Consider the following 228,232-nt stretch of genomic DNA (forward strand, 5'->3'; position numbering starts at 1 on the left):
GGAGCACGATCATGAGTGTGTACGAGTGGGCACGGCAGGAGTTGCGCAGAAGCCAGGACGCAGCGCAGGAAATCGGTTTTGACCCGGGTCTGAGCCTGCGCGCCTTGCTCAGCGCGGTGGTGCAGCAGAGCAAAGGCGTGCGCAGTGCCGAAGACCTGGCCGACGAGTTGCAATTTCTCGCGGAAAACCTCGACGACCAGCAGGATTACGGCTTTATGCGGCCTTAGTGGGCGCGCGGTGGCAGGTTTTCGGAGAACAATTCGTCTTCGGCGTCCGGGCTGACCGGAATCTTGTGTTCTTCCGCAGCCCAGGCGCCCAGGTCGATCAGTTTGCAGCGATCCGAGCAGAATGGCCGGTTGAGGTTGGTCGCTTTCCATTCCACGGGGGCGCCGCAGGTTGGGCATTCGACGGTCAAGGGTTGGCTCATGTTCGGCCTCCACGCAAAGTAAGGTAAAAGTGGTGCAGTCGCTCGACCTCGGCCTTTAGCCAGGTCAGGTCCTGATCATTGACCAGTACATCGTCGGCTTGGCGCAAACGGTCTTCCCGTGAGGCCTGGACCTTGAGGATCGCCTGCACCTGTTCTTCGCTGATGCCATCGCGCAGCAGGGTACGCTGAATCTGCGTTGCTTGCGGCACATCGATCACCAGGATGCGCTGGGTCATGGTGTGCTGGCCCGACTCGATCAACAACGGCGACACCAGGATCGCATAGGGTGAGCGGGCGCGGGCCAGATGGCTACGGATCTCGTCGGCAATCAACGGATGCAGCAGGGCCTCAAGCCACAGGCGTTCTTGCGGCGCCTCGAAAATGCGCTTGCGCAAGGCTGCGCGATCCAGTTGGCCATCGGGCAGCAGGATCTCGCCGCCGAAGTGCTCGGCAATCTTCGCCAGCGCCGGGCGGCCGGGTTCCACCACCCAGCGCGAGGCATGGTCGGCGTCGATAAGGTCCACGCCAAGGTCGATAAAGTGCTGGGCCGCAGCGCTTTTACCGCTGCCGATGCCGCCCGTCAGGCCAAGAATCCAGGGTGTTGCGACAGAAGTGGTCATCTGAAACCGACAGACTGCAAATAGAAGTCGGTTATTTGACCACCCCAGAGCAATGCAATCCAGCCGGCAATCGCCAGATAGGGACCAAAAGGCAAGGGCACTGACGTCTGCGCGTTGCGTATGCGCAAGACAATCACCCCTGCGATCGCCCCCACCAGCGATGCCAGCAACAGCGTCAGCGGCAGGATCTGCCAACCGCCCCAGGCACCGAGCAGGGCCAGCAGCTTGAAGTCGCCATAGCCCATGCCGTCCTTGCCGGTGCACAACTTGAACAGCCAGAACACCGACCACAGGCTCAGGTAACCGGCAACCGCGCCCAGCAGGGCATCGGGCAGGGTCGTGTACAACTCGAAATAATTGAGGATCAACCCCAGCCACAGCAGTGGCAGCACCAGCACATCCGGCAGCAGTTGGTGATCGGCGTCGATCAGGCTCATGGCTAGCAAGCCCCAGCTCAAGAACAGCACGCCAGCGGCTGGCCAGCCGAAGCCGTAATGCCAGGCAATAAATGCCGAAAGCAGCCCGCACGCCAGTTCGGTCAGCGGGTAGCGTGGGCTGATGGAGCCGTGGCACTGCGCGCAGCGCCCCCTCAGCAGCAAGTAGCTGAGCACCGGGATGTTTTGCCACGGGCGAATCGGCTGTGAGCAGTGCGGGCAGCAGGAGTTGGGGTGCAACAGGTTATAGGTCGGGCCGCCGGGTTCCGGGGGCAGGCCGAGTATTTCATGGGCCTGGGCGCGCCAGTCGCGCTCGAGCATTTTTGGCAGGCGCCAGACCAGCACGTTGAGGAAGCTGCCGACGATCAGCCCCAGCACCAGTGAAGCCCAGACGAACAGCCAGGGATGGAGGGTCAGGAGGAGGTCCAGGGTCATGTTCAAAACGCCGTGCCGAGCTGGAAGATCGGCAGGTACATGGCGATCACCAGCGCCCCGACAATGCTGCCGAGCACCACCATGATCAGCGGTTCCATCAGGCTGGTCAGGTTGTCCACCAGGTTGTCGACGTCCGTTTCATAATGGTCGGCGACCTTCTCCAGCATGCTGTCCAGTGCGCCCGATTCTTCGCCGATGGCTGTCATCTGGATCGCCATGCCAGGGAACAGGCCGCTGGCGGTCATAGTTCGATTCAATTGCATTCCTATTGCTACGTCCTGGCGCATACGCGTGACTGCTTGTTTGAAGCGTTCGTTGCCGGCGGCTCCCGCCACTGAATCCAACGCCTGTGCCAGCGGTACGCCGGCGGCAAAGGTGGTGGCGAGGGTGCGAGCGTAGCGGGCGACAGCGGTTTTTTTCAGCAGTGTGCCTGCCAATGGCACTTTCAACAAACCAGCGTCCAGCCACAGACGAAAACCACTGTGTCGACGATAGCTGCGACGTATGCCCCAAGTAGTCGCCGCCACGGCCAGCAACAGCATCCACCACGCGCTTTGCATGAATTCGGACAGCACAATAACCAGCAGGGTAAAGCGCGGCAGCGGCGTGTCGATGCCGGCGAACAGGCTTTCGAACTGGGGCACGACGTGGATCAGCAAGATACTGCTGACCAGGGTGGCCACGAGCAGGACCACCAGTGGATAGGTCATGGCTTTCTTGATCCGGGCCTTGAGGCGTTGGCTTTTTTCCAGGTGGGTGGCGACCCGCTCCAGCAGGGTTTCCAGGGTGCCGGCCTGTTCGCCGGCCGCGATCAGGCTGCAATACAGGGCGTTGAAGCACTGCGGTTGTTTCAATAACGCGCCGGTCAGGCTGTTGCCGGCGGCAATCTCCTGCTTCAATCCCTGGACCATTGTGCGCATGGCCCGGTTTTCAAAGCCTTCGCCGATCATGTCGAAGGCTTGCAGCAGGGGGATTCCCGCCTTCAGCAGGGTCGCCAGTTGGCGGGTGAACAGCGCAACATCGGCTGGGGTGATGGGGTTGCGCAGGCCAGACAGGAGGCTGGAGCGCATCTGGACCCGAACCGGATTGATCCCTTGCCGGCGCAATTGGGCCTTGATCACGGCCGGGCTATGCCCGCGGGTTTCGCCGGACACCTTGCGGCCATTGCGCAGGGTGCCTTCCCAGGCGTAGGTGGCGGTGGGGGCCGGGTTTACGGTGACATCATTCATGGGGTGCTACGGCTCATCGACAGGTGACGATTTACAGCTTAGTCGGGGCTGTGTGTCCGTCAGGCGATTGGGCAAGGGAAAAATGTCAGATTGTGCGTCTTGTGAGGGCCTGGCCCGGCGCGGATGAGTACACTGGCGCGGTTGTTGAGGGCAGGGCGCAGGAGGTGCCTTGCGATGGGTTTTATTCTGGAGAGTGAATGTGATGCGTCAGAACGGCTTTACTTTGATCGAGCTGTTGATCGTCGTGGCGATCATCGGCATCTTGGCCACGATTGGCCTGCCCATGTATACCAAGCACCAGGCCAAGGCCAAGTTCACTGCGGGGTTGGCGGAAGTCTCGGCGTTGAAGGCGGGCTTCGAAGACACCTTCAACCAGGGCACGGCACCCACGCTGGCGCTGATCGGCGGCACCAGCCCGACCGCCAATTGCGTGATCAGCGTGGCGGGCGATGTGGCTGCGGGGACGGGTTCGATTGCCTGTGAGATCCTCGATGCGCCTGCGCCTGTCCAGGGCAGGCTCATTACCCTGGCGCGCAGTGCCAGTGACGGTTGGAAGTGCACCACCAACGCTGACGAGCAGTACGTTGCAAAGGGTTGCACGGCTGGCAACTGAGCCCGGGCCACCTAAATCAGTGATGGGGGCCTGGCGTGACGGGCTCCCAGGCACTTCACAGGGAAGTAAGGGGTGCCCATGACGTTATCCGTGCAACAGCGAGGAAGCGTGTTTTTGGTGATGGCGCTGAGCCTTTTGCTGCTGGGCATCACCCTGTCCTTCAGTGGTCATGACTGGCAGCGTGTGCTGCAGGTCGGCGTGGCGGTGTGTGCGTTGCTCTATGGCCTGGCGACTCCCGCCGGGCGCCTGGTCGACAGACCCACCGCTATCGGCCTGGGGCTGGTGTTCGGCCTGGGCCTGATCTCTTCGTTGTTGGCCCACCAGCCTCTCTGGGCGCTGACCGAGTGGGCGCTGATGATCACCTGCGGGGTGATTGCCGCAGCTTTTGCCCGCTTGCGACGCAATGGCGATCAAACCCTGGATCAGGTACTGATCCTGTTTGTGTTGCTGCTGTGCCTGATCAAGAGCCTGCAATATGGGTACGCGGGCGTCCTGGCGTTTACCAGTGGCGAACCGACACTGGACACCGACCTGCTGCTTTCCGGGTTCTCCAACAAGCGCTTCTACGGCCAGTTCCAGACGTTTACCTTGCCCTTGCTGGCGTTGCCGCTGCTGCTCACGGGCACCTCGCGGTTGGCGCGTGGGCTGGTGTTCGCCCTGTTGTGTGCATGGTGGTTGATTGCAATCAGTGGCGGCACCCGTGGCACCTGGCTGGGCTTCGGCGTTGCGGCACTGGTCCTGGCTTTTCTGGGGGCGGCGGGGCGTCGCTGGTTGACCTGGCAGCTGGCTGCGCTGTGTGGCGGGCTGGTTTTATACGGGTTGTTGTTCACGGTGTTGGCGCCTTACCTGGGGCTGGAAATTGCCAGTCTTTCCAATGACCGCCTTACCACCAGCCTTTCGGGTCGTGAAGTGATCTGGTGGCAAGCCTGGGACATGATCCGCGAACGGCCGTGGCTCGGTTTCGGGCCGATGCACTTTGCCGATATCCCCAACCCGATTGCTGCCCATCCGCACCAGGCAATCCTGCAGTGGGCCAGTGAGTGGGGTGTGCCCTCGGCCCTGTGCGTCGCGTTGCTGGCGCTGCGCGGCGGCTGGGCCACACTGAGGGTCATTCATCGGCAAGGGCCGTCAGGTGCACCGCAAGACCTGCTGCGCCTGTGTCTATTCGCCGCGCTGCTGGGCGCGACGGTGCAGGCGATGGTCGACGGGATTATCGTGATGCCCTATTCGCAACTGTGGTTGGCGCTAGTGGTGGGTTGGTTGATGGCATTGCATCCGTGGCGCACGCCGGTTGTCGAGCCGATGCCGCTGTTGCGCGGGGCCTGGCAGGTGTCGGCTGTGCTGTCGGTGGCGTTGCTGGTATTTGTCGTGTACCGCGACCTGCCAGGCGCGACGGAACGCAGCCAGCACTACATCACTATCACCAAAAGACTTCTGCAGCCGCGCTTCTGGGTCCAGGGAGTCATTGCGCCGCACATTCGGTAAGTTGCCGGGCGCCCATTGCAGTGCTAGCTTTAGCCCACCGCCCGTGTAGCTCAGTTGGTAGAGCAGCGCACTCGTAACGCGAAGGTCGCAGGTTCGATTCCTGTCTCGGGCAAAAAGGCACCACAGTTTTCAGATGATCCCAGAATGGTTCTGAAGGCCAGACGAACCGGTATTCGTGCCCGTTCTTTTGTATCTGCGCAACCTTGATGACCCAGATGCATCCCCATTCCTTCGATCTAAGAGAACGACATGACCACGACAGAAATGACCCAGGAAGTGCGGCACGCAGAAGCCCTCAAGAAATACCTCGAGGAGTCGGCGCAGCTTAAGGAAGAGATCAAGGACCTGAGCGCTGATGATCAGCGCGACCAGATCCAGTGGGCATTCGAGGACGAGGCCGAGAGCCAGGGCTTCCAGCCTTGGGAACTGACCCTCAAGTACACCTGCACAGCGGAAGAATTCGAAGCTGCGCGCCTGGCCCTGCACAAAGAGGCGGCCGAGGTGCTGGGTGTCGAGTGGGAAGAGTATTGCGAGATGAACAATCTGGTGGTTTAGAAGCTACGGCAGGTTTCAAGCTGCAAGTGTCGCCACGCGCCCTTGCAGCTTGAAGTTTGCAGCGACTCAGATACTGAGCCGCATCGACAGATCCACCGCCTTCACATCCTTGGTCATCGCGCCGATAGAGATGTAGTCCACGCCGGTCTCGGCAATGGGCAGCAAAGTGCTTTCGTTGATCCCGCCACTGGCTTCCAGCTTGGCCTTGCCGCCGTTCAGGCGCACGGCTTCGCGCATGTCGTCCAGGCTCAACTCATCCAGCATGATGATGTCGGCACCTGCCGCCAGGGCCTCGCGTAACTCTTCCAGGCTTTCCACTTCGACTTCCACCGGCTTGCCCGGGGCGATCTTGTGGGCGGCAGTAATGGCCTGTGCAATCCCCCCGCAGGCGGCGATATGGTTTTCCTTGATCAGGAACGCGTCATACAGACCGATGCGGTGATTGTGGCAACCGCCGCAGGTCACCGCATACTTTTGCGCCAGGCGCAGCCCCGGCAGAGTCTTGCGGGTGTCCAGCAGCTTGACCTGGGTGGTGGCGACAAAGTCCGCCAGGTACTGCGCGCGGGTGGCCACGCCTGACAACAGTTGCAGGAAATTCAGCGCGCTGCGTTCGCCGGTCAGCAATGAGCGGGCAGGACCTTCGAGGTGGAACAGCGCCTGGTTGGGGCTGACGCGTTCACCGTCGCGTACCTGCCAATGCACGGCAACCCGTGGGTCCAACTGGCGGAACACGGCATCGACCCAGGCGGTGCCACTGATAACCGCAGCATCACGGGTGATGATCGTGGCCTTGGCCAGGCGTTCGGCCGGGATCAGTTGCGCGGTGATATCGCCGCTGCCGATATCTTCCAGCAGTGCGCGGCGCACGTTGGCTTCGATTTCGGCGGTGAGGTCGGCGAGGCGTAGATTCGGCATAGCGGGCTCCACATACAAAGTGCCTCGATTATAGGGGCATGGCAGCGCCGAACCCAAGGTATGCCGGCATAACCTGGCTGATTACAAAGCCCGTACAGAGTTTGCTGGCGCTACAGGGTCTATTTGCAAGATAATCTCGCGCCTTGCAATTGGCGTCATAGCTTTGACGTCTCGGTGATCTACAAATAATCGTGGTAGCCGCCGGTATTCCATCGGTGGTTGTGGCGATCGTTCACAAAACCGAACCCCGTCGCTCCAGGAGGCCAGCATGCACAATGACGCAAAGGTGGTGCCGATCAACAGGATCGCCGCACAAGCGATGCCGTCGCCGCTCGCCCGCCTGCCTGTGATTGTGCTGCAGGTGCGTGACAAGGCCACGCAGCAACTCGACCGGGGGCTGCAGGAGTTGTTCGATAACGCCGACGACACTCTGTTCGAGATGGCCGACAAAGCCCGCAGCAGCGCCGACCACAATATTTTTTTTGAAGCCATGCGCGACCTGCGCCTCAAGCGCAAGAACTTCGAGCGCATGTTCATGGAACAGCTCTTCGACGCATTTGCCAACCTGGGGCAGGCCGGGCAAGGCGAGTTGCTGCTGCCGACGGTCTCCTACGAAGCAGCGCCCGGCGCGTGCGCCGATGACCTGGAAAAAGCCGTGGCCCTGGAGGCCATGCTCGACAAGGTCATGCACCGTGACGGCCTGGCCCTGGGGCAACTGACCGCCCGCCTCGGTGCGCTGCTGGGCAAGCACCTCGACGATCGGGAAAACCCCCTGGGCCCGGCGATGCTCTGCGAGTACTTCCTGCGGGCCGGGCGCAGCCTGGGGGTGGAGATCCGGGTCAAGCTGATCATTTTGAAACTGTTTGAAAAATACGTGCTCAGCGATGCCGACCTGCTGTACGGCGAGGCCAATCAGTTACTGGTGGCCACGGGTGTGCTGCCCGAGCTCAAGGCCGTACCCTCACGACGTCCCGGCGAACGTGCCAGCCGGGTCCGCCCGCCGGCGGAGGTAGCTCCGGCTGCCGACGCCCAGGCCGATGAGGGTGAGCAACAAGTGTTCGCGGCCCTGCAGGAACTGTTGCTGACAGTGCGCGGCAGCGTCGCCCCGACCTTGGAGGCCAGCGCCCAGGCCCAGCCTATTTCCACCCGCGACCTGCTGCGTCTGCTCTCCCACTTGCAGCAATATGTGCCAGACCCTGCGGTCGAGGACGATTTTGACCTGCGCCGCCAGTTGGAAGAACTGCTGACCCGGGTCAGCGTCAAGAGTGGCAAGTCGCGGGTGGTGGAGGATGCCGACGAGGACGTGATCAACCTGATCGCCATGTTGTTCGAGTTCATTCTCGACGACCGTACCTTGCCCGACTCCCTCAAGGCGTTGATTGCGCGCCTGCAGATTCCCATGTTGAAAGTGGCCGTGCTGGACAAGAGTTTTTTCAGCCGTGGCAGCCACCCGGCGCGGCGCCTGCTCAATGAAATCGGCACGGCCGCCTTGGGCTGGGGCAAGCGTGATGACTATCAGCGTGACAGTCTTTATTTGCGCATCGAGCAGGTGGTGCAGCGCCTGTTGAACGACTTTGTCGATGACCCGGCGATTTTCGCCGTACTTCTGCAGGAGTTCACCGCGTTTACCCAGGACGAGCGCCGCCGCAGTGAGCTGCTCGAACAGCGTACCCGCGACGCCGAAGAAGGGCGCGCCCGCACCGAACAGGCGCGGCAGCGGGTCGCCGATGCGGTGAATCAACGGTTGCGGGGCAAGGTCTTGCCGCACTTCGTGGTGCTGTTCCTGCAGCAGGCCTGGAGCCAGGTGTTGTTGCTCGAATGCCTCAAGCACGAGCAACCCTCGCCGCAGTGGCAGGCGCGGCTGCGGGTCATGGACGAATTGATCTGGAGTGTCGGCCTGAGTGAAGACACCGAAGCCGGCCGCCGCCTGCTGGAACAATTGCCCGCGTTGCTCAAGGCCCTGCGTGAGGGGCTGAGCGAGGCGGCGTTTGATTCCTTTGTGACCCGTGAGTTTTTTATCCAGTTGCAGGCCCTGCATACCCAGGCGTTCCAGGGGGCGGCGCTTCCCAATGTGACGCTGATCGAAGTGCGCGAAAACTCAGGCGCTGCGCCGCCGGTGGAGGCGGTCAGGCTGGCAGAGGACGATCCCGATCTGCTCAAGGTCCGGCAATTGCGCATCGGCAGTTGGGTCGAGTTCCGTGAAGATGAGGAAAACACCCTGCGCTGCAAGCTGACGGCGATCATTGCCCCGGCCAACAGCTATATATTTGTCAATCGCACTGGCCTCAAGGTCCTGGAAAAAACCTGCACGGAGCTGGCCCTGGAGTTCAAGCGTGGCGGGGTCCGCACCCTGGATGATGCACTGCTGTTCGACCGCGCGCTGGCGTCGGTGATTGGCAGCTTGCGCCAACTCAATCGCGCCAAGTGATCGCAACCACCCTGCGGATCACGGCATACTGAGCGCTCCCAAGTCGTGCGCAAGGAACCTGTATGCAGTTGGACCCCGCCAGCGGTTGGTGCCAGGGCATTGCCCATTGCCCGTCGCCCAACTTCAATGAACGCCCAGGCGGCGAGATTTCCCTGTTGGTGGTGCACAACATCAGCTTGCCACCGGCCCAGTTCGCCACGGGCAAAGTGCAGGCGTTTTTCCAGAATCGTCTGGATGTCACGGAACATCCCTACTTTGCAGGCATCGCTGACCTACGGGTATCCGCGCATTTTCTGATTGAGCGTGATGGTACGGTGACGCAATTTGTCTCCTGCCGGGACCGTGCCTGGCATGCTGGCGTCTCCTGTTTCGAGGGGCGCGAGACCTGCAATGACTTTTCCCTGGGGATCGAGCTTGAAGGGACCGACGACCAACCCTTTACCGACGCCCAGTACCATTCCCTGATCGAACTGAGTCGCCAATTGCTGGCCGCCTACCCGGGCATCACGCACCAGCGCATTTGCGGTCATAGTGACATCGCCCCAGGACGCAAGACCGATCCTGGACCGGCTTTTGATTGGGCGCGTTTTCGCGGCGCCTTGCAGGATGGAGGACATGCACAATGAGTTTCCTGGTGTTGGTGCTGGCAGTGTGGATCGAGAAGTTCTCGGCCTTGCGTCAGCGGGTACAGCGTGATGGCCGTTGGCTGCGCCAACTGGCGCGGCTTGAGTCGAGCGCGCGGCTGGGCAAACAACCCTGGCTGATCCTGGCGCTGCTGGTGTTGCTGCCGGTGGCATTGCTGGGGCTGTTACTGCTGGTCCTGGAGCCGCTGGCCTATGGTTTGCTGGCGCTGCCGGTGCACCTGTTGGTGGTGATCTACAGCCTGGGCCGCGGCGATTTGCTGGGCCAGTTGGGGCCGTTTCGCGATGCCTGGCGCCGGGGTGACTTGCAAGCCGCTGAACACGTTGCCGAACGTGACCTGGGCATTGGCGCCGACAGCGGCGAGCAACTGCTGGAGCGGGTCCAGGGCCATTTGCTGTGGCAGGCCTATCAGAGTTTTTTTGCGGTGATTTTCTGGTACTTCCTCCTCGGCCCGGTGGCGGCCCTGGCCTACCGCCTGTTGGCCCTGGCCAGTGAACACGGGCAGAACCCGCTGGTGGTCGAGCGCGCCGGGCAATTGCGCCATGCGTTCGACTGGTTGCCGGTGCGGTTGCTGGCGGCGAGCTTTGCCTTGGTCGGCAATTTTGTCGCGGTCAGCCGGGTAATGCTGCATGAACTGTTGAACTGGGATATCAGTGCGGCGCAGTTGGTGGAAAAGGTTGGCCTGGTGGCCGGCGAAATTCCTGCGCCGGTGGTCGGTGCCGAAGGGATCAACAGCCTGGATCGGTTGTGGGAACTGCTGCTGCGAGCGGCCGTGTTGTGGTACGCCGGGTTTGCGATCTGGACCGTCCTGCCCTGAAAAACACCTCTTGTGGGAGCGGGCTTGTGTGGGAGCGGGCTTGCCCGCGATGCGGTGTAGCAGTCAAAAAATCCGGTACTGACACACCGCTCCCACACAAGCCCGCTCCCACAAAGAGCCCGTAATGGCTTCAAAAATCGGTCGGCCGCCAGGCCCCGCCGATCGCGTTAACCTTAAGTTACAAAACTTCCCGCCGATTTAAGCTATACAGACAGCGCGCCCAATAGTGGCTTTCTGCCGCTGCCCTGCGCCTTCAATAAAAATAAAAGAAAAGGGAGTTCATCTGTGAAGAGCTTGCTCTATCCCGCCATCGCGCTGATGAATCGCCTGAGCTTCGGCATGAAGTTCAGCCTGATCAGTGTGTTGTTTTTCCTGCCCATGCTGGTGACCAACTATTACCTGGTCCGCGATTCCTGGCGTGAGTTCCAGGGCACGCAGGTTGAGTTGCAGAGCCTGGACCTGTTGGGCAGCAGCCTGATCCTGCGGCGCGACCTGGAAACCCTGAACAATCAGGTGCAGATCAACGCCACCCTTGGGCAGGCGGGCAAGGCGGGGGATATCGAAAGTCAAATCAGCGCTTTGGAGCAGCGCGTACTGGAGCGTCTGCAAGGTTTCCAGGCGATGACGACAGATCCCGAGCAGGTCGCGGTGTTCGAGGGCAAGCGCGATGAGATGATTGCGGCCTTCAAGGCCCAGCAAAGCGAGTCTTCACTGCTGAGCAAAAGTGCCTTGATCGGCAAGTTGCTGAACAAGGCGCAGATGTTCAGCCAGATCATTGCCAGCCAGTCGGGGTTGAGTCGTGATGTCCAGGGCGACGTGCGCCAACTCAGCGAACTGATTACCAGCGTCACTCCGCAAGTCACCCAGACCCTGGGCGAAGGCCGGGCCATGGGCGCATATTCCCTGGGCCAGGGCTTTCTCAACTCATCGTCCAGCACGCGTTTTGACGAACTGCTGCAGCAACTGGAAAAACTCCAGGCGGAATACGGTTTGAAAGTGCAGGACGCCCTGGGCTCCAGCAAGGCCGCCCATGGTTCACTGGATGCCTTGGCCCAAGCCAGCCAGGCCAGCCTCAAGCAGGGCAGCGAGCTGTTTGAAGAGCAGGTGGTGATGGCCGAAACCCTGGAGGCGCCGTGGCAGACCTTCTATGACGAAGTGACGGCCTTGATGGCCAAGACCTATCAACTGGACGACGCGACCCTGTCCTTCCTAGACCAGCAACTGCAGCAGCGCCTGGCCCAGAACCGTACGCACATGGTGCTGCTGGTCACAGCGCTGGCGGCGGTGTTCTTGTTGATTTTCTATCTGTACGGCGGCTTCTACGCCTCGACCCGCACCACCCTGCGCCACCTGGGGGCAATGATGGATAAGGTCGCTGCCGGGGACATGACTGTCAGCTTCAAGTCCCAGAGTCGCGATGAGCTGGGTGAATTGGGCGAAGTGTTCAATGGCACCGTGGCGAAAATCCACGACCTGATCGAGCGGGTAGGGCAGACCGTCCAGGAGGTCGAGCATCAGGCCGGACAAGTGGAGTCGGTGTCGGCGCGCAGCAATCAGGCGGTGTCGGGCCAGCGCAGCCAGATCGAGCAGGTGGCGACGGCCATGAACCAGATGTCGGCGACTGCCCATGAAGTGGCGCGCAGTGCCGCGGCGGCTGTCAGCAGTGCCCATAGCGTCAACGATGAAACCCTTAACGGGCGTGGCCTGGTGCAATCCCAACAGGGCAGCATCGCGCTACTGGCATCGGAGATCGACCAGTCAGTGCTGGTGATCAACCAACTGGCCATCGACAGTCAATCCATCAGCAGCGTGCTGGAAGTGATCAAGAGCATCGCCGAACAAACCAACCTGCTGGCCCTGAACGCGGCCATCGAGGCGGCGCGGGCGGGGGAGCAGGGGCGTGGGTTTGCCGTGGTGGCCGATGAGGTGCGTACCCTGGCCCGGCGCACCCAGCACTCCACCGAAGAAATCGAGCAGATGATCGCCAAGTTGCACCAAGGCGTCGGCGCGGCCGTGAAGGCCATGGGCAGCAGCCATAAAATGGCCAGCGGCACGGTCGGGCAGTCGGAACAGGTCCAGTTGGCCCTGGAAAATATCCTCGGTGCGGTGGGCATGATCGTCGATCAGAACCAGCAAATCGCGGCGGCGGTGGAGCAGCAGACGGCGGTGGCCCACGACATCGACCAGAATATCGTCGAGATCAATCGGGCTGGCGAGCATGCGGCCCAGGGCGCGCACCAGACCGAAGAGGCCAGCCGGCAATTGTCCTTGCAGGTGATTGAGTTGAAAAAGCTGATCGGTGCCTTCCGCGTGTAAGACTTGGTTGTAGGCTTTATCCCTTTGCTATGTGGTGCATGTCCTGTTTTCCCGCGTGAGCTTTTTTTGCGCTGGGATTGGGTGAGAATTTGTTTCACCCCATCCAGCGCTTCCGGGAGGCAGGGCCATGACCGCGACAACTCCAGGCGTGAAAGGGCATTGCGCCCATTGCGATATCACCTTTGTGCTCAAGCCCTGGCAGCTCAATGCCATTGCACTCAACGAGCCCTTTGATTGCCCGTATTGCCACAAAGTCCTGCTGCTCAATTGCCCCAGGCAACTGCGTCAGTTGAAGTCCCTGGACAACCTGGCCCTGCTGCGCCCGAGCATGCTGGTGCTGACCTGCGTGGCCTTGTTGGTGGCCCTGGTGGTCGAGTGGGTCGGCTTGATCAGCAAGATCGGGCAATTGAATGTGTCGCTGGTGGCGATCCTGATTCACTTCCTGACCCTGCGCCACGCCCGCCACCGGCACCGCATGACCCTGACGCTAGAGGCGGTCAACCCCGTCATCGACGGGCCAGTGGAACACTTCGCAGGCGTTGCGGGTGCTCGCTTTGGCCAGCGCTGAAGGGCTGATGCCCATCAGTTCGGCCAGGGCGCTGCAGATGGCCGGCAGGTGTTGCGGGCTATTGCGTTGGCCGGGGTACATGGCGGGCGCCATGTCCGGCGAGTCGGTTTCCAACACCACTGATTCCAGCGGCAGTTGGGCGATGACCTTGTGCATGCGCAGGGCCTGAGGCCAGGTTGGCGCGCCGCCCAGGCCCAGCTTGAACCCCAGCTTGATGTATTCGCGGGCTTCTTCGCGGCTGCCGGCGAAGGCATGGATGATCCCGCCCCGGGGCAGGCGAATGCGCTTGAGGGTGGCGATAACGGCCGCATGGCTGCGCCGCACATGCAGCAGCGCCGGCAACTGGAAGTCCACGGCCAACTGCAACTGGGCTTCAAACAGGGATTGCTGGCGTTCGCGGTCCAGGTGCGCCAGGAAGTAGTCCAGGCCGATTTCACCCACGGCGCAGAGTTGGCGATGGCCCTTGAGGCGGGTCAGCCAGTCGCCCAACTCGATCAGGTCTGCGGGGCGATGCTCATCCAGGTATACCGGGTGCAGGCCGAAGGCCCCGTGCAGGTCCGGGTCCTGTTGTGCCAGGTCCCATAGCCGTTGCCAATTGCGCTGGTACACCCCTAGCACCACCATGCGCCGCACGCCGAGCTGGCGACTGTGCCTGAGCACCTCGTCGCGATCAGCGTCGAAGTCCTCGAAGTCGAGGTGGGTGTGGCTGTCGACCAGCTCCATGTCTATATCTCGTGAATCCGCTGCTTGAAGGTCCGGCCAATGGCATGCACACCCGGCTGGTAGTGTTGCTCTTCAATCGCCGCGAGTGCCAGGCGCAGGGCCGTCTCGGCGATCAGCGCGTGCTGCTGGGCCATGGCGTTGACCGGCAGCGGCAGGAAGTCCAGCAACTGGGTGTCACCAAAAGTGCCCAGGCGCAGCGGCCGGGATTTGAGCGGGAAGTCATGCAGCGCGTCAAACACCCCTTGCAGCAGGACGTAGGAAGTCGTCACCAATGCATCGGGTAAATGCCCCAGGCGTTGCAGGAGTTCTTCCATCAACTGGCGACCGCAGTCGCGGCTGAAGGCTTCGCCGTGCTCGACCAGCACATCACCTTTGAAGTCTTCAAGCGCTTGCTGGAAACCCGCCGCGCGCTCCTGGCTGATGCTCAGCTCGGGGCGGGCACCGATCAGGACGATCTGCCGGGGCAGGGGTTGCAGCAGGCTGCTGGTCAATTGCTGGCAGGCCTGGCGGTCATCGCTGACCACCGAGCAGAACTGCTCGGCGTCCATCACCCGGTCGATGGCAATCACCGGCAGGCCCTTGGCTTGCAGCTCGCGATAGCTGTCATCGCTGGCGGGCAGGCAACTGGCGACGAACAGTGCATCGCAACGCCGCGCGCGGAACAGTTGCAGCAACTGGCGCTCGCTGTCGGCATCGTCATCGGAACTGGCGATCAGCAACTGATAGCCACGGGCCCGTGCGCCTTGTTCCAACAGCTTGGCGATCCGTGCATAACTGGGGTTTTCCAGGTCCGGCAGGATAAAACCCAAGGTACGCGTGTGCCGGCTGCGCAAGCCGGCGGCCTGGGGGTTGGGGGTAAAGCCGTGCTCCTCGACCACCGCCCGCACCCGTTCCACGGTGGCGGTGCTGATCCGTTGCTGTGCGGCCTTGCCATTGATGACGTAGCTGGCGGTGGTCACGGACACACCGGCTAAGCGTGCAATATCACTGAGTTTCAAACCGGGATTTCCTTGTTTTTTAGAGCTTGCCCCGACATTTTGTCCAATCGTAACCGATTCCTGCACGCGACCATTGTCGCAACTCAAGCGCCGAGCGGTGCTTCAAGGATGCAGAATTACCCAGTAATCTGCCATAAAATCTAGATTAAACGTTTCAGCAGGCGTATTTTTACGATGATCGCTGCTGAGCGCCTACTGCCAATTGACCACTCAGTCAGTTATTTTTGCACGGTTTAATCAAAACAATACCTAGTGCGCACCCCGCACTAACTAGGAGAAAGGCATGCTTGAGCTCACCGTAGAGCAGATATCCATGGGCCAGGTGGCTGTGGATAAGTCTGCTGCCTTGCAACTGCTCGCCGAAAAACTGGTGGCCGATGGCCTGGTCGCCGAGGGTTACCTGAGCGGCCTGCAAGCCCGTGAAGCGCAAGGCTCGACCTTCCTTGGCCAAGGTATTGCGATCCCCCACGGCACTCCCGAAACCCGCGACCAGGTATTCGCCACCGGCGTGCGCCTGCTGCAATTTCCCCAAGGCGTGGATTGGGGCGATGGCCAGATCGTCTACCTGGCGATTGGCATCGCGGCCAAATCCGATGAACACCTGCGCCTGCTGCAACTGCTGACCCGCGCCCTCGGTGAAACCGACCTGGGCCAGGCGCTGTGCCGCGCCACCTCGGCCGACGCCTTGCTCAAACTGCTGCAGGGTGCGCCCCAGGAACTGGCGCTGGATGCACAGATGATCGGCCTGGGCGTGTCCGCCGACGATTTTGAAGAACTGGTGTGGCGCGGCGCGCGCCTGTTGCGCCAGGCCGATTGCGTGAGCAATGGCTTTGCTGCCGTGTTGCAGCAAGTCGATGCATTACCCCTGGGTGATGGCCTGTGGTGGCTGCACAGTGAACAAACGGTCAAGCGCCCGGGCCTGGCCTTTGTCACCCCGGACAAACCCATGCGCTACTTGGGCCAGCCATTGAGCGGCCTGTTCTGCCTGGCCAGCCTCGGTGAGGCCCACCAGGCCCTGCTTGAGCGCCTGTGCGCCTTGCTGATTGAAGGGCGCGGCCAGGAACTGGGGCGTGCCACCAGCAGCCGGGCGGTCCTCGAAGTACTGGGTGGCGAACTGCCCGCCGATTGGCCCAGCGCACGCATTGCCCTGGCCAATGCCCACGGCCTGCATGCGCGGCCGGCCAAGGCACTGGCGCAACTGGCGAAGGGCTTCGACGGCGAGATCCGCGTGCGAATCGTCGACGGGCAGGGCGGCGCAGTGTCGGTCAAGAGCTTGAGTAAGCTGCTCAGCCTCGGCGCCCGCCGTGGTCAGGTGCTGGAGTTTGTCGCCGAGCCGGCGATTGCCGACGATGCGCTGCCGGCGTTGTTGGCGGCTGTGCAAGCGGGGCTTGGTGAAGACGTCGAGCCGCTGCCGGCCGTCAGCGCACGGGTTGAAGTCATCGAGGCCGAACCACCGCTCAGTGCGCCACTCTCCGGCAGCCTGATTCAGGCAATCCCTGCGGCACCGGGGATCGCCATCGGTCCGGCCCATATCCAAGTGTTGCAGCCTTTCGATTATCCACTGCGGGGCGAGTCGGCCAGCGCCGAGCGCGAGCGCCTATCCGCTGCGCTGCGTGATGTGCGCCACGATATCCAGGGCTTGATCGAGCGCAGCACGTCCAAGGCGATCCGCGAGATTTTCATCACCCACCAGGAAATGCTCGACGACCCGGAACTGACCGACGAAGTCGACACCCGCCTCAAGCAAGGCGAAAGCGCCGAAGCGGCGTGGATGAGCGTGATCGAAGCGGCCGCCAAACAGCAGGAGTCCTTGCAGGACGCGTTGCTCGCCGAACGCGCCGCCGACCTTCGGGATATCGGCCGGCGGGTGCTGGCGCAACTGTGTGGCATCGACACCCCGCAGGAGCCCGACGAACCTTACATTCTGGTGATGGATGAGGTCGGCCCGTCGGATGTGGCGCGCCTCGACCCGACGCGCGTGGCGGGGATCCTCACCGCACGCGGTGGTGCCACCGCACACAGTGCCATCGTCGCCCGCGCCCTGGGGATTCCCGCATTGGTTGGCGCGGGGCCGGCGGTCTTGCTGCTGGCCTCGGGCACGCCACTGTTGCTCGACGGCCAGCGTGGGCGCCTGCATGTGGATGCCGATGCCGGCACCTTGCAGCGCGCCACGCAGGAGCGCGACACCCGCGAACAACGCCTGCAGGCCGCCGCCGCCCAGCGCCATGAACCGGCCATGACCCGTGATGGGCATGCCGTGGAAGTGTTCGCCAATATCGGCGAAAGCGCAGGAGTGGCGGCGGCGGTCGAGCAGGGCGCCGAAGGCATTGGCCTGCTGCGTACCGAACTGATTTTCATGGCCCATTCCCAGGCCCCGGACGAAGCCACCCAGGAAGCCGAATACCGCCGGGTGCTCGACGGCCTGGCTGGGCGACCGCTGGTGGTGCGCACCCTGGATGTGGGCGGTGATAAACCCCTGCCTTACTGGCCGATTGCCAAAGAAGAAAACCCGTTCCTGGGTGTGCGCGGCATCCGCCTGACCCTGCAACGCCCGCAGATCATGGAAACCCAACTGCGTGCGCTGTTGCGTTCGGCGGACGGTCGCCCGCTGCGCATCATGTTTCCCATGGTCGGCAGCGTCGATGAGTGGCGCCAGGCCCGGGACATGACCGAGCGCCTGCGCGAGCAGATCCCGGTAGCGGACCTGCAACTGGGGATCATGATCGAAGTGCCTTCGGCGGCCTTGCTGGCGCCAGTACTGGCCAAGGAAGTGGACTTTTTCAGCATTGGCACCAATGACCTGACCCAGTACACCCTGGCCATCGACCGTGGGCATCCCACCCTGTCGGCCCAGGCTGACGGGCTGCACCCGGCGGTGCTGCAACTGATCGACATCACCGTGCGCGCCGCCCATGCCCATGGCAAATGGGTCGGGGTGTGCGGTGAGCTGGCGGCCGACCCGCTGGCCGTGCCGGTGCTGGTCGGCCTTGGCGTCGACGAGTTGAGCGTGTCGGCCCGCAGCATTCCCGAGGTCAAGGCCCGTGTCCGTGAATTCACCCTGAGCGAGGCCCAGACTCTCGCACAAAACGCCTTGGCCGTGGGCTCTCCCGCGCAAGTGCGCGCCCTTGTGGAGGCTGTGTAAATGGCAAGGATTCTAAGCCTGACGCTGAACCCGGCGTTGGACCTGACCGTACAACTGGCGCGCCTGGAGCCAGGGGCGGTCAATCGTAGCCAGGCCATGCTGACCCATGCGGCGGGCAAGGGCGTGAATGTCGCCCAGGTGTTGGCGGACCTTGGCCATCAAGTGACGGTTGGCGGATTCCTGGGGGCAGACAATCCCCAGGCGTTCGACGCGTTGATTGCCCGTCGGGGTTTTGTCGATGCGTTTATTCGTGTGCCGGGGGAAACCCGCAGCAATATTAAAATCGCTGAGCACGACGGCCGGGTGACCGATATCAACGCCCCGGGGCCACAGGTCAGCGCGCAGGCGCAAGAGGCGATGCTTGAGCAGTTGACGCGGATTGCCCCCGGCCATGATGTGGTGGTGGTCGCTGGCAGTCTGCCCCGTGGGGTCAGCCCGCAGTGGCTGTACGCCTTGTTGCAGCACCTGAAAACCCTGGGTCTCAAAGTCGCCCTGGACACCAGCGGCGAGGCTTTGCGTGCCGGGTTGCAGGCCGCTCCCTGGTTGATCAAGCCCAACACCGAAGAACTGGCCGATGCGCTGGATTGCCCAGCCGACACGCCTGCTCAACAGGCCCAGGCGGCCAAGCGCCTGCATGCGCAAGGTGTGGAGCATGTGGTGGTGTCCCAGGGTGCCGAGGGGGTCAATTGGTTCACTGCAAACGGCGCGTTCCATGCCACGCCGCCCCGCGTCACCGTCGCCAGTACGGTGGGCGCGGGTGACTCGTTGCTGGCCGGCATGCTCCACGGTCTGCTGGTACAGGACAGCGCACATACGACCCTGGCGCGGGCCACGGCCATCGCCGCCATGGCCGTCACACAGATCGGTTTCGGCATCAGCGATGACGCGCACCTGGCGCGCCTCGAAAGCGGCGTGCAAGTACGCCCGCTGACAGAACAATAAGAGGGTTTGTCATGAAGTTAGCCATTGTTACCGCCTGCCCCAACGGCATGGTCACCAGTGTGCTGTGCGCCCGCTTGCTGGACGCCGCCGCACAACGCCAGGGCTGGAGCACCAGCGTGGAAGTGGTGGACGTGAACCACCCCGAGCGCGCCCTTTCCCAGGCCACCCTCGACGCGGCCGAATGGGTGTTGCTGGTCGCCAGTACGCCCGTGGACATGCAGCGCTTTGTCGGCAAGCGCGTGTACCAGAGCACTCCGGCCCAGGCGTTACAGGACGTTGAAGCGGTGCTGCAACGGGGCGCGCAAGAGGCCCAGTTGTACGTTGCCAGCACCACAGTGCCGACGGTAAAAAACGTGCCGCGCATTGTCGCCATCACCGCCTGCCCCACCGGCGTGGCCCACACCTTTATGGCCGCCGAAGCGTTGCAGCAGGCCGCCAAGGCCAAGGGTTACGACCTGCAGGTAGAAACCCAGGGCTCGGTAGGCGCACGTACGCCCCTGAGCGAGCAAGCCATTCGCGACGCCGACGTGGTGCTGCTGGCCGCCGATATCGAAGTGGCCACCGAGCGCTTTGCCGGCAAGAAAATCTACCGCTGTGGCACTGGCATTGCGCTCAAGCAGTCCGCCGCGATCCTCGATAAAGCCCTGGCCGAAGGCCAGCAGGAAAGCGCCGCCAGCGGTACGACGGCCAAACCAGAGAAAACCGGGGTCTACAAACACCTGCTGACCGGCGTGTCATTCATGTTGCCGATGGTCGTGGCCGGGGGCTTGTTGATTGCCCTGTCCTTCGTCTTCGGTATTCACGCCTACGAAGAGCCCGGCACCCTGGCGGCGGCCCTCAAAGCGGTCGGCGACCATGCCTTCACCCTGATGGTGCCGCTGCTCGCCGGCTACATCGCCTATTCGATTGCCGACCGTCCGGGCCTCGCGCCGGGGATGATCGGCGGCCTGTTGGCCAGCACCCTGGGCGCAGGTTTTATCGGCGGGATCTTTGCCGGGTTCCTCGCCGGCTACAGCGTCAAGCTGATTACCCGCGCGGTGCCATTGCCGCAGAGCCTGGAGTCGCTCAAGCCGATCCTGATCATCCCGTTGCTGGCGAGCCTGATCACCGGCCTGGCGATGATCTACCTGATCGGCCCGCCGGTGGCGCAGATGCTAGTGGGCCTGACGGACTTCCTCAGCACCATGGGCACCACCAATGCGGTGCTGCTGGGCATCCTGCTGGGCGGGATGATGTGCGCCGACCTTGGCGGGCCGATCAACAAGGCGGCCTACGCGTTCTCCGTCGGCCTGCTGGCCTCCCAGAGCGGCGCACCGATGGCCGCCACCATGGCCGCGGGCATGGTGCCGCCGATTGGCATGGCAATCGCCACGTTCCTGGCCCGGCGCAAGTTCGCCCAGACCGAGCGCGAGGCCGGCAAGGCCGCGTTGATCCTGGGCATGTGCTTTATCTCCGAAGGCGCCATCCCGTTTGCCGCCAAGGACCCGCTACGGGTGATCCCGGCCAGCATCGCCGGCGGCGCATTGACCGGTGCCTTGTCGATGTACTTCGGCTGCAAGCTGATGGCACCCCACGGCGGGCTGTTTGTGATGCTGATCCCGAACACCATCAACCATGCGCTGTTGTACCTGTTGGCGATCGTCGCTGGCAGCGTGCTCACCGGCTTGGTGTATGCCGTGATCAAGCGCCCCGAGGCCGTCGCCTGAATGTAGGTGTCGGCGCCTGTCATCTGTGCTTCATCCGCCCATGCTTTAGTTTTCCTTTTGCTGTGCAGAGGGAAAGCCATGAGCCACTTCAACCCCGGCCGTCGCCGGGTGATTCAGGGTGTCGGCGCCGGCCTGCTGTTGCCGGGGCTGGCACCGGCGGTGATCGCGTCGGTCAAGGACCGGCCGCAGTTGACCGATGGCGTGCAGTCCGGCGACTTGCTGGGCGACCGCGCCATGATCTGGAGCCGCTGCGACCGCCCTGCACGGATGGTGGTCGAGTGGGATACCCGCAGCCTGTTCAGCAACCCGCGCCGATTCATCTCGCCTTTGGCCGACAGCCGCAGCGACTTCACCGCCCGCGTCGAGTTGACCGGGCTGCCCGCCGACCAGGCGATTTTCTACCGTGTGCAATTTGAGGACGCGCAGACCGGCGTGGCCAGCGAGCCCTGGTTCGGCCACTTGCGCAGCGTGCCGCAACAGCGCCGCGATATCCGCTTTGTGTGGAGCGGCGACACCGTCGGCCAGGGCTTCGGCATCAACCCGGACATCGGCGGCATGCGCATCTACGAAGCCATGCGTCTGCGCCTGCCGGATTTTTTTATCCACAGCGGCGACACCATCTACGCCGACGGCCCGGTGCCGGCGCAACTGACCACCGAAAGCGGGCGTATCTGGCGCAACCTCACCACCGAGGCCAAGAGCAAAGTCGCCGAAACCCTGGATGAATACCGTGGTAACTATCGCTACAACCTGATGGACGAAAACGTGCGCCGCTTCAATGCCCAGGTGCCGCAGATCTGGCAATGGGACGATCACGAAGTGGTCAACAACTGGTCGCCTGGCAAGCAACTGGACGAGCGTTACCAGACCAAGGACATCACCACCCTGGTGGGCCGCGCACGCCAGGCCTGGCTGGAATACGCGCCGATGCGCTTGCAGGGCGCCGACCAGGGCGGGCGCATCTACCGCAAGCTCAGCTACGGGCCGTTGCTCGATGTGTTTGTACTCGACATGCGCAGCTATCGTGAGGCCAACGATGACAACCTGGGCGCTGCCAAGCCGTTTCTGGGGCGGGCGCAATTGGACTGGCTCAAGGGCGGACTCAAGGCATCGAAGGCGCAGTGGAAGGTGATTGCCGCCGACATGCCTATCGGCCTCGGCGTGCCCGACGGCGAAGTCAGCCCCGGTGTGCCGCGCTGGGAAGCGGTGGCCAACGGCGACCCTGGCGCGGCCCAGGGCCGTGAGCTGGAAATTGCCGAGTTACTCGGTTTTCTGCGCGCGCAACAGGTGCGCAACCATGTGTGGCTGACCGCCGATGTGCACTACTGCGCGGCGCACCACTACCACCCGGACCGGGCGGCGTTCCAGGATTTCGAGCCGTTCTGGGAGTTTGTCGCGGGGCCCTTGAATGCAGGGAGCTTCGGGCCCAATCCGCTGGATAAAACCTTTGGCCCGCAGGTGGTGTTTGAAAAAGCCCCACCGGCGCAAAACACGTCGCCGTTTGCCGGGTTCCAGTTTTTTGGCGAGGTGCAGATTGATGGGCAAACGGCGGAGCTGACGGTCACGTTGCGCGACCTGGATGGCGTGTCGGTATTCGAACAAAAACTCCAACCCACCTGACCTGAAATGCGCCCAAACCTGTGGGAGCGGGCTTGCCCGCGATTGCGATAGATCAGCCAGCCAATCGGTTACTGACAGACCGCCATCGCGGGCAAGCCCGCTCCCACATTTGGATGTGTGCATGTCCAGAGATCGTAGACATCCCGCCGTTTGTGGGCTCCCAGTCTTCTTGATTTGGAGTGCTCCCACATTTTGATGGCTGTAGGTCAGTAGACATCCCGGCGGTAGCGGCCCTGTTCGATAAGGCGTTGCACCGCCTCGCTTCCCAGAACATCCACCAACACCTGATCCACCCCGGCCGCCATGCCCTGCAAACTCCCGCAGACATAAATCGCTGCGCCCTCGGCCAGCCATTTACGCAGTACATCGGCGGATTCGCGCAGGCGGTCCTGGACGTAGATTTTCTCGTCTTGATCCCGCGAAAACGCCAGGTCCAGCAACGCCAGGTCGCCACTGGCCAACCAGCCTTGCAGCTCGTTCTGGCAGTGGTAGTCATGGGCGATGTTGCGTTCGCCGAACAGCAACCAGTTGCGCTGCTGGCCATCGGCGATGCGCGCCTTGAGCAGGCTGCGCAAGCCGGCCAGGCCAGTGCCGTTGCCCAGCAGAATCATTGGCACAGGCTCCGTTGGCAGATGGAAGCCGCTGTTGCGCCGCAACCGCAGGCTGATCGCGGCACCCAGCGGCGCGTGCTCGGTCAGCCAGCCCGACCCCAGGCCCAGGCTGCCGTCAGGGTGGCGTTCCTGGCGCACGATCAGCTCCAGCACGCCGTCGCTGGCAATCGAGGCGATGGAGTATTCGCGCATGCCCACTGGCACCAGTGCCTCCACCAGCGCCTGGGCGTGCAGGCCGACCAGATGGGAGCGGTTGTCCGGCAATTGGCGGCTGGCCAGCACCTGTTCCAGGGGCCGCGCCAGGCCATCGACAAGCACTTCGTCCGTGCCGGCGATGCCCAGGCCATCGAGGAAATGCTCGACGGCCCACGGGCAATGGCGTGGCAGGATTTCCACCAGGTCGCCGGCCAGCCAGTCGCGCGGGGCGGGCGGGTTGAGGCCCAACAGGTAGACACCCGTGCCGCTGCTGTCTGGGTTGAGCAGGGTACGCCGGCTCAGGGTCCAGCTTTCATAGTGGGCGCTGGCCCAGGCGGCCGGTGCATGGCCGGTGATCTGCCCCAGTTGGTGTTGCCAGTGCAGCAGGGCCTCCTGGTCGCCGCTGTCGACTTCGACCGGGTCGAACAACGCGTTGCCGCCCTGGTGGGTCAGCCAGAAGTGCAGGCGCCGGGCAAAGCCGCAGAAGTGCTGGTATTGGCGATCGCCCAGGGCCAGCACCGAGTAGTTCAGGCCCTGGAGGGAAAGGTCGCGCCCCAGCACGCTGCGTTCGAAGCCGCGCGCGCTGTCCGGTGCTTCGCCATCGCCGAAGGTACTGACCACAAACAGTGCGTGTTCCGACTGGCGCAAGTCCTCTTCGCTGACGCTGCCCAAGGGCTGGACCTTCACCGGCAACCCGGCGGCCTGCAACTGGCCGGCGGTCTGCCAGGCCAGTTGCTCGGCAAACCCGCTCTGGCTGGCGAAACCGATCAGCCAGGCCGGTGCATCGCTGTGGTTCTCGCCCAGGCCTTTACGGGCATCGCGCACCTGGCGCTTTTTGCGGCGGCGGTCCAGGTACAGCAACCAGCCGGTAATAAAGAACAGCGGCATGCACAGCGCAGTGACGGTAAGAATGATCCGCCCCACCAGGCCGAAATAGCTGCCCACATGCAGGGCATAGATGCTGGTCAGCAGCTGCGCCTTGAGGCTTTTGTCGCCATAGCGCTCGACGCTTTTGACGACGCCTGTGGCCGGGTCGAGGTTGATCTGGTTCAGCGCGCGGTCATGGGGCGAGCTCTGCAACAGGTAGTAGACCGTGGCCGGCTGCCCGGCGACAGGTGGCATACGGATGTTGTAGGTGCTCAAGCCCGGGCCGGCAGTGCTGTAGATGCTGCTCCAGATCGCCTCGTAATTGGCGATGGGCGCCGGGCCCGCAGGCGCCGGGCCGCGATTGCGCACCCGCTCGTTCTGCGGTGCATCGGACAGCAGCCGGGTCAGGCCTTTGTTGTACCACTCGTAGGACCAGGACAGCCCGGTAAGCGCGGCCAACAGATAGAACAGCAGGCACCAGGTGCCGAACACCGAGTGCAGGTCCCAGTTGAAGCTGCGGCCTTTCTTGCGCCAGTCCAGGGTCAGCCAGGCACGCCAGCTCGCCACCTGGCGCGGCCAGCGCAGGTACAGGCCGGAAAGGCAGAAGAAAATCAGAATCAGCGTACAGGCGCCGGTGATTTGCCGGCCGGTGTCACCCATGGCGAGGAAGCGGTGCAGTTGCAGCATCAGGGCGAAAAAGTCCTGGCCGACGGCGTCGCCCAGGTAGTCGCCGGTGTACGGGTCGAAGTAGCGCATCTGCCCCCGGCGCTCGCCCGGTGGCGGGGTGAAGAACACGCGGGCAGCGTTGCCGCTTTCGCTTTCTACCCACAGCATGGACACGGCCTTGCCTTCGGTGGCTTCGAGTTTGCGTACCAGTTCAGCGGGCGGCAGCACCCCGGCGGGTTGTTTTTGCACGGTCAGTACCGTGGGGTTGAGCGCCCGCAGGATTTCATCCTGGAACGAGTACGCGGCCCCGGTAATCCCCATCAATGCCAACACCAGCCCGGCGGTAATGCCGAAAAACCAGTGCAACTGGAACAGGGTTTTCTTCAACACGTCGGACGGCCTCGCTGAGCTGGATATGATTTTTACGGCGCGCATTATGCCGTGGGTGGTCGAGAAACTTTCTTTTTTACAGACGAAAGCCCCGGGCAGCCAATGCGCGGGGCTTTTGCATGAAACGTCTAGCGCCTTAGAAGTGGAAGCTGGTGGTCAACAGCGCGGTACGACCGGCTGCCTGGTTGGCGAAGTGCGCGCCATAGGCCTTGTCGTAGTAGGTCTTGTCGGTCAGGTTTTGCACGTTCAATTGCAGGTCGACGTTTTTGGTCAGCTTGTAACTGGCCATGGCGTCGTAGCGGGTGTAGGACGGCACGTAGACGGTGTTGGCCGGGTCGCCGTAGACGTCGTCCACATAGAACGCGCCGCCACCGACGGTCAGTTTCGAGGTGATGTCATAGGTGGTCCACAGGCTGAAGGAGTGCTTCGGCGTGTTGGGCATTTCGTTGCCTTTGTTGGAGCCCGCAGTCACCACGCCTTGGCGGTTGCCGTTTTTGCCTGGGTCCACCAGCTCGCTTTTCAGGTAGCTGTAGCCGGCGAATACCTGCCACTGCTCGGTGAGCTTGCCGCTGGCGGAAAGCTCCAGGCCATCGACCCGGGATTCGCCGGCATTTTCATAGGTGTTGGAGTTCACCAGGATGCGCGCGTTTTTCTTCTCGGTGCGGAACAGGGCAGCGGTCAGGGACAGGCGGTCGTGGAACAGATCCCACTTGGTGCCCAGCTCGTAGTTGACGGTTTCTTCCGGCTTCATGTCGCTGGTGTTGATGCCGGTTGGGATGGCGTTGGAGTCGACACCTTCACCCACCAGGCCGCCAGCGGGCGAGGCCGAAGTGGCATAGGAGGTGTAGATGCTGCCGTTTTCCATCGGCTTCCAGACCAGGCCGGCCTGCCAGTTGAAGAACTGGCTGTCGTCTTTGAGCTTGGTACGGCCGGTGGCTGCGTTGGTGTTGGCGACGGTGTCGAAGGTGTCATAACGCAGGCCAACGTTCAGCAGCCACTGTGGATCGAGCTCGATGGTGTCGAACACGTACGCGGCGCGGCTGGTGGCCTTGGTGTTGGTGCCCATGTAGTTGCGGGCGACGCTGCCGGTCCAGGCATCGTTTGGGTTCGGGTTGCCCAGCGAGGTGCATTGGCCGCCGCTGTTGCCGACCTTGCCAGGTGTGCAGCCGCCGGTAGGGTTGCCGTTAGGGCTGACGGTGTAACCGCTGACACGGGTTTCTTCCCCGGTAAATTCCAGGCCGGTAGAGTAGCTGTGCTTGAAGCCCAGGGCCTGGAAGCTGCCAAACAGATCGGTCTGGTTGGTGGTGGTCGTGGTGGTCGACACACGGCTATTGGCCCGGCGCCAGACGGTGCCGAACTGGTTGACGTTGAGTTTGCTGTCGTCCGGCTGAGTGAGGACGTAATCCTGACCCGTACTGCCATGACGCAGGGTGTTCTTGATCGTCATGTTGTCGTTCAGGTCGTGCTCGATGGAGAACGTACTGATATCGGCGCGGGTCTTGCGGAAGTCGCGATCCTTGAGGCCGTAGAAGTTGCTGCTGTCGCCGCCGTCGGTAGGCTTGTCGTGACCATGGGCGGTGGCTGCGGCGGAGCTATAGCCATAAGGAATGCCCGAATCCGGCAGGTCGTTGCTTTCCATATGGTAGTAGCTGAAGTTGACGCGGGTCGGGGTGCCCAGGCCAAAGGTCAGCGACGGTGCCACGCCCCAACGGTCGTAGTTGACTGCGTCGCGGCCGGCCACGTTCTGTTCGTGGCTCATCAGGTTCAGGCGAAACGCGGCACTGTCGAGGAACTGGCGGTTGACGTCGAGGGCATAGCGACGGGTCTGGTCGGAGCCGTAGGTAAAACCGCCGTTGAGGAAGTCCCGTGCTTGTGGGGTTTTGCTCACCAGGTTGAGGCTGCCACCGGCCGAGCCACGGCCACCAAACGAGGAGTTGGGGCCCTTGCTGACTTCGATGGACTCGATATCGAAAATTTCCCGGCTCTGGCCGCCGGTGTCACGCACGCCGTCCAGGTAGGTGTCGCCCTGGGCATCGAAGCCGCGGATGAACGGGCGGTCGCCCTGGGGGTTGCCGCCTTCGCCAGCACCAAAGGTAATGCCCGGCACGGTGCGTAGAGCGTCCTGCAGCGAGGTGGCGGCAGTGTCCTTGAGTACCTGCGCCGGTACCACGGTGACGGAGCGCGGGGTGTCGACCAGCGGCGCGGTATATTTCTGCGAAGAGGCGTTTTCGGTCTGGTAGGAGATCGCGTCCTGTTCCTGGCCGGTGATGCTGGTGGCTCCCAGGGAAATGCTGTTGCGCTCGCCTTTTTGTTCGGTCTCTTCGGCCGCTTGCGCCATGTGGGCCACGGAGCTGGCGCTGATGGCCACGCCAATGGCCGAGGCCAGCAAGCGCGGTGAACTGTTTGGTGTTTTTGTAATGTGGCGCGACATGAAATTCCCTACCCCAAGGATGTTAGGGCGCGAAATATATTGTAAACAATTATGCATAGCAATTGAGAGGCATTGCTATTTGCATCCTATTTACAAAATTTACACTTCGGGAGTTACGGTTTTTGCGGGCTCATACGTCTGCCCGTCGGATCAGGGTTTTACAGCGCCAATAGTAATCAATACCATTGGCGCCCTTCTGCTCTCAGGTAACGCCTCATGCTGCTGCATATTCCCGGCCTGTTCTCCCGCGACGAGGTATTGCGCATCCGCGAAGCCCTGGAGCAGGCGGACTGGGCTGACGGCAAGATCACCGCCGGTCATCAGTCGGCCAAGGCCAAGCACAATCTGCAATTGCCGGAGGGCCATCCACTGGCCAAGGAAATCGGCGCGGCCATGCTCGAGCGCCTGTGGCAAAACCCGCAGTTCATGTCGGCTGCGCTGCCGCATAAAGTCTTCCCGCCCCTGCTCAATTGCTACACCGCCGGCGGCAGCTTCGACTTCCATATTGATAACGCCGTACGCCAGCCCAAGGGCAGCCACGAGCGGGTACGCACTGACCTGTCCTCTACGCTGTTTTTCAGCGACCCGGATGAATACGACGGCGGCGAACTGGAGATCCAGGACACCTTCGGCCTGCAGCGGGTCAAGTTGCCGGCCGGTGACATGGTGTTGTACCCAGGCTCCAGCCTGCACAAGGTCAATGCCGTGACCCGGGGTGCGCGCTATGCCGCGTTTTTCTGGACCCAAAGCCTGGTGCGCGAAGACAGCCAGCGTACGTTGCTGTTCGAAATGGACGGTGCGATCCAGCAACTGAGCCGTGACGTACCGGACCACCCGGCGCTGATCCAGCTCACCGGCACCTATCACAACCTGTTGCGTCGCTGGGTCGAGGTCTGAGCATGGCTTTTCACTTGCGCCGCGAAGAACGCCTCGACGGCGAACAACTGCGGGCCATGCTCGACGAATCACCGGCCCGCGCGGCCCAGGCGATCCTGATGGCGGCGAAGGAGGGCGTGCTCGATGCCCAGGCGCTACTGGGGCAAATCCTCCTGGAAGGGCGCGGGATCGAGCGCGATGAAGCACTGGCCCTGCGCTGGTTCCGGATTGCCGCCCAGGGCGGCCACTTGATGGCCCGCAATATGGTGGGGCGCTGCCTGGAGCATGGTTGGGGTTGCGCCGCCAATGAGCGGGCGGCTGCCGGGGAGTACCGCCAGGCGGCAGAAGCCGGGTTGGATTGGGGGCTGTACAACTACGCCAACCTGCTGGCCACCGGGCGCGGGGTGACGCAAGACCAGCAGCAGGCACTGGCCTGCTATCGCCAGGCTGCCGAACGGGGGCATGCCAAGTCGATGAACCTGTTGGGGCGTTACCTGGAAGAAGGGCAGTTCTGTGCGCAAGACGTGCCCGCAGCGCTTGAGTGGTATCGCCGCTCGGCGCAAGGTGGGGATTTTCGCGGGCAGTTCAGTTATGCGGCCATGCTGGCTGAGCATGGGCAGATCGAAGCGGCGCTGGAGTGGTTGCACAAGGCACTGGAGGGCGGGAATCTGAAGTTCTTGCGGGTGGCCCATAAAGCGCTGGCAGCGGCCAATGATCCGCAGATTCGCGCCATGGCCGATGCCTACCAACAACGCGCAGAGGAATTGCAGGAGCCGGCAAGCCGGCTCCTAAGGGATCAGACGTAGAAGGATTTCAGCGGCGGGAAACCGTTGAATTCAACTGCGCTATAGCTGGTGGTGTACGCACCCGTCGACAGCCAGTACAGGCGGTCACCAATGGCCAGGTTCAGCGGCAGGCCGTACTTGTAGTTTTCGTACATGATATCGGCGCTGTCGCAGGTAGGGCCGGCGATCACCACTTCTTCCATCTCGCCCTTTTTCTCGGTCCAGATCGGGAACTTGATGGCTTCGTCCATGGTTTCGATCAGGCCGGAGAACTTGCCCACATCCGTGTACACCCAACGCTCGACGGCGGTGCGGGATTTGCGGGCGACCAACACCACTTCACTGACCAGGATCCCGGCGTTGGCGATCAACGAACGGCCTGGTTCCAGGATGATTTCCGGCAGCTCGTCACCGAAGTCTTCCTTGAGGAAGCGGATGATTTCCTCGGCGTAGGTTTCCAGGCTGTTGGTGCGGGTGATGTAGTTGGCCGGGAAGCCACCGCCCATGTTGATCAGCTTGAGGTGGATGCCGTCTTCTTCTTTCAAACGCTCGAAGATCACCTTGACCTTGGCAATGGCGGCGTCCCACACGCTGATATCACGCTGTTGCGAACCCACGTGGAACGAGATGCCGTAAGGCACCAGGCCCAAATCGCGGGCGAGGATCAGCAGGTCCATGGCCATGTCGGTCTGGCAGCCGAATTTGCGCGACAAAGGCCAGTCAGCCGTGGTCGAGCCTTCGGTGAGGATGCGCACATAGACTTTCGAGCCCGGCGCGGCCTTGGCGATGTTGCGCAGGTCGGCTTCGGAGTCGGTGGAGAACAGGCGCACGCCCTTCTCGTAGAAGTAGCGGATGTCCTTGGATTTCTTGATGGTGTTGCCGTAGCTGATACGGTCGGCGCTGACGCCGCGGTCCATGACCTTGTCCAACTCGTAGATCGAGGCGATGTCGAAGCTCGAACCCTTGTCTTTCAACAGGTCGATGATCTCGACAGCCGGGTTGGCCTTGACGGCGTAGTACACCTTGGCGAATTCGAAACCGGCGCGCAGGTCATCGTAGGCCTGGCTGATCATCGCGGTGTCGATCACCACGAACGGGGTTTCTTGCTTGTCGGCGAACGCCTTCATTTTGTCAAAAGTGGCGCGCGCGAAATAATCTTCGACGTTGATCGACATGCTGGGAACTCCTAAGGGCAAACTGAAATTAACAATGGGTGCAAATGAACGTCCTCCGTATCCCCACTTTGGTTCGCCTACTTCCCAAGGCATGTCGCCGAAAGCAAAAAGGCCACGGGATAAGCTTCCCTTGGCCTTGCTGTCTCGTCGTCAGTACTTGAGCCGGATGGATCGTTTCCAGCATGGACGTTCGGCGCGAACTTTAGGGCGTGAGGGGCTTGAGATCAACTAAAAATGTCGCGTTTTTGCACGCGTTCGTCGCGCGATGCCGTGCAGCTACTTATGTAACCGACCGGTGTGACGGATTGATGTTCCCCAAAGAGGAGGAATCAGGCTATTTCCTGACACCCAGCAGAACTAAATGCGGGAGCGGACTTGCTCGCGAAGGCGGTGGGTCAGCACCCATTCAGTGACTGACACACCGCTTTCGCGAGCAAGCCCGCTCCCACAATTTTGACCGAGTGGTGTCAGGCCAGTGCAGTCTCGGCAGGCGACACAATACTGGTCTTGCCCCCACGGGACTTACCAGAGCTCAGGTACTCGGCAATCGACTCCTGGGTCACCTCACCCAAAAACACCCGCTCGGCATCCATCACCGGCAGCCACGAGCGGTTGAACTCGTACATGCGCGACAACAGGATGCGCAAGTGCTCGTCAAACGCCGCCGTGGCGTTGAACTCGCGCAGGTATTGGGCGCAGGTACCCGTCTGACGATGCAGGTCGCGACGTCGTACATAACCCAGCGCCTTGTTCTCGGCGCAGGTGACCACCACATAGCGGCGGTCATGCTCGTCCATCAGCTCCAGGGCATCGGCCACCGGGGTTTGCGGGCTGACCGACGGGGCGTTGTCCGCCGCGTCTTCGGCCTTGACCAGCAGCAGGCGCTTGAGGGTGCTGTCCTGGCCGACAAAGTTGCTGACAAACTCGTCGGCAGGATGGGCCAGGAGAGTGTCCGGATGATCGATCTGCAACAGTTTGCCGGCGCGGAAGATGGCGATTTTGTCGCCCAGCTTGATCGCCTCGTCGATGTCATGGCTGACCATGATCACCGTCTTGTTCAGCGCGCGTTGCATCTCGAAGAACTCGTTCTGGATCATCTCGCGGTTGATCGGGTCGACCGCGCCGAACGGCTCATCCATCAGCAGCAACGGCGCGTCGGCCGCCAGGGCGCGGATCACGCCGATGCGCTGTTGCTGGCCACCGGACAGCTCGCGCGGGTAGCGGTGCAGATACTGCTTGGGTTCGAGCTTGATCATGCTCATCAACTCGCGGGCGCGGTCGTGGCATTTCTGCTTGTCCCAGCCCAGCAGCTTGGGCACGACCACGATGTTTTCCTCGATGGTCATGTTGGGAAACAGGCCGATCTGCTGGATCACGTAGCCGATATTGCGGCGCAGGGTCACTTCATCGAGGTCGGTGGTGTCTTCGCCGTTGATCAGGATCTTGCCCGAGGTGGGCTTGATCAGGCGGTTGATCATCTTCAGCGTGGTGCTCTTGCCGCAGCCCGAGGGACCGAGGAACACGCAAATCTCGCCTTCATTGACAGTCAGGCTCACGTCGTTAACGGCGGTGACAGTCTTGCCGTTGCTTTGGAAGGTCTTGGACAGGTTTTGAAGTTCGATCATTTGAGCAATCCTTTTGGAGTCAGCGAGCGTTGCAGCCATTGCAGAAGCAGGTCGGCGAAGATGGCCAGGAGACTGACCAGCACGGCGCCAACGATCAGCATCGACATGTCGCTGCGGCTGATGGAAGCCAGAATAAGTACACCCAGGCCACCGGCGCCGATGGTGGCGGCAATGGTCATTACACCGATGTTCATCACCACGGCGGTGCGCACCCCGGCGAGGATCACCGGCACGGCAATCGGCAGCTCGACCATGCGCAGGCGCTGGCCGAAGGTCATGCCGATGCCTTTGGCGGCTTCGCGGATGCCCGGCTCGACGCCGGTCAGGGCCAGGTAGGTGTTACGCATGATCGGCAGCAGGGAGTAGAGGAATACGGCGGTGATCGCCGGCATCGGCCCCAGGCCCTGGCCAAACTTGGAGTAGAACGGCAGCAGCAGGCCGAACAGGGCAATCGACGGCACCGTCAGCAGCACCGTGGCACTGGCTTGCAACGGGCCGGCCAGGGTCGGGAAGCGGGTCATCAGCACGCCCAGGGGCACGCCTACGACGATCGCGAGGATCACGGCGATCCCGACCAGGGTGATGTGCTGCCAGGTCAGGTGCAGGACTTGGGCCCAATCAAGATGGGAAAAGGCGTTCAGAAATTCCATGTCTTCTCCTCTTTTAGTTGAGTGGGTGCTGGCGCAGGAAATCAGCGGCTACAGCCGATGGGCTTTCATGGTCGACGTCGACCCGCGCGTTCAGCTGGCGCATGGTTTCATCGTCGAACAGCGCTGCCAGTGGCTTGAGGTCGGCGGCCAATTGCGGGTGGGCATCCAGATAAACCTGACGCACCACGGGGGCTGCGGTGTAGTCCGGGAAGTAGTGCAGGTCATCTTCCAGCAGCTTCAATTTGAAGGCATTGAGGCGACCGTCGGTGGTGTACACCAGGCCGGCAAACACCTGGCCATTGCGCAAGGCGGTGTAGACCAGGCCGGCGTCCATCTGCCGGGTGTTCTTGCGGGTGAGGTTCATGCCGTACAGCTTGACCATGCCGGCCATGCCGTCGGAACGGTTGGCGAACTCGGTGTCCAGGGCCACCAGGCGGTTTTCATGGGTCGGTTCGGCCAGCGCCTGGGCCAGGTCGCTGATGGTATTGATCTGCGGATACTCCTTGGCCACGTTTTCCGGCAGGGACAGGGCGTAGGTGTTGCTGAATTTCGACGGCGACAGCCAGACCAGGCCTTTTTTTGCGTCGAGTTCTTTAACCCGTGCGTAGGACTGTTCGCTGTCGAGCTTCTCGTCCACATGGTTGTAGGCCACCAGGGACACGCCGGTGTATTCCCAGATCAGGTCCAGTTGCCCGCTTTCCTGGGCGCTGCGTGCCAGGTTGCTGCCCAGGCCGCCGGTCACGCGGGTGTCGTACCCCTTGGTGCGCAGGTACTGGGAGGTGATTTCGGCGAGCAGGGTCTGTTCGGTGAAGACCCGGGCGCCGATACGGATCAGCGGTTTTTCAGCAGCTTGCGCAATGCCTGCAAACAGCAGGACGCAACTCAGTATCAAAGTCAGTTTTTTCATGTGAATTCCTTTGCCAAGCCTTAAGACGGACGCAACCCGCGTTCCAGCCAGAGGCGGCTGGCCATGGTCACCAGACCGTCAAGCAGCAATGCCAGCAGCGCGGTGCACGCGGCGCCGAGCAGCAATTGCGGCTGGTTGTTCAGGGCGATGCCGGGGAAGATCAGGCTGCCCAGGCTATTGGCGCCAATCAGGAACGCCAGCGGTGCGGTGCCGACGTTGATTGCCAGGGCCACACGTACGCCACCGACAATGATCGGCACGGCGTTGGGCAATTCGACGCGAAACAGCACCTGGCGTGGGGTCATGCCGATGCCGACGGCGGCTTCCTTCAAGGAACCCTGCACGTTTTTCAGGCCTTCGTAGGTATTGCGCACGATGGGCAGCAAGGAGGCGAGGAACAGGGCGAAGATGGCCGGGCCACTGCCGATGCCGAGGACGCCGAGGGCGATGGCCAGTACGGCCAGGGGAGGGACGGTGTTGCCGATGTTGAAGATCTGCATGAAGCGTTCTGCGCGCCCGACCATACTCGGTCGGCTGAGCAGGATACCGGCGGGGATCCCTACGATCAGGGCAGCCAGCATGGAGACAAGTACAAGAATCAGGTGAGCTTGCAGGTAAAACAACAAATCGTCGCGGTACATCTCGATCGTGTTGATGCCGATCCAGTGGACCAGCAGGGCCAGGAGAGCGACGACAACCGCTCCTCCTATCAGCCCTTTGCCATAGCGAATAGCCACAGGCGGACTCCTTTTTTCTTTTGTCGGCGAACACATTTCCGAGCGGCAATGCCATTCCTGGCTGTCGGCGAATATGTTCGCGAAAAGCAGCTCGCCGATACCGGCAACGCGGTATGCGACCAAGCCATGAGCGCAGCCTCGTCAGGCTAACTTGCTGATTTTTCAGCCCCTGTTCCGAGTGCGGTAGCAGGGGAGTGGACGTCTCTACCTTTTAAAAGGTTCCATACTTGGCAGCATTTAGCCACCCCCCAATCGGGTGAACGGTGGTCCGGCTCCCTGGGTTTGCGCTATACTCGCCGCCCTTTTTTGACTCACCTGCCAGGCGATTTCCCATGACCCACCAGGCCGCCGAAGTCGCGAAACGCCGCACTTTCGCCATTATTTCCCACCCCGATGCCGGTAAAACCACCATCACCGAAAAGCTCCTGCTGATGGGCAAGGCGATCGCAGTGGCCGGCACGGTGAAATCCCGCAAATCCGATCGCCATGCCACCTCTGACTGGATGGAGATGGAGAAACAACGGGGTATTTCCATTACCACGTCGGTCATGCAGTTCCCCTATCGCGACCACATGGTCAACCTGCTCGACACCCCGGGCCACGAAGACTTCTCCGAAGATACCTACCGCACCCTGACCGCGGTGGACTCGGCCTTGATGGTCCTCGACGGCGGTAAGGGCGTCGAGCCACGCACCATCGCGCTGATGGACGTGTGCCGCCTGCGCGATACGCCGATCGTCAGCTTTATCAACAAACTCGACCGTGACATCCGCGACCCGATCGAACTGCTGGATGAAATCGAAGCCGTCCTGAAGATCAAGGCCGCGCCGATCACCTGGCCGATTGGTTGCTACCGCGACTTCAAGGGCGTGTACCACCTGGCCGACGACTACATCATTGTTTACACCGCCGGCCACGGTCACGAACGCACCGATGTGAAGATCATCGAGAAACTCGACTCCGATGAGGCCCGCGCCCACCTGGGTGACGAGTACGAGCGCTTCGTCGACCAACTGGAACTGGTGCAGGGCGCCTGCCACGCGTTCAACCAGCAGGAATTCCTCGACGGGCAACTGACCCCGGTGTTCTTCGGTACCGCCCTGGGCAACTTCGGTGTCGATCATGTGCTCGACGCAGTGGTCAATTGGGCACCGAAACCACTGGCGCGGGTTGCCAACGAGCGTACCGTGGAGCCGGTTGAAGAGAAGTTCAGCGGTTTTGTGTTCAAGATCCAGGCGAACATGGACCCCAAGCACCGCGACCGTATCGCCTTTATGCGTATCTGCTCCGGCAAGTACGAAAAAGGCATGAAGATGCGCCACGTACGCACCGGCAAGGACGTACGCATCGGCGACGCCCTGACGTTCTTCTCCTCGGAGCGTGAGCAGCTGGAAGAAGCGTTTGCCGGCGACATCATCGGTTTGCACAACCACGGCACCATCCAGATCGGCGACACCTTCACCGAAGGCGAAGCCCTGAGCTTCACCGGTATCCCGCACTTCGCCCCGGAACTGTTCCGCCGCGTACGCCTGCGCGACCCGCTGAAATCCAAGCAACTGCGCCAAGGTCTGCAGCAATTGGCGGAAGAGGGCGCCACCCAGGTGTTCTTCCCCGAGCGCAGCAACGACATCATCCTCGGCGCCGTGGGTGTGCTGCAGTTCGATGTGGTGGCCAGCCGCTTGAAAGAGGAATACAAGGTCGAATGCTCCTACGAGCCGATCACGGTGTACTCGGCACGCTGGATTGATTGCAGTGACAAGAAGAAGTTGGAGGAATTCTCCAACAAGGCCGTGGAAAACCTCGCCATCGACGGCGGTGGCCACCTGACCTACCTGGCGCCTACCCGGGTGAACCTGGCGTTGATGGAAGAGCGCTGGCCGGATGTGAAATTCCGTGCGACCCGCGAACACCACTAAGGGTTAGCGGCATAAAAAAGGCGAAGCTGTGATGGCTTCGCCTTTTTTTGCGGTAGATTACCGGGTGTTGGGGCCAACTTTAAGTTGTTTAAGGGACAGTTCAGCGCCGGCCATTAGCGTTTCAACTTGTGCGGCTATTGCATCCTTGACAATGGCTTCGCCCACATCAGTGATTTCCTGGTCCTTTATGTAATTCAGGCTCAAAAACAATAAGTGCATGGCAACATCCATCGAACTTTGAAATGCCAGCAATGTATTGTTTTTCCCCAGTTCATCGACCACCCTTCCCCAGCGCAGGTCGGATTCAACCTGCAAGGCCTTGAACTCCATCAGCGACACATCGCCGTCCTCGTAGATATCAGACAGCAGCTTTTTCAGAGATTTTGAAATTTCTCTCATGACAGTTCTCGCAAAGAATATAGGAAGTTGTAGCTGGCGGACTTTATTCTTCTGGGATTGCGTTGCGCAATTGCGGAAACATGGTAGTTACAAGTTGCAGAAAGTTTGCCTTGTTGGTGGGCGATAGTACTGTTTTTAATGTCGGACTTGTCGTTGGTTTGCTCGCGAATAAACTGTAATTGCTAGCGCTTAATTAAAGGTAACACCCACTGGTGGCGAGGGGATTTGTCCCCTCGCCAAAGTGTCCAGATACAGCTGACTATTCAAAGACCTTCAACGGCATGGCCCTTAGAACGAAGCCGTCACCGACGCAAAATAAGCCCGACCCGGTTCGTTATACGTCTGGGCACCGGCATCGTCAGCATTGCCTTTGCGATACAGGCGCTTGTCCAGCAGGTTCTCGATGCCCACGCGCACACTCAGGTTCTTGGTGAACTCGTAGCCGCTGCTCAACCCCATCAAACCGTACGGGTCCACATCCTGCTGGGCGCTGCGATCATAGCGGTTGGCGCTGCGGGAGTTGAGGGTCGGCGCCTCCTGCTTGCCGTAGTAGGTGCCGCTGACCTGGAACGACAGCTTGTCGGTGGCCTGCCAGTCCAGGGTGGTGTTGACCGTGTACTTGGGAATGACACTCAGCGGTTCGCCGGTGTCCTTGTCCTTGGAGTCGATCATGTAGGTCAGGTTGGTGTTCCAGTCCAGATCGTCGCGCAGGGTCATGAACAGGTTGCCCTCGACCCCCTGCACCAGTGCCGCCCCGCTGTTTTCCCACTCCAGCACACGGCGCCCGCCGTCCAGGCGGTAGGCGGCGGTGTTGCTGGCGTTGATTTTGTTCTTGTAGTCATTACGGAAGTAGGTCGCGCTGGTGCGCCAGGTGCCTTTGTCATAGGCCAGGCCGATTTCCTTGTTGACGCTGATTTCCGGTTTCAGGTCCGGGTTACCCATCAGGTAGCAGCCGCCGGAGTTGGCTTCGCTGGCGTTGCAACCGTTGCCACGGCTGTACAGCAAGTAGTTGGGGTTGGACTGGTACAGGTTGGGCGTCTTGTAGGCGCGGGCAATACCGCCCTTGAGGCTCAGCTCATCGGTCAGTTGGTGCGAGGCGTTGAGGCTCGGGCTCCAGTTGCCGCCGTACTCTTCATGATCGTCGTAGCGCAGGCCGGGGGTGATGATGGTCTTGCTGCCGACTTCGATGTTGTCCTCGGCGAACAGCGCATAGCTGGAGGCCGTGGTCTTGGTGCTGCTGCGGCTCATCCCCGGAATGCTCGGTACGCCACCTGTGCCAGGGTCGTAGCTTTGTGGGCGCAGCGACCCCGGATCGTTCATCGACTCGTAGAGGTATTCGCTGCCCAGGGTCAGCACCTGCTCGGTGCCGAAACTCAGGGGCAGGTTGACCTCGGCCGTGGCCCGGGTGTTGCGCAGCCGCGATTCGAAACGGCCAGCGGTGGCGGAGGGCGCGCCCTCGCCGGAACCCGCCAGGCCTTCGTTGAGGCGTGCGTTGCGGGTCAGGTCGTGGCTCAGCGATGCCATGGTCGAGCCCCAGTCGAACTCGCCACGGTGGGTGGCGGAGAAACTGCTGCGCTGGATCACGCTGGTTTCCTTGCCGACCAGGCTGTTCACGAATACACCGCCGCCGTTGAGCATGGTGTCGCCGGCGAAGATATTGCCCTGACGGCTGTAGCTGGCTTCCAGGTCCAGGGTCTGCTCGGGGGTGAATTGCCAACTGAGCAAACCGTTGACGTCCTTGTTGCGCACACCCTCGCGGCCGGCGACCAGCGAGTCTGCGCTAGCCTGCTCGGCCTGGTTGATGGTGGAGTCATCGGCATCGGTCTTGTTCAGGCCGCCATACACCCGGAACGCCAAGGTGTCGCTCAACGGGCCGCTGAGGTTGAAGTTGGTGCGTTTGCTCATGCCTTCGGCATCGTCTTCGGGCAGCGACACGTAGGTGGTCAGCGAGCCGTGCAACTGGTCGGTGGGGCGCTTGGTGATGATGTTGATCACCCCGCCCATGGCTCCGGAGCCGTAGCGAGCAGCCGCCGGGCCACGCAGGATTTCAATGCGTTCGACCTCTTCGGCCGGCACCCAGTTGGTTTCGCCACGGGTGTCACGGTCGCCGCTCCAGCCGTAGCGCACGGCGTTGCGCGAGGTCGAGGGCTTGCCATCGATCAGGATCAGGGTGTTTTCCGGGCCCATGCCGCGCAGGTCGATCTGGCGATTGTTGCCTCGACTGCCGCTGGAGCTGTTGCCACTGAGGTTGACGCCCGGTTCACGGCGGATGATGTCCGACAGGTCGTTGGTCGGCGGGCGTTTCTTGATGTCTTCGGCGGTGATGATTGACACGCCGGGGGCTTGTTTGAGTTCTTCGGCAGCGGTGCCCAGGATTCGTGTTTCGCTCAACTCCAGGGCTTGGGCGGTGCCATCGACGGGCAGGTCGGTAGCGGCTACCGGCACTTTGCCGTGTTCTCTTTCCAAGGTATCCGCCAGCAGTGCGGGAGACGAAAGGGCGGCGATAAACGCCAGGGAGAAATGGCTGAGCCTGAATCGAGGTGACATGTCCGCAGAATCCTTTAGGGAAGGTGGCAACTGAGCGAGATGCACCAGAACTGCCTTCCAGCAGGATTCGGCGCCCTCTGTACGCCGGAATGCTAGTCATTATCAAATACAAGTAAATGTCATTTACAACTTTTACACTTTGCTAAAAACAAAAAAGCCCCTCCCGCCAGACTGATGCGCAATCTGGCGGGAGAGGCTGTACAACGCTGTATCGCCCTGTGGGAGAGGGCTTGTGTGGGATAGGGCTTCGCACTGTCAGTTAAACCGCGCTGATGCTATCGCGGGCAAGCCCGCTCCCACACAAGCCCACCCCTACAGGGGGTTAGGCCACGAACTGCTCCGCGTGATGGCAAGCCACTTGGCGGTTGTCCAGTTCACGCAGCAGCGGCTCTTCACTGCTGCAGCGCTCGGTGGCATACGGGCAGCGCTTATGGAACGCGCAGCCGGAGGGCGGGTTAAGTGGGTTGGGCAGCTCGCCGACGATCTTGATCTTCGGCTTGTTCGGGTCTGGGTGAATGGTCGGGGTGGCCGACAGCAGCGCCTGGGTGTAAGGGTGCAGCGGGCGCTCGTAGATGTCGTTCTTCGCGCCCATTTCCACCGGGCGACCGAGGTACATCACCATCACGTGGTCGGCAACGTGTTGCACCACCGCCAGGTTGTGGGAAATGAACACGTAGGCCGTGTTGTACTGCTGCTGCAGGTCCATAAACAGGTTGAGCACCTGGGCCTGGATCGACACGTCGAGGGCCGAGGTCGGTTCATCCGCCACCAGCACCTTGGGTTGCAGCATCATGGCGCGGGCCAGGGCAATGCGCTGGCGCTGGCCACCGGAGAACATGTGCGGGTAACGCTGATAATGCTCAGGGCGCAGGCCCACTTGCTTCATCATCGCCTGCACTTTTTCGCGGCGTTCGGCGGCGGACAGGTTGGTGTTGATCAACAGCGGCTCGCCCAGTTGATCACCGACTTTCTGCCGCGGATTCAACGAGGCATAGGGGCTCTGGAACACCATCTGCACGTCTTTGCGCAGTTGTTTGCGCTGGGCCTTGTCGGCGCCGGCGACTTCCTGGCCGGCGATTTTCAGCGAGCCGGACGACGGCTCTTCAATCAGCGTCAGCGCGCGGGCCAGGGTGGATTTGCCACACCCCGACTCACCCACGACGGCGAGGGTCTTGCCGGCTTCCAGCTCGAACGACACGCCATTGAGGGCGCGCACGGTGGCGTGGCCCTTGAACAGGCCACGGGACACTTCGTAATGACGGGTCAGGTCGCGGGCGGTAAGAACGACGGCCATTACGCCACCTCCTGGTTCAAGGGGTAGAAGCAGCGCACAAGGCTGTGGGCTTGCGGGTCCAGGGTCGGACGGGTCTGGCGGCAGCTGTCCTGCACATACGGGCAGCGTGGCGACAACAGGCAGCCCTGCGGGCGGTCATACCGACCGGGGACGATGCCCGGCAAGGTCGACAGACGGGCGGCCCCCATGCTGTGTTCCGGGATCGCCGCCAGCAACGCTTCGCTGTATGGGTGCGCCGGTACATCGAACAGGCCGGGCACCTGGCCGACTTCCACCGCTTGGCCGGCGTACATCACGCACACGCGCTGGGCAGTTTCCGCGACGACTGCGAGGTCGTGGGTGATCAGCACCAGGCCCATGTTCTGTTCTTTTTGCAGAGCCAGCAGCAGCTCCATGATCTGCGCCTGGATGGTCACGTCCAGGGCGGTGGTGGGTTCGTCGGCGATCAGCAGTTTTGGTTCGCCGGCAATCGCCATGGCAATTGCCACACGCTGGCTCATGCCGCCGGACAGTTGGTGCGGGTAGGCATCCATGCGGCTGGAGGCGCCAGGGATCTCGACCTTTTCCAGCAGTTCAATGGCACGCTTGCGCGCTTGCTTGCCGGACATTTTCAGGTGCAGGCGCAGCACTTCTTCAATCTGGAAACCCACGGTGTAGCTGGGGTTCAGCGCGGTCATCGGGTCCTGGAACACCATCGCCAGGTCTTTGCCGACGATCTGCCGGCGCTGGCGGTTGCTCAGCTTGAGCATGTCCTTGCCGTCGAAGGTCAGCGAGTCGGCGGTGACGATGCCCGGATGCTCGATCAGGCCCATCAGCGCCATCATGGTCACGGACTTACCCGAACCCGACTCGCCAACGATGGCCAACACTTCGCCTTTGTCCACGGACAGGTCGAGGCCATCGACCACCGGCACAGCGGTTTTGTCGCCGAAGCGCACATTGAGATTCTTGATTTCTAGCAGTGACATGGGAATCTCCTCACGCGGCATTCTTGAGTTTCGGGTCCAGCGCATCGCGCAGGCCGTCGCCCATCAGGTTGATTGCCAGCACGCTGAGCAAAATGGTCAAACCAGGCAGGCTCACGACCCACCAGGCACGTTCGATGTAGTCACGGGCCGAAGCCAGCATGGTGCCCCACTCAGGCGTCGGCGGTTGCACGCCAAGGCCGAGGAAGCCCAGGGCGGCGGCATCGAGAATCGCCGAGGAAAAGCTCAAGGTGGCCTGCACGATCAACGGCGCCATGCAGTTAGGCAGCACGGTCACGAACATCAGACGCGGCAGGCCGGCACCGGCCAGGCGCGCGGCGGTCACGTAGTCACGGTTGAGCTCGCCCATCACCGCCGCGCGGGTCAGGCGCACATAGGACGGCAGCGACACAATGGCAATCGCGATCACGGTGTTGATCAAGCCAGGGCCGAGGATGGCGACAATCGCCACGGCCAGCAGCAGCGACGGCAGGGCCAGCATGATGTCCATCAAACGCATGATGGTCGGGCCGAGCAAGCGCGGGAAGAACCCGGCGAACAGGCCCAGCAGGATCCCCGGGATCAGCGACATCACCACCGACGACAAACCGATCAGCAACGATAGGCGTGAGCCCTGGATCAGGCGCGACAGCAGGTCGCGGCCCAGTTCGTCGGTGCCCAGCAAAAACTGGATCTGCCCGCCTTCCAGCCACGACGGCGGGGTCAGCAGGAAGTCGCGGTATTGCTCGCTCGGGTTATGGGGCGCCACCCAGGGGGCGAAGATCGCGCAGAACACGATCAGCAACATAAACAGCAGGCCGGCAACCGCGCCCTTGTTCTTGGAGAAGGCTTGCCAGAATTCTTTGTACGGCGACGGGTACAGCAGGCTTTGATCGACTGCTGACACTTGAGTAGGTGTGGTCATGGTCATGATCTCAGCGCTGGTGACGGATGCGTGGGTTGGCGAAGCCGTAGAGGATATCCACCACGAAGTTCACCAGGATCACCAGACAGGCGATCAGCAGGATGCCGTTTTGCACCACCGGGTAGTCCCGCGCGCCAATGGCTTCGATCAGCCATTTGCCGATGCCGGGCCAGGAGAAGATGGTTTCGGTCAAAACCGCACCGGCCAGCAGTGTGCCGACTTGCAGGCCCACCACTGTCAGCACCGGGATCAGCGCGTTACGCAGGCCGTGCACGAACACCACGCGCGCCGGCGACAGGCCCTTGGCCTTGGCGGTACGGATGTAGTCTTCGCGCAGCACTTCAAGCATCGAGGAACGGGTCATCCGCGCAATCACTGCCAGCGGGATGGTGCCCAGTACGATGGCCGGCAGGATCAGGTGGTGCAGGGCATCCCAGAATGCGTCCGGCTCGTCGGCCAGCAGGGTGTCGATCAGCATGAAACCGGTGCGCGGCTCGATGTCGTAGAGCAGGTCGATACGCCCGGAAACCGGGGTCCAGCCCAGGCTCACCGAGAAGAACATGATCAGGATCAGGCCCCACCAGAAGATCGGCATCGAATATCCCGCCAGGGAGATGCCCATCACCCCATGGTCGAACAGGGATCCTCGCTTGAGTGCCGCGATCACCCCGGCCAATAGCCCGAGGATGCCGGCGAACAACAGGGCGGCCATGGACAGTTCCAGGGTCGCGGGGAACAGGGCGGTGAACTCGCTCCAGACGCTGGTGCGGGTGCGCAGGGATTCGCCGAGGTCGCCCTGGGCGAGCTTGCCGACGTAGTCCAGGTATTGCGCATACAAGGGTTTGTTCAAGCCAAGGCGTTCCATTGCCTGGGCGTGCATCTCGGGGTCAACCCGCCTTTCGCCCATCATGACTTCTACGGGGTCGCCAGGGATCATGCGAATCAACGCAAAAGTCAGCAACGTGATGCCGAAGAACGTGGGGATCAATAACCCCAATCGGCGGGCAATAAAACTAAACATCGTGTTGTCTACCTCAATCAGCCGGTTAGGCAGGTCCGGCTCCGTCAACGTCGACGGAACCGGGCGTCTCTTATTACTTCACCTGGGTGGTGGCGAAGTTATTGTTGGTCAGGGGGCTTTGGGTATAACCCTCGACGTTCTTGCGCATGGCGGTGAACATTTTCGGGTAGGCCATGGGGATCCATGGTTGGTCCTTGTCGAAAACGGCCAGCGCTTGTTCATAGAGTGCGGCGCGTTCGGCGGGTTCAGCCACGGCGCGGGCCTTGTCGATCAAGCCCTGAAACTCTTGGTTACACCAGCGGGCGTAGTTTTCGCCGTTTTTAGCGGCATCGCAACTCAGGTTGGGGGTGAGGAAGTTGTCTGGGTCGCCGTTGTCTCCGGCCCAGCCGGCCGAGACCATGTCGTGTTCGCCGGCTTTGGCGCGCTTGAGCATTTCGCCCCACTCCATGACCCTGATATTGACCTTCAGGCCAATCTTCGCCAGATCCGCCTGCATGCGCTGGGCGCCGAGCATCGGGTTGGGGTTGGTCGGGCCGCCGCCGTTGCGGGTGAACAGGGTGAATTCGGTGCCTTCCGGCACGCCGGCTTCCTTGAGCAGGGCACGGGCCTTGTCCAGGTCGCGGGGCGGGTTTTTCAGCTGGTCGTTGAAGCCCAGCAGGGTCGGCGGGTACGGGCCGGTGGCGTCGATGGCATTGCCTTTGCCGTACAGGGATTCGTTATAGCCCTGTTTGTCGAACGCGATGTTGATCGCGTGGCGCACCCGCGCGTCGCTCATGTACTTGTGGGTGGTGTTCATGGCGGTGTAGGCGGTGGTCATCGCCGCCAGTTCCGCGACCTTCAGGTTGGGATCGGCCTTGATACTCGGCAGGTCGTCAGGCTTTGGATACAGCGCGATCTGGCACTCATTGGCCTTGAGCTTTTGCAGGCGCACGTTGTTATCCACCGCGATGGCCAGGATCAGCGGGTCGGCGGGCGGCTTGCCACGGAAGTATTCCGGGTTGGCCTTGAAGCGCACCTGGGCATCTTTCTGGTAGCGGGTAAAAATAAACGGGCCGGTGCCGATCGGCTTGCTGTTGAGCTCGCCGGTCTTGTTGGCGGCCAGCAGTTTGTCGGCGTATTCGGCGGAGTGGATGGCGGTGAAGGGCATCGCGACATCGGCCAGGAACGGGGCTTCGGGGCGGGTCAGGGTGAAGACCACGGTGTGGTCATCGGTCTTCTCGACGCTTTTGAGCAGTTCCTTGAAACCCATGCTTTCGAAATAGGGGAAACCGGTGGTGGACTTGTTGTGCCACGGATGTTTCGGGTCCAGTTGACGCTGGAAGCTCCAGAGCACGTCGTCGGCATTCAGGTTGCGCGTGGGCTTGAAGTAGTCGGTGGTGTGGAACTTGACGTCATCACGCAGGTGGAAGGTATAGGTCAGACCGTCTTCACTGATGTCCCACGATTTGGCGAGTGCAGGCACGATTTCAGTAGTGCCGGGCTTGAAGTCCACCAGGCGGTTGAACATGGTTTCGGCCGCAGCATCGGCGGTGACGGCCGTGGTGTACAGGACCGGGTCGAAGCCTTCCGGACTGGCTTCGGTGCAGACCACCAGCGGCTTGGCCGAAATGCCCAGGGCCACACTCAGCAGTGCAGCGGTCATGGCGGCTTGTAACGGGAGCATTTTCATTGAAGAGCCCTCTGCAAACGATTCAACCACACAAATGTAGACGGCAGGCTCGTCCTGAGCCTGCCGTTTACCTGGCGCTAATTAAAGGATGTTGAATGGGATGGTGGTGACCAGACGGAATTCCTTGACGCTGCCGTCAGATTGGAACTCGCTGCCACGGTGTTCGACGTAGGTCGCACGGATAGCAGTGGCCTTGAGCGGGCCGCTCTGGATCGCATAACCGGCGCCTACACCGTATTCCTGGTGTTTCTCGCCGTCTTGCTTCTGGATACCGTCGTAGCCCTTGCCGACTACCCCACGGTTGCCGGTGTAGTGGGTACCGTCAATGCCCCAGCCGCGAGCCGAGTAGATGTTGAACTTCAGGCCCGGCACGCCGTATTCGGCCATGTTAATGCCGTAGGCGACCTGGAAGGATTTCTCGTTCGGGCCGTTGAAGTCCGAAGTCAAGGAGTTGGCCAGGTAGATGCCGTTGGTTTCGTGCAGGTAGTCGAAGTACTCGTTACCGTTCACCGCCTGGTAGGAGAAGGTCAGGCTGTGGGCTTGGTGCGCCAGGCCCAGGGACAGGGAGAAGGTATCGTTGTCGATATCCCCCATCAGCTTTTTGCCTTCGTCGACGGTCTTGTAGTAGTTGAAGCCAGTGGTCAGGGCCAGTTGCTGGCTGTCACCCAGTTCGTGGGTTGCACCGAAGTAGTACTGGTTCCAGAAGTCCTTCACGTTGGCACCGAAGAAGCTGGTCTTCAGGCTTTTGAACGGCTGATAGTTGGCGCCCAGGGTGTAGACCTTGTCGGTCTCCACGCTGGCATCGGATGTGTATTCGGTACGGAACTTCGACAGGCTCTGCTCGGTACGTGGCGAAACACGATCAAACACACCGCCCTGGAACGACAGGTTGTTGAATTCTTCGCTGTTGAAACTCACACCCTCGAAGCTCGAAGGTAGGGCACGGTTGCCGATAGTGTCGACGATAGGGCTGCTGAAGTTCTGGCGACCGGCAGTCAGGGTGGTGTTGGAAACACGGAACTGGACGTTGGCCAGGCCCAGTTTGCTCCACTGGTCTACGGCATTGCCGTCAGAGTCAGCCAAGGTGCGGTTAGAGCCGCCCTTGATATCGCGTTTGCTGCGGTCCAGAACCAGAGCGTTGTACACCGCTACTTCGGTCTTGACACCAACAGTGCCCTGGGTGAAACCCGAGCTTGCGTTGAGGATGGTGCCCTGAACCCAGTTGGTACGGTTGCGGTCGGTCTTTACGACACCGTGCTCTTTGTATTTGAAGCTGCCCCCCCGGTAGAGGCTTTCGTGGGAGTACCAGTTGCGCGTACTGCCGCCGAGGCTGAAGTCTTCGATAAAGCCCTTGGCTTCGCTTTGGGCGCTGGCGCCGGCCAGTGTGGTCGGCACGAATTCCTGGCTTGCAGGTTCGGCGTAAGCGGTCGCGGTGATGCTGCTGATGGCCATGGCCAGTAGCACTTTGCTGCTTAGTTTCATGGGTGGAGCTCCTTTGGTTCTCTTTTTTTTATGCCGGCCTTTTTAGATGAGCCGGCTATTGGGTGTGTAACTCTTCAAGCACTTGCAAACGTTTGCTGTAGGACATTTCGCGAATTACAGCTGCACGTTTGCGGCAGAGCCCACTTCGCTCTGCGCATCCGGTTATTTTCTTATGGGGTGATACTGACGCCCGAGAACACGTTGCGGCCGAAGGGGCTGACTTTGAAACCTTCGACCTTGGTGCTTAACGGTTGGTTGACCGTCGAGTGGGCGACAGGCGTGATCGGCACCTGTGTTTTAAGCAGTTGCTGCGCCTGTTTGTACAGAACAGTCCGTTGTTCACGGTCGGTGACGACCTTGGCTTGCTTGATCAGCTTGTCGTACGCCGGGTCACACCACATCGAGTAGTTGTTCCCGCCGATGGCGTCGCAGCTGTAGAGGGTGCCCAGCCAGTTGTCCGGGTCACCGTTGTCGCCGGTCCAACCAATCAGGCTGACATCGTGCTCGCCGTTTTTGGTGCGCTTGATGTACTCGCCCCACTCATAGCTGACGATCTTGACCTTGAGGCCAATCTTGGCCCAGTCGCTTTGCAGCATCTCGGCCATCAGCTTGGCGTTGGGGTTGTACGGGCGCTGGACGGGCATGGCCCACAGGGTGATCTCGGTGCCTTCCTTGACGCCGGCCGCCTTGAGCAATTCCTTGGCTTTTTCCGGGTTGTAGGCGGCGTCCTTGATGCTGTCGTCATAGGACCACTGGGTCGGCGGCATGGCGTTGACCGCCAGTTGCCCCGCGCCCTGGTACACGGCATTGAGGATGCTCTGCTTATTCACCGCCATGTCCAGGGCCTGGCGCACTTCGAGCTGGTCGAAGGGTTTGTGCCGCACGTTATAGGCGATGTAGCCGAGGTTGAAGCCGGGTTTGGTCAGCAGTTGCAGGTTCGGGTCGGCCTTGAGCGCGTCGACATCGGCGGGGCGTGGATGCAGGGTGACCTGGCATTCATTGGCCTTGAGCTTCTGCACGCGTACCGAGGCGTCGGTGTTGATGGCGAAAATCAGTTGGTCGAGCTTGACCTTGCTCGGGTCCCAGTAGTTTTTATTGCCGGCGAAACGGATCTGCGAATCCTTCTGGTAACGCTGGAACACGAACGGCCCGGTGCCGATCGGCTTCTGGTTGATATCGCTGGGTTTGCCGGCCTTGAGCAGTTGCTCGGCGTACTCGGCCGAGAGGATCGCGGCGAAGCTCATGGCGATGTTCTGGATAAACGCGGCATCGACCGTGTTCAGGGTCATCACCACGGTATGCGGGTCGGTTTTCTCGACCTTGGCGATGTTCTTGTTCAGGCTCATCCCGTTGAAGTACGGAAACTCGGTGGGGTAGGCCTTGCGAAACGGGTGGTTGGCGTCAAGCATGCGGTTGAAGGTGAACAGCACGTCATCGGCGTTGAAATCCCGTGTCGGCTTGAATTCCTTGTTGCTGTGGAACTTCACCCCTTCGCGCAAGTGGAAGGTGTAGGTCAGGCCGTCTGGCGAGATATCCCACTTGGTAGCCAGCCCTGGTACGACGCCGGTTTCACCCTTTTCGAACTCAACCAGGCGGTTGTAGATCGGCTCGGCCGCATCGTTGTCGGTGGCGGTGGTGTACTGCGCAGTATCGAACCCGGCCGGGCTGCCTTCGGAGCAGAACACCAGGCTTTTCTTTTCGGCAGCCTGGCCCATCGAAGCGACGGCCAACAGGCTGGTACCCAATATCGCGGATAGAACGGTGGTATGGCGCATGACGGTCCCCAATCCATGTTTATCGTTTTCGTCAGTGAACAATCAGCACGCCTTACCTGGCATGGAGAAAGCACTGCTCCCATCCACAGCAAATGCCGTATCGGAACTGCGCGTTTGCCTACCTCGACGTTAGGGAACGAGGGCAGGGCGGTAAATGCGCAGAACCGGACAGACCTTGTAGGTATCGGACGTAACCTGCGCAGTTAGCTGCTGTAGGACGGCAGCCCATGCGGGGGTAGTTCGATTCCTAGGATCTGGGCGGATGCAATAACGGCGACGTTATGAAACGTCGCCGCTAGAGATCACTACTTGCTGACGCTTACCCCGTAGAAGGAATTCAAGCCAAATGGGCTGATCTTGAAGTCCTGCACGTTGTTGCGCATGGGTTGATACACCGTCGAGTGTGCGATAGGTGTCATGGGCACTGCATCTTTGAGGACGTGTTGCGCCTGCTTGTACAGTTCGGTGCGCTTGGCGACGTCCGATGTGGCCTTGGCTTCTTTCACGATGCCGTCGAATTTCTTGTCACACCATTTGGAGAAGTTGTTGCCGGCCAGGGAGTCGCAGCCAAACAGCACGTTCAGCCAGTTGTCCGGGTCACCATTGTCACCGCTCCAGCCGATGATCATGGCCTGGTTCTCGCCGCCCTTGGAACGCTTGATGTACTCGCCCCACTCGTAGCTGACGATGTTGACCTTCAAGCCGATCTGCTTCCAGTCGTTCTGCAGCATCTCGGCCATCAGCTTGGCGTTGGGGTTGTACGGACGCTGGACCGGCATGGCCCACAAGGTGATCTCGGTGCCTTCCTTGACGCCGGCCTCCTTGAGCAGTTCCTTGGCCTTGGCCACATCGTGCGGGACGTCCTTGATGGTGTCGTCATAGGACCATTGGGTCGGCGGCATGGCGTTGACCGCCAGTTGGCCTGCGCCCTGGTACACCGAGTCGATGATCTGCTGCTTGTTGACCGACATGTCCAGCGCCTGGCGTACGCGCAGGTCGGCCAGGGGGTTGGCGGCCGTCTGGCCCTTGAGCACTGGCATGACGTTGTAGGCGATATAACCCAGGTTGAAACCGGCCTGGTGCGGCAGTTTCAGGGTTTTGTCCTCGCCCAGGGCCTTGAGGTCGGCCGGACGCGGGAAGAGGGTGACCTGGCATTCATTCTTCTTGAGTTTCTGCACACGCACCGACGGGTCGGTGGTGATGGCGAAGATCAGGTTGTCGATCTTCACGTCTTCAGGCTTCCAGTAATCCTTGTTGCCGGTGAAGCGGATGTTGGAGTCTTTCTGGTAGCTCTTGAACACGAACGGACCAGTGCCGACCGGCTTCTGGTTGATGTCCTGGGGCTTGCCGTCCTTCAACAGTTGGGCGGCGTATTCGGCCGACTGTACCGAGGCGAAGCTCATGGCCAGGTTCTGGATAAACGCGGCGTCCACGGTGCCAAGGGTGAACTTGACGGTGTGGTCGTCGATTTTCTCGATGTTCTTGATGTTGGTGTCCATCCCCATGTCCGTGAAGTACGGGAACTCGGTGGGGTAGGCCTTACGGAACGGATCGTCTTTATTGATCATCCGGTTGAAGGTGAAGAGCACGTCGTCGGCGTTGAATTCACGAGTCGGCTTGAAATACGGCGTGGTGTGGAACTTGACCCCTTCGCGCAGGTGGAAGGTGTAGGTCAGGCCGTCTTCGGATACATCCCACTTGGTGGCCAGGCCAGGAATCACGGCGGTGCCGCCGCGCTCGAACTGGCTGAGCCGGTTGAACATGGTTTCGGCCGAAGCATCGAAGTCTGTTCCGGTAGTGTACTGGCCTGGGTCGAAACCGGCCGGGCTCCCTTCGGAGCAGAACACCAGATTAGTCGCCGCCTGGGCGAAAGGTGCAGCGGCCATTAAACCGGCGCTGACTAAAAACGGAATGACTGCGTGTTTAAGCATGTTGGCCTCATGATTTGTTGTCATTTTTGGAATTGAGGGCGACCTCGTGAGTCGGCCTGCGGATACTTATGCAGGCCCCATACCCAATGCAAGACGTTGAGAGGCAACAAGCGGCAAAGAGTGGTACGAACGTACAGGAATGTCGCATTCATATAATTTTCGGCACAAAACTGCATTTTTGAGGGTGTTTTTCGGTGCGTGACGCGCACCGAATCGGTTCGGTCGAGGTGTCTGGCGCACTCGATTGGGGCGTAGCTGTTACTTATTCAGACTTACGCCGTAGAACGGCGTCAGGCCAAACGGGCTGATTTTTCAATCCTGGACGTCCTTGCGCAGGTGCTGGAAAACCGTCGAGTTCACAATTGGCGTTATAGGTATTTGATTGTTAGGTATTTTTTGCTCCTGTTAATACCACTTGATGGGTTCGTCATGGTCACTGCTGAGCCTGGCCTTCTGCACCTGTTGGCCGTACTCCGGGTGACACCATTTTGCATAATCGCGGCCCTTGATCGCGGCACACCTGTAGAGCACACCGAGCCAGTAATCCGGTGCGCCGGTCCAGGCGTAAATCATCACATCGTGCTCGCCGTTTTTTGCACGTTTGATGCATTCACTCACTCATAGCTGACGATATTGGCGGTGATCCCGAATCTGGTCCAATCCTGGCGGACCATCTGCGCTGACATTCGCGTGTTGGGAGTGGAGGCGCGCCCCATCGTCATCGCCTATAGATGGGGGGGTGATACCTGGTGCAACTCCTGCTTCTTTTAGTAGCGCCCAGGCCTTGGCCGGATCGTGCGGTGAGTCTTTGATGTTGAGGGCATAAGACCATTTGGTCGCAGGCCGGGTGCTCTGCGCCAATTGCCCGCCAGCGTTTTTGAGCCTCTCCCAACGGGGGCGGCAAAAATCGCTGACTGCTTCAGAACGTCCTTAAGCGCCGAAATGAGCGGGCTTATAAGTGAAAAACCACCACTTTATTGGGTTCCAATGTGGGTTTTTCTTGGTGGGGTTGAACGTCTTGGCCAAATTATCGTTGACGTATTCTTCGGCTTGTATCCTGACCGCTCGTCTCACCGCAGGGGTCAGATTTGTGTTGCTCTGTTTTAAGTGTTCTAAGTAGAAGGTTTCTACTTTGCCGATGGCTTTTGTAATAACTTCTGGAGCGAGGCGTGCCGTTAATGTTCCCTCGTAACCTTTTACTGGGCGGTTTATGAGCTTCTGGAATTCAGCGGCAAATGACTGTTCAGCACCGTTTGCGGAGTAGCAAGATAGAAGGCGTACTTTTTGAAAGTTTTCCGGCCGGATGCCTTGTTGATGTAGTGTGTCCAGTAGCTCCTGTGGAGTATTTAGTTTTCCATTGTATGAAACTTTGCTTGTTCCCGTTGATTTGTCGAGCCCGCCATGTACCACAATGTTCAGGCGAGAATCTTTGCCTAGTTTTGAGTCATCGACAAAAGTGTAAAGATCTTTGTTGATGTGGTTGAGGTCCTTTGCGTCTCCGCTGAGTATATTGACGCTATCGGCGGTGGAAAATAGCTCTTCACCTGTTGGAAGATTTTTAATTGATTTAAGCTTTTCAATACTGGTGTTTTCGGCGTCGGTCAACGGGAGGGACGTTAATATACCGCCTTCTTTGGGCACCTGGTTCGGGGAGGGCTCAGTACCGCTATTAGCCTTGGGGGGGTGCTCAAATTCGTAGCTGCTTGTATCTGCGTTATATTTCCACTGATAATCATAGCCGGCAGAAGAGTTAAAGCGTATGGCTGCTTTCTCTGCCTCAACCTCGGCCCCCCCGACAACGGCAAATGCAGCTTCTTGTGCCAGTTGCAGTCCTGATATAACCGCTGCGCTAGTGCCTCCCGCGCGATCTTGTGCGGTCATGCCATAGAGGCTGTCATGGGCTCCGAAGACAATATTGCCCGTATTGCCGACGACGGGTAAATATCCGAAAGTATTCCCCCAAAGTTCCTTTGCCTTCTTCCAGCCCTGCTGTGAGGATCCAAATACTTCAGTTTGGTCAGACCATACGGCATTCTTGGCATTCTCTTTTTGAAATTCTGAAGCAATGCCATTGCTCAGGTTGCCGAACCTCAAATAATAGTCACTGTCCCGTGATTGGGTGTAATTGAACAGTTCCGAAACCGGTACTTCCTTATCCTTCACAAAGTTCTGGCGTCCGGGGTAGAGGGCGGGGGCGCCTTCAATCAAGTTGTCGAGGACGCCGACTGCGCTTGGCCAATGGGCATCCTTTCCGCCTTGCCGGTCTCTGGCATTAAAGCTTTGCACTAAGTTGTCACGGTTGACTTTAGCCCAGGCCGCGAAATCTTTATCACCATGAATCTCGCTGATAGTGCCATTTTTTAAATCAACCATCAGCCCCTGGTTGGGCCTGTTATTAGCGTTGCCATCATAGGGGGTGTATGGAATAAATGCATACCCTGCCAGTGGGTAGCCGTATATGTTGGGGATGATAACCTGCCCATTTTTATTCAGTGTCCGGTTGATGGCTTCTTGACCTTCAGGGCTTAAGGTCTTGAATGCATTTTTATCGCTATGCAGGCTTTTTAAAGTTCCCTTTAAAGTATAGGTGTCTGCTTTGCCTGATCTTTCTGCCAATTCTCCCGAGGCGTTTCGCATTGGCGTGGCTACGGTTTTTTCCCAACTGTTTTGGAGTTTTTTGCCCAGCGACTCTAAGTTGCTCACCATCTGCTTGTCTTCAGGCTCGATTTCCATAAAGCTAAAATTTATCGGCCCGCCTCGTTCTACTTTATCGTGCTGAAGTGCGCCTGCTGCAATTTCCCATGCTGAGTAGGTGCGTTTCTCTACGTTGCTTAAGTTTTCGGGAGTGCCCCGTCCCACATAGGACTTGAATGTCACCGTGATTTTTTTATGCGGGTCGTATCCCGCTGCCAACAAACCAGCACTGAAGTAACCTGCGGGCTCCATGAATTGACGAGTGTCTTGGAATTTAATGTTCCTTTCGCCTTCGCTACCGGATTCCACATTCTTGATTTTCAGTTCTACACGATACGCATAGTCATCAACACGTTTCTCCCGTTCCTGCATGGAGGCGCTCGCCCCGGGCGGAGTGAGGCTCCAGCCATAAATGACCCCCTTGTAATTACCCGGTTTAAGGTCTTCATTGGGCGAATGCCCACTAAACCCACCGCGATAAAACTGCTTGTTACGCGGAACATTGCCCCTCGATCTATCCCCGGGGGCTATTGAGCGAGAGACGCGATTCGACGCAGGTTCTTGCTCTGGGTAGTCTGCTTTTGAGCCCAGGGGGTTGGCTGTTGATGGGGAATTAGTGGTGGCGGGAAATTGTAGTCGAGAGGGTTCCTGTATGCGCATTTTCGGCTCGATCACGGAGTGGGTTGTAGGCTAATCATCGATCATCTATGTGCTGCCACTCAGCAATGAATTTAAATACCGTGCATTAGCGGTACCGCACAGAGATTTTCGAAGAATCACGTTCCTTTAACTAAGGTGGCGGTGACAGTAATCAAGTGGCTGTCTGGATACATTGAGTTCCACTGTTACACTCGGGCTGAGCGTATAGAGTGGGTTTTAAGCTTATCCCCACAGTGCTGAAGAAGAGGTTTACGCAGAAGTACCGTAACCTTGTTACAGGGCGGTTTGAGTTTGGAGGGCACTTAAGCTTTACTGCCGTCGTTACTGAAACATTGCCTGCATGGTCTTCAATAGCGGCAATGTAAGTAGTGATTTTATTCAGGCGGTGTAGGTGCTGATAGTCGAAAAAGTTGCCCAAAAAAAAGCGCAGCCGTTGAGGCTGCGCCGTTTCTAAGGCTGCAAAGGTTACTGCAAGACTTCAATCACCCCGTCGGCGCTCATGCTGACCTGGCTGGTGCCGGCCTCGACCTCAGGTGTCGGCGCCGAATCCATCGCTGCCGCCTTCATCATCATCCCGCCATTTCGCGCGTACGGCATTGGGTAGCCGTTGGTATTGAAGTTCAGGTTGACGATCTTGTAGCCCTTGCCGCCGAGTGCATCGGTGGCCAGTTGGGCGCGGGCCTTGAACGCGGCGACCGCATCCTTGAGCAACGCGTCTTCGCTGGACTTGCGCGTGGCGTCGGCGATGGCGAAGTCCATATTGTCCATTTTCAGGGTGTTGAGCAGCTCGCCGGTGAGCTTGGACAGCGCGGGGAAGTCCGCGCTTTCCAGACGCAGTTCGGCGCGCTCGCGCCAGCCGGTGATCTTCTGGTTCTTGTTGTCGTAGATCGGATAGCTGTTGCGGCTGCCCTGGCGCAGGGTCACGGCTTTTACTTCGCGAGCTTCGCCCAGCGCCTTGTTCATGATGGTTGTGACTTCGGCGGCGAGCTTGGCCGGGTCAGTATTTTGCGACTCGGTGTAGAGGGTGACGATCATCTTGTCACGGGCCACTTCCTGGCTGACTTCGGCCCGCAGGGAAATCTGGTTGTAGTGCAGTTGGTCGGCGGCCAGCGCGGGCAGGCTGGCAATGCTGCCAACGCTGAGGGCAATAAGGGCGGCACTGCGAGTGAAACGTGACATGGAAGCTCCTTGAGAGTGATCGTGTTCGGTAAGACTGTAGACGGGGGATTCGGGTTCGGCGGGTTACAAAATCTCTACATCTGGCGACGATGCCGACGAACGGTCATAAAGCCATGACCTGCGTCAAAGGGCCACAGACTCGCAGACTGTATCGTCGCTTCGTTTATACTTGCTGCGATCCGCCTGGAGCGCTCATCAGGAGAGCTCATGCTCGCCCCCGTAAAACTGACTTCCGCCACTCGCCAGAACCTCTGGCGCCTGACGTTTATCCGCACCCTGGTGCTGGCCGCCCAGGCCGGTTCCGTGGGGCTCGCCTATTGGTTTGAACTGCTGCCGCTGCCTTGGCTGCAACTGTGGGTGACCCTGGCCTTTTCCACGGTGCTGTGTGTGTTCACGGCCATCCGTCTGCGCACCACCTGGCCGGTGACGGAGCTGGAGTACGCGCTGCAACTGGCCTGCGACCTGTTTATCCACAGCGTGTTGCTGTATTTCTCCGGTGGCTCCACCAACCCCTTCGTTTCCTATTACCTGGTACCGCTGACCATCGCTGCCGTGACCTTGCCGTGGCGCTATTCGGTGATCCTGTCGGGGATTGCCCTGGCGCTTTACACCTTGTTGCTGGCGCAGTTCTATCCCCTGGAAACCTTCCCGATTGCCCGGGAAAACCTGCAGATCTACGGCATGTGGCTGAGCTTCGCGCTGTCGGCGGCGGTGATCACCTTTTTTGCCGCGCGCATGGCCGAAGAGCTGCGGCGCCAGGAAGAACTGCGCGCAATCCGCCGTGAAGAGGGCCTGCGTGACCAGCAACTGCTGGCCGTGGCGACCCAGGCCGCCGGTGCGGCCCATGAACTGGGCACGCCGCTGGCAACCATGAGCGTGCTGATCAAGGAAATGCGCCAGGACCATCACGACCCGGCCTTGCAAGACGACCTCGGCGTGTTGCAGGAACAGGTCAAGCAGTGCAAGCAGACCTTGCAGCAACTGGTGCGCGCCGCTGAAGCCAACCGGCGCCTGGCGGTGGATATGCAAGACGTCACCCAGTGGCTGGACGAAGCCCTGAACCGCTGGCACTTGATGCGTCCCGAAGCCAGTTACCGTTTCCACCTGCTGGGGCAGGGCGCAGTGCCGCGTATGGCGCCACCGCCGGACCTGACCCAGGCGTTGCTGAACCTGTTGAACAATGCAGCCGACGCCTGCCCGGAAGGGTTGGAAGTGCAGTTGGACTGGGATTGGGAAAACCTCACCATCAGTATTCGCGACCACGGCGCTGGCGTGCCGCTGGCGATTGCCGAGCAGATCGGCAAGCCATTCTTTACCACCAAGGGCAAAGGCTTCGGCCTGGGCCTGTTCTTGAGCAAGGCCAGCGTGACCCGCGCTGGCGGCTCGGTGAAACTTTACCCCCATGAGGAAGGCGGCACGCTCACCGAGCTGCGCCTGCCCCGTGCTGCACGAGGAGACATCGATGAGTGACGAGATCCAAGTCGAAGGCGAAGAACTGCCGCACCTGTTGCTGGTAGATGACGATGCCACCTTTACCCGCGTAATGGCGCGAGCCATGAGCCGTCGCGGGTTTCGCGTCAGCACTGCAGGTTCCGCCGAAGAAGGCCTGGCCATCGCCCAGGCCGACCTGCCGGACTACGCGGCACTGGACCTGAAAATGGACGGTGACTCGGGCCTTGTGCTGCTGCCCAAGCTGCTGGAGCTGGACCCGGAAATGCGCGTGCTGATCCTCACCGGGTATTCGAGCATTGCCACCGCTGTCGAGGCGATCAAGCGCGGTGCCTGCAACTACCTGTGCAAGCCGGCGGACGCCGATGATGTGCTGGCCGCCTTGCTCTCCGAGCATGCCGACCTCGACACCCTGGTGCCGGAAAACCCGATGTCGGTGGACCGCCTGCAGTGGGAGCACATCCAGCGCGTGTTGACCGAGCACGAAGGCAATATCTCAGCCACGGCCCGTGCCCTGGGCATGCACCGCCGGACCTTGCAGCGCAAGCTGCAGAAGCGCCCGGTACGGCGCTGAACTACGGTGAGTGGGCTTGTGTGGGAGCGGGCTTGCTCGCGAAGGCGCAGTGTCAGTCAAGTCTTTAACAACTGACACTCCACCTTCGCGAGCGAGCCCGCTCCCACATTGGATCTCCATTGTTCTGCCGATCCAGTTCCAACAAAAAGCCCGGCTGATCATGGATCAGCCGGGCTTTTTGTATGGCTTGAAAACGACTTACTTTTTCAAGCCGTAATGCTCATCCAGCATGCCGGGGGCGTTCGGCGCCTTTGGCGCGTAGTCCCGCGGCGGCTCCTGGTTTTCCCGTGGCGGGGTCAGGCGCTCCCGTGGGGCTTGCGTGGCATCGGAATGCAGCGCGGCCAGCAGACGCTGACGGGTAATATCGTCCAGGGCCAGGCGGTTGGCGCCATCGGCGAGGTGATCCTGTACTTCCTGGTAGCTCTGGGTGAGCTTCTTGACCAGGGTCGCGGTGCTGTTGAAGTGGGTAACAACCTCGTTCTGATAACTGTCAAAACGTTCCTGGATGTCATCCAACTGACGCTGCGTGCGGTTAGGCGCGGCATTCGGCAGGAGGCGAGCAACCAGGAATCCAATGGCGACACCGGCAACCAGGGCAAGAGTCGGCAACAACCAAACTAAGAGCGAGTGTTCCACGAGTCCTTCCTCTATAAACGGCTTTGCTTTACGTTAACGGCTCGGACCTGCGCTGTATACCGCGATTAAGCTCGCAATGATGCCATGCACAGACTTTTAGCTAGACGAGTCGACCCCTTGAGAGGTCACGGAGTTCATTCCTTGCTCATGCGTGAAACCCCTGTTTTGATTGATGGCCCGGTAGGCCAATTGGAAGCCTTGTACCTCGATCACCCCGAGCCACGTGGCCTGGCGCTGATCTGCCACCCTAACCCGGTGCAGGGTGGGACCATGCTCAATAAAGTCGTCTCGACCCTGCAACGTACCGCCCGCGATGCCGGTTTGATTACTTTGCGTTTCAATTACCGTGGCGTCGGTGCCAGCGCTGGTAGCCATGATATGGCCACAGGTGAAGTGGACGATGCCGAAGCCGCCGTAAGCTGGCTGCGTGAAAAACACCCGGACCTGCCCATCACCTTGCTGGGTTTCTCGTTCGGTGGATTTGTTGCCGCCAGTCTCGGCGGGCGCCTGGAAGCCAAGGGCGAAAAACTCGCGCACCTGTTTATGGTGGCTGCGGCCGTCATGCGTTTGCGGGACGAGGACCCGCTTCCACAGGGCTGCCCGCTGACCGTGATCCAGCCGGAAACCGACGAAGTGGTCGACCCGCAGCAGGTCTACGACTGGTCTGCCGCCCTCAAACGCCCCCATGAGCTGCTGAAAGTGGCAGAATGCGGGCACTTTTTTCATGGCAAGCTCACCGATCTCAAGGATCTGGTGCTGCCGCGCCTTTCGAATTGATAGCAGTCTGATAAGCGATTACCCATGACGACTCGTACCCGTATCCTCACCGGCATCACCACCACCGGCACCCCGCACCTGGGCAACTACGCCGGTGCCATCCGCCCGGCGATCCTCGCCAGCCAGGATGCCAATGCCGATTCGTTCTACTTCCTGGCTGACTACCACGCGCTGATCAAGTGCGATGACCCGCAGCGCATCCAGCGCTCGCGTATGGAAATCGCCGCGACCTGGCTGGCCGGTGGCCTGGATGTGAACCGGGTGACCTTCTACCGTCAGTCCGATATCCCGGAAATTCCCGAGCTGACCTGGCTGCTGACTTGCGTCGCGGCCAAGGGCCTGCTCAACCGCGCCCACGCCTACAAGGCCTCGGTGGACAAGAACCTGGAAAACGGCGAAGACCCGGATGCCGGGATCAGCATGGGCCTGTACAGCTATCCGGTGCTGATGGCGGCGGACATCCTGATGTTCAACGCGCACAAGGTGCCGGTCGGCCGCGACCAGATCCAGCACGTGGAAATGGCCCGTGATATCGGCCAGCGTTTCAACCACCTGTTCGGCAAGGGCAAAGAGTTCTTCACCATGCCCGAGGCGTTGATCGAAGAAAGCGTCGCCACCTTGCCGGGCCTGGATGGGCGCAAGATGTCGAAAAGCTACGACAACACCATCCCGTTGTTCACCAGCGCCAAGGACATGAAGGACGCGATCTCGCGGATCGTCACCGACTCCCGCGCGCCGGGTGAAGCCAAGGATCCGGACAACTCGCACCTGTTCACCTTGTACCAGGCGTTCGCCACCCCTGAACAGGAACAGCAACTGCGCAGCGAACTGCTCGACGGCCTGGGCTGGGGCGAGGCGAAAAACCGCCTGTTCCAACTGCTGGACGGCCAGTTGGGCGAAGCCCGCGAGCGCTACCATCAATTGATGGCGCGCCCTTCGGACATGGAAGACCTGCTGCTGGTCGGCGCCAAGAAGGCCCGTGCCGTCGCCGGTCCATTCCTGCAGGAGCTGCGGGAAGCCGTGGGCCTGCGCTCGTTCGTCAACCAGGCCAGCGAGGCTGCCAGCACCAAGAAGAAGGCAGTCAAGGCCGCGCGGTTTGTCAGCTTCCGTGAAGACGACGGCAGCTTCCGCTTCCGCCTGCTGGCGGCTGACGGCGAGCAGCTGTTGTTGTCGCGCAACTTTGCCGATGGCAAGGCGGCCGGCGCTGTCACCAAGCAGTTGCAGTCCGGCCAGGCGCTGGATGTGCGCAGTGAGGCCCTGGGCTTTACGGTGTGGCTCGACGGCGCGTGTATCGCCGACAGCCCGGCCTTCGCCGACAGCGCTGCGCGGGATGCCGCCATCGAAGCCGTGCGCATAGCATTGACGCCAATCGAAGACTGACCCGACCAAGGGTTGATTGCCATTATCCGGGGCCGTCGTTACAGTGACGGCCCGTTTTTGTTGCCTTGCTAACGAAATTATGACGCCCCTAGAACGATATCAAGCTGATCTGAAGCGCCCCGACTTCTTCCATGATGCTGCCCAGGAAACGGCGGTGCGTCACTTGCAGCGCCTGTACGAAGACCTGGTCGCCTCTTCCCAGAGCAAGCCGGGGATGCTCAGCAAGCTGTTTGGCAAGAAAGACCAGACGCCGGTCAAAGGCTTGTACTTCTGGGGCGGTGTGGGTCGCGGCAAGACTTACCTGGTCGACACCTTCTTCGAAGCGCTGCCGTTCAAGGAGAAGTCGCGCACTCACTTCCACCGCTTCATGAAGCGCGTGCACGAAGAGATGAAGACCCTGCACGGCGAGAAAAACCCGCTGACCATCATCGCCAAGCGTTTCTCCCAGGAAGCGCGGGTTATCTGTTTCGATGAGTTCTTCGTGTCCGATATCACCGATGCGATGATTCTCGGCACCCTGATGGAAGAGTTGTTCAAGAACGGCGTGACCCTGGTCGCCACCTCGAACATCGTGCCTGACGGCCTGTACAAGGACGGCCTGCAGCGTGCGCGTTTCCTGCCGGCCATCGCTCTGATCAAGCAGCACACCGATATCGTCAACGTCGACAGCGGCGTCGATTACCGCCTGCGGCACCTCGAGCAAGCCGAGTTGTTCCACTTCCCCCTCGACGAAGCGGCCCACGAAAGCCTGCGCAAGAGCTTCCGTGCGTTGACGCCGGAATGCACCCAGGCGGTGGAAAACGATAAGTTGATGATCGAGAATCGCCAGATCATTGCCCTGCGCACCTGTGACGACGTGGCCTGGTTCGACTTCCGCGAGCTGTGCGACGGCCCCCGCAGCCAGAACGACTACATCGAACTGGGCAAGATCTTCCATGCCGTGATCTTGAGCGGTGTCGAGCAAATGAGCGTCACTACCGACGACATCGCCCGGCGCTTTATCAACATGGTCGATGAATTCTACGACCGTAACGTCAAGCTGATCATCTCGGCTGAAGTCGAACTCAAGGACCTCTACACCGGCGGTCGCTTGAACTTCGAGTTCCAACGGACCTTGAGCCGCTTGCTGGAAATGCAGTCCCACGAGTTCCTGGCGCGGGCGCACAAGCCTTAGGCAAACACCGAACCAAAATGTGGGAGCGGGCTTGCTCGCGAATGCGGCGTATCAGTCGACTTATTCGTTAACTGACACACCGCATTCGCGAGCAAGCCCGCTCCCACATTTGATTGTGCCCGGCTTTAGTTAGGCGGCCTGCTGGAACTGCTGGCGATACTGGTTCGGCGACAGTTCCGTGTGCTGCCTGAACAGCCGCGCAAAAAAGCTCGCATCGTCGTAACCCACCTCATAGCTGATGGTCTTGATGCTCTTGCGGCTGCCCGACAACAACCCCTTGGCTGTCTCGATGCGCAGGCGTTGCAGGTAGTGCAGCGGCTTGTCGCCGGTAGCGGTCTGGAAGCGCCGCATAAAGTTGCGGATGCTCATGCCGTGTTCTCGGGCCACGTCTTCAAAGCGGAACTTGTCGGCGAAGTGCTCTTCGAGCCAATGCTGGATCTGCAGGATGATCACATCCTGGTGCAGCTTCTGCCCACCAAAACCGATGCGTCCCGGCGCGTAGCTGCGCTGCACTTCGTAAAGGATGTCGCGGGCCACGGCCTGGGCGATGTTGGCGCCGCAGAAGCGCTCGATCAGATAGATGTAGAGATCGCAGGCCGACGTGGTGCCCCCGGCGCAGTACAGGTTGTCGGCGTCGGTCAGGTGCTTGTCCTGATTGAGCTGGACCTTGGGGAAGCGTTCGCTGAAGGCGTTGAAGAAGCGCCAGTAGGTGGTCGCCTCCTTGCCATCAAGCAGGCCGGCTTCGGCGAGCCAGAACACCCCGGTGGCCTCACCGCATAACACCGCCCCGCGCGCATGTTGCTCGCGCAGCCAGGGCAGGATCTGTGGGTAGCGTTTGCTCAGGGCGTCGAAGTCATCCCAGAAGGCCGGCAGCACAATGATATCGGCGTTTTCCAGGCCGCCGTCGACCGGCATGATCACATCGCTGAAGCTGCACACCGATTGCCCATCGGGGCTTACCAGGCGGGTTTCAAAGGCCGGCGTGAGGCCCAGGCCCTGCTGTTTGCCGTAACGCAGGCTGGCGAGGTGGAAGAAATCCTTGGCTTGCATGAGGGTGGAAGCAAACACCCGGTCAATGGCCAAAATGCTGACGCGCCGCAAGGGCGTGGAGACGAGGTTAGACATAATTTCGATTATTCTTATAGGGGAAAGTGGTCAACTAACGGCTGGATCGTCTTATTTTTTGTCGCATGTGTCCAGTGTCCTGTGACGTCCGTGCAGCTTAGGCTCTGTGATCTTGTTTTTGTCCGACAATCGACGCAGGTGACTCATGATTCCCAGAACCTTGTTCAGCTCCGAGCACGAACTCTTCCGCCAGAGCGTGCGCACCTTCCTCGAAAAAGACGCGGTGCCGTTCCATGCGCAATGGGAAAAGCAGGGCCATATTGATCGCGCCCTGTGGAGCAAGGCGGGGGAGGCGGGGATGCTGTGCTCGCACCTGCCGGAGGAATATGGCGGCCTGGGCGCCGACTTTCTCTACAGCACCGTGGTGATCGAAGAGATCGGCCGCCTGGGGCTGACCGGGATTGGCTTCTCCCTGCATTCGGACATTGTTGCGCCGTATATCCTGCATTACGGCAGCGAGGCGCTGAAGCACAAGTACCTGCCCAAGCTCGTTTCCGGGGAGATGGTCACGGCCATTGCCATGACCGAGCCGGGCGCCGGGTCTGATCTGCAAGGGGTCAAGACCACCGCCGTGCTGGACGGCGATGAGTATGTAATCAACGGCTCCAAGACTTTTATTACCAATGGCTTCCTGGCGGACCTGGTGATTGTGGTGGCCAAGACCGATCCCAAGGCCGGCGCCAAGGGCACCAGTCTGTTTCTGGTCGAGGCCAATACGCCGGGCTTCGACAAGGGCAAGCGCCTGGAAAAGGTCGGGATGAAGGCTCAGGACACCTCCGAGCTGTTCTTCCAGGACGTGCGGGTGCCCAAGGAGAACCTGCTGGGCCAGGCGGGAATGGGCTTTGCCTACCTGATGCAGGAGCTGCCCCAGGAGCGCCTGACCGTGGCGATCGGCGCCCTGGCGTCGGCCGAGGCGGCGCTGCAATGGACCCTGGACTACACCCGCGAGCGCAAGGCGTTCGGCAAGGCGATTGCCGACTTCCAGAACACCCGCTTCAAGCTGGCGGAGATTGCGACCGAGGTGCAGATTGGTCGGGTGTTTGTCGACAAGTGCCTGGAACAGCACCTGCAAGGCAAGCTGGATGTGCCGACGGCGGCGATGGCCAAATACTGGACCACTGACCTGCAATGCAAGGTGCTCGATGAGTGTGTGCAGTTGCACGGCGGCTACGGTTACATGTGGGAATACCCGATTGCCCGGGCCTGGGCGGATGCGCGGGTACAGCGCATTTATGCGGGGACCAATGAGATCATGAAGGAGATCATTGCGCGGGCGCTTTGAATCTCTGGTGCTGTTGAGGGCCCCATCGCAGGCAAGCCAGCGCCCACATTACCGATCAAATGTGGGTGCTGGCTTGCCTGCGATGGCGGCCTAAAGGTCAATCAAGGCGCAGGATTCGGGTGATCCTTCTGAATCGCCTCGATCCCGTCCAACACCTCTTTCGACAGTTTCAGATCAGCACTGGCGATATTGCTGTCCAACTGCGCAAGCGTCGTCGCGCCAATGATATTGCTGGTCACAAACGGCTGCTGCGTGACAAACGCCAGGGCCATCTGCGCCGGGTCCAGGCCGTGCTCGCGGGCCAGGGCCACATAGCGGCTGCACGCGGCTTCCGATTGCGGGTTGAAGTAGCGGCTAAAGCGGCTGTAGAGGCTCAAACGACCCTCGGCCGGCCGTGCGCCGCCTTCGTACTTGCCGCTGAGCATGCCGAATGCCAGTGGCGAATATGCCAGCAAGCCGCATTGCTCACGGATGGCGACTTCTGCCAGGCCCACTTCAAAGCTGCGGTTGAGCAGGTTGTAGGGGTTCTGAATCGATACCGCGCGGGTCCAGCCGCGGGCCTCGGCCAGGGCCAGGAACTTCATGGTGCCCCACGGCGTTTCATTGGACAGGCCGATATGGCGGATCTTGCCGGCCTTGACCTGCTCGTCGAGGGCTTCGAGGGTTTCTTCCAGCGGTGTGAGGTCGGGCTCTTCCTGGTGCTTGTAGCTCAGTTGGCCGAAGAAGTTGGTGCTGCGTTCCGGCCAGTGCAGTTGGTACAGGTCGATCCAGTCGGTCTGCAGGCGCTTGAGGCTGGCGTCCAGGGCGTCGACGATGTGCTTGCGGTTGTGCTTGAGCTGGCCGTCGCGGATGTAGTCGATGGTGTTGCCGGGGCCGGCGATCTTGCTGGCGAGGATCCAGTCGGCGCGGTCGCCCCGACTCTTGAAGTAGTTGCCGATGTAGCGTTCGGTGGTGGCGTAGGTGTCAGCCTTGGGGGGGACCGGGTACATTTCTGCGGTATCGAGGAAGTTGATCCCCGCACCTTTGGCTCTTTCAATCTGGGCGAAGGCCTCTGCCTCGGTGTTTTGCTCGCCCCAGGTCATGGTCCCGAGGCAGATCGCGCTCACGTTCAGATCGGTCCGGCCCAGTTGTCGATAATCCATCGGGTGCTCCTTCGGGGAAAACAATCATAAAAGCAGGTTGAATTTTTTTTCGCAATCTGCATAATTGCCCACCTCTTTCTGCAGTGGAAGTGATGCGCCGCCTGCCGAAGAATCTTGCCGTTGAACGGACGCGCTGACCCGAGCCCCCGATAGCGTCTGTATCCGGCTGCCTTTGACTTGTCAAAGTACGCACTATTCAGTAAGATCCGCCGTCTAATTTACAGGGCGGCCCCTGAGGCTATTAAAGAATGACAACTTTTACTGCAAAACCGGAAACAGTTCAGCGCGACTGGTTTGTCGTCGACGCCGCTGGTCAGACCCTGGGTCGTCTGGCCACTGAAGTCGCCAGCCGTCTGCGTGGCAAGCACAAGCCTGAGTACACCCCTCACGTTGATACCGGTGACTACATCGTAATCATCAACGCTGAGCAGGTTCGTGTAACCGGCAACAAAGCAAGCGACAAAATGTACTACCGTCACTCCGGTTTCCCAGGCGGTATCAAGTCTTCGAACTTCGAAGGCCTGATTGCCAAGAAGCCTGAAGCCCCGATCGAGATCGCGGTTAAAGGTATGCTGCCGAAGGGCCCACTGGGTCGCGACATGTATCGCAAGCTGAAAGTCTATGCGGGCGCTGCTCACCCTCATGCTGCTCAGCAGCCCCAAGAACTGAAGTTTTAACGGAATAGTTCATTATGTCGGCGACTCAAAATTACGGCACTGGCCGTCGCAAAACCGCAACCGCACGCGTTTTCCTGCGTCCGGGCACTGGTAACATCTCGATCAACAACCGCACTCTGGACAACTTCTTCGGCCGCGAAACTGCCCGCATGGTAGTTCGTCAGCCGCTGGAACTGACCGAGACCGTTGAAAAGTTCGACATCTACGTCACCGTTATCGGTGGCGGTGTAAGTGGTCAAGCTGGCGCAATCCGCCACGGTATCACTCGCGCTCTGATGCAGTACGACGAAACCCTGCGCGGCGCTCTGCGCAAAGCTGGCTTCGTGACTCGCGATGCCCGTGAAGTTGAACGTAAGAAAGTCGGTCTGCGTAAAGCGCGTAAGCGTCCGCAGTACTCGAAGCGTTAATTCGCTTTACGTTCCACAAAAACGCCCAGCCTCCTCGCGGAGCTGGGCGTTTTTTATTGCCCGCTTTTTATGCAGGTTTTTTCTGTGTGACAACTTGCCACATCCGTAGACCCCCTATACTACAAGGCTTGGGGCTTAGGCTCCGGGTAATTACCTTGTCAGAGGTGGGGCTTTTCATTACCATTCGGCAAAATTTTTATAAGTTCAGATTTAATACTTAGTAGACGCCTGATTTAACAGGCCAAAAAGCTGATGGGAGAGGACTGAATGAGCAATGACGGCGTGAATGCAGGCCGGCGTCGCTTCTTGGTAGCAGCCACATCCGTTGTGGGTGCTGCAGGAGCGGTGGGGGCTGCGGTCCCGTTCGTGGGGTCATGGTTTCCCAGTGCCAAGGCGAAAGCCGCAGGTGCACCGGTGAAGGTGAATGTCAGCAAGATCGAGCCAGGCCAGCAGATGATTGCTGAGTGGCGCGGCCAGCCAGTATTCATCGTTCGTCGTACCGAGGAAATCCTGGGGAATCTGAAGAAAATCGAGGGCCAGTTGTCTGACCCCGAATCCAAGAATTCCGAACAACCCGCCTACGCCCAAAACGAAGCGCGTTCGATCAAGCCAGAGATTCTGCTGCTGGTCGGTCTTTGCACGCACCTGGGCTGCTCGCCGACCTTCCGCCCGGAAGTCGCGCCTGTGGATCTGGGCAAGGACTGGGTTGGCGGCTATTTCTGCCCTTGCCACGGCTCCCACTACGACCTGGCCGGTCGCGTCTACAAATCCCAGCCTGCTCCGTTGAACCTGCCGGTTCCGCCGCACAACTACGAATCTGACGACGTTATTGTCATTGGTGTCGATAAGGAGAGCGCGTAATGAGCAAGTTCATGGATTGGGTGGATGCGCGCTTCCCCGCCACCAAAATGTGGGAAGACCATCTCAGCAAGTATTACGCGCCGAAGAACTTCAACTTCTTCTATTTCTTTGGCTCCCTGGCATTGCTGGTACTGGTCAATCAGATCGTGACCGGTGTCTGGCTGACCATGAGCTACACCCCGTCGGCGGAAGAAGCATTTGCCTCCGTCGAATACATCATGCGCGACGTCGAGTACGGCTCGATCCTGCGTCTGTTGCACTCCACTGGCGCTTCGGCGTTCTTCATCGTGGTCTATCTGCACATGTTCCGTGGCTTGCTCTACGGCTCGTACCAGAAGCCGCGTGAACTGGTGTGGGTGTTTGGCATGCTGATCTACCTGGCACTGATGGCAGAGGCCTTCATGGGCTACCTGCTGCCTTGGGGCCAGATGTCCTACTGGGGTGCCCAGGTGATCATCTCGCTGTTTGGCGCGATCCCGGTCATCGGCAACGACCTGACCCAGTGGATCCGTGGTGACTACCTGATTTCGGGCATCACCCTGAACCGCTTCTTTGCCTTGCATGTGGTGGCCTTGCCGATCGTGATCCTCGGTCTGGTGGTGCTGCACATCCTGGCGCTGCACGAAGTCGGTTCGAACAACCCCGACGGCGTGGACATCAAGAAGCACAAGGACGAGAACGGCATTCCGCTGGACGGCATTCCTTTCCACCCTTACTACACCGTGAAAGATATCGTCGGCGTGGTGGTGTTCCTGTTCGTCTTCTGCTCGATTGTGTTCTTCTTCCCGGAAATGGGCGGCTACTTCCTCGAAAAGCCTAACTTCGAACAGGCGAACGCATTCAAGACCCCGGAACACATTGCCCCGGTCTGGTACTTCACGCCGTTCTACGCCATTTTGCGGGCGATCCCCGACAAGCTCATGGGCGTTATCGCCATGGGTGCGGCCATTGCGGTGCTGTTCGTGTTGCCTTGGCTCGACCGTAGCCCGGTCAAGTCCATGCGCTACAAGGGCTGGCTGAGCAAAATCTGGCTGTGGGTGTTCTGCATCTCGTTCGTGATCCTGGGTGTGCTGGGCGTACTGGCGCCGACCCCTGAGCGGACGTTGTTGTCGCAGGTCTGCACCTTCCTGTACTTCGCCTACTTCATTCTGATGCCGTTCTACACCCGGCTCGAGAAGACAAAACCGGTTCCGGAAAGGGTGACTGGCTGATGAAAAAATTATTCGCTGCATTGATTCTTGCTGCCCTGCCGGCACTGTCCTTCGCGGCCGGTTCTGGCGTGGCACTGGAAAAAGTCGACATTGACGTTTCTGACAAGGCTGCCATGCAAGACGGCGCCCGTACGTTCGCCAACTACTGCATGGGCTGCCACAGCGCCAAGTTCCAGCGTTACGAGCGCGTGGCCGATGACCTGGGCATCCCTCATGAGTTGATGCTCAAGAACCTGGTGTTCACCGGTGCCAAGATTGGCGACCACATGAACATCGGCATGCAAGCGGCCGACGCCAAGGCCTGGTTCGGGGCTGCACCGCCCGACCTGACCCTGGTAGCACGCGTACGTGGCACCGACTGGCTGTATGGCTACCTGAAATCGTTCTACGAAGACCCTACGCGCCCATGGGGCGTGAACAACAAGGTCTTCCCGAACGTGGGTATGCCTAACGTGCTGGTCGGCCTGCAAGGCCGTCAGGTGGTCGGATGCAAGCAGGTTCAAGTCGTGGAAAACGGCAAGAAGCAATATGACCCGCTGACCGGCACGCCGTTGACCCACGAAGCCTGTGACCAACTGACCATCGTGCCCAAGAGCGGCGCGCTGAACGAGGAGCAGTTCGACGAGAAGGTCAAGAACCTGGTGACCTTCCTGGCTTACTCCGCCAACCCGGTCAAACTGGAGCATCAACGCATCGGTACCTATGTGTTGCTGTACCTGGCTTTCTTCTTCGTATTCGCTTATTTGCTCAAGCGTGAATACTGGAAGGATGTGCATTGATCCAACCTTAGGCAATTGCTGTTAATCTTGCGCGCCCAGCGACGTCTCTGAACGGGTAACGCTCTGGTTGATCCAGGTGTTACAGGAGATGCTTTCTGGGCGCGCTCGTTTTTGAGCTTTCGATAATTTCAACAAGCGAGGAGGACCGCCATGGGCGTGACCAACCGGTTGGCCTGTTACTCCGACCCCGCCGACCACTATTCCCACCGAGTACGCATCGTGCTCGCAGAGAAGGGTGTCAGCGCCGAGATCATCAGTGTGGAGGTGGGACGTCACCCGCCGAAACTGATCGAAGTGAACCCTTACGGCAGCTTGCCCACCCTGGTCGATCGTGACCTGGCGTTGTGGGAGTCAACCGTGGTGATGGAATATCTGGATGAGCGTTACCCCCATCCACCTTTGCTGCCGGTGTATCCGGTGGCGCGTGCCAACAGCCGCCTGCTGATCCATCGGATCCAGCGTGACTGGTGTGGGCTGGTGGATCTGATTCTGGATACACGCAGCAAAGAAGCGGCCCGTGTGCAGGCGCGTAAGGAATTGCGCGAGAGCCTGACCGGCGTTTCTCCATTGTTCGCCGACAAACCTTTTTTCCTCAGTGAGGAACAAAGCCTGGTGGATTGCTGCCTATTACCCATACTCTGGCGTTTGCCGATTCTGGGCATTGAACTGCCGCGGCCTGCCAAGCCGCTGCTTGATTACATGGAGCGCCAGTTTGCGCGTGAGGCTTTCCAGGCAAGTCTGTCTGGCGTCGAACGTGATATGCGCTAAGGCTTAAGGAGCCGTTGATGAACTCCAGTCGACCTTACCTGGTCCGCGCGCTCTACGAGTGGATTGTGGACAACGATTGCACCCCGCATATGCTGGTCAATTCCGAGTTTCCTGCGGTGCAGGTGCCACAAGGTTTTGCCAGTGACGGACAGATTGTCCTGAACGTTTCGCCCAGTGCCGTGCGTCAACTGCACATGGACAATGAAGCGGTCAGCTTTGAAGGGCGTTTTGGTGGGGTACCCCATACGCTCTATGTGCCCATCGGCGCGATCCTGGGCATTTATGCCCGGGAGAATGGCCAGGGCATGGTGTTTGATCTGGAGTCGTCCCTTGAAGACGACGAAGCGATTGAAATTGAAGATGATCTGCCGCCACCTGATTCCGAGCCACCGCGCCCTAGCGGCCGGCCGAGCTTGAAAGTGGTGAAGTGATAAAACATGCGCCTTCGGGCATGTGTTGAAAATGCCCCGGCTTAGGCTGGGGCATTTTTTTGCGCGCGATAAACCTTGGGCAAATCATGCAGGGCGGTGATCGTACAACTCGCTTGGGCTATGATGCCCTTTTGAATCATCGAGATAGTTGCCTGCCCATGGAAAACCTCAGCACAGCCCCGCGTCTTCCCCGCAAGCGCCGTAGCCTTGCCCAGGAACTGGTCACGGTGTTGTCCGAACAGATCCGCGATGGCCAGCTCAAGCGTGGCGACAAACTGCCCACCGAGTCAGCCATCATGGAAGCCCATGGGGTCAGCCGCACGGTGGTGCGCGAAGCGATCTCGCGGCTGCAGGCAGCCGGGCAGGTGGAAACCCGGCATGGCATCGGCACCTTTGTGCTGGATACGCCGAGCCCCAGCGGGTTCCGCATTGATCCGGCGACCGTGGTCACGCTGCGTGATGTACTGGCGATCCTCGAATTGCGCATCAGCCTGGAAGTGGAGTCTGCTGGTCTCGCGGCCCAGCGTCGCAGTGACGAGCAGTTGGCAGCGATGCGCGCGGCCCTAGATGCCCTGAATGAAAGTGCAGCGCACGCCAGTGATGCGGTAGCGTCGGACTTCCAGTTCCACTTGCAGATTGCCCTGTCCACCGGCAACCGTTACTTCACCGATATCATGACCCACCTGGGCACCAGCATTATTCCGCGGACCCGCCTGAATTCTGCGCGCCTGGCCCATGACGACCAGCAGCACTACATGAGCCGCCTGAGCCGTGAGCACGAAGAGATTTATGAGGCGATTGCCCGCCAGGATTCGGATGCGGCGCGGGCGGCGATGAGATTGCATTTGACCAATAGTCGAGAGCGGCTGCGCCAGGCTCATGAAGAAGCGCAGGCGCAGCGGGGGTAATTCGGTGATTGCTAGGGAGGCATTTACGCCAGGAAAAAGTCGATTTGCTTAACTTCGCCATTTTTGATTTGGAAGTTTTTGCCTATGATCAATTCAGGCGGACCACCATCAAGTTGAACGGTATCACCGATATTGGGTAGGTCCACAGCATCGATATTCTGCGTCGCTGCTTTGAATTTATTGGATTTGGATGTAAACGTGCATTTTCTAGTAGCCATGGCATGCCTCACTATTTCTCGATTACTGAAGGGCCTCCAGGGTGACTGCACCTCTTGCGGCTGAGGTTGCCCGGTGGTGGCGTTCAATCTAGGGGCGACGGGTACATCGCTGATACTGTCAGAATTCACAGTGACGACGAACGGTCCCCTGTATACGAATCATCCGTACACAGGGGCGCTGTGGCTACATCAAGGCAGCGGGTTATTTGGCTTGTAGTCCTTAAGCAACAGATACGTACTCCACCCCCACCAATCATTGGTCCACTGCTTGTCATTCAAGTTGTTGACGTCCTTGCGCCGCAACACCTTGTCGCCCTCGGCCTTGAACAGCGGCGAAAAGTTATTCGCTGGATTGTTCGCCGCGTTCAAGTCCGGCACATGCAGTGGTGCCTTGAATGTGGCCGGGGAGGGCGCGATACCGCTGATGTACGCGTCGAAGATCTCATCGGCCGAAGCCTGTACCGCACGCTTGACCTGGGTGCGGTTGGCGGCGTCATTGCTATCGAAATAGCGTTTGTCGCCATAGGCATGCCACTCATCGCCCAGGGCATTGCGCACATTGAGCCCGAACTTGCTGTCTTCATCGTGCATAAAGCGGCTGATCAACGACCCCAGTTCACCCGGTGTCACCACGGCCGCCAGTTGTTTGCGTGGGACGCGCAGGTGCCCTGCGGAAAACAGGTCGGTCAAGAAGTGATCAGCAAAGCTGTTCATGGCGTAAGCCAGTTCCAATTGCTGGCCGCTGCCGCTTTGGTGAGCCACCACCGCTTGTTGCAGGGCGGCAGAATGCCCGGCCAGGTAGGCAGACAGCGCCCACTCGCCGAAATGGTCGGCATTATCGGCCGCCAGCTTCAAGTAGCGCCCCAGGGGAACCATGGCTGAAACCACGCTGCCGCCGCCGGTGATACGGTTCCACTCTTCAGACAACGTATCTCCTAGTGCGTCGTAGGCCTCATGGGGTTGCTTGCCATCCTGAATGGCCTGCTTCACTGCGTTGATCTCTTTTTGCATGACTGCGAGGATTTTGCCCGCTTCCTCCCGTGACGCCGGCAAAGTCGCCAGCGAGTTAAACGCGGCGGTGAAGCGCTGCACACGCTCGGTGGGTGACGCACCGTCACTGATGGGCTGGCCGGGAATTCCGTAGAAGTCACCGCCCAGGGAGATGATCTGACCATAGGTCAGGGCCAGGCCGTTGGGTAGGTGAAGCTTGACTTGCGCGCCCGGAATAGAGGGCGCGCCCTGCACGAAGCGCAGCTGGGTGTCATCGCCAATGGCGGTGTGCTCGCCGCCTTCAAAGCGCAGGGAGGGGAGGGTTTTGCGGGTAATGACCGATTCAAGTTCTGACATGTTAGCTCCTTGCTATGTCGTAGGAATCTTCCTTAATAACTGTATGCATATACAGTCATTGCGAGAATAGAGGAATAATTCCCTACGTCAAGGCGCTCGCTACTAATGACCTCGAAATACCGGCAAGCCGACAAAAGAAGGTTGACGAACATTTTTATAGTTGTACGATGACGTATGACATCAATAATAACGTTCCAGTCTTCGTATTTGCCCAGGGTGTTCAAATAATGAATCCACAAGAACTGAAGTCCATCCTCTCCCACGGTCTGCTGTCTTTCCCGGTCACCGATTTCAATGCCCAGGGTGAGTTCCACCCGGCGGGCTATATCAAGCGCCTGGAGTGGCTGGCCCCGTATGGCGCCTCTGCGTTGTTTGCGGCGGGCGGCACCGGTGAGTTTTTCTCCCTGGCAGCCAGTGAATACGCCCAAGTGGTGAAAACCGCCGTTGATACCTGCGCCACCAGCGTGCCGATCCTCGCCGGTGTCGGCGGCTCCACCCGCCAGGCCATCGAGTACGCCCAGGAAGCCGAGCGCCTGGGAGCCAAGGGCCTGCTGCTGTTGCCGCACTACCTGACCGAAGCCAGCCAGGACGGCGTCGCCGCCCATGTCGAGGCAGTGTGCAAGTCGGTAAAAATCGGTGTGGTGGTCTACAACCGCAACGTCTGCCGCCTGACCGCGCCGCTGCTGGAGCGCCTGGCCGAACGTTGCCCGAACCTGATCGGCTACAAGGATGGCCTGGGTGATATCGAGCTGATGGTGTCGATCCGCCGTCGTCTCGGTGATCGTTTCAGCTACCTGGGCGGCTTGCCGACTGCAGAGGTTTACGCCGCTGCCTACAAGGCCCTGGGCGTGCCGGTGTACTCCTCGGCAGTCTTCAACTTTATTCCCAAGACCGCGATGGACTTCTACCACGCGATTGCCCGGGAAGATCACGCCACCGTCAACAAGATCATCGACGACTTCTTCCTGCCTTACCTGGACCTGCGTAACCGCAAGGCCGGCTATGCCGTGAGCATCGTCAAGGCGGGCGCAAAAATCGCCGGCTATGACGCAGGCCCGGTACGTACCCCGCTGACCGATCTGCTGCCAGAAGAATACGAAGCCCTGGCCGCGCTGATCGACAAGCAAGGTGCGCAGTAACCCATTAATAAAGCCGCTGAGTGATCAGCGGCTTTTTGCGTAAGGAGAAGAGGCGTGTCCCAAACCAAGCGTTTTGACAACTACATCGGCGGCCAATGGGTGGCCGGTGCGGACTACTCAAGCAATATCAACCCGTCGGATCTTTCGGATGTCATCGGCGATTTCGCCACGGCCGACCTGGCCCAGGTCAACGCCGCCATCGACGCGGCCCGCGCAGCGTTCCCGGCGTGGTCGACCTCCGGCATCCAGGCCCGGCATGACGCCCTGGATAAAGTCGGCAGCGAGATCCTCGCCCGCCGTGAAGAACTCGGTACGCTGCTGGCCCGCGAAGAGGGCAAGACCCTTCCGGAAGCCATCGGCGAAGTGACCCGTGCCGGTAATATCTTCAAGTTTTTTGCCGGCGAGTGCCTGCGCCTGTCCGGTGATTACCTGCCGTCGGTGCGCCCAGGGGTCAATGTCGAAGTCACCCGCGAAGCCTTGGGTGTGGTGGGCCTGATTACCCCGTGGAACTTCCCGATTGCCATCCCCGCCTGGAAAATCGCCCCGGCCCTGGCCTACGGCAACTGCGTGGTGCTCAAGCCGGCAGACCTGGTGCCCGGCTGTGCCTGGGCCCTGGCCGAAATCATCTCCCGCGCCGGCTTCCCCAGTGGCGTGTTCAACCTGGTGATGGGCAGCGGCCGCGTCGTCGGCGATGCGCTGGTCAACAGCCCGCAGGTCGATGGCATCAGCTTTACCGGCTCCGTGGGCGTGGGCCGACAGATCGCAGTCAGTTGCGTGTCGCGCCAGGCCAAGGTGCAGTTGGAAATGGGCGGCAAAAACCCGCAGATCATTCTCGACGATGCCGACCTCAAGCAGGCCGTCGAGTTGTCGGTGCAGAGCGCGTTCTACTCCACTGGCCAGCGTTGCACGGCGTCCAGCCGCTTTATCGTCACGGCGGGGATCCACGACCGGTTCGTCGCGGCCATGGCCGAGCGCATGCAGTCGATCAAGGTCGGCCATGCCCTGCACGCCGGCACCGATATCGGACCGGTGGTGTCCCAGGCCCAACTGGACCAGGACCTGAAATACATCGACATCGGCCAGGGCGAGGGTGCGCGGCTGGTCAGCGGTGGTGGTTTGGTGACGTGTGACACCGAAGGTTACTTCCTGGCGCCGACTCTGTTCGCCGACAGCCAGGCCGCCATGCGCATCAGCCGTGAAGAAATCTTCGGCCCGGTGGCCAATGTCGTGCGCGTGGCGGACTACGAAGCGGCACTGGCCATGGCCAACGACACCGAGTTCGGTTTGTCGGCAGGCATTGCCACCACCTCGCTCAAGTATGCCAACCACTTCAAGCGCCACTCCCAGGCCGGGATGGTGATGGTCAACCTGCCGACGGCGGGTGTGGATTATCACGTTCCCTTTGGTGGGCGTAAGGGCTCATCCTACGGTTCGCGTGAGCAAGGTCGCTATGCGCAAGAGTTCTACACCGTGGTGAAAACCAGCTACATCGGCTCGTAAACGCAATACGTGTGGGAGCCGGCAATCCAGCTCCCACAAAAAAGCAGTGCGCAGCACCAAAACCATTACCCGCAAAAAAAATAATTAGTGGGAGTACATCTACATGCAAGCGACCAAGCCGACGCACGTCCGTTATTTGATCTTGCTCATGCTGTTCCTGGTGACCACGATCAACTACGCCGACCGCGCCACCATCGCCATCGCAGGTTCCAGCCTGCAAAAAGACCTCGGCATCGACGCGGTCACCCTCGGTTATATCTTCTCTGCGTTCGGTTGGGCCTATGTGGCCGGGCAAATCCCCGGCGGCTGGCTGCTCGACCGTTTCGGCTCGAAAAAAGTCTATGCCCTGAGCATCTTCACCTGGTCGCTGTTCACCGTGCTGCAAGGCTATGTCGGTGAGTTCGGGGTCTCCACCGCCGTGGTGGCGCTGTTTATGCTGCGATTCTTGGTGGGCCTGGCAGAGGCGCCATCCTTCCCCGGTAACGCACGGATTGTCGCGGCCTGGTTCCCCACTGCCGAACGCGGTACGGCTTCGGCGATCTTCAACTCGGCGCAGTACTTCGCCACCGTGTTGTTTGCACCGCTGATGGGCTGGATCGTCTACAGCTTCGGCTGGCAGCACGTGTTTATCGTGATGGGCGTGATCGGCATCGTGTTCTCGCTGATCTGGCTGAAAGTAATCTACAGCCCGCGCCAGCACCCGCTGATCAACGAAGCCGAGTTCAACCACATCGCTGCCAACGGGGCGATGGTCGATATGGATCAGGACAAGGCCAAGGGTAAGAAAACCGACGGGCCGAAGTGGGATTACATCCGCCAGTTGCTGACCAACCGCATGATGCTCGGGGTCTACCTGGGCCAGTACTGCATCAACGGTATTACCTACTTCTTTCTCACCTGGTTCCCCGTGTACCTGGTGCAGGACCGTGGCATGACCATCCTCAAGGCCGGTTTTATCGCCTCGTTGCCGGCGATCTGCGGTTTTATCGGCGGCGTGCTGGGCGGGGTGATTTCCGATTACCTGTTGCGCAAGGGCCACTCCCTGACCTTCGCTCGCAAGGCGCCGATCATTGCCGGTTTGTTGGTCTCCAGTAGCATCATTGCCTGCAACTACGTGGATGTGGAATGGATGGTGGTCGGCTTTATGGCCCTGGCCTTCTTCGGCAAAGGCGTTGGCGCACTGGGTTGGGCGGTGGTGTCTGACACCTCGCCGAAACAAATCGCCGGCCTCAGCGGCGGCTTGTTCAACACCTTCGGCAACCTGGCTTCCATCACCACGCCCATCGTGATTGGCTACATCATCAGCACTACCGGTTCGTTCAAGTGGGCCCTGGTGTTCGTCGGCGCCAATGCGCTGGTGGCGGTATTCAGCTACCTGGTGATCGTCGGCCCGATCAAGCGCGTGGTGCTCAACGAGCCACCGAGCAAAGGCCCCGAGTTGACTAACCTTTCCCAAGCGCAATCCTGAAGGGGCCGTGTGATGCAGTTGATTGAACATGCCGACTCGCCGCGCTCCATTCGTCTGCACGAGCGCGACAACGTAGTAATCGTGGTCAATGACCAGGGCGTGCCGGCGGGCACCGAGTTCCCGGACGGCCTGGTGACCGTGGAGTTCATCCCCCAGAGCCACAAGGTGACCCTGGAAGATATCCCGCAAGGTGGTCAGATCATTCGCTATGGCCAAACCATCGGTTACGCCTTGCAGCCGATACCGCGCGGCAGTTGGGTCCAGGAAGATCAACTGCGCATGCCTACCGCACCGCCGCTGGACAGCCTGCCGCTGTCCACCGAGGTCCCCGAGGCCCAGGCGCCATTGGAAGGCTTTACTTTCGAAGGCTATCGCAATGCCGACGGCACCGTCGGTACGCGCAATATCCTTGGCATCACCACCACTGTGCAGTGCGTGACCGGCGTGCTGGACCATGCGGTCAAGCGCATCAAGGACGAGTTGCTGCCCAAGTACCCGAATGTCGATGACGTAGTGGCACTGACCCACAGCTACGGCTGTGGCGTGGCCATTACCGCCACCGATGCCTATATCCCGATCCGCACTGTGCGCAACCTGGCGCGCAACCCGAACCTGGGGGGCGAAGCGCTGGTGATCAGCCTGGGCTGCGAGAAATTGCAGGCCGGGCAAGTGATGCACGACAACGACAGCTCGGTTGACCTCAGCGAGCCGTGGCTGTACCGCCTGCAGGACGCCAGCCACGGCTTCAGTGAAATGATCGAGCAGATCATGGCGCTAGCCGAAGTCCGCCTGAAGAAACTCGACCTGCGCCGGCGGGAAACCGTACCGGCCTCGGAGCTGATCCTCGGCATGCAATGCGGCGGCAGCGACGCGTTTTCCGGGATCACCGCCAACCCGGCGCTGGGTTACGCCTCGGACTTATTGCTGCGGGCCGGGGCGACGGTGATGTTTTCCGAAGTCACTGAAGTGCGCGATGCCATTTACCTGCTGACCTCCCGTGCCGAGAGCCAAGACGTTGCCCGGGAACTGGTACGGGAAATGGACTGGTACGACCGCTACCTGGCCAAGGGCGAGGCCGACCGCAGCGCCAACACCACGCCGGGCAACAAGAAGGGCGGGTTGTCGAACATTGTCGAGAAGTCCCTGGGCTCCATCGTCAAATCCGGCAGCAGCGCGATCAACGGCGTACTGGGGCCGGGCGAGCGCTTCAAGGGCAAAGGCCTGATCTTTTGCGCGACACCGGCCAGCGATTTTGTCTGCGGCACCTTGCAACTGGCGGCGGGGATGAACCTGCATGTCTTCACCACCGGTCGCGGCACGCCTTACGGGCTGGCGATGGCGCCGGTGGTGAAGGTCTCGACCCGCACGGAACTGGCCCAGCGCTGGCCAGACCTGATCGATATCGACGCCGGACGCATCGCCACCGGCCGTGCGACCATCGAGGAGCTGGGCTGGGAGTTGTTCCACTTCTACCTGGATGTAGCCAGTGGCAAGAAGCAGACCTGGGCCGAGCGGCATAAATTGCACAATGACATTACGTTGTTCAATCCCGCTCCTGTTACGTAGTTTGTGGGGGCTGATTGTGTCGGATAATGGGTCAAGGCAGTGAACTCAGTAGCGCCTGAATATGAGGATAAACACTGCCTGGACTGGTTGCTCGACGTACTTGACCTGTCAGTTCGGGCAGGGGTTGTTTGACGTAGTAATCAGCACATACAAAACCATCCGCCCAGCCATTGGCATAGACCTGATAGTCAGAGGTGGCGTCTCCGACGATGAGCGTGCGGCCTTTCAAACGACCACTTTCGCGCCAATGCCGGGTAATTTTGCTTTTGCCACTGCTGGGGTTGATCAGTGGCGACGGGCGAGGGCACAGTGCCCGTGAGCCTAACCAGAACAGTCGATTAGCAAGTACGTTTCGTGGGTTGATGCCCAGGGCACGGACAATGGGCGTAATCCACTCCATGTAGCCACCGGAAAGAATATGTACCTGTACGCCGTATTGCTGTAATTGGTGCAGTGTTTCGCGCAAGGCCGGTTCGATGTTGTTCACGGTCGCTTCGATATAGTGCGTGAGATGACTGCGTCGGATGCGTGGAATCACCTTCATCAAACTCAATAGTTCCCATGCACTGGCCGTCCCTGCCAGCACCTTGGGGGCAATCAGCCTCAGCTCTTTCAATTGGTCTTGTGCCTTGCTGCTGTCGGCGATGGTGGACTTGATGATCTCGATTGTACTTTCGTGATCGATCAGGGTTTGATCGAAATCAAAGATGACATGTATGTCGTCGGCACTGTTCATGAATTGGGCCCTGAACTTGCTTTTCGGTAGTCATGCTTGTCCTCACGGGTCCATGGGGTCGCGGCAATGCCTAGCTCTGTCGCAATGCACACTTGTATCTGTCGGGCGAAATCTTCGGGACTCTGATTTTCGTTGCGTTGCTGGGGCGGTAGATAGGTCATTTCGAACGAAAGCCACGGCATCAGCAGCAGTCGCAAAAAACTGCGAGTGGCTGAACTGTGCAAGGGGGCAGCCGTCAGGCCCAGCGGCAGGCTGAGGCGCATTGCCAGTGGCACCACAGCAAATCCGCGGTTCAGTAGGCTGGGACGAAAAGCGTAGAGGCCAAGGCCATTGTTAATGGTCGCTTCTGGAGCGACATACAGCGCTGTGCCTTGGGGGGTATTACGAAAAGCATGCAGGTTTTTTGCGAGTTCTCTTTTGTCATTGACATTCCAGAAGCATTTCCCAGAGCGTTTGGACAATAGGAAAAACATCGCTTTGACCAGCGGGTGGGTGACGTCAAACATTGTGCCGACTGCTGACGGCATCGCCAACAGTGGAAAGTAGTCGCAAACACTTAGATGGTTAAGGGCGATCACCCGACCGTCGGTGAGGTTCTTGACCTCCTGCGTTGATAGGTTGCACTTGAGTTTGATACCCATGACAAACAGCAGCGTGCAGTAAATAACCCGTTTGGCGGCCGGCGGTAACGGCCAGGCTAAAAGGCTCAAGACAAGCAAGGACAGGAGTCGTATCGTTGCAAGCAGGCACCCGAGTGGTAAATAGGCGTAGCGGGGGAGTGCGGGGCCTTCCCAAGTATGATGGGTGCATAGTCCTGCCACGCAATTCGCGGGGTCTTTTTTTATGCAGTGTTTTGGCAATTGATTATATTCCCTGTGATTGACGGGAGGTTGTTTTCAATAATCTCTGGTGGTGAGTTTTTTGCGTGCGCTCCAGAATGCGACGAACTCTTGCAATGTTGTGTGGGAATACTTCCATGAATTTTTTATGGGTGACAACTATTTTAAGGTGTGGCCCGAAAGGGGTGTTTACTATTGTTCCGGTTGGCTTTTTTTGTAGTAGGAAAGTGCTGATGTTGTTGAGTGCGTATTTATGGTTGATGTTAACTCTTAGATGGATTTTTTCAAACTTCAGCTGCTTGAATCCATACTCAAGCGCCAGGCAATTAGCCGCCATTGGGTAAGGCGTTCCCCAATATTCGCTGAGGTAACGTGCGCCAAAGTTTATTCCGCATTCCTTTTCGGCAAATCCGCTATAACCGATAAAAGGTGCATTGGCACCGAGGCTTACGGCCCAGCGTGACCAACCCCTCTTAGCGATTTCCTGTTGAAATGTGTAAATCTCCTTGGTGGCGGCGTTATGGTCGCGAATAGTTCCGGCAGAGATGTATTTCATTGTTTCTGGGTCACTGAGTAAGTTGGCATAGCCCTCTATGTCACTTGAGTCCCAGGTTCTGAGGTGGACGTTATGAAATTGATTGATTGTTTTGCGCATTAAGTCTCTCCGCCTGTTTGCGTCTGATCCATTAATTGTTTCGGTTGTTCGTTTGGGCTTATTTGTATCTGGTAAGTTAAGGAGAGGAGGTAAGCTTAAACTGGCAAGATTGTCAGAACCTATACCGTTTTTGTCAGGGTATTTATTTCTGTCGAAGGGGCAACTCTTACTGGTTTGTAGGAATTTCAAGGGCTGAGAGGCTCCGACTCGTAAGTATTATCTTTTGGAATATGAGTAAAGCCATGCCACAGGGCCGTGGTCCTGTTTTATCATGGGAGATCTTCGACTATTTGTATTAAGGGTTACCCGCATGCTGGCTATCTTCCTGCAAACCCTGACCATCACCGCGCCGGTGTTTGCCATGCTGTTCCTGGGCGTCCTGCTCAAGCGCATCAACTGGATCAACGACGACTTTATCCACACTGCGTCGGCCTTGGTGTTTAACGTCACCATGCCGGCGTTGCTGTTTCTGGGGATTCTGCATGCCGACCTGCATTCGGCGCTCAAGCCGGAACTGCTGATCTATTTCTCGGTTGCGACGTTGGTCGGCTTCGCCCTGGCCTGGGGTTGGGCGATTTTCCGTTGCCCGCGTGAGGACCGGGGTATTTATGCCCAAGGTGCATTTCGTGGTAACAACGGGGTGATTGGCCTGGCACTGGCGGCCAGTATGTACGGCGACTACGGGATTTCCCTTGGCGCGATCCTCGCCGCCCTGGTGATCCTGTTCTACAACACCCTGTCGACCATAGTGCTGGCGGTCTACAGTCCGGTGATCAAGTCCGATCCGTGGAGCATCTGCAAAAGCGTGCTGGCCAATCCATTGATTATCAGCGTGATTGCGGCCACACCCTTCGCGTATTTCCAGATTGGCTTGCCCGGCTGGCTGGAAAAGTCCGGGCAATACCTGGCAGATACCACATTGCCATTGGCGTTGATCTGCATCGGCGGCACGTTGTCCATGGCGGCCCTGCGGAAAAGCGGCAGCATTGCCCTGAGCGCCAGCCTGATGAAGATGATTTGGCTGCCCCTGGTGGCGACTGCCGGCGCGTGGCTGTACGGGTTCCGCGGGCCGGAACTGGGGATCCTGTTTTTGTATTTCGGCGCGCCGACGGCTGCCGCCAGTTTTGTCATGGCTCGCGCGGCCCAGGGCAACCATGAGTTGGCGGCAGCGATCATTGTGATCACCACCTTGATGGCGGCGGTGACCACTAATATCGGGATCTTCGTGTTGCAGGCGGGTGGCTGGATCTGAAATGTTCTGGTGAAGGTGTGCACAATCAAAATTGTGGGAGCGGGCTTGCCCGCGATAGCGATCTAACAGTCACTGCGGGCCTGACTGATACGCCTCAATCACTTCCTGCGCCGCCCGAAACGCATCAATCGCCGCCGGCACGCCGGCATACACCGCGCAATGCAGCAGCGCCTCGCGAATTTCTTCAACAGTACAGCCATTATTCAGCGCGCCGCGCACATGGCCCTTGAGTTCCTGCGGGCACTTCAAGGCAGTCAATGCCGCGAGTGTAATCAGGCTGCGGGTCTTCAGTGGCAGGCCTTCACGGTTCCACACCCCGCCCCAGGCATGTTCGTTGACGAAGTCCTGCAGTGGCTGGGTGAACTCGGTGGCATTGCCCAGCGCGCGGTCGACAAACACATCACCCATGACCTGGCGACGCATTTGCTCGCCGGATTTCGGTTGATCGGTCATTGCGATTCCCTCTTGTGGTGTTGGCGGCGCCAGGCTCGCAGCGAGGTGAACAACAGGAAAGCCACCAGCGCTGGCAGCACGTAGTACAGCATCAGTTGTTCGAGTTTATTGGCCAGCGGCATGCCGGTGGTGAACGACAGCACATGCAGCCCATACGCCAGGTACAAGCCCAGCAGCAGCAAGCCTTCGGCGCGGGTAATGCGGTAGCCGGTGTAAAACACCGGCAAGCACAACACCACGACGCCGAGCATTACCGGCAGGTCGAAATCCAGGGCATTGGGCGATACCGACAAGGGCGACGGCGCCACCAGCGCGGTAAAGCCCAGTACCCCCAACAGGTTGAACAGGTTGCTGCCGATCACGTTGCCCACCGCAATCTCCCGCTCGCCGCGTACGGCGGCGATCAGGGATGTGGCGAGGCACGGCAGGGAGGTACTGACGGCAACGATGGTCAGGCCGATCACCCGCTCGGACAGGCCCAGGTCGCCGGCCACTTCCACCGCCGCCCCCAGCACCAGGTGCCCGGCGATCACCAGCAGCACGAGCCCACCGATCATCCACAGCAAACTGCTCAACCACGGCGCCTGCACCACGGTGTCGCGGGTCCGTGGGCGGCGCGAATGGCGGGTCTGGTACAGCAACAGGGCGAGGTAGGCGAGTAGGGCGACCAGCAAGGTCAGGCCGTCAAGCGGGGTCAGGGCTTCATCGCTGGCGAGAATAAACAGCAGCAGGCTGGCGCCGATCATCACCGGGATATCCAGGCGCACCAGTTGGCGCGACACGCGCAAGGGTATGATCAGCGCCGACAGGCCCAGGGTGACGAGGATATTGAAGATGCTGCTGCCGATCACACTGCCCACGGCAATATCGGTATTGCCGGCCAGGGTGGCCTGCAGGCTGACGGCGATTTGCGGCGCGCTGCTGCCAAAGGCCACGATGCTCAAGCCAATGATCAGCGGCCTGACCTTGAGGCTGGCGGCCAGGCGCACGGCGGCGCGTACCAGCATTTCGGCGCCGGCAATCAGCAGCAGCAGGCCGCTGATCAGTTCAATCAGGCTGATGGGCGAGAGGGCGCTTAATCCGAAAATGGTCAGGGCTCCGACAGTCAGTTGCTCAGGGCTTGTACGCGCACGCGCGCGGTTCCGCTGCGCAGCATACCCAACTGTTCGGCGGCCTGGCGTGAAAGATCAATCAGTCGGCCACGGGTGTGTGGGCCGCGATCATTGATGCGTACCACCACGGATCTATCGTTGGACAGGTTGGTGACCTGCACCCGCGTGCCGAATGGCAGGCGTCGGTGGGCGGCGGTCATTGCGTGTTGGTTGAAGGGTTCACCGCTGGCGGTTTTCTTGCCGTGGTGCTTGGCGCCGTAGTAGGACGCGGTGCCGGTTTCGTCGTAACCGTTGGGGTCGATCAGGCCACTGGCGCAGCCGGTGAGCAGGGAGAACAGGGCGCAGAGGCCGAGTAGACGCTTCATTATCAAAATATCCCCATCACAAATGTGGGAGCGGCGGTGCGACGATTCGAATCGTCGCACCGCCGCTCCCACATGGGGTCCGAGTCGCAAGTAAAATCCCGCTCGGACCATTCATTGCTATCAGCCTTCGAGCTTGCTCTTGAGCAATTCGTTCACCTGTTGCGGGTTGGCCTTGCCTTTGGAGGCTTTCATCGCCTGGCCCACAAAGAAGCCGAACATCTTGCCGCGCTTGGCTTCATCCGCCGCACGGTATTGCTCGACCTGCTCGGCGTTGGCCGCCAGCATTTCATCCAGCACGGCCGAGATGGCGCCGCTGTCGGTGACTTGCTTGAGGCCGCGCTTCTCGATGATCTCGTCGGCGTTGCCTTCACCGCTGGCCATGGCCTCGAATACGGTCTTGGCGATTTTGCCGGAGATGGTGTTGTCCTTGATGCGCAGCAACATGCCGCCCAGTTGTTCGGCCGAGACCGGGGCTTCGTCGATTTCCAGGCCCTGTTTGTTCAACAGGCTGCCCAGCTCGACCATGACCCAGTTGGCGGCCAGCTTGGCGTCACCGGCAATGCTCACGACTTTTTCGAAGTAGTCGGCTTGCTCGCGGCTCGAAGCCAGCACGCTGGCGTCATACACCGACAGACCGAACTGCGCCTGGAAACGCTCGCGTTTTTGCGGTGGCAATTCCGGCAGGGTGGCGCGCACGTCATTGAGGAACGAATCCTCGAGCACCACTGGCAACAGGTCCGGATCGGGGAAGTAACGGTAGTCGTTGGCTTCCTCTTTGCTGCGCATGGCACGGGTTTCGTCTTTGTTCGGGTCGTACAGGCGGGTCTGCTGGATCACTTTGCCGCCGTCTTCGATCAGCTCGATCTGGCGACGGACTTCGGTGTTGATCGCCTTCTCGATGAAACGGAACGAGTTGACGTTCTTGATCTCGCAGCGGGTGCCGTACTCGACCTGGCCTTTTGGCCGCACCGACACGTTGCAGTCGCAACGCAGGGAGCCTTCGGCCATGTTGCCGTCGCAGATGCCCAGGTAGCGCACCAGCGCGTGGATGGTCTTGACGTAGGCCACGGCTTCCTTGGCACTGCGCATGTCCGGCTCGGACACGATCTCCAGCAGCGGCGTGCCGGCGCGGTTCAGGTCGATGCCGGTGGCGCCATTGAATTCTTCATGCAGGCTCTTGCCGGCATCTTCTTCCAGGTGCGCACGGGTCACGCCGACGCGTTTGATCGTGCCGTCTTCCAGAGGGATATCCAGGTAGCCCTTGCCGACGATCGGCAGTTCCATCTGGCTGATCTGGTAGCCCTTGGGCAGGTCCGGGTAGAAGTAGTTCTTGCGCGCAAACACGTTGTGCTGGCCGATCTCGGCGTCAATCGCCAGGCCGAACATCACCGCCATGCGCACCGCTTCCTGGTTCAGTACTGGCAGTACGCCAGGCATGCCCAGGTCTACCAGGCTGGCCTGGGTGTTGGGCTCGGAGCCGAACGTGGTGGCGCTGCCGGAGAAAATCTTCGATTGGGTGGCGAGCTGGGTATGAATCTCCAGCCCGATCACAACTTCCCATTGCATAGTGTTCTCCTCAGAAGCCGGTTGGGGTGCGAGTGTGCCAGTCAGTGTGCAACTGGTACTGGTGCGCCACATTGAGCAAGCGGCTTTCCTGGAAATACGGGGCGAGTAGTTGCACGCCCACCGGCAAACCGTCGACAAAACCAGCAGGCATGGACAAGCCCGGCAGGCCGGCGAGGTTGGCGGTGATGGTGTACAGGTCTTCCAGGTATTCGGCGATCGGGTCGCCGGTCTTGGCGCCGATCTTCCAGGCCGGGTTTGGCGTGGTTGGGCCGAGGATCACGTCGACTTCATTAAAAGCTGCCATGAAGTCGTTCTTGATCAGGCGACGGATCTTTTGCGCCTTGAGGTAGTACGCGTCGTAGTAACCGGCCGACAGGGCGTAGGCACCGACCATGATTCGGCGTTGTACTTCCACGCCGAAACCTTCGCCACGGGAGCGCTTGTACAGGTCGGTGAGGTCTTTCGGGTCTTCACAGCGGTAGCCGAAACGCACGCCGTCGAAGCGCGACAGGTTCGACGAGGCCTCTGCCGGGGCGATCACGTAGTACGCGGGAATTGCGTGCTGGTTGTTCGGCAGGCTGATTTCCTTGATCACCGCGCCGAGCTTTTCCAGCTCCTTGACGCTGTTGTGCACCAGCTCGGCGATACGCGGGTCGAGGCCGGCGCTGAAATACTCTTTCGGCACGCCGATGCGCAGGCCTTGGATCGAGGTATTGAGGCTGGCGCTGTAGTCCGGCACCGGCTCATCAATACTGGTGGAGTCCTTCGCATCGAACCCGGCCATGCCTTGTAACAATATTGCGCAGTCTTCGGCAGTGCGAGCCAAAGGGCCGCCCTGGTCGAGGCTGGACGCGTAGGCAATCATGCCCCAGCGGGAAACACGACCGTAGGTCGGTTTCAGGCCGGTGAGGTTGGTGAACGCGGCAGGCTGGCGGATCGAGCCGCCGGTATCGGTGGCAGTGGCGGCCGGAAGCAGGCGGGCGGCCACGGCTGCAGCCGAACCACCGGACGAACCGCCGGGCACGTGCTCCAGGTTCCACGGGTTTTTCACCGCGCCGTAGTAGCTCGATTCGTTGGCCGAGCCCATGGCGAATTCGTCCATGTTGGTCTTGCCCAGGGTCACGGCCCCGGCTTCGGCCAGCTTGGCGACCACGGTCGCATCGTAGGGCGCCTTGAAGTTGTCGAGCATCTTCGAGCCGCAGCTGGTGCGGATGCCCTGGGTGCAGAACAGGTCCTTGTGACCGATTGGCGCACCCAGCAGCGCGCCGCCTTCACCGTTGGCGCGACGGGCGTCAGCGGCCTTGGCCTGGCTAAGGGCCAGATCTTCGGTGAGGCTGATGAAGCTGTTGACCTTCGGATCCAGCGCGGCGATACGCGCCAGCAGGGCCTTGGTCAGCTCTTCGGAAGAAAACTTTTTGTCGGCGAGACCGCGGGCGATCTCGGCCAGAGTCAATTGATGCATTGCAGGCTCTTTCCCTTTAGTCGATGACTTTCGGAACCAGGTACAGGCCGTTTTCGACCGCTGGTGCGATGGACTGGTAGGCCTCGCGATTATTGCGTTCGGTCACGACGTCTGCGCGCAGGCGCTGGCTGGCTTCCAGTGGGTGGGCCAGGGGGTCGATGCCATCGGTATTCACCGCTTGCATCTGGTCGACCAGCCCGAGAATGCTGTTCAGGGCTGCGGTGGTCTGTGGAAGATCGGCTTCATTGAGGCCCAGGCAGGCCAAATGAGCGATTTTTTCCACGTCGGAGCGTTCAAGCGCCATGGGATTCTCCAGTGGAAAACAGAACGGAAGCTATCCGTGTGTTAGATTGTCGGAACACTACCGCATTTCTACGGTCATAAGGCCGCGATTGTGGGGTTAGGTGCACAGAAAGTCTGCCAATTTAGCACATTGGCGCCTTGCCCAAAATCCCTGTCGTTGTTAGAGTTTGCCGCACTTTTTTACCCACGCGTTGCCTAGGGTCCCTTTCCCATGTTCAAGAAACTGCGTGGCATGTTTTCCAGCGATCTTTCCATCGACCTGGGCACTGCCAACACCCTTATTTACGTGCGCGAGCGCGGTATCGTCCTGAATGAGCCATCGGTTGTGGCCATTCGGACCCATGGTAATCAGAAAAGTGTCGTTGCCGTGGGCACCGAGGCCAAGCGCATGCTCGGCCGTACACCTGGCAACATTGCCGCCATTCGTCCGATGAAAGACGGCGTGATCGCCGACTTCAGTGTCTGCGAGAAGATGCTGCAGTACTTCATCAACAAGGTTCATGAAAACAGTTTCCTGCAGCCCAGCCCTCGTGTGCTGATCTGCGTGCCGTGCAAATCCACCCAGGTGGAGCGTCGTGCCATCCGTGAATCGGCCCTGGGTGCCGGTGCCCGCGAAGTGTTCCTGATCGAAGAGCCAATGGCCGCTGCCATCGGCGCCGGCCTGCCGGTTGAAGAAGCGCGTGGTTCGATGGTGGTGGATATCGGTGGCGGTACCACTGAAATCGCCCTGATCTCCCTCAATGGCGTGGTGTATGCCGAATCCGTACGGGTTGGCGGCGACCGCTTCGACGAAGCGATCATCACGTATGTGCGTCGTAACTACGGCAGCCTGATCGGCGAATCAACCGCCGAGCGCATCAAGCAGGAAATCGGCACCGCCTACCCGGGTGGCGAAGTGCGCGAAGTCGATGTTCGCGGTCGCAACCTGGCCGAGGGCGTGCCACGTGCCTTTACCCTGAACTCCAATGAAGTGCTGGAAGCTCTGCAAGAGTCCCTGGCCACCATCGTTCAGGCGGTCAAGAGCGCGCTGGAGCAGTCGCCGCCGGAACTGGCTTCCGATATCGCCGAGCGTGGCCTGGTGCTGACCGGTGGTGGCGCCTTGCTGCGTGACCTCGACAAGCTGCTGGCCCAGGAAACCGGCCTACCGGTGATCGTCGCCGAAGACCCGCTGACCTGCGTTGCCCGTGGCGGTGGTCGTGCACTGGAAATGATGGATAAACACACCATGGACCTGCTCTCCAGCGAATAAGATCGTTGGTTGCGCCATGTTTCGCCAACAGGCAGCACTTTGCAGTGCTGCCTGTTGGCGTTTATCTTCTTCAATCTGCATCCAGGCCGGTTTGATGCCGTATGAATAAAGAGAATATCTGCCCGGGAGTAGCGGCCTATTAAACCGCTCTTCACTAAAGGCCCCTCATTGGGCGTGCGCTTGTTGGTGCTGGTCGTGCTATCGGTCGCGCTGATGGTGGTCGATGCCCGCTTCACACTGCTCAAGCCAGTGCGTAGCCAGATGTCGCTGGTATTGATGCAGTCCTACTGGATCACCGACCTGCCGCAACGGCTATGGCAAGGTGTGGCCAGCCAGTTTGGCAGCCGCACAGAACTGGTGGCCGAGAACGAAAAGCTCAAGACCGAAAACCTGCTGCTGCAGGGGCGCATGCAAAAGCTTGCGGCCCTGACCGAGCAGAACGTCCGGCTGCGCGAGTTGCTCAATTCTTCCGCGTTGGTCAACGAAAAGGTCGAAGTGGCCGAGTTGATCGGCATGGACCCCAACCCCTTCACCCATCGCATCATCATCAACAAGGGCGAGCGCGATGGCGTGGTCCTTGGCCAGCCGGTGCTCGATGCCCGTGGCCTGATGGGCCAGGTGGTGGAGTTGATGCCCTATACCTCCCGCGTGCTGCTGCTCACCGACACCACCCACAGCATTCCGGTGCAGGTCAATCGCAATGGCCTGCGGGCGATTGCCAGTGGTACCGGCAACCCGGAGCGCCTGGAATTGCGGCATGTGGCCGACACCGCCGACATCAAGGAAGGCGACCTGCTGGTCAGCTCCGGCCTCGGCCAGCGATTCCCGGCGGGCTATCCGGTGGCGACGGTCAAGGAAGTGATCCACGATTCCGGCCAGCCTTTCGCGATTGTCCGTGCCGTGCCGACAGCCGCGCTGAACCGTAGCCGCTACCTGTTGCTGGTGTTCAGTGACACGCGCACGCCAGAAGAGCGCGCCAACGAGGCTGCCCAGGCCCAGGAAGCGCAGGACCGGCAGGACGGCACCGCAACCGTACCCAAGCCTGCGACACCGGCAGCGCCAGTGGCGACACCCGCCGCACCCGCTTCGGCAACACCTGCCCGGCCGGTCAGGCCTGCGGCGTCCACGCCTGCTGCTGCACCTGCGCCAGCAACCACTCGACAGGGGGCGCAATAATGGCCGGTACATATTCACGCAATGGTTGGATGGTCTGGTTGACCTTCGCCATCGGTATGTTGCTCAGCGTTTCGCCGATGCCGCAATTCATGGAAATCCTGCGTCCGCTGTGGCTGGCCTTGCTGTTGGCCTTCTGGGCCCTGGCCTTGCCGCACAAAGTCGGCATGGTCACCGCGATGTGCCTGGGGCTGGCTGAAGACGTGATGTATGGCACCTTGCTCGGCCAGAACGCCTTGATTCTCACGCTGATTACCTTCCTGGTGCTGTCGCTGCAGCAACGCCTGCGCATGTTTCCGATGTGGCAGCAATGCCTGGTGATCCTGGTGATCTTCGGTCTGGCCCAGTTGGTGCAACTGTGGCTTAGCGCCTTGACCGGTAACCGCCAGCCGACCCTCGCGCTGGTCTTGCCGGCGCTGGTCAGCGCGCTGTTGTGGCCATGGGTCAGCTTCGGTCTGCGTGGGTTGTGTCGCCGCTATAAAATCAATTGAGTGGGGCGCGAAGCTCTGCCTGGTTATCGAACCCGCAGGGAGAGTTTGCAATGCAATCGCTTTATCTGGCCTCCGGCTCTCCTCGGCGGCGTGAACTGCTGACCCAGATTGGCGTGCCGTTCACCGTGGTCAACGCCGCTATTGATGAAACCCCCCTGGGCGACGAGTCGCCTGCGTCCTACGTCGAGCGCCTGGCCCGCGGCAAAGCCGCTGCAGGCCTGGCGACATTGGCCGATACCGCAAATGCCTGCGTGCTGGGGGCCGATACTGCCGTCATCCTGGATGGCCGGATCCTCGGCAAGCCCGTGGACCAGGCCGATGCCCTGGCCATGCTGCTGGCCCTTTCTGATCGTGAACACGAAGTCCTCACCGCCATTGCCCTGCTCGATGGTCAGCGCTGCGAAACGCGCCTGGTCAGCAGTCGCGTGCGCTTTCGTCAGGTTTCCACACAAGAAGCAACGACTTACTGGCACAGTGGTGAACCCCAGGACAAGGCGGGCGGCTATGCTATCCAAGGGTTGGCGGCGGTATTTGTCGCCGGGCTCAATGGCAGCTACTCGGCAGTCGTTGGCCTGCCGGTCTGCGAAACAGCAGAACTGCTGGGCCATTTCGGCATACCCTGTTGGCAACACCTTTCCGTGCGCTGAACGCTCTACTCCAGCGCCACCTTTTAGCGATCGGCCACTATTGTGAAAACGCCTGAACGAGACCCAGCCATGAGTGAAGAGATTCTGATCAATATCACGCCGATGGAATCGCGCGTGGCGGTGGTAGAAAACGGTGTTTTGCAGGAAGTGCACGTCGAGCGCACCCAGAAGCGCGGGATCGTTGGCAATATCTATAAAGGTAAGGTTGTGCGGGTGTTGCCGGGCATGCAGGCAGCCTTTGTCGATATCGGCCTGGACCGTGCCGCATTTATCCATGCCTCGGAAATCTCCCTGCGCGAAGGCCCAGCGGTCGAGAGCATCAGCGCCCTGGTGCACGAAGGGCAGAGCCTGGTGGTGCAAGTCACCAAAGACCCGATTGGTTCCAAGGGCGCGCGCCTGACCACGCAATTGTCGATTCCTTCGCGTTACCTGGTGTACATGCCGCGCACCGCCCACGTCGGTATTTCCCTGAAAATCGAAGACGAAGGTGAGCGTGAGCGCCTGAAAAAGGTGGTCAGCGATTGCGTGGCGGCCGAAGGTATCAAAGAGGCGGGCGGCTTTATCCTGCGCACCGCCGCCGAAGGTGCCGGTGCCGATGAAATTCTCATGGACATCCGCTACCTGCGGCGCCTGTGGGACCAGATCGCGGCCCAGATCAAGACCGTCGGCGCGCCGAGTGTCATCTACGAAGACCTGGGCCTGGCCCTGCGAACCCTGCGTGATCTGGTCAGCCCGAAGATCGAGAAAATCCGCATCGACTCGCGGGAAACCTTCCAGCGCACCACGCAATTTGTCGCCGAACTGATGCCGGAAATCGCCGATCGCCTGGAACACTACCCCGGCGAACGGCCGATTTTCGACCTGTATGGCGTCGAGGACGAAATCCAGAAGGCCCTGGAGCGCAAGGTGCCGCTCAAGTCCGGTGGCTACCTGGTGGTCGACCCGGCCGAAGCCATGAGCACCATTGACGTCAACACCGGCGCCTTCGTCGGCCATCGCAACCTTGAAGAAACCATCTTCAAGACCAACCTCGAAGCCGCCACCGCCATTGCCCGTCAACTGCGCCTGCGCAACCTGGGCGGGATCATCATCATCGACTTCATCGACATGGAAGATGAAGAACACCAGCGCCAGGTGTTGCGCACCCTTGAAAAGCAGCTGGAGCGCGATCACGCCAAGACCAACATCATCGGGATCACCGAGTTGGGCCTGGTACAGATGACCCGCAAGCGCACCCGCGAAAGCCTTGAGCAAGTGCTGTGCGAGCCGTGCAGCAGTTGCCAGGGGCGCGGAAAGTTGAAGACCCCGGAAACGGTTTGCTACGAGATTTTCCGGGAAATTCTACGAGAGGCACGCGCTTACCAGGCCGAGGGTTATAGAGTCCTGGCCAATCAGAAGGTGGTTGATCGGTTGCTCGACGAAGAGTCGGGCAACGTTGCGGAACTGGAGGGCTTTATTGGCCGTACCATCCGTTTCCAGGTCGAAACCATGTATTCCCAGGAACAATACGACGTGGTGCTGCTCTGATTCGCATCCGTCCTGTTCAACGAGACCGCCAGACCTTGATCTGCCGTCCGACTATTACCTTGAGGGTCGCCTGACATGGAGCGTCTACAACGCTTTTTTGCCGCACTGACCCGTTGGGGCCTTGGCCTGTGTGCATTGCTGTTGGTACTGGCGGCGGTCTACGTCAGCCTGGGCCGTGAATTGACGCCATTGGTGGCGGAGTACCGTGCCGAAGTCGAGGCCAAGGCGCAGGCGGCGGTCGACATGCCCCTGAGCATTGGCAGCCTGGAAGGGCGCTGGAGCGGCTTTGCCCCGGTCTTGCTGGCCCATGACGTGATGGTCGGCGAGGGCAGCAGTGCCTTGCGCCTGGACCAGGTGCAAGTGGTGCCCGATCTCTGGGCCAGCTTGCTGGCGTGGGATGTGCGCATTGCCCACTTGGAAGTCAGCGGATTGCAGCTCAGTGTCAAGGAGGACCAGGACGGCCGTTGGGCGCTGCAAGGCCTGCCTGTGCAGGACGACCAGCCCCTGGACCCGGAACGACTGCTCACGCGCATGCAAGCGGTGGCGAAGATTTCGCTGCTCGACAGCCAGGTCACTTTGCAACCGTTTGAACAAGCGCCGCTGACCTTGACCTATGTGGGCCTGAGCCTGCAAACCGGTGCCACCCGCCAACGCCTGGATGCACGCCTGACCTTGCCCGATGGGCAGCCGCTGGCCCTCAGCCTGCGCACGCGGATCCGCGCTAGCCAGTGGCGCGATGGTGAAGTCCAGGCCTACCTGAGCCTGCCCCAGAGCAATTGGGCGCAATGGATTCCGGCGAAGTTGACCCGGGACTGGAAACTCAATGAGCTGAAAGCCGGCGGCGAACTCTGGCTGACCTGGGCCGGCGGAGCGCTGCAAAGCGCCGCCGCGCGGCTCAATGCGCCGCAAGTGAAGGTGCGGTATGCCCAGCGCAAACCCGTGAGCATCCACAACCTGGGCCTGACGGCCTACCTGCAACGCAGTGACCGCGGCCTTAAGGTGGTCTTCGACTCGCTGGCCATGAACCTGGGCGACACCCGTTGGGAGTCGCACCTGCAATTGCAGCAAACCCTGGCCACCGACAAGGCCCAGGAAACCTGGAACCTTCAGGCCGACCGCCTGGACCTGACGCCGATCACCCCCTTGCTCAACGCCCTGGCGCCATTGCCCGAGGGTTTTGCCAAGACCGTCGAAGCGTTGAAAGCCACGGGCGTGCTGCGCAATGTCCTGGTGGATTATCGTCCCCAGGAGACGGGCGATCAGCGCGTCAGCTTTGCCGCCAACCTCGAGCGGGTGGGCTTTGATGCGTATTTCGGCGCACCGGCGGCCCGCAATGTCTCCGGCAGCATCAGCGGCGACCTGGGCCAGGGCGAGCTGCGCATGGACAGCAAGGACTTTGCCTTGCACCTGTACCCGATTTTCGCCAAGCCCTGGCAGTACATCCAGGCCAACGCGCGCCTGACGTGGAAGCTGGATAAACAAGGCTTCACGCTGATCGCTCCGTATATCAAGGTGCTGGGGGAAGAGGGCAAGGTCGCGGCGGACTTCCTGATTCGTCTGCATTTCGATCATAGCCAGGAAGACTACATGGACCTGCGGGTCGGCATGGTCGAGGGCGATGGACGCTTTACCCCCAAATACCTGCCGGCGGTGTTGAGCCCGGCCCTGGATGAATGGCTGCGTACGGCCATTCTCAAGGGCGCGGTCGATGAAGGCTTCTTCCAGTATCAAGGTTCGTTGAACCACGATGCGGTGACGGCGGCGCGCAATATCAGCCTGTTCTTCAAGGTGCATGACGCCGAGCTGGCGTTCCAGCCTGGCTGGCCCCATGTGAGCAAGGTGACCGGTGAAGTGTTTGTCGAAGAAACCGGTGTGCGCATCCTGGCCAGCAAGGGGCAATTGCTCGACACCAAGGTCAAGGATATCTACGTCAACATTCCCCATGCGCTTCCTGGCCATGACAGTCATCTGTTGCTGACGGGCGGGTTTGCCGGTGGGCTGGGTGACGGCCTGAAGATCCTGCAGGAAGCCCCCATCGGCACGGCGTCGACGTTTGCCGGCTGGAAAGGCGAGGGCGACCTGCAAGGTTCACTCGACCTGGACATCCCCCTGGCCAAAGGCACCGAGCCGAAAATCGTGGTGGACTTCAAGACTGACAAGGCGCACCTGCAACTGGCCGAGCCTACCCTGGACCTGAATCAGCTCAAGGGCGAATTCCGCTTCGACAGCACCAAGGGTCTGAGTGGCCAGAACATCAGTGCCCAGGCCTTTGACCGGCCAATCACGGCGCAGATTGCTGCTGGTGGCAAGCCGGGCAATCTCAGCACGCGGGTCACCGCCAAGGGCCAGGTGACGGTCAAGCGCCTCACCGACTGGCTGAAAGTCGGCCAGCCGCTGCCGGTGTCCGGGGATATCCCGTATCAACTGCAACTGGACCTGGACGGTGCCGACAGCCAGTTGCGGGTCAGTTCCAACCTCAAAGGCGTGGCGGTGGATTTGCCTGCGCCGTTTGGCATGTCCGCCAGTCAGGGCCGCGACAGTGTGTTCCGCATGACCTTGCAGGGCGCAGAGCGACGCTACTGGTTTGATTACGGCGAGCTGGCGAACTTTACCTTTGCAGCCCCGGCGAACAACTTTGCCCAGGGCCGTGGCGAACTGTTCCTCGGGGATGGCGATGCCTTGCTGCCCGGTGGCAAGGGCCTGCGGATTCGCGGGGTGCTGTCGGAGCTGGATATAGATCCGTGGAAGAAACTGGTGGACCGCTACGCCGGCAATGATCCGAGTGGCAATGCCAAGCAACTGTTGAGCAGTGCCGATTTCAAGATCGGCAAGCTGACAGGCTTTGGTACTCAATTCGACCAGGTCAGCCTGCAACTGGAGCGCAAGCCCGCGGCCTGGGGGCTGCAGCTCGACAGCCAGCAAGCCAAGGGGGCTATTGGCCTGCCGGATGCCAAGGGCGCACCCATCGCCATCAATCTGCAATACGTGAAGCTACCGGCGGTTGACCCCACGGTACAGGCCGACGAGAACGCGCCTGATCCCCTGGCGAACATTGATCCCAAGGACATTCCGGCGCTGGATATTTCCATTGGCCAGTTGTTGCAGGGGCCCGACTTGATCGGTGCCTGGTCCTTGAAGGTGCGCCCGACGGCCAAGGGCATGGCCTTCAACAACCTCGACCTGGGCCTCAAGGGTATGCGGCTCAAGGGGGCCGGTGGCTGGGAAGGGGCGCCGGGCGCCAGCAGCAGTTGGTACAAGGGGCGCCTGGACGGCAAGAATATCGCCGATGTGCTTAAAGGCTGGGGCTTCGCGCCCACCGTGACCAGCCAGAGCTTCCATCTGGATGTTGATGGACGCTGGCCGGGTTCGCCTGCGTGGGTTGGGCCCAAGCGGTTTTCCGGGAGCCTGGATGCATCGTTCCGCAAGGGCCAGTTTGTCGAGGTCGAGGGCGGTGCCCAGGCGTTGCGGGTGTTTGGTCTGCTGAACTTCAACTCGATTGGCCGGCGTTTGCGCCTGGACTTCTCGGACTTGCTCGGCAAGGGCCTGAGCTACGATCGGGTCAAGGGCCTGCTGGCCGCCAGCAATGGTGTGTTTGTGACCCGTGAGCCGATTGTTCTCACCGGGCCGTCGAGCAACCTGGAGCTTAACGGCACGCTGGACCTGGTGGCTGACCGTGTCGATGCCAAGTTGCTGGTGACCCTGCCGGTGACCAACAACCTGCCGATCGCCGCGTTGATCGTGGGGGCACCGGCCATTGGCGGCGCACTGTTCCTGATCGACAAACTGATTGGCGATCGGGTCTCGCGTTTTGCCAGCGTCCAGTACAAGGTGGAAGGGCCATGGAAAGATCCAAAAATCACCTTCGACAAGCCATTTGAAAAACCGCAATAAGCCCCTGTGGAGTAGCATGGCCCCATGCTTTTTATGGAGTGTCGGCCCATGTCCTTTGCGGTAATCCAGATGGTCAGCCAGAGTGATGTTCTGGCCAACCTGGCCCAGGCCCGGCGGTTGCTGGAGCAGGCGGCGGCGGGGGGCGCGCAACTGGCAGTGCTGCCGGAAAACTTCGCCGCCATGGGCCGCCGTGACGTGGCCGCTATCGGCCACGCCGAAGCGGTGGGCGAGGGGCCGATCCTGCCGTGGTTGAAACTGGCCGCCCGTGACCTCAACTTATGGATAGTGGCCGGTACCTTGCCGTTGCCCCCGCTCGGGCAGCCCGACGCCAAGTCCAATGCGTGCTCGCTGTTGATCGACGCGCAGGGGCAGATTGTGGCGCGCTACGACAAGCTGCATCTGTTCGACGTGGACGTGGCGGATGCGCGCGGTCGTTATCGCGAATCTGACGACTATGCTTACGGTAACCAGGTAGTGGTGGCCGATACGCCGGTTGGGCGCCTGGGGCTGACGGTCTGTTATGACCTGCGCTTCCCCGAGTTGTACAGCGAATTGCGTGCGGCGGGGGCCGAATTGATTACTGCGCCTTCGGCCTTTACGGCGGTAACGGGGGCTGCGCACTGGGATGTGCTGATCCGGGCCCGGGCCATAGAAACCCAGTGCTATCTGCTGGCGGCCGCCCAGGGCGGTGTGCATCCGGGGCCACGGGAAACATTTGGCCATGGGGCAATTATCGACCCATGGGGGCGCGTACTGGCGCAACAAGATCAAGGCGAAGCGGTGTTGTTGGCCGAACGCGATAGCAGCGAACAAGCGTCGATACGGGCGCGCATGCCGGTGGCAGGCCACCGGCGCTTTTTCTCGCAGGGCGCACAGCGACCTGCTTCAGAACGATGAATTTAAGGCCGAACCTATGAGCGAGTTGTTGTCCTCAGTCAGTGAACACCTCCTGGCGCCCGGTGGCGTGACCATCGAAAGTCTGCAAACCGTACTGGGTGACCTGGCCGGGCCGGGTATTGATGCTGCAGACCTGTATTTCCAGGGGCAGATTTCCGAGTCATGGTCCCTGGAAGACGGGATCGTCAAGGACGGCAGCTTCAACCTTGACCAAGGGGTTGGCGTGCGCGCGCAGTCCGGTGAGAAGACCGGCTTTGCTTATAGCAATGCCATCACTCTCGAAGCCCTGGGCCTGGCCGCCCGCGCGGCGCGTTCGATTTCCCGCGCCGGGCAGCACGGCACCGTGCAGGCGTTCAGTACCCAGGACGTGGCCCAGTTGTACGGCCCGGATAATCCACTGGAAGTAATGACCCGTGCCGAAAAGGTCGAGTTGCTCAAGCGTGTGGATGCTGCAACCCGGGCCCTCGACCCGCGTATCCAGCAAGTGAGCGTGAGCATGGCCGGGGTCTGGGAGCGCATCCTGGTGGCGTCCACCGATGGCAGCCTGGCGGCCGATGTGCGCCCGCTGGTGCGCTTTAATGTCAGTGTGATCGTCGAGCAGAACGGGCGTCGCGAGCGCGGCGGCCACGGTGGCGGTGGGCGTACGGATTATCGCTATTTCCTCACCGACGACCGCGCCATGGGCTATGCCCGCGAGGCGTTGCGCCAGGCGCTGGTCAACCTGGAAGCCATTCCGGCGCCAGCGGGTACGCTGCCGGTGGTCCTGGGTTCGGGCTGGTCCGGGGTTTTGCTGCATGAAGCGGTGGGGCATGGCCTGGAAGGTGACTTCAACCGCAAGGGCAGCTCCGCCTACAGCGGGCGCATGGGCGAAATGGTCGCCTCCAAGCTCTGCACCATTGTCGACGACGGTACATTGGCCGGTCGCCGTGGTTCCCTGAGCGTCGACGACGAAGGTACGCCGACCGAGTGCACCACGTTGATCGAAAATGGCGTGCTCAAGGGCTATATGCAAGACAAGCTCAACGCGCGCCTGATGGGCGTGGCGCGTACCGGCAACGGCCGTCGCGAGTCCTACGCGCATTTGCCGATGCCGCGCATGACCAACACCTACATGCTCGCGGGCGAAAGCGACCCGGCAGAGATCATTGCCTCGGTGAAGCGTGGGATCTATTGCGCCAATCTTGGTGGCGGCCAGGTGGATATCACCAGCGGCAAGTTCGTGTTCTCCACCAGCGAAGCCTATCTGATCGAAGACGGCAAGATCACCGCGCCGGTCAAGGGTGCAACCCTGATTGGCAACGGCCCGGAAGCCATGAGCAAGGTGTCGATGGTCGGTAACGACCTGGCGCTGGACAGCGGTGTGGGGATGTGTGGCAAGGATGGGCAGTCGGTGCCGGTGGGTGTCGGCCAGCCAACCCTGAAAATTGATGCGATCACCGTGGGTGGTACGGGGTCGTAAGGCGTGGAGCTTCGGGTGGCGAAGACCGCCACCCGGGGAAGAGGATCAGCGCAGGCCGCGTTGAGTCTCGTCCAGCTCACGGATGTACTTGAAGATTTTACGGCTGGTGGCCGGCGCCTTGTTCTGTGCCAGTTCGTGCTGGGCCTGACGGATCAGGGAGCGCAGTTGCTGGCGGTCGGCGTCCGGATAGTCCAGGACGAACTTCTCCAATACAGCGTCGTCACCGCCGATCAGGCGGTCACGCCAACGTTCCAGGTTATGGAAACGTTCGTTGTATTGGCGGGTGGAAGCATCGAGTTGATCGAGCAAAGTCAGAATGGCGTCAGTGTCCTGGTCGCGCATCAGCTTGCCGATAAACATGATGTGCCGTTTACGCGCGATATTCGCGGTGTGCTTGGGTGCATCCGCCAAGGCCCGGCGCATTTCGTCGGTCAGTGGCAGTTTGGCAATCAAGTCCGGCTTGAGTGTTGTAAGGCGCTCGCCGAGATCAACCAGAGCATGCAGCTCGCGTTTGACCTGGGTTTTGCTTTTCTCCCCATCGAGGGAGTCGTCGTAAGAATCAACCATGGTGGCAGTCCGCAAAGAAACGCCGCCATGATAACCAGTCGGGGGCCGCTTGTCCGGCCCGGTCGCTCGATGGCCTTAACCGAAAGCAGAATTTGAGTGGAGAGAACTATGAGTGCAGCCCAAAGCGTCGGTCCACAAGCGTTACCGGCACTGCAGGAACAAGTTGAGCAGATCATCGCCGAGGCCAAGCGCCAGGGCGCCAGTGCCTGTGAAGTGGCGGTGTCGCTGGAGCAGGGCCTGTCGACTTCGGTACGCCAGCGGGAAGTGGAAACCGTTGAGTTCAACCGCGACCAGGGTTTTGGCATCACCTTGTATGTGGGGCAGCGCAAAGGCTCGGCCAGCACTTCGGCCAGCGGCCCGGAAGCGATTCGCGAGACGGTTGCCGCCGCACTGGCGATTGCCAAGCACACCTCCGAAGACGAGGCCTCGGGTTTGGCGGATGCGGCCTTGATGGCGCGGGATCTCAAGGATTTCGACCTGTTTCACGCCTGGGATATCACTCCCGAGCAGGCCATCGAAAAGGCCCTGGCCTGCGAAGCCGCGGCGTTTGATGCCGACAGCCGGATCAAGAATGCCGATGGCACCACCCTGAGCACCCACCAGGGTTGCCGGGTGTATGGCAACAGCCACGGGTTTATCGGCGGCTATGCGTCGACGCGCCATAGCTTGAGCTGCGTGATGATCGCCGAGGCCGATGGCCAGATGCAGCGTGACTACTGGTATGACGTGAGTCGCCAGGGTGAGCTGTTGGCGGACCCGGTGAGCATCGGCCAGCGCGCCGCGCAACGGGCGGCGAGCCGCCTGGGTGCGCGCCCGGTGCCGACGTGCGAAGTGCCGGTGTTGTTTTCGGCGGAACTGGCGGGTGGTCTGTTCGGCAGCTTTCTCGGGGCGATTTCCGGGGGTAATCTGTACCGCAAATCGTCGTTCCTTGAAGGCGCGCTGGGGCAGAAGCTGTTTCCGGAGTGGCTGACCCTGGACGAACGCCCGCACCTGATGCGCGCCATGGGCAGCTCGGCCTTTGATGGCGACGGCCTGGCAACCTACGCCAAGCCGTTTGTCGAGAACGGTGAGCTGGTGTCCTACGTGCTTGGCACCTACGCCGGGCGCAAGCTCGGTCTGCCGAGTACCGCCAACTCCGGTGGGGTTCACAACCTGTTCGTGACCCATGGCGACGAAGACCAGGCGGCGCTCCTGCGGCGCATGGGCCGTGGTTTGCTGGTGACCGAGCTGATGGGCCACGGCTTGAACATGGTGACGGGCGATTATTCCCGAGGCGCGGCGGGGTTCTGGGTGGAGAATGGCGAAATCCAGTTCGCGGTCCAGGAAGTGACCATCGCCGGCAATATGCGCGACATGTTCAAGCAGATCGTCGCCGTGGGTAACGATCTGGAATTGCGCAGCAATATCCGCACCGGCTCGGTGCTGATCGAACGCATGACCGTCGCCGGCAGCTAAGCCGCAACCCGTTACACAACAGCGCCACCCCCAGGGTGGCGCTTTTTTTTGCCTGGAATATCACAAGGCCGACAAAGGTATCGGTTCAATAGCTTGTTTTGATTCTCAATATCATTTAATAATAAATATCATTATCGAGTGAGCATGGGTCATGAGTTCTGTCCTGCACGAGGATCCCTACCTGGAAAGCTGGCGCTGGATGAGTCGTCAGATTCGCTGCGGGCTCAACCCTGACGAGCCGCGCCTGATCGAACACTACCTCAGCGAAGGCCGCTATCTGGCCTGTTGCACGGCCACGCACCCGTGGACCATCGCCGAGACCTCGTTCCGTCTGCTGCTCGACACTGCCACCGATATCGCCTTGCCCTGGCATTGGCGCTCCACATGCCTGGACCAGGCCTGGCGCCCGCTGCGCGACCTGGAAAACCTGTCTCACTGTGCCTGCCGCCTCAAGCGCTGGCAGACCTTTGCCTGGCAATTGGCGACTTGCGAACTGCAACCTTCGATTTCTCACTCCGACTTGGTGCAAGGATCTTCCGATGAGTAACACCCGTATCGAACGCGACAGCATGGGCGAACTACAGGTACCGGCCGACGCGTTGTATGGCGCGCAAACCCAGCGTGCGGTGGATAACTTCCCGATCAGCCACCAGCGCATGCCGACCCAGTTCATCCGCGCCCTGATCTTGGCCAAGGCCGCCGCCGCCAAGGCCAACGTCGATCTCAAGCAGATCAGCGCAAGCCAGGGCAAAGCCATCGTCGACGCCGCCCAAGGCTTGCTGGAAAGCGACTTCATGCAGCACTTCCCGGTGGATATTTTCCAGACCGGCTCCGGCACCAGCTCCAACATGAACGCCAACGAAGTGATTGCGACCCTGGCCAGCCGCCTGCTGGGCGAGCCGGTCAACCCCAATGACCACGTCAATTGCGGGCAAAGCAGCAACGACATCATCCCGACCACCATTCACGTCAGCGCCGCGTTGGTGCTGCATGAACAGACGTTGCCGGCGTTGCTGCATCTGGTTGCAGTGATCGAGCGCAAGGCGGTGGAAGTTCATCCGTTCATCAAGACCGGGCGTACTCACCTGATGGACGCCATGCCGGTACGCATGAGCCAGGTGCTTGAAGGATGGGCGCAGCAACTCAAGGCCAATATCGCGCACTTGCAGGGCTTACTGCCAAGCCTGCAGGCCCTGGCTCAGGGCGGCACGGCCGTTGGCACCGGTATCAACGCGCATCCTGAGTTTGCTGCGCGTTTCAGTCAGCAGTTGAGCAGCCTGACCCAGGTGCAGTTCACTCCGGGCAAGAACCTGTTTGCTCTGATCGGCTCCCAGGACACCGCCGTTGCCGTCTCCGGCCAACTCAAAGCGATTGCCGTGTCGCTGATGAAAATCGCCAACGACTTGCGCTGGATGAACTCCGGCCCCCTTGCCGGTCTCGGTGAAATCGAACTCGAAGGTCTGCAGCCGGGCTCGTCGATCATGCCGGGCAAGGTCAACCCGGTGATTCCAGAGGCTACGGCCATGGTCGCGGCCCAGGTGATCGGCAATGACAGCGTAATCACCATCGCCGGTCAGTCCGGCAACTTCGAACTCAACGTGATGCTGCCGATCATCGCCCAGAACCTGCTCAGCAGCCTGGAACTGTTGGCCAACTCCAGCCGTCTGCTGGCAGACAAGGCCATCGCCAGCTTCAAGGTCAACGAACCCAAGCTCAAGGAAGCGCTGTCGCGTAACCCGATCCTGGTTACCGCACTCAACCCGATCATTGGTTACCAAAAGGCCGCTGAAATCGCCAAGAAAGCCTATCAACAAGGCCGGCCGGTGATTGATGTGGCGCTTGAGCACACCGACTTGCCCCGCAGCCAACTGGAAATCCTCCTGGATCCGGAAAAGCTCACGGCGGGTGGCGTGTAATCACCGACCCTGCTTTGGAGGCTCACCATGGAGCATTGGAAACGCACGATCGAACGGGCCAATCACTGCTTTATGCAGGGCGAACTGGTGGATGCCCGCGAGCATTACCTGCAAGCCCTGGCCCTGGCCCAAGTGTTGTTCGAGCGCTGGGGTGATGCCGACGAAGCCGTAGCCGCTTGCGTCATTTCCCATCACAACCTGGCGGACCTGCACCTGCGCCTGAACCAGCCGGAAGAAAGCGCGGAATACCTCTGCGCCATTCACCAGCGCTTGCTGCAGACCATGCAGGACACCCGGCTGCCTCAGCCTCTGCGCGAGGCGGCCTTGCGCCAGAGCAGCAAGACCTACGTCGAACTGTTGAATTTCATCAGCGATCACGGTGAATACCCCCGTACCCATCGCTTGCTAGGCAGCCATACGGCGTCGACGGATGCGCCGACCCGCAACAGCCCTTTTTATGGAGCACATTGATATGTCCTACACCCTGCCTGCCTTGCCTTACGCCTACGATGCCCTGGAGCCGCATATTGATGCGCAAACCATGGAAATCCACTACACCAAGCACCACCAGACCTACATCAATAACCTCAATGCGGCGGTCGAAGGTACTGAGTTTGCTGGCTGGCCCATCGAGAAACTGGTCTCCAGCGTCCAGCAACTGCCGGAAAAGCTGCGCGCAGCGGTGATTAACCAGGGGGGCGGGCATGCCAACCACTCATTGTTCTGGGCCGTCATGTCGCCCAAGGGCGGCGGCAAGCCCGAAGGTGCCCTGGGCCAGGCGATTGATGAGCAGTTGGGTGGCTTTGACGCCTTCAAGGAGGCCTTTACCAAAGCTGCTCTGACCCGCTTCGGCAGTGGCTGGGCCTGGTTGAGCGTGACCCCGCAAAAGACCCTGGTAGTCGAGAGCAGTGGCAACCAGGACAGCCCGTTGATGAATGGCAATACGCCGATCCTCGGTCTGGACGTGTGGGAACACGCCTACTACCTGCTTTATCAGAACCGCCGTCCTGAATACATCAACGCCTTCTACAGTGTTATCAACTGGCCGGAAGTCGCTGAGCGCTACCAGGCGGCCCTCGCTTAATGACCTTTCATAACAAGACTTAAGGCCGACTATGGGCACTGAAACACTGGCGATCAGCAGCGTACGAATGTTTCGTTATGCGTTTGGCTCGCTGCTGCTGTTGGCGGGAATGGCATTGCTGGTGGCCCACGGGCTGGCCTGGCTGAACCTGGAGCCGCGGATCCTGCGCGCACTGCAAGGTGGCGCAATCTGCGCCCTGGGTACGGCGCTGGGGGCGGTGCCGGTGCTGGTGATCCGGCGGATGCCGTTAGCGGTCAGCGATACGTTGCTGGGCTTCGGTGCTGGCGTGATGCTCGCGGCGACCGCGTTTTCGCTGGTCGTGCCAGGGGTCGCCGCCGCCGAAAACCTGGGGCTCACTCCCTGGGCGTCCAGCGGCCTGGTCAGCTTCGGCATCATGCTCGGTGCCTTCGGCCTGTTTCTGGTGGACCGCAAGGTCTCCGGTGCCAGCCCGGAGATGCTGGTCGGTACGCCCGATAAACCGGTGATCCCGCCGCGTATCTGGCTGTTTGTGTTCGCGATCATTGCCCACAATATTCCCGAAGGCATGGCGGTAGGCGTCTCGGCGGGTGGCGGTATGCCCGATGCCGACAGCCTGGCCATGGGCATAGCCTTGCAGGATGTGCCGGAAGGGCTGGTGATTGCGCTGGTGCTGGCAGGGGCGGGGATGTCGCGGGTCAAGGCATTCCTGATTGGGGCGGCATCCGGCCTGGTAGAGCCGGTGTTTGCCGTGCTCTGTGCCTGGCTGGTCAGCCTGGCCGAGATGCTGCTGCCTCTGGGTTTGGCCCTTGCGGCCGGGGCGATGCTACTGGTGGTGACTCACGAAGTAATCCCCGAGTCGCGACGCAATGGCCATGACAAACTTGCCAGCCTGGGGTTGTGCATCGGGTTTTGCCTGATGATGGCCATGGATACAGCGCTGGGCTGATGCCTAACGCAAAAAGCAATGTGGCAGCTGGCTAGTGTGGGAGCTGGCTTGCTTGCGATGCAGACACCTCGGCATAAAAAATGTGGGAGCGGGCTTGCCCGCGATAGCGGTGTATCAGTCAAGTATGTATCGACTGACTCCCAGCTATCGCGGGCAAGCCCACTCCCACATTGATTTGTGCTGCATTCAGGAAAGAAGGGCTATTCGCCTTCATCGAAGTAGTTGTTGATCAACTTCACCAGCGCATCCAGCGCTTCCTGTTCCTGCTCACCTTCGGTCTTCAGATGAATCGTCGTGCCCTTGCCTGCGGCAAGCATCATCATGGCCATGATGCTTTTGCCATCGACCATGGACTCTGGCGTACGCCCGGCACGCACCTGGCAAGGAAACTGGCCCGCAACTCCGACGAACTTGGCCGACGCGCGGGCATGCAAGCCCAGTTTGTTGATGATTTCAATTTCCAGAGCGGGCATCGCGAAGGTGTTCCTTTCAGCTGAGGTCGCGGTGGCGAACCTGGACATTCTTGAGGGTTTGCTGCAAGACCTGGCCCAGGCGCTCGGTCAGGTAGACGGAGCGGTGATGCCCGCCAGTGCAGCCGATAGCGATGGTGACATAGGCCCGGTTGCTGGCGGCAAAGCGCGGTAGCCACTTGAGCAGGTAGCTGGAGATATCCTGGAACATCTCCTCGACATCCGGTTGCGCCGCCAGGTAATCGGCAACCGGTTGGTCCAGCCCGGACTGGTCGCGCAGCTCCGGCTTCCAGTAAGGATTGGGCAGACAACGCACGTCAAATACGAGGTCGGCGTCTACCGGCATGCCCCGCTTGAAGCCAAAGGACTCAACAAGGAACGCGGTGCCGGGTTCCGGCTGGTTCAGCAGGCGCAGCTTGATGGCGTCACGCAGTTGGTAAAGGTTCAGGCTGGTGGTGTTGATCTTGAGGTCGGCCAGGTCAATGATCGGCCCCAACAGCTTGGTCTCGTCCTCGATGGCTTCGGCCAGCGAGCGGTGCGGGCTGCTCAGCGGGTGGCGGCGACGGGTTTCCGAAAAGCGCTTGAGCAGCGTTTCTTCGTCGGCATCCAGGTACAGCACGTCGCAATGGATATGCTTGGCGCGTACCTCTTCGAGCAATTCCGGGAAGCGCGTGAGGTGGCTGGGCAGGTTGCGTGCGTCAATGGACACCGCCACCAGCGGCTGTGCCAGCTCGGTATGGATCAAGGCGCGTTCTGCCAGCTCGGGCAGCAGGCCGGCCGGCAAGTTGTCTATGCAATAGAAACCGCTGTCCTCGAGCACGTTGAGGGCCGTACTTTTACCTGAGCCGGAACGCCCGCTGACGATGATCAAACGCATGATTACTGCCCGCTTTGTTCATCCAGGACAACCTGATACAGCGCTTCATTGGTGCTGGCGCTACGCAGTTTCTTACGTACTTCGTCACGGTCAAGCATGCTGGCGATCTGCCGGAGCAGTTCCAGGTGTGCATCGGTGGCCGCTTCCGGGACCAGCAGGACGAACAGCAGGTCAACCGGGGCGCCGTCGATAGCGTCGAAATCAGTGGGGGCGTCCAGGTGCAACAGGGCGCTCACCGGTGTTTCACAGCCTTTTAGGCGGCAATGAGGAATAGCGATGCCGTTGCCAAAACCGGTCGAACCGAGTTTTTCACGAGCAATCAGAGCCTCGTATACATCTTGCATCACCAGCTCAGGCACTTCGCGGCTGATCAGGTTGGCAATCTGTTCGAGGGCTTTCTTTTTACTGCCACCCGGCGCGTTCACGAGTGAACGGCCGGGGGTCAGGATGGTTTCAAGTCGAATCATGGGTGGGGAGTGTTAGCGGCCTGTGCCTTGAAGAAGGCTCTGCTGCTTTTCCTTATGCTTTTTGATTTGGCGATCCAGCTTGTCGGTCAGGTCGTCAATGGCGGCATACATGTCTGAATGCTCTGCATTGGCGACTACTTCCCCGCCGGGTATACGCAAGGTGGCTTCGATTTTCTGCTTCAGCTTTTCGACAGACATGATGACTTGCACATTGGTGATCTTGTCGAAATGCCCCTCAATTCGTTTGAGTTTCTCGCTGATGTAGGCGCGCAGCGGTTCGGTCACTTCCAGTTGGTGTCCACTGATGTTGACTTGCATACAGCTTCTCCTTCGTTGCCAGTGCATAAAGCGGCGGGTAGGAGTACCCGCCACTGGAACGCTATGGCCCGCCCGTCACATCAATCGCTTACGCTCGCTGGAAGGCGCGATCCCAAGGGACTCGCGGTACTTGGCGACGGTTCGACGGGCGACCTGAATGCCTTGTGCCTCCAGTAAACCAGCGATCTTGCTGTCACTCAACGGCTTTTTCTGATTTTCCGCCGCAACCAGTTTTTTGATGATCGCGCGGATCGCCGTGGACGAGCATTCACCGCCTTCGGAGGTGCTGACGTGGCTGGAGAAAAAGTATTTCAGCTCATATATACCCCGTGGGGTATGCATGAATTTTTGGGTGGTGACCCGGGAAATGGTCGATTCGTGCATGCCCACTGCTTCGGCAATGTCATGCAGCACCAACGGTTTCATCGCCTCGTCGCCATATTCCAGGAAGCCGCGCTGATGCTCGACGATCTGGGTGGCCACTTTCATCAGGGTCTCGTTGCGGCTTTGCAGGCTCTTGATGAACCAGCGAGCCTCCTGCAACTGATTGCGCATGAAGGTGTTGTCGGCGCTGGTGTCGGCCCGGCGTACAAAACCTGCGTATTGCGGGTTGACCCGCAGGCGCGGCACTGATTCCTGGTTCAGCTCCACCAGCCAGCGCTCGTTGTCCTTGCGCACGATCACGTCGGGGACGACATACTCGGCTTCGCTGGACTCGATCTGCGAGCCGGGACGCGGGTTGAGGCTCTGTACCAGTTCGATGATCTGGCGCAGGTCATCTTCCTTGAGCTTCATCCGACGCATCAACTGGCTGTAGTCGCGGCTGCCCAGCAGGTCGATATAGTCGGTGACCAGGCGTTGGGCTTCGGCCAGCCACGGTGTCTTGGCGGGCAGTTGGCGCAGTTGCAGCAACAGGCACTCGCTGAGGTTGCGCGCGCCGATGCCGGCGGGCTCGAACTGCTGGATGCGGTGCAGGACCGCCTCGATTTCGTCCAGCTCGATGTCCAGTTCCGGGTCGAAAGCCTCGAGGATTTCTTCGAGGGTCTCGTCCAGATAGCCCTGATTGTTGATGCAGTCGATCAGGGTCACCGCGATCAAGCGATCGGTGTCGGACATCGGGGCAAGGTTCAGTTGCCACAGCAAGTGGCTCTGCAGGCTTTCGCCGACGGAGGTGCGGGTGGTGAAGTCCCACTCGTCATCGTCGTTGCTGGGCAGGCTGCTGGCGCTGGTCTGGTAGACATCTTCCCAGGCCGTATCCACCGGCAGTTCATTGGGAATACGTTCGTTCCATTCGCCTTCTTCCAGGTTATCCACCGTGGGTGCGGTTTCCTGGTAGGACGGCTCCTGGACGTCGGGATTGGGTTTTTGCTCTATGTTGTCGGCCAGTGGGTCGGCATTATCGAAGTCGTCGCCTTCTTCCTGGCGTTCGAGCATCGGGTTGGACTCCAGGGCCTCCTGGATTTCCTGTTGCAGGTCCAGGGTCGACAATTGGAGCAGGCGGATGGCCTGTTGCAGCTGCGGTGTCATCGTCAGCTGCTGGCCCATTCTCAGGACTAGCGATGGTTTCATGGCAGGGGCTTAACACCTTATTCGCCGGCGCAATGCGCCATCCACGACAGGGCGCGTGAGCGCCAAACATAAGCAAATTATATGCCTGATATCGGGGGCTTTGCCTAGAGCGCGGTAACAATAAAAACAATAAGGTTTTTATTGACTCCCGCGCCTGATGGCGAATGTCCTGACACCCCAGTGTTTACAGGCGGAACTCGTGCCCCAGATACACTTCCTTGACCAGTTCGTTGGCCAGGATGGTGGCGGAGTCGCCCTCGGCAATCAGTTGGCCGTCGTTGACGATATACGCGGTTTCGCAGATATCCAGGGTCTCACGCACGTTGTGGTCGGTGATCAGCACGCCGATCCCCTTGGCCTTGAGGTGATGGATGATCTGCTTGATGTCGCCTACCGAAATCGGGTCGACACCGGCGAAGGGTTCGTCCAGCAGGATGAACTTCGGTGCGGTGGCCAGGGCGCGGGCGATTTCCACGCGGCGCCGCTCGCCGCCGGACAGGCTCATGCCGAGGTTGTCGCGAATATGGTTGATGTGGAACTCCTGCAGCAGGCTTTCCAGCTCCTGGCGGCGTCCGTCGCGATCCAGTTCCTTGCGGGTTTCCAGGATCGCCATGATGTTGTCGGACACTGACAGTTTGCGGAAGATCGACGCCTCCTGGGGGAGATAGCCGATACCGGCCCGTGCACGGCCGTGCATCGGCTGGTGGCTCACGTCCAGGTCGTCGATCAATACACGGCCCTGGTCCGCCTGGACCAGGCCGACGATCATGTAGAAGCAGGTGGTCTTGCCGGCACCATTGGGGCCAAGCAGGCCGACGATCTGGCCGCTGTCGATCGACAGGCTGACGTCGCGCACGACCTGACGGCTTTTATAGGCCTTGGCCAGATGCTGGGCTTTCAGGGTCGCCATTACTGGGCCTTCTTCTTCGGCTGGATAACCATGTCGATGCGCGGACGTGGCGCAGTGACCTTGGTGCCATTGGCGCGGCCGGCAGTGGCGACCTGCTTGACGGTGTCATAGACGATTTTCTCGCCTTCGGTCGAGTTGCCGTCGCTGCTGATCACTTTGGCGCGGTCAGTCAGTACGATACGGTTCTGCGGCGCGTGATACTGGATGGTCACGCCATAGCCTTTGATCGGACCTGGATCGGCGGCGTTTTGCTTTTGTTCGAAATAGGCAAGGTTGCCCACCGAAGTCACGACGTCGATGTCGCCGGCCGGGGTACGGGTCAGGGTCACGGTGTTACCGGTAATCTTCATCGAACCTTGGGTGATGATGACGTCGCCCTTGTAGGTCGCGATACCTTGCTTGTCATCCAACTGCGCATCGTCAGCCTGGATGTGGATCGGTTGCTGGCTATCGTTCGGCAGAGCCCAGGCGCTCACGCTTCCCAGTGCTGCGCCCAGACCGAGCAAAATAGGGAGGGTTTTAACGAGCCTCATACTGTCCTCTTACGTTCGATAGCAGGTGTATCCTGCTTTCTTTCAAATACGCTTTCATTCCCTTGCCAGTCGATACACCGCCAGCGCCGTCGATTCTAACGTCTTGCTCGGTCTGCGCATATTGCTTCTGTGGGAATACGGTCATGCGACTGCTGGTAATGATGGTGTCGCGCTTCTGGGCGTCGGTGCGCGCAACACGCACCGAGTCGATCAGTTCCACTTCGGTGCCGTCCGGGTTGACCTCGCCACGCTTGCTGGTGACGTGCCACGGGAATTCGGTGCCGCGATACAGGTTCAGGTCCGGATTGGTCAGCAATGTGACCTCGGAAGCCTTCAGGTGTTCGACCTTGTCCGACGTCATTTCGTATTGCACCTTGCCGTCAGGCAGGAACTGCACGCTGTAGGCGTTGGTGGCGTAATAGTCGATAGCGCCCTGGTCGACCTGCGCAACAGGCTGGTCGAGGAAGCGCTCCGGGCTGATATTCCAGTAGCCCACAGCGAGGAACAGCGCGGCGATGGCTCCGAATATCAGGAAGTTGCGAATCTTTTTACTCAGCATAGAGGGCTCTATAAGTAGGCGGCGTGGGCCGCTTCAAGGCTGCCCTGGGCTCGCAGGATCAGTTCGCAGAACTCGCGGGCGGCGCCTTCGCCGCCACGGGCCTGGGTAATGCCGTGGGCGTGTTCGCGAACAAACGACGCGGCATTGGCTACAGCCATGCCCAGGCCGACGCGGCGAATCACCGGCAAGTCAGGCAAATCATCGCCCAGATAGGCGACCTGCTCATAGCTTAGGTTGAGTTTGCCAAGAAGCTCGTCCAGAACCACGAGTTTATCCTCACGGCCCTGGTAGAGGTAAGGAATCCCCAGGTTTTGTGCGCGGCGCTCCACGACCGGGGTCTTGCGACCACTGATGATCGCGGTTTGTACGCCAGAGGCCATCAGCATCTTGATGCCCTGGCCGTCCAGGGTATTGAACGTCTTGAATTCGCTGCCGTCTTCGAGGAAGTACAGGCGACCGTCGGTCAGCACGCCATCCACGTCGAAAATCGCCAGTTTGATGGCCTTGCCCCGTTGCAACAGGTCGGTGTTCATTTACATCACTCCCGCGCGCAGCAAATCGTGCATGTTCAGGGCGCCAATCGGGTGATCGGCATCATCGACCACCACCAGGGCGCCGATCTTGTGGTCTTCCATAATCTTCAGGGCTTCAGCCGCGAGCATTTCGGCGCGGGCGGTCTTGCCGTGAGGGGTCATGACTTGATCAATGGTGGCGGTATGGATATCAATGGTGCGGTCCAGGGTGCGACGCAGGTCACCGTCGGTGAAGACCCCGGCCAGGCGCCCGTCGGCCTCGAGGATCACGGTCATGCCCAGGCCCTTGCGGGTCATTTCCATCAAGGCATCCTTGAGCAGGGTGCCACGTTGTACCTGTGGCAGCTCGTCACCCGCATGCATCACGTTTTCCACTTTCAGCAGCAGGCGACGGCCGAGGGCGCCACCGGGGTGGGAAAAGGCGAAGTCTTCGGCGGTAAAACCACGGGCTTCCAGCAGGGCCACGGCCAGCGCGTCGCCCATGACCAGGGCGGCGGTGGTGGAGGAGGTGGGCGCCAGGTTAAGCGGGCAGGCCTCATGGGCTACATGTACATTCAGGTTCACTTCGGCGGCCTTGGCCAGCGTCGAGTCCGGGTTGCCGGTCATGCTGATCAGCTTGATGCCCAGGCGCTTGATCAGGGGCAGCAGGGTCACGATTTCGTTGGTGGTGCCTGAGTTGGACAGGGCGAGGATCACGTCATCGCGGGTGATCATGCCCATGTCACCATGGCTGGCTTCGGCCGGGTGCACGAAAAATGCCGTGGTGCCGGTACTGGCCAGGGTGGCGGCAATCTTGTTGCCGACATGGCCTGACTTGCCCATGCCGACCACGACAACCCGGCCTTTACTGGCCAGGATCATCTCGCAGGCGCGTACGAAATCTGCGTCGATATGGGCCAGCAAGCCTTCTACGGCTTCAAGCTCGAGGCGGATGGTGCGTTGTGCGGATTGAATAAGGTCGCTGGATTGGCTCATGTCTGAAATCGTATAGCCTGACGAAAAGTCGGCGATTATAGCGGTAATGATCAATTCCCTCACGCAAGTTCGTCAGGCGTTGTTCTACTTAAGAGTGAGATCGCTCTCAAATGCGCAATTACCTGTCCTCTTTCTGAACAAGCACAGCTCCGGCCTTGGGCGCTTTATGTCAGCAGTGATATAGTTCGCCGCCAGTTCGGTCCGCGCAGCGCACATGTGTCTAACTGTCGCAAGCAGTTGTCCCAAGCATGGTGTCTGAGTGAGAAGCTGCATCCCAAGGAGTTTAGATGAGTGCCGATAACGCCTACGCGGTCGAGCTGAAGGGTCTTTCCTTCAAGCGCGGTACGCGCAGCATCTTCAATAATGTCGATATTCGCATTCCCCGCGGCAAGGTGACGGGCATCATGGGCCCTTCCGGCTGCGGCAAGACGACCCTGCTGCGCCTGATGGGCATGCAACTGCGGCCTACCGCCGGGGAAGTCTGGGTCAATGGCCAGAACCTGCCGACCCTGTCGCGCAGCGATCTGTTCGATGCGCGCAAGCACATGGGCGTGCTGTTCCAGAGCGGTGCGCTGTTCACCGACCTCGACGTTTTCGAAAACGTCGCGTTCCCGCTGCGGGTGCATACCCAACTGTCGGAAGAAATGATCCGTGACATTGTGTTGTTGAAGCTGCAGGCCGTAGGGCTTCGCGGTGCCATCGACCTGATGCCGGATGAGCTTTCTGGTGGTATGAAGCGGCGCGTGGCTCTGGCGCGGGCGATTGCCCTCGACCCGCAGATTCTCATGTATGACGAGCCGTTCGTCGGCCAGGACCCTATCGCCATGGGCGTATTGGTGCGCCTGATCCGCCTGCTCAATGACGCGCTGGGTATCACCAGCATCGTGGTGTCCCATGACTTGGCCGAAACCGCGAGCATTGCCGACTACCTCTATGTCGTCGGCGATGGCCAGGTATTGGGGCAGGGCACGCCTGAAGAACTGATGAACGCCGATAACCCGCGTATTCGCCAATTCATGACCGGCGACCCTGATGGCCCGGTGCCTTTTCATTTTCCGGCAGCGGATTACCGCGCAGATCTTCTGGGGAAGCGCTGATGCGCAAGACATCTTTAATCGAGAAGGTGCGCCTTTTCGGTCGTTCCGGCATCGACATTGTCGAAGTGCTCGGGCGTTCGACGATTTTCCTGTTTCACGCCTTGCTGGGCCGCGGTGGTATCGGCGGTGGTTTTGGCTTGCTGCTCAAGCAACTGCACTCGGTGGGCGTGATGTCCCTGGTGATCATTGTGGTCTCCGGGGTGTTCATCGGCATGGTGCTGGCGTTGCAGGGCTTCAATATCCTGTCCAGCTACGGTTCCGAGCAGGCGGTGGGGCAGATGGTTGCACTGACGCTGCTGCGTGAGCTGGGGCCGGTGGTCACCGCCTTGCTGTTTGCCGGTCGCGCCGGCTCTGCGTTGACCGCCGAGATCGGCAACATGAAGGCCACCGAGCAACTGTCCAGCCTGGAAATGATCGGCGTGGACCCGCTCAAGTACATTGTTGCCCCGCGCCTGTGGGCCGGCTTCATCTCCCTGCCACTGCTGGCAATGATTTTCAGCGTGGTCGGGATCTGGGGCGGTTCGTGGGTGGCGGTGGACTGGCTGGGGGTCTACGACGGCTCCTACTGGGCCAACATGCAAAACAGCGTGACCTTCAGCGGTGACGTGCTCAATGGCATTATCAAGAGCATCGTCTTCGCCTTCGTCGTGACTTGGATCGCCGTATTCCAGGGCTATGACTGTGAACCCACTTCAGAAGGGATCAGTCGAGCCACTACCAAGACCGTTGTGTACGCCTCGCTGGCGGTACTGGGCCTTGACTTCATTTTGACCGCCTTGATGTTTGGAGATTTCTGATGCAAAACCGCACTGTGGAAATCGGTGTAGGCCTTTTCTTGTTGGCTGGCATCCTGGCTTTGCTGTTGCTCGCCCTGCGAGTCAGCGGCTTGTCGGCCAGTTCGGGCGCCGATACCTATAAACTTTACGCCTACTTCGACAATATCGCCGGTTTGACGGTCAGATCCAAAGTGACCATGGCCGGTGTGACCATCGGCAAGGTCACAGCAATCGATCTGGACCGCGACAGCTTCACCGGCCGCGTGACCCTGCAACTGGACAAGAAGGTAGATAACCTGCCGACTGACTCCACAGCGTCCATCCTCACGGCCGGTCTGCTGGGCGAGAAGTACATCGGTATCAGCGTGGGCGGGGAAGAAGCCTTGCTCAAGGATGGTTCGACCATTCATGACACACAGTCGTCGTTGGTATTAGAGGACCTGATCGGTAAATTCCTGCTTAATACGGTTAGTAAAGACGCCAAATGAGGAGTTTGTTCATGATCTCAACCTTGCGACGTGGCCTGTTGGTGCTGTTGGCAGCCTTGCCATTGATGGCTAACGCCGTGGCGGCACCTTCGGCGCACGACATTATTGATAGAACCACCAAAGAGCTGCTGGCTGACCTTGCCGCGAACAAGGAACAGTACAAGCAGAGCCCAAGCGCGTTCTACGATGCCCTCAACGGTATCGTGGGTCCGGTGGTCGACGCTGACGGCATCTCGCGCAGCATCATGACCGTCAAGTATTCGCGTAAAGCTACGCCTGCGCAGATGCAGCGCTTCCAGGAAAACTTCAAGCGCAGCCTGATGCAGTTCTACGGCAACGCCCTGCTGGAATACAACAATCAGGGTATCGTCGTTTCCCCGGCCAAGGATGAGTCTGGCAACCGCACCAGCGTGGATATGCAGGTCAAGGGCAACAATGGCTCGATCTATCCGGTTTCCTACACCCTTGAGAAAATCAACGGCGAATGGAAAGTGCGCAACGTGATCATCAACGGCATCAACATCGGCAAGCTGTTCCGTGATCAGTTCGCCGATGCCATGCAGCGCAATGGCAACAACCTGGACAAGACCATTGATGGCTGGGCCGGCGAAGTGGCCAAGGCCAAGGAAGTGACCGAAGAAGCTGCAGAGAAGCAGGCCCCATGACTGAGTCGGCTGTTCGTCAAGGCCAGGCCGGCGAGCTGCTCCTCAGTGGCGTGCTCGACTACAGCACCGGGCCGGCCCTGCGTAAGCAGGGCCAGGCACTGATCAATGCCAGCACTGCGCCGGCATTGGTCCTCGATTGCTCGGCGGTGGTGAAGTCCAGCAGTGTTGGCTTGTCATTGCTCTTGTGTTTCCTACGTGACGCCGCGGCGGTCAACAAACCTGTCAGTATTCGCGCATTACCCGAGGATATGCGTGAAATTGCCCAGGTTTGCGGTCTGGCCGAGCTGTTGGCGCATCCTTAATACACATTATTGAAGAAGCCCCCCGTCAGAGTCCTGCTATGCGGGGTTCGCAGGCGCGGGGCTTTTTTGTATGATGTGCGACCCGCGCGCACTGGGCGCCGATAGAGGTTGAGCATGCAGGCCCTAGAAGTTAAAAGCTTCCTTGAAGGAAAGCTGCCGAATACTGAGGTTGCAGTTGAAGGCGAAGGCTGCAATTTCCAGCTGAACGTGATTAGCGATGAACTGGCGGCATTGAGCCCGGTCAAGCGTCAGCAGCAGATCTATGCCCATTTGAACCCGTGGATCACCGATGGCAGCATCCATGCGGTCACTATGAAATTTTTCAGCCGCGCGGCCTGGGCCGAGCGCACCTGAGCCCCCAAGGCGTCGAGATTCTTATGGATAAATTGATTATTACCGGCGGTGCCCGTCTTGATGGCGAAATCCGTATCTCCGGGGCTAAAAACTCGGCCTTGCCGATCCTGGCCGCCACCTTGCTGTGCGATGGCCCGGTTACCGTAGCCAACCTGCCGCACCTGCACGACATCACCACCATGATCGAGCTGTTCGGTCGCATGGGCATTGAGCCGGTGATCGACGAGAAGCTGTCGGTCGAAATCGACCCGCGCACCATCAAGACCCTGATCGCACCGTACGAACTGGTGAAAACCATGCGTGCCTCGATCCTGGTACTGGGCCCGATGGTCGCCCGTTTCGGCGAAGCCGAAGTGGCACTGCCTGGCGGTTGCGCCATTGGTTCGCGTCCGGTGGACCTGCACATCCGTGGTCTTGAAGCCATGGGTGCGACCATCGACGTCGAAGGTGGCTACATCAAGGCCAAGGCGCCGGAAGGCGGCCTGCGTGGTGCAAACTTCTTCTTTGATACCGTCAGCGTGACCGGTACCGAGAACATCATGATGGCCGCTGCCCTGGCCAATGGCCGCAGCGTCCTGCAAAACGCCGCGCGCGAGCCGGAAGTGGTCGACCTGGCCAACTTCCTGATCGCCATGGGTGCCAACATCACTGGCGCCGGCACCGACACCATCACCATCGACGGTGTGAAACGCCTGCACTCGGCCACCTACAAAGTGATGCCGGACCGTATCGAGACCGGTACCTACCTGGTTGCGGCTGCCGTGACCGGTGGCCGCGTCAAGGTCAAGGATACCGATCCGACCATCCTCGAAGCGGTCCTGGAAAAGCTGCGCGAAGCCGGTGCCGAAATCACCACCGGCGAAGACTGGATCGAGCTGGACATGCACGGCAAGCGGCCAAAAGCCGTCAACGTGCGTACCGCTCCGTACCCGGCGTTCCCGACCGACATGCAGGCGCAGTTCATCTCCTTGAACGCGATTGCCGAAGGCACTGGTGCGGTCATCGAGACCATCTTCGAAAACCGCTTCATGCACGTGTATGAACTGCACCGCATGGGTGCCAAGATTCAGGTCGAAGGCAACACTGCCATCGTCACCGGTATCGAGCAGCTCAAGGGCGCGCCAGTGATGGCCACCGACCTGCGGGCTTCGGCCAGCCTGGTGATCTCGGCGTTGTGCGCTGACGGTGACACCCTGATCGATCGCATCTACCACATAGACCGTGGCTACGAGTGCATCGAAGAAAAACTGCAGATGCTCGGCGCGAAAATCCGCCGCGTACCGGGCTAACCCCCACTGCTCGGGCGCAGGGAAGCGCCCGCCCGAGGTGTGCACAGGCACGCCTCGGCTGAATTTGTTTCAAATCGAGGCTGTAATGGCCTCGATCTGTGTCTGGCGCCATTTGCGACCGGACAGCAATAGCCTGATGAAGGATTGACGTTTCCCATGTTGACCATCGCACTGTCCAAGGGCCGCATCCTTGACGATACTTTGCCGCTTCTGGCTGAAGCGGGCATCGTGCCGACCGAGAATCCGGACAAGAGCCGCAAGCTGATCATCCCCACGACCCAGGACGACGTTCGCCTGTTGATCGTGCGTGCTACCGACGTGCCGACCTACGTTGAACATGGCGCCGCCGACCTCGGTGTCGCCGGTAAAGACGTGCTGATGGAATACGGCGGCCAGGGCCTGTACGAGCCGCTGGACCTGCGTATCGCCCTGTGCAAGCTGATGACCGCCGGCCGTGTCGGTGACGTCGAGCCAAAAGGCCGCCTGCGGGTAGCCACCAAGTTCGTCAACGTCGCCAAGCGCTATTACGCCGAGCAAGGCCGTCAGGTCGATATCATCAAGCTCTATGGCTCGATGGAGCTGGCGCCGCTGATCGGCCTGGCCGACAAGATCATCGACGTGGTCGACACCGGCAACACCCTGCGCGCCAATGGCCTGGAACCCCAGGACTTTATCGCTGACATCAGCTCTCGCCTGATCGTCAACAAAGCTTCGATGAAAATGCAACACGCCCGGATCCAGGCGTTGATCGACACCCTGCGCAAGGCAGTGGAGTCTCGACACCGCGGTTGACTCACCTGCGCGGCCCTAGGTCGCGCCCGTCTATCCGCCTCATAGCCAGAATTCTCAGGTGCCCAAGCGGAAACGACTGCTAGTTTAGGGCGCCTGAGTTTTTGCCAATTCTATTGAGGCCCTCGCTATGACCACGTCCACTGCAATTGCCCGACTCAACGCTGCCGACCCGGATTTCGCCCATCATCTGGATCATCTGCTGAGCTGGGAAAGTGTGTCCGACGATTCGGTCAACCAGCGGGTGCTCGACATCATCAAGGCCGTGCGCGAGCGCGGCGATGCGGCGCTGGTGGACTTTACCCGCCAGTTCGACGGCCTGGACGTCAAGTACATGGCCGACCTGATCCTGCCCCGCGAACGCCTGGAACTGGCCCTGACGCGTATCACTGCGCCGCAGCGCGAAGCCCTGGAAGTCGCAGCGGCGCGGGTGCGCAGCTACCACGAAAAACAGAAACAGGACTCCTGGAGCTACACCGAAGCCGATGGCACGGTGCTGGGCCAGAAAGTCACACCGCTGGACCGCGCCGGCCTGTACGTGCCGGGCGGGAAGGCTTCATACCCGTCGTCGGTGCTGATGAATGCCATTCCCGCCAAAGTGGCGGGCGTGACCGAGGTGGTCATGGTGGTCCCGACCCCGCGCGGTGAAATCAACGAGCTGGTGCTGGCCGCTGCCTGCATCGCCGGCGTTGACCGCGTGTTCACCATCGGGGGGGCCCAGGCCGTCGCCGCGTTGGCCTATGGCACCGAAAGCGTGCCGAAAGTCGACAAGGTGGTCGGCCCCGGCAACATCTACGTTGCCACTGCCAAGCGCCATGTGTTTGGCCAGGTCGGTATCGACATGATCGCTGGCCCCTCGGAAATCCTCGTGGTGTGTGACGGCCAGACCGATCCGGACTGGATTGCCATGGACCTGTTCTCCCAGGCCGAGCACGACGAAGACGCCCAGGCGATCCTGGTCAGCCCCGACGCCGAGTTCCTCGACAAGGTGGCGGCGAGCATCAATAAGCTGCTGCCGACCATGGAGCGTGCCGAGATTATCGAGAAGTCGATCAATGGCCGGGGTGCGTTGATCCTGGTGCGTGATATGGAGCAGGCCATCGAAGTGGCCAACCGCATCGCCCCCGAGCATTTGGAACTGTCGGTGGCCGACCCACAGGCCTGGCTGCCGTCGATTCGTCACGCCGGTGCGATCTTCATGGGCCGCCACACCAGCGAAGCCCTGGGCGACTACTGTGCGGGCCCCAACCACGTGTTGCCGACCTCCGGCACAGCGCGATTCTCGTCGCCGCTGGGGGTGTATGACTTCCAGAAGCGCTCGTCGATTATCTTTTGCTCGCCACAAGGTGCTTCCGAGCTGGGCAAGACCGCCTCGGTGCTGGCCCGTGGTGAATCGTTGAGCGCGCACGCCCGCAGCGCCGAATACCGCATCGTCAAGGGAGAGTAAGACATGAGCAAATTCTGGAGCCCTTTCGTCAAGGACCTCGTGCCTTACGTGCCCGGCGAGCAGCCGAAGCTGACCAAGCTGGTCAAGCTCAACACCAATGAAAACCCCTACGGCCCGTCGCCCAAGGCGCTGGCAGCGATGCAGGCCGAGTTGAACGACAACCTGCGTTTGTACCCCGACCCCAACAGCGACCTGCTCAAGCAGGCCGTGGCCAAGTACTACGGGGTGGATGGGAGCAAGGTATTCCTCGGTAACGGTTCCGACGAAGTCCTGGCGCATATCTTCCACGGCCTGTTCCAGCACGACCTGCCACTGCTGTTCCCGGACATCAGCTACAGCTTCTACCCGGTGTACTGCGGGCTGTATGGCATCACCTCGGCCCCGGTGCCGCTGGACGAGCAGTTCCAGATCCGCGTGGCGGACTACGCCAAGCCTAACGGCGGGATCATCTTCCCCAACCCGAACGCGCCGACCGGCTGCGTGATGGCGCTGGACGCGGTGGAGCAACTCCTCAAGGCCAGCCCGGATTCGGTGGTGGTGGTCGATGAAGCCTATATCGACTTCGGCGGCGAAACCGCCATCAGCCTGGTGGACCGCTACCCCAACCTGCTGGTGACCCAGACCCTCTCCAAATCGCGCTCACTGGCCGGTTTGCGGGTAGGCCTGGCGGTGGGCCACCCGGACCTGATCGAGGCGCTGGAGCGGGTCAAGAACAGCTTCAACTCCTATCCACTGGATCGCCTGGCGATTGTCGGCGCGGCGGCGGCCTTCGAAGACCGTGAATACTTCGAGAAGACCTGCCAACTGGTGATCGATAGCCGCGAGACGCTTGTGGCGCAGTTGCGAGAGAAGGGCTTTGAGGTGTTGCCGTCAGCGGCCAACTTCATCTTTGCCCGCCACCCACGGCACGACGCGGCCGGCCTGGCGGCCAAGTTGCGGGAGCAAGGGGTGATTGTGCGGCACTTCAAGCAGGAGCGGATTGCCCAGTTCCTGCGGATCAGCATCGGGACACCTGAGCAGAACCAGGCGTTGATTGATGGTTTGGGTGATCTTTAAGGCTTGAATCTATATGGGCTGGACGGGCCGCATCGCGGGCAAGCCCGGCTCCCACATGGAAATGCATTCCAATGTGGGAGCCGGGCTTGCCCGCGATGAGGCCATCAGCTACACCGACACTCCGTAGCCTTTAGAGCAACGGCTCGTCCGGCTTCTTGTGCTTCCAGCCATCATTGCCCGGCAGCAGCAGGTTCAAACCAATCGCTACCACGGCGCACAGGGCGATGCCCTTCAGGCCGAAATCATCGGGACCGGTACCGGTGCCGATCAGCACACCGCCAATCCCGAACACCAGGGTCACCGACACAATCACCAGATTGCGCGCCTCCCCCAGGTCGATCTTGTGACGGATCAGGGTGTTCATCCCCACCGCGGCAATCGAGCCGAACAACAGGCACAGAATCCCGCCCATCACCGGCACCGGAATGCTCTGCAGCAGCGCGCCGAACTTACCGACAAAGGCCAGGGTGATGGCAAATACCGCCGCCCAGGTCATGATTTTCGGGTTGTAGTTCTTGGTCAGCATCACCGCACCGGTCACTTCGGCGTAAGTGGTGTTGGGCGGGCCGCCGAACAGGCCAGCCGTGGTGGTGGCGATACCGTCGCCCAACAGCGTGCGATGCAGGCCGGGCTTTTTCAGGTAGTCACGACCGGTCACGCTACCCACGGCAATCACGCCGCCGATGTGTTCAATGGCTGGAGCCAGGGCCACCGGGACGATGAACAGAATCGCCTGCCAGTTGAATTCCGGCGCGGTGAAGTGGGGCAGGGCAAACCAAGGTGCGGCGGCGATCTTTGCGGTGTCGACCACGCCGAAGTAGAACGACATGCCAAAACCCACCAGCACCCCGGCAATGATCGGCACCAGGCGGAAAATGCCCTTGCCGAACACGGCCACGATCAGCGTGGTCAGCAGCGCCGGCATCGAGATCAGCATTGCCGTCTGGTAAGGGATCAACTCGGCACCGTCGCCCGACTTGCCCATTGCCATGTTCGCGGCAATCGGCGCCATGGCCAGGCCGATGGAGATGATCACCGGTCCGATCACCACGGGCGGCAGCAGCCGGTCGATGAAACCGGTGCCCTTGATCTTCACGGCGAGGCCGAGGAAGGTGTAGACGAAACCCGCCGCCATCACCCCGCCCATGGTCGCCGCGAGGCCGAACTGGCCCTTGGCGAGAATGATCGGGGTGATAAACGCAAAGCTCGATGCCAGGAACACCGGCACTTGGCGCCCGGTGACAATCTGGAACAACAACGTGCCAAGGCCTGCGGTAAACAGTGCAACGTTTGGATCAAGACCTGTGATCAGCGGCATCAACACCAGCGCGCCAAATGCTACGAAGAGCATTTGTGCGCCAGACAGGATCTGGCGCCAAAGCGGGTCGTTGAATTCATCCTGCATGTTCACGCGTCCTTCTGCTTGGTGCCGAAGATCTTGTCGCCAGCATCGCCCAGGCCCGGAATGATGTAGCCGTGCTCGTTCAGGCGCTCATCAATGGACGCGGTGTAAATCACTACATCCGGGTGAGCTTTTTCTACGGCGGCGATACCTTCGGGTGCCGCTACCAGCACCATGGCGCGGATATCCTTGCAACCGGCTTTCTTCAGCAGGTCGATGGTAGCGACCATGGAGCTGCCGGTGGCCAGCATCGGGTCGATGATCATCGCCAGGCGCTCGTCGATCTCGGGGACGAGTTTTTCCAGGTAGGTGTGGGCCTGCAGGGTTTCTTCGTTGCGGGCTACGCCCACAGCGCTGACCTTGGCGCCCGGGATCAGGCTCAGCACGCCTTCAAGCATGCCGATACCGGCGCGCAGGATCGGCACCACGGTAATTTTCTTGCCAGCGATTTTCTCGACCTGGACGGGACCGCACCAACCGGGGATCTCGTAGTTTTCCAGGGGTAAATCTTTGGTGGCTTCGTAGGTGAGCAACGCTCCGACTTCCTGAGCAAGCTCACGGAAGTTCTTCGTGCTAATGTCGGCGCGGCGCATAAGGCCGAGCTTGTGTCGGATCAGCGGGTGGCGGATCTCACGGATGGGCATGGGGAAAGGCTCCGGCGGCGGGCAAAAAAACCGGCCTAGATTAATCTATCCGAGGGTGTTGTCCTATAGACAACCAGTACGTTAGTCCATAAAGGCTTGAACGTTGCGTCCCAGAGGCGTACCTTCGCCCGCTTTTCTTGCCACAGTACCCCTGGAGAGCGCCATGTCCGCTGATCTCGAGCATATCCGTCAAATCATGCGCGAGGCTGACTGCCTGTACACCGAAGCACAAGTCGAAGAGGCTATCGCCAAGGTCGGCGCGCACATCACCCGTGAAATGGCTGAAACCAACCCGGTGGTGTTCTGTGTGATGAACGGCGGTCTTATTTTCGCCGGCAAATTGCTGACGCATCTGCAATTCCCGCTGGAAGCGTCCTACCTGCACGCTACGCGCTATCGCAATGAAACCAGTGGCGGCGACCTGTTCTGGAAAGCCAAGCCGGAAGTGTCGTTCATCGACCGCGACGTCTTGATCATCGACGACATCCTCGACGAAGGTCACACCCTGGGCGCGATTGTCGACTTCTGCAAACACGCCGGCGCGCGCAACGTGCACACCGCCGTGCTGATCGACAAAGACCACGACCGCAAGGCCCGCCCGGACCTGAAGGCCAATTACGTCGGCCTGCCGTGCATCGACCGCTACATCTTCGGTTACGGCATGGATTACAAAGGCTACTGGCGCAATGCCAATGGCATCTTTGCTGTGAAGGGGATGTAAGTCGTGGCGCGTTTTCTTGATCAGTCGCTGTTTGCCGAACTGGCCGAGAAAGCCGCCGCCAACCCCCGTGGCCGGCAGAACGTCAACTTCCACCAAATGGAAGAGCCGTGCCATCGCATGGCTGTCGGTTTGCAGCCACACACCTATGTGCAGCCCCATCGTCATCTCACCGCTGACAAGGCCGAGACCCTGCTGGTACTCAAGGGGCGCCTGGGTATTTTGATTTTCAGCGAGTCTGGCGCGGTTCTGGAGCGGCGCATCTTGCAGGCCGGTGGCGATTGCCAGGGCGTTGATCTGTCGCCAGGGGTTTTCCACGGTCTGGTGGTGCTTGAGCCCGACACGGTGATGTTCGAGTGCAAGGCAGGCCCTTATCGCCCGGTGGGCGAGGGCGAACTGGCGACCTGGGCACCCCGGGAAGGCGAAGCCGGCATGGCTGAGTATCATCGCTGGATGCTGGCCCAGTTCGATTGAACCTGGCAGCGGAAAAAAGGTGGGTGGGGTTTGTGTGGTAGCGGGCTCGCCCGCGATAGCGGAGTGTCAGGTTAGATATATTCGACTGACCCGCCGCCATCGCGGGCAAGCCTGCTTCCGCATTAGAGCTTCGTGGCTTCCGAACCTTGTGTCCCGCAGGTAGACTTCTACCCCCGTGTACATGTCTGCAGGCTGGAGTCGGCAATGCGTAAAGATAAGAAACAAGTGATTGGTGACGAGATCGGCGACGATCAGATCAAGCTGTTCCTGGATTTTGAACCGGTCGACGCCACCTCACCGTCCCTGCACAAGCTGATCAAAGCCTATCGCGGCCTGCGCATCGACGATTTCGAGCGGTTCCTGAGCTTTTTCAAGGAAGCCGGGCTGGACCTCGACGGCAAGGACGAGCATGGCCAGACCTTCGTCGATCTGATCAAGGACCAGCGCAACGCGGACGAGTACATCGAGCTGATCAAAATCGCTCGCGGCTGAATAGCCAGGACATAAAAAAACGCCCCGTTCTCAGCACGAGAGCGGGGCGATCGTTCCCACGCTCTGCGTGGGAATGCATCCGGTGACGCTACGCGTCACGACCTCAAGCGTAGCTTTCGGCCTCGCTACCTTGCTCAACCAGTTCCAGGCTGATGTTGTTCTGCACGCTGATCTTGCGATACAGCTCGGCATCGGTTTCCAGGACTTTTTCCCGGGCCGGGAAGATTTCCTGCAACTTGGCCGCCCATTCACCGGCCGCCTGGGCCGGGAAGCAGCGTTCGATCAGTTCCAGCATGATCGAAACAGTCACCGAAGCCCCTGGGGACGCACCTAGCAGCGCCGCCAGCGAACCGTCTTTGGCCGCGACCAACTCGGTACCGAATTGCAGCACGCCGCCTTTCTTCGGATCCTTCTTGATGATCTGCACCCGTTGACCAGCCACTTCCAGGCGCCAGTCCTCGGCTTTGGCTTCGGGATAGAAGCGGCGCAGGGATTCCAGGCGCTGCTCCATGGACTGCATCACTTCGCTGACCAGGTACTTGGTCAGGTCCATGTTGTCCCGGGCCACCGCCAGCATCGGGCCGATATTGCCAAGGCGAATCGACATGGGCAGGTCAAGGAACGAGCCGAACTTGAGGAACTTGGTGGTGAAGCCAGCGTATGGCCCGAACAGCAGGGATTTCTTGCCATCCACCACGCGGGTGTCCAGGTGCGGCACCGACATCGGCGGCGAACCCACGGCGGCCTGGCTGTAGACCTTGGCCTGGTGCAGCTTGACCACTTCCGGGTTGTCGCAACGCAGCCATTGGCCGCTGACCGGGAAGCCGCCGAAACCTTTGCTTTCTTCAATACCCGAGGCTTGCAGCAGCGGCAGGGCCGCGCCGCCGGCGCCGAGGAACACGAACTTGGCGTCGACATTGCGCGTGTTGCCGCTGTTGACGTCCTTGATGCTCACGGTCCAGCCGGCGCCATTGCGCTTGAGGCCGGTAACGCGCTTGCTGTACTTGACGTGTGCATCTGCCGAGCTGCTCAGGTGCGCGAGCAATTGGTTGGTCAGGGCGCCGAAGTTGACGTCGGTACCGTTCATCACGCGGGTCGCGGCGATTTTCTCGTCGGCCGGGCGGCCCGGCATCATCAGCGGCATCCACTCGGCCATTTCTGCACGGTCTTCGGTGTAGTGCATGTCCGAGAACGCGTGGTGCTGGCTGAGGGTTTCAAAGCGTTTCTTGAGGAACGACACGCCTTTTTCGCCCTGCACGAAGCTCAGGTGCGGCACGGGGCTGATAAAGGACTTGGACGAGCCAAAGGTGCCTTTTTTGGTCAGATACGCCCAGAACTGCTTCGACACTTCAAACTGGGTGTTGATGTGCACGGCTTTCTTGATGTCGATGGAGCCATCACCCGCCTGCGGGGTGTAGTTCAGCTCGCACAGCCCGGCGTGACCGGTACCGGCATTGTTCCACGGGTTGGAACTCTCCGCGGCACCCGAATCCATCAGCTCAACGACTTCCAGCTTGAGGCCGGGGTCGAGCTCCTTGAGCAGTACGGCGAGGGTGGCACTCATGATGCCCGCACCTACCAGTACTACGTCGACTGCTTCGTTATGCGCCATTTAACGCGTCTCCAAAATCTGCAGCACCAAATTGACGGCATGGCTGCCAGGAGTGACGGGGCGGTTCACGTAATGCCCCAGGTTACCCATGGCCAGGATCGCCATGTCCGATTCTTCGCAATTTTTTTGCAACTTCAGCGGACGCTGCCGACCAGGCCTTATCTGCATATGAACGCATTTAAGGGCCCCTGTGGCAATTCGACTTATGGTCAAGTACGTCCGATCGTGCAACCAAATCCGTAGCGGACAGGCTTCAAGCTCCGGTTTTTGAGGAGTACTCGGTCCTGTGTGGTTGGGCAGTGCCAGACGTTGATGGTGCTTGTACAAACGCAAAACTATTCATTTGCTCGCCACACTCTTGTGAAGTTGTGAAAACCCGTTTTTTTCACGCTCTTTTGAAGACGTGAACCTCAAAAAAGGGCTGCCCCAGCCTGGCACCTGGCCCGAAATCACTGCCGACACGCGGCATAACGGGCAAACAACTCAAGTGGCCGAGCGCAATGGCAGCTCTGGCAGATTCGGTAAAGGCGCAGGTTTGCAGACAAAACAGCCAGCTCGCCAGCTTCACTCGATCTGTGTGGGCGGCTCTCTGTGGGCGGTGCGGGGGAGCTAATACCGGAGCATTAGCGATGCTGCGAGGCCCGATCAGGAGACGTCCTTATAATCGGGGGGAGATTGTAGCGAAGAACTGCAGGGAAATGGACGTGTTTTATGACTTTTATTAGCGCTTCGGTCAGGCGGTCAACGGCAGGCGGTGTGATGACCGTGCGCGGCGCGGGCTGATGCGGGCGCGGGCGGGCAGTGGCTGGTGCATCCAGCTCAAGCGGATCTCCTCGACTTCGACCCAGCCTTCACCCACCGGTGGCTGGCTGCAGTGCTTGAATGCCTGGCAACGACCTTGCGCGTCGAGCAGGGCAAAGTGTCGAAAGGCGGGCTTGCGTGCGAATAAGCGCCAGAGAAAGTCGAACATGGTGGGCCTCCTGATAATGGGGCCAAGCATGCCAGCCCAGCATGACATATCGGTGACACTGAACCGCCGCCGGCGGGCCTGTGTCTTAGGTTGTAACTGACGCTAGTTCCCGGCAGCGGCGCACCGCTATACTGCTCGGCTGTCGGTACCTGATTTCTGGAGAGAAAAGCATGTTGCAACGCCTGTTGTTCGGTTTGATCACTGTGACCAGCTTGACCCTGGTTGGCTGCGCCCACAGCCCGCAGCAACTCAGCCCGCAACCCAAGCTCACCACCCAGCTGGCGCCTGTAGGCCATGGCCAGCCGGTCTCGGTGCGGGTGGTTGACGGTCGTCCGTCGCCGACCCTGGGCACCCGCGGTGGCCTGTACCCGGAAACCAGCGCCATCACGGTGACTGGCGCCGACGTGCTGCCCAAGCTGCAAGCCCAGGCCGAAGCGGCTGTGCGCCTGCTGGGCTTCACCCCGACCAGCAACTCGCCTGGCGCGCCGCAACTGACCGTGACCCTGGCGGAGCTGAAGTATCAGTCGCCCAAGGAAGGCCTGTACGTGACCGAAGCCACCATCGGTGCGACCTTCCGCTCTGATGTGTCCGCCGGCAACCGTCGCTACAGCGGCCGTTACGGTGCGTCCCTGGACCAGCGCTTCGGCATGGCGCCGAACCAGGAAACCAACACCAAGCTGGTCAGCGACGTGTTGAGTGATGCCCTGACGCGTCTGTTCAAGGATCCAAGCATCGGCCAGATCCTCAGCTCGCAATAATCAGCTGTAAAAAAGCCGGGCCCCGTCACGGGCCCGGCTTTTTTGTGTCTGCGCTCTTCATGCCGCCGTTTCGACATAAAAGTCCAGCACACTCACGCCTGTCAGCAGGTCCAGCTCCGGCAGGTCGGCATGTTGGTGCCCGCCGAGGGCGCAATACACCAGCCAGTGCCGGTCCTGGACATTGAACGCCAGGCCGCCGACCAGCGCCTCTTGCTCATCGCTGGGGGCGATCAGATACAGCCGATCCTGGTTCTGCGCGTGCAACATGACAAGCTCCCTTGTGTGCGAAGGGCAACAGAGTGGCTTGTTAAGGTGACGTTCAGGTGACGCTGTAAATTACTCGATACATTAGTCGTCAATGGGGGAGGGAGCTGTGATGCGCAGGAGGGCGCAGTTCGTTCAGGTTTGTATCTGGATGGATACCCGGTCACTGTTACACCGAGGTTTTTGATGTCGCTGCCGGCATTACTGCTAAATACCGCTGCATTGTTGATTGCCTGCCCCGGCGCCGGGCTGCTGTTTGTGACCCGCCTGCGGGAGCAGCGGGCGATGGCCCAACTTGCCGCGCAAAGTGAAGAGCGGGCGATCGACCAGCCGATGCTGTTTCTGGATGTGCGTACCGAGCGCAGTCATCGCCTGGGCTACCGCCTCGGGTTTGTCTGTGTCGGGCTGGCGCTAGTGATCTCCTGGCTCAGCACTCAATTGTAAAAATACCCCAAAAGCACTTTGGGAGCGGGCTTGCTCGCGATAGCGGTGTGTCAGTCAAATAGTTATCAACTGACCCACCACTATCGCGAGCAAGCCCGCTCCCACATTGTGTTGTTCACGCTATTGGGTTACAGGACAATCCCTGCTTTAACCCGATATTGATTACGCACCGGCATCGCATATTGCAGCACCAGATACGGTCGGTGCTCCGCCGGGCAGGCATTCAAGCGTCGCTCCCACTCTGCTTTCGCCTTGGCCAACTCGTCCGCCGGGAACACCTCGGCAGCCGTCGGCACCTGCAATTGCGGGTCGGCGTCGCTCCATTGTGCGTAGGCCAGGTAATGCACGGGAAATAACCGGTAGCCCCCCAGAATCTGTCGGTCCATCTCGATGGCCAACTGTTTGGTGTCTTCAAAACGCTCGACAATCGGCGGCGCGAAGTTGACGTGGACCCGGCCCTTGTAGCCCGTGATGCCCAGGGCAATGCTCACGTCATCTTCACCTGGCGCTTTGGCGTAGGTGCCGGTGGTGGCGCGGATATACAGCTCGCGCGCCTTGGCCGCGTCGCACGGGTCGTATTCGTAGCTGATGGACACCGGCGTCAGGTTCAGCGACAGGATGACGTCAGCAAACGGCTCATCCTTGCGGCTCATATGGAACATCTTGAGGATCGCCGACTCAGTGCGATCATCCCCATCCTTGGCGCGGCCTTCGGCCTGGGCAATCCAGATCGACTGGCAGTCGTTGCGGATCGAATGGTTGATGTAGGCCGACAGCAGTTGGTACGCCGCCATCTTCTCGCGTCGCCCGGTAATGGAACGATGTACGATAAAACTCTTGTTCAGGCGCATCAGATCGCTGACGAACGGCTTCTGCAGCAGGTTGTCACCAATGGCAATGCGCGGTGTTGGCAGGCCGGCGTGGTACACCGCATAGTTGACGAAGGCCGGGTCCATCACGATATCCCGGTGGTTGGCCAGGAAAACATAGGCCGTACCGGACTTGAGCTGTTCGACCCCGGTGTAGGTGACGCCGTCGGTCGCCCGGTCGATGGTGTGGTCGACGTAAAACTCGACTTTGTCCTGCAAGGTGGCGACGGTGGTCACACCGGCGAACTCACGGCGCAGCTTCTGGGCGATCAGCGGCTTGAGCAGCCAGCCGAAGGCGCCGGCAAAGCGCGGGAAGCGAAAGTGGGTCAGGATGTCCAGAAAGGCCTTGTCACTGAACAGCCGGGCCAGTACTGCCGGGACTTCGCTGTCGTTGTAAGGTCGGATGGTATCGAATTCGCCCATCATGCTCTCTTGTTAGAAACGGCTAGGGTAAGTAAAGGTTTGGATCGATAAGTGACAGGGCAGGTCTGAACAAATGGCATCAAACGAAAAAGCCCTGCAAATAGACCGGCGATTATACGCACAAGTCACCTGGGAGAGACCGCGATGCTAGAACCTGCGCTGTACGATTGTCCTTATTGTGGTGAAGAGGTCGAGACATCTGTGGATTTGTCCGGCGGTGACCAGAACTATATAGAGGACTGCCAGGTGTGCTGTCGGCCGATCAATTTCTACCTGCAGGTCCACGGCGAGGAATGGATGCTCGAAGTGCGCAGCGAGAATGAATAAGGGGGGCGGCCATGCAACGAATCTACGAACCGGAAAACCTGATGGAGGGCGAGTTGCTGCAGCAAATGCTCGCCAGCGAAGGTATCGACGCCCATCTGGTGGGGCGCCATCTGCTGGGTGGTACGGGTGAACTGCCGATCTTCGGCCTGTTGGGCCTGGAAGTGGAGAACGACCAGGCTGGCGAAGCCCGCGAGTTGATTACCGCCTATATCGGCGCCCAACCGCTACCCGGCGATGAACCCGACAGCTACCCCGACGTGCTGGTCTGTTAGGCTGTCGTTCGGTTTACCCAAGAGTCGTGTTGCCCAATGTGTGGACGTTATGCCCTGTTTCGCTGGAACCCCGCCTTCGCTGCCTTGCCGGGGTTCCCGGCGGATCAACAGGCCCAGTGGAATATTTCTCCCAATGATTCGGTGCTGATCCAGCGCGCTACCGACGGCCAGCGCACCCTGGCGCGGGCCCGCTGGGGGCTGACACCACCCTGGTTGACTGACCTGTCCCGCACCCCGGCCCATGCCCGCGCTGAAACCCTGGCCGAACAACCGATGTTTCGCGAGGCCTTTCGCCTGCGCCGTTGCCTGCTGCCAGCCAATGGCTTTTATGAATGGCGTGGCACCCAGCGCAAGCGGCCGTACTGGCTCACGCCGGGGGAGGGCTCGACGCTGTTCTTTGCGGCGATCTGGGAGGCTTATCCGGTGCAGGAGCAGGTGTGGTTGAGCGCGGCAGTGGTGACCCAGGCCGCGCAGAGCCAGCGCCGGCCGCTGATTCTGGATGCGGCGGGGCAGGAAGCCTGGCTCGATCCCGAGACGCCGTTGCATGTGTTGCAGGGGTTGCTGGCCGGTGAGCCGGCGGCGTTGCGTGAGCGGGTGCTGGCTAACATGGTCAATGATCCGAAGCTCAATGGGCCGGAGTGTTTGACCCCGGGTTGAGGCTGGGGGTTGAGTGGGGGATTCGCTTGCGCCATCGCAGGCAAGCCAGCTCCCACATTTTGATGTGTGAATACCTTCAAATGTGGGCGCTGGTTTGCCTGCGATACGGCCCTGAAGGCCACTGAAACCTTTATACCTTGAACTGATTGATCAACCGCCGCTGCTGCTCCGCCAACTGGGTCAGCCCCGCACTGGCGGCGCTGGACTCATCGGCACCGCCCGCCACTTCATTGGCCACCTGGCCGATATTGATCACATTGCGGTTGATGTCCTCGGCCACCGCACTTTGTTCCTCTGCCGCACTGGCAATCTGCGTGTTCATGTCATTGATCACCGACACGGCCTGGGTGATGGTCTCCAGGGCCTGGGCCGCCTTGGCGGCGTGCTGCACGCTTTCATCGGTACGCTGCTGGCTGTCTTCCATGACCCGTACCACGTCCCGCGTGCCTTGCTGCAATTGCTGGATCATGGCCTGGATTTCTTCGGTGGCCTTCTGGGTTTTCTGCGCCAGGTTGCGCACTTCGTCGGCCACTACCGCAAAGCCCCGGCCCTGTTCGCCTGCGCGCGCGGCTTCGATGGCGGCGTTGAGGGCCAGCAGGTTGGTCTGCTCGGCAATGCCGCGGATGGCAATCAGGATGGCATTGATGTTCTCGCTGTCCTTGGCCAGGGTCTGGACCACGCCCACTGCCTTGCCGATCTCCAGGGCCAGGGCGCCGATGGATGTGGAGGTGTCGCGCACAATCTGCATGCCCTGGCTCGCAGCCTGGTCGGCATGGGTGGCGGCTTGTGCGGCCTGGGTGGCATTGCGGGCCACGTCCTGGGCGGTGGCGGTCATCTCGTGCACGGCGGTGGCGACCTGGTCGATCTCGACCATTTGCTTGTGCACCCCGAGGTTGGTGCGGATGGCGATGTCGGCGGTGTGTTCCGACGAATCGCTGACTTTCTGCACCGAACTGACCACCTGGGTAATCATGCCCTGCAGCTTGATCAGAAAGGTATTGAAGCCGGCGGCAATCGCGCCCAGTTCGTCGGCGCGGTCACTGGTCAAGCGGCGTGTCAGATCGCCTTCGCCTTGGGCGATGTCATTGAGCATCGCCACCATCTGCTTGAGCGGCCGGGCAATGCCATGCCCCACCAGCCAGATCACCAGCAGGCCGATGCCGGCAATCACCAGACCAACCATGGTCATGCCGAAGATATCGGTTTTGCGCTGGGCGTCCAGGTCGCCCTGCAGCGCTTGCAAGTCGGCCATCACCGTGCCCAACGGCAGTTGCAGCATCAAGGTCCAGCGCGCATCGGTCTGGCCGATGTTGAAGGGCAGGAACAACTCGATCAGCCCCTGGGCCTGGTCGACGTCGTAGCGGACTTCGCCGACGTTCGGTTGGTTGAGGTGATCGAGGGTGTTTTTGTCGAACAGGTCGCTGGCTTTTTCTCCCAGCTTGCTGGCGTCCTTGGTATAGGCGACCAGGCGGCCGTTGTTGGAAATCAGTGCCATTTCGCCGGCACCGTTGTACAGCTTCTGGTCGGCAGCGGTCAGCATTTCCTGGATGAAGTTAACCGACAGATCGGCGCCGACGATGCCCTGGAACTTTGCGTCGATCATGATCGGCTCGATAAACGAGGCCAGCATCACCGTGGTATTGCCTACGCGATAGGGCGCGGGGTCGATGACGCAGGGTTTTTGGGTTTCCTTGGAGCAGAGGTAGTACTCACTGGCGCGGATGCCGGTGGAGAGAATTTTCTGGTCGGTCAGGTCGGCGAGTTTTTCCAGGCCCAGGCTGCCGTCCTGGTTGCGGAACCACCAGGGCATAAAGCGCCCGTTTGTGGGCTCTATGCCAACCACGGCGGTGTTCAGGTAGTTGGCGTCGTTGTGGTCGATGGCATTGGGTTCCCAGGCGATATAGGAGCCGAGGACTTTCGGGTTGCGCACCACGGTTTCGTGCAGCAGGTTGATCAGTTGTTCGCGGCTGACCTGCAATGGGGCGCCGCCGTTTGCGTCTTTCATGCCCATCAGTGCGTTGGTGGTGGCCAGGCCTTTGGCGGTCACCAGTGGCGCTTCCAGTTCGCGCTGGATCAGTGTGGCTTGAGTGTGGGCGAGTGCCGTGAGCCGTTGCTCGATGATCTGCTCGAATTGCGCCTGGGTGCGTGCCTGCACCATGTCCTGGGTCCGTGCGCCGGCGAACAGCGCGTACAGCACCAGGGCCGCCACGACGCTCAGCACGATGGCCCCGGCCAATGCCGCAACAGAAAACTGAATCGACTTGAATTTCATGGAAGCTCCGGGCGCTTAGGGCATCATCTGTTTTCTTATATCGGCCACAGGCGCTGCAGACATGAGGTGCTGCCCTGTAAAAGAATCAGGGGTGTCGTTTATAGAATGGTTGTGGGCGTGGGGGATGTCTGAAATCAGCGGTTATGCGTCAGGTGTATCTGGCGCAGATACAAGGGAGGGCCTAGGATATGCGCCATAATTTCAGGGAGAAGGCGCATGAAAAAATATTTGGCGGTAACGGCATTGAGCGCAGCCTTGCTGCTCGCCGGTTGCCAGTCGGTCAACACCACCAGTGGCGGCGCCGTGGGTGTGGAGCGCAAGCAGTACATGTTCAGCATGCTGTCGAGCCAGGAAGTCGACCAGATGTACGCGCAGTCGTACCAGCAGACCCTTGGCGAAGCCAGTGGCAAGGGCCTGCTGGACAAGACCAGCACCAACGCCAAGCGTGTGCAGGCTATCGCCAAGCGCCTGATCGCCCAGGCTCCCACCTTCCGTCCGGATGCGGCGCAGTGGAAGTGGGAAGTGAACCTGATCAAAAGCGACGAGATGAACGCCAACTGCGGGCCTGGCGGCAAGATATTTGTCTACAGCGGGCTGATCGACACCCTCAAGTTGACCGATGATGAGCTGGCGGCGGTCATGGGCCATGAAATTGCCCACGCCCTGCGTGAACATGGCCGCGAAGCCATGTCCAAGGCCTACGGCATCGAGATGGCCAAGCAGGGCGCCGGCGCATTGTTGGGCCTGGGCCAGGACAGCATGGCGCTGGCCGATACCGTGGCCAACTACGGCATGACCTTGCCCAACAGCCGCAGCAACGAGAACGAAGCCGACCTAATCGGCCTGGAACTCTCGGCCCGCGCCGGTTACAACCCGAACGCGGCCATCACGCTCTGGAACAAAATGGCCAAGGCCTCCGAAGGCGCACCGCCTGAGTTCATGAGCACCCACCCGGCCTCCAGCAGCCGGATCGCCTCGTTGCAGGCGGCGATTCCCAAGGTGATGCCGTTGTACCAGCAGGCCAAGAAGTCCTGATAATCCAGGCCTTGTGACGATCCAAAGCTGGGAGCGGGCTTGCTCGCGATAGCGGTGGTTCAGTTAATTAATACGTGACTGATACAGCGCTATCGCAGGCAAGCCAGCTCCCACATTTGCAAAGGGTTACAACCAGCCGCTGCTTTGCATGGCCTTGTACACCGCCACCAGCGCCAGGATAAAGAACGCCGAGGCCGCCAGGCGCCGAATCAGGGTCAGCGGTAGTTTCTCCGCGGCGAAATTCCCCGCCAGAACCACCGGCACGTTGGCAATCAGCATGCCCAGGGTGGTACCGATAATCACCAGCCACAACTCCGGGTATTGCGCCGCCAGCATCACCGTGGCGATCTGCGTCTTGTCCCCGATTTCTGCGATGAAGAACGCAATCAGCGTGGTCAGGAACGGCCCGAACTTGCGTGAAGTACTGGCCTCGTCATCGTCGAGCTTGTCCGGCACCAGGGTCCACAGGGCCGTGGCGCAGAAGCTCGCAGCGAGTATCCAGTGCAACACCGCATCCGAGAAGAAACTGCCAAACCAGGCACCCACGGCACCGGCGGCGGCGTGGTTGGCCAGGGTCGCGGCGATGATGCCGGCGATGATCGGCCAGGGTTTGCGAAAGCGTGCGGCGAGGATGAGCGCGAGCAATTGCGTCTTGTCGCCGATTTCGGCCAAGGCAACGATTGCGGTAGGAACGAGGAGTGAATCCAGCATCAGGTAGGTTTCCAGGGGCGGGTCGACACGGCTATGACACGTACAGCCTTCCCGCCCCGGGTAAGGTGTGCGTGTCATAGGTCTTGTCAAACCCCGGTCCGTCTGTGCGGACTCCTGGGTCGCATACGCCATGGTCTGCTGACCAAGTATGTTGACGTATGCCGGACGAGCATGTTGCTCGTGGGAGACTACTCCCCTAGGACGGAGCGGATTCTGCCTTGGCAAAATCCATTCGGCAAGCGTTCTTTTTCAAACGCCAGTCAGCCGCGCTTGGCACGGTAGATGCGAAAACCCTGGCCCTCGGCCTTGACTGCGCACACGCCCAGATGCTCTTCGATCAGTGGTTGGTACTTCAGGAAGCTGTTGGCAACTAGCCGAAGTTCGCCACCGTTTTTCAGATGTTGGCGTGCTTTTCGCAGCAGGTTTTCCGTAGCGAAATAATCCGTATGCACCCCGACATGGAACGGCGGGTTGCTCAGAATCGCATCCAGGCCCATGGGCGCGGCGTCGATACCATCACCGGTCAGCACTTCGCCTTCCAGGCCATTGGCCTCCAGGGTCAGGCGACTGCTGGCGGTGGCGAAGGCGTCCACATCGAGCAGCGTCACGGTGTTGTGCGGATAGCGCCGCTTGACCGCCGCACCGAGCACGCCGGCGCCACAGCCGAAGTCCAGCAGATGACCGCTGGGCAGTTTGTCCAGGTGTTCGAGCAAAAGCGCGGTGCCGCGATCCAGGCGGCCATGGCTGAACACGCCGGGCAAGCTGACGACCTTGAGCGGCCCGTCGGCCAGTGGCACTTCAAAGACCTCGGCCAGGCTTGCCAGGTCGGGGGCTGCCGGGGCGTCGGCCACGGTGGCCAGCCACAGCTGGCAGTGCCGCGCATTGTCGAGCTTGCGTGGTTTGCCGAAGGCGTTCAGTTGTTTGGCGGCGCTTTCGATGCCGCCGCGTTTTTCGCCCACCAGGTACAACTCGGCGCCCGACAGCCGTGCCGCCACAGCCTTGAGGATGTAGTCGGCGAGGTCCTTGGACTTGGGCAGGAATACCACGGCTGTGTCGAAGGCACGCTGCGGTACATTCACCCCGAAATGGCTGCGCTCGGCAAACCGCGCATCCAGCGCCGCCTGATCGCCCGCATGCCAGCACCAGCCATGGGCATTGGGCAGGCGGCCCAGCAGGTCGTCGGCGGGCAGGCCGGCCAGTAACACATTGCCTTGAAAAAGTTCGGCCTGACGAAGCAGTACTTCACTGCGCGGATCCATGGTCTGCTCCCTGAAAAAGGAGCGCAGTTTATCAACTGACGACGCGCTGCGGTGCTCCGCTGAAAAAGCCCCGGGCGTTTTCGGTCAATTGGCCGACGATCCGTTGCCGCGCTTCGCGACTGCCCCACGCACTGTGTGGGGTGATGATCAGCCGTGGGATGTCGCTCGCCAGCAGCGGGTTGCCGGCGGTCGGCGGTTCGACGCTCAGCACATCGGTGGCCGCGCCCCCCAGATGACCGCCGCGCAGGGCGTCTGCCAAGGCCTGTTCATCAATCAGGCCACCGCGTGCGGTGTTGACCACGAACGCGCCCGGCTTGAGCAGCGCCAGTTCGCGGGCGCCGATAAAGTGCCGCGTATGTTCGTTGAGCGGGCAATGCAGGGTCAGGGCGTCGATCTGCGGCAGCAGTTCGTCCAGTGGCACCCGATCTGCGCGGGGCGGGCGACCGGGGATGGCGCCCAGCACTACGCGCATGCCAAAGGCTTCAGCCAGACGCGCGACGGCGCCGCCCAGTTCGCCATGGCCCAGTAAACCCAGGGTTTTGCCTTCCAGCTCGACAATCGGGTAGTCCAGCAGGCAGAACTGCTTGGCTTGCTGCCACAGCCCGGCATCGACGTCTTTTTGATAGTCCTTCAGGCGCGTGGCGAGGTTGAGCAGCAGCATGATCGTGTGTTGCGCCACTGACGGCGTGCCGTAACCCTGGCAGTTACTCACGGTAATGCCCTGGGTGCGGGCGGCGGCCAGGTCGACGTTGTTGGTGCCGGTGGCGGCGATCAGGATCAGTTTCAGGTCAGGGCAGGCGGCCATCGTCTGGGCGTTGATCAGGATCTTGTTACTGATCGCTACCTGGGCGCCTTGCAGGCGCTCGACCACTTGATCGGCCGAGGTCTGTTCGCACAACTGCAAGTCGCTGAAGGTCTCCCGCAACCCGCTGAGGTCAAGGTCCCCCTGGTCCAGGGAAGGGTGATCAAGGAAGACGGCGCGGCGATTGTTCGTCATCAACTGTACCTTTTGCGACAGGGTTCGAAGGCGTAATCTGCCGAGCCTACCAGATGAAATAATCAGTTACTTCTTGGAGTGTGCATGTACCTCACCGAGTTTTTGACCGTGGCGTTGATTCACCTGCTGGCCGTGGCCAGCCCCGGGCCGGACTTTGCCGTGGTGGTACGCGAGAGCGTTACCCATGGCCGGCGTGCCGGCACTTGGACGGCGTTGGGCGTCGGTTCGGCGATTTTCCTTCACGTTGGCTACTCGTTGCTCGGTATCGGTTTGATCGTGTCCCAGTCCATCGTGCTGTTCAACGCCTTGAAATGGGCGGCGGCGGCCTACCTGTTGTATATCGGCTTCAAAGCCCTGCGGGCGCAGCCGGCCAAGCCTGCCAGTGAAGAAGACTTGCACCGCGAAGTGGGCGAGCGCAGTGCCCGCGGCGCCTTTACCTCGGGCTTTGTGACCAATGGCCTGAACCCCAAGGCCACGCTGTTTTTCCTGTCGCTGTTCACCGTGGTGATCAACCCTCACACGCCGCTGGCAATCCAGGCCGGTTATGGCCTGTACCTGGCCGTGGCTACCGCCCTGTGGTTCTGCATGGTGGCCATGTTGTTCAGCCAACAGCGCGTGCGCGCCGGGTTTGCGCGCATGGGCCATTGGTTTGATCGGAGCATGGGTGCGGTGCTGATTGCCATTGGTGTGAAAGTGGCCCTCACCGAGCGCTAAAGGCGCCGCTGGCTGAATGAATGCTGGCGCAAAGCTAGCATTCATCCGGCTCTGCAAATCATTCCTTCGGCTGATTTGGCCGGCGTGCAAGGTCTCTACAGTGCAAATCCTTTAGCCAAGACCGTGCAGTCATAAAAAGGGATTCGTATGTTGCAGACTCGTGTTATCCCGCCCGCCGAAGGCGCCTACCAATACCCGCTGTTGATCAAGCGCCTGTTGATGTCGGGTGCGCGCTACGAGAAAACCCGGGAAATCGTCTACCGCGACAAGCTGCGCTACACCTACCCCACCCTGATCGAACGCGTCGCCCGCCTGGCCAATGTGCTGACCGCAGCCGGGGTCAAGGCCGGTGATACCGTGGCCGTGATGGACTGGGACAGCCACCGTTACCTGGAATGCATGTTCGCCATTCCGATGATTGGCGCGGTGATTCACACCATCAACGTGCGCCTGTCGCCAGAGCAGATCCTCTACACGATGAACCACGCCGAGGACCGCTTTGTGCTGGTCAACAGCGAGTTCGTCGGCCTGTACCAGGCCATTGCCGGCCAATTGACCACCGTCGACAAAACCCTGCTGCTGACCGATGGCGACGAGAAAACCGCCGATCTGCCCAACCTGGTAGGCGAGTACGAAACGCTATTGGCCGCTGCCAGCACGCACTACACCTTCGAGGACTTCGACGAGCATTCGGTGGCTACCACCTTCTACACCACCGGTACCACCGGTAACCCCAAGGGTGTGTATTTCACCCACCGCCAACTGGTGCTGCACACCATCGGCGTGGCGACCATCATGGGCAGCGTCGACAGCGTGCGCCTGCTGGGCACCAACGATGTGTACATGCCCATCACGCCGATGTTCCACGTCCACGCCTGGGGCTTGCCGTATGTGGCGACCATGCTCGGCCTCAAGCAGGTCTACCCTGGCCGCTACGACCCGGAATACCTGGTGGAGTTGTGGCGCAAAGAGAAGGTCACGTTCTCCCACTGTGTGCCGACCATCCTGCAGATGCTGCTCAACGCCAAGGCCGCCCAGGGCGTGGATTTTGGCGGGTGGAAAATCGTGATTGGCGGCAGCGCCCTCAACCGCTCGCTGTATGAAGCAGCCAAGGCCCGTGGCATCCAGTTGACAGCGGCCTATGGCATGTCCGAGACCGGCCCGCTGGTGTCCTGTGCCCACCTCAACGAAGAACTGATGGCCGGCAGCGAAGACGAGCGCACCACCTACCGGATCAAGGCCGGTGTGCCGGGGCCGTTGGTGGAAGCCGCGATCATCGACGGGGACGGCAACTTCCTCCCGGCCGATGGCGAGTCCCAGGGCGAACTGGTGCTGCGCGCGCCATGGCTCAGCGAGGGGTATTTCAACGAGCCGCAGAAGGGCGCCGAACTCTGGGAAGGCGGCTGGATGCACACCGGCGACGTGGCCACCCTCGATGCCTTCGGTGTGATCGACATTCGCGACCGTATCAAGGACGTGATCAAGACCGGCGGCGAGTGGATTTCATCCCTGGCCCTTGAAGACCTGGTCAGCCGTCACCCGGCGGTACGCGAAGTAGCGGTGGTCGGGATTGCCGACCCGCAGTGGGGCGAGCGTCCGTTTGCCCTGTTGGTGGTCCGTGAAGGCCACGGGATTGGCGCCCGCGAACTCAAGGAACACCTCAAGCCGTATGTCGAGCAGGGCCACCTGAGCAAGTGGGCAATTCCAAGTCAGATTGCCATTGTTACGGAAATTCCCAAGACCAGCGTCGGTAAGCTGGACAAGAAACGTATCCGTATCGACATCATTGAATGGCAGGCCAATAACAGCACCTTCCTGTCCACGCTCTGAGCCCTTGTGCCGTGCCCGTTCGGGCACGGCAATGCTCTATTACAAGCCTTCGCCTTGTCATTTGCCGAATTTCAGCCATCCTCTTTTGCGTCAGCCCTCGCTGACATGGCGAAAGGGCTGTCGCAGACGGGTTGGTGATGCAAATCACACTTTAGAGGGATCAAGCGGTACCCCCTGCTGGCTATAGTCCCTCCCAGAGTTTTTCAAGGATGCGGCGCTGCGGTCCTGGGTGGTCCGGTGGCTGTCTGGCATTGGAATCGTTGTATTCCGGCCGTTACAAGCGTGTTTGAAAAGGCTCACTGCCATAACAATAAAATGCACATGGAGTAGCGTCGATGACCTCAGTAAATCAGTTCTGGCGCCGGGCGAGATTACCCCTGGCGGTCAGTCTTGCCTCGACCCTCGCCGGGCCCGCATTCGGCGTCAGTTTCAACATTGGTGAGGTCGAAGGCAGCTTCGACTCGTCCCTGTCGGTGGGGGCCAGCTGGAGCACGGCCAAGCCCGATCGCGACCTGATTGGTGTCAACAACGGTGGCAAGGGGCTGTCGCAGACCTCCGATGACGGTCACTTGAACTTCAAGCGCGGGGAGACGTTCTCGAAGATCTTCAAGGGCATCCATGACCTGGAACTGAAGTACGGCGATACCGGTGTATTCGTGCGTGGCAAATACTGGTACGACTTCGAACTCAAGGATGAAGGCCGCGAGTTCAAGGACATCAGCGACCACAATCGCAAAGAGGGCGCCAAGTCTTCCGGCGGGCAGATTCTCGATGCGTTCATCTACCACAACTACTCCATTGCCGATGCGCCGGGTTCGGTGCGTTTTGGTAAGCAAGTAGTGAGCTGGGGTGAAAGTACTTTCATTGGCGGTGGTATCAACTCCGTCAACCCGATCGACGTGTCTGCGTTCCGTCGTCCGGGCGCCGAAATCAAGGAAGGCCTGATTCCGGTCAACATGTTCTACGTGTCGCAATCCTTGACCGATAACCTGTCGGCAGAAGCGTTCTACCAGTTGGAATGGGATCAGACGATCACCGACAACTGCGGGACATTCTTCTCGCAGCCGGATGTGATTGCTGACGGCTGCAACGATAACTTGCGCTTGCTCAGCAAGCGTTCAGTGATCGCGGCGGGCGGTGGTTTGCCGTTGATGAACGCGTTTGGCGTGAACATCAATGAGGAGGGTGTGCTGGTCAAGCGTGGCCCTGATCGCGACGCACGTGATAGCGGTCAGTTCGGCGTGGCGATGCACTACAACTTTGAGCCGCTGGACACTGAGTTCGGCGCGTATTTCATGAACTATCACAGCCGTGCGCCGATTTTCAGCGCCAGGGGCGCCTCCGCTGCGACCTACGCAGCAGCTAACGCATTGACGTTTACACCCGGCGCCAGTCAGTTGCGTCCTCTCATTGTGGCCGGTAACTCCAGCTACTTTGTCGAGTACCCGGAGGATATTCGGCTGTATGGCTTGAGCTTCTCCACCACGCTGGCGACAGGGACCGCATGGAGTGGTGAATTGAGCTATCGGCCGAATGCGCCAGTGCAACTCAATACCACCGATATTTTGTATGCGGGCGTAACGCCGCTGTTGGGCCTGGGGGACGCTTCGCCACTTAAAGGCTCTGCTGACCAGGATCTGAACGGCTACCGGCGTAAGGAAGTTACCCAGTTCCAGACGACCTTTACGCACTTCTTCGATCAAGTGATGGGAGCAAGTCGCTTGACGTTGGTCGGTGAAGTGGGCGTGACCCACGTCGGTGGCCTGGAAAGCAGTAACAAAGCACGTTACGGGCGTGATCCGGTGTATGGCCCTGGGCAAGGCGCTCTTTGTGCAACGCTTAACGGCGGAACAATTGCCGGTGCCGGACCTGGCACCGATGCCAGCAACCTTACTGCCAATTGCAACAATGATGGCTTCACTACCGCCACTTCCTGGGGCTACCGTGGCCGGGCAATCTGGGAATACCCGGATGTCTTCGCCGGCGTGAACCTCAAGCCTAACGTGGCGTGGTCCCATGATGTGAACGGTTACTCGCCAGGTCCTGGCGGCAACTTTGAAGAAGGTCGCAAAGCGGTGAGCCTGGGGCTGGACGCGGAATACCAGAACACCTACACGGCGAGTCTGGCCTACACCAACTTCTTTGGTGGCGACTACAACACCTCGGTTGACCGCGATTTCGTGGCCCTGAGTTTCGGCGCGAACTTCTAAGTACACTGCATTTCAGGAAGACCAGAACATGAAAATAACCAAAAGTCTGTTGCACGTGGGTGTGCTGGGACTGTCGATCATGGCCAGCAGCGTCATGGCGGCCGTCTCGGCGGATGAAGCCGCCAAGCTGGGCACCACGTTGACCCCGATGGGCGCGGAAATGGCCGGCAACGCTGCCGGCACCATCCCTGCCTGGAAAGCCCTGCCAACCAACGCCGGCGCCGTGGACGCCAAAGGCTTCCTGGCCAACCCGTATGCCAGCGAGCAGCCGCAGTTCATCATCACCGCGCAGAACGTCGAGCAGTACAAAGACAAGCTGGCGCCGGGGCAGTACGCGATGTTCAAGCGCTACCCTGAAACCTTCAAGATGCCGGTGTACACCACCCATCGCGGTGCCACCGTGCCGGCGCAAGTGTTCGCCTCCATCAAGAAAAACGCCACCAGCACCAACCTGGTAGGCGGTGGTAACGGCCTGGAAAACTTCGAAACCGCGATTCCGTTCCCAATCCCGAAAAGCGGGGTCGAGGTGATCTGGAACCACATCACCCGTTATCGCGGCGGCAGCGTGACACGCCTGGTAACCCAGGCCACGCCACAGGCCAACGGCTCGTACAGCCTGGTGTACTTCCAGGACCAGTTCGTGTTCCGCGACAAGATGAAGGATTACGATCCGGCAAATCCGGGCAACATCCTGTTCTACTTCAAGCAGAAAGTGACCGCTCCTGCGCGTCTGGCCGGTGGTGTATTGCTGGTGCACGAAACCCTGGACCAGGTAAAGGAACCGCGCGCCGCGTGGGTCTATAACGCCGGCCAGCGTCGTGTGCGCCGCGCGCCGCAAGTGTCCTATGACGGGCCGGGGACTGCCGCCGATGGCCTGCGGACTTCCGACAACCTCGACATGTACAACGGCGCCCCGGATCGCTACGACTGGAAGCTGGAAGGCAAGAAGGAAATCTACATCGCCTCCAACAGCTACAAACTCGACGATCCGAAGCTCAAGTACGCCGACATCATCAAGGCCGGCCACATCAACCAGGACCTGGCGCGTTATGAACTGCGCCGCGTCTGGCACGTGGTCGCCACCTTGAAGGAAGGCCAGCGCCATATCTATGCCAAGCGTGACTTCTACATCGACGAAGACACCTGGCAAGCAGCGGTGATCGACCATTACGACGGTCGTGGCCAACTGTGGCGTGTAGCGGAAGCCCATGGCGAGAACTACTACGACAAGCAAGTGCCGTGGTACGCCCTCGAAACCCTCTACGACCTGCAGTCCGGCCGCTACCTGGCCCTGGGCATGAAGAACGAAGAGAAACAGGCCTATGACTTCGGCTTCACTGCCACCACCAGCGACTTCACCCCGGCGGCTCTGCGTCAGGATGGTGTTCGCTAAACAGCGCTAGACAAGTCCGCACCTGTGGGGGTGGGCTTGTGTGGGAGCGGGCAAGTCCGCTCCCACACAAGCCCATCCCCACATTTGTTTTTGGGCATCCGGAAAATAGTTGGTTATTTCTTGTTGTAGTCTTTTTCAGACAAATGTTGCAAAGATCTACAAAGCGACGGCTTTTAACGCTAGTCTGCGGACATCTGCAATGCCGACCACAGCCTACTACAAGAGCCCGGCGATGACTGATCTGTCCCCAATCCAAGGGCCTGCCAGTGCGATAATCCCCACGCTGGAAGGGCGCTTCTACCGACCCCCGCTGCCCGATGGCTATGTGCTGCGCCCGCGTTTGTGCGAGCGCTTGAGCGCCGGCCTGGACGGGCGTCTATTACTGGTCAGCGCGCCGGCCGGGTTTGGCAAGAGCTCGCTGGCGGTGGAGTTCTGCCAAAGCCTGCCTGATCACTGGCATAGCCTGTGGCTGGGCCTCAGTTCGCGGGACAGTGATCCGGGACGCTTCCTTGAGCGCCTGCTGGAAGGTTTGCAGCAGTATTTCCCGCAGGTCGGCACCCAGGCCCTGGGTTTGTTGAAAATGCGCCAGCGCCATCAGCCGTTTGCCTTTGAAGAGTGGCTTGATGGCCTGCTCGACGAATTGACCGTCCACCTGTCCACACGTACCCCGTTACTACTGGTGCTGGATGACTACCACCTGGCCCAGGGCCCGGTGCTGGATCGCTGCCTGCAATTCTTTCTCAACCATTTGCCCGATGGCCTGTTGGTGCTGGTCACCAGCCGCCAGCGTCCCGACTGGCATTTGGCACGGTTGCGTTTGTCCCGGCATCTGCTGGAGTTGCATGAACAAGACCTGCGCCTGACCAACGACGAATCCCTGGCCTTGCTCGAGAGTCATAGCAGCTCGTTGCGCGGTGAAGCCTTGGACAACCTGATCCGTCGCAGCGAAGGCTGGGTGGCCGGCCTGCGTTTCTGGTTGCTGGCGGCCTCCGAAGCCGGCAACGAGGCCGACTTGCCCCAGGGCCTGCATGGTGGGGAGGGGCTGATCCGTGACTATCTGCTGGAAGAGGTGATCGACTGCCTGCCGCCGGAAGTCCAGGCCTTCCTTTACGACACGGCCTCCCAGGAGCGTTTTTGCAGCGAGTTGTGCGATGCCGTGCGCGAGGCCCATGACAGCGCGGAAATCCTGCGCTACCTGCAAGCCCATCAGGTGTTCCTGGTGCCGCTGGACGAGCAGGGCCACTGGTACCGTTATCACCACCTGTTTTCCGATTTACTGCGCACCCGGCGCTCGCCAAATGCGATGTTGCCGGCCGCCAGCCTGCACCTGCGCGCCTGCCGCTGGTTCAACGCCCAGGGCTTGCTCGATGAGGCCGTGGAGCAAGCACTGCGTGCCGGGCATCCGGATGTGGCGGCGAATCTGGTGCAGAACCTGTCCGAAGAACAACTGCTGGCCGAGCAGAACGTCGGCATGCTCCTGCGCTGGAAGATGGACTTGCCCGACAGCCTGTTGATCAGCACGCCGCGCTTGATCGTGCTCTATAGCTGGGCGCTGGGGCTGGCTTGCCAGTTGGATGCGGCGGAAGAGTTGTCCAGCCATCTCAGCCGCTTCCTGCCGGCACCGTCGGCCACTGCGCAGAAGTCGATGCTCGCCCAGTGGCTGGCCCTCAGCGGCATCATCGCCCGTGGGCGCGGCGACCGGGAACTGACCCACTTGTATTGCACAGAGGCCCTGGAAAGCCTGCCGCACAAGCGTTACGGCCAGCGTTTGATGTGCCTGTCGACCTTGTCGAACCTGGCCATCGTCGACGCCGACCTGTGGCGTGCGCGGGGCTTGAATCGCGAATCCCTGGAACTGGCGCAACGCGTCGGCAACCCGCTGTTCGAGGCCCTGGCCCATTACGACCGGGCACGGGTGCTGCAGGCGCGTGGGGAAATCCTGCGTTCCCTGGAGGAGGTGCGCGAGGGCCTGCAACGCTTGCAGGGCCTGGCATCCCAGCGCCTGTATGCGGTGCGCGCACGTCTGTCGTTGTATGAAGGGTTCCTGCTGCTGATGCGTTGCCAGCCGGAGGCCGGCCTGTTGCGTTTGCGTACAGGGCTTGCCGAAGCCCGCGCCTGCCGGGATATCAGCGTGTTGATCGGCCACTGTGTCATCGCCAACCTTGAGGGGCGCCGTGGCGATTTTCCCAAGGCCTTTGCCGAACTGGCCGAAGCCGAGCGCTTGATGCATATCTGGGACGTGCCGCCGATCTACTACCTGGCCATGATCACCCTGATCAAATGCGAGTTGTGGCTGGCCCAGGGCCGTACCGACCTGGCCGATGCCTGGCTGGTGCGCCTGGGGCAAACCTATAACGGCGAGCAGGCTGCCGCCGCCCCGGAGTTTCATCCGCACCTGGCGCAACATATCGAACTGCAACAGGCGGCCCTGGATGCTATTCGTGGCCAGTGCGAAAGCGCCCGGCGTCGACTCGATGGGTTGGCGCGGCAAGCCGAAGGCAAAGGCCAGCAGATGATCGCGGTGATGGCCCTGAACCAGCACGTGCTGTTGTTGCTGGATGACGGCCAGGCAATGTCAGCCCGGCCGCTGTTTGCCCGCGCCTTGCAAATGGCCAGCGGTGGCGCGTTGCAACCCTTCCAGCGCCTGTTGGAACGTTATCCCGACTGGGTACGCGAGCAACTGGGCCAGGCGCCGAACGATTTGATGCGGCAAAGCCTCTGGGCCCTGCTGCCGGCGGTTGCCCCGCGCGAGCCAGTCGAAACCAGCCATTCCAGCGAAACCTTGAGCGCCCGTGAGCTGGCAGTGCTGCAGTTGATCGCCCAAGGGTGCTCCAACCAGGAAATCAGCAACCAGCTGTTTATCTCGCTGCACACCGTCAAGACCCACGCCAGTCATATCAACAGCAAACTGGGGGTCGAGCGCCGCACCCAGGCAGTCGCGCGGGCGCAGGAGATGGGGTTGTTGGGGTAAGGGGGAGACTTGCGCCGTAAAAGCCGGATAATGGCGGCCAATTCGTTTGCTCCGCTATTCTGGTAATCCCGCATGGAAATCAAGGTCAATTTTCTCGACAACCTCCGGCTTGAAGCCAAGTTCGATGACTTCACCGTGGTGGCCGACCAGCCGATTCGCTACAAGGGCGATGGCTCGGCCCCCGGTCCGTTCGACTACTTCCTGGCTTCGTCGGCGTTGTGTGCGGCTTACTTTGTGAAGTTGTACTGCAGCACGCGCAATATCCCCACGGACAATATCCGCCTGTCGCAGAACAATATTGTCGACCCGGAAAACCGCTACAACCAGATCTTCAAGATTCAGGTCGAGTTGCCGGCGGATATTTCCGACAAGGATCGCCAGGGCATCCTGCGCTCCATTGACCGCTGCACGGTCAAGAAAGTGGTACAGGCCGGGCCCGAGTTTGTTATCGAAGAGGTGGAAAACCTCGACGCCGACGCCCAGGCGTTGCTGATGCCGGCGGCTGCGTCAGACGCGGGCACCTTCATCGCGGGCAAGGACCTGCCGCTGGAGCAGACCATCGCCAACATGTCGGCCATTCTCGCGGGCCTGGGCATGAAGATTGAAATCGCCTCGTGGCGCAATATCGTGCCCAATGTCTGGTCGTTGCATATCCGCGATGCCCATTCGCCGATGTGCTTTACCAACGGCAAGGGCGCGACCAAGGAAGGCGCACTGGCGTCGGCCCTGGGAGAGTTTATCGAGCGCCTGAACTGCAATTTCTTCTACAACGACCAGTTCTGGGGCGAAGACATCGCCAACGCGGCGTTTGTGCATTACCCGGAGGAGCGCTGGTTCAAGCCCGGCCGTAAAGACGCGCTGCCGACGGAAATCCTCGACGAGTACTGCCTGAAAATCTACAACCGCGATGGCGAGTTGCGCGGCTCACACCTGATCGATACCAACTCCGGCAATGAAGAACGTGGCATCGTCTCACTGCCGTTTGTGCGTCAGTCTGACGGCGAGGTGGTGTATTTCCCCTCCAACCTCATCGAAAACCTCTACCTGAGCAACGGCATGAGTGCCGGTAACACCTTGGCTGAGGCCCAGGTGCAGTGCCTGTCGGAGATTTTCGAGCGTGCGGTGAAGCGCGAAATCATTGAAGGTGAATTCGCCTTGCCGGATGTCCCGGCTGAAGTGCTGGCCAAATACCCAAGCATCCTCGCCGGTATCCAGGCCCTGGAAGAGCAGGGTTTCCCGGTGCTGGTCAAGGATGCGTCCCTGGGCGGCGAGTTCCCGGTGATGTGCGTGACCCTGATGAACCCGCGCACCGGCGGCGTATTTGCCTCGTTTGGCGCCCACCCAAGCCTGGAAGTGGCGCTGGAGCGAAGCCTTACCGAGTTGCTTCAGGGCCGCAGCTTCGAAGGCCTGAACGACTTGCCGCAGCCGACCTTTGAAGGGCATGCGGTGACCGAGCCGAACAACTTTGTCGAGCACTTCATCGACTCCAGCGGCGTGGTGTCGTGGCGCTTCTTCAGTGCCAAGTCCGATTACGCGTTCGTGGAGTGGGATTTTTCCGGCCAGGGCGAAGACTCCAACGCCGAAGAGGCCGCGACTTTGTTCGGTATTCTCGAAGGCATGGGCAAGCAGGTCTACATGGCGGTGTACGAGCATATCGGCGCCAAGGCCTGCCGCATCCTAGTGCCGGACTATTCGGAAATCTATCCGGTTGACGACCTGATCTGGGATAACACCAACAAGGCGTTGTTCTTCCGCGCCGATATCCTCAACTTGCACAGCCTGGATGAAGACGGCCTGCAAGCGCTGGTCGAGCGCCTGGTGGAAAGTGAACTGGATGATTACACCGATATCACCACCCTGATCGGCATCGAATTTGACGACAACACGGCTTGGGGCCAGTTGACGATCCTTGAGTTGAAGCTGCTGATCTATCTCGCCTTGCAGCAGTATGAAGAGGCGAAGGAAGCGGTGGAGATGTTCCTGCAATACAACGACAACACCGTCGAACGCGGCCTGTTCTACCAGGCAGTGAATGCGGTGCTGGAGATGCAGTTGGACGAGGATTTGGAGCTGGAAGACTACGAGGCCAACTTCCGCCGGATGTTTGGCAACGAGCGCATGGACGCCGCCATTGGTTCGGTGGAGGGCAGCGTGCGGTTCCATGGTTTGACCCCGACCAGCATGAAGCTCGAAGGCCTGGATCGACACCTGCGGCTGATCGACAGCTACAAAAAACTGCACGCCGCACGGGCCAACAGCTAGAAGGGAGTCCTTATGCACGCCACAACCCCCGACTGATCCGCGAAACCTTCCCCGTCGGCCCTTTGCAGTGCAACTGCACAATCATCGGCGGGTCACCAAGAAGGCCATCGTGGTCGATCCGTATGGCAACCATGAGCTGATCCTGGCGCGGCGCGGCTCGACGCGCTGGGCCTGGGCCTTAAGGTGGTGAGCATCATCCACACCGATGCGCACCTGGGCCACTTCCTGGCTTCCGGCCAGTTGAAAGACAAGACCTGCGCCACGCTGCACCTGCACAAGGAAGATTGTCTTTCTGGGCTGCCCAATACGCTTGGTTTTAGCAACTGAAAAAGTAATCCGAATCGCTCAATCACGAAGCCAAATGTCATAAGCGAAAGACTGGTTCGGTTCCAAGCCGGCAAGGCTCCCTCAGCGGCAAAAAACACTCATGGATCGTTCAGGTCAGATATTAAGTTATCCTTGTTTGAACGATTGTAGATTCGATTCCGGTCAGCTAGCAGCGATTGTTAAATTTATAAGTAAGACACGTAGACGTGTAGATGTTTTTTTCTTACTTAGGCTCCATATGTAGTGGTCTAATAAAAATTGAAATGCTCTAGTGTTCGGCTCAAGGATCGAATGTTGTAGGCTTAACAGAAATACCGCTCACCCAGAATGGGTATTTTTTTGCGTTCCTAAGTTAATCATTTGTTGTCTCTATGATTCGGCGTAGAGTAAATGCACCGCGCAACTCTCCTAGAGCAAAGCCGCGGGCTTTATCCTGTGGGTATCGTTGATCTATTACCGCAGCCAGTTCCGGCTTTAGCTCCTTACCATGGCATCCTAAACACGCCTCACCTGTGGGAATAGCCTTCATCATTCGGAATTCACCCTTTACGATTTCCGAATACGCTAAACCAGATAATGCTTCACCTGCCGCAGCGCGCTTAACAAACTGCTCAAGGATCTGCCTTTCCCAAACATCTGGCGCGTTATCCGGATTTCGAACCTTTAATGCTGTCCGACCCACAACCCACGGTGTTTGACTATGCTGATCAGCAATTTGTGGTGCGAGCAACTGGCAAGCCTCAACGGCGTTAACCGCTCCGCCTGTTTGCATCGCTGATTTCACGGTGTCCATAAGATGCTGCTGGAAGGGGGGAATAAGAGTAGCCCCTTCAGCAGTCATCTTTTCGAGGTCGTCAGCATAGGCTGCAACGCTCAATGCTCCGCTCAGAAAAATCGTTACCATCCGCATATCAATTTCCTCATACTTTTCTCGATCGAACTGTTGGGGTTAACAAACATGGCCTTGACGGGGTGGTGAGTCACGATCTAAAACGTGCATCTGCCCTTGTCAGGTAGCGACGGTATTGACGCATGCCAATTATTTAAGTGAGTCAATTAACGACAGCAACTCAGAGCACGTTAAGAGTCATTTTCAGGTAGCAAGTGCCACTTCCTTAAAATGGAGGTAACTGACCGGCCCGCATGTTCACTTGCACGGATGGGTGGATAAGTGTCGGCGTACCGAAGGTGGCATTCCGCGCTTGGCGCATAGCAACGAAATCTGCTTCGCTGGTGCCCATGATGCACATGGACGTTATGAGTTCGTTGCTCTGCAATGGTTGTTTCATTGCGGTATTCATCTCGACCCGGGACCTTATAGTCGGGTCACTGACAACATAGCTATAGGTATGCTTAGCGGAGTCAAAAAAAGCTTCTACATGTGGTTTCATGATGGAATTCTCTTTTCGATATACGAAGTGGAGTGCTGATCTACCAACGGGCTCTGGTAAGGAACCGTGATCAGTGCTGCGATCTAAACCACCAGGGGCACCTTCAGGCGCCCGCTAGTGTGCAACGGTTGCCGCTCAGCAACGGTTACAGGTTTTGATGCCTAGCAACGTATAGACAGGGCAGAAACGGAAAATGCCAGTGGCCAGCGGCACCAAACCTATCCAACCCCACACGCCGATCACACCGGATAGACTGAGGCCAATGAGAAGCAGACCAGCGACAACGCGCAGGCTACGGTCAATGGTTCCAATGTTCGCTTTCATGGCGATCTCCCGATCAATGGCTGCGCCGGGTCTCCAGCGCAGTAAACAACAACATGCCGGCCAGCATGGCCAACATGAACACAATCACTTGCCAGCTTCCTGTCAGCAGAATTGCCACGGCGGGGCCAGGACAGATGCCTGCTATTCCCCAGCCGATGCCGAACAACAGGCTCCCGCCAATCAAGCGCGGGTCCAACTCACGTTTGATCGGTAGCTGCATTGGCCTTCCCAGCAGAGAACTTGATTGCTGTCGCGCCCAGGTTAGCGGGCCAACGGCTATGCCGATCGCCCCGACCATGACCAACGCCAAGGAAGGATCCCAGGCACCGGTTAAATCGAGGAAAGCGAGTACTTTGCTCGGATTGGCCATGCCTGCCAGAAGCAGACCCAAGCCGAACAGCAGACCCGCAATGAATGCACTCAGTTTGGTCATGTCCAACCCCCCAGCAGATGACGCAAGACAAACACTGTGGCGAAACCACTGAACATGAAGCACGCAGTGGCAACCATCGATCGCGGCGAAAGGCGCGATATGCCGCACACCCCATGGCCACTGGTGCAACCTGAACCATATCGTGTGCCGATGCCCACCAATACACCGGCGACGATCAATTCGAACCAGCCACTTTGGAACTCAATCTGCGGCAGCGTGGCGAACAAGCCCCATAGAAGAGGCGCGATGAGCAGGCCCAGGAGAAAAAGTGCTTTCTCACTCACCCCCTCGCTCCCACGCTGTAAAAAACTGCCGATCAGACCGCTGATGCCTGCGATACGCCCGTTGGCGACGACGAATAGACTGGCCGCCAAGCCAATCAATGCACCGCCTGCAAGGGATGACCAGGGAGTGAAGTTGAGCCAGTCGACATTCATGAAGCTTCTCCGGCACAAAATTGTTGATACAGGGTTTGGATGGCTGCCGATGCTGCTGGACTGCTGATGCGATAGAACGTCACCAACTCCAATACCAATCGGGCACTCTAAGCCACAATGTTTTACCTATCCGCTGCAAGTTTTCACGCCCCTGTCGAAGCGGGTTCAGTGGAAGCATGCAGATCACCTTTTAGTACCAGCCCTTCGGAGTCTATGACTCGTAATTGGACTGGGATGCCTTGGGCCACGCTTTGTGTAACGGTGCAAAAACTTTCGAATTGGCCAAGGATGCGCGGTAAGTGCTCCAGCTTGGCAGCTGATTTTCCTAACTGCAGTTCAATGTCTATATGGAGTACCCGTAGGCGATTTTCAGCATTGCGTCCGACCTCAGCAGTGGCCTTGCATGAAAGCGGCTCGGCATCCTGCTTGTACTTACGCAGGGCGAACAGCAGACTGTTAGTCAGACAGTTAGCAACCGCACCGAGCAGCAGTTCCACCGGGCTGGGACCAACAGCTTCACCCAGTGGGGGTGGCTCATCCACGGTCAGAGTCGGCGCACCTTCTTCGAAGTGCAGCGTGCAGCGATAGTCATGTTGTTGCTCCAAACGCAAATTCACACGAGTGCTGTCGTTCATGAGTCCAATCCTTCGTTCATTTGACGGTAGGTTCAATCCAGCTCTGCAGCAGCGGACCAGGAAGTGGATCAGTGGGGTGGCCGAGATAAATACCAGCAGAAGAACCATCGCGGCCGGATCTGGCAGTCATGGATTGGCTGAAGGCTTCCAGGGCAGCCGTCAACAGGCGGATAAGTCCTCCGCCCTGATCTACTGAATAGCTTTTACCAGCAAGGCCACTGCAACCACTGCAGATACAATGGCAAACCCTTTTTGTAAGTTTGGCCCCGACAGCTTGGCAGCGACCAAGCGCCCGCAGATCATGCCGGCTAATGCGCCAATGGAAAACGGAATGGCAACTGCCCACTGTAAGTGCCCAACTGCCGAGCTTGCAGCAACGCCGGAAATTGAAACCAGTGCAATAACGGCTAGAGACGTTGCGAGCACGGACTGCGCTGTCAAATTGGTGTATCGCTGGAGCGCCGGCACCATCACGAAGCCACCGCCCACGCCGAGCAAGCCGGAAAGCCCGCCCGCGACAATCCCAGAAACGGTGAGCGCCCATGCACAGGGTGCAGTCCAGTTCAGCTTTCCGCGATTTGCGTCCAACAGACAAGGCGGTTGTTTGTTCATGGCCGGTGTCTTTGATTCCGCGGAAGAAGGCAATGAGCGTTGAAACACCCGGAACGCTACGTACATCAAGACAAAGGCAAAGATGATCGTCAACGGACGGTTCGGCATGCGCTGCGCCAGCCAAAGGCCAAGCGGAGAACAGACGATCCCCGCACCTGCGATCAAAAGCGCTGCTTTATAGCGGACGGTGCCGTTTTTGAGTCCCATCACGGCACCCAGAGTCGCGGCTAAACCGACAGCCAGTAAACCGATTGGCCCAGCTTCGGCCATGCTCAACCCCACTCCAAACACCAGCAAGGGAACAGCCAGTATTCCTCCGCCAGCGCCGGTCAGCGCCAGAATGACCCCAACAGTAAGCCCGAGCAGTAGGATCACGATCATCTCAGTCTCCTTGCTTTCAGGTCTGGTTTCATAGGTCGGCCAACTCAGGTTTCGCCATCCACTCATGGCCCTTGAGCATTCCCTTCCAATACAGCGGTGGAAGAATCCGTTCCTTGAGCAGCCATGCCAGCCTCGATGGCCGGGTGCCGTCGATTAGCCAGGATGGGAAGCTGGGGGCGACCTTGCCACCATAGGTGAACTCAGCCAGTACGATCTTGCCGCGTTCAACCGTCAGCGGGCAGGAGCCGTAACCGTCGTAATGGGCGCTGCCTTTCGCTTTACCCATTGCAGCCAGCACATTATGGGCAACGACTGGCGCTTGCTTGCGTGCTGCTGCGGCGGTTTTGGCGTTGCTGGAGTTGGCCGCGTCTCCCAGCGCGTGAATATTGACCCAGGTTTTATGGCGCAAAGTGGCAGGGTCGACATCAATCCAGCCAGCCGTGTCAACGAGAGGGCTGACCCGGATGAAGTCCGGCGCAATCTGCGGTGGCACCACATGAAGTAGATCGAAGTCGCGCGCAACAAGATGGGAGCTGCCATCCGAATCGACGCAGTTGAACGTTGCAGTCCGTGCGGGCCCATTCACGCTGGTGAGTGTGTTGCCGAAATTCAGGTCGACACCATAAGCCTTGATGTATGACATCAGTGCGGGCACATAGTCGGGAACTCCGAACAGCACCGCGCCAGCGCTGCAAAACTCGATCTCGATGTTGTCCAATACACCGGTACGTTTCCAATGATCGGCGGAGAGGTACATTGCCTTTTGCGGTGCCCCGGCACATTTGATCGGCATGGGTGGTTGAGTGAAAATGGCTCGCCCACCACGCAGTTGCTGCACCAGTTCCCACGTGTAAGGGGCAAGGTGATACAGGTAGTTTGAAGTCACACCGTTGCGGCCTAGCGTGTCCGACAACCCCTCGATGGCATGCCAGTTAAGCTTCAGGCCAGGGCATACAATCAGCTGCTCGTATTTGACGACTCGGCATCCATCAAGAATGACGGCATTTCTCTCTGGTTCGAATGCGGCGACCGCCGACTTGATCCAGTGCACGCCTCGCGGGATGGTTGTGCCCATCGTGTGGGCAGTTTGGGGTGCATTGAAGACACCACAGCCGACAAGCGTCCAGCCTGGTTGGTAGTAGTGCACATCTGCCGGGTCGATGATGGCAATGTCTAGTCCAGGCTCTCGTGCCAGCAAGCTGGATGCAGTCGCGATACCCGCCGCACCGCCACCGATGATGACCACGGAATGCTCCGCCTCAGAAACTTCGACCGGTGTGCGCCCCTGATTCGCAATTCGGCGAATGACGCCTTTCATATCGAACCCGGCTTTTTTGGCAGTATCGACGATGTGTGGCAGGGATTGTTGGCCGGCTTGTGACAGTGCCCACATCGTTGTCGAGCGCATGCCGGAACGGCAATAGGCCAACACGGGCTTTGGAAGCGTTTCAAGGAGCTTGCCAAAGGCAATACCTTGCTCGTCGGTGACTTTGCCTGATTCAGCAGGAAGGTAGTGCGCCTCAATACCGATCGCCTGGGCGGCTCGTTTGATTTCGGCAAACAACGGTTGATCGCCGCCTTCGCCATCGGGACGGTTACACACAATGGCGCGAAAACCAGCTTCTTTCAGTTCCGCCAATTGGTTGGGGAAAATTTGTTCTGATACTGACAGTCCAGGCACAAGGCAACGAATGTCCATAAAGGTCTCCGTTATGGGTATTTTTCTTATAGGTTTTTCAGGGGAGGCAACGTCAGGCGACGTTGAGTGGGATTTTCAGGTAGCGCGTCCCGTTCGCTTCAGGCTCAGGCAAATGCCCGGCTCGCATGTTGACCTGAACCGATGGCAGGATCAGCGTTGGCATGTCCATCAATGCGTCACGCTTTGTGCGCATCGCCACGAACTCTTCCTCACTGATCCCATTACGCACGTGGACGTTTTGCGTGCGTTGGTCTGCAACAGTACTGACGAACTGCACCTCGCGGCCATCTGGCTGGTAGTCGTGGCACATGTACAGCAAGGTATTGGCCGGCAGACTCAGTACCTTGTTGATTGATTGGAACAGCGTACGCGCATCACCACCGGGAAAATCACAGCGTGCAGTACCGTAGTCCGGCATAAACAAGGTATCGCCGACGAATGCAGCCTTTTGGGTCCCATCGCTGATCACATAAGTCATACAGGCTGGTGTATGGCCCGGTGTATGGAGCGCGTGGCATTGCAGCGTGCCGATGGCGAACAGCTCGTCATTGACGAACAGGTGATCGAACTGGCTTCCATCGCGGGCCATATCACGACCTGTATTGAACAGAGTGCCGAATACCTCTTGCACCGTCGAAATCTGGCTGCCGATCCCTATTTTTCCACCGAGCTTTTCCTTCAGGTATGGCGCGGCCGTCAGGTGGTCTGCGTGGACGTGAGTCTCAAGAATCCAGTCGACCTTCGCATTGAGTTCGTTCACCCTCGCAATCAATTTGTCGGCAGACGTTGTGGCGGTGTGGCCGGATTTAGGGTCGTAGTCAAGTACGCTGTCTACTAAAGCGCAGTGGTTGGTCGCTTCATCCAGCACAAGGTAGCTGACGGTATTGGTGGCAGAATCGAAGAATCCTTCGACGTGAAGTTTTACGCTCATGACCTGTCTCCTTAGGGGGGCTTTTATCGAGCCGCTCACACTAAGGACTGACATAGCAATAAGCCTGCCAAGGTTGTTGTGTGCGAAAAATGGTTTTTATCTTGTTGATTTCAATAGATTTATATTTTTTTTAGGGATTTGTTTTTTTATAAGACCCTGAAATTCGCTGCCATTGGCAGTGCCTGTTGACAGAGCTGGCAGTGCCACAACAGGATGGTGGATTCTCAGGAGCCACCATGAAGACCATCCTGCCCGCCCCGGACAACTCACTCCCACACCCGGATCAAGTGCAGTCGCTTGTTTCGTTTCTTGAGCACGAACCCCAGCCGATGATCGTGCTCGATCCGGAGTACAACATCCTGGCCGCCAACACTGCCTATCAGCGGCAGTTTGGCAGCGCTGACAAACCCTTTATCGGTCATAAGTGTTATCAAGTCTCACACCATTACGATGTCCCTTGTGATCAGGCGGGTGAGAATTGTCCGATGAAAAAGGCGCAGGAAATGCGCGGGCCGGATCGTGTTTTGCACATTCACCACACGCCTCGCGGTCCCGAGCATGTCGACGTCGAATTGCGTCCGATCCTAGACGAGCACGGAATAATTACCGCGTATGTTGAGCGTCTCACACTGGTCCGAAGCGCCTCAGCGCGCCCCAGTAACGAAGGGCTGGTGGGCTGTTCACCAGCCTTTAACCTCGCCCTGTCTGAGCTGCAGCGGGTCGCACCATCAATGCTGCCGGTACTGCTGTTAGGCGAGTCCGGTACGGGCAAAGAGTTGTTCGCTCGCGCGGTGCATGAAACCAGCGAGCGGGCCACTGGACCCTTTGTAGTCGTAGATTGCTCAGGATTGACCGAAACGTTGTTTGAGAGCGAGCTGTTCGGCCATGAAAAAGGAGCATTCACCGGTGCCTCCACGCGTAAACCTGGTTTGGTCGAAACGGCCCAGGGCGGCACGTTGTTTCTTGATGAGATTGGCGATGTTCCGCTGGCAATGCAGGTGAAACTGTTGCGCCTGATCGAATCGGGCACCTATCGCCGTGTCGGCAGTGTCGAGACCCTTCACGCCAACTTCAGGTTAATTGCTGCGACCCATAAACCACTGGAAAAAATGATGGAGAGAGGTGAGTTCAGGCAGGACCTGTACTACCGCATCAGCGCCTTTCCAATTCAGTTACCCCCCTTGCGTAACCGAGTTGAAGATATTGGCTTGCTTGTGAATTCATTTCTACAACGTGCCGGTACAGGCAAGCGCCGGCTGACGATAGATGCCGATGCTCTGACACAATTGCAGCGCCTTCCCTGGCCCGGCAATATCCGTGAGTTACGCAATGTTCTAGAAAGAGCCAGTCTGTTCGCTGACGATGGAGTGATCCGCTCCATACATTTACCCCTGCCCAGCGTCGTGATACCTCCTCAGTCCTCGACGTCCACCCCTTTAGGCGGCAGCACGCTGGTACAAGCACTCGCGACTTTTAAAGGTTCCCGCAGTGAGTTGGCCAAGCAAATGGGGATTAGCGAGCGTACGTTGTATAGGCGACTGAAAGAGCAAGGGTTGGCGTAGTCGCTAGCGCTCACACCGCATGACTGCCAATGACTGCCACTCTGGCAGATTGGCAGCGTATTAACCTGCCACGGCATCCTCTGCCTTGACGGACTCACTTCTAACATACTGTTATTAAACAATAAAAATAAAAAAGATCCCCTTGGCATGCCGTGTGCTAACTGCATAGTCATGACCATTTCCGACAAACGACTACGACGCCATCTGCTCACAGCAGTACTGATCAAGCTACTGGTGCTGACAGTGCTGTGGTGGCTGTTCATCCGGGATTCGCACGTCAGCGTCGACTCGAACACTATTGGCGACAGGTTCGGTGTACCCACCTCGACTCAAGGGGCAAGCAAGTGATTTCAGAACAACTGGTGGATTTGTCTCGGCTGCAGTTTGCAGCCACTGCGCTTTACCACTTTCTTTTTGTACCGCTCACGGTTGGCATGGTGTGGCTGCTGGTCATCATGGAAAGCGTTTATGTGATGACCGGTAATGTCATCTGGAAAGACATGACGCGCTTCTGGGGCAAGCTGTTCGGCATCAACTTCGCCCTCGGGGTGACTACGGGTATCACCCTGGAATTTCAGTTCGGCACCAACTGGGCGTATTACTCGCACTACGTCGGCGACATCTTCGGTGCCCCGCTGGCCATCGAGGGTTTGATGGCGTTCTTCCTTGAATCGACCATGATCGGCCTGTTCTTTTTTGGCTGGGATCGCCTGAAAAAAGAGCACCACTTACTGGTCACGTTGCTGATGGCCATTGGTACAAACCTCTCTGCGCTATGGATTTTGATCGCCAATGGATGGATGCAGAATCCGGTGGGCTCGGAGTTCAGCTACATCACCATGCGCATGGAGATGGTTGATTTCTGGGCAGTGGTGTTCAACCCGGTTGCCCAGGCCAAGTTTGTACACACGGTCTCTGCCGGCTATGTCACCGGCTCGATGTTTGTGCTGTCGATTTCAAGTTGGTATTTGCTCAAGAATCGTGATGTCGAGTTTGCCAAGCGCAGCTTCCGGGTGGCGGCCGCCTTCGGTCTGGCATCCGTGTTGAGCGTGATCGTGCTGGGGGATGAGTCGGGTTACACGGTAGGTGAGGCGCAGCAAACCAAACTGGCGGCCATGGAGGCCATGTGGGACACCAAACCGGCACCTGCGAGTTTGACCCTGGTCGCCAGCATCAATGAAGCCGAGTCCAGGAACAACTGGGAGGTTGATATTCCATGGGTGATGGGCTTGATCGGCACTCGCTCGGCCAGCAAGCAAATCCCAGGCATACATGACATTAAAGAAAAAAACCGCGCTCGAATTCTCCGCGGCATTACCGCCGTCAATGCGCTGGAAGCGCTGCGAGCCGACCGCACCGATAAAGCGGCATTCGAAACCTTCGAAGCTTATAAGGCGGACCTGGGCTTTGGTCTGCTGCTCAAAAAATACGTCGAGGACGTCAACCAGGCCACGCCGGACATTATCGACAAAGCAGTGAACGATACCGTCCCGCGCGTAACCCCCATGTTCTGGGCGTTCCGGATCATGGTGGGGCTTGGTTTTGCGATGTTGATGCTCTTCGGGCTTGCCTTCTGGAGCACGTTGAAGTCGACCTGCACGCGCAGCCGCTGGTTACTGCGTTGGGCTCTTTACATGCTGCCTGCGCCATGGGTTGCCTGCGAGTTGGGCTGGTTCGTCGCCGAATATGGTCGTCAGCCATGGACCATCTATGGCGTGCTGCCTACCCACATGAGTGTGTCTACCCTCAGCGTCAACAACCTCTATGGCTCGCTGGCGGGATTCATCGTGTTCTACACCGTGCTGCTGGTGGTTGAAATGTTCCTGATGGTCAAGTTTGCCCGTCAAGGTCCCGGCAGCCTCGGTACAGGTCGTTATGCCCACGACGCCCATTTGAAGGAACTCCACCATGCTTGATTACTTCACCCTGAAAATTATCTGGTGGGCGCTGGTTGGCGTACTGCTGATCGGTTTCGCCATCATGGACGGCCACGACATGGGGGTTGGCACACTCCTGCCTTTTGTCGGCCGCAACGACCTGGAACGACGCGTGGTTATCAACACCGTAGGGCCGCACTGGGATGGCAATCAGGTGTGGTTCATCACTGCCGGCGGCGCCCTGTTCGCGGCGTGGCCAGTGGTGTATGCCACTGCATTCAGCGGGTTCTATTGGGCGATGATCATGGTCCTGTGGGCGCTATTCTTCCGCCCGGTGGGTTTTGACTATCGCAGCAAGATTCAAAACTCCACTTGGCGCAGCACTTGGGATTGGGGCCTTTTTGTCGGAGGCGCGGTGCCGCCCCTGGTGTTCGGGATCGCGTTCGGCAACCTGTTGCAAGGGGTGCCGTTTCATTTCAACGACCTTCTGGTATCGACGTACACCGGCAGTTTTTGGCAACTGCTCAATCCCTTTGCGCTGCTGACCGGGGTTGTGAGTAGCGCAATGATTACCTTGCAGGGCGGTACCTATCTGGCACATCGCACTGAAGGTGTCATCCAGGCCAGGGCGATCAAAGGTGGAGTGGCTGCGGCAATCGTATTGTCGTGCTCGTTTATAGCGGCCGGCATCTGGCTGCAATGGATCGACGGTTATCGCATTACATCGTTGGTTGATACCGCCGGATTGCCCGATATTCTTAACAAGTCCGTGGTGCGCGAAGCGGGCGCCTGGATGGCTAACTATGGTCATTATCCGTTGTTGTGGCTGTTGCCCGTACTGGGATTGGTTGGCGCAGGAGGTGCCGCCATATTGCTGATGATGCGTCGCACACTCTCGGCGTTTGTTGCCTCATCGCTTGCGGTGATCGCAGTCATCAGCACGGCGGGTGTGTCGATGTTTCCATTCATCATGCCGTCATCAACAGTACCTGCGGCAAGTCTCACCGTGTGGGACAGCGTCTCCAGTCATTTAAGCCTAGCCATCATGTTCTGGGCCACGTTGATCTTCATGCCACTGATCGTGATTTACACCTCGTGGGCGTATCGCGTTATGCGGGGCAAGGTCACCGTCGCACACATCAAAGCCAACGAACATTCAGCCTATTAGTGCCAGCAAAGGAGTAAAGACTATGTGGTATTTCGCCTGGATGCTGGGAGTCGGTTTTGCATTGCTACTGGCTATATTGAATGCGATGTGGGGCGAGAACGAGGGCGGCCGAGCCTTGAGTGACAATGAGGAGACGCGGACATGATGCCGCGTGTTGCTAACGCTCCACCATCCTCACAAATTAATTTGCTGAGTTTGCTTATCGCTGTGGCGATCATGCTCGCATGTACGCTGTATCCCCCCATGATGGCAGCCCCCGATGGGAAAGCTGACCATGTGCTGGCTACTGCGTTGTTTGCGGCCATGAGTGTGGCCTTCGTGAGAGGTGTGGGTTTTGTCCCGCGGATGCTCGTCTGGCGTTGGCTTTTCTCAGGCTGGACCTGCTTTGCGGCACTTGCGCTTGCTGGTTGGGCAAAGTTTCTACATTGAGGACCGACGATATGACTGAGCTATTGAGTGACCAATATAAAGAAGGCGCTAGTACTTATCTCCAGTTAGGGGGGGAATCAGGCGTCCGTAAACTCGTCAACCGCTTTTACGAGCTGATGGATACGCTATCTGAAGCGAGAGTGGTGCGCCTGATGCATCCATTGAGCCTCGCCGACAGTGCTGACAGTCTATTTAAGTTCCTCAGCGGCTGGTTTGGCGGCCCGCCGCTGTTCCAACTGGAGCGCGGCCACCCGCGTCTGCGCATGCGACATGCGCCCTTTGCAGTCAGTATTGTTGAGCGCGACGAATGGATGCTGTGCATGCGTCAGGCAATTGATGAACAGGTGAATGACATAGCGCTAAATAGCAAGCTACAACGTATGTTTTCCGAAATGGCCGATCATATGATTAATACTGATGGGCAAAGTGCAGGTATTGCGGCACCCGTCTGAACGTTGCGTCTACTTTCAGCATCCGCACAATCGCAATGTTTTTAATTGGTTTTACCTGCTGCTTGTGAGAGCAGTTTGATAGATGTTCTTCAGTCTGAACTTTCTGATGGTGCGTATCTATGCCCAGATGGTTTTCCAATGCTGACTCACCAAACAGAAGTAATCACCTCACTTAATTGGACTTTTAAAAATATCATGATAAAAACTGCCCATGACCTAGTAACTGAGGCAAAAGCACTGATTGAAGAGGTCTCCATCAAGGACGCAGAGCAGGCTATCCAGGATGCAGATGTGCTTATCGATGTGCGCGAAGCGGACGAGTATGCTGCTGGACACATTTCAGGCGCGATACATGCTTCGCGCGGCATGCTGGAATTTAAACTTACTAACGACAGTGCCCTCAGTTCTCGAGAGCTTAAAGTTGTAGTTTATTGCAAGACAAGTGGCCGTGCCGCACTAGCGGCCGCGTCAATGAAAAATATGGGCTATCTGTATGTCAAGTCGATCATGGGCGGATTTGATGCTTGGATCAGTGAAGAGAAACCAATTGCAGTTCCGCACCTGCCAACCTTTGATTAATATCTTATGTTCAAGTGGATTACGTGTTAGTGGTGCAATTCAAGGCAGGGGATCGTTGCGCGTTAATCCTGACAAAGAAATCGAATCGCCAGTGGTTTAGTCTAAGTGATGCCAGTATGTCATAATCAAATTTTTTTACAGTTTTTGACATGTTCCGCCCGCCGCTATACGGGTATCAATGGTCGCTGCAGCAGACTTCGAACTGACTGGGGGAAGTAGGCGCTGTATTTCATGCTCGTTCTATCATTACGCCTGTATGCACCAAGCCAAGGGGCTAATACTGTCCGGTGCCGGAAGGTCAGCAGTGCTCTAGCGACAGTGGCGAGCAAGACCCGTGTTAGTGAAACTCGCTCGCCATTGACGCCACGCTTGGAGCGACGGATTGGGTATCTGACCGCGTTGCAACAAAAGCTTGAGCTTCTGGAGCGTGACCAGCCATTCAGACACCTGAAGTCTCGGCGTCTGTCTGCGGCAGGATTGAATGTGATCTCCGCCCATCCGGCTTACGCGCGGGCCTACCGTTACGACCGGTATGCCCTGCGCTCTGGTATCAGTAGAGCGGTCGGGGAGGAGTCTTTATGGATCAGTCCCACCTAGGAAATCTATGAGCGTTGGTGCTACGTGATGCTTGTGAGCGTGCTCAGGCAACTGTTAGCTCATTTCGAGAAGTGCCGCCGCTTCAAAACCACTGATCGCGTGCTGTGGCGCGCCAGGCATGAGGGGGGGTACGCGTTGTACGCCGTTATGAGAGCCTTGCTCTTGAGATCTGAATCTCGATGTATGGTGATGTAATTGATATAAGGGTGTTTGTCAGGGCCTGACAGGGCAAGGCTCTGCTAGGGTTTAGGTGAGCGTGCCGGTGTTTATCTTTTGTCACAGGTGCGCGGCGGAGCACGGAATTTTTGCCGTTTGTCGCGTTCCAAACTCGGCACAGGTCCATTGCCAATGTCCTCTGCATCACAGAATGCAAAAGTAGGAGCTTCCCTCATGTTCACTTCGCGTCGTCTGCTTGTTGTTGCTACCGCGGTAGCCCTATTGTCGGGCTGTGCTTCCCCTAACCCTTACGATGGCAGCCAGGGACAGGCGGACAACGGTTCACAAGGCATGAGCAAAACCGCCAAGTACGGCGGCCTCGGCGCGCTGGCGGGTGCCTTGGCCGGTGCAGCCATTGACCACAACAACCGTGGCAAGGGCGCGCTGATCGGCGCCGCCGTGGCCGGTATCGGCGCTGCCGGTTACGGCTATTACGCTGACCAGCAGGAAAAGAAACTGCGGGAAAGCATGGCCAACACCGGCGTCGAGGTGCAGCGCCAGGGTGACCAGATCAAATTGATCATGCCGGGTAACATCACGTTTGCCACCAACTCCGATGCTATCGCCAGCAGCTTCTACACCCCCTTGAACAACCTGGCCGGGTCGCTCAAGCAGTTCAACCAGAACACCATCCAGATTGTCGGCTATACCGACAGCACCGGCAGCCGCCAGCTCAACATGGACCTGTCCCAACGGCGTGCGCAAAGCGTGGCCAACTACCTGACCACCCAAGGTGTGAGCCCGACCAACCTGACCACCCGTGGTGCCGGCCCGGATAACCCGATTGCCAGCAACGCTGATGTCAATGGTCGTGCGCAGAACCGTCGTGTCGAGGTCAACCTCGGCCCGATCCCGGGTCAGCAGTACGGCCAGCCTGCGCAGCAACAGCAGCAGAACAACCAGTTCCAGGGCAATCCGTACCAGCAGTACCAGTAACCGCCAGCCAATAAAAAGGGCGCCGTGCAGTCAATGCACGGCGCCCTTTTTATTGGCTGGCGATTACATCAGTCGATGTATTCGAACAGCTTCACAATTTTCTGTACCCCGGACACACCCTGGACCAGGTTGGTGGCGCGGGTGGCTTCCTGCTGGGTCAGCAGGCCCATCAGGTAGACGATGCCGTTGTCAGTCACCACCTTGATCCGCGAGCCGGGGATCGCGCTGTCGGTGAGCATCTGCGCCTTGATCTTGGTGGTCAGCACAGCATCATTGCTGATTGCCAGCAGGGTGATGGGTTGTGCGACCTGCAATTCGTTATGGACTTTCTTGACCCGTTGCACGGTCGAAGCAGCTTGCTCGGCCTGGGTCTTGAGGTCGGCGCGCGGGGTTTGCCCGGCGAGCAGCACGATGCCGTTGAAGCTGGTCACGACGATGCGCGATGCGCCGTTACCCAGGTCGGTGGCGGCCTTGGCGACGTTGACGCCGACCTTGGTCTCGATCAGCGAGTCATCGATCTTGCTGCCAAAGGTGCGCGTGCCGCGGTCGTCCTGGATAGGGGAGTCGCGGGTCGCGGTGATGGCCGAGGTGCAGCCGCTGATAGCGAGGCACAGCGTGATGGCCATAAGGCTGAGGCGGTTAACGGTCATTCTTCACTCCCGAACAGTTGGCTGTCGATCAGATCGCACAGGCAGTGGATCGTCAGCAGATGGACTTCCTGAATACGTGCAGTGACATGGGCCGGGACGCGGATCTCCACGTCTTCGGGCAGCAGCAGTGAGGCCATGCCGCCACCGTCGCGCCCGGTCAATGCTACGACAATCATTTCGCGATCATGTGCGGCCTGGATCGCTTGAATAATGTTTGCCGAGTTGCCGCTGGTGGAAATCGCCAGCAGCACATCGCCCGGTTGGCCGAGGGCACGGATTTGTTTGGAAAAGATTTCGTTGTAGCTGTAGTCGTTGGCGATCGAGGTAATCGTCGACGAATCGGTAGTCAAGGCGATAGCCGGCAGGCTCGGCCGCTCGCGCTCAAAGCGGTTGAGTAGCTCGGAGGAGAAGTGCTGGGCGTCGCCGGCCGAACCGCCGTTGCCGCACGAAAGCATTTTGCCTTCGTTGAGCAGGGCGTTGACCATGACCTGGCTGGCTTGCTCGATGTGCGGTGCAAGTACGTCCATCGCCTGTTGCTTGGTATCGATACTGGCCTGGAAAAGCTGGCGAATTCGGGATTGCATGTCCATCTGTGTGACCTTAAGTAGCGCGGCTGTATGGCACACGAATGTGCAGCCCGCAAAGCAAAGAGCAAAAGTGTGCGGTGAAGATGTCCGATCTGTGCCGGTGGCGCTCAGCCGTCGAAGGCGTTGCGCAGCCAGTTCAGACCAGCGGTTCCGTGGGGGCTGCTTTCTATGGCAACCACATCGAAACGGCAGGGGGAGTCGGCCCAGCGACGTTCACTGAGCAGGAAAAACTGCGCGGCGAGTATCAGCTTTTGACGTTTGCGCTCGTCGATACTGGCGAGCGCACCACCCCATTGTGCGTATTTTCTGTAGCGGACTTCGACAAATACTACTGTATCGCCGTCAAGCATGACCAGATCAAGCTCGCCGCGTTTACACAACCAGTTCTGCGCCAGCAGGCGCAGACCTTGTCGCTGCAAGTGTTCAAGTGCTTGTTGTTCGGCATCCTTGCCGGTTTTTGCGCTGGAGCGTGGGGGCATCAGCGCGGGGTATCGGGCAAGCGTTCGATCTGGCCACTGACAAACTTGGCCCACGGCATCTGGCGTTCGATCCGTTGGCTCGGGCTCATGCCCAGGTTGCCGGAATGGCCGTCGATGCGGGTGTCGGGCAGCGCCTTGAGTTGACCCAGGCGTGGCGCCAGGCGGTAGGCGTCCACACCCATCGCATAGAGGCGGCCCAGGCTGCCATTGGCTTGTGGCCATTGTGTAGCAACCTGATTGCGCAGCGGGTCGGTGGTGTTGAGCAGCCACGGCGTTTCGCAGAACATAATGCCGTTCATGTCGTTGTACTGGTTCTTGTCGCCACTGGCACTGAACACGTGGGAAGTGGCATATACCGGCACATCGCCCGCGTATTGGAAGTTCAGCGTCGGCTTGATCTGTTGGGCCTGTTGCGGTGTCACGGCGAGGAAGATGAACTCGATATCCTGGCGACGCGATGGCTGTGCCGCGATGTCAGTGCCGACTGTGCTTTGCAGACTCTTGGCGCGGCCTTCGCTCTGGCGCAGCTTGAACAGGTCGGCGATCTGCTGGGCGAGGGCCACAGGCTGGTCGACATGTTCGACACCGATCAGGGTGCCGCCGTTGGCTTCCCAGTCCTGGCGGAAGGCCTTGAGCACACGGTCGCCCCACTCGCCTTTTGGCACCATGGCCGCTGCGCGGTGCAGGCCATCGGCGCGGGCACGGCGCGACACTTCACGGGCTTCGTCCTCGGCAGCCAGGCCGAACTGGAACAGTTGCGCAGGGGCTTGGTCGCCCTCGCTGTAGTTCAGGGCCAGGGTGGTGATGGGCAGTTGCGGGCGGGCGCTGAGTTGCTTGACCAGCGGCTTCTCCAGCGGGCCGATCACCAGTTGCACGCCATCAGCCTGGGCCTTTTTGTAGAACTCATCGATGGAGCTGACGCGCGAGCTGTCATAGAACTCGATGACAGGTGGCTTCTGCCCGGCCTGTTGCGCTTGGTAGTGCGCGGCCATGAAACCTTCGCGCAGGGCCCTGGCCACGCTGGCCAGCGGGCCTTGCTGCGGTAAGAGCAGGGCGATTTTATTCAGCGGCTGGCTGGCCAGTTCCTTGAGCTTGGTCAGCGGCGTCGGCAGTTGCACCGCCGCCGGGTGCGCAGGGTTCTGCACGCGCCAGGTGTCGATGGCGGCTTGCTGCTGCTCCAGGGTGCCGGCGTTCTTCACGGCCTGGGCCAGGCTGATCCAGCCGTCGAGGACCGGATTGCCGCTGGCCTGCAACTGCTCGCCAGGTACGGCGGCAATCAGGCTCCAGATGGCTTCGTGGTTGCTGGCGGCAGCATCGCCCGTCAGCAACGGGGCCATGGCCACGCGTTCGCGGGCGGCGGCCAGGGTCTGGCCGTCGGCTTCATAGGCGCGGGCATGCACGCTGCCAGTGCGGATCTGTTGTTCCGGCGGCAACTCCTTGAGGTTTTGCAGGCTCGGATGGCTCAGCGCGGTCAACGCAGCCTTGGGCTGGTTGCGGCCCATGGCCAGTTCTGCAGTCAAGGTGCTGGCGAAGACCTGGGCGGCCGGCTTGAGGCTGTCCAGCGGCACTTGCGCGAGGATCTGCGCGGAGCGCCCAGGATTGTTCTGGTGGAAGGCCATGTCCGCTGCGCTCAGGCGCAGCAGTGCAGCTTTTTCTGGAGTCTTGGCCGAAGTCGCCTGTTCGAGCAGTTGCTCGATGGTGGCATCCGGGGTCCGTGGGAGTTCGCCAAGGCTTGACGAGGGCGAGCTTGCGCAAGCCGCCAACAGGGCAGCCAGGCAAAGGGCGGAGAACAGCCGCAGGCAAGCGATCATGTAAGTGTTCCTGATACCGATCAAATTAGCGTGGAATTGTACCCAAGCACTGGCCCGGGCGCGATGTTACTGGCGTGAAACCGTCTATTTAGATCGTTTAAATGTTGCAGGGCGTCAGTAACCGCAGCAAACAGACCCGATGGACACGACCCCGTTGGCGCATTTTCTTGACGTCTACGCGCTACAATATGGCTTTTGCCAATCTTTGAGGTGTGCGCTTTGACTGCTCCAGGTCCTTTGAATTCCACTGCTGGCTCGCTTTTTGTGGTGGCGACGCCCATTGGCAACCTGGACGACATCAGCGCACGGGCGCTGAAAGTGTTGCGCGAAGCCAAGTTGATTGCGGCGGAAGACACCCGGCACTCGCTGCGCCTGATGCAGCACTTTGGCATCACCACGCCCCTGGCGGCCTGCCATGAGCATAATGAGCGTGACGAGGGCAGTCGCTTTATTACCCGCCTGCTCGCGGGCGATGACGTGGCGTTGATTTCCGATGCCGGTACGCCATTGATCTCCGACCCTGGTTACCACCTGGTCCGTCAGGCCCGGGCGGCGGGCATCAATATAGTCCCGGTTCCCGGGGCGTGTGCGTTGATTGCCGCCTTGTCAGCCGCGGGCTTGCCGTCCGACCGCTTTATCTTCGAAGGTTTCCTGCCGGCCAAGGCCGTGGGGCGCCGGGCGCGTCTGGAACTGTTAAAGGAAGAGCCGCGCACCCTGATCTTCTACGAGGCGCCGCACCGTATCCTCGAGTGCCTGCAAGATATGGAGCTGGTCTTCGGTGGCGAACGCCTGGCCTTGCTGGCACGGGAGCTGACCAAGACTTTTGAAACCCTCAAGGGCCTGCCGCTGGAAGAGCTGCGCGCGTTTGTCGAGGGTGACAGCAATCAGCAGCGTGGCGAATGCGTCGTGCTGGTCGCGGGCTGGGCCGCGCCAGAGACTGAAGATGCCGTGGGCAGTGAAGCCATGCGCGTGCTGGACCTGCTGCTCAAGGAAATGCCACTCAAGCGCGCCGCAGCCCTGGCCGCAGAAATCACCGGTGTGCGCAAGAACGTGCTGTATCAGGCCGCGCTTGATAAGCAAAAGAGCGAATAGTTCCAGGGTTTAACCTGCACGGCGTCGGAACATGATGGCAATGCTGTCTTTTAATACTTGTTCTAAGGCCGCCGTGCCGTTAACCTTCGCGGCGGAGAGTCGATTGGACAGTCGCTGCCCTCTATGAAAATTAGGGGGGGGAGGAAAGTCCGGGCTCCATAGGGCGAAGTGCCAGGTAATGCCTGGGGGGCGTGAGCCTACGGAAAGTGCCACAGAAAATAACCGCCTAAGCACTTCGGTGCCGGTAAGGGTGAAAAGGTGCGGTAAGAGCGCACCGCGCGACTGGCAACAGTTCGTGGCTAGGTAAACCCCACTTGGAGCAAGACCAAATAGGGTTCCAAGGCGTGGCCCGCGCTGGAACCGGGTAGGTTGCTAAAGATGTCCAGTGATGGCCATCGTAGACGAATGACTGTTCAAGACAGAACCCGGCTTATAGATCGACTCTCCACCTTTTTCCCTCTGCACGAGTCTCGGGCAGAAACCAGGTAGTAGCGCAAGAATCCCTCCCTGCCAAATCATTGGCAGATGCGTCTTCGTAATACCGAAAAAATCTTACTCTTAATAAATTACTTTAAGTTCAAGCTCTAGCTCTTTGAGCTATTTGCGTTTGTTGAGTCAAAAACATCGTCGAACTCTCGTTTCTCCTCCTTTTACGCTCCTAAATCTCCGTTCTGTAAGGCTTTTCCTTTAATCCGCGCCTTGACGGTGTGGTAGGCGCATTCCTATAGTGTGCGCAAGTGGCGGAAAGTGGCACAAAGTGGGTTTTTTGAACGTAAAACGCTAAAATTTGGAGAAACGCACCTGTGTTTCGCGGAGCTAACGCTATCAGTCTCGATGCAAAAGGCCGTCTCGCCATGCCGAGCCGGTATCGTGACGAGCTCATTTCGCGAAGTTCCGGGCAGTTAATCATCACGATTGATGCCGTTGACCCTTGTTTGTGTGTTTACCCCCTCGATGAGTGGGAGTTGATTGAAACCAAGTTGCGCGCTCTGCCTTCGTTGCGTGAAGAAAACCGCCGTTTGCAACGCCTGCTGATTGGTAATGCCGTCGACCTCGAACTCGATGGCAGTGGTCGTTTCCTGGTTCCACCGCGTCTGCGCGAATACGCCAAGCTGGATAAGCGCGCGATGCTGGTAGGCCAACTGAACAAGTTCCAATTGTGGGACGAAGATGCCTGGGATGCTGTGTCTGCAGCTGACCTGGCTGCTATTCAACAACCGGGCGCCATGCCTGATGAACTGCGTGATTTGATCCTGTGACTATTGATAGCGGCTTTAACCACATCACCGTGCTGCTTGACGAAGCCGTCGAGGCTCTCGCCGTGCGCCCTGATGGCTGCTATCTGGATGGCACGTTCGGGCGCGGCGGGCATAGCCGGTTGATCCTCCGCCAGCTTGGCCCGGAGGGCAAACTCCTCGGGTTCGACAAGGATCCCCAGGCGATTGCCACCGGGCAAGCGCTAGCGGCCGAAGACGGCCGCTTTGTCGTTGTGCAGCGCAGCTTTGCCGAGTTGGGCGCGGAAGTCGCCGAGCGGGGCATGGCGGGCAATGTGGCCGGGGTTTTGCTGGACCTGGGCGTGTCGTCGCCGCAGTTGGACGACCCTGAGCGCGGTTTCAGTTTCATGAATGATGGTCCGCTGGACATGCGCATGGACCCGAGCCGTGGCATCAGCGCCGCGCAGTTCATCGCCACCGCGCCCCACGAAGAAATCACCCGCGTATTCAAGGAATACGGCGAAGAGCGTTTCGCCGGCCGCATGGCCCGTGCCGTGGTAGAGCGCCGGGAAATCCAGCCGTTCGAACGCACCGCCGACCTGGCCGAAGTGCTGAAAGTCGCCAACCCGGCATGGGAGAAGGGCAAGAACCCTGCGACCCGTGCATTCCAGGGCCTGCGCATTCACGTCAACAACGAACTGGGCGACCTGGAGGCTGGCCTCGAGGCTGCCCTGGAGTCCCTGGAAGTGGGCGGTCGTCTGGTGGTGATCAGCTTCCACTCCCTGGAAGACCGCATCGTCAAACTGTTCATGCGTCGTCTGGTCAAGGGCGAAACCGACAACCTGCCGCGCAACCTGCCGGTACGTTTCGAAGCCTTTGTGCCGAAAATCAAAATCCATGGCAAAGCGCAGTTCGCTTCCGAAGCCGAACTCAAGGCCAACCCACGTGCTCGCAGCGCCGTCATGCGTGTTGCGGAGAAGTTGCGGTGAGCAAGCTTTTCGCCAAGCCCCTGCCGGGCGGCAGCTTCTTTATGATGCTGCTGTACGTCGGCGTACTGGTGTCTGCAATTGCGGTGTCCTACAGCGCCCACTGGAACCGTCAGCTGCTCAATAGCCTGTACGGCGAATTGAGTGTGCGCGACAAGGCCCAGGCGGAGTGGGGCCGGTTGATTCTTGAACAAAGCACCTGGACGGCCCATAGCCGCATCGAAGTGCTGGCCTCCGAACAGCTGAAGATGCACATTCCTGGCGCGGCGGAAGTCCGCATGGTGGCGCCATGATGAAACTCGAAGGCGCACTCTACCCGTGGCGCTTCCGCGTCGTGCTGGGCTTGCTCGCGTTGATGGTGGGTGCGATTGTCTGGCGCATCGTCGACCTGCAAGTGGTGGATCGCGACTTCCTGATCGGCCAGGGCGATGCCCGCAGCCTGCGTCATATCCCGATTCCTGCGCACCGCGGGCTGATCACCGACCGTAACGGTGAACCCCTGGCTGTCAGTACACCGGTGACTACGCTGTGGGCCAACGCCAAGGAACTGCAAGGGTTCAAGGACAAATGGACCGAGCTGGCCCACGCCCTCGGCCAGGATCCCAAGGCCCTTAAAGAGCGTCTTGAAGCCCAGGCCAGCAAAGAATTCATCTATCTGGTTCGCGGCCTGACCCCGGAACAGGGTCAAGGCGTGCTCGACCTGAAAATCCCCGGTGTCTACGGCATCGAGGAATTTCGGCGTTTCTACCCGGCCGGCGAGACCACTGCCCACATGGTCGGCTTCACCGACATTGATGACCATGGCCGCGAAGGGGTGGAGCTGGCCTACGACGAGTGGCTGGCCGGGGTTCCCGGCAAGCGGCAGGTCATCAAGGATCGGCGCGGCAGACTGATCAAGGATGTCCAGGTCACCAAAAACGCCAAGGCCGGTAAGCCCTTGGCGTTGTCGATTGACTTGCGCCTGCAGTACCTGGCCAACCGCGAGCTGCGCAATGCGATCATCGATAACGGCGCCAAGGCCGGCAGCCTGGTGATCATGGACGTGAAGACCGGCGAGATCCTCGCCATGGTCAACCAGCCGACCTACAACCCGAACAACCGTCGCAACCTGCAACCGGCGATGATGCGCAATCGCGCGATGATCGACGTGTTCGAGCCGGGTTCGACCATGAAAGCCATCTCCATGAGTGCGGCCCTGGAATCCGGGCGCTGGAAGCCGACCGACAAGGTCGAGGTCTATCCGGGCACCCTGCAGTTGGGCAAATACACCATTCGCGACGTGTCCCGCAGCGAAGGCCCGGTGCTGGACCTGACCGGCATCCTGATCAACTCCAGTAACGTCGGCATGAGTAAAATCGCCTTTGATATCGGCGGCGAAAACATCTACCACCTGGCGCAGAGGATCGGCCTGGGCCAGCCTACCGGCCTGGACTTCCCGGGCGAGCGCGTCGGCAACCTGCCCAACTACCGTGAGTGGCGCAAGGCCGAGACCGCGACCTTGTCCTATGGCTATGGCCTGTCGGTGACCGCGATCCAGCTGGCCCACGCCTTTTCCGTGCTGGCCAACAATGGCCGCATGACGCCGTTGAGCCTGATCCACCTGGACGAAGCGCCGAAATCCGAACAGGTCATCCCGGAAAACGTCGCCAAGACCATGCAGACCATGCTGCAACAAGTGATCGAGGCGCCACGCGGCGTGTTCCGTGCCCAGGTCCCGGCCTATCACGTGGCCGGCAAGTCCGGTACCGCACGGAAGACGTCGGTGGGCACCAAGGGCTATGCCGAAAACTCCTACCGCTCGCTGTTCGCTGGCTTCGGCCCGATGAGCGATCCGCGTTACGCCATCGTCGTGGTCATTGATGAGCCGAGCAAAGCCGGCTACTTCGGTGGCCTGGTCTCGGCCCCCGTATTCAGCAAAGTCATGTCCGGCACCCTGCGTTTGATGAACATCACGCCGGACAACCTGCCGCCGACCCAACAAGCCAACGCCGGACCACCGGTCGCTGCTGTAAAAGCCAATGGAGGGCGCGGCTGATGTCTCTTAGCCTGAACAAGATTTTCGCCCACGCTGGCCGCGATCTGTTGATTCGCGAACTGAGTCTGGACAGCCGTAACGTACGTGCTGGCGACCTGTTCCTGGCTGTGCCGGGCGGCAAGTTCGATGGTCGTGCCCATATCGCCGACGCCCTGCAGCGCGGCGCGGCGGCGGTGGCCTACGAAGTCGAAGGCGCCACTGTATTACCGATTACCGATGTGCCGTTGATTCCGGTCAAGGGCCTGGCGGCGCAGTTGTCGGATATCGCCGGGCGTTTTTATGGCGACCCGAGCCGCCAGCTCAACCTGATTGGCGTCACCGGCACCAACGGCAAGACCAGTGTCACCCAGTTGGTGGCCCAGGCGCTGGATCTGCTGGGCCAGCACTGCGGCATCGTTGGCACCCTGGGCACCGGTTTCTATGGCGCGCTGCAAAGCGGACTGCATACCACACCGAACCCGATTGCCGTGCAGGCGACCCTGGCCGACTTGAAAAAGGCCGGGGCCAAGGCCGTGGCCATGGAAGTGTCGTCCCATGGCCTGGACCAGGGCCGGGTCACCGCCCTGGCGTTCGACGTGGCAGTGATGACCAACCTGTCCCGCGACCACCTGGACTACCACGGCAGCATGGAGGCGTACGCCGCCGCCAAGGCCAAGCTGTTCGGCTGGACCGATCTGAAGTGCCGCGTCGTGAACCTCGATGATGCATTCGGGCGCCAACTGGCCGCAGAAAAAAGCGAAGCGCGCCTGATCAGCTACAGCCTGGAAGACTCCAGCGCCTACCTGTATTGCCGCGAAGCCCAGTTCAATGATGAAGGTGTACTCGCGACGCTGGTCACGCCCCAGGGCGAGCACCACTTGCGCAGTGCCTTGCTCGGTCGCTTTAACCTGAGCAACGTCCTCGCGGCCATCGGCGCCTTGCTGGGCCTGGATTACGCCCTGGACGAAATCCTGCGTGTATTGCCCAAGCTTGAAGGCCCGGCCGGGCGTATGCAGCGCCTGGGGGGCGGGACGCAGCCGCTGGTGGTGGTCGATTATGCCCACACCCCGGATGCCCTGGAAAAAGTTCTCGAAGCCCTGCGCCCTCACGCCAAGGGCAAGTTGCTGTGCCTGTTCGGCTGCGGCGGCGACCGCGATCGCGGCAAACGCCCGCTGATGGCCGAGATCGTCGAGCGCCTGGCCGATGGTGTGCTGGTGACTGACGACAACCCGCGCAGCGAAGCGCCAAGCCAGATTTTCGATGATATCCGCGCAGGCTTCCAAGACGCCTCTCGGGTGAGCTTCGTCGCCGGTCGCGGCGCGGCCATTGCCCAATTGATCGCCAGCGCCAGCGCTGACGATGTGGTGGTCCTGGCCGGTAAAGGCCATGAGGACTACCAGGAAATCAACGGCGAACGCCATGCCTTCTCCGATCTGGTCGAGGCCGATCGCGCCTTGACCGCGTGGGAGGTGGCCCATGCTTAAGGCCATGCAGTTCAGCGAACTGACCCAGGCCTTGTCGGCCCGTGTGTTGTCGAGCGATTGCAGCTTCGACGGCGTCAGTATCGACAGTCGCAACATCAAGCCGGGGCAACTGTTTGTCGCCCTGGCCGGCCCGCGCTTCGACGGGCATGACTATTTGAATGAGGTGGCCGCCAAAGGCGCGGTCGGTGCCTTGGTGCAGCGTGAAGTCACTGACGCGACACTGCCGCAGTTGCTGGTGGCCGACACCCGTCTGGCCCTGGGTCAATTGGGCGCGTTGAACCGCGCGGCGTTCACTAATCCGGTGGCGGCGATCACCGGCTCCAGTGGCAAAACCACGGTCAAGGAACTGCTTGCCGGTATCCTGCGCACGCGCGGGCCGGTGCTGGCGACCCGTGGCAACCTGAACAACGATTTCGGCGCACCGCTGACCCTGCTTGAACTGGCGCCGGAACATACCGCCGCCGTGATCGAGCTGGGCGCGTCGCGCATTGGCGAAATTGCCTACACCGTAGCCATGACCCGGCCGCACGTCGCCATTATCAACAACGCGGGCACTGCCCACGTTGGCGAGTTTGGTGGCCCCGAGAAGATCGTCCAGGCCAAGGGTGAAATCCTTGAGGGACTGGACGCTTCCGGTACCGCAGTCCTGAACCTCGATGACAAGGCCTTCGAAACCTGGCGTGTACGTGCCGCCGGGCGCAAGGTCTTGAGCTTCGCCGTGCACAACGCCGCGGCGGACTTCCATGCCTCGAACATCACGCTCGATGCCCGTGGCTGCCCGGCCTTCACCCTGCACAGCCCGCAAGGTGATGAGCACGTGCAATTGAACCTGCTGGGCAACCACAACGTTGCCAACGCCCTGGCCGCCGCCGCCGCTGCCTACGCCCTGGGCGTGTCGCTGTTCGGCATTGCTACCGGCCTGGGCGCAGTGCAACCGGTCAAGGGGCGCACCGTGGCGCAACTGGCGAGCAACGGCATGCGCGTGATTGATGACACTTACAACGCCAACCAGTCCTCGATCTGCGCGGCCATTGACCTGCTCAAAGGCTTTGACGGTCGCAAGGTGCTGGTGCTGGGTGATATCGCCGAGCTGGGCGACTGGGCCGAACAGTCCCACCGCGAAGTGGGTGCCTACGCCAGTGGCAAGGTCGACGCCTTCTACGCCGTCGGCCCGAACATGGCCCACGCCGTCGCCGCGTTTGGTTTGGGCGCGCGGCACTTCGCGAGCCAGGCCGAGTTGATCCAGGCGCTGGGCGTAGCCGAACAAGACAAACACACAACCATTTTGATCAAGGGATCGCGCAGCGCGGTGATGGAAAACGTCGTCGCGGCCTTGTGTGGCTCAAGTACGGAGAAACATTAATGCTGCTGCTGCTGGCTGAGTATCTGCAACAGTTCCACAAAGGCTTCGCGGTCTTTCAGTACCTGACCCTGCGCGGGATCCTGGGTGTGCTGACCGCGCTGTGTTTGTCGCTGTTTCTGGGGCCATGGATGATCCGTACTCTGCAAAACCTGCAGATCGGCCAGTCCGTGCGCAATGACGGCCCGCAGTCGCACTTGTCCAAGTCCGGCACACCGACCATGGGCGGCGCGTTGATCCTGTCGTCCATCGGCATCAGCACCTTGCTCTGGGCCGACCTGGCCAACCGCTATGTCTGGGTGGTGTTGCTGGTGACCCTGCTGTTCGGCGCCATCGGCTGGGTCGATGACTACCGCAAGGTAATCGAGAAGAACTCCAGGGGGCTGCCAAGCCGCTGGAAGTATTTCTGGCAATCGGTGTTCGGCCTGGGCGCGGCGATCTTTCTTTATATGACTGCGCCGAGCGCGGTGGAAACCACCCTGATTTTCCCGATGCTCAAGGATGCCAGCATCCCGTTGGGCATTGGCTTCGTGGTGTTGACCTATTTCGTGATCGTCGGCTCCAGCAACGCGGTCAACCTGACCGATGGCCTCGACGGCCTGGCGATCATGCCGACGGTGATGGTGGGCGGCGCCCTGGGCATCTTCTGCTACCTGTCGGGTAACGTGAAATTCGCTGAATACCTGCTGATCCCGTATGTACCGGGCGCGGGTGAATTGATTGTGTTCTGCGGCGCGCTGATCGGTGCCGGACTGGGCTTCCTGTGGTTCAACACCTATCCGGCCCAAGTGTTCATGGGCGACGTCGGCGCCCTGGCGCTGGGCGCTGCCCTGGGCACCATTGCCGTGATCGTGCGCCAGGAAATCGTCCTGTTCATCATGGGCGGCGTGTTCGTGATGGAGACCCTGTCGGTGGTGATCCAGGTTGCATCTTTCAAGTTGACCGGTCGCCGCGTGTTTCGCATGGCGCCGATTCATCACCACTTTGAACTCAAGGGCTGGCCGGAGCCACGGGTGATCGTCCGTTTCTGGATCATCACCGTGATTCTTGTGCTGGTTGGCCTTGCCACCCTGAAACTGAGGTAGAAACGAGTGTCCCTGATCGCTTCAGACCACTTCCGCATCGTTGTCGGCCTCGGCAAGAGCGGCATGTCCCTGGTTCGCTTCCTGGCGAACCGGGGCACGTCGTTTGCCGTGGCCGATACGCGGGAAAATCCACCGGAGCTGGTCACGCTGCGCCGTGACTACCCGCACGTGGAAGTGCGTTGTGGCGAGTTGGATGTCGAGTTTCTGTGCCGTGCCGACGAGCTCTACGTGAGCCCCGGCCTGGCCCTGGCGACCCCGGCCCTGCAAGCGGCAGCGGCGCGTGGCGTGAAGTTGTCCGGCGATATCGAGCTGTTTGCGCGTAACGCCAAGGCGCCCATCGTCGCGATCAGCGGTTCCAACGCCAAGAGCACCGTCACCACCCTGGTCGGCGAAATGGCGGCTGCGGCCGGCAAGCGCGTGGCCGTGGGCGGTAACCTCGGTACGCCGGCGCTGGATTTGCTCAGCGACGATATCGAGCTGTATGTCATGGAGCTGTCGAGCTTCCAGCTGGAGACCACCGATCAACTCGGCGCCGAAGTGGCCACCGTGTTGAACGTCAGCGAAGACCATATGGACCGCTACAGCGGCCTGCCGGCTTATCACCTGGCCAAGCACCGGATCTTCCGTGGTGCGCGGCAAGTGGTGGTCAATCGCCAGGATGCCCTGAGCCGTCCGCTGATGGGCGAGGGCCTGCCATGCTGGACCTTCGGCCTGAGCAAACCCGATTTCAAGGGCTTTGGTATCCGTGAAGAGAATGGCGAGAAATACCTGGCCTTCGAATTCCAGAACCTGATGCCGGTCCGTGAACTGAAGATCCGTGGCGCCCACAACCAGTCCAATGCCCTGGCGGCCCTGGCGTTGGGGCATGCGGTCGGCTTGCCGTTCGACGCGATGTTGTCGAGCCTGCGCACCTTTGCCGGCCTGGAGCACCGCTGCCAGTGGGTGCGCGACCTGGATGGCGTGAGTTACTACAACGATTCCAAGGCCACCAATGTCGGCGCCGCGCTGGCCGCCATCGAAGGCCTGGGTGCCGATATCGACGGCAAACTCCTGCTGATCGCCGGTGGCGACGGCAAGGGTGCCGACTTCAAGGACCTCAAGGGCCCGGTGGCTGCTCATTGCCGTGCCGTGGTGCTGATGGGCCGTGACAGCGACTTGATCGCCGCTGCCCTGGGCGACGCAGTGCCGCAAGTGCGCGCCACCTCCCTGGACGACGCCATCGCCCAATGCCGCGCCCTGGCCCAGCCCGGCGATGCCGTGCTGCTGTCGCCGGCGTGCGCCAGTTTCGACATGTTCAAGAACTACGAAGAGCGCGGCCAATTGTTCGCCCGTGCCGTGGAGGGCTTGGCATGAGTCTGGACCTGAAGAACATTATCAAGCCGTACCCGTCGCCGATCATTACCGGGCGCGGGATCGACCTCGACTTCCCGATGCTCGCCGGTTGCCTGGCGCTGCTGGGCCTGGGCCTGGTGATGATCACCTCGGCCTCCTCGGAAGTGGCCGCCGTACAGTCGGGTAACACCCTGTACCACATGATCCGCCACCTGATTTACCTGGTGATCGGCCTCGGTGCGTGCATCGTCACCATGATGATTCCTATCGCCACCTGGCAGCGCCTGGGTTGGCTGATGCTGCTCGGTGCCTTCGGCCTGCTGGTGATGGTAATCGTCCCCGGCATCGGCCGTGAGGTGAACGGTTCGATGCGCTGGATTGGCTTCGGTGCCTTCAACGTGCAGCCTTCGGAAATCGCCAAGGTGTTCGTGGTGATTTACCTCGCGGGCTACCTGGTGCGTCGTCAGAAAGAAGTGCGGGAAAGTTGGATGGGCTTCTTCAAGCCATTCATCGTGCTGCTGCCCATGGCCGGTCTGTTGCTGATGGAGCCGGACTTCGGCGCCACCGTGGTGATGATGGGCGCCGCTGCTGCGATGCTGTTCCTCGGCGGGGTGGGCTTGTTCCGCTTTGCCCTGATGGTCGGGCTCGCCGTGGCGGCCGTGACGATCCTGGTGCAGGCGCAACCCTATCGGATGGCGCGCCTGATCACCTTTACCGACCCCTGGTCTGACCAGTTCGGCTCCGGCTACCAGCTGACCCAGGCGCTGATCGCCTTCGGTCGCGGCGAGTGGCTGGGCGTGGGCCTGGGCAACAGCGTGCAGAAGCAGTTCTACCTGCCGGAAGCCCATACCGACTTCGTGTTCTCGGTACTCGCCGAAGAGCTGGGCGTGGTCGGCTCCCTGGCCACCGTCGGGCTGTTCGTGTTCGTCTGCGTGCGGGCCATGTACATCGGCTTGTGGGCGGAGAAAGCCAAACAATTCTTTGCCGCCTATGTGGCTTACGGCCTGGCCTTCCTGTGGATCGGCCAGTTCCTGATCAACATCGGTGTGAACGTCGGCCTGCTGCCGACCAAGGGCCTGACCCTGCCGTTCCTCAGTTATGGCGGCAGCTCGTTGGTGATCTGCTGTGCCTGTCTCGGCTTGTTGCTGCGTATCGAGTGGGAGAGTCGAACCCATTTGGGCAGCGAAGAGATGGAATTCAGCGAGAGCGATTTTGCCGAGGAGCCGACCCATGGGCGCTAACGTGCTGATCATGGCGGGCGGCACCGGCGGCCACGTGTTCCCGGCGCTGGCCTGTGCCCGTGAGTTCCAGGCCCGCGGCTACACCGTGCATTGGCTGGGTACGCCCCGTGGCATCGAAAATGAACTGGTTCCGGCGGCCGGCTTGCCCCTGCACCTGATCAACGTCAGCGGCCTGCGCGGCAAAAGCAAATTGTCCCTGCTCAAGGCGCCGTTCGTGTTGCTCAAGGCGGTGTGGCAGGCGCGCAAGGTTATCCGTGAGTTGAAGCCGGTGTGTGTGCTGGGCTTTGGTGGCTATGTCACCGGTCCCGGCGGTGTGGCCGCGCGATTGGCCGGTGTGCCGGTGATCGTCCACGAGCAGAACGCTGTGGCCGGTACTGCCAACCGCCTGTTGGCGCCATTGGCGGCGCGAGTCTGCGAGGCATTCCCGAATACGTTTGCAGCCATGGACAAGCGCCGCACCACCGGTAACCCGGTGCGTACCGAGCTGTTTATGGACATTGCCCGCCAGGCCCTGACCGGGCGCAAGGCGCACCTGCTGATCCTCGGCGGAAGCCTGGGCGCCGAACCGCTGAACAAGCTGCTGCCGGAGGCGCTGGCGCAACTGCCTGTGGAACTGCGTCCCGAGATTTTCCATCAGGCAGGCAAGAACCACGATGAAGTGACTGCCGCCCGCTATCGCGAGGCCGGTGTCGAGGCGACTGTAGAGCCTTTTATCAAAGACATGGCCCATGCCTATGGCTGGGCCGACCTGGTGGTCTGTCGCGCAGGTGCGTTGACCGTCAGTGAACTGGCTGCTGCCGGTCTGCCGTCCTTGCTGGTGCCTTTGCCCCATGCGATCGACGATCACCAGACCCGCAACGCCGAATATTTGGCCGGGGAGGGCGCTGCCTTCCTGCTGCCGCAAAGAACGACTGGCGCCGCCGATCTGGCCGCACGCCTGACTGAGGTTTTGATGCAACCCGAACGACTGAACAGCATGGCGAGCACCGCAAGCCGCCTGGCCAAACCCGACGCCACCCGTAGCGTGGTCGATATCTGCCTGGAGGTGGCCCATGGTTGAGAATCAAAAAGCCATGCCGCAACCGGAAATGCGCCGCATCCGTCGCATCCACTTCGTCGGTATCGGCGGCGTGGGCATGTGCGGGATCGCCGAGGTGTTGCTGAACCTGGGTTACCAGGTCTCCGGCTCCGACCTCAAGACCTCGCCGGTCACCGAGCGCCTGGAATCGTTTGGCGCACAGATCTTTATCGGCCACCGTGCCGAGAACGCCGCGCAGGCCGATGTACTGGTGGTCTCCAGTGCCGTGAACACCTCCAACCCGGAAGTGGCCACCGCCCTTGAACGCCGTATTCCCGTGGTGCCCCGCGCCGAGATGCTGGCCGAGCTGATGCGTTACCGTCACGGCATCGCCGTCGCCGGTACCCACGGCAAGACCACCACCACCAGCCTGATCGCTTCGGTATTTGCCGCCGGCGGCCTGGACCCGACCTTCGTGATCGGTGGCCGGCTGAATGCAGCAGGTACCAATGCACAACTGGGTACCAGCCGTTACCTGATTGCCGAAGCCGATGAAAGCGATGCCAGCTTCCTGCACCTGCAGCCGCTGGTGGCCGTGGTCACCAATATCGACGCCGACCATATGGCGACTTACGACGGCGACTTCAACAAGTTGAAGAAAACCTTCGTCGAGTTCCTGCATAACCTGCCGTTCTACGGTTTGGCCGTGGTGTGCCTGGACGATCCGGTAGTGCGCGAAATCCTGCCGCTGGTCAAGCGTCCGACCGTGACCTATGGCTTCAGCGAAGACGCCGACGTGCGCGCGATCAATGTACGTCAGCAAGGCATGCAGACCTTCTTTACCGTGTTGCGCCCGGATCGCGAGCCGCTGGACGTCTCGGTGAACATGCCGGGCAACCACAATGTGCTCAATTCCCTGGCGACCATCTGCATCGCCACCGATGAGGGCGTCAGCGATGAAGCCATCGTCGAAGGCCTGTCGGGCTTTGCCGGTGTGGGCCGGCGCTTCCAGGTCTACGGCCACCTGCCGGTAGACGGCGGCGACGTGATGCTGGTGGATGACTACGGTCACCACCCGACCGAAGTCGCGGCCGTGATCAAGGCCGTGCGTGGTGGCTGGCCGGAGCGTCGCCTGGTGATGGTCTACCAGCCGCACCGCTACAGCCGCACCCGTGACCTGTACGACGATTTCGTAAATGTATTGGCCGATGCCAACGTGCTGCTGTTGATGGAAGTCTACCCGGCCGGTGAAGAACCGATCCCCGGCGCCGACAGCCGCAAGCTGTGCAACAGCATCCGTCAGCGCGGGCAACTGGACCCGATCTATATCGAGCGCGGCGTGGACCTGGCGCCGGTCGTCAAGCCGCTGTTGCGTGCCGGCGACATCCTGCTGTGCCAGGGTGCCGGTGATATCGGCGGCCTTGCCCCTAAATTGCTCGCGAGCCCGCTGTTTGCTGCCGCGCCTGCCCAGGGGAAGTCGAAATGACCACCAACTACGGCTCCCTGTTCTCCACCATCGCGCCTGCCGACTTCGGCCGCGTGGCGGTACTGTTCGGCGGCAAGAGCGCTGAGCGCGAAGTGTCGCTCAAGTCCGGCAATGCTGTGCTCCAAGCGCTGCAAAGTGCCGGTGTGAACGCCTTTGGTATCGACGTGGGCGATGACTTCCTCGCTCGCCTGCAGGCCGAGAAGATCGACCGCGCCTTCATCATTCTTCACGGCCGTGGTGGTGAAGACGGCAGCATGCAGGGCCTGCTGGAGTGCGCCGGGATCCCTTACACCGGCAGCGGCATCCTTGCCTCGGCACTGGCCATGGACAAGTTGCGCACCAAGCAGGTGTGGCACAGCCTGGGCATTCCGACGCCGCGTCACAGCGTTTTGTGCAGCGAAGACGATTGTATTTCTGCGGCCAAGGAACTGGGCCTGCCTTTGATCGTCAAACCAGCCCATGAAGGCTCCAGTATCGGCATGGCTAAAGTGAACTCGGCCGCCGAATTGATCGACGCATGGAAAGCGGCAAGTACCTACGATTCGCAAGTGTTGGTGGAACAGTGGATCTCCGGTCCCGAATTCACCATCGCGACCCTCCGTGACCAGGTATTGCCGCCTATCGCGCTGGGCACCCCCCATACCTTTTACGACTACGACGCCAAGTACCTGGCCTCCGATACCCAGTACCGGATCCCATGCGGCCTCGATGCAACCAAAGAGCAGGAATTGATGGACCTCACAGCGAAAGCCTGTGAGGCGTTGGGTATCGCCGGTTGGGCGCGGGCAGACGTGATGCAGGATGACCAGGGGAACTTCTGGTTCCTTGAAGTCAACACCGCACCGGGCATGACCGACCACAGCCTGGTCCCCATGGCTGCACGCGCAGCCGGCCTGGACTTCCAGCAGTTGGTGCTGGCGATCCTGGCCGCCAGTTATGTGGCCGGTAATGTGGCCGGTAATGAAGAGGCACGAGGTTAAGACCATGCAAGGCGCATCGCTTCGCCATCAGCCACCCGCTCCCGGCCGCAAGCCGGTGCCGCGTGGTGCCAGTCGAATGGTGGCTAAAGAGCCGATGTCGGCGCGCCTGCCGAAAGCCAACTTTGGTTTTCTCAAGGCCCTGTTCTGGCCGGTGCTGTTGGTGGCGTTGGGCTTTGGCACCTATGAAGGTGCGCAGCGCCTGTTGCCGTATGCCGACCGCCCCATCACCAAGATCAGCGTGCAGGGCGACTTGAGCTACATCAGCCAGCAAGCGGTGCAGCAGCGGATCGCGCCTTTTGTCGCGGCGAGCTTCTTCACCATCGACCTGGCAGGCATGCGTGCCGAACTGGAGCAGATGGCGTGGATTGCCCACGCCGAAGTACGGCGCGTGTGGCCGGATCAAGTGACGATCCGCCTGGAAGAACAACTGCCCGTGGCCCGTTGGGGTGACGAAGCGCTGTTGAACAACCAGGGCCAGGCGTTCAACCCGCGTGAGCTGGCCAACTACGAGCATTTGCCGCAGTTGTTCGGGCCGCAACGGGCGCAACAACAAGTGATGCAGCAGTACCAGGCGTTGAGCCAGATGCTGCGGCCACTGGGCTTCTCCATTGCGCGCCTGGAATTGCGCGAGCGGGGCAGCTGGTTCCTGACCACCGGGGCAGGCAGTTCCGGCCCGGGCATCGAGTTGTTGCTGGGACGCGACCACTTGGTGGAGAAGATGCGCCGCTTTATCGCCATCTACGACAAAACCCTGAAAGAACAGATTACGAACATTGCGAGCATCGACCTGCGTTACGCCAACGGCCTGGCCGTTAGCTGGCGCGAACCGGCTGCGCCCACGGCAGCGCAACCCGCTGTCGCGAAGAATTAAGAAGAGGCAGGACCCATGGCAAACGTGCAAAGCGGCAAAATGATCGTCGGTCTCGATATCGGCACCTCCAAGGTGGTGGCGCTGGTAGGCGAGGTCGCGGACGACGGCACGCTGGAAATCGTCGGAATCGGCACGCATCCGTCCCGGGGCCTGAAGAAGGGCGTGGTGGTCAACATCGAATCCACCGTGCAGTCGATCCAGCGCGCTATCGAAGAAGCGCAACTGATGGCGGGCTGCCGAATTCACTCGGCATTCGTCGGCGTGGCGGGCAATCACATCCGCAGCCTGAACTCCCACGGCATCGTGGCGATCCGCGACCGTGAAGTCAGCTCGGCCGACCTTGAGCGCGTCCTCGACGCTGCCCAGGCCGTGGCGATCCCGGCTGACCAGCGTGTGCTGCACACCCTGCCGCAGGACTACGTGATTGATAACCAGGAAGGCGTACGTGAGCCCCTGGGCATGTCGGGCGTCCGCCTGGAAGCCAAGGTCCACGTGGTGACCTGCGCCGTGAATGCCGCACAGAACATTGAAAAATGCGTGCGTCGTTGCGGCCTGGAAATCGACGACATCATTCTTGAGCAGTTGGCCTCGGCCTACTCGGTCCTGACCGACGACGAAAAAGAGCTGGGCGTGTGCCTGGTGGACATCGGCGGCGGCACCACCGATATCGCGATCTTTACCGAAGGTGCGATCCGTCACACCGCGGTGATCCCGATTGCCGGCGACCAGGTGACCAACGACATCGCCATGGCCCTGCGGACACCGACCCAGTACGCCGAAGAAATCAAGATCCGCTACGCCTGCGCCCTGGCCAAGCTGGCCGGTGCCGGCGAGACCATCAAGGTGCCGAGCGTGGGCGACCGTCCACCGCGTGAACTGTCGCGCCAGGCCCTGGCCGAAGTGGTCGAGCCGCGCTACGACGAACTGTTCACCCTGATCCAGGCTGAACTGCGTCGCAGCGGCTACGAAGATTTGATCCCGGCCGGCATCGTGCTGACCGGTGGCACCTCGAAGATGGAAGGCGCGGTCGAACTGGCCGAGGAAATCTTCCACATGCCGGTCCGCCTGGGCGTGCCCCATGGCGTCAAGGGCCTGGGCGACGTGGTGCGCAACCCGATTTATTCCACCGGTGTGGGCTTGCTGTTGTACGGCCTGCAAAAGCAGACCGACGGCATTTCCCTGTCGGGCATTGGCAGCCGCGAAAGCTATAGCAGTGACGAGCCCAAAGCGCCGTTGCTGGAGCGCCTGCAGGCTTGGGTGAAAGGCAATTTCTAAAGATTTACCGCAACACCGTTTCAAAGTAGTAGGCGAAAAAACTAGAGAAATGAAAGGAGAGGGAAAATGTTCGAACTCGTAGACAACATCCCCGCAAGCCCGGTTATTAAAGTAATCGGTGTCGGCGGTGGCGGCGGCAACGCTGTCAATCATATGGTCAAGAGCAACATTGAAGGCGTTGAATTCATCTGCGCCAACACTGATGCCCAGGCGCTGAAGAGCATCGGCGCGCGGACCATCCTGCAATTGGGCACAGCCGTGACCAAGGGCCTGGGCGCTGGCGCCAATCCGGAAGTCGGCCGTCAAGCCGCCCTGGAAGACCGCGAGCGTATTGCCGAAGTGCTGCAAGGCACCAACATGGTGTTCATCACCACCGGCATGGGCGGCGGTACCGGTACCGGTGCGGCGCCAATCATTGCTGAAGTAGCCAAGGAAATGGGGATCCTGACGGTCGCTGTCGTGACCCGTCCGTTCCCGTTCGAAGGCCGCAAGCGCATGCAGATCGCCGACGAAGGTATCCGTCTGCTGTCTGAAAGCGTTGACTCGTTGATCACCATCCCCAACGAGAAACTGCTGACCATCCTCGGTAAAGACGCCAGCCTGCTGTCGGCTTTCGCCAAGGCCGATGACGTACTGGCCGGTGCCGTTCGCGGTATCTCCGACATCATCAAGCGTCCGGGCATGATCAACGTCGACTTTGCCGACGTACGCACGGTCATGAGCGAAATGGGCATGGCGATGATGGGCACTGGCTGCGCCAGCGGTCCTAACCGTGCACGTGAAGCGACCGAAGCGGCCATCCGCAACCCGTTGCTCGAAGACGTGAACCTGCAAGGTGCACGCGGCATCCTGGTGAACATCACCGCCGGTCCTGACCTGTCCCTGGGTGAGTACTCCGACGTGGGTAGCATCATCGAAGCCTTCGCTTCCGAGCACGCGATGGTCAAGGTCGGTACCGTTATCGATCCAGACATGCGCGACGAGCTGCATGTGACCGTGGTTGCCACAGGTCTGGGCGCTAAAATCGAGAAACCGGTGAAGGTTATCGACAATACCGTGCACACCAGCCAGGCCTCGGCCGCCGCTCCAGCACCTGCTCGTCAGGAACTGCCGTCGGTGAACTACCGTGATCTGGATCGTCCGACCGTGATGCGCAACCAGGCCCAGGCCGGTGCTGCGGCGTCCCGTAGCCCGAATCCGCAAGATGATCTGGACTATCTGGACATCCCGGCTTTCCTGCGTCGTCAGGCCGATTAATGGAATGTATCAGGGCTATGAAGGTGATTGGTGTTCAGCAAAGGTCTGGTCTGCTATTATCGCCAGCCTTTGTTGATACCAGTTCGCAATTTGCGCTGAAGCGGTCCAAGCCATGATTAAACAACGCACCCTGAAGAATATTATCCGTGCCACAGGTGTAGGTCTGCACTCCGGGGAGAAGGTATACCTGACTCTCAAGCCCGCACCTGTCGACACCGGCATCGTGTTTGTTCGTGCCGACCTGGACCCTGTGGTGCAGATTCCTGCTCGCGCGGAAAACGTTGGCGAAACCACCATGTCGACCACATTGGTCAACGGTGACGTCAAAGTGGACACGGTGGAGCACTTGCTCTCGGCCATGGCTGGCCTGGGCATCGATAACGCCTACGTCGAGCTCTCCGCGTCTGAAGTCCCGATCATGGATGGTAGCGCTGGACCTTTCGTATTCCTGATTCAATCTGCCGGCCTGGAAGAACAGGACGCAGCCAAGAAGTTCATTCGCATTCTGCGGGAAGTGACAGTAGAAGACGGCGACAAGCGCGCCACCTTCGTCCCGTTCGAAGGCTTTAAAGTGAGCTTTGAGATCGATTTCGATCACCCGGTATTCCGTGACCGCACCCAAAGTGCAAGCGTGGATTTTTCCAGCACTTCGTTCGTAAAAGAAGTCAGCCGCGCCCGTACCTTTGGTTTCATGAGTGACATCGAGTACCTGCGCAAGCACAACCTCGCACTCGGCGGCAGCGTTGAAAACGCCATCGTGGTCGACGCGGATGGTGTACTGAACGAAGACGGCCTTCGCTATGAAGACGAATTCGTGAAGCACAAGATCCTCGATGCAATTGGTGACCTCTACCTGCTGGGCAATAGCCTGATAGGCGAGTTCAAAGGCTTCAAGTCGGGCCATGCACTTAACAACCAGCTCCTGCGCAAGTTGATTGAGCAGAAAGATGCTTGGGAAGTCGTGACCTTCGAAGATGCCAGCACCGCACCGATCTCTTACATGCGTCCCGTTGCGGCGGTGTAAGTAACAACTCTCTTTCTTTAGTTTTTAAAGGCTGCCTTCGGGTGGCCTTTTTTTATGGCGGTGGTTTGTGGCTCCGCCAATGTTCAATCAAGGCGCAAAACAGACCTGCGGTGACAAGCTCCCTCGCCACAATAGGTACGCAACCACTACCTCACCAGGGCCGCATCGACGACGCGGTTACGCCCGCTATTTTTCGCCTCATACAATGCCCGGTCAGCACTGAGCAGCAACTCCTCCAATGACGCGCTGCTGCGTTTGTCCCAGGTGCTCAGGCCGATACTCACCGTAATAGGCTCGCTATCACCGGCAACCGGCGGCAAGTGCTGGATCCCCTGGCGGATATGCTCGGCAATCGTCCTGGCACCGCTGGCATCGGTATGCGGCAGGATCACCGCAAACTCTTCGCCGCCGTAACGTGCCGCCAGATCGGCCGGGCGGCGGATTTGGCGGCCGATCACCTGCGCCACGCTGCGCAAGGCTTCATCCCCCCCCTGATGGCCATGGCGGTCGTTGAAGGCCTTGAAGTGGTCGACGTCGATCATCAGCACAGACAAGGGCTCGGTCGAGCGGCGGGCGCGCTCCCATTCCAGAGCCAAGCGCTGGTCGAGGGTCCGGCGGTTGGCCAGGCCGGTCAGGCCGTCCGTGGCTGCCAGTTCTGACAGCACCTTCTCGGCGCGATAGCGGCGCCGCAGCTCCAGGCGCAACATCCAGCTCAGCCACAGCAGGCCCACACACAACACCCCGGTGGCCCCTGCCGTCAGCCACGCGGCGCGCTGCCAGGCGGCGAACACATCGTCGCTGGCCAACGCCACCACCACGATCAATGGCAACCGCCCCACATTGGTAAAGGTATACAGCCGTGGCGTACCGCTGATCGCAGAGATGGCCCGGAAGCTGCCGCTGCCTTCTTTCAGCATGCGCTTGAAGTTGGGGAGTGAACTCAGGTCCTTGTCGATCATGTCCTGTTCGAGCACGGGGTGCTGGGCCAGCAGGATGCCCTGGTTGTTCAGCAGGTTGATGGTGTTACCGTTGCCGATGGTCAGGCTGCTGAACAGTTGGTCGAAATACGCCAGGCGCATGGTCGCCACGGCCACCCCGGCAAACTCGCCGTCGGGCCCGGTCACGCGGCGGCTGAAGGCGATACGCCAGACCTGCTCGCACTGACAATGGATCTTGAACGGGCGGCTGATAAACAGTCCGGCCTCGGGGTTCTGTTGATGGACCTGGAAGTAGTCGCGGTTGGCGAAGTTACGTCGGGTTGGGGTCAGCGTCGACGAGTCGGCAAGCACCGCGCCCTGGGCGTCCAGCAGCAGGACTTCACCTTTATAGGGGGCTGCGGTGGACTGGTCGAATTGCAGTTGATGCCGCACATCCGCCGGCAGTCCCGACAAGTCCTTGCCGGCCGCCTCAATCAGGCCGTGCAGTGCCAAGTCATAGAGCTCGACGTTGCGCAGCACATCGGCATTGATCAGTTGGGTGATATTGCTGGTAGACCGTTGGGCGGTCTGCAGCGTGCTGGCATGTTCGCGGATCAGCAGCACGGCGACGATGATCAGGATCAGGGTGACGGTGAGGCCACTGCCCAGAATCAGCAAAAGCTCCGGGCGTGCAGGCAGGTTAAGGGCGCGGCGTTGACTCATCGGACGGACTTCGGCGGTGACGATGAGGGCAGTTTAGTTCCGCGCGCCTGAAATTAGCTCATCGGCAAAAAAGATAATTGGCCGTCAGAACACATTGATCGGGTAGTCGACGATCACCCGGTACTCATCCACATCGCGGTCCACCGCCGAGTAGCCATTGCTGCCCCGGTTGGTCGCCCATTGCAGGCGCACCGCCAGGTCCTTGGCCTTGCCGCCCTGCACCACGTACTTGAGGTCGATATCCCGTTCCCAGTGCTTGGCGTTCTTGCCGTCGGCGCTGTACCAGGCCGAGTAGCCGCGGCTGTTGGGGTCGACTTTGGTCAGGTCGGTCTTGCCGCTGATGTACGACACCGCTGACGTCAGGCCAGGGACGCCGAGCCCGGCGAAGTCATAGGCGTACTTGAGCTTCCACGAGCGCTCGTTGGGGCCGTTGAAGTCCGAGTATTGCTGGGAGTTGTCCAGGTACACGCTGTCGCCCTGGGCGATATAGTCGAACGGCGTGTTGCCGTTGACCCGCTGGTAGGCGGCCATGACGCTGTGATTGCCCACGCCCACAGTGAAATGCAGGCTGTAGGTGTTGTTGTCGATATCCCCCAGCAAGGCATTGCCGGTGTCCTGGGTATGGTAGAAGTGCAGGCCCGGGTTGAGGCTGACCAGGTCATTGACCGCGTAGGTGTAGTCCAGGTCGTAGTAGTACTGGTTCCACACGTCCTTGAGTTCGGAGGCGTACAGGTTGCTGGTCAGCCCTGGCAGACCGCTCCAGGCCACGCCTGCCCAGTTCATATGCTGGCTGTCCTGGCCCTTGGGCAGCGCGCCATAGCTGGTGCCGATGCGCCCGTGGCCGCTCTGGTTGTAGAGCTTGGCAAAGCTGGCCTGGCCGCCTTCGAACATCCAGCCGTCGAGGCTGTGGTTGGTCAGGCTGACGCCACGGAAGGTCTCGGGCAGCATGCGGGTCATGCCGCCGGCAATTACCGGGTTGTTGAGGAACAGATCGCCGGCTTTGAATTCGGTATCCAGAGCGCGGATTTTCAAGGTGCCGCCACCGGTGGAAAACGAGCCCGGCGCTTTGCCGTTGCCGCTGCCGTACGGCAGGATGCTGGAGCCGTCCGTACCGCCGCCGCCGTCCAGTTTCAGGCCGAGCATGCCATGCACATCCAGGCCGAAACCCACGGTGCCCTGGGTGTAACCGGACTCGAAGACCCCGAGGAAGCCTTGGCCCCACTCTTTGCTGTCGTCGGTGTGAATGTCGCGGCGGTCACGATTCATGTAGTAGTTGCGGGTGTTGATATTGAGGCTGGAGCCTTCGACGAATCCGTCGGTGGGAGGGGTGTCTGCGGCATGGGCGATAGGGGAGATAGTTGCTGCAATCGCGAGGAATAACGGGGTGAATGTCAGCGCGGTTTTCACCGGGGGAGCTCCTTTGGGTCAGTCTGAACGGCCAATGTTGTGGGGTGTTCCTGGCCTTTTTTACGGCAAAAAAAAGCCGCTGAAGTCAGCGGCTTTAAGACAGATTCCCAGTGTAGAGCCCTGGAAATAAGTCGAGGGAAATGGCAGGGCGGGTCGGCTGTCTTTGCCGTCTCGCTCGTCGATGCGACATATTGGCGCAGGCGAGCGGTACGGTACAGAGTGTAACAAGATAATGACTGTTGCCCAAATCGCAACAGTCGAGACGATGAAGACCCTCTATGGGAATGGGCTTATGTCGGAGTGATTTTGAAATTCAGATCGGCAGGGTGATACCAAAGGTGTTGCCACCGTGTTCACTGCGCACAAACACCTCCCCGCCATGCATCAAGGCAATCGCCTTGACGATGGCCAACCCCAACCCATGATTGGCCCCGCTGTTGCTGCGCGAGGCGTCGACGCGGTAGAAACGCTCGAACAACCGTGGCAAATGCTCGCTGGCGATCCGTTCTCCAGGGTTGGTCACGCCAATCAGCACCTGCTGCTCGTGCGTTTCAATCCGCACCTCGATCACTTGCCCCGGCGAGGTGTGCTGCACGGCGTTGTTCAGCAGGTTGATCAGGGCCCGGCGCAAATGGGCCTTTTCGATCCTCACCTGGGCATCGCCGACCACCGTGACCTGCACCTGGGCGTCTTCAAGGATAAAGTCCAGATAGTCGAGGGTGGTCGCCACCTCATCGGCCAGGGAGCTTTCAACCAGCTTGGTGGCTTTGCTGCCCTGGTCGGCGCTGGCCAGGAACAGCATGTCATTGATGATCGAACGCAGGCGCTCCAACTCCTCCAGGTTCGATTGCAGCACTTCAAAGTAATGCTCGGCCGAGCGGCCACGTGTCAGCGCCACCTGGGTCTGGCCGATCAGGTTGGTCAGTGGCGAGCGCAGTTCGTGGGCCACGTCGGCGTTGAACGACTCCAGGCGCGAGTAGGCGGTTTCCACCCGCTCCAGGGTGGAGTTGAAGGCATTGGCGAATTGCTTGAGTTCCGGGGGCAGCGGCGACAATTGCAAGCGCCCGGACAGTTTCGGCGGGGCCAGTTTTTGCGCTTCGTCCGAGAGCCTGATCAGCGGCTTGAGGCCGATGCGCGCGACCCAGAAGCCCAGCAGCGAAGCCAGCACCACGCCGATAAACGCCAGGCTGATCAACGCCATCAGCAAATGGTGCTGGGTGGCGCGGAAGTTGGCGGTGTCGATGGCGATCATAAAGCGCAGCGGCGGGCGCAGGTCCTTGGCCGGGAACTGGCTGACCAGCACCTTGAACGGATACGCATGCCCCGGCAGGTATAAATCACGCTTGCCCGTGGGGCCGGCGGCGAACTCGCGAAGGTGCGCGTCCGGGTTGCCGTACTCATAGGCCGGGTCGCTGCTCACTACCCAGAAGCGTATGCGTGCATCCTCTTCGCCCAGCAGCTTGAGTTTGTTGGTCATTTTCACCCAGTGATCCGGCGTGCCGAAACGTGTGATCGACGACTCCAGCACACTGTAGCGCGCATCCAGTTCGGCCTCCGGCAACAGGCCCAGGCCACGGTCCACCTGCTGGTAGAGCGCGCCGCCGATCAGCAGGAAAATCACCAGCGCGACCAGGGTGAACATGCCGCTCAGGCGCAGGGCAATCGAGTTACTCGACACTGCGGTTCTCCAGTACATAGCCCATGCCACGGATGGTGTGCAGCAGCTTGTGCTCGAAGGGCCCGTCGAGCTTGGCCCGCAGGCGCTTGATCGCCACTTCGACCACATTGACGTCGCTGTCGAAATTGATGTCCCAGACCATTTCCGCAATCGCCGTCTTGGACAGGATCTCGCCCTGGCGCCGCGCCAGGACGCTGAGCAGCGAGAACTCCTTGGCCGTCAGGTCCAGGCGCAGGCCGGCGCGGCTGGCCTTGCGGCTGATCAGGTCGATCCACAGGTCGGCAACGGTCACCTGCACCGGTTCATGCCCGCCGCTACGGCGGGTCAGGGCTTGCAGGCGGGCGACCAGTTCGAGAAAGGAAAACGGCTTGCCCAGGTAATCGTCGGCGCCTTCGCGCAGGCCGCGAATGCGGTCTTCCACGCGCTCGCGGGCAGTCAGCATGATCACCGGGGTTTGTTTACGCGCCCGCAGTGCGCGCAGCACGCCAAACCCGTCGAGGCCGGGCAGCATCACATCGAGCACGATTACTGCATAGTCGCTTTCCAGGGCCAGGTGCAGGCCCTCGATGCCGTCGCGGGCGACGTCCACCGTGTAGCCTTGTTCCGTCAGCCCGCGATGCAGGTAGTCGGCGGTTTTCTCTTCGTCTTCAATAATCAGGACACGCATGACCCCGCCTCAATGTGTGGTCGCCAGCCCGAGGGCCGGAGTGGGTCTGTGGAACAGCTTCTCAAGGTACAAGTATATGACCGGCGTGGTGAACAGCGTCAGCGCCTGGCTCACCAGCAACCCGCCGACCACCGCGATGCCCAGGGGCTGGCGCAGCTCCGCGCCGGGGCCTGCGCCGAGCATCAGCGGGACTGCGCCCAGCAGCGCGGCGAGGGTGGTCATGATGATCGGTCGAAAACGCGTGACACAGGCTTCATAAATCGCATCCGCCGGTGCCAGCCCACGAACCCGTTGCGCTTCGAGGGCAAAGTCGATCATCAGGATGCCGTTTTTCTTGACGATGCCGATCAACAGCACCAGGCCGATCAAGGCCATGATGGAAAAGTCCTGGCCCAGCAGCCACAGCATGATCAACGCACCCAGGCCGGCCGAGGGCAGGGTCGAGATGATGGTCAGCGGATGCACGAAGCTCTCATACAGCACGCCGAGGATGATATAGACCGCCACCAGCGCCGCGAGGATCAGCCACGGCTGGCTGGCCAATGAACTCTGGAACGCCTGGGCCGCACCCTGGAAATTGCCAATGAGGGTGCTCGGCATGCCGATCTCGTTCTTGGCCTGGTCGAGCATGATCACGGCGTCGCCCAGGGCCACGCCCGGCGCGAGGTTGAACGACAGGTTGGCCGCCGGGAACATGCCGTTGTGGCTGATGGATAACGGCCCGACCGTCGGCGGGTCGACCTTGGCCAGCGCCGACAATGGCACCATTTCGCCGCTGAGGGGCGAGCGCAGGTAGAAGTAGTTCAGGCTCTCGGCCTTGCCCCGTTGCTGGCTGTCCAGTTCCAGCACCACCTGGTACTGGTTGGTCTCGGTCTGGAATTCATTGACCTGGCGCTGGCCGAACGCATCGTACAGCGCCTGGTCGACATCGGTGGCGGTCAGGCCGAATCGCGCGGCGGCCTGGCGGTCGATGCTGATGTGGGTGATGCTGCCGCCCAGTTGCAGGTCGTTGGACAGATCGCGGAAGGCCGGGTTGGTGCGCAGTTTTTCGGTCAGGCGCTGGGTCCAGGTGTTCAGGGTCGCGCCGTCGTTGCTCTTGAGCACGTACTGGTACTGGCTGCGGCTGGGCCCGGAGCTGAGGTTGATGTCCTGGCCGGCGCGCAGGTACAGCACGATCCCCGGTACCCGGGCCAGTTTGGCGCGGATCCGGTCGATAAACTGGCTGGCCGACACATCGCGATCACCGCGATCCTTCAGGGCAATCCAGAAGCGGCCGTTGGCGATGGTCTGGTTACTGCCGGTCACACCCACCGAGTGGGAGAAGTTTTCCACCGCCGGGTCGGCCTTGATGATTTCGGCCAGGGCCTGGTGCTTGGCCACCATGTCCGGGTAGGACACATCGGCCGCCGCCTCGCTGGTGCCAAGAATAAAACCGGTGTCTTGTACCGGGAAAAAGCCCTTGGGGATAAACACGTAGCCGGCCACGGCCAGGCCCAGGGTCACAGTGAAGATGCCGAGCATCGTGCGCGGATGGGCCAGGGCCCGGCGCAGGTTCCTCGCGTAACCGGCCAGCAGGCGTTCGCCAAAGCCCGGTTTGTCGTGGGGAGGTGGGCGGGGGCGCGCATAAACTGCCCGGCCAGCATCGGCGCCAGGGTCAGGGACACCACCACCGAAATCAGGATGGTCGAGGTCGCGGTCAGGGCAAATTCCTTGAACAGGCGCCCGACCACGCCGCCCATGAACAGCAACGGGATAAACGCGGCCACCAGCGAAAAGCTGATCGACACCACGGTAAAACCGATCTCGCCGGCGCCCTTGATCGCCGCTTCGCGCTTGTCCAGGCCCGCCTCAAGGTGACGGTGGATGTTCTCCACCACCACAATCGCATCGTCCACCACAAAACCCACGGCAATCACGATGGCCACCAGGGTCAGGTTGTTCAAACTGAAGCCCATCACATACATCAGGGCAAAAGTGGCCACCAGCGACACCCCCAGCACACTGGAGACAATCAGGGTTGCCGACCACTGGCGCAGGAACAGCGCCATCACCGCCACCACCAGCAACACCGCGATCAACAGGGTGATTTCCACTTCATGCAGCGAGGCACGAATGGTCTTGGTGCGATCCGACAGCGAGCTGACTTCCACCGACGCCGGCAGCATCGCCTGCAAGCGCGGCAGCTCGGCCTGAATGCGGTCCACGGTGTCGACGATATTGGCCCCCGGCTGGCGGAAAATCACCAGGTTGACCCCCGGCGTATCACCGGACCAGGCCTGCACGTAGGCGTTTTCCGAACCGTTGATCACCCGTGCCACGTCGCGTAACTGCACCGGCGCGCCGTCCTTGTAGGAAACAATCAGCTCGCCGTATTCCTCAGGATGAAACAGCTGATCGTTGGTCGACAGCGTCGATACGCTGTCGCGCCCATACAGCGCGCCCTTGGCCAGGTTCAGGCTCGACTGCTGCAGCACCAGGCGGATATCGGCCAGGGTCAGGCCGATGGCGGCGAGTTTGTCCGGCGAGGCCTGTACCCGGATTGCCGGGCGTTGCTGGCCGGTGATGCTGATCTGGCCGACGCCGTCGATCTGGCTGATCTGCCGGGCCAGCAGGGTTTCCACGTAGTCGCTCAGTTCGGTGCCGGGCATATTGTTGGAGCTGATACTGAGGATCAGCACCGGGCTGTCCGCCGGGTTGACCTTGCGCCAGGTCGGCAGGTTGGGCATATCGCTGGGCAACTTTCCGGCCGCCGTGTTGATCGCCGCCTGCACTTCCTGGGCGGCGGTGTCGATGCTCTTGTCGAGGGTGAATTGCAGGGTCAACAGGCTGGAGCCCAGGGCGCTGCTAGAGGTCATCTGGGTCATGCCGGGGATGGCACTGAATTGCACTTCCAGGGGCGTGGCCACCGACGAGGCCATGGTGTCGGGGCTGGCGCCGGGCAGTTGGGCGGTGACCTGGATCGTCGGGAACTCCGCCTCCGGCAATGGCGCGACGGGCAGGCGCGGAAAGGCGATCAAGCCCAGCAGCACCAGGGCAAAGGTCAGCAGCAGGGTGGCGACCGGATGGTCGACGCACCAGGCCGATACTGAACCACGGCCCTTCATGGCCGGGCCTGCGCTTGGGCGGTCTGGATCACCTGCGGCGGCTCCTTGAGCACCTCCACCTGGGCACCGGCCTTGAGGCGCGACTGGCCGTCGCTGACCAGCACATCACCGGCCTGCACACCGGTGACAATTGTCAGGTCGCTGTTCTGGTAGGTCACGTGCACCGGCACCACGTCCACCTTGTCGCCATTGACGCGGTACACGAAGTGCGAGTCCAGGCCGCGCTGGACCACGGTCGGCGGCACCACCAGGGCCGCCTTGTCGAGGGCGGTCTGGATCTTCACCGTGACCAGTTGCCCCGGCCACAGTGTTTGCGTGGCATTGCTGAATTCGGCCTTGGCGCGGATGGTGCCGGTGGTGGCGCTGATCTGGTTATCAATCAGGCTCAGGCGGCCTTTGCCGAGCAGGATGGCGGCCGGGCTGTCGGTGTCGGCGCCGAGGAACGCATCGACACTGGCCGGGTGTTGCGCGGCGATCAGGCCCTGCAGGGTCGGCAGCATCTGTTGCGGCAGGGAAAATTCCACGGCGATCGGGTCGATCTGCGTCACCGAGAACAGGCCCTGGGCATCGCTGGTACGTAGGAAGTTGCCTTCATCCACATTGCGAATCCCCACCCGCCCGCTGACGGGGGAGCGAATCTGTGTGTAGGAAAGCTGAACCTGGGCCGCATCAATTGCCGCCTGGTTACCCAGGGCCGTGGCCTTGAGCTGGTTGACCAGGGCTTGCTGCTGGTCGTAAGTCTGCTTCGACACGCCGTCGTCGATGCTCAGCTCTTTGTAGCGCTTGAGATTGACTTGTGCCACCTGCAACTGCGCCTGGCTTTCGCCCAACTGGGCCTTGGCCTGGTCAAGGCTGGCGCGGATCGCCCGGTCATCAATGCTCGCCAGCAGGTCGCCGGCCTTGACCCGTTGCCCCTCCTTGACCAGCAACTGGGTGAGAATGCCGTCGACCTGCGGGCGGATCACCACGCTATGCAGCGACAGTACCGAGCCGATACCGCTGACAAACCGTGGGATATCCTGCTGCGCGACACTGACCACCCGGACCGGGATTGCGCTGGAAGCCGACAGCTTGGTCTTGGCCGGCCGGGTCGCCACCCAGGCCACGACCGCCAGGGCCACGACGGCGAGCACAATCACGGTGGTTTTGCGTGGAATGGGCATGGTCTCGCGGCGTCCGGACAGGGAAAGGGAGGAGTGGAGGCTCTTTATAGCCTGTAAAGCCGGTCAGCAAAGTGACCGGTAACTGACAGGGCTGTCAGCAAAGGTCGACCATTCGTACGGGCAGTGGTTAAAGAACCAGGGCGCGCAGGTATACTGCGCGCCAGTGTGGCCCGCAAGTCGGGCCCGCGTCATTTTTTGCACGCTCCGGAGCTTCCATGAATTCCCCGACACAACCGCCTGTTGAAAGCGCCGAACTCGCTGATCCAGACAGCCTCGACAGTGAAGCCAAGCCGGTGATCCCGGCGTTCAAATTCCCCTTCAAGCCGGGTGAGCTGGCCGGGGCGAAAGACAGCAATCAGCCGTGGTACAAAAACGGCGCGAAGAACGGTCACACCAAGACCCCCGGCATGGCGCCGCCCGGCACCCGTCGTTCGATGGGCAAGCGCTGACTGCCTACAGCCATTGCTGACTTTTCGCCTTGTCGGCCCATGACCTTTTCTTGAAAGCTTGCTCGATACCCCTTCGCCGCGCCTGGTTGGCAGCACGGGGTGAAGGAGTGGGATTTTCAAGAAAGGGATGTCTTCATGGCTTGGGCAAAGATCTTTGTTTTATCCATTGGGGCGCTACTGTCGGGCGCCTTTCTGATAGGGCCGGTGGCCGCCGCGGCGCCGCGCAGCGAGATCCGCTTCGCGATTTCCCCTCTGTTTCCTCCCTATGAAAGCCGCAACGCCCAAGGGCAGTTGGTCGGCTTGAACATCGAACTGGGCAATGCCTTGTGCGCGCAACTCGATGTTCGCTGCACCTGGGTCGATCAAGTCTTCACCCATAGCATCGCAGCCCTTGAAAGCCGGCGTTTCGACGCAATCATGGGCATGGCTTCTACCCCGCAACGCCGGCAGTTGATCGACTTCACCGACGATTTGTACCCCCTGACCACGCACTTGGTGGCGCGCCGTTATTCCGGGCTGATGCCCACGGTACGCGCCCTCAAGGGCAAGCGCGTGGGGGTGTTGACCGGCAGCAATCGCGAAGCGTTCGCCCTGGCGCAATGGGCGCCGGCCGGGGTGATCATCAAGAGCTTCTGGCTCAATGACCAGTTGATCCGCAGCCTGGTGGCCGGTGATATTGACGCGACTCTGCAAGGTACAGCCGAAATTCGCCAGGAGCTGCTCGACACCGAGCAGGGGCAACCTTTCGATTTCGTCGGCCCGCCGGTCACCGGCCAACAGATGGGCACTGCCGTGGCCATCGGCGTGCGCAAGTCCGATCGTGAATTGCGCAGTGACCTTAACCGGGCGCTGGAGCAGCTCAAGCAGAGCGGCGAGCACCAGCGCATTCTGCGAGGGTATCTGCGGGAGGAACTCGACATTGCAGCGGCGCAACCGGGCGATGGGCCGCGCTTTTACCCCAGCGAGCTGACGCTGCCTTTTTCCGAGGCGGTGCGGGTCGGCGACACGTTGTACATCTCCAGTATCTCGGGGTTGGATATTCGCGGCAATCCGGTGAAAGGCGGGACGGGCGCACAGATGAAGCAGGTGATGAAGAACCTGCACGACCTGTTGGAGCGTCATCATTCGTCGTTGGATCGGGTGGTCAAATGCACCTTGATGCTGGCCGACCTGGATGATCTGGCTCTGGTCAATGAGGTGTACCTGGGCTACTTCGCCCGTAGCCGCTTGCCCGCCCGCAGCGTACTGGCCGTGCGCAGGTTGCCGCGCAGCGCACGGGTGGCGCTGGACTGTGTCGCCCTGATTGAGGAGTACCACGAGCCGCAGGCGCTGGCGCCGGGCAACTAAATGCGTGGAACATGAGCTGGATCAGTATTTGCTCAACCGGTGCGCTTAGAGTCGGTGCCCCTGCCGACTCCCCCAATAACTCCCGAGCGCGCTTTCCATGAAGATCAATCTCCCGGTCACGGGGCGAAATGTGGACATTGCCCAAGATGCCAACATTCTCTCGACCACCGACCTCGGCAGTTCGATTACCTACGCCAACCAGGACTTTATCGACGTCAGCGGCTACAGCCGCGAGGAGCTGCTGGGCGCGCCACATAATCTGCTGCGCCATCCGGACATGCCGTCGGCGGCCTTTGCCCATATGTGGCAGACCCTCAAAAGCGGTCGCTCGTGGATGGGCATGGTGAAGAATCGCTGCAAGAACGGCGATCACTACTGGGTCAGTGCCTATGCCTCGCCGGTCACCCGCGACGGCGTGGCGGTGGAGTACCAGTCCGTGCGGACCCGGCCCGATGCGCGGCGGGTGATGGCGGCGGAGCGCGTGTATGCCCGTCTGCGCACGGGCACTCGGCGCATGCGGCCGGTGCTGGAGATGCCCTTGAAGTTGTCGCTGGTCACCGGCGCGACATGCGCCTTGACCTGGGGGGCAGGGGTCGGCTTGGCGAGCTATCCGTGGGCGGTGCAAGTGCTGGGCCTGGCGGCGGTGGGCGCGGTGGGGATATTAGGCGTCAACCTGTTGTTGCGCCCCCTGCGGCAACTGAGCGAGCGGGCGCGGCAGATCGCCGATAATCCCGTCAGCCAGGCGATCTATACCGGGCGTGCGGATGAGCTGGGGCAAATCGAATTTGCCATGCAGATGCTTGAAGCCCAGGTGGGCGCGGTGGTCGGCCGGATTGGCGATGCATCGCAGCGTTTGTCCGGGCACGCCGCCGCCCTGGTCGAGCAACTGGACAGCAGCCACAGCAGCACCCTGGGCCAGCAGAGCCAGACCGACCAGGTGGCCACCGCCATCCACGAGATGGCGGCCAGCGTGGCGCAAGTCGCCAACCATGCCCAGCAAGCTTCGAAAGCCGCCGACCAGGCCGGCAGCGCGACCCGTGAAGGTCATCAGCGAGTGGACGAAAGCCGCGATGCGGTGCTGCGTCTGTCCCAGGAACTGGCCAGGGCCACCACGGTGATCCATCAATTGGAAAGCCATAGCGGTGATATTTCCGGTGTGCTGGAGGTGATCCGGGCGATTGCCGAGCAGACCAACCTGCTGGCCCTCAACGCGGCCATCGAGGCAGCGCGAGCGGGCGAACAGGGCCGTGGTTTTGCGGTGGTGGCCGACGAAGTGCGCGGCCTGGCACAACGTACCCAGCAATCGACCAATGAAATCCAGCGCATGATCAGCACCCTGCAGGGCGGCGCCCGGGATGCGGTGATGGCCATGGAACAGAGCAGCCAGCATGTCGAAGCCAGCGTCGATCACGCCCAGCGCGCCGCATCGGCCCTGGATGGCATCAGCCAGCGGGTCAACCAGATCACCGCCATGAGTGTGCAGATTGCCACTGCAGTGGAAGAACAGAGCGCGGTCAGCGAAGACATCAATCGCAATATTGTCGGCATCCGCAATGCCGGCGAAGCCACCGTCACTGCCGGTCAGCAGAGCCAGCTCAGCTCGGGCGACGTGGCGGCCCTGGCGGAAGATCTGCGGCGGCTGGCAGAAGAGTTCTGGGGCAAACGCCACTAGGTTGTGGCTGTGGCAAGCCCTGATGCCCTTCAGTTCATAGAGGGTGCAGGGCAATCAATAACCTGTGGCGAGGGAGCTTGCTCCCGTTGGGGCGCGAAGCGGCCCTAAAATGGGACTGCTACGCAGTCCAACGGGAGCAAGCTCCCTCGCCACAGTACAGCCCCAACCCATTTGACGCGCCTCAGGCAGCGCGCAAGGAGATAAACGCATAGTTGGCCGGCACCTCGGTGGCGATCTGTGCCCCGGCATCCAGCAACTGTTCGGCGATGTCCATGCCGGACACATGAAACACCCACTCATTGGCCATGGCCGGTTGTTCCACCGCCAATTCAATGGCCTGGGCAAACGCGCCCATATCCGGCAGGTACGCGGTAAAACCATCGCCCTTGAGCGCCGTGGTGCGAATCCCCAGCAGGGCGCACACCGCTTCCTTGGTCTGCACGTCGTCACGGTCGGCCTGGCGTGAGCGGCGGATCAGCTCCGCCAGTTCAGGGTCCACCAGTTCACCCCCGACGATCAGCGCCGGGCCCTGTTCCCAGGAGTGCGGCGGACAATCCTTGGCGGCCGGGTTCAGTGGGATATGCGGGTTGATCTCCATCGGGTAGATACGACAGACCAGCGGCCGCCGCTCATAGATGCCGCAGCGGTTGTCTTCGTCAAGATTCCGGCAGGGCCCCGCGTTGTAGGCGGCAAAAGTAATGGCCACAAACGCCTCGGTCGTGCCGCTGGGCACCACCACCGAACGCCGTTCGGCATGCTCGCGTTGTTGCAGCGGCAGGCCCAGGCCATTGCCCAGGAAGCCTTCCACCAGGACGATGACATTGCCGCCGTCCGCCGCCCACTGGCGGGCTTCGTCGAGTGTCAGGGGGACATGATGGTCGGTGCAGCATTTGCCGCAACCAACGCAGGAAAAATGGGTATTCATGGAAGATTTGCTACCAGGCCAGGTCAGAGGGCGCTCTTGGACGGTGACGGGTTTTTACCTCTATCCGCCGTTCAGAGACTCTGGAAGCAAGTTATGCGCCAGTGCCGGTCAGTCGTCGCTGACCACGTCGCGCAGCACAAACACCATGCCCGCACTTTCATACAGCTGGCGTGCGCGCAGATTGCTCTCCAGCACCTTGAGGTCCACATAGGGCTCGCCGCGTTGCTTGAACACCTGGAAGCTGTGCAGCAACAAGGCGCGACCCAGCCCCTGGCCCTGGGCACAGGGGTGAATGGCGAGATTCTTGATAAAGGCACTGGTCCAGCATTGGGCCACGCCAAGAATCCCTTCGGCGTTGCTGACCACCAGGCACAGCCTGGGGTCGAACTCTGCGTTGCTGATGAACTGCTGCTGCCAGGTGTCCAGGTTGGCGACATGGCCGCCGCCTTGTTCCTGGGTCATGCGTAACACCGCATGAATCGCCGGGGCCAGTTCGTCGCGGTAATGGTCCAGGCGGATGCCGGCCGGCCATTGCGGCGCGGGCAGGCTGGTGGTGAGGTCGCGGCGCAGCAGTCGGTAATACGCTGTCAATGTTTACAGGCCTTTTTGCGCCACGGTCTGGGCCGCGACCACCAGGCATTTGGTCAGCTCGGGTGACGAAAACTTGGTCAGCACCGAGTCGGCACCGGCCAGGCGGGCTTTTTCGCTGTTCATCGCGCTGTCCAGGGAGGTGTGCAACAGCACGTACAAATCCTGGAAATCCGGGGTTTCGCGCAGGGTGCGGGTGAGGGCGTAGCCGTCCATTTCCGACATTTCGATGTCAGACACCACCACATTGATCTGCCCGGCGCTGCCTTGCAGTTCCAGCAGCACGTCGATGGCCTCTTTGGCACTGCGAGCGGTGTGGCAGGTCAGGCCGAGGTTGCGCAGGGTGTGCACCGATTGCTGCAGGGCCACCTGGCTGTCGTCCACCACCAGGATGCGCGCATGGCCGAGCACTTCGGCTTCTTCCATGGTCAGGTCGGTCGGTGCCACTTCGATCTGCGCGGGGGCGATGGCGTGGATGACTTTTTCGATGTCCAGCACCTGCACCAGCACCCCGTCGACCTGGGTCACGCCGGTGATAAACGAGCGCGTACCGCCGGAACCAAAGGGCGGCGGACGGATATCGGTGGTCAGGCAATGCACGATCCGGCTCACCGCCTGCACATGCAGGCCCTGCTTGGAGCGGCTGACATCAGTGACGATCAGGCAACCGCCGTCGGGGTCTTGCAGGGGCATTTCGCCCAGCGCCCGGCTGAGGTCGATCACCGACAAGGCCGCGCCACGCAGGGTGGCGATGCCTTTGACGTGCGGGTGGGACTCCGGCAGCTTGGTCAGCGGCGGGCAGGGAATGATTTCGCTGACTTTCAGCAGGTTGATGGCCATCAGCTTGCCGCTGCGCAAGGTAAAGAGCAGAAGCGAGAGTGAATCTGCGCGGGCTTTGGTGGTGGACATAAAAACCTTCTGTGGATCAGCGATAACAATCTATAGCGGGTTATCGACGTTCGCGCCAAAAACTGTAGGGGCTGGCTTGCCAGCTCCTACAATGCCGATCAGCCTTTCCACACCTGCGGGTTCACCAGATCCTGCGGGCGCTGGCCCTGCAGGGCGCTGCGCAGGTTGTCCAGGGCACGGTTGGCCATGGCTTCACGGGTTTCATGGGTGGCCGACCCGATGTGCGGCAAGGTCACTGCATTGCTCAGTTGGAACAGCGGCGACTCGGCCAGGGGCTCGCGCTCATACACATCCAGCCCGGCGCCGCGAATGCGCTGGGTTTGCAGGGCTTCGATCAGTGCCGGCTCGTCCACCACCGGGCCTCGGGAAATATTCACCAGGATTGCGCTGGATTTCATCAGGCCCAACTCGCGATGGCTGATCAGGTGCTGGGTCTTTTCACTCAACGGCACCACCAGGCACACAAAATCCGCCTCGGCCAGCAACTGGTCCAGGCTGCGCATCTGCGCGCCCAGTTCCTGTTCCAGCGTGGTCTTGCGGCTGTTGCCGCTGTAGATAATCGGCATATTGAAGCCCAGGCGCCCACGGCGGGCGATGGCCGCGCCGATATTGCCCATGCCGACGATACCCAGGGTCTTGCCGTGTACATCACAGCCAAACAACGGCGCGCCGACGCTGGCTTTCCACTGCCCGGCCTTGGTCCAGGCGTCCAGCTCGGCCACGCGGCGGGCGCTGCTCATCAGCAGGGCGAAGGCCAGGTCGGCGGTGCTTTCGGTCAGCACATCGGGGGTGTTGGTGAGCATGACCCCGCGTTCGTTGAAGTAGTCCACGTCGTAGTTGTCGTAACCCACGGAGACACTGGACACCACTTCCAGCTTGCTCGCCCCTTCGAGCTGCGCCCGCCCGAGCTTGCGGCCGACGCCGATCAGGCCGTGGGCGTGGGGCAGGGCTTCAGTGAACTGCGCGTTGATATCACCCTGCTTGGGGTTGGGGACGATGACCTCGAAGTCCTGTTGCAGGCGTTCGATCATCGCGGGGGTGACACGGCTGAAGGCGAGGACAGTCTTTTTCATCGCAAGTGAGGCTCATCGACAGGGAAGAATGCCAAGCACGCTAACATTCCTCGCTGCGAATGTCAGGACACCGCTAGACCTCTGTGGGCACAGGGCAAAATGTGGGCGCTGGCTTGCCTGCGATGACGGCAGGTCAGCTACCCAGCCGCACCCCACCCAAACTGCCACTCAGTTCATACGCAACCAGTTCCGCCTGGTGCGCCGCGAGGATCTCCGGCAGCGAGCCGCGCAGGTATTCCACCCAGGTCTTGATCTTCGCATCCAGGTACTGGCGCGACGGGTAGATGGCGTACAGGTTCAGTTCCTGGGAGCGGTAATTCGGCATCATCCGTACCAGGGTGCCGTTACGCAGGCCTTCGATGGCCGCGTACACCGGCAGCAGGCCGACGCCCATGCCGCTGATGATCGCGGTCTTCATCGCGTCGGCGGAGTTCACCAGGAACGGCGAGCTGTTGATGCTCACGCTTTCCTGGCCGTCCGGGCCGTTGAAGGCCCATTTGTCCAACTGGATCACCGGGCTGACCAGGCGCAGGCAGGCATGGTTGAGCAGGTCACTGGGCCGCTGCGCGCAGCCGTTGGCTTTGACGTAGGCCGGCGAGGCACAGACGATGCTGTAGGTGATCCCCAGGCGTTGGGAGACAAACCCCGAGTCCGGCAGCTCGCTGGCGAGCACGATGGACACGTCGTAGCCCTCGTCCAGCAGGTCGGGCACGCGGTTGGCCAGGGTCAGGTCGAAGGTCACGTCGGGGTGGGTGCGGCGGTAGCGGGCAATCGCGTCGATCACGAAATGCTGGCCGATGCCGGTCATGGTGTGCACTTTGAGCTGCCCGGCGGGGCGTGCATGGGCGTCGCTGGCTTCGGCCTCGGCTTCCTCGACATAGGCGAGAATTTGCTCACAGCGCAATAAATAGCGCTTGCCGGCTTCGGTCAGGGCGATGCGGCGGGTGGTGCGGTTGAGCAAGCGGGTTTGCAGATGGGCTTCCAGATTGGAGACCGCGCGCGAGACGTTGGCCGTGGTGGTGTCCAGTTGTACGGCGGCGGCGGTGAAGCTGCCGGCCTCGGCGACACAACTGAAGGCGCGCATGTTTTGCAAAGTGTCCATGGGGTGCTCTCAAGGGAGATGGCAAATTGTGACACGAAGTTACGGGGGCGAGTGAGCCCGACCAATGGATTATCGCCTGAACGGTAATAAAGATTCACAGGAATCCCACCTTATCGCCATTCCCCGTGCCCCCTAGAATTGCCGCACCGTCCCCGCAACACCACCTCAGGAATTCGCAGCAGTGCCGCGTCGCATCAGCAGAGAGCTGAAGACTCTCAGTGTTTGGGCTTTATCGTTAGCAATCAGCGGCTGCATCGGAACCGGAGGAATTGCCCCCCAAGGCAAGCACCTCGCCGCCAATACCCTGGCCACCGACGACGCGATCCAGAGCGCCGCCCGGGATGCCCACTGGCCGACCAACCAGTGGTGGCAGGCCTATGGCGACCCGCAACTCAATCGGTGGATCGACCTCGCCGTACAAGGCAGCCCGAGCATGGCCGAAGCCGCCGCCCGGGTGCGTGAAGCACGGGCCATGGCCGGGTTGGCCGAGTCGGCCGAGGCTGTGCAGATCAACGGGGATGCCACCCTCAAGCGCCACAACTGGCCCAGCGATCAGTTCTACGGCCCCGGCAAGCTGGACAATTCCACCACCTGGGACAACAACGCTGCCCTGGGCCTGAGCTACGCCCTCGACCTGTGGGGCCGCGAGCGCAATGCGAGCGAGCGCGCCGTCGACCTGGCGCATAGGCGTGTCGCCCAGGCACGCCAGGCCCAGTTGGAATTGCAGAACAATGTGGTGCGCGCCTATATCCAGCTGTCGCTGCATTACGCCCAGCGCGATATCGTCGCCGCCACCCTGGCCCAGCAACAGCAGATCCTCGACCTGGCGCAAAAGCGCCTGGATGGCGGGATCGGCACGCACTTTGAAGTCAGCCAGGCCCAGACGCCGTTGCCGGAAACCCATCGGCAACTGGACGCCCTCGACGAAGAGATCGCCCTGACCCGCAACCAACTGGCGGCTTTGGCCGGCAAGGGGCCGGGGGAGGGTGCAACCTTGCAGCGGCCGACCCTGGCCCTCGGTGCGCCGCTGAAATTGCCCTCGGCACTGCCCGCGCAATTGCTCGGCCAGCGCCCGGACGTGGTCGCCAGCCGCTGGCAAGTCGCGGCCCAGGCCCGGGGGATTGACGTGGCCCACGCCGGTTTCTACCCCAACGTCGACCTGGTGGGCAGCCTCGGCTACGTCGCCACCGGCGGCGGCATGCTGGAGTTCCTCACCGGCAAGAAACTCAACTACAGCGTCGGCCCGGCGATCACCCTGCCGATCTTCGACGGTGGCCGCCTGCGTGCGCAATTGGGCGAGGCCAGCGCCGGCTACGACATTGCCGTGGCCCGCTACAACCAGACCCTGGTCAATGCACTCAAGGGCATCAGCGACCAACTGATCCGCCGCGAATCCATGGCCAAGCAGCAAACCTTCGCCGCCGAATCGCTGGCCTCGGCGCAGAAAACCTATGACCTCGCAATGATCGCCTATCAGCGCGGGCTGACCGATTACCTCAATGTGCTCAATGCCCAGACCCTGCTGTTTCGCCAGCAGCAGGTCGAGCAACAGGTCCAGGCCGCGCGCTTGAGCGCCCATGCCGAACTGGTGACAGCCCTGGGCGGTGGCCTGGGTGCTGGCAGCGATGCTCCGACACCCGATAAGACACTCCCGAGCAAGACCCCGGCGGCTTTGGCCGTGTTCGATCACTGATCAGGTTCCCCATGACTCCCTTGCCTGCACCGCTGCGTTGGCTGCATTCCCTGGAATGGCGCCGTGGCTTTTTCGACTGGGCGCGCAGTGATGGCGTGACCTGGGTGTATATCTTCAAAGTACTGATCGCCGCGTTTCTCACCCTGTGGCTGGCGATGCGCCTGGAACTGCCGCAACCGCGTACCGCGATGATCACCGTGTTTATCGTGATGCAACCGCAAAGCGGCCAGGTGTTTGCCAAGAGCTTCTACCGCTTCCTCGGCACCCTGGCGGGGTCGGCGGTGATGGTGTTGTTGATCGCCTTGTTTGCGCAAAACACCGAGCTGTTCCTTGGCGCGCTGGCGATCTGGGTCGGCGTGTGCACGGCCGGTGCCACCCGTAACCGTAACTTTCGCGCCTATGGTTTTGTGCTGGCCGGGTATACGGCGGCGATGGTCGGCCTGCCGGCGCTCGCCCACCCGGACGGCGCCTTTATGGCGGCGGTCTGGCGGGTGCTGGAAATCTCCCTGGGGATTTTGTGTGCGACCCTGGTCAGTGCCGCGATCTTGCCGCAAACCAGCAGCGCGGCCATGCGCAACGCCTTGTACCAGCGTTTCGGCACCTTCGCGCTGTTCGTCACCGATGGCCTGCGCGGGCGCAGCCAGCGTGAAGGTTTTGAAAGCAGCAACGTGCGCTTTATCGCCGAAGCCGTGGGCCTGGAAGGGCTGCGCAGCGTCACCGTATTCGAAGACCCCCATATGCGCCGGCGCAATGGTCGCTTGAGTCGCTTGAACAGTGAGTTCATGGGCATCACCACGCGCTTCAACGCCCTGCACCAGCTGCTCGAACGCCTACGCAGCGATGCCGCCGACCATGTGGTGGCCGCGATCAAGCCCGGCCTGCAGGACTTGGCCGAACTGCTCGATGGCTTCAGTGGGCGCGCCCTGACCAGCCCCGATGCTGCGCGCCTGGTGAGCCAACTGACGGCCTACAAGGAGAGCCTGCCGGCCAAGGTCCGCAGCCTGCGGGCGATGTTCCAGGAGAGCAGCCCGAGCGATGCCGAGCAGTTGGATTTCCACACTGCCTACGAGCTGCTGTACCGCTTTGTCGATGACCTGCACAACTATGCGCAGACCCATGCTTCCCTGGCCGAGCACAGCCACGCACGGGAGCACTGGGACGAGTCCTACACGCCGAAAACCAACTGGCTGGCCTGTGCCGCGTCGGGAATTCGCGCGTCATTCATTCTGCTGGTGCTGGGCAGTTACTGGGTGGCCACCGCCTGGCCCAGCGGCGCGACCATGACCCTGATCGCGGCAGCCACCGTGGGCCTGTCGGCCGCCACGCCGAACCCCAAGCGCATGGCCTTCCAAATGGCCTGCGGGACGCTGATCGGCGCCGTGGTGGGCTTTGTCGAAATGTTCTTCGTGTTTCCCTGGATCGACGGCTTTCCCTTGCTCTGCGTGATGCTCGCCCCGGTGATCGTGCTCGGTGCGTTCCTCTCGTCGCGCCCGCAATACGCCGGGGTCGGCCTGGGCCTGCTGATCTTTTTCAGTACCGGTTCGGTGCCGGACAACTTGACGATCTACAACCCCTACACCTTTATCAACGACTACATCGCCATGATCATCGGCATGCTGGTGTGCGCCGCGGCGGGGGCGATTATCCTGCCGCCCAACAGCCCTTGGCTGTGGCGCCGCCTGGAGCGCGACCTGCGTGAGCAAGTGGTATATGCCATCAGCGGCAAGCTCAAGGGCCTGGCCTCGGGTTTTGAAAGCCGCACCCGCGACCTGCTGCACCAGGCCTATGGCCTGGCCGCCGGCCAGCCACAGGTGCAACGCAACCTGTTGCGCTGGATGTTTGTGGTGCTTGAAGTCGGTCACGCGATCATTGAGTTGCGCAAGGAACAGGCGATTCTGCCGGTGCACCCGGCGTACGCTCAATCCCAGCCCTGGCGCCAGGCCATCCGGGTCATGGGGCGTTCGCTGGTGCGGCTGTTTTTGCAACCGAGCCAGAGCAACCTGGAGCGCGCCCTGGTGGCGGTCGATCACGCCATCAGCCGCGTGCAGGCCACCGACGAACCCTTCGCCCCGCACTTCGACACCTCGGCCCTGCGCCGGGTGAAAAGCTACCTGCACTTTATCCGCACCTCCCTGCTGGACCCGCAATCGCCCCTGGCTGCCTTCAAGCCTTCCGGAGTCGCCCATGCCTCGTGAAATCGCGTTCCACGGCATCTATATGCCGACCATGACCCTGATGTTTTTTATCGCCGCCGCACTGGCCTGGGCCCTGGATCGCTTCCTGGCGGGCTTTGATTTGTACCGTTTTTTCTGGCACCCGGCGCTGCTGCGCCTGAGCCTGTTCACCTGTCTTTTCGGCGCCATGGCGCTGACTGTCTACCGTTGAGAATGCCCCGATGAAAAAGTTTTTCAGCCTGCTCGCAACCCTGCTGGTTCTGGCCCTGGCGATCTGGATTGGCCGCACCTTGTGGGTCCATTACATGCAGACCCCATGGACTCGCGATGGCCGGGTGCGCGCCGACATCATCAACGTGGCCGCCGACGTCACCGGCGAAGTGGTGGATGTGCCGGTGCGTGACAACCAGTTGGTGAAAAAGGGCGACCTGCTGATGCAGATCGACCCCGAGCACTACCGCATCGCGGTCAAGCAGGCGCAATCTTTGGTCGCTTCACGCAAAGCCACCTGGGAGATGCGCAAGGTCAACGCCCACCGCCGTGCCGACCTCGACGCCCTGGTGATCTCCAAAGAGAACCGCGACGACGCCAGCAACATCGCCGACTCGGCCCTGGCGGACTACCAACATGCCCTGGCGCAACTGGAGGCCGCCGAACTGAACTTGAAACGCACGCAAGTCGTGTCAGCGGTCGACGGCTATGTCACCAACCTCAACGTGCATCGCGGCGACTATGCGCGCATTGGCGAAGCCAAGATGGCCGTAGTCGATATGAACTCGTTCTGGGTCTACGGCTTCTTCGAAGAAACCAAGCTGCCCCATGTGAAAGTCGGTGATAAAGCCGATATGCAACTGATGAGCGGCGAGACCCTCAAGGGCCATGTGGAAAGCATCTCCCGCGGCATCTACGACCGCGACAACCCCGAGAGCCGCGAACTGATCGCCGACGTGAATCCGACCTTCAACTGGGTACGCCTGGCCCAGCGGGTACCGGTGCGGATCCATATTGATGAAGTGCCGGAGGGGGTGTTGCTGGCGGCGGGGATTACTTGCACGGTGATCGTCAACCAGGCACAAAACTAAACAGAGGGCATCAGGCACGTCGCCTGCCGGCTCCTGCAGGGGAGGGTTATTGGCCCTGGATATAGGTCTCATGCAGGTGCCGCCACAGCAGTGCGCCGCTGGCCTGTTTCTCGAACACCACGGTGGCCCGGCGATCCGTCTGGCTGGCGCTGTGATCAACCTGATGCTCACGGTAGGTCACCGTGGCACCCCGCGCATGGCGGTCGATGCCGGTCAGTTCACTCAAGGTGATTTTCAATCCGGGCCGCATGCCGCCCAGGCGAGTGAACAGGGCCTGGACCCCGGCGGCATTCACCCGTGCGCCGGTGGCGGGGGCGATCATGCTGAACTCGGGGGAGAAGCGCGCCAGCAAGTTCTGCAGGGTGCCTTCGGGGGCTGTGCCGGCAAACCACTGCTCGATCTCGATGTGGGTCTGGATCACTTCTTCAAAAAAGTCGCTGTAATCAATCATCATTGAGTCTCGCTGGCTGGGTGAAGCAGTGCGCGAACCCTGGAGGTATCCAGGCTCAGCGCTGCGAAGAGCGGCAGCAGTGTCAGGGCTGCCGCGATCAAGAAGGTCATGGTGAAGGAATCCGAGGCCGATAGCACGGCGCTGAGTGCCGCTGCGCCGAGGCAAAAGCTCACTTGCCGATTGATATTCCACAGCGCGCTGGCGTGGCCCATGCGTTCGGCAGGAATATCCAGAAAGGCCAGGGTCTGCGCGGTGCTGCTGCACAGGCTGCCACCCAGGCCCATCAGGGCATAGGCGCCCACCAGCAGGGCGGGCTGGGCAGCATTGAGCAGCAGGATGCCGGCGCATTGCAAGGCCATGCCGGCCAGCAGCAATGGCTTGGGCCCGCACCGGCTGAACAACTGCTTGCTCAGGTAGATGGCCAGGGCCGAGGCCAGTGCCCACGGCAGCATCAAGGCCCCGGTGCGTGTCGCGTCGTATCCAAGGCCTCGCAGGTAGAGGATGGCGACCAGGCTGGTGCCGATAAAGACGCCGGGGATAAACAGATACACCAGCATCGCCACTCGCAGCATCGGGTGGCGGATCTGCTTGAACAGACTCCCCAAGGCCAGGGCCGGTCGCGAGGTTGCGGGCACATCGGGTTTTATCCACAGCAGTGCCAGCAGCAGGGTCAGGAGGGCCAATGGCAGGTTGGCATAGAAGATCCAGCGCCACGACACCGTGTCCACCAGCAAGCCGCCCAGCGCCGGGGAGAGTGCTGGCACCAGCAGCGTCACCGACATCACTCGGGCCGTCAGTTGGTGACGCTGCCCAGGGGCAAAGTGTCGGTACGCCAAGGCCTGGCCCACCGGTATCAGCAATCCACCCCCCAAGCCTTGCAACAGCCGCCAGCCGATCAGGGCCTGAATCGACTCGGCCTGGCCTACCAGCACCGATGCCATGCCAAACAGCCCCAGGCTCGCGGCGATCAAGCGCCGCTCGCCCAACACTGCGGCGAGCCAGACGCTCAGCGGAATAATCAGGGTCAGGCCGAGCAGGTATGCGTTGCTGATCCACGCCAATTGCGTGACCGAAGCCTGCAGTTCATGGGCGATATCCGGGTAGGCGACGGTGGCGACAAACATGTTCACCAGGTCCAGGGCGAAGCCCAGTAAAAAGATCCAGGCGACTTTCGAGCGGTAGGTCATAGGGGCGATCCAGCGTTTGAGGCTGGCAGGGTAGGCCGGTTGCAGAGCTTGGGATACACGGGTTTGCCTGTTAGTTTGTCAAAAATATTTTGACAAAGGGGGGCTGTGGCCATGGTCAGTCTGGACCGATTCGACACTTTCAAAGCCGTGGTCGAGGCCGGCTCGCTGACGGCCGCCGCCGATCTGCTGGGCCAGACCCGCGCGGTGGTCAGCTTCAATCTCAAACGTCTGGAAGCCGAACTGGGCGTCACCCTGCTCACCCGCAGTACCCGCCAACTGGCGCTCACCGATGCCGGCGAACGTTTCTACCTGCGCTGTACACGCATGCTCGAAGAAGCACGGCTGGCAGTGGAAGAGGCCCGTTCTGAGCACGCCCAGCTCAAAGGCACCCTGCGCATCACCACGACTGTTGAATATGCGTTGGCGGTGGTCGCGCCGGCCGTGGAAGGTTTTCGCCGCCTGCACCCGGACCTCAACATCCACTTATCCACATCCTCGACCCATGCCGACCTGATCTCCGAGCGGTTTGACGTGGCGATCCGGCTGGGGCGCCTGGTGGACTCCAATCATCGTGCGGTGCAGTTATCCACCTATCAGGTATTTGCCGTTGCGGCGCCTGGTTTGGGTAGTGCCCATACGTTGGATGAACTAGAACGACTGCCCAAGCTGGGGCATGGCCGCCTGACTGAGTTGAGCGTGACCGACCCGGCAGGTGGCGAACATCACTATCGCTCTGGCCCCAGTGCGCTGGTGGTCGACAGTGCCGCCGTGCTGCAAGCATTTGCCGTGCGCGGGCATGGCGTGGCGGTCCTGCCGCAGTGGCTGGTGCAGGAGGACCTGGACGCGGGGCGGCTGGTACGCCTGTTGCCGGATCATCGTTTCGCGCCTCAGGGGGTGTATGCGCTGTATCCGGACACGCGGCATTTACCGCTGAAGGTGCGGGCGTTTATTGACTTCATGAAATAGCGAAGACCCCGTGCAGAGGGCAAGTCCGCTCGCCACGGTGATCAAAGTGCTCCACCCAGCCCAAATCGCTTCTTCAACACCGTCTCCAACAACCCCTTGGGCAGCAGCGCCGCCATCAACGGCAACGCCCGGCTGCCATTCCCCGAACGCAGCAGGCGCGGTGGTTCACTCTGTTGCACGGCCTTGAGCACATCCGCCGCAAAGGTGCTGGCCGGGGTCGGTTTGTCCTGGGAGGCCTGGGAGCGGGCACGGATGCTTTCGCGCAGTGGCCACCACGGCGATTGTTCATTGATCAGCAATTCGGCCTGGGTGCCGGCGTTCTTGGCAAAGTGGGTATTGATCGCCCCCGGCTGCACTTCCATGACTCGCACGCCAAACGGTGCGAGTTCCATGCGCAAGGCATCGCTCAAGGCATGCACGGCGGCCTTGGAGGCGCAGTAGGCGCCGGCAAACGGCGTGACCAGCACCCCGGAAACGCTGCCGATATTCACCACCAGCCCTTTGCGCGCGCGCAGGGCGGGGAACAGCGCCTGGGTCACGCCGACGATGGCGAACACGTTGGTCTCGAACTGGCGCTGCAGGGCCTCGGTGCCACCATCGAGCAGCGGGCCCATGGCGCCGTAGCCGGCGTTGTTGATCAACACATCCAGCTCGCCCACCTGTCCGGCCAATTGCGCCAGGGCCGCGCCATCGTTGACGTCCAGTTGCACGGCCTTGAAACCGGCAGATGCGAGGGCCGCGACGTCTTCGGGACGACGGGCGCTGGCCCATACGTCATAGCCGGCGACTTTGAAGGCATCGGCCAGGGCACGGCCGATGCCGCTGGAGCAACCGGTGATAAGCACGTTAGGCATGGGGCAATCCTTGGTAGTGGTTAGTCGGAGAAGCTGCCTTGCAGGTGTTCGGCGCGAAACTCCAGGGTTTGCGGGCGGTAGCCGGGGCGCAGGGGCGGCACTGGCAGACAGTCTTCCCAGGTGGCGCCGGCCTGCAGTTCGCCGGGGCCGCGATAACGCGGGGCAGCATAGACGTTGTCCGCCAGGTTCACCGTATCGCCTGGTGCGTAGGCGGCGACGCGCCAGCGCAGTTCGGTCAGGGGGACGTCGTTGCCGTTGTTGAGCTTGAGCTGCAAGGGGCGGTCGGCGGGGCACTGATCGGGGGCATAGTGGATGCGCAGTTCCAGGCGCGCCAGTTGCGAGGCTTCGCGGTTGTCCAGCCAGACCACCCATATCGCCACGAAGCCCAAACCCACTGCTGCGGCGAGGGAAACCGGCAATGCCTTGGCCGGGTAGCGCAGGAGTAGGACCAGCCAGGTGATGATGAGCAGAACGCCGAAGAACATGGGGGCAGCCTCGTGGGTAGATGAACCATCGTACCGTTGACAGCATGCGGTTGCCTATCGGGTTGCGGTCACCCCCGAACGGACACTCCACGTAACCTTCGCGCTGGAATCAAGGGGGTTGTTCGCTTCACACACCTATATACAGCCACAGACTGACGGTCGTTGTTCTGTGAGCTTTTTTTATACGTGCCGAGAACAACGCCATGACCTTATCCGTACAAAATTTTGCTGTTCCAGCCTACCGCTCCTTCGCTTCTGACGATGAGAGCAGCCCAATGAAGTCCGCCTCCAATACCCAAGCCACCACCGTTGCCGGCAACAGTGCCCTGGACAACCGTAACGCGCTGATACTGACCCTGGCAGGCCTGGAGCAAGGACTTGCAACGGGCCGTATATCCAATGAGCATATTCTCCCGGCCTTGCAAGCCGCCAAAATACAATTGGCTCCCGATGCGCAACACCCAGGCCCGACAATGGAAGTCAGCCTTGCGCAATACATCACCGCCAATGGCTGGAGCATTCCGCAAAACCGAGAGGGGCTCATCCAACTCAGGCAGACCGTGTCTGCCCTGGCACCGACAAGCCCCTCGAATGCCTACGCAGTCATTACCGAGCGAGCCGCCAAGGCCAATGTCGAAAAAACCAAATTCAAAAAGATTGTGTTGGACACGGCCGTGGCGTTTCCAGATGTGCGCAAAGAAGCCAAAAAGCGTGCAGAAGAAATTGTGTTCGGGTTGACCGGAATCCATGTAGACGCCGACAAGACTTATTTGAATCGTTTTAACAGTTCGCAATCAGGGCAAACCGCTACCGGTTGGGAACACATGAAGGAAGAACCCACGTCATCCATCAGTTTGACTGACGCCGTGTTGAAGAACTTTTCCGAGTACGACGGGATTCCCGGCACTCTGGACTCGGAAGCGGGCTTGTATAAAGACGGCCCCGGACAAAGCGCCAAAGCAGGCTATGGCGCCCACAACGAAATCCCCCTGGCGCCTTCGGCCTTTATGAAGGCCCTTTGGAAATCCGACTTCCAGACGACCATGTCGGCAAAAATCGACAGCTTCTGGAAAGACCACGCCGATGGCTACCGCACAGTCCAGAAAGGCATATTCATCTATAGGGCAGGCGAGCAACTCAAGGCCCAGGAGGCGAAGTTACCGGCCGAACGTGCGCTGCAGCCGCCCGAGCATCAGCTCACCAGGAGTGACTATAGACGGCTGATGAAGGCGGTTACCGGTGCAGAAATAGCCGAAGACCAGCCCATGACCGTGGAGAAACTGCAGGCAACCTCCCCGGTAACCGGCGATGTCCAGGTTCATGCATTTGATATCAATGGCTTTCAGTCCAGTGATATTTTGCGTTTTACCCTGCCCGCAGAGGGGCTCCAGAAGGATGCCAGCGGGCGCCTGGACGGCGTGCAAATTCTCTATATTCCTGACGCCAAGCCAGCCTTTCTGAAATTCGCCTCACTGGAAAAAATGGATCAATGGGTCAGCGATCAAGGCAAGACGCCCCAGACGCGCAAAGCCCTGGAGTCGCACTTCTCGTTGGCTGATCGGCAGAACAGTGAGTCCGGTGGTTTTGGGACCGCATTCTTTAATGCAATCGTGCCGCTGGGTTCCCTGATCTCTGAGATACGGCCAAAAAACGGCGTCGATTCATCCCTGGAATACCTCAGTACGGATAGCGTCAGCAGCCAGGAGGGCAACGTCATTGACCGCAGCAATATCGCGATCAAGGGCGATGTGTTCAGTCACATGGCGGACAGTGGCCAGCAGCGTATGAGGAACGACGCAGACACCGCGATCAAATCCAACAGCGAGGTCACCCGTGACACCTGGCTCAACGACATTTCGGTCGGCGCAGAACTGCTGGTCAAACTGGCCCCGCTGGCTGCTCCGGTCGCCGCCGCTGCCGTCATCACAAGTCTCACGGAAGTGGTATTGGGCACCGAAAAAGAGATTTCGGGCGACACCCAGGCTGAACGTCATGACGGGGCGTCGAAGTCATTCGATGGCATGATCAACACCTTGTTCTCCTCTGCCGGTCTCAGCTCAAATGCCGCGGATCCCTTTGCGCTGCCCAAAGAAGAACCGCTAGCCCCTGAGCCCTCCGTGGAGTCCGCGTCCGAACCGGCGCCTGACTCTCCAGGCGTTGATGCCGATGTGCCCAATCGCCTGCAACCGTCACAAACGGACAACATCAGCGCCTACGCCATTGCCGATGGCGAATCATTACTGGCCAAGAGCACAGTCAATGCTAGAGGGATTTATCAGTACAAGAACGAGGCGGGGCTAGATCGTTGGTTTATCCGTTACACCGATCAGTCCGGTATCGCCAAGACGTATGAGATTAAAGGTGATTTCAAACTCAGTGACGGCTATGTCCAGATTATTGATCCCCAGACCGGTAAACCCGTACTGACCGTTGAAACAGGTGCCGATAACCAATGGCGCGCGAGCAAGATGCTGGGGGGCAATAGAAAAGGCAAAGGGGTCAACGCTGCCCGCGAGCAGCCTGCCGGGCAAGGCCCGCTGGCATCAAGCTCAGCAACCAATCAACCCTTGGCCAATCATCAGGATTGGCAGTCGATAGTGGATTCGGGCACTTACAACGGCAAGCCGGTTTACATTCACTACACCAGCAAGGCCGGCGCAGAAGCGATCGCTCGCGAGCGAAGCATCAATGATCTGGCGCGTGGTGAAAGGCGTGCGGGTTCAAAGGGCGGTGTGTACGTTAACCCCCCAGGCCAGCAATTTAACAGCGAGAACGTTGAGAACCTGTTGTTTTTAGGGAATGAACGCTATGTGGGCAGTGGCGACTATATGGTGATCTTCAGCTCTGACCAGGTGCCCACGGATTTAGGCCCGGTCACGGCCGGCAGTCAGTTCGTCGAGCTCAAGATGGCCAAAGAAATCAAGCTGACGCCGTCGAACTTTCTGTATTTGGGGCCGAACAATTTCAAGGACTATTTCGAGTGAAGGGAACAACGCTGTGTGGGTGATCGCTGCCAATCTGCAAAGTGGCTCGATCAGAAAAAGCCCCCGCCCAGCCCACTGCGGATAGGGGACGCAACGGGCTGGGCGAGGGCTTTTTGTTTTGCGGTGTTACTGCGCGATGGTTTTCACTGACACACCACGCTCGACGGGAGTCGAGCGCCCGTAGATGTCTTCAAACCGCTCGATATCGTCTTCGCCCAGGTAGCTGCCCGATTGTACTTCGATGATCTCCAACGGGATCTTGCCCGGGTTGCGCAGACGGTGCACCGAGGCAATCGGGATGTAGGTGGACTGGTTCTCGCAGAGCAGGAACACATTCTCGTCGCATGTCACTTCGGCGGTGCCGCTGACCACGATCCAGTGTTCGGCGCGGTGGTGGTGCATCTGCAGCGACAGGCACGCGCCCGGCTTGACCGAGATGTGCTTGACCTGGAAACGCCCGCCCATGTCCACCGAGTCGTAGGAGCCCCACGGACGGTAGACCTCGCAGTGGTTCTGGGTCTCGCTGCGCCCCTGTTCATTCAGGGTGTTGACCATCTGCTTGACGCCCTGGACCTTGTCCTTGTGGGCAATCATCATCGCGTCCTTGGTTTCCACGACCACGATGTTTTCCAGGCCGATCACCGACACCAGCTTGCCGTTGCCGTGGATCATGCAGTTCTTGCTGTCCTGGATCACCACGTCGCCCTTGGTCACGTTGCCGTTGGCGTCTTTGTCATTGACCGCCCACAACGAGGCCCAGCAACCCACGTCGCTCCAGCCGGCACTCAGCGGCACCACGCAGGCGCGCTGGGTTTTTTCCATCACCGCGTAGTCGATGGAATTGTCCGGGCAGCAGGCGAAGGTGGCTTCGTCGAAGGTCACGGTGTCGGCGGTGTGTTCGCTGCGTTCCAGGGTCAGCACGCAGGTGTCGTAGATGTCCGGATCGTGCTTTTTCAGCTCTTCGAGGAAGCGGCTGGCGCGGAACAGGAACATCCCACTGTTCCAGAAATAGCCGCCGCTTTTGACGAACTCGACGGCGCGTTTTTCATCCGGCTTCTCGACGAACTGCTGCACCCGGCTGACACCTTCGGGCAGCAGCGAATCGTTGGTGGACTTGATATAGCCGTAGCCGGTTTCCGGACGGGTGGCCGGTACACCGAACAGCACCATCTCGCCACGCTCGGCCGCCACGGTGGCCAGGGCCAGGGCCCGTTGCAGGGCTTTCTGGTCATCCAGCACATGGTCGGCCGGCAAGACCAGCATCAGTTCATCGCGGCCTTCATTGACCAGCATCATCGCGGTCAGGGCCACGGCCGGCGCGGTGTTGCGGCCAAACGGTTCCATCAGGATGCGCTGACTGTCGAGCTTGCGAGTGCTCAGTTGCTCATTGACGATAAAACGGTGGTCTTTGTTGCAGACGATGATCGGTGCGTCCATGCCTTCGAACACCAGGCGCTCGAGGGTTTGCTGGAACAGCGTGTGCTCGCCGGTCAGGGCCAGGAACTGTTTAGGAAACTGTTTACGGGAAAGCGGCCAAAGACGTGAGCCGCTACCACCGGAAAGGATTACTGGGATCATGTGTTTCTCCTTGAATCGATTTGGGTCAGAGCTACGAAGGTTTGTCGTTTCACTCTTGTTTTTGTCTCGGTCCTGAGTCGACACGCGGACAGTGTGGGAGCAGGCAAACCAGCTCCCACAAGGGGGCGTCTCAACTCAGGGAAATCATCAACGGGTCGACACGGGGCGCTTGACCCACACTGGCGACAGGTTGCTGCCGGAGCCGGTGACATACAGCACCGCCGCCTCACCACGTTCCAGGGCCACCGGCTTCACATCGCCAACCTTTTTGTCGCCGTCGTACAGCGCCAGGCTGACCTTCACCGGGTTGATCTCGCGCTCGCCACGGCCCTTGGCGGCCACGGCCTTGACCACATCGGTCTTGCCGTCGGCGGTTTTCAGGGTCAGGGCCTTGTCGCTGAGGTTCTGCACGCGCACCAGGGATTTCTGCTTGTTCTTGAACGGCGGTTCTTCGATCAGTTGCGGCTGGCCGCTGGCGCTGTTGACCAGGGTGTAATAGTGATCGGCGGCCAGTTTGACCGTGACGTTCTGGCTACCGACCTTGGCGCTGTAGTCGCCGCCCGGCAGGAAGCTGAAGTCACTGCTGGCCAGCGGAGCCACATCGCTCAACGCCGTGTTGCCGACGCTGGCGCTGACTTCCTGGTTGCTGGCGTTGAACAGGCGCACGAAGCTCGAGCCTTTCGGTGCGACGGGGCCATAGAGGGCGGCGTCGCCTGCGAACGCGGACATGGATACGAAGCTCATGCCGGCGGCCAGGGCCAGAGTCTTGGCGAGACGACGCGGAGTAGTATTGAAAGTCATGTGAGTTACCTCTCTTTCAGTTTTGCGCCCGGTCGGGCGTCTCGGATTTTTCGGTTTTAACTGGGGTGTTGCTTGCCATGTTCTGTTGGCGCGTACCGGCTTGTTTGAGCTGCGCGACCCACTCGGGGTCGGCTTCGCCGATTTCGTTGTTCACCGGCAGATAGCGTTCCGGAAACTCCCAGATCAGCACTTGCGGCGGGCTGTTCTTGAAGTCATCGCTTTTCAGGTAGCTGAGCATCGGCAGGATCGGGCCGTGGCCGTCTTCGGAGTAGTTCACCACTTCGCTGCCCAGGGCTTGCTTCAGGGCGCCGACGAAGTTCCAGTTGGGGTTGGCGCTGTAGCTGGTGCCTACCAGGGCCACCGGCATCTCGCTGTCGGCAAACAGGGCGTCGTCGCCTGCGGCCTGGGCCTGCACCGCGTGGGTCACGCGTTTTTGCAGGGGCTCCTTGGGCGGCATCAGGTTTTCGAACAATGGGTCCAGGGGCAGGAACAGGCGCAAGTCACCGCTGTGGGGGGCGATGCCCTCGTCGTCGGTGACAAAGCGCTGGGGCTCGCCGCTGAGCAGGGTCTTGGCGTTGATGGTCCTGGCCAGCTGCTTGGCGGCGACTTCGGCGCCATCCGGGGTCCAGTGGGTGTCGGTGCGCAGGAACACCTGCTGGCCGTGGAGCTTGGCCTGTTGCAGCGGGCCCAGCAGGTCGGGGGCGAGGATCTTGTCGGCGGCAACCCGCGCATGGAAGTCCTGATAAAGCCCGGCATGAATGCTCGCCGGTTGCACTTCACCCAGATGCTCCGGGTACAGGCGCACCTTGGCCGGGACAATCGCCATCACCAACTGCACGCCCTTGGCCTTGAGGGTCTGGCGCACGCCTTCGACCAGGGCGTAGTTGTCTTGCAGGTTCTGCTCTTCGTTGACGGCGGGGTTGAACTCCTCGTCGCTGTACAACCAGTGATCGCGACCCAGCACGACGCCGGGACGACCTTCGTTGAACAGCTTGTAGTCCAGGGCGGCCCAGAGGTTGGTGCCCAGGCGCTTGATCGGGAACTCGTCGTCGTAATGGGTCTCGACGGCCTTGGCCCAGCGCCCGTTGAGCACGGTGGCCTCGGCGTTGGTGTTGAAACCGAAGAAACTGCGCACCGACCACGCGCCCAGGGCCATAAGCAGGGCCATGAACAGCGCGGCGTAGAGGATGCGGAATGAACGGGTCATGGTCGGCTCCCTCAGAACTGGAAGTAAAGGAACGGCGAGAAGCTTTGCGCCGAGAGTTTCAGAATCGAAGCCACAAACAGCAGCAGGATCACCGCGCGCATGGCATAGCGGGGCCAGTCGGCGGTCCAGTAGGCCGGTTGCACGGCGGCGTTGCTGCCGACGCTGAAACCGGGCTCCTGGATGCTGCCGGGGGTGTCGCCAGGCACTGCCTTGATCAGGCTCGGATCGGCCGGCTTGGCCTTGTCGGCCGGGCGATTGTTGTAGAAGTCGCGCAGGCCGAAGAACGCCAGCGTGGCGTAGGCCACCACCATGGTTGCCACTTGCAGGCCCGTCAGGTTGGCGCGGTTGAGTTCCGACAGCGACCACTCGCCAAAGCTGAACATCGCGCCGTACATGCGACCGGCGACGTGCAGGTTTTCGGCACGGAAGATCACCCAGCCCATCACCACCAGCAGGAAGGTGAAGGCCCAGCGCACCGGGTTGAAGCTGCGTGGCGAGGTGTTGAGGCCGATGGCTTTTTCAATCGCCAGCCACATGCCGTGCCAGGCGCCCCAGACGATGTAGGTGATGTTCGCGCCGTGCCACAGGCCACCGAGCAGCATGGTCAGGAACAGGTTGCGATAAGTGGTCAGCGTGCCTTTGCGGTTGCCGCCCAGGGTGATGTACAGGTAGTCACGCAGCCAGGTGGACAGGCTGATATGCCAGCGCCGCCAGAACTCGGTGATCGACTGGCTGATATACGGCTGCTTGAAGTTTTCCATAAAGCGGAAGCCCATCATCAAGCCCAGACCGATCGCCATGTCGCTGTAGCCGGAGAAGTCGAAATACAGCTGCGCGGTATACGCCAGCGCGCCGAGCCAGGCGTCGCCGGTGGTGGGGTTTTGCAGGGCAAAGCAATGGTCGGCCACCACCGCCAGGGTGTCGGCGATAAACACCTTCTTGATAAAGCCCTGCATGAACCGCGTGCAGCCCTCGGAGAATTTATCCAGGGTGTGGGTGCGGTTGTTGAACTGGTCGGCCAGGTCGCGAAAGCGCAGCACCGGGCCGGCAATCAAGTGCGGGAAGATCGCCACGAACGCCGCAAAGTCGATGAGGTTGCGGGTGGCCGGGGTGTCGCCGCGGTACACGTCGATGATGTAGCTGATGGACTCGAAGATGTAGAACGAGATCCCGATCGGCAACAGCACGTGGGTCAGGATAAACGGCTCCAGTCCCGCCGACTTCATCATCAGGTTGATGCTGTCGACGCCGAAGTTGGCGTACTTGAAGTAGCCGAGGATGCACAGGTCGACCGCCACGCCGAGCAGCAGCCAGCGCTGGGCCGGCTTGGTGCGCACGCCTGCGGCACCGACCTTGAGGCCGATCCAGTAGTTCCACAGGGTCACGGCGGCGAACAGCGCCAGGAAGTCCACTCGCCACCAGGCGTAGAACACATAACTGGCAATCAGCAGCAGCAGATTGCGATAGCGTTGCCCGCTCAAATAGTACAAGCCGAGAAAGATCGGCAAGAACAGAAACAGGAACACATTGGACGAGAAAACCATCCCGATCTCTCCATGTTTAACCAACAGTCAAGGGCCAACGGCCCCCCCAAACCCCCCACGAAAACCGGGGAGGGCGATCGTTCCCACGCTCTGCGTGGGAATGCCTCTTGTGACGCTCTGCGTCACGCTGTGGGACGCAGAGCGTCCCGTGCTGCATTCCCACGCGGAGCGTGGGAACGATCAGCGGCTAACTGCCTTTTTCATGTGCCGGGTCGTAGACCTTGGTCAGGTCGCCACCCAGGCGGAAGGTCTTGAACGGCTGCATCTCGTGCTTGCGCTCCAGTACCTCCGGGGCGCAGGTGTAGAGGGTGCAGAAGGGCTCAAGCCAGGCGAATTTCGAGTCCTGCTCCAGATCCTGCATGTCCTGCTCTTTGCCGTTCTTCTGCTCGAAGAGTTCCGGATCCTTGACCCCGGCCAGCACCTTGTCGCCCAGGCGCTTGAGTGCGCCGTTGTTTTCCGGGCGTACATCCACGCCATTGACCAGGGCGAAACTGGCGATCATCGCCAGCGGTGGCAGCGCATAGTTGTGGTAGGCCAAGGCCCGTTGCTGGCGCTTGAGTTCGTTGGGCAGGTAGCCCTGGGCGTCGACCTGATTGGCGCCGACCTTGTATTCCTTCACCGCCCAATCGAACAGGTCGCGACGGTTGGTGGCGACGGATGTGGCCATCACCGACCAGGCGGCCCAGTACGAATGGTTGTTGGTTTTTTCCAGGGGCAGGTTGTCCCAGTCGCTGACCACTTGCTCGGCCAGTTTGTTGAACCAGGCTTCGATCAACTGCGATTCCTGTGGGTGCCTGGCCAGTGGTTGCGACTCGGAGAACTTCAGGCGCACATAGGCCGACGCCATGCTGCCCAACGCCCATTTGCGCATCGACTTGCCGGTGTGGTTGAAGTCCTTGGACATCAACGCATCGGCCTTGGCCCAGCTCACCAGCCAGTTCAGCGTGCACTGCAATTGCTCCGGGCGACCGTCGCGCATGAACTGCATCACTCGCTTGCTGGTGTCTTTTTCCAGTTTGGTGATGTCGGCGGTGCTGTCGCGAAAGGCTTTTTCCGACTGCACATTCAGGGTCGAACGGGCTTTGTCGGAGCCTTCGTATTTGCTGCGAAACTGCAGCGAGCCGGTGTAGGGCGTCGGCATGGCGTCGCAGTCATTCTTGAAGTCGCCGGTCTTGAACGCTGCAATCGGCGCGAAGTAGCCCTGGGGCGGACGCAGCGGCGCGGCGGCGTTGGCGTGGCCGGCAAATATCGCCAGGCCGAGCAACGTTGGAATCAATAACTTCTGCATAGGTAACCTCATTGCCCGGCGGAAGCAGTCTGCTGACCACCCGCGGGGAATACGTTGCGTGTGCAAATTTTCGCTTCGACTTTCTGCGCCGCAGCGCCCGCTTCGGGGCCCTGCACTTCCACGGCCAGCAGGTTCTGCGAGGCCCAGTCTTCATCGGTGCGCAGTTCAAAGGCGAAACGCCCGTCTGTCTCGGATGTTTCGGGTTTGTCGATCTTGATGTCCTCGTGGCGCCCGTTCATGTACCAGAGGGTGGCTTGCAGGGTTTTCACCGAGGGATCGGCGAAGCGAATGTCGACCTGATGACGGCTGTTGCGCAGGTCCATGTTCTTGCTGTTAACCATCAACTCGTTCTTGCCCGGCTTGAGGGTGGTGCTGGCGCTCATCTGCGCCGGCTTGCCCTCACAGCCGTTGTCGAGCAGGGCCATCATCTGGCGGTAGGTGGTTTCCTGGTCGAGGCGATACAGCGGTGAGAATTCCCAGATCAGAATCTTCGGTGGGCTCTTCTGGAATTCTTCGCTGCCCAGGTACTGGATCATCGAGCCTTCCAGGCCACCGCCGGGGAAGGCGACGTTAAGGATGTCGGCGCCGATTTCCTGTTGCAGGAAGCCGGCGAAGTTGTAGTTCTTGCCACTGTGGCTGGTGCCCACCAGGGTGATCTGCGGGTTGCCGGAGTCGCCGAACAGGTCGCCGTCCGCCGCTTCGCCCTTGGGCTCGGTGCTGAACTGGTCCATGTACTGGATCGCGTAGCTGGTGCCGCACAGCTGCCCGGCCATGTTGTGCAGGGTGCCGGTCTTGCCCATGCGCCCGGACTTCTTGGTCTCGAATTCACGCTGGGGGATCCCGGCGAACTCGGGCATGGCGCGCACCTTGGCCCCGACGATTTTGGCGGTGCGCTGGGCGCCATACGGGGTCCAGTGCTGGTCGCCACGGAAGTAGAAGTCGTGGGCCGGCTGTTCGTCCGGCAATTGCTCGTTGGTCAGCGGCGACAGGTCCGGCACCACATAGCCCATCTTGGCAAAACGCCCGAGCATGCTCTTGTAGTTGCCCAGGGCCTTGTCGAAATCGAAGCTGGCTTTCTCTGCCGGGTTGAGTTTGTTGCGGTTCACCAGGCCACGGGTCGGCTGGTAGACCACCACCAGTTCCACGCCCTTGCTCTTGAACGCATCGCGCAGTTGCTGCATGCGCTTGTAGCCGGCCGGGGTGGTGTCGAATTCGGTGCGCAGGTCTTCCTGGGTACGGAACAGCCAGTCGCCCTGGGCCTGTACCAGGGTGGTGAAGTTCTGCTGGTAGCGGGTGGTGTAGTTCTTTGCGTCGTGGGCCTCGGGGCACAGGTTGCAGCACGGCTCGGCGGTAAAGCTCGGCGCCTGGGCTTCATCGGCGCGCACGCCGCTGCTGGCGGCCAGGATGCCGAGGGTCAAACCCGAGAGGCTGAGTAGCTTGATCATGTGTGGGTGCATAAAGGTCATCCTCAGTCCTGCAATGGGGTCTGGCGTTCGACAGGGTCGATCAGCACGGCTTTTTTCTGGCGTACCAGCAAGTCGAGAATCTCTTCCTGGCGCTCACCTAGAACGCCGGAGAAGCTGATGCCACTGGATTTGGTCGGCGCGAGCATCGACACGCGGTACAGCTCGATGCTCAACGGCGAGTCGATGGACAGCGGCCCGCTGCCATTGGCCGCCAGCTCGCCGCCAACCACGATCAGCGAGACCTTGGTGTCGAACGGATCGAGCGCGATGTCGCGGTCGGTGTCGGTCAGGTCCTTGATATGGCCGTAGACCCCGGTCAGGCCGTTGGCCATGGCGAGGTTCTCGTACAGGCGGATGTTCACGCTGTTACGGACACGGATGCCGTGGCGACGGTTGCTGATCACCTTGTTGCCCCACAACAGGTTATCGCCGCTCTCATAGAGGGTGATGCCGTCGGTGTGGTTGCGGTAGATCTCGTTGTCGGCGATCAGGTTGTTCACGCTGTTACGGTCGATCACCAGGCCCGACAGCTTGTTGTCGTAGCTGCGGTTGTTGAAGATGAAGCTGTCGTTGACTTCACGGGAAATAATGATGCCGTGCTTCTTCTTGGTGCCGTACACGGTGTTGTCGGCAATGATCAGACCGTGGGAGCGGTCGTGGGGGTCGATGCCGTAGACGATGTTGTCTTTGTAGGTGCTGCCCTTGATCACAAAACCGGTGGTTTCGTAGCAGTAGAAGCCGTACCACATGTCCGAGAACTCGGAATCGACAATCCAGCCGGTCGGCTCCGGGCGCTTGAGGACCTTGGCCATGTTCGGCGTGTACTGGGAAATACTCACGCCGTAGGACTTACTGTTGGCATAGCCGAAGCTGGCCATCTTGCTGTTGACGATATAGGTCTGGGTACCGCCCCAGGCCAGCAGGAACGGGCGGAATTCCGTGGGCGAGCGGAAGGTCGCCGGGCCGTTGGTTTTCTCGCGCCAGCCGGTGATCTTGGTGTCGCGCACAAACAGCTGGCCGTCGTTGACCAGGAACGAGCCGGCTTCCTGGGACAGGCGCAATTCCTGGGTCTGCCCGTCGATTTCGAGGATGCCTTTTTCGCCGACCACAATCGGCAGCCTGGCCAGGAACACGCCGGGCGAGGTTTCGCTCAGGTATTGCTTGGGCACCTTCTTGAGCAGGTCCTTGAGGTTCATGTAGCCGTCGTCGATAAAGATCGCTTGGGGAATGCCGTGCTGGCGCACCACCCATTCGGCCATCTTGTTGTCGCCGCCGATAAAGTCCTTGAGGGCGTTTTCCTGCATCATCCGGCGCACGCTGACCTTGCCGGCCTTGCTGCGCACGATTTTTTTCGCCACGGCTTCGGCGGTGTAGCCCGAGAGGTCCGGCAGCGGCGGCTTGGCCATCTCCAGCGGCGCCGTAGGCGGGCTGGTGATGGTGTAGGTCTTGGCCTGTTGCAGTTCCTTGGCGAGGGTGGGCGCCTTGACCTGCGGCTCGACATTGGCAAAGGCCGGGGCGCACGCCAGCAGCATTGCCGCAGCGAGCAGGGCCGAGCCTTTGAGGGCGTGAGGATTCATTGCGCAGGCTCCCATCAGAAACGCCAGATCACATCGACAAAGGCGCGGTGCATGTACGAGTCGACTTGCTTGCCATAGGCGTCGCCCGGTTTGAACACACCGCCACGAAAGCGCACCAGGGCCGACGGTTCGTCGATCGACTGGCTGAGGGCGGCGGGCAGCAGGCCCTTCTTGAAGTACTTGGTGACCACCAGGTCCATCTCCTGGCCAAGGTCTTTCTTACCGTCTTCCAGGGGCAGGGAGGCGCTGGACAGCACGGCGCCGGTGACGTCGTCGTAGTTGTTCTGCACCGCGTCGATGCCATTGCTGCCCACTGGCTTGTTGCCGTCCACACGCCAGAACTTGTGGTAGACCAGGCTGGCGTCGTAGTCATCGCGCAACTGCCAGGAACCGAACAGGCTCATGGACTGCATATTGTTCATCTCGCCGCGAAACGCCTCGCCAAAACGATGCATCCGCGATTGGGTGCCGGTGAAGTTCGAGCGGTTGCTTTGCAGGCCGTTCTGCTCGTAGTCGGCACTGGCGCGGGCATAGGCCGCACCCACTTGCCACTGCGGGTCGAGGCGCAGGCGCACACCCAGGTCGGTGGCCCAGCCATCCACATCGGTATTGCGCTTGGCGTTGGCCGGGCGGCTACCGTCGGCGTTCAGCGCGTTGACGTTGCTACGGTCGCCCTGCATGCCGGTGACGCTGGCCCAGTAGTTGACGGTGTTGGTGTTGCGCCAGTTATAAGCGTCGCTGTTGGCCTCAATGCCGAGCCAGGTCAGGTCGCCGTTCTGGCGCTTGTCCAGCGAATCGGCGGCCACGCCCGGTTGCGGGTAGTCGAGCTTGCCGTCGTCATGGCTGTGATGACCGCGCACGCCAACCCAATGGCCCGGGGTCCACTGGTAGGCCGCGTCGGCGTAGAAGTGCTGGCGGTCCTTGTCTTCGGGGGACAGTTCCTTGAGGTCGGTGCGGTACTCGCTGAAGCGTTCGGCGGCGCCGACATTGGCCTTGAGCAGGGTGGTGTCGAAGGTCCAGTTCAGCGCTTCGATGTTGGTGTCGCGCCATTGCCCGTCATCATTGCGCAGGCGCTGGCGGCCCAGCTTGAGGATCTCGCCGGGGTAGGGGGTGAAGCCGCTGTAGCCGACCCAGAACTCACGCAGGGCCAGGTAGTTTTTCTTGGTCTTGCGGTCGTTGTTGCTCGATTGCTCGGTGGTGTCGCCATCGGACTGTTGCAGGGTGTCGGTCTCGATGATGTCGCTGGACGCCACCGCCTGGCCCATGGCGTAGGCGCTCCAGGCGCCGCTTTCACCGTAGATCCACGGGCGCACATCCAGGCCGATGCCGTTGACGTCGCCGCCTTTTTGCGTGCCCAGGTCGCGGTCGTCTTCGGACTGGCCGGTGACTTTCACGTCCAGGCCGAAGTTCTTGTCTTCGGTCAGCGCGGCCAGGGTCGGGCACGACCACAGCAGGGCGAAGGTCAGGCCAATACCGGCCTTGACGAATGGATTGAGTTTCATAGGGATTCCTCGCCGTCTTCTTCTTGCAGGGCGTGCAGTTGCAGCGTGCTTTGGCTCAAGGCACCACGGGCGGCCAGCTCTTGTTGCAGCAGGCGCTGGCCCTCGGCGCGCTGGGCGGGCGGCAGTTGTTGTTCGAGTTGCGCGGCCAGTTCATTGGCCTGCGGCGTGTCCTGGCGCTTCGCCAATTGGCTGAACACATAGGCGTTGAGCGGGTCGGGCTGGGTGCCCTTGCCTTGGGAAAACAGCTGGGCGATAGCGAAGTCGGCGCTGTTCTGGCCGTTGCGCGCCGCCGTCAGCAAGTGATCCAGGGCTTTTTGTGGGTAGACCTGGCCCAGGTAGCCACGGCGGTAGATCTGGCCGAGGTAGTAATCGGCGGCCACTTCCCGGCCCTGGGCATTCTGGAAGTGGGCTTCGGCGGCCTTGGCATCGGCCGGCACCCACTTGCCTTCGTAGTAGAGCTTGCCCAGCAGCAACTCGGCGCGGGGCTGGTCGGCGGCGCGGCCGTTGTCGAGGTACTTCATCATCTGCTCGACGTCGCCCAGTTCCGGGAAGTCGTAGAGCAGTTGCGCGAGGCTGACCCAGGACGCCGGGTAGCCAGGGGCGATTTTTTCCAGCAGGGCCTGGGCGCTTTTTTCATCGGTCTTGCCCAATGAGGCATCGCCCAGCACACGGGCCACACTGTCGACCCGCTGGGCGCTGACGGTGCCACGGCTGTAGCCGGCTTCCATCTGCTTGAGCAGTTCGGCCTGTTGCTCCGGTTGCTCGCGCTTCTGGTAGACAGTGGCCAGTTCGACGTAGCAGATATCGGTGCTGTTCAGCGCGGCCTTGCAGATTTTTTCGATGTCATCCAGGTGCTGATCGTAGGTGCCCTGGGTACGGTACAGCAGCACCTGCGCCAGGCCGGCTTCCGGGTAGCCGGCGGTGCGCCAGCTATCAATCTGCTGCTGCGCGTTGACGCTGGGGAAATCGTGGGGGTATTGCAGGTACAGCATGGCCAGCGGGATCAGGGTGTTGCCTTCGCCATTGGCAAAGGCTTTTTTCAGCAGGCCTTCGGCTTCGCGGTGCTCGGCTTCGGTGGCGCCGGGCTTGGCCACCAGCAGGCGACCGAGACGGGCCTGGGCGCGGGGCGAGATATCGGCAGCCGCGCGGTAGGTGGCTTCGGCTTGCTTGATCTGCGCCGGGTCACGGCTGCCGACCTGGATATCGGCCAGGCCGACCTGGGCTTCGCTGTAGCCCAGCTCTGCCAGTTGCTGGTAGTTCTGCGCGGCGGTGGCGGTGTCGCCACGCTTGAGGGCTTCATTGGCCAGGCGCTGGTCGGGCAGGCCGGCGCAACCGGCCAGTGTGACGGCCAATGCCAGCAGCGCCACAGGTCGCAAGGGGGAGCGAGCTTTTGTGGGAGCTGGCTTGCCTGCGATGGCATCGCCGCGGTGTATCTGCTGCACCGAGTCGATGCCATCGCGGGCAAGCCCGGCTCCCACAGAAGTGGGCTCCCACAAGGATTGTGTTGTTCTTGAAATAGGGTTCACAGGCAAATCCTCGCTTACAAACCAGCAGCCATGGCTTTATCAATCAGCCAGTTCAGGGACGGACCACGGTCGCTGGTCACTTCCACGGGGCGGCCGGCATAGGCGCTGTCCAGCGGGGCATCGGGCTTGATCTGCACGCGGATATCCGAGGACAGGTCGGCGCTGTTGAGGCTGGTGCTGCTCACGATGGTGCCGGTGCGGGTCTGTTCTTCATCGGCGACCTGGAAGCTCACCGGGGTGCCTGGGCGCACGTCGCCGAACTGGCGATAGGAGAAGCGCGCCTCGACATTCGCCTGGCTGCCGCGCGGCACCAGTTGGAAGATCACATCACCCTTGCTCGCGTATTGACCATCAGCCACCAGTTGCTGGGCGACGATGCAGTCGCAAGGGGAGGTCAGGGTGCCGGTCATTTGCTTGCCGAACAGCTCTTCGACCTTGGCCGGTTGCAGCTGGTCTTCGTCCAGGTGGCCCTTGAGCACATCCAGCATGCTGGTGCTGAAGGTCGCCAGTGGCGCGCCTTTGGCGGCAACGCCGTGGTCTTTGATCAGGCTTTGCACGGTGCCGTCGCGGGGCATCGTGACGTTCATCCCCGGCACGCTGACCAGGCCGGCCTGGGCATGACTGACG

208 protein-coding genes, 1 tRNA gene, 1 other RNA gene, 5 pseudogenes and 1 riboswitch (1 of these 216 running past the window's edge) are annotated in these 228,232 nt (G+C 60.4%); of the genes and pseudogenes, 112 read left to right on the forward strand and 103 right to left on the reverse strand.

Translation table 11 applies throughout. The features are described 5' to 3' along the window. Positions 1–11: 11 nt before the first annotated feature. Complete coding sequence (locus tag JFT44_RS01100; RefSeq protein WP_057441062.1) at positions 12–227, forward strand: hypothetical protein; 216 nt, start codon at positions 12–14, stop codon at positions 225–227. On the opposite strand, the gene yacG is transcribed toward JFT44_RS01100, so the two are convergent. From yacG to JFT44_RS01120, 4 genes are read right to left on the reverse strand one after another with little or no spacing between them, the layout of a single operon-like run. Beyond that, on the reverse strand, positions 224–427 hold the full coding sequence (gene yacG / locus JFT44_RS01105; protein WP_198830287.1) for a DNA gyrase inhibitor YacG: 204 nt from the start codon (positions 425–427) through the stop codon (positions 224–226). The genes JFT44_RS01100 and yacG overlap by 4 nt on opposite strands. Continuing rightward, entirely contained in the window at positions 424–1,047 is a 624-nt protein-coding gene (gene coaE, locus JFT44_RS01110; protein WP_198830288.1) for a dephospho-CoA kinase, read from the reverse strand. The genes yacG and coaE overlap by 4 nt, the downstream gene beginning before the upstream one ends. After that, positions 1,044–1,916, reverse strand: a complete 873-nt coding sequence (locus tag JFT44_RS01115) for an A24 family peptidase (protein ID WP_120734166.1) — start codon at positions 1,914–1,916, stop codon at positions 1,044–1,046. The genes coaE and JFT44_RS01115 overlap by 4 nt, the downstream gene beginning before the upstream one ends. A 2-nt stretch (positions 1,917–1,918) precedes the next feature. Then, positions 1,919–3,145, reverse strand: coding sequence for a type II secretion system F family protein (locus tag JFT44_RS01120; RefSeq protein WP_057958403.1), 1,227 nt, complete (start codon positions 3,143–3,145; stop codon positions 1,919–1,921). Positions 3,146–3,347: 202 nt separating this feature from the next. On the opposite strand from JFT44_RS01120, the gene JFT44_RS01125 reads away from it, so the two are divergent. The 4 genes from JFT44_RS01125 to JFT44_RS01140 all read left to right on the forward strand — a co-directional run bounded on the left by JFT44_RS01125 (position 3,348) and on the right by JFT44_RS01140 (position 5,798). Then, positions 3,348–3,758 (forward strand): pilin, encoded by a 411-nt coding sequence (locus tag JFT44_RS01125; protein ID WP_198830327.1) that lies wholly within the window; start codon positions 3,348–3,350, stop codon positions 3,756–3,758. A gap of 78 nt (positions 3,759–3,836) precedes the next feature. Next, positions 3,837–5,243, forward strand: a complete 1,407-nt coding sequence (locus JFT44_RS01130; protein ID WP_198830289.1) for an O-antigen ligase — start codon at positions 3,837–3,839, stop codon at positions 5,241–5,243. 39 nt (positions 5,244–5,282) lie between these two features. Beyond that, positions 5,283–5,355: transfer RNA gene (locus JFT44_RS01135), tRNA-Thr, on the forward strand. Between the two features lie 137 nt (positions 5,356–5,492). Beyond that, positions 5,493–5,798 (forward strand): DUF6388 family protein, encoded by a 306-nt coding sequence (locus JFT44_RS01140; RefSeq protein ID WP_057444407.1) that lies wholly within the window; start codon positions 5,493–5,495, stop codon positions 5,796–5,798. Positions 5,799–5,864: 66 nt separating this feature from the next. On the opposite strand, the gene nadC is transcribed toward JFT44_RS01140, so the two are convergent. Beyond that, positions 5,865–6,713 carry a carboxylating nicotinate-nucleotide diphosphorylase gene (gene nadC, locus JFT44_RS01145; RefSeq protein ID WP_057958406.1) on the reverse strand — a complete coding sequence of 283 codons (849 nt, stop codon included), beginning with the start codon at positions 6,711–6,713 and terminating at the stop codon, positions 5,865–5,867. A gap of 268 nt (positions 6,714–6,981) precedes the next feature. On the opposite strand from nadC, the gene JFT44_RS01150 reads away from it, so the two are divergent. From JFT44_RS01150 to JFT44_RS01170, 5 genes are all read left to right on the forward strand, one after another. Further along, on the forward strand, positions 6,982–9,141 hold the full coding sequence (locus JFT44_RS01150; RefSeq protein WP_198830290.1) for a DUF1631 domain-containing protein: 2,160 nt from the start codon (positions 6,982–6,984) through the stop codon (positions 9,139–9,141). Positions 9,142–9,203: 62 nt separating this feature from the next. Further along, a complete protein-coding gene (ampD, locus tag JFT44_RS01155; protein WP_128592790.1) occupies positions 9,204–9,767 on the forward strand; it encodes a 1,6-anhydro-N-acetylmuramyl-L-alanine amidase AmpD in 564 nt (187 codons plus the stop codon). After that, positions 9,764–10,600 (forward strand): regulatory signaling modulator protein AmpE, encoded by an 837-nt coding sequence (gene ampE / locus JFT44_RS01160; protein WP_198830291.1) that lies wholly within the window; start codon positions 9,764–9,766, stop codon positions 10,598–10,600. Before ampD ends, ampE begins: the two co-directional genes overlap by 4 nt. A gap of 1,611 nt (positions 10,601–12,211) precedes the next feature. Next, positions 12,212–12,916 (forward strand): methyl-accepting chemotaxis protein, encoded by a 705-nt coding sequence (locus JFT44_RS29015; RefSeq protein ID WP_374066962.1) that lies wholly within the window; start codon positions 12,212–12,214, stop codon positions 12,914–12,916. A 127-nt stretch (positions 12,917–13,043) separates the two neighbouring features. Beyond that, positions 13,044–13,484: a hypothetical protein gene (locus JFT44_RS01170; protein ID WP_057958408.1), complete on the forward strand. Its 441-nt coding sequence runs from the start codon at positions 13,044–13,046 to the stop codon at positions 13,482–13,484. Here JFT44_RS01170 and JFT44_RS01175 read toward each other — a convergent pair. Both JFT44_RS01175 and cra read right to left on the reverse strand, forming a co-directional pair. Continuing rightward, complete coding sequence (locus tag JFT44_RS01175; protein WP_057958409.1) at positions 13,404–14,207, reverse strand: TatD family hydrolase; 804 nt, start codon at positions 14,205–14,207, stop codon at positions 13,404–13,406. The genes JFT44_RS01170 and JFT44_RS01175 overlap by 81 nt on opposite strands. Positions 14,208–14,209: 2 nt before the next feature. Continuing rightward, a complete protein-coding gene (cra, locus tag JFT44_RS01180) occupies positions 14,210–15,205 on the reverse strand; it encodes a catabolite repressor/activator (RefSeq protein ID WP_120734161.1) in 996 nt (331 codons plus the stop codon). 283 nt (positions 15,206–15,488) lie between these two features. Here cra and ptsP point away from each other — a divergent pair, with 283 nt between their 5' ends. From ptsP to JFT44_RS01200, 4 genes are all read left to right on the forward strand, one after another. After that, on the forward strand, positions 15,489–18,347 hold the full coding sequence (gene ptsP / locus JFT44_RS01185) for a phosphoenolpyruvate--protein phosphotransferase (protein ID WP_169959779.1): 2,859 nt from the start codon (positions 15,489–15,491) through the stop codon (positions 18,345–18,347). Beyond that, the gene (gene pfkB / locus JFT44_RS01190; RefSeq protein ID WP_057958412.1) at positions 18,348–19,289 is read left to right on the forward strand and encodes a 1-phosphofructokinase; all 942 of its coding nucleotides are present in this window, start codon (positions 18,348–18,350) and stop codon (positions 19,287–19,289) included. It begins immediately after the preceding gene. 11 nt (positions 19,290–19,300) lie between these two features. After that, complete coding sequence (locus JFT44_RS01195; RefSeq protein ID WP_057958413.1) at positions 19,301–20,995, forward strand: PTS fructose-like transporter subunit IIB; 1,695 nt, start codon at positions 19,301–19,303, stop codon at positions 20,993–20,995. Positions 20,996–21,073: 78 nt separating this feature from the next. Then, on the forward strand, positions 21,074–22,615 hold the full coding sequence (locus JFT44_RS01200; RefSeq protein WP_057958414.1) for an alkaline phosphatase: 1,542 nt from the start codon (positions 21,074–21,076) through the stop codon (positions 22,613–22,615). A gap of 206 nt (positions 22,616–22,821) precedes the next feature. On the opposite strand, the gene JFT44_RS01205 is transcribed toward JFT44_RS01200, so the two are convergent. Continuing rightward, entirely contained in the window at positions 22,822–25,344 is a 2,523-nt protein-coding gene (locus JFT44_RS01205; protein WP_198830292.1) for a sulfite reductase flavoprotein subunit alpha, read from the reverse strand. A gap of 136 nt (positions 25,345–25,480) precedes the next feature. Next, complete coding sequence (locus tag JFT44_RS01210; protein ID WP_198830293.1) at positions 25,481–27,775, reverse strand: TonB-dependent siderophore receptor; 2,295 nt, start codon at positions 27,773–27,775, stop codon at positions 25,481–25,483. 216 nt (positions 27,776–27,991) lie between these two features. Here JFT44_RS01210 and JFT44_RS01215 point away from each other — a divergent pair, with 216 nt between their 5' ends. Both JFT44_RS01215 and JFT44_RS01220 read left to right on the forward strand, forming a co-directional pair. Further along, positions 27,992–28,672 carry a Fe2+-dependent dioxygenase gene (locus JFT44_RS01215; protein ID WP_057441033.1) on the forward strand — a complete coding sequence of 227 codons (681 nt, stop codon included), beginning with the start codon at positions 27,992–27,994 and terminating at the stop codon, positions 28,670–28,672. A gap of 2 nt (positions 28,673–28,674) precedes the next feature. Continuing rightward, positions 28,675–29,457, forward strand: coding sequence for a tetratricopeptide repeat protein (locus JFT44_RS01220; RefSeq protein ID WP_057441031.1), 783 nt, complete (start codon positions 28,675–28,677; stop codon positions 29,455–29,457). Here JFT44_RS01220 and JFT44_RS01225 read toward each other — a convergent pair. The 5 genes from JFT44_RS01225 to JFT44_RS01245 form a co-directional block, all read right to left on the reverse strand. After that, the gene (locus JFT44_RS01225; protein ID WP_032861941.1) at positions 29,448–30,611 is read right to left on the reverse strand and encodes a type III PLP-dependent enzyme; all 1,164 of its coding nucleotides are present in this window, start codon (positions 30,609–30,611) and stop codon (positions 29,448–29,450) included. The two genes, JFT44_RS01220 and JFT44_RS01225, sit on opposite strands and share 10 nt — an antisense overlap. 467 nt (positions 30,612–31,078) lie before the next feature. Then, entirely contained in the window at positions 31,079–32,236 is a 1,158-nt protein-coding gene (locus tag JFT44_RS01230) for a betaine/proline/choline family ABC transporter ATP-binding protein (protein ID WP_057958418.1), read from the reverse strand. Further along, a complete protein-coding gene (locus JFT44_RS01235; RefSeq protein WP_027604864.1) occupies positions 32,233–32,886 on the reverse strand; it encodes an ABC transporter permease in 654 nt (217 codons plus the stop codon). Before JFT44_RS01235 ends, JFT44_RS01230 begins: the two co-directional genes overlap by 4 nt. Positions 32,887–32,899: 13 nt before the next feature. After that, the gene (locus JFT44_RS01240; protein WP_057958419.1) at positions 32,900–33,793 is read right to left on the reverse strand and encodes a glycine betaine ABC transporter substrate-binding protein; all 894 of its coding nucleotides are present in this window, start codon (positions 33,791–33,793) and stop codon (positions 32,900–32,902) included. A gap of 20 nt (positions 33,794–33,813) precedes the next feature. Further along, positions 33,814–34,530, reverse strand: a complete 717-nt coding sequence (locus tag JFT44_RS01245; RefSeq protein WP_057958420.1) for an ABC transporter permease — start codon at positions 34,528–34,530, stop codon at positions 33,814–33,816. A 332-nt stretch (positions 34,531–34,862) separates the two neighbouring features. Here JFT44_RS01245 and JFT44_RS01250 point away from each other — a divergent pair, with 332 nt between their 5' ends. Then, positions 34,863–36,446 carry a peptide chain release factor 3 gene (locus JFT44_RS01250; protein WP_120734153.1) on the forward strand — a complete coding sequence of 528 codons (1,584 nt, stop codon included), beginning with the start codon at positions 34,863–34,865 and terminating at the stop codon, positions 36,444–36,446. A gap of 57 nt (positions 36,447–36,503) precedes the next feature. On the opposite strand, the gene JFT44_RS01255 is transcribed toward JFT44_RS01250, so the two are convergent. The 13 genes and pseudogenes from JFT44_RS01255 to JFT44_RS01315 form a co-directional block, all read right to left on the reverse strand. Next, positions 36,504–36,845 carry a hypothetical protein gene (locus JFT44_RS01255; RefSeq protein ID WP_057958422.1) on the reverse strand — a complete coding sequence of 114 codons (342 nt, stop codon included), beginning with the start codon at positions 36,843–36,845 and terminating at the stop codon, positions 36,504–36,506. A 288-nt stretch (positions 36,846–37,133) separates the two neighbouring features. After that, entirely contained in the window at positions 37,134–39,392 is a 2,259-nt protein-coding gene (locus JFT44_RS01260) for a TonB-dependent siderophore receptor (RefSeq protein WP_198830294.1), read from the reverse strand. Positions 39,393–39,714: 322 nt separating this feature from the next. Then, complete coding sequence (locus JFT44_RS01265; RefSeq protein WP_057958423.1) at positions 39,715–40,686, reverse strand: peptide ABC transporter ATP-binding protein; 972 nt, start codon at positions 40,684–40,686, stop codon at positions 39,715–39,717. Then, positions 40,686–41,654 (reverse strand): ABC transporter ATP-binding protein, encoded by a 969-nt coding sequence (locus tag JFT44_RS01270; RefSeq protein ID WP_057438051.1) that lies wholly within the window; start codon positions 41,652–41,654, stop codon positions 40,686–40,688. The genes JFT44_RS01265 and JFT44_RS01270 overlap by 1 nt, the downstream gene beginning before the upstream one ends. 10 nt (positions 41,655–41,664) lie before the next feature. Continuing rightward, positions 41,665–42,576 carry an ABC transporter permease subunit gene (locus tag JFT44_RS01275; RefSeq protein ID WP_029291943.1) on the reverse strand — a complete coding sequence of 304 codons (912 nt, stop codon included), beginning with the start codon at positions 42,574–42,576 and terminating at the stop codon, positions 41,665–41,667. Positions 42,577–42,586: 10 nt separating this feature from the next. Further along, positions 42,587–43,597, reverse strand: coding sequence for an ABC transporter permease subunit (locus JFT44_RS01280; protein ID WP_057958424.1), 1,011 nt, complete (start codon positions 43,595–43,597; stop codon positions 42,587–42,589). A 73-nt stretch (positions 43,598–43,670) separates the two neighbouring features. Then, positions 43,671–45,266, reverse strand: coding sequence for an ABC transporter substrate-binding protein (locus tag JFT44_RS01285; RefSeq protein ID WP_057958425.1), 1,596 nt, complete (start codon positions 45,264–45,266; stop codon positions 43,671–43,673). 81 nt (positions 45,267–45,347) lie between these two features. Then, a complete protein-coding gene (locus JFT44_RS01290; protein ID WP_057958426.1) occupies positions 45,348–46,748 on the reverse strand; it encodes an OprD family outer membrane porin in 1,401 nt (466 codons plus the stop codon). Positions 46,749–46,918: 170 nt separating this feature from the next. Further along, positions 46,919–48,463: an ABC transporter substrate-binding protein gene (locus JFT44_RS01295; RefSeq protein ID WP_370694608.1), complete on the reverse strand. Its 1,545-nt coding sequence runs from the start codon at positions 48,461–48,463 to the stop codon at positions 46,919–46,921. Positions 48,464–48,828: 365 nt separating this feature from the next. Beyond that, a complete protein-coding gene (locus JFT44_RS01300) occupies positions 48,829–50,454 on the reverse strand; it encodes an ABC transporter substrate-binding protein (RefSeq protein WP_057438055.1) in 1,626 nt (541 codons plus the stop codon). A 312-nt stretch (positions 50,455–50,766) separates the two neighbouring features. Then, positions 50,767–51,327: pseudogene (locus JFT44_RS28550) on the reverse strand (ABC transporter substrate-binding protein); the annotation flags it as partial. A 57-nt stretch (positions 51,328–51,384) separates the two neighbouring features. Next, positions 51,385–53,808 carry a hypothetical protein gene (locus tag JFT44_RS01310; protein ID WP_233093234.1) on the reverse strand — a complete coding sequence of 808 codons (2,424 nt, stop codon included), beginning with the start codon at positions 53,806–53,808 and terminating at the stop codon, positions 51,385–51,387. Between the two features lie 465 nt (positions 53,809–54,273). Continuing rightward, positions 54,274–54,987, reverse strand: coding sequence for an SIMPL domain-containing protein (locus JFT44_RS01315; RefSeq protein ID WP_057958429.1), 714 nt, complete (start codon positions 54,985–54,987; stop codon positions 54,274–54,276). Between the two features lie 207 nt (positions 54,988–55,194). Between JFT44_RS01315 and JFT44_RS01320 the strand changes: the two genes are divergently transcribed. Further along, entirely contained in the window at positions 55,195–56,457 is a 1,263-nt protein-coding gene (locus JFT44_RS01320) for an ATP-binding protein (RefSeq protein ID WP_057958430.1), read from the forward strand. Then, a complete protein-coding gene (locus JFT44_RS01325) occupies positions 56,450–57,010 on the forward strand; it encodes a response regulator transcription factor (RefSeq protein ID WP_057958431.1) in 561 nt (186 codons plus the stop codon). Before JFT44_RS01320 ends, JFT44_RS01325 begins: the two co-directional genes overlap by 8 nt. Positions 57,011–57,208: 198 nt before the next feature. Here the strand turns inward: JFT44_RS01325 and JFT44_RS01330 are convergent, their stop codons facing one another. Further along, entirely contained in the window at positions 57,209–57,646 is a 438-nt protein-coding gene (locus JFT44_RS01330; protein ID WP_120734150.1) for a YhcB family protein, read from the reverse strand. Between the two features lie 147 nt (positions 57,647–57,793). Between JFT44_RS01330 and JFT44_RS01335 the strand changes: the two genes are divergently transcribed. From JFT44_RS01335 to zapE, 3 genes are all read left to right on the forward strand, one after another. Further along, positions 57,794–58,423, forward strand: coding sequence for an alpha/beta hydrolase (locus JFT44_RS01335; RefSeq protein ID WP_057438061.1), 630 nt, complete (start codon positions 57,794–57,796; stop codon positions 58,421–58,423). A gap of 24 nt (positions 58,424–58,447) precedes the next feature. Beyond that, a complete protein-coding gene (locus tag JFT44_RS01340; RefSeq protein WP_198830295.1) occupies positions 58,448–59,803 on the forward strand; it encodes a tryptophan--tRNA ligase in 1,356 nt (451 codons plus the stop codon). 79 nt (positions 59,804–59,882) lie between these two features. Then, positions 59,883–60,977 carry a cell division protein ZapE gene (gene zapE / locus JFT44_RS01345; protein WP_057438065.1) on the forward strand — a complete coding sequence of 365 codons (1,095 nt, stop codon included), beginning with the start codon at positions 59,883–59,885 and terminating at the stop codon, positions 60,975–60,977. A gap of 129 nt (positions 60,978–61,106) precedes the next feature. On the opposite strand, the gene JFT44_RS01350 is transcribed toward zapE, so the two are convergent. After that, a complete protein-coding gene (locus JFT44_RS01350; RefSeq protein WP_169866093.1) occupies positions 61,107–62,027 on the reverse strand; it encodes a GlxA family transcriptional regulator in 921 nt (306 codons plus the stop codon). Between the two features lie 220 nt (positions 62,028–62,247). Here JFT44_RS01350 and JFT44_RS01355 point away from each other — a divergent pair, with 220 nt between their 5' ends. Beyond that, positions 62,248–63,384: an acyl-CoA dehydrogenase family protein gene (locus tag JFT44_RS01355; RefSeq protein ID WP_115129003.1), complete on the forward strand. Its 1,137-nt coding sequence runs from the start codon at positions 62,248–62,250 to the stop codon at positions 63,382–63,384. 101 nt (positions 63,385–63,485) lie between these two features. Here JFT44_RS01355 and JFT44_RS01360 read toward each other — a convergent pair whose 3' ends face one another. Next, positions 63,486–64,526 carry an NADP(H)-dependent aldo-keto reductase gene (locus JFT44_RS01360; RefSeq protein ID WP_169959768.1) on the reverse strand — a complete coding sequence of 347 codons (1,041 nt, stop codon included), beginning with the start codon at positions 64,524–64,526 and terminating at the stop codon, positions 63,486–63,488. 248 nt (positions 64,527–64,774) lie between these two features. Here JFT44_RS01360 and rplM point away from each other — a divergent pair, with 248 nt between their 5' ends. From rplM to JFT44_RS01400, 8 genes are all read left to right on the forward strand, one after another. Continuing rightward, on the forward strand, positions 64,775–65,203 hold the full coding sequence (gene rplM, locus JFT44_RS01365; RefSeq protein ID WP_029291908.1) for a 50S ribosomal protein L13: 429 nt from the start codon (positions 64,775–64,777) through the stop codon (positions 65,201–65,203). A 14-nt stretch (positions 65,204–65,217) separates the two neighbouring features. Continuing rightward, complete coding sequence (gene rpsI, locus JFT44_RS01370) at positions 65,218–65,610, forward strand: 30S ribosomal protein S9 (protein WP_003171743.1); 393 nt, start codon at positions 65,218–65,220, stop codon at positions 65,608–65,610. Positions 65,611–65,877: 267 nt separating this feature from the next. Continuing rightward, positions 65,878–66,471 carry a ubiquinol-cytochrome c reductase iron-sulfur subunit gene (gene petA, locus JFT44_RS01375; protein ID WP_032860120.1) on the forward strand — a complete coding sequence of 198 codons (594 nt, stop codon included), beginning with the start codon at positions 65,878–65,880 and terminating at the stop codon, positions 66,469–66,471. Next, the gene (locus tag JFT44_RS01380) at positions 66,471–67,682 is read left to right on the forward strand and encodes a cytochrome bc complex cytochrome b subunit (RefSeq protein ID WP_003188526.1); all 1,212 of its coding nucleotides are present in this window, start codon (positions 66,471–66,473) and stop codon (positions 67,680–67,682) included. Before petA ends, JFT44_RS01380 begins: the two co-directional genes overlap by 1 nt. Further along, complete coding sequence (locus JFT44_RS01385; protein ID WP_198799644.1) at positions 67,682–68,461, forward strand: cytochrome c1; 780 nt, start codon at positions 67,682–67,684, stop codon at positions 68,459–68,461. The genes JFT44_RS01380 and JFT44_RS01385 overlap by 1 nt, the downstream gene beginning before the upstream one ends. Before the next feature lie 150 nt (positions 68,462–68,611). Beyond that, positions 68,612–69,229 (forward strand): glutathione S-transferase N-terminal domain-containing protein, encoded by a 618-nt coding sequence (locus JFT44_RS01390; protein ID WP_027604841.1) that lies wholly within the window; start codon positions 68,612–68,614, stop codon positions 69,227–69,229. A 17-nt stretch (positions 69,230–69,246) separates the two neighbouring features. Beyond that, a complete protein-coding gene (locus JFT44_RS01395; protein ID WP_057438071.1) occupies positions 69,247–69,660 on the forward strand; it encodes a ClpXP protease specificity-enhancing factor in 414 nt (137 codons plus the stop codon). Positions 69,661–69,818: 158 nt separating this feature from the next. Continuing rightward, positions 69,819–70,568 (forward strand): FadR/GntR family transcriptional regulator, encoded by a 750-nt coding sequence (locus JFT44_RS01400; protein WP_057958438.1) that lies wholly within the window; start codon positions 69,819–69,821, stop codon positions 70,566–70,568. Positions 70,569–70,591: 23 nt separating this feature from the next. Here JFT44_RS01400 and JFT44_RS01405 read toward each other — a convergent pair whose 3' ends face one another. Continuing rightward, on the reverse strand, positions 70,592–70,786 hold the full coding sequence (locus JFT44_RS01405; RefSeq protein ID WP_198799643.1) for a hypothetical protein: 195 nt from the start codon (positions 70,784–70,786) through the stop codon (positions 70,592–70,594). Positions 70,787–70,975: 189 nt separating this feature from the next. Next, positions 70,976–72,133, reverse strand: a complete 1,158-nt coding sequence (locus JFT44_RS01410) for a hypothetical protein (protein WP_057958439.1) — start codon at positions 72,131–72,133, stop codon at positions 70,976–70,978. A gap of 227 nt (positions 72,134–72,360) precedes the next feature. On the opposite strand from JFT44_RS01410, the gene kdgD reads away from it, so the two are divergent. The 4 genes from kdgD (at position 72,361) to garD (ending at position 77,806) form a co-directional block, all read left to right on the forward strand. Next, on the forward strand, positions 72,361–73,272 hold the full coding sequence (kdgD, locus tag JFT44_RS01415; protein ID WP_057438078.1) for a 5-dehydro-4-deoxyglucarate dehydratase: 912 nt from the start codon (positions 72,361–72,363) through the stop codon (positions 73,270–73,272). 54 nt (positions 73,273–73,326) lie between these two features. Then, positions 73,327–74,772, forward strand: a complete 1,446-nt coding sequence (locus JFT44_RS01420; RefSeq protein ID WP_120734146.1) for an aldehyde dehydrogenase family protein — start codon at positions 73,327–73,329, stop codon at positions 74,770–74,772. Positions 74,773–74,875: 103 nt separating this feature from the next. After that, positions 74,876–76,240, forward strand: a complete 1,365-nt coding sequence (locus JFT44_RS01425) for an MFS transporter (protein WP_029291889.1) — start codon at positions 74,876–74,878, stop codon at positions 76,238–76,240. 12 nt (positions 76,241–76,252) lie between these two features. After that, complete coding sequence (gene garD / locus JFT44_RS01430) at positions 76,253–77,806, forward strand: galactarate dehydratase (RefSeq protein ID WP_198799641.1); 1,554 nt, start codon at positions 76,253–76,255, stop codon at positions 77,804–77,806. A 31-nt stretch (positions 77,807–77,837) separates the two neighbouring features. Here garD and JFT44_RS01435 read toward each other — a convergent pair whose 3' ends face one another. The 3 genes from JFT44_RS01435 to JFT44_RS01445 form a co-directional block, all read right to left on the reverse strand. Then, complete coding sequence (locus JFT44_RS01435) at positions 77,838–78,542, reverse strand: HAD-IB family phosphatase (RefSeq protein ID WP_198830296.1); 705 nt, start codon at positions 78,540–78,542, stop codon at positions 77,838–77,840. Beyond that, complete coding sequence (locus JFT44_RS01440) at positions 78,539–79,261, reverse strand: hypothetical protein (protein WP_198830297.1); 723 nt, start codon at positions 79,259–79,261, stop codon at positions 78,539–78,541. The genes JFT44_RS01435 and JFT44_RS01440 overlap by 4 nt, the downstream gene beginning before the upstream one ends. Before the next feature lie 145 nt (positions 79,262–79,406). Further along, the gene (locus JFT44_RS01445) at positions 79,407–80,036 is read right to left on the reverse strand and encodes a GNAT family N-acetyltransferase (RefSeq protein ID WP_057958444.1); all 630 of its coding nucleotides are present in this window, start codon (positions 80,034–80,036) and stop codon (positions 79,407–79,409) included. 310 nt (positions 80,037–80,346) lie between these two features. On the opposite strand from JFT44_RS01445, the gene JFT44_RS01450 reads away from it, so the two are divergent. Further along, on the forward strand, positions 80,347–81,288 hold the full coding sequence (locus tag JFT44_RS01450; RefSeq protein ID WP_057438376.1) for an AEC family transporter: 942 nt from the start codon (positions 80,347–80,349) through the stop codon (positions 81,286–81,288). 69 nt (positions 81,289–81,357) lie between these two features. Here the strand turns inward: JFT44_RS01450 and JFT44_RS01455 are convergent, their stop codons facing one another. The 6 genes from JFT44_RS01455 to gatC form a co-directional block, all read right to left on the reverse strand. Continuing rightward, positions 81,358–81,741 (reverse strand): carboxymuconolactone decarboxylase family protein, encoded by a 384-nt coding sequence (locus JFT44_RS01455; RefSeq protein WP_057958446.1) that lies wholly within the window; start codon positions 81,739–81,741, stop codon positions 81,358–81,360. Next, positions 81,738–82,748 carry a calcium/sodium antiporter gene (locus JFT44_RS01460; RefSeq protein ID WP_233098269.1) on the reverse strand — a complete coding sequence of 337 codons (1,011 nt, stop codon included), beginning with the start codon at positions 82,746–82,748 and terminating at the stop codon, positions 81,738–81,740. Before JFT44_RS01460 ends, JFT44_RS01455 begins: the two co-directional genes overlap by 4 nt. 98 nt (positions 82,749–82,846) lie before the next feature. After that, entirely contained in the window at positions 82,847–83,218 is a 372-nt protein-coding gene (locus JFT44_RS01465; protein WP_057958448.1) for a septal ring lytic transglycosylase RlpA family protein, read from the reverse strand. A 120-nt stretch (positions 83,219–83,338) separates the two neighbouring features. Further along, positions 83,339–84,784 carry an Asp-tRNA(Asn)/Glu-tRNA(Gln) amidotransferase subunit GatB gene (gatB, locus tag JFT44_RS01470; RefSeq protein WP_057438093.1) on the reverse strand — a complete coding sequence of 482 codons (1,446 nt, stop codon included), beginning with the start codon at positions 84,782–84,784 and terminating at the stop codon, positions 83,339–83,341. 10 nt (positions 84,785–84,794) lie between these two features. Then, positions 84,795–86,246 carry an Asp-tRNA(Asn)/Glu-tRNA(Gln) amidotransferase subunit GatA gene (gene gatA / locus JFT44_RS01475; protein WP_057958449.1) on the reverse strand — a complete coding sequence of 484 codons (1,452 nt, stop codon included), beginning with the start codon at positions 86,244–86,246 and terminating at the stop codon, positions 84,795–84,797. 16 nt (positions 86,247–86,262) lie between these two features. Beyond that, positions 86,263–86,550, reverse strand: a complete 288-nt coding sequence (gatC, locus tag JFT44_RS01480) for an Asp-tRNA(Asn)/Glu-tRNA(Gln) amidotransferase subunit GatC (protein ID WP_057958450.1) — start codon at positions 86,548–86,550, stop codon at positions 86,263–86,265. Between the two features lie 210 nt (positions 86,551–86,760). Here gatC and mreB point away from each other — a divergent pair, with 210 nt between their 5' ends. From mreB to tldD, 8 genes are all read left to right on the forward strand, one after another. Continuing rightward, entirely contained in the window at positions 86,761–87,798 is a 1,038-nt protein-coding gene (gene mreB / locus JFT44_RS01485) for a rod shape-determining protein MreB (protein WP_002555108.1), read from the forward strand. 138 nt (positions 87,799–87,936) lie between these two features. Beyond that, positions 87,937–88,974, forward strand: a complete 1,038-nt coding sequence (gene mreC / locus JFT44_RS01490) for a rod shape-determining protein MreC (RefSeq protein ID WP_081044183.1) — start codon at positions 87,937–87,939, stop codon at positions 88,972–88,974. Beyond that, the gene (gene mreD, locus JFT44_RS01495; RefSeq protein ID WP_057958452.1) at positions 88,974–89,462 is read left to right on the forward strand and encodes a rod shape-determining protein MreD; all 489 of its coding nucleotides are present in this window, start codon (positions 88,974–88,976) and stop codon (positions 89,460–89,462) included. Before mreC ends, mreD begins: the two co-directional genes overlap by 1 nt. Before the next feature lie 50 nt (positions 89,463–89,512). Further along, positions 89,513–90,109, forward strand: coding sequence for a nucleoside triphosphate pyrophosphatase (locus tag JFT44_RS01500; RefSeq protein ID WP_115128996.1), 597 nt, complete (start codon positions 89,513–89,515; stop codon positions 90,107–90,109). A 69-nt stretch (positions 90,110–90,178) separates the two neighbouring features. Next, positions 90,179–91,636, forward strand: a complete 1,458-nt coding sequence (rng, locus tag JFT44_RS01505) for a ribonuclease G (RefSeq protein ID WP_115128995.1) — start codon at positions 90,179–90,181, stop codon at positions 91,634–91,636. A 75-nt stretch (positions 91,637–91,711) separates the two neighbouring features. Next, the gene (locus JFT44_RS01510; protein WP_198830298.1) at positions 91,712–95,527 is read left to right on the forward strand and encodes a YhdP family protein; all 3,816 of its coding nucleotides are present in this window, start codon (positions 91,712–91,714) and stop codon (positions 95,525–95,527) included. Positions 95,528–95,575: 48 nt separating this feature from the next. After that, a complete protein-coding gene (locus tag JFT44_RS01515; protein WP_057958455.1) occupies positions 95,576–96,424 on the forward strand; it encodes a carbon-nitrogen hydrolase family protein in 849 nt (282 codons plus the stop codon). Positions 96,425–96,440: 16 nt separating this feature from the next. Then, on the forward strand, positions 96,441–97,883 hold the full coding sequence (tldD, locus tag JFT44_RS01520; RefSeq protein WP_057958456.1) for a metalloprotease TldD: 1,443 nt from the start codon (positions 96,441–96,443) through the stop codon (positions 97,881–97,883). Positions 97,884–97,928: 45 nt separating this feature from the next. Here the strand turns inward: tldD and yjgA are convergent, their stop codons facing one another. Continuing rightward, complete coding sequence (gene yjgA / locus JFT44_RS01525; protein ID WP_029291815.1) at positions 97,929–98,450, reverse strand: ribosome biogenesis factor YjgA; 522 nt, start codon at positions 98,448–98,450, stop codon at positions 97,929–97,931. Positions 98,451–98,558: 108 nt separating this feature from the next. On the opposite strand from yjgA, the gene pmbA reads away from it, so the two are divergent. From pmbA to JFT44_RS01555, 6 genes are all read left to right on the forward strand, one after another. Further along, positions 98,559–99,905, forward strand: a complete 1,347-nt coding sequence (gene pmbA, locus JFT44_RS01530; protein WP_057958457.1) for a metalloprotease PmbA — start codon at positions 98,559–98,561, stop codon at positions 99,903–99,905. A gap of 151 nt (positions 99,906–100,056) precedes the next feature. Beyond that, positions 100,057–100,452 carry a hypothetical protein gene (locus tag JFT44_RS01535; protein ID WP_057438105.1) on the forward strand — a complete coding sequence of 132 codons (396 nt, stop codon included), beginning with the start codon at positions 100,057–100,059 and terminating at the stop codon, positions 100,450–100,452. Then, positions 100,445–101,821 (forward strand): lyase family protein, encoded by a 1,377-nt coding sequence (locus JFT44_RS01540; RefSeq protein WP_057958458.1) that lies wholly within the window; start codon positions 100,445–100,447, stop codon positions 101,819–101,821. The genes JFT44_RS01535 and JFT44_RS01540 overlap by 8 nt, the downstream gene beginning before the upstream one ends. Before the next feature lie 27 nt (positions 101,822–101,848). Then, complete coding sequence (locus tag JFT44_RS01545) at positions 101,849–102,292, forward strand: hypothetical protein (RefSeq protein ID WP_057958459.1); 444 nt, start codon at positions 101,849–101,851, stop codon at positions 102,290–102,292. 1 nt (position 102,293) lies between these two features. Beyond that, a complete protein-coding gene (locus JFT44_RS01550) occupies positions 102,294–102,905 on the forward strand; it encodes a superoxide dismutase (RefSeq protein ID WP_057958460.1) in 612 nt (203 codons plus the stop codon). 31 nt (positions 102,906–102,936) lie between these two features. Then, a complete protein-coding gene (locus JFT44_RS01555) occupies positions 102,937–103,830 on the forward strand; it encodes a ZIP family metal transporter (protein WP_057958461.1) in 894 nt (297 codons plus the stop codon). A gap of 200 nt (positions 103,831–104,030) precedes the next feature. Here the strand turns inward: JFT44_RS01555 and JFT44_RS01560 are convergent, their stop codons facing one another. From JFT44_RS01560 to JFT44_RS01605, 10 genes are all read right to left on the reverse strand, one after another. Continuing rightward, positions 104,031–104,303, reverse strand: a complete 273-nt coding sequence (locus JFT44_RS01560; protein ID WP_057438107.1) for an HPr family phosphocarrier protein — start codon at positions 104,301–104,303, stop codon at positions 104,031–104,033. Positions 104,304–104,319: 16 nt separating this feature from the next. Further along, positions 104,320–105,177, reverse strand: coding sequence for an RNase adapter RapZ (gene rapZ / locus JFT44_RS01565; protein WP_057438109.1), 858 nt, complete (start codon positions 105,175–105,177; stop codon positions 104,320–104,322). A gap of 2 nt (positions 105,178–105,179) precedes the next feature. Then, on the reverse strand, positions 105,180–105,644 hold the full coding sequence (gene ptsN, locus JFT44_RS01570; RefSeq protein ID WP_057958463.1) for a PTS IIA-like nitrogen regulatory protein PtsN: 465 nt from the start codon (positions 105,642–105,644) through the stop codon (positions 105,180–105,182). 12 nt (positions 105,645–105,656) lie between these two features. Continuing rightward, positions 105,657–105,962 (reverse strand): ribosome hibernation-promoting factor, HPF/YfiA family, encoded by a 306-nt coding sequence (hpf, locus tag JFT44_RS01575; RefSeq protein WP_032860085.1) that lies wholly within the window; start codon positions 105,960–105,962, stop codon positions 105,657–105,659. 75 nt (positions 105,963–106,037) lie between these two features. Next, on the reverse strand, positions 106,038–107,531 hold the full coding sequence (locus JFT44_RS01580; RefSeq protein WP_057445159.1) for an RNA polymerase factor sigma-54: 1,494 nt from the start codon (positions 107,529–107,531) through the stop codon (positions 106,038–106,040). Between the two features lie 184 nt (positions 107,532–107,715). Then, a complete protein-coding gene (lptB, locus tag JFT44_RS01585) occupies positions 107,716–108,441 on the reverse strand; it encodes an LPS export ABC transporter ATP-binding protein (protein ID WP_029291791.1) in 726 nt (241 codons plus the stop codon). Further along, positions 108,441–108,974, reverse strand: a complete 534-nt coding sequence (gene lptA / locus JFT44_RS01590) for a lipopolysaccharide transport periplasmic protein LptA (RefSeq protein ID WP_029291790.1) — start codon at positions 108,972–108,974, stop codon at positions 108,441–108,443. Before lptA ends, lptB begins: the two co-directional genes overlap by 1 nt. Further along, positions 108,961–109,533 (reverse strand): LPS export ABC transporter periplasmic protein LptC, encoded by a 573-nt coding sequence (gene lptC, locus JFT44_RS01595; RefSeq protein ID WP_057438113.1) that lies wholly within the window; start codon positions 109,531–109,533, stop codon positions 108,961–108,963. The genes lptA and lptC overlap by 14 nt, the downstream gene beginning before the upstream one ends. 8 nt (positions 109,534–109,541) lie before the next feature. Beyond that, positions 109,542–110,066 (reverse strand): HAD family hydrolase, encoded by a 525-nt coding sequence (locus JFT44_RS01600; RefSeq protein ID WP_029291786.1) that lies wholly within the window; start codon positions 110,064–110,066, stop codon positions 109,542–109,544. After that, positions 110,067–111,041 (reverse strand): KpsF/GutQ family sugar-phosphate isomerase, encoded by a 975-nt coding sequence (locus JFT44_RS01605; RefSeq protein WP_115128986.1) that lies wholly within the window; start codon positions 111,039–111,041, stop codon positions 110,067–110,069. A gap of 287 nt (positions 111,042–111,328) precedes the next feature. Between JFT44_RS01605 and JFT44_RS01610 the strand changes: the two genes are divergently transcribed. The 10 genes from JFT44_RS01610 to hisC all read left to right on the forward strand — a co-directional run bounded on the left by JFT44_RS01610 (position 111,329) and on the right by hisC (position 119,304). Further along, on the forward strand, positions 111,329–112,138 hold the full coding sequence (locus JFT44_RS01610; protein WP_038443322.1) for an ATP-binding cassette domain-containing protein: 810 nt from the start codon (positions 111,329–111,331) through the stop codon (positions 112,136–112,138). Beyond that, positions 112,138–112,935, forward strand: coding sequence for a lipid asymmetry maintenance ABC transporter permease subunit MlaE (mlaE, locus tag JFT44_RS01615; protein WP_029291779.1), 798 nt, complete (start codon positions 112,138–112,140; stop codon positions 112,933–112,935). Before JFT44_RS01610 ends, mlaE begins: the two co-directional genes overlap by 1 nt. After that, positions 112,935–113,402, forward strand: a complete 468-nt coding sequence (gene mlaD, locus JFT44_RS01620; protein ID WP_057438115.1) for an outer membrane lipid asymmetry maintenance protein MlaD — start codon at positions 112,935–112,937, stop codon at positions 113,400–113,402. The genes mlaE and mlaD overlap by 1 nt, the downstream gene beginning before the upstream one ends. Positions 113,403–113,413: 11 nt before the next feature. Further along, complete coding sequence (locus JFT44_RS01625; RefSeq protein ID WP_057438117.1) at positions 113,414–114,067, forward strand: phospholipid-binding protein MlaC; 654 nt, start codon at positions 113,414–113,416, stop codon at positions 114,065–114,067. Next, positions 114,064–114,369 (forward strand): lipid asymmetry maintenance protein MlaB, encoded by a 306-nt coding sequence (locus JFT44_RS01630; protein WP_057958465.1) that lies wholly within the window; start codon positions 114,064–114,066, stop codon positions 114,367–114,369. Before JFT44_RS01625 ends, JFT44_RS01630 begins: the two co-directional genes overlap by 4 nt. A 114-nt stretch (positions 114,370–114,483) precedes the next feature. Then, positions 114,484–114,723: a BolA family protein gene (locus JFT44_RS01635; RefSeq protein ID WP_010567702.1), complete on the forward strand. Its 240-nt coding sequence runs from the start codon at positions 114,484–114,486 to the stop codon at positions 114,721–114,723. A gap of 23 nt (positions 114,724–114,746) precedes the next feature. Then, entirely contained in the window at positions 114,747–116,012 is a 1,266-nt protein-coding gene (murA, locus tag JFT44_RS01640) for a UDP-N-acetylglucosamine 1-carboxyvinyltransferase (protein ID WP_057438121.1), read from the forward strand. A gap of 156 nt (positions 116,013–116,168) precedes the next feature. Beyond that, positions 116,169–116,804: an ATP phosphoribosyltransferase gene (hisG, locus tag JFT44_RS01645; RefSeq protein WP_003188599.1), complete on the forward strand. Its 636-nt coding sequence runs from the start codon at positions 116,169–116,171 to the stop codon at positions 116,802–116,804. Between the two features lie 127 nt (positions 116,805–116,931). Beyond that, on the forward strand, positions 116,932–118,248 hold the full coding sequence (hisD, locus tag JFT44_RS01650) for a histidinol dehydrogenase (RefSeq protein WP_198792038.1): 1,317 nt from the start codon (positions 116,932–116,934) through the stop codon (positions 118,246–118,248). Positions 118,249–118,251: 3 nt separating this feature from the next. Then, a complete protein-coding gene (gene hisC / locus JFT44_RS01655; protein WP_057438123.1) occupies positions 118,252–119,304 on the forward strand; it encodes a histidinol-phosphate transaminase in 1,053 nt (350 codons plus the stop codon). Positions 119,305–119,434: 130 nt separating this feature from the next. Here the strand turns inward: hisC and JFT44_RS01660 are convergent, their stop codons facing one another. Then, positions 119,435–120,709, reverse strand: a complete 1,275-nt coding sequence (locus JFT44_RS01660) for a uracil-xanthine permease family protein (protein ID WP_057958466.1) — start codon at positions 120,707–120,709, stop codon at positions 119,435–119,437. Between the two features lie 2 nt (positions 120,710–120,711). After that, a complete protein-coding gene (upp, locus tag JFT44_RS01665; protein WP_029291751.1) occupies positions 120,712–121,350 on the reverse strand; it encodes a uracil phosphoribosyltransferase in 639 nt (212 codons plus the stop codon). 163 nt (positions 121,351–121,513) lie between these two features. On the opposite strand from upp, the gene JFT44_RS01670 reads away from it, so the two are divergent. The 3 genes from JFT44_RS01670 to JFT44_RS01680 all read left to right on the forward strand — a co-directional run bounded on the left by JFT44_RS01670 (position 121,514) and on the right by JFT44_RS01680 (position 123,034). Next, complete coding sequence (locus JFT44_RS01670) at positions 121,514–122,071, forward strand: hypoxanthine-guanine phosphoribosyltransferase (protein ID WP_057438125.1); 558 nt, start codon at positions 121,514–121,516, stop codon at positions 122,069–122,071. 3 nt (positions 122,072–122,074) lie between these two features. After that, positions 122,075–122,542: a WbuC family cupin fold metalloprotein gene (locus JFT44_RS01675; protein ID WP_057438127.1), complete on the forward strand. Its 468-nt coding sequence runs from the start codon at positions 122,075–122,077 to the stop codon at positions 122,540–122,542. 204 nt (positions 122,543–122,746) lie between these two features. Further along, positions 122,747–123,034, forward strand: a complete 288-nt coding sequence (locus JFT44_RS01680) for a PA4642 family protein (RefSeq protein ID WP_057438129.1) — start codon at positions 122,747–122,749, stop codon at positions 123,032–123,034. A 103-nt stretch (positions 123,035–123,137) separates the two neighbouring features. Here JFT44_RS01680 and mqo read toward each other — a convergent pair whose 3' ends face one another. Beyond that, a complete protein-coding gene (gene mqo / locus JFT44_RS01685) occupies positions 123,138–124,646 on the reverse strand; it encodes a malate dehydrogenase (quinone) (RefSeq protein ID WP_057958467.1) in 1,509 nt (502 codons plus the stop codon). Between the two features lie 733 nt (positions 124,647–125,379). Next, on the reverse strand, positions 125,380–125,616 hold the full coding sequence (locus JFT44_RS01690; protein WP_057438133.1) for a hypothetical protein: 237 nt from the start codon (positions 125,614–125,616) through the stop codon (positions 125,380–125,382). 170 nt (positions 125,617–125,786) lie between these two features. Between JFT44_RS01690 and JFT44_RS01695 the strand changes: the two genes are divergently transcribed. After that, entirely contained in the window at positions 125,787–126,374 is a 588-nt protein-coding gene (locus JFT44_RS01695; RefSeq protein ID WP_029291738.1) for a YajG family lipoprotein, read from the forward strand. A gap of 57 nt (positions 126,375–126,431) precedes the next feature. On the opposite strand, the gene JFT44_RS01700 is transcribed toward JFT44_RS01695, so the two are convergent. Then, positions 126,432–126,641, reverse strand: coding sequence for a hypothetical protein (locus tag JFT44_RS01700; protein WP_008434269.1), 210 nt, complete (start codon positions 126,639–126,641; stop codon positions 126,432–126,434). 183 nt (positions 126,642–126,824) lie between these two features. Between JFT44_RS01700 and JFT44_RS01705 the strand changes: the two genes are divergently transcribed. Continuing rightward, a complete protein-coding gene (locus JFT44_RS01705; protein WP_198830299.1) occupies positions 126,825–127,082 on the forward strand; it encodes a hypothetical protein in 258 nt (85 codons plus the stop codon). Between the two features lie 128 nt (positions 127,083–127,210). Here the strand turns inward: JFT44_RS01705 and JFT44_RS01710 are convergent, their stop codons facing one another. Next, positions 127,211–128,374, reverse strand: a complete 1,164-nt coding sequence (locus JFT44_RS01710; RefSeq protein WP_169959755.1) for a 1-acyl-sn-glycerol-3-phosphate acyltransferase — start codon at positions 128,372–128,374, stop codon at positions 127,211–127,213. A gap of 144 nt (positions 128,375–128,518) precedes the next feature. On the opposite strand from JFT44_RS01710, the gene JFT44_RS01715 reads away from it, so the two are divergent. The 3 genes from JFT44_RS01715 to JFT44_RS01725 are packed head-to-tail and all read left to right on the forward strand — an operon-like array spanning position 128,519 to position 129,630. Next, positions 128,519–128,701: a CPXCG motif-containing cysteine-rich protein gene (locus JFT44_RS01715; protein ID WP_057438139.1), complete on the forward strand. Its 183-nt coding sequence runs from the start codon at positions 128,519–128,521 to the stop codon at positions 128,699–128,701. Positions 128,702–128,712: 11 nt separating this feature from the next. Further along, positions 128,713–128,973, forward strand: coding sequence for a putative signal transducing protein (locus JFT44_RS01720; protein ID WP_057444473.1), 261 nt, complete (start codon positions 128,713–128,715; stop codon positions 128,971–128,973). A gap of 36 nt (positions 128,974–129,009) precedes the next feature. Continuing rightward, positions 129,010–129,630, forward strand: a complete 621-nt coding sequence (locus JFT44_RS01725) for an SOS response-associated peptidase (protein WP_057438144.1) — start codon at positions 129,010–129,012, stop codon at positions 129,628–129,630. A 130-nt stretch (positions 129,631–129,760) separates the two neighbouring features. Here JFT44_RS01725 and JFT44_RS29020 read toward each other — a convergent pair whose 3' ends face one another. Beyond that, positions 129,761–130,603: a methyl-accepting chemotaxis protein gene (locus JFT44_RS29020; protein WP_374066966.1), complete on the reverse strand. Its 843-nt coding sequence runs from the start codon at positions 130,601–130,603 to the stop codon at positions 129,761–129,763. Positions 130,604–130,618: 15 nt separating this feature from the next. Then, positions 130,619–131,902 (reverse strand): annotated as a pseudogene (locus JFT44_RS29025) (HAMP domain-containing protein); the annotation flags it as partial. Between the two features lie 216 nt (positions 131,903–132,118). Here JFT44_RS29025 and JFT44_RS01735 point away from each other — a divergent pair. Beyond that, positions 132,119–132,937: a M48 family metallopeptidase gene (locus JFT44_RS01735; protein ID WP_057958473.1), complete on the forward strand. Its 819-nt coding sequence runs from the start codon at positions 132,119–132,121 to the stop codon at positions 132,935–132,937. A gap of 126 nt (positions 132,938–133,063) precedes the next feature. Here the strand turns inward: JFT44_RS01735 and JFT44_RS01740 are convergent, their stop codons facing one another. From JFT44_RS01740 to JFT44_RS01750, 3 genes are all read right to left on the reverse strand, one after another. After that, positions 133,064–133,648, reverse strand: coding sequence for a TMEM165/GDT1 family protein (locus tag JFT44_RS01740; RefSeq protein ID WP_057438151.1), 585 nt, complete (start codon positions 133,646–133,648; stop codon positions 133,064–133,066). A gap of 89 nt (positions 133,649–133,737) precedes the next feature. Next, positions 133,738–133,857: riboswitch (yybP-ykoY riboswitch) on the reverse strand. 51 nt (positions 133,858–133,908) lie between these two features. Beyond that, entirely contained in the window at positions 133,909–134,907 is a 999-nt protein-coding gene (locus tag JFT44_RS01745) for a class I SAM-dependent methyltransferase (RefSeq protein ID WP_057958474.1), read from the reverse strand. Between the two features lie 31 nt (positions 134,908–134,938). Next, on the reverse strand, positions 134,939–135,904 hold the full coding sequence (locus tag JFT44_RS01750) for a 2-hydroxyacid dehydrogenase (RefSeq protein ID WP_128592808.1): 966 nt from the start codon (positions 135,902–135,904) through the stop codon (positions 134,939–134,941). A gap of 84 nt (positions 135,905–135,988) precedes the next feature. Here JFT44_RS01750 and JFT44_RS01755 point away from each other — a divergent pair, with 84 nt between their 5' ends. The 7 genes and pseudogenes from JFT44_RS01755 to JFT44_RS01785 all read left to right on the forward strand — a co-directional run. Next, positions 135,989–136,618 carry a LysE family translocator gene (locus JFT44_RS01755; protein WP_057438156.1) on the forward strand — a complete coding sequence of 210 codons (630 nt, stop codon included), beginning with the start codon at positions 135,989–135,991 and terminating at the stop codon, positions 136,616–136,618. A 147-nt stretch (positions 136,619–136,765) separates the two neighbouring features. Beyond that, on the forward strand, positions 136,766–138,448 hold the full coding sequence (locus tag JFT44_RS01760; protein WP_057438159.1) for a fatty acid--CoA ligase: 1,683 nt from the start codon (positions 136,766–136,768) through the stop codon (positions 138,446–138,448). A 335-nt stretch (positions 138,449–138,783) separates the two neighbouring features. Continuing rightward, positions 138,784–140,658 carry a DUF1302 domain-containing protein gene (locus tag JFT44_RS01765; RefSeq protein WP_057958477.1) on the forward strand — a complete coding sequence of 625 codons (1,875 nt, stop codon included), beginning with the start codon at positions 138,784–138,786 and terminating at the stop codon, positions 140,656–140,658. A gap of 28 nt (positions 140,659–140,686) precedes the next feature. Then, positions 140,687–142,051: a DUF1329 domain-containing protein gene (locus JFT44_RS01770; RefSeq protein ID WP_057958478.1), complete on the forward strand. Its 1,365-nt coding sequence runs from the start codon at positions 140,687–140,689 to the stop codon at positions 142,049–142,051. A gap of 232 nt (positions 142,052–142,283) precedes the next feature. Continuing rightward, complete coding sequence (locus JFT44_RS01775; protein ID WP_120734134.1) at positions 142,284–145,022, forward strand: LuxR C-terminal-related transcriptional regulator; 2,739 nt, start codon at positions 142,284–142,286, stop codon at positions 145,020–145,022. Between the two features lie 72 nt (positions 145,023–145,094). Continuing rightward, positions 145,095–147,284 carry an OsmC domain/YcaO domain-containing protein gene (locus JFT44_RS01780; RefSeq protein ID WP_120734133.1) on the forward strand — a complete coding sequence of 730 codons (2,190 nt, stop codon included), beginning with the start codon at positions 145,095–145,097 and terminating at the stop codon, positions 147,282–147,284. A gap of 32 nt (positions 147,285–147,316) precedes the next feature. Beyond that, a pseudogene (locus JFT44_RS01785) lies at positions 147,317–147,569 on the forward strand (MBL fold metallo-hydrolase); the annotation flags it as partial. A 59-nt stretch (positions 147,570–147,628) separates the two neighbouring features. On the opposite strand, the pseudogene JFT44_RS28555 reads toward JFT44_RS01785, so the two are convergent. From JFT44_RS28555 to JFT44_RS01835, 10 genes and pseudogenes are all read right to left on the reverse strand, one after another. Beyond that, positions 147,629–147,709, reverse strand: a pseudogene (locus tag JFT44_RS28555) (hypothetical protein); the annotation flags it as partial. A 254-nt stretch (positions 147,710–147,963) separates the two neighbouring features. Then, entirely contained in the window at positions 147,964–148,521 is a 558-nt protein-coding gene (locus JFT44_RS01795; RefSeq protein WP_057958481.1) for a DUF3365 domain-containing protein, read from the reverse strand. Positions 148,522–148,726: 205 nt separating this feature from the next. Then, a pseudogene (locus JFT44_RS01800) lies at positions 148,727–148,934 on the reverse strand (MBL fold metallo-hydrolase); the annotation flags it as partial. Between the two features lie 203 nt (positions 148,935–149,137). Continuing rightward, entirely contained in the window at positions 149,138–149,326 is a 189-nt protein-coding gene (locus JFT44_RS01805; RefSeq protein WP_081044184.1) for a DUF2892 domain-containing protein, read from the reverse strand. Between the two features lie 13 nt (positions 149,327–149,339). Next, positions 149,340–149,759: a DUF6691 family protein gene (locus JFT44_RS01810; protein WP_057958483.1), complete on the reverse strand. Its 420-nt coding sequence runs from the start codon at positions 149,757–149,759 to the stop codon at positions 149,340–149,342. Further along, positions 149,756–150,196, reverse strand: a complete 441-nt coding sequence (locus JFT44_RS01815; protein WP_057958484.1) for a YeeE/YedE family protein — start codon at positions 150,194–150,196, stop codon at positions 149,756–149,758. Before JFT44_RS01815 ends, JFT44_RS01810 begins: the two co-directional genes overlap by 4 nt. Positions 150,197–150,339: 143 nt before the next feature. Beyond that, positions 150,340–150,831 carry an OsmC family protein gene (locus JFT44_RS01820; protein WP_057958485.1) on the reverse strand — a complete coding sequence of 164 codons (492 nt, stop codon included), beginning with the start codon at positions 150,829–150,831 and terminating at the stop codon, positions 150,340–150,342. A gap of 189 nt (positions 150,832–151,020) precedes the next feature. Next, a complete protein-coding gene (locus tag JFT44_RS01825) occupies positions 151,021–151,824 on the reverse strand; it encodes a sulfite exporter TauE/SafE family protein (protein WP_198830300.1) in 804 nt (267 codons plus the stop codon). A gap of 28 nt (positions 151,825–151,852) precedes the next feature. Next, positions 151,853–153,523: a bifunctional protein tyrosine phosphatase family protein/NAD(P)/FAD-dependent oxidoreductase gene (locus JFT44_RS01830; RefSeq protein ID WP_057958487.1), complete on the reverse strand. Its 1,671-nt coding sequence runs from the start codon at positions 153,521–153,523 to the stop codon at positions 151,853–151,855. A gap of 52 nt (positions 153,524–153,575) precedes the next feature. Then, positions 153,576–154,454, reverse strand: a complete 879-nt coding sequence (locus tag JFT44_RS01835; protein ID WP_198830301.1) for an MBL fold metallo-hydrolase — start codon at positions 154,452–154,454, stop codon at positions 153,576–153,578. Positions 154,455–154,690: 236 nt separating this feature from the next. On the opposite strand from JFT44_RS01835, the gene JFT44_RS01840 reads away from it, so the two are divergent. From JFT44_RS01840 to JFT44_RS01875, 9 genes are all read left to right on the forward strand, one after another. Then, positions 154,691–156,016 carry a sigma-54-dependent Fis family transcriptional regulator gene (locus JFT44_RS01840; protein ID WP_057958489.1) on the forward strand — a complete coding sequence of 442 codons (1,326 nt, stop codon included), beginning with the start codon at positions 154,691–154,693 and terminating at the stop codon, positions 156,014–156,016. A gap of 171 nt (positions 156,017–156,187) precedes the next feature. Further along, entirely contained in the window at positions 156,188–156,364 is a 177-nt protein-coding gene (gene cydP / locus JFT44_RS29030) for a cytochrome oxidase putative small subunit CydP (RefSeq protein ID WP_198044921.1), read from the forward strand. Then, on the forward strand, positions 156,361–157,932 hold the full coding sequence (locus JFT44_RS01845; RefSeq protein WP_186625280.1) for a cytochrome ubiquinol oxidase subunit I: 1,572 nt from the start codon (positions 156,361–156,363) through the stop codon (positions 157,930–157,932). The genes cydP and JFT44_RS01845 overlap by 4 nt, the downstream gene beginning before the upstream one ends. Further along, entirely contained in the window at positions 157,925–159,061 is a 1,137-nt protein-coding gene (cydB, locus tag JFT44_RS01850) for a cytochrome d ubiquinol oxidase subunit II (RefSeq protein ID WP_057958492.1), read from the forward strand. Before JFT44_RS01845 ends, cydB begins: the two co-directional genes overlap by 8 nt. A gap of 22 nt (positions 159,062–159,083) precedes the next feature. Next, entirely contained in the window at positions 159,084–159,206 is a 123-nt protein-coding gene (gene cydX / locus JFT44_RS01855; protein WP_081044185.1) for a cytochrome bd-I oxidase subunit CydX, read from the forward strand. Next, positions 159,203–159,490, forward strand: a complete 288-nt coding sequence (locus JFT44_RS01860; RefSeq protein ID WP_057958493.1) for a cyd operon YbgE family protein — start codon at positions 159,203–159,205, stop codon at positions 159,488–159,490. The genes cydX and JFT44_RS01860 overlap by 4 nt, the downstream gene beginning before the upstream one ends. An 11-nt stretch (positions 159,491–159,501) precedes the next feature. Further along, on the forward strand, positions 159,502–159,942 hold the full coding sequence (locus JFT44_RS01865; protein WP_057958494.1) for a group II truncated hemoglobin: 441 nt from the start codon (positions 159,502–159,504) through the stop codon (positions 159,940–159,942). A gap of 198 nt (positions 159,943–160,140) precedes the next feature. Continuing rightward, complete coding sequence (locus JFT44_RS01870; protein ID WP_057958592.1) at positions 160,141–160,521, forward strand: rhodanese-like domain-containing protein; 381 nt, start codon at positions 160,141–160,143, stop codon at positions 160,519–160,521. A gap of 987 nt (positions 160,522–161,508) precedes the next feature. Beyond that, complete coding sequence (locus tag JFT44_RS01875; RefSeq protein WP_198830302.1) at positions 161,509–162,270, forward strand: OmpA family protein; 762 nt, start codon at positions 161,509–161,511, stop codon at positions 162,268–162,270. 68 nt (positions 162,271–162,338) lie between these two features. Here the strand turns inward: JFT44_RS01875 and JFT44_RS01880 are convergent, their stop codons facing one another. The 4 genes from JFT44_RS01880 to JFT44_RS01895 form a co-directional block, all read right to left on the reverse strand. Continuing rightward, positions 162,339–162,920, reverse strand: coding sequence for a BON domain-containing protein (locus JFT44_RS01880; RefSeq protein WP_057958495.1), 582 nt, complete (start codon positions 162,918–162,920; stop codon positions 162,339–162,341). Further along, a complete protein-coding gene (locus JFT44_RS01885; protein ID WP_057438165.1) occupies positions 162,917–163,510 on the reverse strand; it encodes a phosphoheptose isomerase in 594 nt (197 codons plus the stop codon). Before JFT44_RS01885 ends, JFT44_RS01880 begins: the two co-directional genes overlap by 4 nt. A 104-nt stretch (positions 163,511–163,614) precedes the next feature. Beyond that, the gene (locus JFT44_RS01890) at positions 163,615–163,986 is read right to left on the reverse strand and encodes a YraN family protein (protein WP_081044186.1); all 372 of its coding nucleotides are present in this window, start codon (positions 163,984–163,986) and stop codon (positions 163,615–163,617) included. Continuing rightward, on the reverse strand, positions 163,986–165,797 hold the full coding sequence (locus JFT44_RS01895) for a penicillin-binding protein activator (RefSeq protein ID WP_057958497.1): 1,812 nt from the start codon (positions 165,795–165,797) through the stop codon (positions 163,986–163,988). The genes JFT44_RS01890 and JFT44_RS01895 overlap by 1 nt, the downstream gene beginning before the upstream one ends. Before the next feature lie 219 nt (positions 165,798–166,016). Here JFT44_RS01895 and rsmI point away from each other — a divergent pair, with 219 nt between their 5' ends. The 18 genes from rsmI to lpxC all read left to right on the forward strand — a co-directional run bounded on the left by rsmI (position 166,017) and on the right by lpxC (position 185,516). Continuing rightward, positions 166,017–166,889, forward strand: a complete 873-nt coding sequence (gene rsmI / locus JFT44_RS01900; RefSeq protein ID WP_057958498.1) for a 16S rRNA (cytidine(1402)-2'-O)-methyltransferase — start codon at positions 166,017–166,019, stop codon at positions 166,887–166,889. Positions 166,890–166,984: 95 nt separating this feature from the next. Next, an RNA gene (gene rnpB / locus JFT44_RS01905) (RNase P RNA component class A) lies at positions 166,985–167,338 on the forward strand. A gap of 354 nt (positions 167,339–167,692) precedes the next feature. After that, entirely contained in the window at positions 167,693–168,148 is a 456-nt protein-coding gene (gene mraZ / locus JFT44_RS01910) for a division/cell wall cluster transcriptional repressor MraZ (protein WP_003171868.1), read from the forward strand. Then, the gene (rsmH, locus tag JFT44_RS01915) at positions 168,145–169,092 is read left to right on the forward strand and encodes a 16S rRNA (cytosine(1402)-N(4))-methyltransferase RsmH (protein WP_374066890.1); all 948 of its coding nucleotides are present in this window, start codon (positions 168,145–168,147) and stop codon (positions 169,090–169,092) included. Before mraZ ends, rsmH begins: the two co-directional genes overlap by 4 nt. Then, entirely contained in the window at positions 169,089–169,382 is a 294-nt protein-coding gene (ftsL, locus tag JFT44_RS01920; RefSeq protein ID WP_057438173.1) for a cell division protein FtsL, read from the forward strand. The genes rsmH and ftsL overlap by 4 nt, the downstream gene beginning before the upstream one ends. Next, a complete protein-coding gene (locus tag JFT44_RS01925; RefSeq protein ID WP_198830329.1) occupies positions 169,382–171,124 on the forward strand; it encodes a penicillin-binding protein 2 in 1,743 nt (580 codons plus the stop codon). Before ftsL ends, JFT44_RS01925 begins: the two co-directional genes overlap by 1 nt. Next, entirely contained in the window at positions 171,124–172,587 is a 1,464-nt protein-coding gene (locus tag JFT44_RS01930) for a UDP-N-acetylmuramoyl-L-alanyl-D-glutamate--2,6-diaminopimelate ligase (RefSeq protein WP_057438177.1), read from the forward strand. The genes JFT44_RS01925 and JFT44_RS01930 overlap by 1 nt, the downstream gene beginning before the upstream one ends. Further along, positions 172,580–173,950, forward strand: coding sequence for a UDP-N-acetylmuramoyl-tripeptide--D-alanyl-D-alanine ligase (gene murF / locus JFT44_RS01935; RefSeq protein ID WP_120734128.1), 1,371 nt, complete (start codon positions 172,580–172,582; stop codon positions 173,948–173,950). The genes JFT44_RS01930 and murF overlap by 8 nt, the downstream gene beginning before the upstream one ends. Continuing rightward, positions 173,950–175,032 (forward strand): phospho-N-acetylmuramoyl-pentapeptide-transferase, encoded by a 1,083-nt coding sequence (gene mraY / locus JFT44_RS01940; protein ID WP_057958502.1) that lies wholly within the window; start codon positions 173,950–173,952, stop codon positions 175,030–175,032. Before murF ends, mraY begins: the two co-directional genes overlap by 1 nt. 6 nt (positions 175,033–175,038) lie before the next feature. After that, entirely contained in the window at positions 175,039–176,385 is a 1,347-nt protein-coding gene (murD, locus tag JFT44_RS01945; protein ID WP_198830303.1) for a UDP-N-acetylmuramoyl-L-alanine--D-glutamate ligase, read from the forward strand. Continuing rightward, positions 176,382–177,605, forward strand: coding sequence for a putative lipid II flippase FtsW (gene ftsW, locus JFT44_RS01950; RefSeq protein ID WP_057958504.1), 1,224 nt, complete (start codon positions 176,382–176,384; stop codon positions 177,603–177,605). The genes murD and ftsW overlap by 4 nt, the downstream gene beginning before the upstream one ends. Continuing rightward, entirely contained in the window at positions 177,595–178,665 is a 1,071-nt protein-coding gene (murG, locus tag JFT44_RS01955; protein WP_057438181.1) for an undecaprenyldiphospho-muramoylpentapeptide beta-N-acetylglucosaminyltransferase, read from the forward strand. The genes ftsW and murG overlap by 11 nt, the downstream gene beginning before the upstream one ends. Then, positions 178,658–180,109: a UDP-N-acetylmuramate--L-alanine ligase gene (murC, locus tag JFT44_RS01960; RefSeq protein WP_057958505.1), complete on the forward strand. Its 1,452-nt coding sequence runs from the start codon at positions 178,658–178,660 to the stop codon at positions 180,107–180,109. The genes murG and murC overlap by 8 nt, the downstream gene beginning before the upstream one ends. Then, on the forward strand, positions 180,106–181,089 hold the full coding sequence (locus JFT44_RS01965; RefSeq protein ID WP_057958506.1) for a D-alanine--D-alanine ligase: 984 nt from the start codon (positions 180,106–180,108) through the stop codon (positions 181,087–181,089). The genes murC and JFT44_RS01965 overlap by 4 nt, the downstream gene beginning before the upstream one ends. A 4-nt stretch (positions 181,090–181,093) precedes the next feature. Next, positions 181,094–181,960 carry a cell division protein FtsQ/DivIB gene (locus JFT44_RS01970; protein ID WP_057438185.1) on the forward strand — a complete coding sequence of 289 codons (867 nt, stop codon included), beginning with the start codon at positions 181,094–181,096 and terminating at the stop codon, positions 181,958–181,960. A 15-nt stretch (positions 181,961–181,975) separates the two neighbouring features. After that, positions 181,976–183,235, forward strand: a complete 1,260-nt coding sequence (ftsA, locus tag JFT44_RS01975) for a cell division protein FtsA (RefSeq protein ID WP_029297837.1) — start codon at positions 181,976–181,978, stop codon at positions 183,233–183,235. Positions 183,236–183,301: 66 nt separating this feature from the next. Beyond that, entirely contained in the window at positions 183,302–184,492 is a 1,191-nt protein-coding gene (gene ftsZ / locus JFT44_RS01980; RefSeq protein WP_057444456.1) for a cell division protein FtsZ, read from the forward strand. A 112-nt stretch (positions 184,493–184,604) separates the two neighbouring features. After that, positions 184,605–185,516, forward strand: a complete 912-nt coding sequence (gene lpxC / locus JFT44_RS01985) for a UDP-3-O-acyl-N-acetylglucosamine deacetylase (RefSeq protein WP_029297841.1) — start codon at positions 184,605–184,607, stop codon at positions 185,514–185,516. A gap of 146 nt (positions 185,517–185,662) precedes the next feature. Here the strand turns inward: lpxC and JFT44_RS01990 are convergent, their stop codons facing one another. The 7 genes from JFT44_RS01990 to JFT44_RS02015 all read right to left on the reverse strand — a co-directional run bounded on the left by JFT44_RS01990 (position 185,663) and on the right by JFT44_RS02015 (position 195,175). Further along, positions 185,663–187,156, reverse strand: a complete 1,494-nt coding sequence (locus JFT44_RS01990) for a sensor domain-containing diguanylate cyclase (protein WP_120734126.1) — start codon at positions 187,154–187,156, stop codon at positions 185,663–185,665. 84 nt (positions 187,157–187,240) lie between these two features. Beyond that, the gene (locus JFT44_RS01995) at positions 187,241–188,563 is read right to left on the reverse strand and encodes an OprD family porin (RefSeq protein WP_057958508.1); all 1,323 of its coding nucleotides are present in this window, start codon (positions 188,561–188,563) and stop codon (positions 187,241–187,243) included. 313 nt (positions 188,564–188,876) lie between these two features. Beyond that, the gene (locus JFT44_RS02000; protein WP_057958509.1) at positions 188,877–190,241 is read right to left on the reverse strand and encodes a heavy metal sensor histidine kinase; all 1,365 of its coding nucleotides are present in this window, start codon (positions 190,239–190,241) and stop codon (positions 188,877–188,879) included. Further along, a complete protein-coding gene (locus tag JFT44_RS02005; RefSeq protein WP_198830304.1) occupies positions 190,231–190,908 on the reverse strand; it encodes a heavy metal response regulator transcription factor in 678 nt (225 codons plus the stop codon). The genes JFT44_RS02000 and JFT44_RS02005 overlap by 11 nt, the downstream gene beginning before the upstream one ends. Before the next feature lie 9 nt (positions 190,909–190,917). Next, the gene (locus tag JFT44_RS28845) at positions 190,918–192,429 is read right to left on the reverse strand and encodes an efflux RND transporter permease subunit (RefSeq protein WP_269835592.1); all 1,512 of its coding nucleotides are present in this window, start codon (positions 192,427–192,429) and stop codon (positions 190,918–190,920) included. Next, on the reverse strand, positions 192,408–194,012 hold the full coding sequence (locus JFT44_RS28850; protein WP_269835593.1) for an efflux RND transporter permease subunit: 1,605 nt from the start codon (positions 194,010–194,012) through the stop codon (positions 192,408–192,410). The genes JFT44_RS28845 and JFT44_RS28850 overlap by 22 nt, the downstream gene beginning before the upstream one ends. Further along, positions 194,009–195,175, reverse strand: a complete 1,167-nt coding sequence (locus JFT44_RS02015) for an efflux RND transporter periplasmic adaptor subunit (protein WP_057958512.1) — start codon at positions 195,173–195,175, stop codon at positions 194,009–194,011. The genes JFT44_RS28850 and JFT44_RS02015 overlap by 4 nt, the downstream gene beginning before the upstream one ends. A 215-nt stretch (positions 195,176–195,390) precedes the next feature. Between JFT44_RS02015 and JFT44_RS02020 the strand changes: the two genes are divergently transcribed. The 3 genes from JFT44_RS02020 (at position 195,391) to JFT44_RS02030 (ending at position 198,643) form a co-directional block, all read left to right on the forward strand. Beyond that, positions 195,391–195,624 (forward strand): hypothetical protein, encoded by a 234-nt coding sequence (locus tag JFT44_RS02020; RefSeq protein ID WP_057438192.1) that lies wholly within the window; start codon positions 195,391–195,393, stop codon positions 195,622–195,624. Positions 195,625–195,759: 135 nt separating this feature from the next. Continuing rightward, positions 195,760–196,971 carry a transporter substrate-binding domain-containing protein gene (locus JFT44_RS02025; protein ID WP_057958513.1) on the forward strand — a complete coding sequence of 404 codons (1,212 nt, stop codon included), beginning with the start codon at positions 195,760–195,762 and terminating at the stop codon, positions 196,969–196,971. Between the two features lie 97 nt (positions 196,972–197,068). Further along, complete coding sequence (locus JFT44_RS02030) at positions 197,069–198,643, forward strand: PAS domain-containing methyl-accepting chemotaxis protein (RefSeq protein WP_057958514.1); 1,575 nt, start codon at positions 197,069–197,071, stop codon at positions 198,641–198,643. Between the two features lie 181 nt (positions 198,644–198,824). Here the strand turns inward: JFT44_RS02030 and JFT44_RS02035 are convergent, their stop codons facing one another. From JFT44_RS02035 to JFT44_RS02055, 5 genes are all read right to left on the reverse strand, one after another. Further along, positions 198,825–199,568, reverse strand: a complete 744-nt coding sequence (locus tag JFT44_RS02035) for a YkgJ family cysteine cluster protein (RefSeq protein WP_057958515.1) — start codon at positions 199,566–199,568, stop codon at positions 198,825–198,827. Between the two features lie 108 nt (positions 199,569–199,676). Beyond that, the gene (locus JFT44_RS02040) at positions 199,677–200,159 is read right to left on the reverse strand and encodes an N-acetyltransferase (protein ID WP_198830305.1); all 483 of its coding nucleotides are present in this window, start codon (positions 200,157–200,159) and stop codon (positions 199,677–199,679) included. Between the two features lie 3 nt (positions 200,160–200,162). Then, on the reverse strand, positions 200,163–201,065 hold the full coding sequence (locus tag JFT44_RS02045; RefSeq protein WP_057438202.1) for a chemotaxis protein CheV: 903 nt from the start codon (positions 201,063–201,065) through the stop codon (positions 200,163–200,165). 98 nt (positions 201,066–201,163) lie between these two features. Continuing rightward, positions 201,164–202,138 carry a D-glycerate dehydrogenase gene (locus JFT44_RS02050; protein ID WP_057958517.1) on the reverse strand — a complete coding sequence of 325 codons (975 nt, stop codon included), beginning with the start codon at positions 202,136–202,138 and terminating at the stop codon, positions 201,164–201,166. 133 nt (positions 202,139–202,271) lie between these two features. Next, entirely contained in the window at positions 202,272–203,240 is a 969-nt protein-coding gene (locus tag JFT44_RS02055) for a LysR family transcriptional regulator (protein WP_057958518.1), read from the reverse strand. Positions 203,241–203,421: 181 nt separating this feature from the next. Here JFT44_RS02055 and JFT44_RS02060 point away from each other — a divergent pair, with 181 nt between their 5' ends. Genes JFT44_RS02060 through JFT44_RS02075 form a run of 4 tightly spaced genes read left to right on the forward strand, consistent with a single transcriptional unit; the run spans position 203,422 to position 208,189 of the window. Beyond that, complete coding sequence (locus JFT44_RS02060; RefSeq protein ID WP_198830306.1) at positions 203,422–204,933, forward strand: efflux transporter outer membrane subunit; 1,512 nt, start codon at positions 203,422–203,424, stop codon at positions 204,931–204,933. An 11-nt stretch (positions 204,934–204,944) separates the two neighbouring features. Beyond that, a complete protein-coding gene (locus JFT44_RS02065; protein ID WP_057958520.1) occupies positions 204,945–207,128 on the forward strand; it encodes an FUSC family protein in 2,184 nt (727 codons plus the stop codon). Next, complete coding sequence (locus tag JFT44_RS02070) at positions 207,118–207,318, forward strand: DUF1656 domain-containing protein (protein WP_057438206.1); 201 nt, start codon at positions 207,118–207,120, stop codon at positions 207,316–207,318. Before JFT44_RS02065 ends, JFT44_RS02070 begins: the two co-directional genes overlap by 11 nt. A gap of 10 nt (positions 207,319–207,328) precedes the next feature. Next, positions 207,329–208,189, forward strand: a complete 861-nt coding sequence (locus tag JFT44_RS02075; RefSeq protein ID WP_057438208.1) for an HlyD family secretion protein — start codon at positions 207,329–207,331, stop codon at positions 208,187–208,189. A 46-nt stretch (positions 208,190–208,235) separates the two neighbouring features. On the opposite strand, the gene JFT44_RS02080 is transcribed toward JFT44_RS02075, so the two are convergent. Both JFT44_RS02080 and JFT44_RS02085 read right to left on the reverse strand, forming a co-directional pair. Then, positions 208,236–208,640 (reverse strand): hypothetical protein, encoded by a 405-nt coding sequence (locus JFT44_RS02080; RefSeq protein ID WP_057438390.1) that lies wholly within the window; start codon positions 208,638–208,640, stop codon positions 208,236–208,238. Beyond that, the gene (locus JFT44_RS02085) at positions 208,640–209,827 is read right to left on the reverse strand and encodes an MFS transporter (protein ID WP_057958521.1); all 1,188 of its coding nucleotides are present in this window, start codon (positions 209,825–209,827) and stop codon (positions 208,640–208,642) included. The genes JFT44_RS02080 and JFT44_RS02085 overlap by 1 nt, the downstream gene beginning before the upstream one ends. 111 nt (positions 209,828–209,938) lie before the next feature. Between JFT44_RS02085 and JFT44_RS02090 the strand changes: the two genes are divergently transcribed. After that, on the forward strand, positions 209,939–210,793 hold the full coding sequence (locus JFT44_RS02090; RefSeq protein WP_186625898.1) for a LysR family transcriptional regulator: 855 nt from the start codon (positions 209,939–209,941) through the stop codon (positions 210,791–210,793). A 41-nt stretch (positions 210,794–210,834) separates the two neighbouring features. On the opposite strand, the gene JFT44_RS02095 is transcribed toward JFT44_RS02090, so the two are convergent. Then, complete coding sequence (locus tag JFT44_RS02095; protein ID WP_057438210.1) at positions 210,835–211,647, reverse strand: SDR family oxidoreductase; 813 nt, start codon at positions 211,645–211,647, stop codon at positions 210,835–210,837. Positions 211,648–211,667: 20 nt separating this feature from the next. Next, on the reverse strand, positions 211,668–212,132 hold the full coding sequence (locus tag JFT44_RS02100; RefSeq protein WP_057438212.1) for a hypothetical protein: 465 nt from the start codon (positions 212,130–212,132) through the stop codon (positions 211,668–211,670). A gap of 203 nt (positions 212,133–212,335) precedes the next feature. Between JFT44_RS02100 and JFT44_RS02105 the strand changes: the two genes are divergently transcribed. Continuing rightward, positions 212,336–215,116 carry a dermonecrotic toxin domain-containing protein gene (locus JFT44_RS02105; protein ID WP_128592813.1) on the forward strand — a complete coding sequence of 927 codons (2,781 nt, stop codon included), beginning with the start codon at positions 212,336–212,338 and terminating at the stop codon, positions 215,114–215,116. A 126-nt stretch (positions 215,117–215,242) separates the two neighbouring features. On the opposite strand, the gene JFT44_RS02110 is transcribed toward JFT44_RS02105, so the two are convergent. From JFT44_RS02110 to JFT44_RS02155, 10 genes are all read right to left on the reverse strand, one after another. After that, entirely contained in the window at positions 215,243–216,694 is a 1,452-nt protein-coding gene (locus JFT44_RS02110; protein WP_057438216.1) for a mannose-1-phosphate guanylyltransferase/mannose-6-phosphate isomerase, read from the reverse strand. A gap of 147 nt (positions 216,695–216,841) precedes the next feature. Then, on the reverse strand, positions 216,842–217,495 hold the full coding sequence (locus JFT44_RS02115) for an alginate O-acetyltransferase AlgF (protein WP_198830307.1): 654 nt from the start codon (positions 217,493–217,495) through the stop codon (positions 216,842–216,844). A gap of 16 nt (positions 217,496–217,511) precedes the next feature. After that, the gene (locus tag JFT44_RS02120) at positions 217,512–218,702 is read right to left on the reverse strand and encodes an alginate O-acetyltransferase (protein WP_198830308.1); all 1,191 of its coding nucleotides are present in this window, start codon (positions 218,700–218,702) and stop codon (positions 217,512–217,514) included. A gap of 11 nt (positions 218,703–218,713) precedes the next feature. Continuing rightward, the gene (locus tag JFT44_RS02125; RefSeq protein ID WP_057438220.1) at positions 218,714–220,246 is read right to left on the reverse strand and encodes an MBOAT family protein; all 1,533 of its coding nucleotides are present in this window, start codon (positions 220,244–220,246) and stop codon (positions 218,714–218,716) included. 187 nt (positions 220,247–220,433) lie between these two features. Then, a complete protein-coding gene (locus tag JFT44_RS02130) occupies positions 220,434–221,534 on the reverse strand; it encodes a mannuronate-specific alginate lyase (protein WP_128592814.1) in 1,101 nt (366 codons plus the stop codon). Between the two features lie 8 nt (positions 221,535–221,542). Beyond that, entirely contained in the window at positions 221,543–222,991 is a 1,449-nt protein-coding gene (locus JFT44_RS02135; RefSeq protein WP_198830330.1) for an alginate O-acetyltransferase, read from the reverse strand. An 11-nt stretch (positions 222,992–223,002) separates the two neighbouring features. After that, the gene (gene algG / locus JFT44_RS02140) at positions 223,003–224,592 is read right to left on the reverse strand and encodes a mannuronan 5-epimerase AlgG (RefSeq protein ID WP_198800080.1); all 1,590 of its coding nucleotides are present in this window, start codon (positions 224,590–224,592) and stop codon (positions 223,003–223,005) included. Further along, a complete protein-coding gene (locus tag JFT44_RS02145; protein ID WP_057438224.1) occupies positions 224,592–226,079 on the reverse strand; it encodes an alginate export family protein in 1,488 nt (495 codons plus the stop codon). The genes algG and JFT44_RS02145 overlap by 1 nt, the downstream gene beginning before the upstream one ends. Continuing rightward, positions 226,076–227,455 (reverse strand): alginate biosynthesis TPR repeat lipoprotein AlgK, encoded by a 1,380-nt coding sequence (gene algK / locus JFT44_RS02150; protein ID WP_181818305.1) that lies wholly within the window; start codon positions 227,453–227,455, stop codon positions 226,076–226,078. The genes JFT44_RS02145 and algK overlap by 4 nt, the downstream gene beginning before the upstream one ends. Positions 227,456–227,619: 164 nt before the next feature. Then, a protein-coding gene (locus tag JFT44_RS02155; RefSeq protein ID WP_057958527.1) for an alginate biosynthesis protein Alg44 crosses the window boundary here: on the reverse strand, positions 227,620–228,232 show its 3' portion. Its footprint extends 557 nt past the window's final position; only the last 613 of its 1,170 coding nucleotides appear in the window; its start codon lies off the right edge, out of view; it ends in the stop codon at positions 227,620–227,622.

The sequence above is a fragment of the Pseudomonas sp. MF5691 genome (genome assembly GCF_016405645.1).
GTDB classification, from domain to species: Bacteria; Pseudomonadota; Gammaproteobacteria; order Pseudomonadales; family Pseudomonadaceae; genus Aquipseudomonas; species Aquipseudomonas shahriarae.

Excerpts from the sequence above, each read along its gene's own strand:
- JFT44_RS01100 (WP_057441062.1), top strand. The coding sequence starts at position 12 with ATGAGTGTGTACGAGTGGGCACGGCAGGAGTTGCGCAGAAGCCAGGAC.
- yacG (WP_198830287.1), bottom strand. The coding sequence starts at position 427 with ATGAGCCAACCCTTGACCGTCGAATGCCCAACCTGCGGCGCCCCCGTG.
- coaE (WP_198830288.1), bottom strand. The coding sequence starts at position 1,047 with ATGACCACTTCTGTCGCAACACCCTGGATTCTTGGCCTGACGGGCGGC.
- JFT44_RS01115 (WP_120734166.1), bottom strand. The coding sequence starts at position 1,916 with ATGACCCTGGACCTCCTCCTGACCCTCCATCCCTGGCTGTTCGTCTGG.
- JFT44_RS01120 (WP_057958403.1), bottom strand. The coding sequence starts at position 3,145 with ATGAATGATGTCACCGTAAACCCGGCCCCCACCGCCACCTACGCCTGG.
- JFT44_RS01125 (WP_198830327.1), top strand. The coding sequence starts at position 3,348 with ATGCGTCAGAACGGCTTTACTTTGATCGAGCTGTTGATCGTCGTGGCG.
- JFT44_RS01130 (WP_198830289.1), top strand. The coding sequence starts at position 3,837 with ATGACGTTATCCGTGCAACAGCGAGGAAGCGTGTTTTTGGTGATGGCG.
- JFT44_RS01140 (WP_057444407.1), top strand. The coding sequence starts at position 5,493 with ATGACCACGACAGAAATGACCCAGGAAGTGCGGCACGCAGAAGCCCTC.
- nadC (WP_057958406.1), bottom strand. The coding sequence starts at position 6,713 with ATGCCGAATCTACGCCTCGCCGACCTCACCGCCGAAATCGAAGCCAAC.
- JFT44_RS01150 (WP_198830290.1), top strand. The coding sequence starts at position 6,982 with ATGCACAATGACGCAAAGGTGGTGCCGATCAACAGGATCGCCGCACAA.
- ampD (WP_128592790.1), top strand. The coding sequence starts at position 9,204 with ATGCAGTTGGACCCCGCCAGCGGTTGGTGCCAGGGCATTGCCCATTGC.
- ampE (WP_198830291.1), top strand. The coding sequence starts at position 9,764 with ATGAGTTTCCTGGTGTTGGTGCTGGCAGTGTGGATCGAGAAGTTCTCG.
- JFT44_RS29015 (WP_374066962.1), top strand. The coding sequence starts at position 12,212 with ATGTCGGCGACTGCCCATGAAGTGGCGCGCAGTGCCGCGGCGGCTGTC.
- JFT44_RS01170 (WP_057958408.1), top strand. The coding sequence starts at position 13,044 with ATGACCGCGACAACTCCAGGCGTGAAAGGGCATTGCGCCCATTGCGAT.
- JFT44_RS01175 (WP_057958409.1), bottom strand. The coding sequence starts at position 14,207 with ATGGAGCTGGTCGACAGCCACACCCACCTCGACTTCGAGGACTTCGAC.
- ptsP (WP_169959779.1), top strand. The coding sequence starts at position 15,489 with ATGCTTGAGCTCACCGTAGAGCAGATATCCATGGGCCAGGTGGCTGTG.
- pfkB (WP_057958412.1), top strand. The coding sequence starts at position 18,348 with ATGGCAAGGATTCTAAGCCTGACGCTGAACCCGGCGTTGGACCTGACC.
- JFT44_RS01195 (WP_057958413.1), top strand. The coding sequence starts at position 19,301 with ATGAAGTTAGCCATTGTTACCGCCTGCCCCAACGGCATGGTCACCAGT.
- JFT44_RS01200 (WP_057958414.1), top strand. The coding sequence starts at position 21,074 with ATGAGCCACTTCAACCCCGGCCGTCGCCGGGTGATTCAGGGTGTCGGC.
- JFT44_RS01210 (WP_198830293.1), bottom strand. The coding sequence starts at position 27,775 with ATGTCGCGCCACATTACAAAAACACCAAACAGTTCACCGCGCTTGCTG.
- JFT44_RS01215 (WP_057441033.1), top strand. The coding sequence starts at position 27,992 with ATGCTGCTGCATATTCCCGGCCTGTTCTCCCGCGACGAGGTATTGCGC.
- JFT44_RS01220 (WP_057441031.1), top strand. The coding sequence starts at position 28,675 with ATGGCTTTTCACTTGCGCCGCGAAGAACGCCTCGACGGCGAACAACTG.
- JFT44_RS01225 (WP_032861941.1), bottom strand. The coding sequence starts at position 30,611 with ATGTCGATCAACGTCGAAGATTATTTCGCGCGCGCCACTTTTGACAAA.
- JFT44_RS01230 (WP_057958418.1), bottom strand. The coding sequence starts at position 32,236 with ATGATCGAACTTCAAAACCTGTCCAAGACCTTCCAAAGCAACGGCAAG.
- JFT44_RS01235 (WP_027604864.1), bottom strand. The coding sequence starts at position 32,886 with ATGGAATTTCTGAACGCCTTTTCCCATCTTGATTGGGCCCAAGTCCTG.
- JFT44_RS01240 (WP_057958419.1), bottom strand. The coding sequence starts at position 33,793 with ATGAAAAAACTGACTTTGATACTGAGTTGCGTCCTGCTGTTTGCAGGC.
- JFT44_RS01250 (WP_120734153.1), top strand. The coding sequence starts at position 34,863 with ATGACCCACCAGGCCGCCGAAGTCGCGAAACGCCGCACTTTCGCCATT.
- JFT44_RS01255 (WP_057958422.1), bottom strand. The coding sequence starts at position 36,845 with ATGAGAGAAATTTCAAAATCTCTGAAAAAGCTGCTGTCTGATATCTAC.
- JFT44_RS01260 (WP_198830294.1), bottom strand. The coding sequence starts at position 39,392 with ATGTCACCTCGATTCAGGCTCAGCCATTTCTCCCTGGCGTTTATCGCC.
- JFT44_RS01265 (WP_057958423.1), bottom strand. The coding sequence starts at position 40,686 with ATGGCCGTCGTTCTTACCGCCCGCGACCTGACCCGTCATTACGAAGTG.
- JFT44_RS01270 (WP_057438051.1), bottom strand. The coding sequence starts at position 41,654 with ATGTCACTGCTAGAAATCAAGAATCTCAATGTGCGCTTCGGCGACAAA.
- JFT44_RS01275 (WP_029291943.1), bottom strand. The coding sequence starts at position 42,576 with ATGACCACACCTACTCAAGTGTCAGCAGTCGATCAAAGCCTGCTGTAC.
- JFT44_RS01280 (WP_057958424.1), bottom strand. The coding sequence starts at position 43,597 with ATGTTTAGTTTTATTGCCCGCCGATTGGGGTTATTGATCCCCACGTTC.
- JFT44_RS01285 (WP_057958425.1), bottom strand. The coding sequence starts at position 45,266 with ATGAAAATGCTCCCGTTACAAGCCGCCATGACCGCTGCACTGCTGAGT.
- JFT44_RS01290 (WP_057958426.1), bottom strand. The coding sequence starts at position 46,748 with ATGAAACTAAGCAGCAAAGTGCTACTGGCCATGGCCATCAGCAGCATC.
- JFT44_RS01295 (WP_370694608.1), bottom strand. The coding sequence starts at position 48,463 with ATGGGCCAGGCTGCCGAAAAGAAAAGCCTGGTGTTCTGCTCCGAAGGC.
- JFT44_RS01300 (WP_057438055.1), bottom strand. The coding sequence starts at position 50,454 with ATGCTTAAACACGCAGTCATTCCGTTTTTAGTCAGCGCCGGTTTAATG.
- JFT44_RS01310 (WP_233093234.1), bottom strand. The coding sequence starts at position 53,808 with ATGCGCATACAGGAACCCTCTCGACTACAATTTCCCGCCACCACTAAT.
- JFT44_RS01315 (WP_057958429.1), bottom strand. The coding sequence starts at position 54,987 with ATGTCACGTTTCACTCGCAGTGCCGCCCTTATTGCCCTCAGCGTTGGC.
- JFT44_RS01320 (WP_057958430.1), top strand. The coding sequence starts at position 55,195 with ATGCTCGCCCCCGTAAAACTGACTTCCGCCACTCGCCAGAACCTCTGG.
- JFT44_RS01325 (WP_057958431.1), top strand. The coding sequence starts at position 56,450 with ATGAGTGACGAGATCCAAGTCGAAGGCGAAGAACTGCCGCACCTGTTG.
- JFT44_RS01335 (WP_057438061.1), top strand. The coding sequence starts at position 57,794 with ATGCGTGAAACCCCTGTTTTGATTGATGGCCCGGTAGGCCAATTGGAA.
- JFT44_RS01340 (WP_198830295.1), top strand. The coding sequence starts at position 58,448 with ATGACGACTCGTACCCGTATCCTCACCGGCATCACCACCACCGGCACC.
- zapE (WP_057438065.1), top strand. The coding sequence starts at position 59,883 with ATGACGCCCCTAGAACGATATCAAGCTGATCTGAAGCGCCCCGACTTC.
- JFT44_RS01350 (WP_169866093.1), bottom strand. The coding sequence starts at position 62,027 with ATGCAAGCCAAGGATTTCTTCCACCTCGCCAGCCTGCGTTACGGCAAA.
- JFT44_RS01355 (WP_115129003.1), top strand. The coding sequence starts at position 62,248 with ATGATTCCCAGAACCTTGTTCAGCTCCGAGCACGAACTCTTCCGCCAG.
- JFT44_RS01360 (WP_169959768.1), bottom strand. The coding sequence starts at position 64,526 with ATGGATTATCGACAACTGGGCCGGACCGATCTGAACGTGAGCGCGATC.
- rplM (WP_029291908.1), top strand. The coding sequence starts at position 64,775 with ATGACAACTTTTACTGCAAAACCGGAAACAGTTCAGCGCGACTGGTTT.
- rpsI (WP_003171743.1), top strand. The coding sequence starts at position 65,218 with ATGTCGGCGACTCAAAATTACGGCACTGGCCGTCGCAAAACCGCAACC.
- petA (WP_032860120.1), top strand. The coding sequence starts at position 65,878 with ATGAGCAATGACGGCGTGAATGCAGGCCGGCGTCGCTTCTTGGTAGCA.
- JFT44_RS01380 (WP_003188526.1), top strand. The coding sequence starts at position 66,471 with ATGAGCAAGTTCATGGATTGGGTGGATGCGCGCTTCCCCGCCACCAAA.
- JFT44_RS01385 (WP_198799644.1), top strand. The coding sequence starts at position 67,682 with ATGAAAAAATTATTCGCTGCATTGATTCTTGCTGCCCTGCCGGCACTG.
- JFT44_RS01390 (WP_027604841.1), top strand. The coding sequence starts at position 68,612 with ATGGGCGTGACCAACCGGTTGGCCTGTTACTCCGACCCCGCCGACCAC.
- JFT44_RS01395 (WP_057438071.1), top strand. The coding sequence starts at position 69,247 with ATGAACTCCAGTCGACCTTACCTGGTCCGCGCGCTCTACGAGTGGATT.
- JFT44_RS01400 (WP_057958438.1), top strand. The coding sequence starts at position 69,819 with ATGGAAAACCTCAGCACAGCCCCGCGTCTTCCCCGCAAGCGCCGTAGC.
- JFT44_RS01405 (WP_198799643.1), bottom strand. The coding sequence starts at position 70,786 with ATGGCTACTAGAAAATGCACGTTTACATCCAAATCCAATAAATTCAAA.
- JFT44_RS01410 (WP_057958439.1), bottom strand. The coding sequence starts at position 72,133 with ATGTCAGAACTTGAATCGGTCATTACCCGCAAAACCCTCCCCTCCCTG.
- kdgD (WP_057438078.1), top strand. The coding sequence starts at position 72,361 with ATGAATCCACAAGAACTGAAGTCCATCCTCTCCCACGGTCTGCTGTCT.
- JFT44_RS01425 (WP_029291889.1), top strand. The coding sequence starts at position 74,876 with ATGCAAGCGACCAAGCCGACGCACGTCCGTTATTTGATCTTGCTCATG.
- garD (WP_198799641.1), top strand. The coding sequence starts at position 76,253 with ATGCAGTTGATTGAACATGCCGACTCGCCGCGCTCCATTCGTCTGCAC.
- JFT44_RS01435 (WP_198830296.1), bottom strand. The coding sequence starts at position 78,542 with ATGAACAGTGCCGACGACATACATGTCATCTTTGATTTCGATCAAACC.
- JFT44_RS01445 (WP_057958444.1), bottom strand. The coding sequence starts at position 80,036 with ATGCGCAAAACAATCAATCAATTTCATAACGTCCACCTCAGAACCTGG.
- JFT44_RS01450 (WP_057438376.1), top strand. The coding sequence starts at position 80,347 with ATGCTGGCTATCTTCCTGCAAACCCTGACCATCACCGCGCCGGTGTTT.
- JFT44_RS01455 (WP_057958446.1), bottom strand. The coding sequence starts at position 81,741 with ATGACCGATCAACCGAAATCCGGCGAGCAAATGCGTCGCCAGGTCATG.
- JFT44_RS01460 (WP_233098269.1), bottom strand. The coding sequence starts at position 82,748 with ATGCTGGTACGCGCCGCCGTGCGCCTGGCCGCCAGCCTCAAGGTCAGG.
- JFT44_RS01465 (WP_057958448.1), bottom strand. The coding sequence starts at position 83,218 with ATGAAGCGTCTACTCGGCCTCTGCGCCCTGTTCTCCCTGCTCACCGGC.
- gatB (WP_057438093.1), bottom strand. The coding sequence starts at position 84,784 with ATGCAATGGGAAGTTGTGATCGGGCTGGAGATTCATACCCAGCTCGCC.
- gatA (WP_057958449.1), bottom strand. The coding sequence starts at position 86,246 with ATGCATCAATTGACTCTGGCCGAGATCGCCCGCGGTCTCGCCGACAAA.
- gatC (WP_057958450.1), bottom strand. The coding sequence starts at position 86,550 with ATGGCGCTTGAACGCTCCGACGTGGAAAAAATCGCTCATTTGGCCTGC.
- mreB (WP_002555108.1), top strand. The coding sequence starts at position 86,761 with ATGTTCAAGAAACTGCGTGGCATGTTTTCCAGCGATCTTTCCATCGAC.
- mreD (WP_057958452.1), top strand. The coding sequence starts at position 88,974 with ATGGCCGGTACATATTCACGCAATGGTTGGATGGTCTGGTTGACCTTC.
- JFT44_RS01500 (WP_115128996.1), top strand. The coding sequence starts at position 89,513 with ATGCAATCGCTTTATCTGGCCTCCGGCTCTCCTCGGCGGCGTGAACTG.
- rng (WP_115128995.1), top strand. The coding sequence starts at position 90,179 with ATGAGTGAAGAGATTCTGATCAATATCACGCCGATGGAATCGCGCGTG.
- JFT44_RS01510 (WP_198830298.1), top strand. The coding sequence starts at position 91,712 with ATGGAGCGTCTACAACGCTTTTTTGCCGCACTGACCCGTTGGGGCCTT.
- JFT44_RS01515 (WP_057958455.1), top strand. The coding sequence starts at position 95,576 with ATGTCCTTTGCGGTAATCCAGATGGTCAGCCAGAGTGATGTTCTGGCC.
- tldD (WP_057958456.1), top strand. The coding sequence starts at position 96,441 with ATGAGCGAGTTGTTGTCCTCAGTCAGTGAACACCTCCTGGCGCCCGGT.
- yjgA (WP_029291815.1), bottom strand. The coding sequence starts at position 98,450 with ATGGTTGATTCTTACGACGACTCCCTCGATGGGGAGAAAAGCAAAACC.
- pmbA (WP_057958457.1), top strand. The coding sequence starts at position 98,559 with ATGAGTGCAGCCCAAAGCGTCGGTCCACAAGCGTTACCGGCACTGCAG.
- JFT44_RS01535 (WP_057438105.1), top strand. The coding sequence starts at position 100,057 with ATGAGTTCTGTCCTGCACGAGGATCCCTACCTGGAAAGCTGGCGCTGG.
- JFT44_RS01540 (WP_057958458.1), top strand. The coding sequence starts at position 100,445 with ATGAGTAACACCCGTATCGAACGCGACAGCATGGGCGAACTACAGGTA.
- JFT44_RS01545 (WP_057958459.1), top strand. The coding sequence starts at position 101,849 with ATGGAGCATTGGAAACGCACGATCGAACGGGCCAATCACTGCTTTATG.
- JFT44_RS01550 (WP_057958460.1), top strand. The coding sequence starts at position 102,294 with ATGTCCTACACCCTGCCTGCCTTGCCTTACGCCTACGATGCCCTGGAG.
- JFT44_RS01555 (WP_057958461.1), top strand. The coding sequence starts at position 102,937 with ATGGGCACTGAAACACTGGCGATCAGCAGCGTACGAATGTTTCGTTAT.
- JFT44_RS01560 (WP_057438107.1), bottom strand. The coding sequence starts at position 104,303 with ATGCCCGCTCTGGAAATTGAAATCATCAACAAACTGGGCTTGCATGCC.
- rapZ (WP_057438109.1), bottom strand. The coding sequence starts at position 105,177 with ATGCGTTTGATCATCGTCAGCGGGCGTTCCGGCTCAGGTAAAAGTACG.
- ptsN (WP_057958463.1), bottom strand. The coding sequence starts at position 105,644 with ATGATTCGACTTGAAACCATCCTGACCCCCGGCCGTTCACTCGTGAAC.
- hpf (WP_032860085.1), bottom strand. The coding sequence starts at position 105,962 with ATGCAAGTCAACATCAGTGGACACCAACTGGAAGTGACCGAACCGCTG.
- JFT44_RS01580 (WP_057445159.1), bottom strand. The coding sequence starts at position 107,531 with ATGAAACCATCGCTAGTCCTGAGAATGGGCCAGCAGCTGACGATGACA.
- lptB (WP_029291791.1), bottom strand. The coding sequence starts at position 108,441 with ATGGCGACCCTGAAAGCCCAGCATCTGGCCAAGGCCTATAAAAGCCGT.
- lptA (WP_029291790.1), bottom strand. The coding sequence starts at position 108,974 with ATGAGGCTCGTTAAAACCCTCCCTATTTTGCTCGGTCTGGGCGCAGCA.
- lptC (WP_057438113.1), bottom strand. The coding sequence starts at position 109,533 with ATGCTGAGTAAAAAGATTCGCAACTTCCTGATATTCGGAGCCATCGCC.
- JFT44_RS01600 (WP_029291786.1), bottom strand. The coding sequence starts at position 110,066 with ATGAACACCGACCTGTTGCAACGGGGCAAGGCCATCAAACTGGCGATT.
- JFT44_RS01605 (WP_115128986.1), bottom strand. The coding sequence starts at position 111,041 with ATGAGCCAATCCAGCGACCTTATTCAATCCGCACAACGCACCATCCGC.
- JFT44_RS01610 (WP_038443322.1), top strand. The coding sequence starts at position 111,329 with ATGAGTGCCGATAACGCCTACGCGGTCGAGCTGAAGGGTCTTTCCTTC.
- mlaE (WP_029291779.1), top strand. The coding sequence starts at position 112,138 with ATGCGCAAGACATCTTTAATCGAGAAGGTGCGCCTTTTCGGTCGTTCC.
- mlaD (WP_057438115.1), top strand. The coding sequence starts at position 112,935 with ATGCAAAACCGCACTGTGGAAATCGGTGTAGGCCTTTTCTTGTTGGCT.
- JFT44_RS01625 (WP_057438117.1), top strand. The coding sequence starts at position 113,414 with ATGATCTCAACCTTGCGACGTGGCCTGTTGGTGCTGTTGGCAGCCTTG.
- JFT44_RS01630 (WP_057958465.1), top strand. The coding sequence starts at position 114,064 with ATGACTGAGTCGGCTGTTCGTCAAGGCCAGGCCGGCGAGCTGCTCCTC.
- JFT44_RS01635 (WP_010567702.1), top strand. The coding sequence starts at position 114,484 with ATGCAGGCCCTAGAAGTTAAAAGCTTCCTTGAAGGAAAGCTGCCGAAT.
- murA (WP_057438121.1), top strand. The coding sequence starts at position 114,747 with ATGGATAAATTGATTATTACCGGCGGTGCCCGTCTTGATGGCGAAATC.
- hisG (WP_003188599.1), top strand. The coding sequence starts at position 116,169 with ATGTTGACCATCGCACTGTCCAAGGGCCGCATCCTTGACGATACTTTG.
- hisD (WP_198792038.1), top strand. The coding sequence starts at position 116,932 with ATGACCACGTCCACTGCAATTGCCCGACTCAACGCTGCCGACCCGGAT.
- hisC (WP_057438123.1), top strand. The coding sequence starts at position 118,252 with ATGAGCAAATTCTGGAGCCCTTTCGTCAAGGACCTCGTGCCTTACGTG.
- JFT44_RS01660 (WP_057958466.1), bottom strand. The coding sequence starts at position 120,709 with ATGCAGGATGAATTCAACGACCCGCTTTGGCGCCAGATCCTGTCTGGC.
- upp (WP_029291751.1), bottom strand. The coding sequence starts at position 121,350 with ATGCCCATCCGTGAGATCCGCCACCCGCTGATCCGACACAAGCTCGGC.
- JFT44_RS01670 (WP_057438125.1), top strand. The coding sequence starts at position 121,514 with ATGTCCGCTGATCTCGAGCATATCCGTCAAATCATGCGCGAGGCTGAC.
- JFT44_RS01680 (WP_057438129.1), top strand. The coding sequence starts at position 122,747 with ATGCGTAAAGATAAGAAACAAGTGATTGGTGACGAGATCGGCGACGAT.
- mqo (WP_057958467.1), bottom strand. The coding sequence starts at position 124,646 with ATGGCGCATAACGAAGCAGTCGACGTAGTACTGGTAGGTGCGGGCATC.
- JFT44_RS01690 (WP_057438133.1), bottom strand. The coding sequence starts at position 125,616 with ATGTTCGACTTTCTCTGGCGCTTATTCGCACGCAAGCCCGCCTTTCGA.
- JFT44_RS01695 (WP_029291738.1), top strand. The coding sequence starts at position 125,787 with ATGTTGCAACGCCTGTTGTTCGGTTTGATCACTGTGACCAGCTTGACC.
- JFT44_RS01700 (WP_008434269.1), bottom strand. The coding sequence starts at position 126,641 with ATGTTGCACGCGCAGAACCAGGATCGGCTGTATCTGATCGCCCCCAGC.
- JFT44_RS01705 (WP_198830299.1), top strand. The coding sequence starts at position 126,825 with ATGTCGCTGCCGGCATTACTGCTAAATACCGCTGCATTGTTGATTGCC.
- JFT44_RS01710 (WP_169959755.1), bottom strand. The coding sequence starts at position 128,374 with ATGGGCGAATTCGATACCATCCGACCTTACAACGACAGCGAAGTCCCG.
- JFT44_RS01715 (WP_057438139.1), top strand. The coding sequence starts at position 128,519 with ATGCTAGAACCTGCGCTGTACGATTGTCCTTATTGTGGTGAAGAGGTC.
- JFT44_RS01720 (WP_057444473.1), top strand. The coding sequence starts at position 128,713 with ATGCAACGAATCTACGAACCGGAAAACCTGATGGAGGGCGAGTTGCTG.
- JFT44_RS01725 (WP_057438144.1), top strand. The coding sequence starts at position 129,010 with ATGTGTGGACGTTATGCCCTGTTTCGCTGGAACCCCGCCTTCGCTGCC.
- JFT44_RS29020 (WP_374066966.1), bottom strand. The coding sequence starts at position 130,603 with ATGATTACCCAGGTGGTCAGTTCGGTGCAGAAAGTCAGCGATTCGTCG.
- JFT44_RS01735 (WP_057958473.1), top strand. The coding sequence starts at position 132,119 with ATGAAAAAATATTTGGCGGTAACGGCATTGAGCGCAGCCTTGCTGCTC.
- JFT44_RS01740 (WP_057438151.1), bottom strand. The coding sequence starts at position 133,648 with ATGCTGGATTCACTCCTCGTTCCTACCGCAATCGTTGCCTTGGCCGAA.
- JFT44_RS01745 (WP_057958474.1), bottom strand. The coding sequence starts at position 134,907 with ATGGATCCGCGCAGTGAAGTACTGCTTCGTCAGGCCGAACTTTTTCAA.
- JFT44_RS01750 (WP_128592808.1), bottom strand. The coding sequence starts at position 135,904 with ATGACGAACAATCGCCGCGCCGTCTTCCTTGATCACCCTTCCCTGGAC.
- JFT44_RS01755 (WP_057438156.1), top strand. The coding sequence starts at position 135,989 with ATGTACCTCACCGAGTTTTTGACCGTGGCGTTGATTCACCTGCTGGCC.
- JFT44_RS01760 (WP_057438159.1), top strand. The coding sequence starts at position 136,766 with ATGTTGCAGACTCGTGTTATCCCGCCCGCCGAAGGCGCCTACCAATAC.
- JFT44_RS01765 (WP_057958477.1), top strand. The coding sequence starts at position 138,784 with ATGACCTCAGTAAATCAGTTCTGGCGCCGGGCGAGATTACCCCTGGCG.
- JFT44_RS01770 (WP_057958478.1), top strand. The coding sequence starts at position 140,687 with ATGAAAATAACCAAAAGTCTGTTGCACGTGGGTGTGCTGGGACTGTCG.
- JFT44_RS01775 (WP_120734134.1), top strand. The coding sequence starts at position 142,284 with ATGACTGATCTGTCCCCAATCCAAGGGCCTGCCAGTGCGATAATCCCC.
- JFT44_RS01780 (WP_120734133.1), top strand. The coding sequence starts at position 145,095 with ATGGAAATCAAGGTCAATTTTCTCGACAACCTCCGGCTTGAAGCCAAG.
- JFT44_RS01795 (WP_057958481.1), bottom strand. The coding sequence starts at position 148,521 with ATGCGGATGGTAACGATTTTTCTGAGCGGAGCATTGAGCGTTGCAGCC.
- JFT44_RS01805 (WP_081044184.1), bottom strand. The coding sequence starts at position 149,326 with ATGAAAGCGAACATTGGAACCATTGACCGTAGCCTGCGCGTTGTCGCT.
- JFT44_RS01810 (WP_057958483.1), bottom strand. The coding sequence starts at position 149,759 with ATGACCAAACTGAGTGCATTCATTGCGGGTCTGCTGTTCGGCTTGGGT.
- JFT44_RS01815 (WP_057958484.1), bottom strand. The coding sequence starts at position 150,196 with ATGAATGTCGACTGGCTCAACTTCACTCCCTGGTCATCCCTTGCAGGC.
- JFT44_RS01820 (WP_057958485.1), bottom strand. The coding sequence starts at position 150,831 with ATGAACGACAGCACTCGTGTGAATTTGCGTTTGGAGCAACAACATGAC.
- JFT44_RS01825 (WP_198830300.1), bottom strand. The coding sequence starts at position 151,824 with ATGATCGTGATCCTACTGCTCGGGCTTACTGTTGGGGTCATTCTGGCG.
- JFT44_RS01830 (WP_057958487.1), bottom strand. The coding sequence starts at position 153,523 with ATGGACATTCGTTGCCTTGTGCCTGGACTGTCAGTATCAGAACAAATT.
- JFT44_RS01835 (WP_198830301.1), bottom strand. The coding sequence starts at position 154,454 with ATGAGCGTAAAACTTCACGTCGAAGGATTCTTCGATTCTGCCACCAAT.
- JFT44_RS01840 (WP_057958489.1), top strand. The coding sequence starts at position 154,691 with ATGAAGACCATCCTGCCCGCCCCGGACAACTCACTCCCACACCCGGAT.
- cydP (WP_198044921.1), top strand. The coding sequence starts at position 156,188 with ATGACCATTTCCGACAAACGACTACGACGCCATCTGCTCACAGCAGTA.
- cydB (WP_057958492.1), top strand. The coding sequence starts at position 157,925 with ATGCTTGATTACTTCACCCTGAAAATTATCTGGTGGGCGCTGGTTGGC.
- cydX (WP_081044185.1), top strand. The coding sequence starts at position 159,084 with ATGTGGTATTTCGCCTGGATGCTGGGAGTCGGTTTTGCATTGCTACTG.
- JFT44_RS01860 (WP_057958493.1), top strand. The coding sequence starts at position 159,203 with ATGATGCCGCGTGTTGCTAACGCTCCACCATCCTCACAAATTAATTTG.
- JFT44_RS01865 (WP_057958494.1), top strand. The coding sequence starts at position 159,502 with ATGACTGAGCTATTGAGTGACCAATATAAAGAAGGCGCTAGTACTTAT.
- JFT44_RS01875 (WP_198830302.1), top strand. The coding sequence starts at position 161,509 with ATGTTCACTTCGCGTCGTCTGCTTGTTGTTGCTACCGCGGTAGCCCTA.
- JFT44_RS01880 (WP_057958495.1), bottom strand. The coding sequence starts at position 162,920 with ATGACCGTTAACCGCCTCAGCCTTATGGCCATCACGCTGTGCCTCGCT.
- JFT44_RS01885 (WP_057438165.1), bottom strand. The coding sequence starts at position 163,510 with ATGGACATGCAATCCCGAATTCGCCAGCTTTTCCAGGCCAGTATCGAT.
- JFT44_RS01890 (WP_081044186.1), bottom strand. The coding sequence starts at position 163,986 with ATGCCCCCACGCTCCAGCGCAAAAACCGGCAAGGATGCCGAACAACAA.
- JFT44_RS01895 (WP_057958497.1), bottom strand. The coding sequence starts at position 165,797 with ATGATCGCTTGCCTGCGGCTGTTCTCCGCCCTTTGCCTGGCTGCCCTG.
- JFT44_RS01925 (WP_198830329.1), top strand. The coding sequence starts at position 169,382 with ATGAAACTCGAAGGCGCACTCTACCCGTGGCGCTTCCGCGTCGTGCTG.
- JFT44_RS01930 (WP_057438177.1), top strand. The coding sequence starts at position 171,124 with ATGTCTCTTAGCCTGAACAAGATTTTCGCCCACGCTGGCCGCGATCTG.
- murF (WP_120734128.1), top strand. The coding sequence starts at position 172,580 with ATGCTTAAGGCCATGCAGTTCAGCGAACTGACCCAGGCCTTGTCGGCC.
- mraY (WP_057958502.1), top strand. The coding sequence starts at position 173,950 with ATGCTGCTGCTGCTGGCTGAGTATCTGCAACAGTTCCACAAAGGCTTC.
- ftsW (WP_057958504.1), top strand. The coding sequence starts at position 176,382 with ATGAGTCTGGACCTGAAGAACATTATCAAGCCGTACCCGTCGCCGATC.
- murG (WP_057438181.1), top strand. The coding sequence starts at position 177,595 with ATGGGCGCTAACGTGCTGATCATGGCGGGCGGCACCGGCGGCCACGTG.
- murC (WP_057958505.1), top strand. The coding sequence starts at position 178,658 with ATGGTTGAGAATCAAAAAGCCATGCCGCAACCGGAAATGCGCCGCATC.
- JFT44_RS01965 (WP_057958506.1), top strand. The coding sequence starts at position 180,106 with ATGACCACCAACTACGGCTCCCTGTTCTCCACCATCGCGCCTGCCGAC.
- JFT44_RS01970 (WP_057438185.1), top strand. The coding sequence starts at position 181,094 with ATGCAAGGCGCATCGCTTCGCCATCAGCCACCCGCTCCCGGCCGCAAG.
- ftsA (WP_029297837.1), top strand. The coding sequence starts at position 181,976 with ATGGCAAACGTGCAAAGCGGCAAAATGATCGTCGGTCTCGATATCGGC.
- ftsZ (WP_057444456.1), top strand. The coding sequence starts at position 183,302 with ATGTTCGAACTCGTAGACAACATCCCCGCAAGCCCGGTTATTAAAGTA.
- lpxC (WP_029297841.1), top strand. The coding sequence starts at position 184,605 with ATGATTAAACAACGCACCCTGAAGAATATTATCCGTGCCACAGGTGTA.
- JFT44_RS01990 (WP_120734126.1), bottom strand. The coding sequence starts at position 187,156 with ATGAGTCAACGCCGCGCCCTTAACCTGCCTGCACGCCCGGAGCTTTTG.
- JFT44_RS02005 (WP_198830304.1), bottom strand. The coding sequence starts at position 190,908 with ATGCGTGTCCTGATTATTGAAGACGAAGAGAAAACCGCCGACTACCTG.
- JFT44_RS28845 (WP_269835592.1), bottom strand. The coding sequence starts at position 192,429 with ATGCTCGGCATCTTCACTGTGACCCTGGGCCTGGCCGTGGCCGGCTAC.
- JFT44_RS28850 (WP_269835593.1), bottom strand. The coding sequence starts at position 194,012 with ATGAAGGGCCGTGGTTCAGTATCGGCCTGGTGCGTCGACCATCCGGTC.
- JFT44_RS02015 (WP_057958512.1), bottom strand. The coding sequence starts at position 195,175 with ATGCCCATTCCACGCAAAACCACCGTGATTGTGCTCGCCGTCGTGGCC.
- JFT44_RS02020 (WP_057438192.1), top strand. The coding sequence starts at position 195,391 with ATGAATTCCCCGACACAACCGCCTGTTGAAAGCGCCGAACTCGCTGAT.
- JFT44_RS02025 (WP_057958513.1), top strand. The coding sequence starts at position 195,760 with ATGGCTTGGGCAAAGATCTTTGTTTTATCCATTGGGGCGCTACTGTCG.
- JFT44_RS02030 (WP_057958514.1), top strand. The coding sequence starts at position 197,069 with ATGAAGATCAATCTCCCGGTCACGGGGCGAAATGTGGACATTGCCCAA.
- JFT44_RS02035 (WP_057958515.1), bottom strand. The coding sequence starts at position 199,568 with ATGAATACCCATTTTTCCTGCGTTGGTTGCGGCAAATGCTGCACCGAC.
- JFT44_RS02045 (WP_057438202.1), bottom strand. The coding sequence starts at position 201,065 with ATGTCCACCACCAAAGCCCGCGCAGATTCACTCTCGCTTCTGCTCTTT.
- JFT44_RS02050 (WP_057958517.1), bottom strand. The coding sequence starts at position 202,138 with ATGAAAAAGACTGTCCTCGCCTTCAGCCGTGTCACCCCCGCGATGATC.
- JFT44_RS02055 (WP_057958518.1), bottom strand. The coding sequence starts at position 203,240 with ATGGACACTTTGCAAAACATGCGCGCCTTCAGTTGTGTCGCCGAGGCC.
- JFT44_RS02065 (WP_057958520.1), top strand. The coding sequence starts at position 204,945 with ATGACTCCCTTGCCTGCACCGCTGCGTTGGCTGCATTCCCTGGAATGG.
- JFT44_RS02070 (WP_057438206.1), top strand. The coding sequence starts at position 207,118 with ATGCCTCGTGAAATCGCGTTCCACGGCATCTATATGCCGACCATGACC.
- JFT44_RS02075 (WP_057438208.1), top strand. The coding sequence starts at position 207,329 with ATGAAAAAGTTTTTCAGCCTGCTCGCAACCCTGCTGGTTCTGGCCCTG.
- JFT44_RS02080 (WP_057438390.1), bottom strand. The coding sequence starts at position 208,640 with ATGATTGATTACAGCGACTTTTTTGAAGAAGTGATCCAGACCCACATC.
- JFT44_RS02085 (WP_057958521.1), bottom strand. The coding sequence starts at position 209,827 with ATGACCTACCGCTCGAAAGTCGCCTGGATCTTTTTACTGGGCTTCGCC.
- JFT44_RS02090 (WP_186625898.1), top strand. The coding sequence starts at position 209,939 with ATGGTCAGTCTGGACCGATTCGACACTTTCAAAGCCGTGGTCGAGGCC.
- JFT44_RS02095 (WP_057438210.1), bottom strand. The coding sequence starts at position 211,647 with ATGCCTAACGTGCTTATCACCGGTTGCTCCAGCGGCATCGGCCGTGCC.
- JFT44_RS02100 (WP_057438212.1), bottom strand. The coding sequence starts at position 212,132 with ATGTTCTTCGGCGTTCTGCTCATCATCACCTGGCTGGTCCTACTCCTG.
- JFT44_RS02105 (WP_128592813.1), top strand. The coding sequence starts at position 212,336 with ATGACCTTATCCGTACAAAATTTTGCTGTTCCAGCCTACCGCTCCTTC.
- JFT44_RS02110 (WP_057438216.1), bottom strand. The coding sequence starts at position 216,694 with ATGATCCCAGTAATCCTTTCCGGTGGTAGCGGCTCACGTCTTTGGCCG.
- JFT44_RS02115 (WP_198830307.1), bottom strand. The coding sequence starts at position 217,495 with ATGACTTTCAATACTACTCCGCGTCGTCTCGCCAAGACTCTGGCCCTG.
- JFT44_RS02120 (WP_198830308.1), bottom strand. The coding sequence starts at position 218,702 with ATGACCCGTTCATTCCGCATCCTCTACGCCGCGCTGTTCATGGCCCTG.
- JFT44_RS02125 (WP_057438220.1), bottom strand. The coding sequence starts at position 220,246 with ATGGTTTTCTCGTCCAATGTGTTCCTGTTTCTGTTCTTGCCGATCTTT.
- JFT44_RS02130 (WP_128592814.1), bottom strand. The coding sequence starts at position 221,534 with ATGCAGAAGTTATTGATTCCAACGTTGCTCGGCCTGGCGATATTTGCC.
- JFT44_RS02135 (WP_198830330.1), bottom strand. The coding sequence starts at position 222,991 with ATGCACCCACACATGATCAAGCTACTCAGCCTCTCGGGTTTGACCCTC.
- algG (WP_198800080.1), bottom strand. The coding sequence starts at position 224,592 with ATGGGAGCCTGCGCAATGAATCCTCACGCCCTCAAAGGCTCGGCCCTG.
- JFT44_RS02145 (WP_057438224.1), bottom strand. The coding sequence starts at position 226,079 with ATGAAACTCAATCCATTCGTCAAGGCCGGTATTGGCCTGACCTTCGCC.